Source organism: Thalassotalea ponticola (genome assembly GCF_041379045.1).
Classification (GTDB): Bacteria; Pseudomonadota; Gammaproteobacteria; order Enterobacterales; family Alteromonadaceae; genus Thalassotalea_A; species Thalassotalea_A ponticola.
Window position 1 is genome coordinate 1,440,748 of record NZ_CP166871.1, and the last position, 230,686, is coordinate 1,671,433.

Annotated in this window: 185 protein-coding genes, 4 tRNA genes, 1 pseudogene and 1 riboswitch (2 of these 191 running past the window's edge); of the genes and pseudogenes, 137 read left to right on the forward strand and 53 right to left on the reverse strand. The window is 44.8% G+C overall.

The window, feature by feature from the left end; translation table 11 throughout:
• The 12 genes from ACAY30_RS06180 to ACAY30_RS06235 all read left to right on the forward strand — a co-directional run.
• Positions 1-100: the final stretch of a hypothetical protein gene (locus tag ACAY30_RS06180; RefSeq protein WP_290251533.1), read on the forward strand. The gene continues 506 nt to the left of window position 1, outside the view; the window shows 100 of its 606 coding nt (coding positions 507-606); its start codon lies beyond the left edge, outside the window; it ends in the stop codon at positions 98-100.
• A 53-nt stretch (positions 101-153) separates the two neighbouring features.
• Positions 154-672, forward strand: coding sequence for a hypothetical protein (locus tag ACAY30_RS06185; protein WP_290251534.1), 519 nt, complete (start codon positions 154-156; stop codon positions 670-672).
• Positions 673-675: 3 nt separating this feature from the next.
• Positions 676-2,733: a hypothetical protein gene (locus tag ACAY30_RS06190; protein ID WP_290251535.1), complete on the forward strand. Its 2,058-nt coding sequence runs from the start codon at positions 676-678 to the stop codon at positions 2,731-2,733.
• On the forward strand, positions 2,733-5,834 hold the full coding sequence (locus ACAY30_RS06195; protein WP_290251536.1) for a tetratricopeptide repeat protein: 3,102 nt from the start codon (positions 2,733-2,735) through the stop codon (positions 5,832-5,834). The genes ACAY30_RS06190 and ACAY30_RS06195 overlap by 1 nt, the downstream gene beginning before the upstream one ends.
• The gene (locus tag ACAY30_RS06200) at positions 5,821-6,552 is read left to right on the forward strand and encodes a tetratricopeptide repeat protein (protein ID WP_290251537.1); all 732 of its coding nucleotides are present in this window, start codon (positions 5,821-5,823) and stop codon (positions 6,550-6,552) included. Before ACAY30_RS06195 ends, ACAY30_RS06200 begins: the two co-directional genes overlap by 14 nt.
• Positions 6,553-6,562: 10 nt before the next feature.
• A complete protein-coding gene (locus ACAY30_RS06205) occupies positions 6,563-7,030 on the forward strand; it encodes a hypothetical protein (RefSeq protein ID WP_290251538.1) in 468 nt (155 codons plus the stop codon).
• Positions 7,031-7,269: 239 nt separating this feature from the next.
• The gene (locus ACAY30_RS06210; RefSeq protein WP_290251539.1) at positions 7,270-7,920 is read left to right on the forward strand and encodes a MotA/TolQ/ExbB proton channel family protein; all 651 of its coding nucleotides are present in this window, start codon (positions 7,270-7,272) and stop codon (positions 7,918-7,920) included.
• 12 nt (positions 7,921-7,932) lie between these two features.
• The gene (locus tag ACAY30_RS06215; protein ID WP_290251540.1) at positions 7,933-8,493 is read left to right on the forward strand and encodes a biopolymer transporter ExbD; all 561 of its coding nucleotides are present in this window, start codon (positions 7,933-7,935) and stop codon (positions 8,491-8,493) included.
• Positions 8,490-9,041 carry a biopolymer transporter ExbD gene (locus ACAY30_RS06220; RefSeq protein ID WP_290251541.1) on the forward strand — a complete coding sequence of 184 codons (552 nt, stop codon included), beginning with the start codon at positions 8,490-8,492 and terminating at the stop codon, positions 9,039-9,041. The genes ACAY30_RS06215 and ACAY30_RS06220 overlap by 4 nt, the downstream gene beginning before the upstream one ends.
• A gap of 3 nt (positions 9,042-9,044) precedes the next feature.
• Positions 9,045-9,992 carry an AgmX/PglI C-terminal domain-containing protein gene (locus tag ACAY30_RS06225; RefSeq protein ID WP_290251542.1) on the forward strand — a complete coding sequence of 316 codons (948 nt, stop codon included), beginning with the start codon at positions 9,045-9,047 and terminating at the stop codon, positions 9,990-9,992.
• Between the two features lie 243 nt (positions 9,993-10,235).
• Entirely contained in the window at positions 10,236-11,510 is a 1,275-nt protein-coding gene (gene tviB, locus ACAY30_RS06230; RefSeq protein ID WP_290251543.1) for a Vi polysaccharide biosynthesis UDP-N-acetylglucosamine C-6 dehydrogenase TviB, read from the forward strand.
• 37 nt (positions 11,511-11,547) lie between these two features.
• Entirely contained in the window at positions 11,548-12,579 is a 1,032-nt protein-coding gene (locus tag ACAY30_RS06235; protein ID WP_290251544.1) for an SDR family oxidoreductase, read from the forward strand.
• A 93-nt stretch (positions 12,580-12,672) separates the two neighbouring features.
• Here ACAY30_RS06235 and nrdA read toward each other — a convergent pair whose 3' ends face one another.
• From nrdA to ACAY30_RS06255, 4 genes are all read right to left on the reverse strand, one after another.
• Positions 12,673-14,943 (reverse strand): class 1a ribonucleoside-diphosphate reductase subunit alpha, encoded by a 2,271-nt coding sequence (gene nrdA, locus ACAY30_RS06240; RefSeq protein WP_290251545.1) that lies wholly within the window; start codon positions 14,941-14,943, stop codon positions 12,673-12,675.
• A 477-nt stretch (positions 14,944-15,420) separates the two neighbouring features.
• Positions 15,421-16,080, reverse strand: coding sequence for an HAD family hydrolase (locus ACAY30_RS06245; protein WP_290251546.1), 660 nt, complete (start codon positions 16,078-16,080; stop codon positions 15,421-15,423).
• Positions 16,081-16,131: 51 nt separating this feature from the next.
• Entirely contained in the window at positions 16,132-16,845 is a 714-nt protein-coding gene (gene ubiG, locus ACAY30_RS06250; RefSeq protein WP_290251547.1) for a bifunctional 2-polyprenyl-6-hydroxyphenol methylase/3-demethylubiquinol 3-O-methyltransferase UbiG, read from the reverse strand.
• Positions 16,846-17,103: 258 nt separating this feature from the next.
• On the reverse strand, positions 17,104-18,105 hold the full coding sequence (locus ACAY30_RS06255; protein ID WP_290251548.1) for an NAD(P)-dependent alcohol dehydrogenase: 1,002 nt from the start codon (positions 18,103-18,105) through the stop codon (positions 17,104-17,106).
• Positions 18,106-18,574: 469 nt separating this feature from the next.
• Here ACAY30_RS06255 and ACAY30_RS06260 point away from each other — a divergent pair, with 469 nt between their 5' ends.
• The gene (locus ACAY30_RS06260) at positions 18,575-19,009 is read left to right on the forward strand and encodes a DUF3293 domain-containing protein (protein ID WP_290251549.1); all 435 of its coding nucleotides are present in this window, start codon (positions 18,575-18,577) and stop codon (positions 19,007-19,009) included.
• A 205-nt stretch (positions 19,010-19,214) separates the two neighbouring features.
• On the opposite strand, the gene ACAY30_RS06265 is transcribed toward ACAY30_RS06260, so the two are convergent.
• Both ACAY30_RS06265 and ACAY30_RS06270 read right to left on the reverse strand, forming a co-directional pair.
• Entirely contained in the window at positions 19,215-20,144 is a 930-nt protein-coding gene (locus tag ACAY30_RS06265; protein ID WP_290251550.1) for a histone deacetylase, read from the reverse strand.
• Positions 20,145-20,246: 102 nt separating this feature from the next.
• Complete coding sequence (locus ACAY30_RS06270; protein WP_290251551.1) at positions 20,247-20,969, reverse strand: polysaccharide deacetylase family protein; 723 nt, start codon at positions 20,967-20,969, stop codon at positions 20,247-20,249.
• 1,255 nt (positions 20,970-22,224) lie between these two features.
• On the opposite strand from ACAY30_RS06270, the gene ACAY30_RS06275 reads away from it, so the two are divergent.
• Entirely contained in the window at positions 22,225-23,007 is a 783-nt protein-coding gene (locus tag ACAY30_RS06275; RefSeq protein WP_290251552.1) for a ferredoxin--NADP reductase, read from the forward strand.
• Between the two features lie 11 nt (positions 23,008-23,018).
• On the opposite strand, the gene ACAY30_RS06280 is transcribed toward ACAY30_RS06275, so the two are convergent.
• Entirely contained in the window at positions 23,019-23,699 is a 681-nt protein-coding gene (locus ACAY30_RS06280; protein WP_290251553.1) for a gamma-glutamyl-gamma-aminobutyrate hydrolase family protein, read from the reverse strand.
• A complete protein-coding gene (locus tag ACAY30_RS06285; RefSeq protein WP_290251554.1) occupies positions 23,678-24,658 on the reverse strand; it encodes an amidoligase family protein in 981 nt (326 codons plus the stop codon). Before ACAY30_RS06285 ends, ACAY30_RS06280 begins: the two co-directional genes overlap by 22 nt.
• A 712-nt stretch (positions 24,659-25,370) precedes the next feature.
• Here ACAY30_RS06285 and ACAY30_RS06290 point away from each other — a divergent pair.
• Positions 25,371-26,321: pseudogene (locus ACAY30_RS06290) on the forward strand (S8 family peptidase); the annotation flags it as partial.
• Between the two features lie 447 nt (positions 26,322-26,768).
• On the opposite strand, the gene ACAY30_RS06295 reads toward ACAY30_RS06290, so the two are convergent.
• Positions 26,769-26,870: a hypothetical protein gene (locus ACAY30_RS06295; protein ID WP_353958583.1), complete on the reverse strand. Its 102-nt coding sequence runs from the start codon at positions 26,868-26,870 to the stop codon at positions 26,769-26,771.
• A 460-nt stretch (positions 26,871-27,330) separates the two neighbouring features.
• On the opposite strand from ACAY30_RS06295, the gene ACAY30_RS06300 reads away from it, so the two are divergent.
• From ACAY30_RS06300 to ACAY30_RS06365, 14 genes are all read left to right on the forward strand, one after another.
• The gene (locus tag ACAY30_RS06300; RefSeq protein ID WP_290251556.1) at positions 27,331-32,073 is read left to right on the forward strand and encodes a hybrid sensor histidine kinase/response regulator; all 4,743 of its coding nucleotides are present in this window, start codon (positions 27,331-27,333) and stop codon (positions 32,071-32,073) included.
• The gene (locus ACAY30_RS06305) at positions 32,070-33,872 is read left to right on the forward strand and encodes a bifunctional diguanylate cyclase/phosphodiesterase (RefSeq protein WP_290251557.1); all 1,803 of its coding nucleotides are present in this window, start codon (positions 32,070-32,072) and stop codon (positions 33,870-33,872) included. The genes ACAY30_RS06300 and ACAY30_RS06305 overlap by 4 nt, the downstream gene beginning before the upstream one ends.
• On the forward strand, positions 33,872-36,829 hold the full coding sequence (locus tag ACAY30_RS06310; protein ID WP_290251558.1) for a sigma 54-interacting transcriptional regulator: 2,958 nt from the start codon (positions 33,872-33,874) through the stop codon (positions 36,827-36,829). Before ACAY30_RS06305 ends, ACAY30_RS06310 begins: the two co-directional genes overlap by 1 nt.
• A 442-nt stretch (positions 36,830-37,271) precedes the next feature.
• Positions 37,272-39,971, forward strand: a complete 2,700-nt coding sequence (gene gyrA, locus ACAY30_RS06315; protein WP_290251559.1) for a DNA gyrase subunit A — start codon at positions 37,272-37,274, stop codon at positions 39,969-39,971.
• Positions 39,972-40,074: 103 nt separating this feature from the next.
• Positions 40,075-41,169 carry a 3-phosphoserine/phosphohydroxythreonine transaminase gene (gene serC / locus ACAY30_RS06320; RefSeq protein WP_290251560.1) on the forward strand — a complete coding sequence of 365 codons (1,095 nt, stop codon included), beginning with the start codon at positions 40,075-40,077 and terminating at the stop codon, positions 41,167-41,169.
• Positions 41,170-41,344: 175 nt separating this feature from the next.
• Positions 41,345-42,673, forward strand: coding sequence for a 3-phosphoshikimate 1-carboxyvinyltransferase (gene aroA / locus ACAY30_RS06325; protein ID WP_290251561.1), 1,329 nt, complete (start codon positions 41,345-41,347; stop codon positions 42,671-42,673).
• 14 nt (positions 42,674-42,687) lie between these two features.
• Complete coding sequence (gene cmk, locus ACAY30_RS06330; protein ID WP_290251562.1) at positions 42,688-43,365, forward strand: (d)CMP kinase; 678 nt, start codon at positions 42,688-42,690, stop codon at positions 43,363-43,365.
• Between the two features lie 199 nt (positions 43,366-43,564).
• On the forward strand, positions 43,565-45,229 hold the full coding sequence (gene rpsA / locus ACAY30_RS06335; RefSeq protein ID WP_290251563.1) for a 30S ribosomal protein S1: 1,665 nt from the start codon (positions 43,565-43,567) through the stop codon (positions 45,227-45,229).
• Positions 45,230-45,746: 517 nt separating this feature from the next.
• Entirely contained in the window at positions 45,747-46,031 is a 285-nt protein-coding gene (gene ihfB, locus ACAY30_RS06340; RefSeq protein WP_290251564.1) for an integration host factor subunit beta, read from the forward strand.
• 83 nt (positions 46,032-46,114) lie between these two features.
• The gene (locus tag ACAY30_RS06345) at positions 46,115-46,360 is read left to right on the forward strand and encodes a LapA family protein (RefSeq protein WP_290251565.1); all 246 of its coding nucleotides are present in this window, start codon (positions 46,115-46,117) and stop codon (positions 46,358-46,360) included.
• Positions 46,361-46,371: 11 nt separating this feature from the next.
• Positions 46,372-47,541 carry a lipopolysaccharide assembly protein LapB gene (gene lapB, locus ACAY30_RS06350; RefSeq protein WP_290251566.1) on the forward strand — a complete coding sequence of 390 codons (1,170 nt, stop codon included), beginning with the start codon at positions 46,372-46,374 and terminating at the stop codon, positions 47,539-47,541.
• A 4-nt stretch (positions 47,542-47,545) separates the two neighbouring features.
• The gene (pyrF, locus tag ACAY30_RS06355) at positions 47,546-48,247 is read left to right on the forward strand and encodes an orotidine-5'-phosphate decarboxylase (RefSeq protein WP_290251567.1); all 702 of its coding nucleotides are present in this window, start codon (positions 47,546-47,548) and stop codon (positions 48,245-48,247) included.
• A 20-nt stretch (positions 48,248-48,267) separates the two neighbouring features.
• Complete coding sequence (yeiP, locus tag ACAY30_RS06360; protein ID WP_290251568.1) at positions 48,268-48,840, forward strand: elongation factor P-like protein YeiP; 573 nt, start codon at positions 48,268-48,270, stop codon at positions 48,838-48,840.
• Between the two features lie 355 nt (positions 48,841-49,195).
• Positions 49,196-49,519, forward strand: a complete 324-nt coding sequence (locus tag ACAY30_RS06365; RefSeq protein WP_290251569.1) for a ComEA family DNA-binding protein — start codon at positions 49,196-49,198, stop codon at positions 49,517-49,519.
• A gap of 151 nt (positions 49,520-49,670) precedes the next feature.
• On the opposite strand, the gene rne is transcribed toward ACAY30_RS06365, so the two are convergent.
• Positions 49,671-52,952, reverse strand: coding sequence for a ribonuclease E (gene rne / locus ACAY30_RS06370; RefSeq protein ID WP_290251570.1), 3,282 nt, complete (start codon positions 52,950-52,952; stop codon positions 49,671-49,673).
• Between the two features lie 649 nt (positions 52,953-53,601).
• On the opposite strand from rne, the gene rluC reads away from it, so the two are divergent.
• Both rluC and ACAY30_RS06380 read left to right on the forward strand, forming a co-directional pair.
• Positions 53,602-54,585 (forward strand): 23S rRNA pseudouridine(955/2504/2580) synthase RluC, encoded by a 984-nt coding sequence (gene rluC, locus ACAY30_RS06375; RefSeq protein WP_290251571.1) that lies wholly within the window; start codon positions 53,602-53,604, stop codon positions 54,583-54,585.
• A 693-nt stretch (positions 54,586-55,278) separates the two neighbouring features.
• The gene (locus ACAY30_RS06380; RefSeq protein ID WP_290251572.1) at positions 55,279-57,495 is read left to right on the forward strand and encodes a hypothetical protein; all 2,217 of its coding nucleotides are present in this window, start codon (positions 55,279-55,281) and stop codon (positions 57,493-57,495) included.
• A 114-nt stretch (positions 57,496-57,609) separates the two neighbouring features.
• Here ACAY30_RS06380 and ACAY30_RS06385 read toward each other — a convergent pair whose 3' ends face one another.
• Positions 57,610-58,203, reverse strand: a complete 594-nt coding sequence (locus ACAY30_RS06385) for a nucleoside triphosphate pyrophosphatase (protein ID WP_290251573.1) — start codon at positions 58,201-58,203, stop codon at positions 57,610-57,612.
• Positions 58,204-58,622: 419 nt separating this feature from the next.
• Between ACAY30_RS06385 and yceD the strand changes: the two genes are divergently transcribed.
• The 20 genes from yceD (at position 58,623) to prpF (ending at position 78,645) form a co-directional block, all read left to right on the forward strand.
• Positions 58,623-59,135: a 23S rRNA accumulation protein YceD gene (yceD, locus tag ACAY30_RS06390; protein WP_290251574.1), complete on the forward strand. Its 513-nt coding sequence runs from the start codon at positions 58,623-58,625 to the stop codon at positions 59,133-59,135.
• A gap of 29 nt (positions 59,136-59,164) precedes the next feature.
• Positions 59,165-59,335 carry a 50S ribosomal protein L32 gene (gene rpmF / locus ACAY30_RS06395; RefSeq protein ID WP_068545224.1) on the forward strand — a complete coding sequence of 57 codons (171 nt, stop codon included), beginning with the start codon at positions 59,165-59,167 and terminating at the stop codon, positions 59,333-59,335.
• A 41-nt stretch (positions 59,336-59,376) separates the two neighbouring features.
• Positions 59,377-60,378: a phosphate acyltransferase PlsX gene (plsX, locus tag ACAY30_RS06400; protein ID WP_371190253.1), complete on the forward strand. Its 1,002-nt coding sequence runs from the start codon at positions 59,377-59,379 to the stop codon at positions 60,376-60,378.
• A 2-nt stretch (positions 60,379-60,380) separates the two neighbouring features.
• Entirely contained in the window at positions 60,381-61,340 is a 960-nt protein-coding gene (locus ACAY30_RS06405) for a beta-ketoacyl-ACP synthase III (RefSeq protein WP_290251575.1), read from the forward strand.
• 15 nt (positions 61,341-61,355) lie between these two features.
• Complete coding sequence (fabD, locus tag ACAY30_RS06410; RefSeq protein WP_290251576.1) at positions 61,356-62,288, forward strand: ACP S-malonyltransferase; 933 nt, start codon at positions 61,356-61,358, stop codon at positions 62,286-62,288.
• Positions 62,288-63,034, forward strand: coding sequence for a 3-oxoacyl-ACP reductase FabG (fabG, locus tag ACAY30_RS06415; protein ID WP_290251603.1), 747 nt, complete (start codon positions 62,288-62,290; stop codon positions 63,032-63,034). Before fabD ends, fabG begins: the two co-directional genes overlap by 1 nt.
• A gap of 203 nt (positions 63,035-63,237) precedes the next feature.
• Positions 63,238-63,471: an acyl carrier protein gene (acpP, locus tag ACAY30_RS06420; protein ID WP_290251577.1), complete on the forward strand. Its 234-nt coding sequence runs from the start codon at positions 63,238-63,240 to the stop codon at positions 63,469-63,471.
• An 86-nt stretch (positions 63,472-63,557) separates the two neighbouring features.
• Positions 63,558-64,793, forward strand: a complete 1,236-nt coding sequence (gene fabF / locus ACAY30_RS06425; protein ID WP_290251578.1) for a beta-ketoacyl-ACP synthase II — start codon at positions 63,558-63,560, stop codon at positions 64,791-64,793.
• 113 nt (positions 64,794-64,906) lie between these two features.
• The gene (gene pabC / locus ACAY30_RS06430; RefSeq protein ID WP_290251579.1) at positions 64,907-65,704 is read left to right on the forward strand and encodes an aminodeoxychorismate lyase; all 798 of its coding nucleotides are present in this window, start codon (positions 64,907-64,909) and stop codon (positions 65,702-65,704) included.
• Between the two features lie 3 nt (positions 65,705-65,707).
• Positions 65,708-66,706: an endolytic transglycosylase MltG gene (mltG, locus tag ACAY30_RS06435; protein WP_290251580.1), complete on the forward strand. Its 999-nt coding sequence runs from the start codon at positions 65,708-65,710 to the stop codon at positions 66,704-66,706.
• 2 nt (positions 66,707-66,708) lie between these two features.
• Positions 66,709-67,344 (forward strand): dTMP kinase, encoded by a 636-nt coding sequence (tmk, locus tag ACAY30_RS06440; protein ID WP_290251581.1) that lies wholly within the window; start codon positions 66,709-66,711, stop codon positions 67,342-67,344.
• Entirely contained in the window at positions 67,344-68,294 is a 951-nt protein-coding gene (holB, locus tag ACAY30_RS06445) for a DNA polymerase III subunit delta' (RefSeq protein WP_290251582.1), read from the forward strand. Before tmk ends, holB begins: the two co-directional genes overlap by 1 nt.
• Before the next feature lie 41 nt (positions 68,295-68,335).
• Positions 68,336-68,662 (forward strand): PilZ domain-containing protein, encoded by a 327-nt coding sequence (locus ACAY30_RS06450; RefSeq protein WP_290251583.1) that lies wholly within the window; start codon positions 68,336-68,338, stop codon positions 68,660-68,662.
• An 84-nt stretch (positions 68,663-68,746) separates the two neighbouring features.
• Positions 68,747-69,514, forward strand: coding sequence for a TatD family hydrolase (locus tag ACAY30_RS06455; protein WP_290251584.1), 768 nt, complete (start codon positions 68,747-68,749; stop codon positions 69,512-69,514).
• A 705-nt stretch (positions 69,515-70,219) separates the two neighbouring features.
• Positions 70,220-71,449: a nucleoside recognition domain-containing protein gene (locus ACAY30_RS06460; RefSeq protein WP_290251585.1), complete on the forward strand. Its 1,230-nt coding sequence runs from the start codon at positions 70,220-70,222 to the stop codon at positions 71,447-71,449.
• 409 nt (positions 71,450-71,858) lie between these two features.
• Positions 71,859-72,539 carry a GntR family transcriptional regulator gene (locus ACAY30_RS06465; protein WP_290251604.1) on the forward strand — a complete coding sequence of 227 codons (681 nt, stop codon included), beginning with the start codon at positions 71,859-71,861 and terminating at the stop codon, positions 72,537-72,539.
• 1 nt (position 72,540) lies between these two features.
• Positions 72,541-73,431 (forward strand): methylisocitrate lyase, encoded by an 891-nt coding sequence (prpB, locus tag ACAY30_RS06470; RefSeq protein WP_290251586.1) that lies wholly within the window; start codon positions 72,541-72,543, stop codon positions 73,429-73,431.
• Between the two features lie 82 nt (positions 73,432-73,513).
• Complete coding sequence (gene prpC, locus ACAY30_RS06475; protein WP_290251587.1) at positions 73,514-74,638, forward strand: 2-methylcitrate synthase; 1,125 nt, start codon at positions 73,514-73,516, stop codon at positions 74,636-74,638.
• Positions 74,639-74,729: 91 nt separating this feature from the next.
• Positions 74,730-77,333, forward strand: a complete 2,604-nt coding sequence (acnD, locus tag ACAY30_RS06480) for a Fe/S-dependent 2-methylisocitrate dehydratase AcnD (RefSeq protein WP_290251588.1) — start codon at positions 74,730-74,732, stop codon at positions 77,331-77,333.
• 133 nt (positions 77,334-77,466) lie between these two features.
• A complete protein-coding gene (gene prpF, locus ACAY30_RS06485; RefSeq protein ID WP_290251589.1) occupies positions 77,467-78,645 on the forward strand; it encodes a 2-methylaconitate cis-trans isomerase PrpF in 1,179 nt (392 codons plus the stop codon).
• Between the two features lie 142 nt (positions 78,646-78,787).
• Here the strand turns inward: prpF and ACAY30_RS06490 are convergent, their stop codons facing one another.
• Positions 78,788-80,209, reverse strand: coding sequence for a DUF5666 domain-containing protein (locus ACAY30_RS06490; RefSeq protein ID WP_290251590.1), 1,422 nt, complete (start codon positions 80,207-80,209; stop codon positions 78,788-78,790).
• Positions 80,210-80,802: 593 nt separating this feature from the next.
• Between ACAY30_RS06490 and ACAY30_RS06495 the strand changes: the two genes are divergently transcribed.
• The 16 genes from ACAY30_RS06495 to pyrD all read left to right on the forward strand — a co-directional run bounded on the left by ACAY30_RS06495 (position 80,803) and on the right by pyrD (position 106,911).
• Positions 80,803-81,363 carry a DUF2057 family protein gene (locus ACAY30_RS06495; RefSeq protein WP_290251591.1) on the forward strand — a complete coding sequence of 187 codons (561 nt, stop codon included), beginning with the start codon at positions 80,803-80,805 and terminating at the stop codon, positions 81,361-81,363.
• Positions 81,364-82,071, forward strand: coding sequence for an SIMPL domain-containing protein (locus ACAY30_RS06500; protein WP_290251592.1), 708 nt, complete (start codon positions 81,364-81,366; stop codon positions 82,069-82,071).
• Between the two features lie 133 nt (positions 82,072-82,204).
• Positions 82,205-82,663: a GAF domain-containing protein gene (locus ACAY30_RS06505; RefSeq protein WP_290251593.1), complete on the forward strand. Its 459-nt coding sequence runs from the start codon at positions 82,205-82,207 to the stop codon at positions 82,661-82,663.
• A 33-nt stretch (positions 82,664-82,696) separates the two neighbouring features.
• A complete protein-coding gene (locus tag ACAY30_RS06510) occupies positions 82,697-82,984 on the forward strand; it encodes a hypothetical protein (RefSeq protein WP_290251594.1) in 288 nt (95 codons plus the stop codon).
• A gap of 19 nt (positions 82,985-83,003) precedes the next feature.
• Positions 83,004-83,642 carry an RNA chaperone ProQ gene (gene proQ, locus ACAY30_RS06515; protein ID WP_290251595.1) on the forward strand — a complete coding sequence of 213 codons (639 nt, stop codon included), beginning with the start codon at positions 83,004-83,006 and terminating at the stop codon, positions 83,640-83,642.
• 18 nt (positions 83,643-83,660) lie between these two features.
• Entirely contained in the window at positions 83,661-85,673 is a 2,013-nt protein-coding gene (prc, locus tag ACAY30_RS06520) for a carboxy terminal-processing peptidase (RefSeq protein ID WP_290251596.1), read from the forward strand.
• 488 nt (positions 85,674-86,161) lie between these two features.
• Positions 86,162-87,664, forward strand: coding sequence for a Na+/H+ antiporter NhaC (nhaC, locus tag ACAY30_RS06525; RefSeq protein WP_290251597.1), 1,503 nt, complete (start codon positions 86,162-86,164; stop codon positions 87,662-87,664).
• A gap of 307 nt (positions 87,665-87,971) precedes the next feature.
• A complete protein-coding gene (gene rhlP / locus ACAY30_RS06530; protein ID WP_290251598.1) occupies positions 87,972-88,844 on the forward strand; it encodes a rhombotarget lipoprotein in 873 nt (290 codons plus the stop codon).
• A gap of 51 nt (positions 88,845-88,895) precedes the next feature.
• Positions 88,896-89,285 carry an MAPEG family protein gene (locus tag ACAY30_RS06535; RefSeq protein ID WP_290251599.1) on the forward strand — a complete coding sequence of 130 codons (390 nt, stop codon included), beginning with the start codon at positions 88,896-88,898 and terminating at the stop codon, positions 89,283-89,285.
• Positions 89,286-90,637: 1,352 nt separating this feature from the next.
• Positions 90,638-93,214, forward strand: a complete 2,577-nt coding sequence (gene pepN, locus ACAY30_RS06540) for an aminopeptidase N (protein WP_290250234.1) — start codon at positions 90,638-90,640, stop codon at positions 93,212-93,214.
• Between the two features lie 502 nt (positions 93,215-93,716).
• Positions 93,717-95,747, forward strand: a complete 2,031-nt coding sequence (locus ACAY30_RS06545) for a DUF1302 domain-containing protein (RefSeq protein WP_290250235.1) — start codon at positions 93,717-93,719, stop codon at positions 95,745-95,747.
• An 8-nt stretch (positions 95,748-95,755) separates the two neighbouring features.
• Positions 95,756-97,120: a DUF1329 domain-containing protein gene (locus tag ACAY30_RS06550; protein ID WP_290250236.1), complete on the forward strand. Its 1,365-nt coding sequence runs from the start codon at positions 95,756-95,758 to the stop codon at positions 97,118-97,120.
• A 138-nt stretch (positions 97,121-97,258) separates the two neighbouring features.
• Positions 97,259-98,260 carry a YCF48-related protein gene (locus tag ACAY30_RS06555; RefSeq protein WP_290250237.1) on the forward strand — a complete coding sequence of 334 codons (1,002 nt, stop codon included), beginning with the start codon at positions 97,259-97,261 and terminating at the stop codon, positions 98,258-98,260.
• On the forward strand, positions 98,260-100,584 hold the full coding sequence (locus tag ACAY30_RS06560; protein ID WP_290250238.1) for an RND family transporter: 2,325 nt from the start codon (positions 98,260-98,262) through the stop codon (positions 100,582-100,584). Before ACAY30_RS06555 ends, ACAY30_RS06560 begins: the two co-directional genes overlap by 1 nt.
• Positions 100,585-100,937: 353 nt before the next feature.
• Positions 100,938-105,785: an NAD-glutamate dehydrogenase gene (locus ACAY30_RS06565; protein WP_290250239.1), complete on the forward strand. Its 4,848-nt coding sequence runs from the start codon at positions 100,938-100,940 to the stop codon at positions 105,783-105,785.
• Between the two features lie 115 nt (positions 105,786-105,900).
• The gene (gene pyrD / locus ACAY30_RS06570) at positions 105,901-106,911 is read left to right on the forward strand and encodes a quinone-dependent dihydroorotate dehydrogenase (protein WP_290250240.1); all 1,011 of its coding nucleotides are present in this window, start codon (positions 105,901-105,903) and stop codon (positions 106,909-106,911) included.
• A gap of 162 nt (positions 106,912-107,073) precedes the next feature.
• On the opposite strand, the gene ACAY30_RS06575 is transcribed toward pyrD, so the two are convergent.
• The 3 genes from ACAY30_RS06575 to ACAY30_RS06585 all read right to left on the reverse strand — a co-directional run bounded on the left by ACAY30_RS06575 (position 107,074) and on the right by ACAY30_RS06585 (position 111,503).
• The gene (locus ACAY30_RS06575; RefSeq protein WP_290250241.1) at positions 107,074-107,607 is read right to left on the reverse strand and encodes a hypothetical protein; all 534 of its coding nucleotides are present in this window, start codon (positions 107,605-107,607) and stop codon (positions 107,074-107,076) included.
• A 229-nt stretch (positions 107,608-107,836) separates the two neighbouring features.
• The gene (gene asnB, locus ACAY30_RS06580) at positions 107,837-109,510 is read right to left on the reverse strand and encodes an asparagine synthase B (RefSeq protein WP_290250242.1); all 1,674 of its coding nucleotides are present in this window, start codon (positions 109,508-109,510) and stop codon (positions 107,837-107,839) included.
• 316 nt (positions 109,511-109,826) lie between these two features.
• Complete coding sequence (locus tag ACAY30_RS06585) at positions 109,827-111,503, reverse strand: M28 family metallopeptidase (protein ID WP_290250243.1); 1,677 nt, start codon at positions 111,501-111,503, stop codon at positions 109,827-109,829.
• Between the two features lie 208 nt (positions 111,504-111,711).
• Between ACAY30_RS06585 and ACAY30_RS06590 the strand changes: the two genes are divergently transcribed.
• The 5 genes from ACAY30_RS06590 to ihfA all read left to right on the forward strand — a co-directional run bounded on the left by ACAY30_RS06590 (position 111,712) and on the right by ihfA (position 117,649).
• Positions 111,712-112,491, forward strand: coding sequence for an ATP-binding cassette domain-containing protein (locus tag ACAY30_RS06590; protein WP_290250244.1), 780 nt, complete (start codon positions 111,712-111,714; stop codon positions 112,489-112,491).
• A complete protein-coding gene (locus tag ACAY30_RS06595) occupies positions 112,491-113,693 on the forward strand; it encodes an ABC transporter permease (RefSeq protein ID WP_290250245.1) in 1,203 nt (400 codons plus the stop codon). Before ACAY30_RS06590 ends, ACAY30_RS06595 begins: the two co-directional genes overlap by 1 nt.
• Before the next feature lie 280 nt (positions 113,694-113,973).
• The gene (gene pheS, locus ACAY30_RS06600; RefSeq protein ID WP_290250246.1) at positions 113,974-114,954 is read left to right on the forward strand and encodes a phenylalanine--tRNA ligase subunit alpha; all 981 of its coding nucleotides are present in this window, start codon (positions 113,974-113,976) and stop codon (positions 114,952-114,954) included.
• 12 nt (positions 114,955-114,966) lie between these two features.
• Complete coding sequence (gene pheT / locus ACAY30_RS06605; protein WP_290250247.1) at positions 114,967-117,351, forward strand: phenylalanine--tRNA ligase subunit beta; 2,385 nt, start codon at positions 114,967-114,969, stop codon at positions 117,349-117,351.
• Positions 117,352-117,355: 4 nt separating this feature from the next.
• Positions 117,356-117,649: an integration host factor subunit alpha gene (gene ihfA / locus ACAY30_RS06610; protein ID WP_290250248.1), complete on the forward strand. Its 294-nt coding sequence runs from the start codon at positions 117,356-117,358 to the stop codon at positions 117,647-117,649.
• 465 nt (positions 117,650-118,114) lie between these two features.
• Here ihfA and ACAY30_RS06615 read toward each other — a convergent pair whose 3' ends face one another.
• From ACAY30_RS06615 to ACAY30_RS06630, 4 genes are all read right to left on the reverse strand, one after another.
• On the reverse strand, positions 118,115-119,167 hold the full coding sequence (locus tag ACAY30_RS06615; RefSeq protein WP_290250249.1) for a 2-oxoacid:ferredoxin oxidoreductase subunit beta: 1,053 nt from the start codon (positions 119,165-119,167) through the stop codon (positions 118,115-118,117).
• Positions 119,167-120,990 (reverse strand): 2-oxoacid:acceptor oxidoreductase subunit alpha, encoded by a 1,824-nt coding sequence (locus ACAY30_RS06620; protein ID WP_290250250.1) that lies wholly within the window; start codon positions 120,988-120,990, stop codon positions 119,167-119,169. Before ACAY30_RS06620 ends, ACAY30_RS06615 begins: the two co-directional genes overlap by 1 nt.
• A 10-nt stretch (positions 120,991-121,000) precedes the next feature.
• On the reverse strand, positions 121,001-122,791 hold the full coding sequence (locus ACAY30_RS06625; protein ID WP_290250251.1) for an FAD-dependent oxidoreductase: 1,791 nt from the start codon (positions 122,789-122,791) through the stop codon (positions 121,001-121,003).
• A 163-nt stretch (positions 122,792-122,954) separates the two neighbouring features.
• Positions 122,955-123,464 carry a DUF2937 family protein gene (locus ACAY30_RS06630; RefSeq protein ID WP_290250252.1) on the reverse strand — a complete coding sequence of 170 codons (510 nt, stop codon included), beginning with the start codon at positions 123,462-123,464 and terminating at the stop codon, positions 122,955-122,957.
• Between the two features lie 110 nt (positions 123,465-123,574).
• Here ACAY30_RS06630 and ACAY30_RS06635 point away from each other — a divergent pair, with 110 nt between their 5' ends.
• The 11 genes from ACAY30_RS06635 (at position 123,575) to ACAY30_RS06685 (ending at position 132,672) form a co-directional block, all read left to right on the forward strand.
• Positions 123,575-124,129 carry a DUF1415 domain-containing protein gene (locus ACAY30_RS06635; protein ID WP_290250253.1) on the forward strand — a complete coding sequence of 185 codons (555 nt, stop codon included), beginning with the start codon at positions 123,575-123,577 and terminating at the stop codon, positions 124,127-124,129.
• Positions 124,130-124,178: 49 nt separating this feature from the next.
• A complete protein-coding gene (locus ACAY30_RS06640) occupies positions 124,179-124,820 on the forward strand; it encodes a LysE family translocator (RefSeq protein ID WP_290250254.1) in 642 nt (213 codons plus the stop codon).
• Between the two features lie 31 nt (positions 124,821-124,851).
• Positions 124,852-124,989, forward strand: a complete 138-nt coding sequence (locus tag ACAY30_RS06645; protein ID WP_290250255.1) for a hypothetical protein — start codon at positions 124,852-124,854, stop codon at positions 124,987-124,989.
• A 223-nt stretch (positions 124,990-125,212) separates the two neighbouring features.
• A complete protein-coding gene (locus ACAY30_RS06650; RefSeq protein WP_290250256.1) occupies positions 125,213-125,986 on the forward strand; it encodes a hypothetical protein in 774 nt (257 codons plus the stop codon).
• A 67-nt stretch (positions 125,987-126,053) separates the two neighbouring features.
• Positions 126,054-126,881 (forward strand): glucosaminidase domain-containing protein, encoded by an 828-nt coding sequence (locus ACAY30_RS06655; protein WP_290250257.1) that lies wholly within the window; start codon positions 126,054-126,056, stop codon positions 126,879-126,881.
• A 44-nt stretch (positions 126,882-126,925) separates the two neighbouring features.
• Positions 126,926-127,576, forward strand: a complete 651-nt coding sequence (locus ACAY30_RS06660; protein ID WP_290250258.1) for a DUF2987 domain-containing protein — start codon at positions 126,926-126,928, stop codon at positions 127,574-127,576.
• Positions 127,577-128,142: 566 nt separating this feature from the next.
• Positions 128,143-130,056 carry a threonine--tRNA ligase gene (gene thrS, locus ACAY30_RS06665; protein WP_290250259.1) on the forward strand — a complete coding sequence of 638 codons (1,914 nt, stop codon included), beginning with the start codon at positions 128,143-128,145 and terminating at the stop codon, positions 130,054-130,056.
• A 30-nt stretch (positions 130,057-130,086) separates the two neighbouring features.
• Positions 130,087-130,644, forward strand: coding sequence for a translation initiation factor IF-3 (gene infC / locus ACAY30_RS06670; protein WP_290250260.1), 558 nt, complete (start codon positions 130,087-130,089; stop codon positions 130,642-130,644).
• A 187-nt stretch (positions 130,645-130,831) separates the two neighbouring features.
• A complete protein-coding gene (gene rpmI / locus ACAY30_RS06675; protein WP_290250261.1) occupies positions 130,832-131,029 on the forward strand; it encodes a 50S ribosomal protein L35 in 198 nt (65 codons plus the stop codon).
• Between the two features lie 16 nt (positions 131,030-131,045).
• Positions 131,046-131,399 carry a 50S ribosomal protein L20 gene (rplT, locus tag ACAY30_RS06680; RefSeq protein WP_290250262.1) on the forward strand — a complete coding sequence of 118 codons (354 nt, stop codon included), beginning with the start codon at positions 131,046-131,048 and terminating at the stop codon, positions 131,397-131,399.
• 169 nt (positions 131,400-131,568) lie between these two features.
• Positions 131,569-132,672 carry a phosphoribosylaminoimidazolesuccinocarboxamide synthase gene (locus ACAY30_RS06685; RefSeq protein WP_290250263.1) on the forward strand — a complete coding sequence of 368 codons (1,104 nt, stop codon included), beginning with the start codon at positions 131,569-131,571 and terminating at the stop codon, positions 132,670-132,672.
• A gap of 417 nt (positions 132,673-133,089) precedes the next feature.
• Here ACAY30_RS06685 and ACAY30_RS06690 read toward each other — a convergent pair whose 3' ends face one another.
• The 3 genes from ACAY30_RS06690 to gloB all read right to left on the reverse strand — a co-directional run bounded on the left by ACAY30_RS06690 (position 133,090) and on the right by gloB (position 137,668).
• A complete protein-coding gene (locus ACAY30_RS06690) occupies positions 133,090-134,646 on the reverse strand; it encodes a Na+/H+ antiporter NhaC family protein (RefSeq protein WP_290250264.1) in 1,557 nt (518 codons plus the stop codon).
• 53 nt (positions 134,647-134,699) lie between these two features.
• Positions 134,700-134,893, reverse strand: a riboswitch (Lysine riboswitch).
• A 337-nt stretch (positions 134,894-135,230) separates the two neighbouring features.
• Positions 135,231-136,820 (reverse strand): LysM peptidoglycan-binding domain-containing protein, encoded by a 1,590-nt coding sequence (locus tag ACAY30_RS06695; protein ID WP_290250265.1) that lies wholly within the window; start codon positions 136,818-136,820, stop codon positions 135,231-135,233.
• A gap of 62 nt (positions 136,821-136,882) precedes the next feature.
• On the reverse strand, positions 136,883-137,668 hold the full coding sequence (gloB, locus tag ACAY30_RS06700; protein WP_290250266.1) for a hydroxyacylglutathione hydrolase: 786 nt from the start codon (positions 137,666-137,668) through the stop codon (positions 136,883-136,885).
• Between the two features lie 245 nt (positions 137,669-137,913).
• Between gloB and ACAY30_RS06705 the strand changes: the two genes are divergently transcribed.
• From ACAY30_RS06705 to ACAY30_RS06725, 5 genes are all read left to right on the forward strand, one after another.
• Complete coding sequence (locus ACAY30_RS06705) at positions 137,914-138,660, forward strand: class I SAM-dependent methyltransferase (protein ID WP_290250267.1); 747 nt, start codon at positions 137,914-137,916, stop codon at positions 138,658-138,660.
• 90 nt (positions 138,661-138,750) lie between these two features.
• A complete protein-coding gene (locus ACAY30_RS06710) occupies positions 138,751-140,319 on the forward strand; it encodes an FGGY family carbohydrate kinase (RefSeq protein WP_290250268.1) in 1,569 nt (522 codons plus the stop codon).
• Positions 140,320-140,410: 91 nt separating this feature from the next.
• Complete coding sequence (locus ACAY30_RS06715) at positions 140,411-141,169, forward strand: Nif3-like dinuclear metal center hexameric protein (protein ID WP_290250269.1); 759 nt, start codon at positions 140,411-140,413, stop codon at positions 141,167-141,169.
• A gap of 233 nt (positions 141,170-141,402) precedes the next feature.
• Positions 141,403-141,969 carry a cytochrome b gene (locus ACAY30_RS06720; protein ID WP_290250270.1) on the forward strand — a complete coding sequence of 189 codons (567 nt, stop codon included), beginning with the start codon at positions 141,403-141,405 and terminating at the stop codon, positions 141,967-141,969.
• Between the two features lie 128 nt (positions 141,970-142,097).
• Positions 142,098-142,658: a YceI family protein gene (locus tag ACAY30_RS06725; protein WP_290250271.1), complete on the forward strand. Its 561-nt coding sequence runs from the start codon at positions 142,098-142,100 to the stop codon at positions 142,656-142,658.
• Between the two features lie 390 nt (positions 142,659-143,048).
• Here the strand turns inward: ACAY30_RS06725 and ACAY30_RS06730 are convergent, their stop codons facing one another.
• Positions 143,049-144,968, reverse strand: a complete 1,920-nt coding sequence (locus ACAY30_RS06730; protein ID WP_290250272.1) for a DUF885 family protein — start codon at positions 144,966-144,968, stop codon at positions 143,049-143,051.
• 88 nt (positions 144,969-145,056) lie between these two features.
• Here ACAY30_RS06730 and ACAY30_RS06735 point away from each other — a divergent pair, with 88 nt between their 5' ends.
• The 10 genes from ACAY30_RS06735 to ACAY30_RS06780 all read left to right on the forward strand — a co-directional run bounded on the left by ACAY30_RS06735 (position 145,057) and on the right by ACAY30_RS06780 (position 157,927).
• A complete protein-coding gene (locus ACAY30_RS06735; protein WP_290250273.1) occupies positions 145,057-145,887 on the forward strand; it encodes a M48 family metallopeptidase in 831 nt (276 codons plus the stop codon).
• A gap of 248 nt (positions 145,888-146,135) precedes the next feature.
• Positions 146,136-146,750, forward strand: coding sequence for an FKBP-type peptidyl-prolyl cis-trans isomerase (locus ACAY30_RS06740; protein WP_290250274.1), 615 nt, complete (start codon positions 146,136-146,138; stop codon positions 146,748-146,750).
• Positions 146,751-146,896: 146 nt separating this feature from the next.
• Positions 146,897-147,697 carry a 4-hydroxy-tetrahydrodipicolinate reductase gene (gene dapB, locus ACAY30_RS06745; protein ID WP_290250275.1) on the forward strand — a complete coding sequence of 267 codons (801 nt, stop codon included), beginning with the start codon at positions 146,897-146,899 and terminating at the stop codon, positions 147,695-147,697.
• Positions 147,698-147,943: 246 nt separating this feature from the next.
• The gene (gene carA, locus ACAY30_RS06750) at positions 147,944-149,074 is read left to right on the forward strand and encodes a glutamine-hydrolyzing carbamoyl-phosphate synthase small subunit (RefSeq protein WP_290250276.1); all 1,131 of its coding nucleotides are present in this window, start codon (positions 147,944-147,946) and stop codon (positions 149,072-149,074) included.
• 25 nt (positions 149,075-149,099) lie between these two features.
• Positions 149,100-152,318 (forward strand): carbamoyl-phosphate synthase large subunit, encoded by a 3,219-nt coding sequence (carB, locus tag ACAY30_RS06755; protein WP_290250277.1) that lies wholly within the window; start codon positions 149,100-149,102, stop codon positions 152,316-152,318.
• A 1-nt stretch (position 152,319) separates the two neighbouring features.
• A complete protein-coding gene (gene greA / locus ACAY30_RS06760; RefSeq protein WP_290250278.1) occupies positions 152,320-152,796 on the forward strand; it encodes a transcription elongation factor GreA in 477 nt (158 codons plus the stop codon).
• 460 nt (positions 152,797-153,256) lie between these two features.
• Positions 153,257-155,092 carry a DUF3604 domain-containing protein gene (locus ACAY30_RS06765; RefSeq protein ID WP_290250279.1) on the forward strand — a complete coding sequence of 612 codons (1,836 nt, stop codon included), beginning with the start codon at positions 153,257-153,259 and terminating at the stop codon, positions 155,090-155,092.
• 106 nt (positions 155,093-155,198) lie between these two features.
• Positions 155,199-155,975 (forward strand): peptidyl-prolyl cis-trans isomerase, encoded by a 777-nt coding sequence (locus tag ACAY30_RS06770; protein ID WP_290250280.1) that lies wholly within the window; start codon positions 155,199-155,201, stop codon positions 155,973-155,975.
• Positions 155,972-156,961, forward strand: coding sequence for a HupE/UreJ family protein (locus tag ACAY30_RS06775; protein WP_290250281.1), 990 nt, complete (start codon positions 155,972-155,974; stop codon positions 156,959-156,961). The genes ACAY30_RS06770 and ACAY30_RS06775 overlap by 4 nt, the downstream gene beginning before the upstream one ends.
• 486 nt (positions 156,962-157,447) lie before the next feature.
• On the forward strand, positions 157,448-157,927 hold the full coding sequence (locus tag ACAY30_RS06780) for a low molecular weight protein-tyrosine-phosphatase (protein ID WP_290250282.1): 480 nt from the start codon (positions 157,448-157,450) through the stop codon (positions 157,925-157,927).
• 61 nt (positions 157,928-157,988) lie between these two features.
• Here ACAY30_RS06780 and ACAY30_RS06785 read toward each other — a convergent pair whose 3' ends face one another.
• Together ACAY30_RS06785 and ACAY30_RS06790 are read right to left on the reverse strand one after the other, a co-directional pair.
• Positions 157,989-159,050, reverse strand: coding sequence for a 3-deoxy-7-phosphoheptulonate synthase (locus tag ACAY30_RS06785; RefSeq protein ID WP_290250283.1), 1,062 nt, complete (start codon positions 159,048-159,050; stop codon positions 157,989-157,991).
• Positions 159,051-159,284: 234 nt separating this feature from the next.
• Positions 159,285-160,094: a pyruvate, water dikinase regulatory protein gene (locus tag ACAY30_RS06790; RefSeq protein ID WP_290250284.1), complete on the reverse strand. Its 810-nt coding sequence runs from the start codon at positions 160,092-160,094 to the stop codon at positions 159,285-159,287.
• 151 nt (positions 160,095-160,245) lie between these two features.
• On the opposite strand from ACAY30_RS06790, the gene ppsA reads away from it, so the two are divergent.
• On the forward strand, positions 160,246-162,621 hold the full coding sequence (gene ppsA, locus ACAY30_RS06795) for a phosphoenolpyruvate synthase (RefSeq protein WP_290250285.1): 2,376 nt from the start codon (positions 160,246-160,248) through the stop codon (positions 162,619-162,621).
• A 364-nt stretch (positions 162,622-162,985) separates the two neighbouring features.
• Complete coding sequence (locus ACAY30_RS06800) at positions 162,986-166,054, forward strand: FAD-binding and (Fe-S)-binding domain-containing protein (protein ID WP_290250286.1); 3,069 nt, start codon at positions 162,986-162,988, stop codon at positions 166,052-166,054.
• A gap of 92 nt (positions 166,055-166,146) precedes the next feature.
• Here the strand turns inward: ACAY30_RS06800 and ACAY30_RS06805 are convergent, their stop codons facing one another.
• On the reverse strand, positions 166,147-167,190 hold the full coding sequence (locus ACAY30_RS06805) for a Glu/Leu/Phe/Val dehydrogenase (RefSeq protein ID WP_290250287.1): 1,044 nt from the start codon (positions 167,188-167,190) through the stop codon (positions 166,147-166,149).
• A gap of 258 nt (positions 167,191-167,448) precedes the next feature.
• On the opposite strand from ACAY30_RS06805, the gene ACAY30_RS06810 reads away from it, so the two are divergent.
• Positions 167,449-167,874 (forward strand): DUF4826 family protein, encoded by a 426-nt coding sequence (locus ACAY30_RS06810; RefSeq protein WP_290250288.1) that lies wholly within the window; start codon positions 167,449-167,451, stop codon positions 167,872-167,874.
• Between the two features lie 89 nt (positions 167,875-167,963).
• Here ACAY30_RS06810 and ACAY30_RS06815 read toward each other — a convergent pair whose 3' ends face one another.
• The 7 genes from ACAY30_RS06815 to ACAY30_RS06845 form a co-directional block, all read right to left on the reverse strand.
• On the reverse strand, positions 167,964-168,425 hold the full coding sequence (locus ACAY30_RS06815) for a GNAT family N-acetyltransferase (RefSeq protein ID WP_290250289.1): 462 nt from the start codon (positions 168,423-168,425) through the stop codon (positions 167,964-167,966).
• A 235-nt stretch (positions 168,426-168,660) separates the two neighbouring features.
• Positions 168,661-169,803, reverse strand: coding sequence for a cupin domain-containing protein (locus ACAY30_RS06820; RefSeq protein WP_290250290.1), 1,143 nt, complete (start codon positions 169,801-169,803; stop codon positions 168,661-168,663).
• A 264-nt stretch (positions 169,804-170,067) separates the two neighbouring features.
• On the reverse strand, positions 170,068-171,435 hold the full coding sequence (gene purB, locus ACAY30_RS06825; protein WP_290250291.1) for an adenylosuccinate lyase: 1,368 nt from the start codon (positions 171,433-171,435) through the stop codon (positions 170,068-170,070).
• 16 nt (positions 171,436-171,451) lie between these two features.
• The gene (gene hflD, locus ACAY30_RS06830; protein ID WP_290250292.1) at positions 171,452-172,075 is read right to left on the reverse strand and encodes a high frequency lysogenization protein HflD; all 624 of its coding nucleotides are present in this window, start codon (positions 172,073-172,075) and stop codon (positions 171,452-171,454) included.
• A 17-nt stretch (positions 172,076-172,092) separates the two neighbouring features.
• Positions 172,093-173,169, reverse strand: a complete 1,077-nt coding sequence (gene mnmA / locus ACAY30_RS06835; RefSeq protein WP_371190255.1) for a tRNA 2-thiouridine(34) synthase MnmA — start codon at positions 173,167-173,169, stop codon at positions 172,093-172,095.
• A gap of 211 nt (positions 173,170-173,380) precedes the next feature.
• On the reverse strand, positions 173,381-173,833 hold the full coding sequence (locus ACAY30_RS06840) for an NUDIX hydrolase (protein ID WP_290250294.1): 453 nt from the start codon (positions 173,831-173,833) through the stop codon (positions 173,381-173,383).
• An 8-nt stretch (positions 173,834-173,841) separates the two neighbouring features.
• Complete coding sequence (locus ACAY30_RS06845) at positions 173,842-174,564, reverse strand: pseudouridine synthase (protein ID WP_290250295.1); 723 nt, start codon at positions 174,562-174,564, stop codon at positions 173,842-173,844.
• 450 nt (positions 174,565-175,014) lie between these two features.
• Between ACAY30_RS06845 and ACAY30_RS06850 the strand changes: the two genes are divergently transcribed.
• The 3 genes from ACAY30_RS06850 to ACAY30_RS06860 all read left to right on the forward strand — a co-directional run bounded on the left by ACAY30_RS06850 (position 175,015) and on the right by ACAY30_RS06860 (position 179,386).
• A complete protein-coding gene (locus tag ACAY30_RS06850) occupies positions 175,015-177,243 on the forward strand; it encodes an NADP-dependent isocitrate dehydrogenase (protein ID WP_290250296.1) in 2,229 nt (742 codons plus the stop codon).
• Positions 177,244-177,543: 300 nt separating this feature from the next.
• Positions 177,544-178,173 (forward strand): uracil phosphoribosyltransferase, encoded by a 630-nt coding sequence (upp, locus tag ACAY30_RS06855; protein WP_290250297.1) that lies wholly within the window; start codon positions 177,544-177,546, stop codon positions 178,171-178,173.
• Between the two features lies 1 nt (position 178,174).
• Complete coding sequence (locus ACAY30_RS06860; RefSeq protein ID WP_290250298.1) at positions 178,175-179,386, forward strand: uracil-xanthine permease family protein; 1,212 nt, start codon at positions 178,175-178,177, stop codon at positions 179,384-179,386.
• Positions 179,387-179,661: 275 nt separating this feature from the next.
• Here ACAY30_RS06860 and cspD read toward each other — a convergent pair whose 3' ends face one another.
• The gene (cspD, locus tag ACAY30_RS06865; RefSeq protein ID WP_290250299.1) at positions 179,662-179,874 is read right to left on the reverse strand and encodes a cold shock domain-containing protein CspD; all 213 of its coding nucleotides are present in this window, start codon (positions 179,872-179,874) and stop codon (positions 179,662-179,664) included.
• 324 nt (positions 179,875-180,198) lie between these two features.
• Here cspD and clpS point away from each other — a divergent pair, with 324 nt between their 5' ends.
• The 3 genes from clpS (at position 180,199) to ACAY30_RS06880 (ending at position 184,434) form a co-directional block, all read left to right on the forward strand.
• On the forward strand, positions 180,199-180,519 hold the full coding sequence (gene clpS / locus ACAY30_RS06870; protein ID WP_290250300.1) for an ATP-dependent Clp protease adapter ClpS: 321 nt from the start codon (positions 180,199-180,201) through the stop codon (positions 180,517-180,519).
• A gap of 70 nt (positions 180,520-180,589) precedes the next feature.
• Complete coding sequence (gene clpA / locus ACAY30_RS06875) at positions 180,590-182,851, forward strand: ATP-dependent Clp protease ATP-binding subunit ClpA (protein WP_290250301.1); 2,262 nt, start codon at positions 180,590-180,592, stop codon at positions 182,849-182,851.
• Positions 182,852-183,252: 401 nt separating this feature from the next.
• Entirely contained in the window at positions 183,253-184,434 is a 1,182-nt protein-coding gene (locus tag ACAY30_RS06880) for a multidrug effflux MFS transporter (protein WP_290250302.1), read from the forward strand.
• A 282-nt stretch (positions 184,435-184,716) separates the two neighbouring features.
• Here the strand turns inward: ACAY30_RS06880 and infA are convergent, their stop codons facing one another.
• From infA to ald, 5 genes are all read right to left on the reverse strand, one after another.
• Positions 184,717-184,935: a translation initiation factor IF-1 gene (gene infA / locus ACAY30_RS06885; protein ID WP_011043571.1), complete on the reverse strand. Its 219-nt coding sequence runs from the start codon at positions 184,933-184,935 to the stop codon at positions 184,717-184,719.
• 167 nt (positions 184,936-185,102) lie between these two features.
• Positions 185,103-185,819: an arginyltransferase gene (locus ACAY30_RS06890; protein WP_290250303.1), complete on the reverse strand. Its 717-nt coding sequence runs from the start codon at positions 185,817-185,819 to the stop codon at positions 185,103-185,105.
• Positions 185,820-185,858: 39 nt separating this feature from the next.
• Entirely contained in the window at positions 185,859-186,569 is a 711-nt protein-coding gene (aat, locus tag ACAY30_RS06895) for a leucyl/phenylalanyl-tRNA--protein transferase (RefSeq protein WP_290250304.1), read from the reverse strand.
• A gap of 21 nt (positions 186,570-186,590) precedes the next feature.
• Positions 186,591-187,550, reverse strand: a complete 960-nt coding sequence (gene trxB / locus ACAY30_RS06900; protein WP_290250305.1) for a thioredoxin-disulfide reductase — start codon at positions 187,548-187,550, stop codon at positions 186,591-186,593.
• A gap of 401 nt (positions 187,551-187,951) precedes the next feature.
• The gene (ald, locus tag ACAY30_RS06905) at positions 187,952-189,073 is read right to left on the reverse strand and encodes an alanine dehydrogenase (RefSeq protein WP_290250306.1); all 1,122 of its coding nucleotides are present in this window, start codon (positions 189,071-189,073) and stop codon (positions 187,952-187,954) included.
• A gap of 181 nt (positions 189,074-189,254) precedes the next feature.
• Here ald and lrp point away from each other — a divergent pair, with 181 nt between their 5' ends.
• The 6 genes from lrp to serS all read left to right on the forward strand — a co-directional run bounded on the left by lrp (position 189,255) and on the right by serS (position 196,295).
• On the forward strand, positions 189,255-189,737 hold the full coding sequence (gene lrp, locus ACAY30_RS06910; protein WP_290250307.1) for a leucine-responsive transcriptional regulator Lrp: 483 nt from the start codon (positions 189,255-189,257) through the stop codon (positions 189,735-189,737).
• 112 nt (positions 189,738-189,849) lie between these two features.
• A complete protein-coding gene (locus tag ACAY30_RS06915; protein WP_290250308.1) occupies positions 189,850-192,639 on the forward strand; it encodes a DNA translocase FtsK in 2,790 nt (929 codons plus the stop codon).
• Positions 192,640-192,641: 2 nt separating this feature from the next.
• Positions 192,642-193,280, forward strand: coding sequence for an outer membrane lipoprotein chaperone LolA (gene lolA / locus ACAY30_RS06920; RefSeq protein WP_290250309.1), 639 nt, complete (start codon positions 192,642-192,644; stop codon positions 193,278-193,280).
• A complete protein-coding gene (locus ACAY30_RS06925; RefSeq protein WP_290250310.1) occupies positions 193,267-194,625 on the forward strand; it encodes a replication-associated recombination protein A in 1,359 nt (452 codons plus the stop codon). The genes lolA and ACAY30_RS06925 overlap by 14 nt, the downstream gene beginning before the upstream one ends.
• On the forward strand, positions 194,618-195,001 hold the full coding sequence (gene crcB / locus ACAY30_RS06930) for a fluoride efflux transporter CrcB (protein ID WP_290250311.1): 384 nt from the start codon (positions 194,618-194,620) through the stop codon (positions 194,999-195,001). The genes ACAY30_RS06925 and crcB overlap by 8 nt, the downstream gene beginning before the upstream one ends.
• A gap of 13 nt (positions 195,002-195,014) precedes the next feature.
• On the forward strand, positions 195,015-196,295 hold the full coding sequence (gene serS / locus ACAY30_RS06935) for a serine--tRNA ligase (protein WP_290250312.1): 1,281 nt from the start codon (positions 195,015-195,017) through the stop codon (positions 196,293-196,295).
• Positions 196,296-196,369: 74 nt separating this feature from the next.
• On the opposite strand, the gene ACAY30_RS06940 is transcribed toward serS, so the two are convergent.
• From ACAY30_RS06940 to ACAY30_RS06975, 8 genes are all read right to left on the reverse strand, one after another.
• The gene (locus ACAY30_RS06940; RefSeq protein ID WP_290250313.1) at positions 196,370-198,607 is read right to left on the reverse strand and encodes a xanthine dehydrogenase family protein molybdopterin-binding subunit; all 2,238 of its coding nucleotides are present in this window, start codon (positions 198,605-198,607) and stop codon (positions 196,370-196,372) included.
• Between the two features lies 1 nt (position 198,608).
• A complete protein-coding gene (locus tag ACAY30_RS06945; protein ID WP_290250314.1) occupies positions 198,609-199,076 on the reverse strand; it encodes a (2Fe-2S)-binding protein in 468 nt (155 codons plus the stop codon).
• A gap of 111 nt (positions 199,077-199,187) precedes the next feature.
• Positions 199,188-199,520 carry a TusE/DsrC/DsvC family sulfur relay protein gene (locus ACAY30_RS06950; RefSeq protein ID WP_290250315.1) on the reverse strand — a complete coding sequence of 111 codons (333 nt, stop codon included), beginning with the start codon at positions 199,518-199,520 and terminating at the stop codon, positions 199,188-199,190.
• Positions 199,511-199,798, reverse strand: coding sequence for a sulfurtransferase complex subunit TusB (tusB, locus tag ACAY30_RS06955; protein ID WP_290250316.1), 288 nt, complete (start codon positions 199,796-199,798; stop codon positions 199,511-199,513). The genes ACAY30_RS06950 and tusB overlap by 10 nt, the downstream gene beginning before the upstream one ends.
• A gap of 6 nt (positions 199,799-199,804) precedes the next feature.
• A complete protein-coding gene (tusC, locus tag ACAY30_RS06960; protein ID WP_290250317.1) occupies positions 199,805-200,173 on the reverse strand; it encodes a sulfurtransferase complex subunit TusC in 369 nt (122 codons plus the stop codon).
• Positions 200,170-200,544 carry a sulfurtransferase complex subunit TusD gene (tusD, locus tag ACAY30_RS06965; RefSeq protein ID WP_290250318.1) on the reverse strand — a complete coding sequence of 125 codons (375 nt, stop codon included), beginning with the start codon at positions 200,542-200,544 and terminating at the stop codon, positions 200,170-200,172. The genes tusC and tusD overlap by 4 nt, the downstream gene beginning before the upstream one ends.
• Positions 200,545-200,625: 81 nt before the next feature.
• On the reverse strand, positions 200,626-201,294 hold the full coding sequence (locus ACAY30_RS06970) for a Bax inhibitor-1/YccA family protein (RefSeq protein ID WP_290250319.1): 669 nt from the start codon (positions 201,292-201,294) through the stop codon (positions 200,626-200,628).
• A 195-nt stretch (positions 201,295-201,489) separates the two neighbouring features.
• Complete coding sequence (locus tag ACAY30_RS06975) at positions 201,490-202,095, reverse strand: DNA-3-methyladenine glycosylase I (protein WP_290250320.1); 606 nt, start codon at positions 202,093-202,095, stop codon at positions 201,490-201,492.
• A 141-nt stretch (positions 202,096-202,236) separates the two neighbouring features.
• Between ACAY30_RS06975 and ACAY30_RS06980 the strand changes: the two genes are divergently transcribed.
• From ACAY30_RS06980 to ACAY30_RS07085, 22 genes are all read left to right on the forward strand, one after another.
• Positions 202,237-202,327 (forward strand) — tRNA-Ser (locus ACAY30_RS06980).
• Positions 202,328-202,540: 213 nt separating this feature from the next.
• Positions 202,541-202,702: a DUF2256 domain-containing protein gene (locus ACAY30_RS06985; RefSeq protein WP_290250321.1), complete on the forward strand. Its 162-nt coding sequence runs from the start codon at positions 202,541-202,543 to the stop codon at positions 202,700-202,702.
• A 328-nt stretch (positions 202,703-203,030) separates the two neighbouring features.
• Positions 203,031-204,584: a cryptochrome/photolyase family protein gene (locus tag ACAY30_RS06990; protein WP_290250322.1), complete on the forward strand. Its 1,554-nt coding sequence runs from the start codon at positions 203,031-203,033 to the stop codon at positions 204,582-204,584.
• A 209-nt stretch (positions 204,585-204,793) separates the two neighbouring features.
• Positions 204,794-206,110, forward strand: coding sequence for an AarF/ABC1/UbiB kinase family protein (locus ACAY30_RS06995; protein ID WP_290250323.1), 1,317 nt, complete (start codon positions 204,794-204,796; stop codon positions 206,108-206,110).
• Between the two features lie 254 nt (positions 206,111-206,364).
• Positions 206,365-206,703, forward strand: a complete 339-nt coding sequence (locus ACAY30_RS07000) for a thiol-disulfide oxidoreductase DCC family protein (RefSeq protein WP_371190230.1) — start codon at positions 206,365-206,367, stop codon at positions 206,701-206,703.
• A 225-nt stretch (positions 206,704-206,928) separates the two neighbouring features.
• Positions 206,929-207,019: transfer RNA gene (locus ACAY30_RS07005), tRNA-Ser, on the forward strand.
• Between the two features lie 346 nt (positions 207,020-207,365).
• The gene (locus ACAY30_RS07010; RefSeq protein WP_290250325.1) at positions 207,366-208,739 is read left to right on the forward strand and encodes an L-cystine transporter; all 1,374 of its coding nucleotides are present in this window, start codon (positions 207,366-207,368) and stop codon (positions 208,737-208,739) included.
• A gap of 235 nt (positions 208,740-208,974) precedes the next feature.
• Complete coding sequence (locus ACAY30_RS07015; RefSeq protein ID WP_290250326.1) at positions 208,975-209,562, forward strand: TetR/AcrR family transcriptional regulator; 588 nt, start codon at positions 208,975-208,977, stop codon at positions 209,560-209,562.
• Between the two features lie 89 nt (positions 209,563-209,651).
• Positions 209,652-210,497 (forward strand): alpha/beta fold hydrolase, encoded by an 846-nt coding sequence (locus tag ACAY30_RS07020; protein ID WP_290250327.1) that lies wholly within the window; start codon positions 209,652-209,654, stop codon positions 210,495-210,497.
• Between the two features lie 325 nt (positions 210,498-210,822).
• Positions 210,823-210,913: transfer RNA gene (locus tag ACAY30_RS07025), tRNA-Ser, on the forward strand.
• Positions 210,914-210,962: 49 nt separating this feature from the next.
• Positions 210,963-211,178 (forward strand): hypothetical protein, encoded by a 216-nt coding sequence (locus ACAY30_RS07030; protein ID WP_290250328.1) that lies wholly within the window; start codon positions 210,963-210,965, stop codon positions 211,176-211,178.
• Between the two features lie 6 nt (positions 211,179-211,184).
• On the forward strand, positions 211,185-211,553 hold the full coding sequence (locus tag ACAY30_RS07035; RefSeq protein WP_290250329.1) for a phosphatase PAP2 family protein: 369 nt from the start codon (positions 211,185-211,187) through the stop codon (positions 211,551-211,553).
• Positions 211,554-211,809: 256 nt separating this feature from the next.
• A tRNA-Ser gene (locus ACAY30_RS07040) sits at positions 211,810-211,900 on the forward strand.
• A 273-nt stretch (positions 211,901-212,173) separates the two neighbouring features.
• Positions 212,174-213,349: a tetratricopeptide repeat protein gene (locus tag ACAY30_RS07045; RefSeq protein WP_290250330.1), complete on the forward strand. Its 1,176-nt coding sequence runs from the start codon at positions 212,174-212,176 to the stop codon at positions 213,347-213,349.
• A complete protein-coding gene (locus ACAY30_RS07050; protein ID WP_290250331.1) occupies positions 213,349-214,251 on the forward strand; it encodes a M28 family peptidase in 903 nt (300 codons plus the stop codon). The genes ACAY30_RS07045 and ACAY30_RS07050 overlap by 1 nt, the downstream gene beginning before the upstream one ends.
• A 70-nt stretch (positions 214,252-214,321) precedes the next feature.
• A complete protein-coding gene (locus ACAY30_RS07055) occupies positions 214,322-214,888 on the forward strand; it encodes a phosphoribosyltransferase (RefSeq protein WP_290250332.1) in 567 nt (188 codons plus the stop codon).
• 799 nt (positions 214,889-215,687) lie between these two features.
• Positions 215,688-216,065 carry a hypothetical protein gene (locus tag ACAY30_RS07060; RefSeq protein WP_290250333.1) on the forward strand — a complete coding sequence of 126 codons (378 nt, stop codon included), beginning with the start codon at positions 215,688-215,690 and terminating at the stop codon, positions 216,063-216,065.
• A gap of 93 nt (positions 216,066-216,158) precedes the next feature.
• Positions 216,159-216,461, forward strand: coding sequence for a TfoX/Sxy family DNA transformation protein (locus ACAY30_RS07065; protein ID WP_290250334.1), 303 nt, complete (start codon positions 216,159-216,161; stop codon positions 216,459-216,461).
• Between the two features lie 682 nt (positions 216,462-217,143).
• On the forward strand, positions 217,144-217,689 hold the full coding sequence (locus tag ACAY30_RS07070; protein WP_290250335.1) for a hypothetical protein: 546 nt from the start codon (positions 217,144-217,146) through the stop codon (positions 217,687-217,689).
• Between the two features lie 64 nt (positions 217,690-217,753).
• The gene (locus ACAY30_RS07075; protein ID WP_290250336.1) at positions 217,754-218,038 is read left to right on the forward strand and encodes a hypothetical protein; all 285 of its coding nucleotides are present in this window, start codon (positions 217,754-217,756) and stop codon (positions 218,036-218,038) included.
• 359 nt (positions 218,039-218,397) lie between these two features.
• Positions 218,398-219,072 (forward strand): hypothetical protein, encoded by a 675-nt coding sequence (locus ACAY30_RS07080; protein ID WP_290250337.1) that lies wholly within the window; start codon positions 218,398-218,400, stop codon positions 219,070-219,072.
• Between the two features lie 219 nt (positions 219,073-219,291).
• A complete protein-coding gene (locus ACAY30_RS07085) occupies positions 219,292-219,861 on the forward strand; it encodes a nitroreductase family protein (RefSeq protein WP_290250338.1) in 570 nt (189 codons plus the stop codon).
• Positions 219,862-219,971: 110 nt separating this feature from the next.
• Here the strand turns inward: ACAY30_RS07085 and ACAY30_RS07090 are convergent, their stop codons facing one another.
• The 5 genes from ACAY30_RS07090 to ACAY30_RS07110 all read right to left on the reverse strand — a co-directional run bounded on the left by ACAY30_RS07090 (position 219,972) and on the right by ACAY30_RS07110 (position 227,422).
• Positions 219,972-222,455: an ABC transporter permease gene (locus tag ACAY30_RS07090; RefSeq protein WP_290250339.1), complete on the reverse strand. Its 2,484-nt coding sequence runs from the start codon at positions 222,453-222,455 to the stop codon at positions 219,972-219,974.
• A gap of 18 nt (positions 222,456-222,473) precedes the next feature.
• Positions 222,474-223,157, reverse strand: coding sequence for an ABC transporter ATP-binding protein (locus ACAY30_RS07095; RefSeq protein ID WP_290250340.1), 684 nt, complete (start codon positions 223,155-223,157; stop codon positions 222,474-222,476).
• A 48-nt stretch (positions 223,158-223,205) separates the two neighbouring features.
• Entirely contained in the window at positions 223,206-224,459 is a 1,254-nt protein-coding gene (locus tag ACAY30_RS07100) for an efflux RND transporter periplasmic adaptor subunit (protein ID WP_290250341.1), read from the reverse strand.
• Between the two features lie 781 nt (positions 224,460-225,240).
• Positions 225,241-226,641: an asparagine--tRNA ligase gene (asnS, locus tag ACAY30_RS07105; RefSeq protein ID WP_290250342.1), complete on the reverse strand. Its 1,401-nt coding sequence runs from the start codon at positions 226,639-226,641 to the stop codon at positions 225,241-225,243.
• A gap of 301 nt (positions 226,642-226,942) precedes the next feature.
• Positions 226,943-227,422 carry an LEA type 2 family protein gene (locus ACAY30_RS07110; RefSeq protein WP_290250343.1) on the reverse strand — a complete coding sequence of 160 codons (480 nt, stop codon included), beginning with the start codon at positions 227,420-227,422 and terminating at the stop codon, positions 226,943-226,945.
• A 572-nt stretch (positions 227,423-227,994) separates the two neighbouring features.
• Between ACAY30_RS07110 and ACAY30_RS07115 the strand changes: the two genes are divergently transcribed.
• A complete protein-coding gene (locus tag ACAY30_RS07115) occupies positions 227,995-228,438 on the forward strand; it encodes a DMT family transporter (RefSeq protein WP_290250344.1) in 444 nt (147 codons plus the stop codon).
• 190 nt (positions 228,439-228,628) lie between these two features.
• On the opposite strand, the gene ACAY30_RS07120 is transcribed toward ACAY30_RS07115, so the two are convergent.
• Complete coding sequence (locus ACAY30_RS07120; protein WP_290250345.1) at positions 228,629-229,045, reverse strand: type II toxin-antitoxin system HicB family antitoxin; 417 nt, start codon at positions 229,043-229,045, stop codon at positions 228,629-228,631.
• Between the two features lie 1,119 nt (positions 229,046-230,164).
• Between ACAY30_RS07120 and ACAY30_RS07125 the strand changes: the two genes are divergently transcribed.
• Positions 230,165-230,686: the start of a site-specific integrase gene (locus ACAY30_RS07125; RefSeq protein WP_290250346.1), read on the forward strand. Its footprint extends 1,029 nt past the window's final position; only the first 522 of its 1,551 coding nucleotides appear in the window; it begins with the start codon at positions 230,165-230,167; its stop codon lies beyond the right edge, outside the window.

The window sequence follows — 230,686 nt, forward strand, 5'->3', positions numbered from 1 at the left end:
GGTGCGAATTGATTTACGCGGCCATCTGCACAAGCAACACGGTGGCGGCGATTTTTCAATAAGCCCTGAAGCCACCTTAGGTCTGGCATTTTCGTTTTAAATGAAAAATGCGAGTTGTGTTAGCCTAAAACGTTATGCGAGTAAGGTAGTCTCATGAGAAATAAAATAAAAACCCTAACCACAAGCGCGACCTTATTGTTTAGCGTCTCTGTGCCATTTGTTGCCTCTGCTCAGTCAACTGATGCCCAATTACAGCGCTTTAAAACCGAGTTAGTTGAATTAGCCGCCGATGTTAAAGCGCTCGAAGAAGCGATGTTGCACCCCGACGCCGACCAAGTGGCGGTGTATTTATCCGTTGATGCCGGCGACTTGTTTCAAGTGACCGCAGTGACCTTGCTCATTGATGGCCAGCGCGTACACCGCGTTCATTACACTACTGAACAAAGCAATGCCTTACATCGAGGTGGTGTGGATCGCGTGTTTATTGGTGATGTTGGTGTGGGCGAACACAACGTCGTAGCTTACATCAGCGGCATTGATAAGCGCGGCAATAAAACCAAACGCGGTTTAACCACCGATTTTGTCAAATCCGCCGATGCGAATGCCATTGAGCTTCGCATTGATGCAGATACCTCGTTTGAACGCGTTATTTTGTCGGCCACTGAGTTGTAGTTTATGACCAAAGTATTGTTCTTATCATCGCTTGATTCAGCTCGCAGCAAAGCGTTGCCGCAGAATACGAGACAACAACGTGTCCGTCTGGCCGTTGCCATGGCAATTGGCGCCAGCGCTCTGGTTGCCTCTAGTCTATCGGCGTCGGTAAATGCTACTCAGCAACCCGTGCAAGCAAACAGTGAAACCAGTCAGCAAGCCAAGCAGCGTATCGCCCAAGGCCAAGTGATGTTTCACTACTACAGCCAAGATTACTTTACCGCATTAACCCAATTGGCACTTAATAGCCAACGCGGATTGCTAGATGACCATGGCCAAGATCAATTAGTGCGCGCCGGTCTTGAATTTGACTACGACATGAATACTGGCTCGGCACAGGCGTTTAATGCGTTTGAACAAAATGATCCCGAAGCGCTAAGCGATGAGCATCGCGATTACGTGTATTATCGCTTTGCCCAAGGCTTTTATAAAAAAGGCCAATTTGATGACGCACGTCGCGCCTTAAACAAGGTGGGCGATAACTTAGCGACCGATTACCTAGACGGTTACTATTTTCTAAACGCTCAGTTGTCGTTAAAAGAAGGGCGTATGCTTGACGCCGAAGCGATGAAAAACAACATCAGCGCCGATTCCATTTTTCACCGTTACTTAGCATTTAATACGGCGATGGCTTATTTAGCGCAAAGCCAAGGTTTGAGTAACGCGGCAAACCAAGCGCGTATTATCGACTCGTTGCAGTCGGTGGTCGATTTAACCCCGGTTGAGGTTAGCGATAACGACGCTGAGGTTTTGGTTGATGTAAACATCACTGATGAGTTAGAAGCCATTGTCGATCGCGCCTACGTGGCGCTTGGTTTTGTTCACTTAGAGCTTAATGATAACCCAGCAGCACTGGCGGCGTTTGAGCAAGTGTCACAGCGTGGTATGGATAGCGAGTCGGCAATGTTAGGCTATGGTTGGGCCAAAGCCAACAACGACGATTACGACGGCGCGGTGTTAATGTGGCAGCAATTGGCCACGAGCAGCAGTCAATCGGTATTTGCCCATGAAGCGCGCTTAGCGCTTGGTTTTGCCTTTGAGCAAATGAGTGATAAAGAGCAAGCGTTTGCAGCCTATCAACTTGCCTCGCGTCGCTTTATTTTGCAAAAAAATGCCGTCGACAGTGAGCTAGCCAGCTTAACCGATAACCCAAAAGGCTACGTGCTGTCGCTGTTAGCGATGCCGTCAGAGCAAAGTGCGTTAGGCCAACGCGGCGAGCAAATTAGCGTGTCATTGCCGGCCGTATACGACGATGTCTCGGCGATCGCCGGTAACGAGTTTCAGCAATCGGTACAAGACTTAAACAGCTTGCGAGCGGCCATGAGCGCCTTAACCGACTGGAAAACACAACTGTCATCAGTGGCCCAAAGCCAGTATCAATTCAGCGACGCCAATGCCAAGGTTCTCTCGCAAAGCGAAGAGACCGCGTTGCGAGCGGCCCAGCTTAATACGCTTCAATCGCGTTATCAGCAAAGCGAAACAACCATGGACGCATTGGCCTCGCGTTACGCCGGTAAGTTATTTCAACGCGACCCGGTTGTCGGGAAAAAACCCGAATTACAACGCGCCTATGCTGACTATCAACGCCTTCGCAATGCGCTAGATGCCTCGGCCGACAGCGCGCAAAAAGACCAACTGCAAGCCCAACTTAATCGCATTGGCGGCGCACTGCTATGGCAAATCGGCGATTATTACTTAGACGAACAAGGGCGCTTAGCCAAAGAGCTACTCGCCAACGATTTATCGCGTTTTGAGCAAGCCAAAGCGTTATCTATCCATCCGATCAGCACAGCCTATGCGCGCATCAATGCCAAACTCGATGCGGCCAAAGCCATTGAAGGTGCGCTGGTCGATGCATTACAAACAACGTTGATGGCCAGCCTTAAAGGTCAACAGCAGGCCTTAACGGTATACCTTGAACAGGCCAAAGTTGCCCAAATGCGCATGACCGATGAAGTCTTTATTCGTGGACAACAAATGAATGAATCCGTTACCGATGTACCAAACGGGGAGGGCGAATAATGCATAAGACATTGATTGCACTGTCTGTTTCCAGTGTACTGTTATCCGGTTGTATGATGTTTGAATCAGAGCAAGCACAAACCAGTGATCGCACCCGCAGTGCGACCTTGGCCGAGCTTGATTTACAACCATCGCCGCTTGTAAAAGTGGCGCTGCCCAAATTGACTTTGGATGAGTTAAGCCTCGCGTATAAAAAAACACTGCCGTATGTAGTCAATGACGACATTAAATCGCAAATTCACCAACGCGTTACCGTTCTTGAAATGATGCAAGCTGAGCAAGCGCAGGAGCGCGGCGACGACGTTCCAGGTGGACGTTATTACCAACAAGCGATTGAGTCACTGCGCGAGTTTATTGCCGATAATCCAGAGTTACCAGGTAATCAGCATTTGCTCTATCAATTGGCCAAAGCCCATGACTTACAGGGTGAGCAAGAGCAAAGCTTGGTCGCTTTAGACCGATTAATCACCGAATACCCCGATAACGAATACTTGCTTGAAGCGCAGTTTCGCCGCGCCGAAATTCGCTTTTCTCAACAAGATTATCTGGGGGCGTTGAGCGATTACGATCAGGTAGTCAACCAAAACCTGGTGACCATTGATAACAACCCGTACTACTCTATTTCCTTGTACATGATGGGCTGGAGTTACTTTAAGCTCGAACAAAATCAACAAGCTCTGACCGCGTTTTCACAAATCATTGACGACGTTATGCCGTACAAGGTGATGAGTCAGGTAAGCTCGTTGGATGAATTTTTAGAGCTGATTGACAAGCGCGACAGGCAGCTGAGCGAAGAAACCTTTGCGGTGATGACACTAATTTTCTCTGCCCAAGGGCCAGAGGGCGTCGCGTCGCATTATGTCCGAATTGGTGAGCGTCCGTACCACTACCTCAATTACGACTTACTCGCCCAGCATTACGTTAGCAAACAGCGCTATTCCGATGCCGTTGGCGTATACGATTTCTTTATTGAGCGCGAGCCATATCATCACGCCAGCGTGTTGTACTCGATCAACAAAATGGACATTTATCGTCGCGGTCAATTTCCTGCCGAGTTAACCGAAGAAAAACAAAAGTTTGTTGATACCTATCAATTTGTCGGTCCGTATTGGGACCAAGTAGACGGTGATGCCAAAGCAAAAACTCAAGCCGAAGTAACGCCGGTGTTGCTCGATATTTTACAAGAGTTTTCACAAAACGCGCATGCCAATGCACAGCAGCAAAATCGCGAGCTCGCGAGTAACAACAGTGAACAGCAACGCCGTGTAGTGCAACAAGCGTATCGCGAAACGGTGACCTGGTACGAAGCGTTTTTGGCCAACTTCCCCGACATTGAAGGTGGTATTACCGTTAGCTTTTATCTGGCAGAAAGCTTTTACGAAATGGGCGATTACCAAAAGGCTGCCGAGTTATATCGCTACGTCGCGTATTCGCCTGAAGCCAAGGCACACACCAGTGCAGTGGCAGAATACAAACGCCAACAAACCGCACAACAAGCTGACAGTGACAGACAAGAGCGCGAAAGCCAAGAAGGTGATAGCCAAGATGGCGTTAACCAGCAAAGCATCGAACAACGCGTTCAGCAAGCGCTGCTCGGACAAGATTACGCCAATGAAGCCGGTTATGCGCTTATTTTGGCCTACGATCAGTTAATTGACCAGTCGGCATCCGCACAAGTCAAAGCGCGTTTGATTGAAGAACAACAAGACGTGAAAGCGCAGTTTATTGCCCTGTATCGCGACGATCCGCGCGCCGGTGACGTACAGCGCGATTTGTTCCAGCAATATTTTGAATTAGGCGATACCGAAAATGCGATGATGGTGGCACAACAGGCGCTAGAGGACAACTCAGATTTACCTCTTGAGCAGCGTTTGTCGGCGTTATTGGTTATTGGTCATAGTCAATTTGCTGAGCAGCAATATGTCGATGCCGAGCAAACCTATAGCCAACTTTTGGATGTGATGCCGGCCAGCGATAACCGTCGAGCCGATATGATTGACCGTTTAGCCGCCAGTATTTATCGTCAAGGTGAGCAGGTGGCACAAAGCGATGCTCAAAACCGCGGTCAAAACCGTGATTTAGAACAAGCCATTGCTCACTTTAAACGAGTGATCGAGCGCACGCCAAATTCCAAAGTGCGCATCAATGCGCAATACGATTTGGCCACCTATTTACTTGAGCTTAAGCGCTATAACGAAGCCATTGATTTTATGGCTGACTTTAAAGAGCGCTACCCTGAGCACAAGTTGAGCGATACGTTGAATGTTAAGCTGGCTTACGCTTATCAAGAAACCGAACAATGGGCCGACTCTGCCGCCTACATGAAAATGGGCTGGGCAGAAAAACCGACGGCGCAAGAAACGCGTCAGATGTTGTGGTTAGCGGCCGAAAACTACATGAAAGCCGGTGATAAGTACCAAGCGATGCGCGCTTATCGCACTTATGCGCACACCTACTCAGAGCCGTTTTCAACCTATATGGAAGCGATGCACATTATGAGTGAGTTTTACCGCCCAGGCAGTGAATACCAACTCAATAGCGAAGGCGATCGATTAAAGCGCAACTTCTGGTTGGATAAAATCATCAATGCCGATAAGTACGCTGGTGACAAGCGCACCGCACGCTCTCGCTATTTAGCCGCATCGGCCAGTTTGCACTTTGCCGACGTGTTGATGGGTAAGTTCCGTCGCAGTAAATTGACTTTGCCATTGCAGCAGTCATTAGCGAAAAAGCGCGATTTATTGGATAAGACATTGGCCGCGTATAACAACACGGCAAGCTATCAAGTTGCAGAGTTTACCACGCAAGCCAACTATCGCATTGGCGAGATCTACAGTGTCTTAGCGCAAGACTTAATGGATTCAGAGCGTCCGGCTAATCTCGACGAATTGGCGCTGGAGCAATACGACATTTTGTTGGAAGAGCAAGCGTTTCCATTTGAAGACAAGGCGATTGAAATTCACGAAACCAACGCCAAACGCAGTGTTGATGGTATTTACGATGACTGGGTGAAAAAGAGTTTTGACGATTTGGCCAAACTGCTCCCAGCGCGTTACAACAAACAAGAACAACTTGTTGAGGTGATTAATGACTTATATTAATCCTACAAACGATACTCGGCTGTCAACGTTGGCGCAATCGACGTCGGCTAAGGGCATCGCCATGGCGTCATTGCTGACATTGCTAAGCGCCTGTTCGACGCTGCCAGAAACATCTGACTCGGCGAGTGATGCGTCGGCTTTGAACAAAAACAACGGCCGAACTGAGCAAGCGATTGCCAACAGCGAAAGCGAATACGACCGGTTAATGCGTTTACCCAATGCCTATAAAGACAACGCCATCGCGGTGTCTGAGGAAACTAAAGCGCAAGTTAACGCTGCATTAGCATTGCAGCAAACCGACGTTAGCCAAGCCAAAGCGGCGCTTGAAGCCATCGTTGCCGCCACGCCGCAGCTATCGGGCGTGTGGGTGATACTTGGCGATATGGCCAGAAACAACGGTGAACACAATGAGGCGCGCAATTACTACCAGCGCGCGGTTCAAGCCAATAACAATAACTACCACGCCCACAATCGCTTGGGGTTAATGCAGCGAGAAGCGGGTGAGTTTGAGGCGGCAAAAGCATCGTACCAGGCCGCGTTAGAAGCGTGGGGCGGATTTGCCAATGCCCATTTAAATCTGGGTATCTTACTTGATATGTACATGGGACAGCGCTTAGAGGCGTTATCGCATTACCAAACCTATCAAGTGTTAACCAAAGAACAAGACAACAAGGTAAAACGCTGGATCGCCGATATTTCGATGCAGCTTAAACAATAGGGAAACAGCCATGCCACGATCAACTATCAAAACGCGTATCGTTGCCAATGACACGGCAAGCACTCGCCCGTTGTTATCGCTGTCACAAACCTTAGTGTTTGTCAGCGCCGTTACCTTGAGCGGTTTTGTTGGTGCCACACCAATGTTATTCGAGCAGGAAACGCCACAACTAGCGCCCGCGCAAGCCAGTGCCGATCCGGTTGTTCAAAGCCAAGAGCAACAAAGTAGCGATGACGATGATATTGCTGAGACGACACCAACAAAAAAACGAGGTCGCACGGTGATCACCTTAGAATCGACGTTTGTCGGTGATAAAGAGCAACCGAAAGTGACGTCGATTGTGCCTTGGCAAAAAGCCGAGCAAATGGCTGTCAATTCCGAGGCCATGAGTCAACGGGTGAAAATGACGTTTCAACCGCTGGAGGTTGACAGCCTGAAGCGGGAAATGACGTATCACGCGCAAAAGCAACAACAATAACCGATGCATCAGTAGCAGCGGGGTAGCACAAAGCGAATGTAATCTAACCGAACAGTGGATTGCTCACAGAGTGAACAAACGCGCCGGTGAACACATTTAACGCTATTATCCGGTGAACAAATACTGATAACATCAACAGACAACCTCGTGTGTTGAGTTCCAACCACGATAACAGAAGTACTTGTAATTTAAATTCGCAACGCTATGCGCTGCATAATAATAACTAAAGGTGAGAACCCATGTTTGATACTATTATTCGTTTTTTCCAAGAAGGTGGATCCTTCATGTTTCCTATTGCTGTGGTGTTGGCCATTGGTTTAGCGATCGCTCTTGAACGCGCCATTTACCTAATGCGTATGTCTAAGCAAAACGGCGACACCATGAAACGCATTGCGCCATTACTACAAAACTTAGACTTTGATGGCATTGAGCGCGTCGCAGACGAGTCAGCGATCAGCAATATTTTTAAAGCGGGTATCACGCGCATGAAGCAAACTCCGCGCCGTGAAGAAATTGAATACGCAATGGAAGAGGGTGTAATGGAAGCGTTACCGCGTCTTGAAAAACGCACGCCATACCTTGCAACCCTAGCTAACATTGCCACCTTATTAGGTCTATTGGGTACCATCATTGGTTTGATCGCTGCGTTCTCTGCGGTTGCCAGCGCTGACCCATCACAAAAAGCATCATTGCTATCTGATTCGATTTCAGTTGCGATGAACACCACGGCGTTTGGTTTGATTTCGGCCATCCCATTGTTGTTGTGTCACTCAGTGTTACAAACTAAGACCACCGAGATTGTTGATAACCTAGAAATGGCCGGTGTTAAGTTTTTAAACATCATCAGCAAAAACAACTCAGTGACAAGTAAATCACGCGCGACTGACTAATACGGGGTTGCTATGTTAAGAAAAACCCGAATCAAGCGTCAGGATGCCGAACTCGACATCACCTCATTTATGAACTTGATGATCGTCTTGGTACCGGTGCTTTTGATGATGATGGTATTTTCACACATTACCGTTTTAGATCTTAAGTTACCGGAACTCACGGATCCGACCGCACAAAGTGAAAATCAAGAAGAAAACGAAGATAACACGCTTGAGTTGATGGTCCGCGATGACCAAATTGAAGTGTATTATCCAAAAACGTACTTATTGAAAACCATACCGAATACCAACGACGATTATGATTATGATACGTTGGTGGCGGTATTAAAACAGGTTAAGCAGCTGTTAAGTGAACGCGGAATCGACAAAAAGGACATCAGCATTTTGCTCGAGCCTCAAATTGATTATCAAACCATTGTCACGTTAATGGATAAATCGCGATCGTATAAAGCGGTGGTTGTCGCTTCGGTTGTTGACGCTGAACTGTTTCCTGAAATTAGTTTAGGCGATGCTCTGCAAGTGAGTAACCCTGAATTAGTGGGTGCGGTAAGTGCAGAAGGAGGTAGCAAGTGAAGCAGTCTGTAAGAGCCAAACGCATGGCTCGCCACCATCAGCGCTTGTCGAAAACGTCGAAGTTATCGCTGGTTTCGTTGATGGATATTTTTACCATCTTGGTATTCTTCCTTATGGTGAATGCCTCAGATGTTCAAGTACTGCAGAACTCAAAAGAAATTGAGTTGCCTAAGTCGGTGTCTAAAAAAGCCGCTGAGGAAAACTTGATCATTACGGTAAATGCCAACAGCGTGCTTATACAAGGGCGTAAAGTGGCGAGCATTGATCAGCTGAAAGACTCTGAGGCAATTTTGATTGACGACTTGCTCAAGGAACTTGAGTATCAACGCAATCGACGCGCCGATCTGACGGAAGAAGAGTTGGCCAACGGCTTAGCAATCAATATTATGGCGGACAAATCGGTGCCGTACAGTTTGTTAAAGAAAATTATGCAAACGTCTGCGAATGCCGGTTACACCAATATTTCGCTTGCCGTTGAACAAACCTATGGCGTGTCAGAGAAGGAACTTCTCAGTGCAGCCGAAAACGGTCAACAGGCGGAGGGTTAAGCCATGGTGCAAAAACTGTCGTTAAGCCAACTGCCAACGTGGAAGAAACACGAAGATAATCGCGTATTCAACCTGTTGTTGTTGGTGAGTTTGGTTGTCACTGTGCTATTTACGATTGTGGTCAAAGTGGTTGATTTACCTGAGCGTACGCGTGAAGAAATCGAGCGAATTCCACCTCAGTTGGTGAAGATCCAAGAGCAAAAGGTTGAAGTTGAGCCTGAGCCAGAACCCGAGCCGGAGCCCGAAGCAGAGCCTGAGCCAGAGGAAGTTGCTGAAGCCGAACCTGAACCAGAGCCAGAGCCTCAGCCAGAGGTAACGCCAGAGCCACAAACTGCGCGTGAACAAGCGCAAAACAGTGGTTTGTTAGCCATGTCAGACGCGCTATCGCAAATGCGTGAAAGCGTTGACGTTAACAGCCTTGCTGATAATAACTTAGAGCAAGGTGGCGGCGAAGCCGAAGAAACAGAGCGCATGCTACTTGGTCGAACCGTGGCCGGTACGTCTGGCGGTGTTGCTGCCGGATCGCTAAGCTCAGATGTGGGCAGTGGCAATGGTCTTGAAGGTCGTAAGACAACCGAATTTACCGCCCGTGTTCCGACAACCGGTGGCGGCGGCGGAGCAGGTGATGCTGCTGCGTTAAGCGAGTCAGAAATGGCTTCCGGTAACCGTACCACGGAATCGATTCGCCAAACGTTTGACCGCAACAAAGGCGCGTTGTACTCAATTTATCGTCGTGCGCTGCGCGAAGATCCAAGCTTGCAGGGCAAGGTGACCATTAACTTGGTGATCACCCCACAAGGTCGAGTGCAAAATGTCAATATTGTCAGCAGTGACTTGGCTCATGAAGACTTCATCAAAAAGTTATTGGCGCGAATTCGCTTAATTAACTTTGGTGCCATGGACGTAAACGAAACCGAGTTAAACTACACCTTTAACTTCCTACCGTTTTAATCAGCGCCATTGATAACAAACCAAAATACCGAGCTTGCTCGGTATTTTTTTTGCCAACAATTTAATCGTTTTGCACTAGACTGTGCCAACCGTTGACCATTGCGCTCTGAGTAGTGCTGTGAATGGTTCTTTGAATCGACTAGGGCACCCTTGATTTAGCGCCAAAAAATGCCACTAATTGGCAGGGTAAAATTATTTTTTGCATCTATACTTTGATCAAAACAACAACACTTTGTATCGAGAATGGATATTAAAAAAATAAAAATCGCAGTCATTGGTCTTGGTTATGTCGGTTTGCCGCTAGCGGTGGAGTTTGGCAAAAAATACCCTACAGTTGGCTTTGATATTAAACAACAACGCATTGACGAGTTACGCGATGGCATCGACACCACACTCGAAGTCTCGTTTGACCAGTTCTCGCGTGCGCAGCGTTTGCGTTTTACCCACCTTGAAAGCGAGTTAAAAAGCTGTAATTTCTATATCGTCACCGTACCCACACCAATCAATCAACACAAGCAGCCCGATTTAACGCCGTTGATCAGTGCCAGTGAATTATTGGGCCGGGTGATAAGTAAGGGCGATGTGGTGGTGTTTGAGTCCACCGTTTATCCAGGTGCGACCGAAGACGATTGCGTACCGGTAATTGAACAGACCAGCGGTTTGGTTTTTAATAAAGACTTTTTTGCTGGCTATTCACCTGAGCGCATCAACCCCGGTGATAAAGAGCACTCGGTCACCAAAATTTTAAAAGTGACCTCTGGCTCAACCCCTGAGGCGGCCGAATACATAGACAGTGTTTATCGCAGTGTGATCACCGCCGGTACTCATAAAGCACCGTCAATTAAAGTCGCTGAAGCGGCCAAAGTGATAGAAAATACCCAGCGCGATGTCAATATTGCGCTGATCAACGAATTGGCGATCATTTTTAATAAACTCGGCATTGATACCCTTGATGTGCTAGAAGCAGCGGGCACCAAATGGAATTTTTTGCCATTTCGACCCGGCTTAGTCGGCGGACATTGCATTGGCGTTGATCCGTATTACTTAACGCAAAAGGCAGAAGATATTGGCTATCACCCGAAAATGATCTTAGCAGGGCGTCATTTAAATGACGATATGGGCCAGTATGTGGTGTCACAATTGGTGAAAAACATGATGAAACAGCACGCCCATGTCGAACACGCCAATGTGTTGGTGTTGGGTTTGACCTTTAAAGAAAATTGTCCCGATCTGCGCAACACCAAAGTGGTTGACATCGTCAACGAATTGAATGAATACAATATGCAAGTCGACGTGTTTGATCCGTGGTGTGACAAAGGCGAAGCAAAACAGTTATACGATATTGATTTAGTAGATAAGCCGAAAAACGAACACTACGACGCGATTATCTTAGCCGTGGCTCATCAACAATTTAAAGCGTTAACGCCAGCTGAAATTCGCCAGTGGGGCCGTCGAGGCCACTTTATTTACGACTTAAAATACATCCTGCCCAAAGAAGACGTTGATTTACGCTTGTAAGTCAATGTTTTGTCACGGTGCAGTGTAGGAGATGTACATGCTAACCTACTCGCAAGTATTACTAAACCTGCAACAACAGCCTAAGCGTTGGCTGATCACCGGTGTGGCAGGTTTTATCGGCTCTAATTTACTTGAGGTGTTACTCAAGCACAATCAGCAGGTGGTGGGGCTCGATAATTTTTCAACCGGCTATCGGCGCAATCTCGATAGTGTAAAACAGCAAGTATCCGAACAACAGTGGCAAAACTTTCATTTTATTCACGGCGACATCACCAACTTAGAGCGCTGTAAAGAAGCCACTTTTGACATTGATCACGTGCTTCACCAAGCCGCGCTTGGCTCGGTACCGCGCTCTATTGACGATCCTATTCGCACTAACCACAGCAATGTCACCGGCTTTTTAAACATGTTGGTGGCGAGTAAAGAATCCAAGGTCAAAAGTTTTACTTATGCGGCGTCAAGTTCAACCTATGGCGATCATCCAGCGCTGCCAAAAGTGGAAGAGAACATTGGTAAACCGCTGTCGCCGTACGCGGTGACCAAGTACGTCAACGAGTTGTATGCCGATGTGTTTGCCAGAGCCTATGATTTTCACAGCATTGGCTTGCGCTATTTTAATGTGTTTGGCAAACGCCAAGACCCCGATGGCGCTTATGCGGCGGTGATCCCTAAGTGGACCGCGCGGATGATTGATAACGAGGCGGTAGATATTTACGGCGATGGTGAAACATCGCGCGACTTTTGTTACATCGACAACGCCGTGCAAGCCAATATCTTAGCCGCGTTAGCGCCAAGCGAGGCCAAAAATGCGGTGTATAACGTGGCAGTAGGCGACAGAACCTCACTAAACCAGTTATTTGAGCTAATACGAGACAACCTACACGCATCAGGTGTGGATTATCAGTTAGCGCCAAACTACCAAGATTTTCGCCCGGGTGACGTCAGACATTCACAAGCGGATATTACCAAAGCTCAGCGGCTATTGGGCTATAGTCCAACCCACAGTGTGTCAAAAGGGCTGTGCGAGGCGATGCCCTGGTATGTCAAGCAGTTGGCATTGAGCGTATAAACAAAAAAAGAGGATCGACCGATCCTCTTTTTTTTAACGTTTGTTTACTTGGTTAGCGCGGTTAATTTAACCACGCGTCCTATAGCTCACCCGTTATATCTTACACGCGCCGCCTTCACAACCGTCGTCCATGTCGCCTTGGCTATCGTTCGCGCCATCGCGAGTGTTGTGATAATACATGGTTTTTACCCCAAGCTTGTAGGCCAACAGCATATCTTTGAGAATTTGCTTAACCGGTACTTTACCGCTTTCAAACTTACTCGGATCGTAGTTGGTGTTTGCCGAGATGGTTTGGTCGACGAACTTTTGCATTATCGCAACCAACTCTAGGTAACCTGTGTTATCAGGAATATTCCACAACAACTCATAGTTGCCTTTTAAGCGCTCGTATTCAGGTACCACTTGCTTAAGCACGCCGTCTTTTGACGCCTTAATTGAAATCAAACCGCGCGGTGGCTCAATACCATTGGTGGCATTTGAAATTTGCGACGATGTTTCCGATGGCATAAGCGCTGATAGAGTCGAGTTGCGCACGCCGTACTGCTTAATACTTTCGCGCAGATCTTCCCAATCAAGGTGTAGTGTTTCGCTACAGATGCTATCCACGTCTTTTTTATAGGTATCAATTGGTAAGATACCTTGTGCTAACTTGGTTTCATTGAACAGCGGACAAGCGCCTTGTTCTTTCGCCAAGTTGTTTGATGCTTTCAGCAAGTAGTACTGGATAGCTTCAAAGGTTCTGTGGGTTAAGTTGTTGGCACTGCCGTTTGAGTAAAATACACCGTTTTTAGCCAAGTAGTAAGCGTAGTTAATAACCCCTATACCTAGCGTTCTGCGGCCCATGGTTGCATTATACGCAGCAGGCACAGGATAATCTTGGTAATCGAGTAAGCTATCGAGTGCACGAACCGCTAAGTCAGCTAAGCTTTCTAACTCGTCTAACGAGTCGATTTTACCTAAGTTAAACGCCGATAGCGTACATAGCGCAATTTCGCCGTCAGGATCGTTGACGTCTTTTAATGGCTTAGTCGGTAGGGCAATTTCAAGACACAAGTTTGATTGACGAACCGGCGCCACTTTTTGGTCAAACGGGCTGTGAGTATTACAGTGATCGACGTTTTGTAAGTAGATGCGTCCGGTTGACGCGCGCTCTTGCGCAAACAAGGTAAATAACTCAATCGCTTTGATGCGCTTTTTACGGATGCTTGCATCGTTTTCGTATTTAACGTAAAGCTGTTCAAACAGCTCTTGGTCTTCAAAGAAGGCGTCGTACAAGCCCGGTACATCCGATGGGCTGAACAGGGTAATGTAATCACCCTTGATCAAACGCTGATACATGGTCTTGTTGAATTGCACACCGTAGTCTAGGTGACGTACGCGGTTTTCTTCAACACCACGGTTGTTTTTCAACACCAATAAATTTTCTACTTCAAGGTGCCATAGTGGGTAAAACAGCGTAGCCGCACCGCCGCGAACACCGCCTTGTGAACAGCTTTTTACTGCGGTTTGGAAGTGTTTGTAAAACGGGATACAACCGGTGTGGAATGCTTCACCATCGCGAATGGCGCTACCCAGTGCACGAATACGACCGGCATTGATACCGATACCAGCGCGCTGAGATACGTATTTTACAATCGCACTTGAGGTTGCATTGATCGAATCTAAGCTGTCGCCTGTTTCAATCAGAACACACGATGAAAATTGACGCGTCGGTGTACGCACACCGGCCATAATTGGCGTTGGCAACGATATTTTAAAGGTTGATATCGCGTCGTAAAATTCACGTACGTAACGCATACGCGTTTCTGCCGGGTACTTGGCAAATAAACAGGCTGAAACCAATACGTATAAAAACTGAGCACTTTCGTAGATCTCACCGCTGACTCGGTTTTGAACTAGGTATTTACCTTCTAATTGCTTAACCGCTGCATAGCTGAATGTCTTGTCGCGATCGTGATCGAGAAACGCATCCATTTGCTCAAATTCGGCTTCGCTGTAGTCTTCCAGTAAGTGCTTGTCGTACTTGCCCAGTTCTACCAAGCGCTTGACGTGTGCATACAACGCCGGAGGCTCGTATTGACCAAATGCTTTTTTGCGCAAGTGGAAAATCGCTAAGCGCGCAGCTAGGTATTGATAATCTGGTGCATCTTCTGAGATCAGATCAGCAGCTGATTTGATGATGGTCTCGTGAATATCTTCGGTTTTGATACCATCGTAAAATTGGATATGAGACTTAATTTCAACTTGAGATACCGATACTGAGTCTAAGCCTTCGGCTGCCCAGTCGATAACTTTGTGAATTTTTTCTAAATCGATCGGTTCTTTTTCGCCATTACGTTTCGTGACAAAAAGGGTGTTGTTCATGAATGACCTGTCTTTATAATTTTTATACATAGCTTTACTTTGTTTGAGCAAAGGGCAGTAATACGTGCTCTGCTTTCCCTGCGTTGTTATTGTTATTGTCTAGCGTTATCTGCCAGCGACACAGATAAACGCGGCCTGTATTTCCACCCCAACTGAACACTTTTGAATCAAAAGCTATGCACAAGATATGGGGTTTTTGTATGTTTCTAGTCACAAGATAATGAGGTTTCGCTCGCATTGCAAGCCCAATAAATGGTGGATAAATTGTGGAAAAAACACTTAACATTTATCGGTTAGTAACAACTTACATTGTGACCACTGACACAAGCGGAAATCGACAAAAAGCAAGATCTTTTTTTTGCCGAAAATTTTTTTATAGATCTTTTTACCTATTTTTTGATCTTTATATTCGAAAATTCAATAAAAAATATAAAATTCAATAAAAACAATGATTTATTAAATCGTATGATCTTTGTACTAATCACAATTCCGCAAAATATGTAAGGGATTTGAGATCGCGTGATCTGCTTGCCAACGAGTGAGATCTTCGCCGTGCTTGATGTAGCCCCATTTGGCGATCACCGTGGTCATATTAGCGCGTCTTCCGGCGACAATATCGCGCTCTGCATCGCCAAAATACCAAACCTTGTGGGATGGCACCCCTAGTGCGTTACTGGCGTGTTGCATTGGTGCAGGATCGGGCTTTCGGGTGGCTAGCGTATCGCCACTGACATTGATCACACTGTTGCCAAACTCACTAAACTCAGCCATCAAAGGGTCGGTTAAAAACGCCGGCTTGTTGGTAACGACCCCCCACGGCAAACCGCATTCTTCAATGGCGTTTATCAAGGGGACGATGCCGTCAAATGGACGGGTGTATACGGCGAGGTGTTGGCGATAGTAATCGAGAAATTGAAGTCGTAATTGCTCAACGTCAAAGCGAGAGAGCTGCTCGCCAAAACCGAGCTGTAACAAGGGAAGCACGCCGTCAGATGCAACCAAGCGATAGCGCTCAAAGGCCACTTGCTCAAAGCCGTGTTCACGGAGTATGGCGTTTAAACATTCACCCAAATCTCTGGCGGTGTCGAGTAGGGTACCATCTAAGTCAAAAAGTACCCCTTCGGCGTTAGTTAGCATCACGGGTTTCGGGCCTCCCAAGGCGAGAATAAATAACTGGTGAGCACGGTGTTAACCGGTGACTTTTTGGCACGCGATAATGTAATTTACGTCCAATCCATCACCTAGCTTGTGGTTTTCGCTTAGCGGGTTGTAATGAATACCCGTGGCATCAATACAATGCAGTTGATGTATTTCAGCCCAGCCAATAAGTTGACTTGGTCGGATGAATTTGTCCCAGTCATGGGTGCCATTGGGCACCAGCTTTAACAGTTTTTCAGCACCGACAATGGCAAACAAGTAGGATTTCACCGTTTTGTTTAAGGTTGAAAAGAACACATAGCCACCTGGCTTTACCAGATCGCTACACGCTTTGACTACCGATGCAGGGTCTGGCACGTGCTCGAGCATCTCCATACAGGTAACCACGTCAAACTGCTCAGCTGCGGCTTCGGCTTTGCGCTCAGCGGGAATTTTTTCATAGTTTACGCTGACACCGCTTTCCAGAGCGTGCAATTTTGCAACGTTGAGTGGCTCTTCACCCATATCAATACCGGTAACATTAGCGCCAAGGCGGGCTAGGCTTTCGGCAAGGATCCCGCCACCACAGCCGACATCGATAATATCGAGATCGTGTAATGAACCAACGTGTGAGGTAATAAAATTACGACGCAGTGGATTGATTTGATGAAGCGGTTTAAAGTCGCCTTCTAAATCCCACCATTGATGGGCGATGGCTTCGAATTTGGCAATTTCGTCGGGGTTTACGTTATCAGGTGTTGTCATAATACACATACAACTTGTAAAGAGTGTGTTGATTCTAGCGCAGTTAAACCTCGAATTTCAAAGAAAACTTGGTTTATTGGCTCGCCAGGGGCAGTTGCTTTTGGTTGTGTCAGCCCATGCATGGGTTAACCTCGAGTCAGAGATCAATAAAATAGCATGTGCCAGTGCCAGTGCCAGTGCCATTAGCACATGCTATTAGTGATTGTTGGTGCCTTTGCTACGCTGGATATGCACTCTCGGTGCAGCGTTGCCCTCACATTATCGCTCGAGTACCACACGATAACGCGCTTTACCGCTTCTAATGCGATCTAACGCGGTGTTGATGTCATCGAACTTGTACATTTCAACCAAAGGTTGAATGTTGTGTTGCTTGGCAAATTCGAGCATGTCAGTAATGGTTGCTGGTGCGCCAACGGGTGATGACGAAATACTGCGTTGTTGTGGCAATAACGAGAACACTTGTACTTCAATGGGTTCAAGAGGTGCGCCGACAAAATGCAAGCGGCCTTTGGCTTTTAAGGTGTTGATGTACAAGCCCCAATCAAGTGACACATTAACCGTTGATATCACGTAGTCAAATGTTCCGGCAGCGGCTTCAATTTCACTGGGGTTGCGTGAATTAATGGTATGTGTAGCGCCAAACTCAAGAGCTTCTTGACGTTTATCGTCAGAGCTCGTGAACGCGGTTACCTCACAGCCCCACGCATTGAGAAACTGCACCGCCATATGGCCTAAACCACCGATACCGATCACCGCCACCTTATCCAGTGGTTTGACCCCAAACTGTACCAATGGATTAAAAACGGTGATACCGCCACAAAACAAGGGACCGGCACTCTTGAGATCGACGCCGTCAGGGATGGCAATCACCGATGCCGCATTAGCAACGACTTTTTCGGCAAACCCGCCATCGCGACCGACGATAGTGCCCTCGGCACTTTGACACAAATTGTGATCACCTGAGTAACAGCTGTGGCAGGTGAGGCAGTAGTCGCTATGCCAACCGAGCCCAACGTGTTGACCAACAGAGAGGTGTTTAACGTGATCGCCAACCCGGCTGATTTTGCCAACGACCTCGTGACCGGCGACTAATGGGTATTGAGACATACCCCAAGCGTTATCGATCATACTGACATCGGAATGACAGATGCCACAGTACATAACGTCGATTTCTACATCGTGGTGGCCCAAATCAGGGCTGTCTTTTTCGACCAGTTCAAGGGCTGACGATACCGAAGGACATGAATAAGCTTTGTACATAGTGATTCCCTGCTGAAATACGGAGTTTGATGTAAAGTGTAGACTACCTTAGTAAACCTAGGGTCCGTTTAGCTTTACTTTACACTGTAGAGTAGGGATCAAAAAAAGCCCACGCATTCATGGCTGTGTATGGTGGGCAACGGTACTTTTAAGGGCATAAAATAATGTAATGCGAGGCAGATCATACGCCAGCTGAAGAAAAATTTCTGTAAACCAGACGTAAATCCCTGCAAGGTGTTGTTGCATTCATGTTACTGGTGCGGTGTTGATGCGGTGTTGGTGCGGTGTTGGTGCGGTGTTGGTGCGTTGTTGGTGCGTTGTTGGTGCGGTGTTGGTACGGTCTCGCTTGTTAATGATGATGTTTTGATGCAAAGGGCATCATCTGCAGCAAAAATCAGGTACACTGAAAGACAAGCATTTAAAGCGCGTTAGCTAACGCCTTATTAAACCGACTAAAAAGTGAATACATATGGACAATCAATTACTGAACGCCTACCTGCAAACCGACTACATCATTGATGATGAGATTGGCTTATGGGTGATGAATATTGGCCAAAAAGAGCCAACGTTGAGTCGGTATTTGCATCGCTTTGACCAGCCAACAGCGGCTTTCTTGACCGCGTACAACCCGATGAGCAAACGCCTAACAGAGGCTCAAAATGAGCAACGGCACAAGCAGTTAATCGCCAGTTTGAATAAACAAAATATGAAGTATTTAACCGGCTATGGCGCGGGTAAAGACGACAGCTGGCCGGCTGAGAAAAGCGTTTTCATCCTCAATATCACTAAGCAGCAAGCGGATCAACTGGCATTGGAGTTTGAACAAGCCGCTTACGTATGGGTTGATGAAGCGGCTAATGTGCGCTTAATTAGTCAACAACAGTACCACCAACAACTGGGTTAACGACCTTTGTTATCAGCGAGCGAAATCGCTATTTGCAAGACAAAAAAAAGCCCTGCAAGGTGCAGGGCAAAACATTTCATTTCAGAGAGGAAAACTATGAAGTTTACCTTAGCAATGATACGCCGTTAGCGAAAAATATCTGTTAATGAACGGTAAAGATAAGCAAGAGTTTGTTGTTGCTGTGTTGTTACTGTCATGTCAATGGTTAGCTTCGGTTGGTATGCTTGGTTAGCTGGTGGGCTGCCTTAAATAACTGCAAATGAACCTTTGTCAGAGCGCTAATGTCGCGCTGATAGCCACCACCAATAACAGCGGCCAGTGGAAGTTGACGTTCAAGAGCCGTTTTAAGCACCAAGTAATCCCGCTCATATATGCCGTTAGTGGTTATGTTAAAATGCCCGAGATCATCGTGTTGATGAATATCAACGCCAGCGTCGTAAATGATAGCGTCAACGTCATAGCAATTTAACGCGACAGTCAGTGCTTGCTCGACGGTTTGTAAATAGGCGTTGTCATTGGTTTGGCTTTGCAAAGCAAAATCGAGATCAGAGTGTTGCTTGCGATAGGGGAAATTTTTCTCGCAATGTAGGGACACGGTTACGATGTCTTCGTTGTTTTGTGCTAAGCAAGCCGTGCCATCGCCTTGATGTACATCACAGTCAAAAATCAGTACCCGATTGATGTGTTCATAGCTCAACATATGCTGCGCGGCGAGATACAAATCATTAATCATGCAAAAACCTGAGCCAAAGTCGGAAAATGCATGATGATATCCGCCACTTAGGTTGATAGCCATACCATGCTCGATGGCAAGTTCGCCGGTTAATCGAGTGCCTCCGCACGCTGTTAGGGTGCGCGTTATTAATTGCTCTGACCAAGGGAAGCCAATTCGACGCATTTGCTTGTCGGTTAAACGATTGTAGAGCAGCGCATCGATATACTGGCGATCATATAGTCTGTGCAGTTGGTCAATGTTTAGGGGCTCAGGTTGATAAAAGCGAGTTGCAAGCACGCCATGGTGAATCAAGCTATCGTACAGTGCTTGGTATTTATCAATTGGAAAGCGATGGCGAGGTGGCAAGTTCAATTGACTGTATATGGGGTGAAAAACCAGTGGTACGTTAAAGTCATGCATGGAGAATGGATTTATTTGGCGTTATCGACGATTGACCTGTCTCACAGTTTAGCGTGAAAGGCGGCTAAGCACTAGTTGCATCCTAATCAAGACCAACAGGCCCTAGTCAAAATTGCCCGAGGTCATCAGATTAATGTAGGTGTCGACTAAAAAATCGTCTTTATTACGAGCCAAGTACTTCAACAATGCCTCATGTTCTTTCTCGGAAATGGCAAGGTAATCACCGCCAACGCCATGCATTATAATGTTAATTAAGGTTATATTGGCTGGCTGGCGTTCGATAAAGTCAATAATTTGTCTGGCAGTGACATCACTGGCGACGAATGTGACGGTTGTCTGCTCTGACTCTTTTCCCTTAATGGCGGCAAACATCGCGCTTATGGCGGGTAAATAGGGCTCTCCACTAGCGCTCTCATCGAAACACGGCGGCGTAAACGTTCGTTGTTGTTTACCATCTAACGCTTCTAATAACAGGTTTGCCATCCTGACTTCACGGACGAGTTGCTCAACCGAGGTATTATCTAAATCATTATCTGCCGTCACCCATTCTCGATCTGCTTTCGAGCCTTGGCAGGCGTGAAATAACGTGTGGTTGCCCAGTTCATGGCCTTGTTGTGCTAATGCTTGCCATTCGTCTAATCGCGATTGAAACGCATCGGAGCTCGGTACCACATAAAATGAGGCTTTGAGTTGGTGGCGATTTAATTGAGGAACGGCGATATCGAGTTGACTGGCCAACGCATCATCATACGACAGGCTAATGGCAACTTTAGCCAAGGATGGGTTACTCAAGGTGATTAACATGATAAACCAGTAACGCATCATAAGCATAACTCCCGAATCGAATAGTGACGGTAACGCCGCACAAATGGTATCACTAAGATACTATAACTTGCGCTGGTTCAGCAATGTTGATGTTATTATCACAAGCTTGCTTGATAACGCACAACGCGCTGCGTATTGGGCTACAGACGTGTTGTTATAGACAAAAAAAAGCCCTGCAAGGTGCAGGGCAAAAGCATTTCATTTCAGGGAGGAAAACTATGAAAAAGTTAACGTTGGCTATTATAGGGCTACGAGTTAAAAAAGCTGTTAACCAGATGTAAAAGTTAACACAACAAGTGTTGTGATTATGTGGGGTAAATTGGCCGCTAAATGGATTTGCAACGCGCTCGCTAGAACTGGAACGTCGAGGGCTATCGAGTTAAAGCCAAGGTTGATAGCCAACGTAAAAAAGGCAAAAAAAAGCCCTGCAAGGAGCAGGGCAAAAGCATTTCATTTCAGGGAGGAAAACTATGAAAAAGTTAACGTTGACTATTATAAGGCGGCGCACTAAAAAAGCTGTTAACCAGATGTAAAAATTAACACAACAAGTGTTGTGATTGTGTGGGGTAAATTGGCCGCTAAATGGATTTGCAACGCGCTCGATAGAACTGGAACGTCGAGGGCTATCGAGTTAAAGCCAAGGTTGATAGCCAACGTAAAAAAGGCAAAAAAAAGCCCTGCAAGGTGCAGGGCAAAGCATTTCATTTCAGGGAGGAAAACTATGAAAAAGTTAACGTTGACTATTATAAGGTGGCGCACTAAAAAAGCTGTTAACCAGATGTAAAAATTAACACAACAAGTGTTGTGATTGTGTGGGGTAAATTGGCCGCTAAATGGATTTGCAACGCGCTCGCCAGAACTGGCTCACTTAGGGCTGTGACGTTAAAGCCACGGTTGATGGCCAACGTAAAAAAGGCAAAAAAAAGCCCTGCAAGGTGCAGGGCAAAGCATTTCATTTCAGGGAGGAAAACTATGAAAAGTTAACGTTGGCTATTATAGGGCTACGAGTTAAAAAAGCTGTTAACCAAGTGTAAAAATAACACAACAAGTGTTGTGGGCTGAGGATAACAAAATATGTTCACGGTAAAGCGTCACGCCAGATGACGACTCGCGTACGATTACCACAGGCGGTGAAGCCATATACAACGCGTACAGTTGCGCCAATTGGTGTGCTAGGAGTTTTATACTTGAATGATTTAGTCAGGTATTCTATGCTCATAATCAAAGCATTACGGTAAAAAGTATAAGAGGGGCCATGCGTAATACCATTAGCGAAACCGTCACCGATGTGCGCCACTGGAACGATAAACTATTCAGTATCAAAACCACTCGTAGCCCCAGTTATACATTTGAAAACGGCCAGTTTGTGATGTTGGGATTGGAGGTTGATGGCAAGCCGGTGATGCGGGCGTACAGTATTGCCAGTGCTAATTACGAGCACGAACTGGAGTTTTTTAGCATTAAAGTACCCGATGGTACGCTCACCTCGCGCTTACAACATATATCGGTTGGCGATACCTTGTTATTGTCAACGCGCCCAGCGGGCACGCTCGTCGTCGACAACCTGCTCGCTGGCAAGCATCTTTATTTATTAGCCACTGGCACGGGACTCGCGCCGTTTATTGGTATCATCAAAGACCCGACAATTTACGAGCGCTTTGACAAGATCATTGTGGTGCACAGCGTGCGTTACATCAGTGAGTTGGCGTATCAAGAGTTGATCACTGAACAACTGCCGAACAATGAATATTTTGGCGACTTGGTCGGTGAAAAACTGATCTATTATCCCACAGTGACACGAGAGCCGTTTAAATCGCCAGCGCATCAACAACGCATTACCAACTTATTACCCAATAACATTATTGCCGAGCAAACTGGCTTACCACCGCTTTCGCCAACTGACGATCGGTTTATGCTGTGTGGTAATCAAGCGATGCTGGACGATACCATGGACATTCTCGACAGCATGGGTTTTTGCAAGGCGACTTCGCGCCAGCAAGGCCATTATGTTACCGAACAGGCGTTTTTATCACGCTAATCCACAACGCCTCACTGCGTTTGATGAACCCGACATTGTTTCACTAACCAGCGAAAGATATTCAATTGCGATGGCAAATAACACAGGTATTCTGGGTGCCACTGTACACCGAGAAGATGGTGACCTTGACTAGACTCAATTGCCTGGGTGATCTGGTCGAGATCCCAGCCTGATGCCTGCAATTCGTCGCCCAGTTGGTCAACAGCCTGATGATGTAAACTGTTAACGCGCAGTTTATTTTTGCCGGTGATTGCAGCGATCATTGACTGCGGTTTTAACCTCACTTGTTTGGTTGGTAACAACCCTGGTCGATTGTAGGTAAAGTGACGCAATTTTCTGATGTCATTGTGTAAAGACCCGCCCATAACAACGTTAATGAGTTGAGCGCCTCGGCAAATTCCCAATATCGGAATACGTTGTTTGAGAGCTTGTTTAATACACTTTATTTCAAGTGCATCTCTGTTTAGGTCAAGTTTCACTTTCGCTTCAACTTTTGCGCCGTAGTGCTCTGGACTTATATCATTACCACCACCAATAACAATGGCATCGGGTAACGGTCCTTGCCATGGATGAGCAGTACTGAGGCGTCGCGGTTGAGCACCGCACAAGCGAAGTGCTAGTGCGGTGCACCACCAAGCGGGTGCCCAAGTTTTATGGTTTCCGCTAACCGCTATGACTGGTCGTTTATCCATTGCTCAACAGTTTTTGTCCATGCGTTTTTATTTACCCCAACAAGCGGTCGCGTGGCGGCTTTAAACGAGGCTGCCAAGGTTGCCAATGACGCGTTATCATTGGCAAGGCGTTCGACATAACACCAAAGATTCCAAGGTTGAGCGAGGTGCCAATTGTCGTCGTCAATGTGACAGTTCGGCAAGCGGTAGTGAAAAGTAGGCCGCGCTTTAATCTTGTTGTCATCTACCTCTGCTTGCACGCGTTGTGGGTCAATTTCTGCAAATAGCGGTAGCATATCTAATGCGCGGTTTCTGGTCGCATTAAATTGTAAGTAATCATCAATAATATCAGTAACATTTGACGGACGTTGATTGACTAAGTGGCTGATGTATTGGTCGTCAAAAGGGGCAATATAGGGACTGACTCGACGGGCGATATCAACATTATGTGCATCAATTAACCACCATTGCAATAGCGCAAAGGCGAGTAAGTAGTTGTATATCGTATCGGCATCTAGGCTAGGTATTTCCGCGTTTATATGAACACCATACGCCGCTATCAGCGATTGCTCGGTTCCTACCGATCCCTTGTCGCGAAGCGCTTGCACCAAGGGGCTGAGTTGATCTAGCTGGCTGATTTTGATCGGTGGACAGACAACTTCAATGGGGACCACTTTTTCGGCAACACTCGACAGTGTTTCCACCAGAGCTTGTTCGGTTGAATTCTGCTCTACGTGTTTTGCCTGCTGTTTGAGGAAGTCCCAGTCTACTTCAACGTGAAATACGCCTAATGGGGTTGAGATTTTCGCCTGAGCAGCGCTTTGTTGTTCAATACGCCCAGAAAGTGTTTGTTCGACCACATCAATGGTGTCGGCGAGGGTGACACCTGAAAACTCCAGCTCAAAGCCGACGGTGCGCTCTTCGCCTGCGCTGTTGCACTGCGGTTGAGGTTGGATAAATGCGGCAGTTTCTTTGCTCATTACGTCCTCTCTAGGTAAGTCAATGCTTATTGGGGCAAGTGCGAGCATACGGCTGGTAAAGCACTCTCGGTCTGGATGATTGTATGTAATGGTGAGCCTAAGCGTCAACCATGCCATCATCAAACCAACAGTTAAGGCGTCACAGTGAGTAATTTGACGAAACGTTTCGTCATATATTTCGATTACGCGTCACATTTTGTTGTGGGGTGGTTTGTGACGAATGGGCGCCAATGTTGTTCGTCATTTTTGTTGTTGTGCGCTGTTTTTTTAACGTGGCGGTTAAATCATTTTATCTAAACTGTTGCCAAACACTTAGGGTTGCTTTTAAGTAATTGATTTGTAATGTTATTTTATTTTTGGTCTGTTTGTTGCATTTGGTAATTTGGAATCAACAAAACTAACAATATGGAAGACTATGATATCGTTCAAGCATTTACGTAAAACAACAAAGCACTATGTTGCGGCAACTGTGTTAGTTCTAATGGCAGGCGCAGTCTTTGCGTTTAGCCAATATGGGAACGACAAGCGCTTTGCGTATATTGTGCAAGGAGCAAGTAAACCTACATTAATACAAGCAGTTGAATCAGTCGGCGGTGAAGTATTGCACAAGTATACGGTCATTCAAGCCATTTCGGCGCTGATGACCGATCAACAAGTACAACAAGTGCGTTCATCTCACCCAATGATTCGTTTGTTTAATGATGGCAAGGTTATGTTAAGCAGTCAAAACTCAGCCAAGCAGCAGGGTGGACAAAACGTAAATGCTAAGCGAAATACCTTTGTGTCAACGTACACTGGCGCTGGTGCCTTGCATCAAATCGGTATTACCGGTCAAGGCGTTGGTGTGGCGATCATTGACACCGGTATTCGCTCTATTAAAGGTATCAAAGAAAACACTCGCGGTGCGCGTTCAGTGATCACCCACAGTGTACTTGCTGACAATAATAATAAACATGATGAAAACGGTCACGGCACGCACATCGCGAGTATTATTACCAATAGTGACTATAGCTTTGATGAAAACGCCAACCGATTACCTTTTTACAATGGGATTGCGCCTGATGCTAATTTAGTGGTGGTTAAAGCGTTTGATGAACAGGGTAATTCAACCTACAGCCACATCCTTAAAGCGCTCGATTATGTGGTAACACACAAAGACGAACACAATATCAAAGTGCTTAACCTGTCGTTTTCCGCATCGCCACAAAGTTTTTATTGGGATGACCCGATTAACCAAGCGGTTAGTGTTGCGTGGAGTGAAGGCATCACCGTATTGGCATCAGCTGGCAACAGCGGCCCAATACCAATGAGCATTGGCGTACCGGGTAACAACCCTTATGTCATTACCGTCGGTGCAGGCGCAGACAGTGGCACGCCATTTGATATCAGTGACGATGTACTTGCCGAGTTTTCGAGTGCTGGACCTACGGTTGCCGGTTTTATTAAACCTGAGATCATCGCGCCGGGCAGTAAAATTCAAGGCGTGATGAGCGAAAACTCATACATAAAGCAACAGTATCCGCTAGCGGATGCCGGAGCTAACTATGGCACGTTATCGGGTACGTCACAATCAACGGCGATCACCACGGGCATTGTTGCGCTCATGCTACAATACGATCCAACGCTATCACCTGATGATGTTAAATGTCGTTTGTTAGCCACCGCGATTGCCGGAGAAGACAGTGAAGGGCAATTTACCTACAGTATCTTTCAACAAGGTGCGGGCATGGTAAACGCTGAGCGTGCGGTAACATCAACCGCTCAAGGCTGTGCTAACCGTGGGTTAGATATTCATCAAACGCTATCTGCAACCAGTAAATATGAGAACTTTGTCGGGCCTGCGCGCTATAACTTTGAGACCGAAGAGTTTTATATTGAAGGCTTAGAAGCCTACACCTGGGATGGCGCTTATACCAATGGCAACCTTTGGCCAAACAAAGGCATCGGTACTAACGGTAATCTATGGCCAAACAAAGGCATCGGTACCAACGGCAACTTGTGGCCAAACAAGGGCATCGGTACCAATGGCAACTTGTGGCCAAACAAGGGCATTGGCACCAATGGTAACTTGTGGCCAAACAAGGGCATAGGCACCAACAGCGACTGGTGGTCAGATGAAACCTTGAGCGCCGATGGTAACCTGTGGCCAAACAAAGGCATTGGCACCAATGGTAACTTGTGGCCTAACAAAGGTATTGGCACCAACGATTATTGGTCAGAACAACTGCTTAAAAACAGTACGGTTGTCAATACCTGGTTTGTAGAGTAAGCGCTAATAACACGCAAAGGCAGAGCAATCTGCCTTTTTGCTGTTTGCCAGCCTTGGTTAATGCCGTATCTACCAAACTGTGCGATAAGCCACTTTTGCATCCTGATCCTGGTTACACAACTCATTGAACACCAGAAATTTCATATCATTAGCACGTAATCAAAGGTGACAACGGTTTTAACAAGTGCTTTAATGGGGAGGGGCCAAACAGCGATACTAAAATGTGGCGCGAGTAGTTTCACCCAGTACAATTAATAGCGTGTATGTACCAGCCTGATAGTGAGCAGTCGATGCTAGACTGTGGCGCTTAGCAGTTCGCGCTAAATATGTACTATAACGTCGCAAGTGGCATAATAACACATATATAAAAATATATAACAACAATAAAAACGTCGGTCGATGTATGTCAATAATAACTAGAATTCAGGCATCAATGCTATGTGACAGCGACACGCAAAGCGCTGTCATTAATCCGTTTCCAACCGTATCTAACCGATATCGCTTAGCGACGCAGCTAATTTTTTCGGTTTATCTCGTGCTTGTCGTTGCCTGTGTCATGCCTTTAACCACATTGGCTCAGGCATACCCCTATGCCCACCAAGAAATTCAGTTCTCAAATGTTAAAGACAGTATACGCCTATCGCAACAATCGGTTACTGCCATAGCGCAAGACAAGGCCGGTTACATGTGGATCGGTAATCAAAATGGCTTAAATCGGTTCAATGGTATTTCCTCGAAAACGTACAATTTCAATCCGCGTGATCCCAACTCGCTTGCCAGTGATTGGATACAAGACGTGTTTGTTGACTCGGAAGAGAGAATTTGGGTGTTGGGCAATGGTGGCATCAGCTTATATTTGCCCGAAATTGATGGCTTTCGCAACTTAAAAGATAACCCTGATTTTCCAGCTTACATGGACAGCGATTTTAGTGTCGTCACAGAAGACGATTCGGGGAATCTCTATTTTGGCAGTCGCAACCACGGTATTGTGAGGTTGTCCAGCGATGGCAGAGAGCTGACGAGTTACACCGAGTTTGCCGACAACTGGCAACAACTTGGCAATGAAATTTATGAGCTGACGTTTGATAAACAAGGCAATTTGTGGGTTGCAACGCCAGCGCACGGCCTGAGTGTGTTGCCGGCAAACAGCAACGCGTTTGTCAGTTTTACTGAGGATACCGCAATCCCGATTCCCAGTGACAATATTCGCATGGTGTTTGAAGACAGCCAGAGCCAAATTTGGGTTGCCACCGCCACCAAAGGCGTGTTTACATTCGATCGACAACGCGGTGTCCAACAACACTACACCGCTGGTGGCAAAGCAGGGCAATTTTGTCACAATAGCGTGCACGATATATTTGAGGATCAAAACAATCAATTGTGGTTTGCCACCGATCACGGGCTGTGTGAATATAAGCCGGCCACGCAAAGCTTTATCGCCCACAGACACAGTGATCTGCGCTCCAACAGTTTGATTGATGATCGAGTGCGCACCTTATATCAAGACGATGGCGGAGTGATTTGGGTGGGCACGGAAAGTGGCCTTAGCCGATGGAATGCCAGATTAGCCAAGTTTCCCCACGTTAGCCGCAGCCAAAACTTACAAATGTCATCAGACGTCATCGCCTCTTTTGCCGAAGATAAACAAGGTAATTTGTACGTTGGTACTTGGGGTGGTGGGATCAACGTCTTTTCCGCCGACGACCAGGATATAACGCTGATCAATGCCTCTGAGGGCGTCGACGGTGCGCTGCAAGACGAGCGGGTACTCAGCCTGTTGGTGGACTCAAACAACAACCTTTGGGTGGGTACCTTCAACGGTGGCTTGCACGTGCGGCGCAATGGCCGCTCAGACTTTGAGCATTTTAGCGACGAATACGAAGGTCGCTACAAGCTGAGCAGTAATTCCGTATCTCGCATTATCGAATTGCCCAATGGTGATATTGTTGTCGCAACCTTTGGCGGCGGGGTTAACATTATTCGCCAAGACGGCAGCATTAGTTATATTCAACACGATGAAACTAATGCTAATAGCATTTCAAGTGACCGGGTTTTGGACGTGGCTTACGATGGCGAAAATCGGTTGTGGATTGCTACCCGAAGCGCAGGAGTGAGCACCTATGATTTGTCCACCGGTGAGGTACAGCGAATCGCCTACGAACCCGGCCGAAGTAATTCGTTGGTGGCCAATAATATTGCTAGCTTGCTGACGTCGACAACGCATACTTGGGTTGCAACCCAAGGCAGTGGTTTAGCGCGAATCGCCAACGCAGATTTTAACAAAGGTGAGATAAACTTCGAATTAATCGGTTTGAAGCAAGGATTACCTAGCTTGTTCACCTATGGCATGCTCGAAGATGAGTTCGGCTATATTTGGGTAAGTCATACGCGAGGCTTATCGCGCATTGATCCAACCTCGTTAAACATTGATAACTTCAATACCACACACGGTTTACAAGGTGAGGATTTTAATAGCGGCGCTTATTTTAAATCGGCATCTGGACGTTTGTTCTTTGGCGGTTCAAATGGGTTTAACACCTTTACTCCGAAAAACATCCCGATAAATCAATATCACGCACCGGTGCGATTAACCCGTTTTAGTATCTTTGGCGAAGAGATTCCAATTGAGCAAATATTTAGCCTCAACGGTTCGATTGAGTTAAAGCACTCCGATGCGTTTTTAGAATTTGAGTTTGCGGCACTCGATTATACCAAGCCAGAGAACAACCAGTTTCAATATATGATGCAGGGGTTGCGCGATGAGTGGGTGTATTCAGCAAACAATAACCGCATTACCTTTACCAACTTACCACACGGTGATTACACGTTTCGCATTCGCGGCTCGAATAACGATGGGGTGTGGAGTGAGCAGGAGCTTAAACTGCCGATCAGAGTAACGCCTCCTTGGTGGTACAGCGACTACGCCTACGCGTTATACGGGTTAACGCTGCTGATGTTAGCCATCGTGTTAAAGTTGCGCGCTCAGCACAAACAGCGGATGCATTTGGCCTATCAAAAGCAACTTGAAGAAAGCGTGGCCGAGCGCACAGAAGAGTTGCAAAAAGCCAATGACGCCCTTGAGTTGGCGGTGGTAGAAACCAAAAAGGCGCGCGATGTCGCAGAAAAAGCCGCGTCAACGAAGTCAAACTTTTTGGCCACGATGAGCCATGAAATTCGCACCCCGATGAACTCGATCATTGGCATGAGTGATTTATTGCTCAGCGCCGGCTTAAACAGAACGCAAAGCCGTTATGCGTTGGCCGTGCAAAAAGCCAGTCAAATGCTACTCGATTTAATAAACGATATGCTCGATTTTTCAAAGTTGGAAGCGGACAAAATTGTGCTCGAAAATGAATTGCTTAACTTACATGAGCTGATTGAAGAAACGGCGTTTTTGTTTGCTAACCGCGCCCATGAAAACGGGGTTGAGCTAGTGGTTTTGATCGATCCTAAGACCCCTGAATACATTACGGGTGACGCGTTGCGTTTGCGCCAAATTGTTACCAACTTGCTGAGTAACGCCGTTAAGTTTACCGAGCAGGGATACATCGAAATTAGTTGTAGCGTGACGGCTGCCAACATTGTTATTTCAGTTAAAGATACAGGTATTGGTATCGCCGAGGCCAATCAAGCTAAAATTTTCAAAGCATTTCGACAGGAAGACAGTTCGACCACCAGACGCTTTGGTGGTACCGGCCTTGGCTTGGCGATTATATCGCGCTTATTAAAAGTGATGAATGGCGACATCAAAGTGTATTCAACGCCGCATCAGGGGGCAACATTTACCGTCCGATTGCCGGCCGTTATCGGTCAAGATACGCCTGCCGTTAGCGCAAATCAGTGCTTGCCTTCGGCGCATCAAAACATTCAGGTTGTGGTGTTGAGCAACAGTAAAGATGTGCGACGGATGACCATGAATATGTTACAGCGGCTTGGTATAGCGGCAAAAGCAGTTGATGAACCATTACATTATGTGAGCGAACTAGCGGTGCCTGCGAATGAACAAGCAACCTCGGTCAGCACGGTGTATTTAATCGACAGTCCATTGTTAAAACACCAATGCTTTATCAACTTTGTCAATCAACGAGACTTTTGTATTTTGCTGACCGATGTGGTCGCTAACAACCAAGTCGAAGTGCTGGTTAAAAATACCGTTAAATCACATGTGTTCTGTTTACCAAAGCCGATGCGCAAGCAGGTAACCATTGAAATATTACAGGACTGCCTAAGTGGCAACATCAAGCCAGAAGACGACGGTTTTATTGATGCGATAGACAAATTCGACGAGTTCCAAGCGCGTATTTTGTTGGTTGAAGACGTGGCCACCAATCAAGAGGTCGCCACTAATATGCTGCATATGTTTGGTTGTGAGGTTGATATTGCTGACAATGGTCAGATCGCCTTGGATATGGTCAAAACCAATCAATACGACTTGATTTTAATGGATTGCCAAATGCCGGTGATGGATGGCTTTACTGCGACTCGAGCGATTCGCAAATGGCAGCAATACATGCAACTACCCAGAGTACCGATTGTGGCCCTCACCGCAGGTGCTGGTTTGGGCTATGAAGGCAAATGTCGAGAGGCCGGGATGGATTCACATACCTTTAAGCCGTTTTCAATAGAACAATTGCTGTTGTTGCTCAAGCAATATTTATCGCACTTAAAGGTACAGATTGAAAGCGTTGACGGTGATACTGACGCTGAGATAGTGGCCAATGCACGACCGAACACCTCTGCAACGGCGTCTTATCAGTCAGACGCGGCATCGACAATACCCACTGAAAACAATGATCTGATTGATTTTCAAGCAATTAATGCGATAAAAGAGGTGGAGAGCATGACAGGAAAATCAATTTATGACAAAGTGTATACCACCTTTAAACGAGAATTTAGCGAAAAGTTGCCAGAGTTAGAAATGGCTATCGCCAACCAAAACGCCGAACAGACGCGAACAACGGCACACGCAATGAAGTCGCTCAGTGCTAACTTAGGTGGCAAGCGTTTGGCCAAACTATGTAGTCAAATAGAGCGCAATGCCAGTGAAAACAATATGTCCCTGTGTCAGGACGATTTTGAGTTACTGGATGATGCGTATAAACAAACCAACACAATACTTGATGATATAGCCAGGGAAGTAGTATGAGCAAACAACAATTAACGGCCTTTAACGAAGACTTTAAGGGCTATAAAGTCTTGGTATGTGACGATGATCCTACCTACATCATGTTAATGCGCGATACACTCGAAGCTGAGGGTTTTGATGTGGTGGTGGCTAATGATGGCGAACAAGCTATCAGCGCATTTATGGCCAATGACATTGATATTGTCCTTTTGGATGTTGAAATGCCATTGCTCAGTGGCGATCAAGTGTGTGAACACATACGCGCGCAGGAGAAGGGCAAAGATCTCCCAATCTTAATGATCACTGGCGCCGATGATTATCAGTCGATTAGTCGCTCGTATAACATAGGAGCCACCGACTTTTTGCCCAAGCCAATACGCTGGCCTATGATGGGACATCGCTTGCGTTACATGCTGCGCTCACAACAAGCGGTTAACGAATTAAAAACCTCGCAACAAAATCTGCATTACTTGGCGTATTACGACAGTTTAACCGGTCTGCCCAATAGACAGCATTTTTATGACAAGTTGCACGACTTTATTGATGTCGCGAATGAGCAAGACAACAAGCTTGGCGTGTTGTTTATCGACTTAGACAAATTTAAACGCATCAACGATACGTTAGGTCACAATTTTGGTGATAAGGTATTGAAAAAGGTTGCCACGATTCTCGACCAAACCCTGGCTGGTTATCACGGTGCATCACCGAGTAGTTTGAAACCGCAATCGATGCAAGTGGCTCGATTGGGCGGTGACGAATTTACCGTGTCAGTTGATCGAATTGACGATTTACAAGACTTAAACATTATTGCCCAAGACATCATTGCCCGGGTGTCTAAACCCTTGATGATTGATCAATACGAGGTGCTGGTGACGCCGAGTATTGGTATATCTATTTACCCGGATGACGCAACCAGTGTAACTAATTTAATGAAGCACGCGGACGTTGCGATGTATCACGCCAAACAGCAGGGTCGAAGCTGTTACCATTACTACAGTGATTCTCTTAATAATTTGGCGACAGAACGCCTGCAAATGGAACAAGCATTGCGCAAAGCAGTGGAAAACAACGAATTGCAAGTGTATTACCAACCGCAAATATGTACCGACACTGCGAAGGTGATCGGGGCGGAGGCACTGTTGCGTTGGCACAGTAAAGAATTTGGTTATGTATCGCCGGCGACCTTTATTCCAGTCGCGGAAGAGATTGGCCTTATTGCCATGTTGGGTGAATGGGTATTAGAGAACGCGTGTTTACAAACCAGCCTTTGGCAAGCTAAAGGCTACGACCAATTGAAGATATCGGTAAATGTATCGAGTATTCAATTTCGCCGTGAAGGCTTGATTGATCACTTACAAAGTGTGCTTCAATACAGCCAAATTAAACCCAACTCACTGCGCTTAGAGCTCACCGAAAGTGCCATTATGAATGATGTCAAAGACAATATTTCGCGTTTAGAAGACATGAAGCGCCTCGGTGTCGATATTGCCATTGATGACTTTGGTATTGGTTATTCATCATTGAGTTATTTAAAGCGCTTCCCCATAGATACGTTAAAAATCGATCGTTCATTTATTATGGATTTGGCGGAGTCTGAAGACGATAAAGCCATTGTACAAGCAATCGTCGCCTTGGCCAATGCCTTGCAATTGAACGTGATTGGTGAAGGCGTCGAAACGCAAGAGCAACTCACCGAGTTAAAGCGATACGGTGTGCCTGTCGTGCAGGGCTACTTATTTGGCGCAGCGGTGCGCAAAGAAGAGTTTGAGCGATTGCTCGAAGAGCAATACTGCGGTTTGCAGACGCAAGGGATAAGCTAATGCTTGAGCGGTGTCAGCCGGAGTTATTTCAACAGGCATTAGATGCCATTGGCGATATTCAAGTGTATTTGGATCACCAAGGCCGGGTGTATCAGCTAAACGATAAAGCGTATCAATTATTGGCAAGCGGCCTTGATACGGTAAAAGGTATACCGTGGCAACAGCTGATTCAAATGCGCGAGGACCTCAGCTCAATACATACTCAGGCGTTTATTGATGCCGCTATTCGCGTTGATACCCTCACCAAGTTACAACCTATTGCCGTGCGTTGTCGCGATGAGCGCAGCGTGTTGCTCGATGGCATGATCGCACCGCTCAGTGATATTGGCAAACAGCGCGGCTCGGTGTTGTTATTGCGTCAACTCAGTCGCCTCGACCATTTGCCCGACGGTCTTGCACATCACATAGGCGATGAAAACAAAACAGTATCGGGTATTTTGTTGCTAAGTCCCGATAACTTTAACCACGTTAACACTAAATTTGGTCGAGAGGTTGGCGATAGCTTGTTGTACGATATCGGCGAATTTCTTCGTTGCTTCGCCCGGCCTGGAGACTTGGCATCGCATTACGGCGGTACCATATACATGTTGATGTTCTGCGACACCAGTGAACAGCAAATGGTCAATATGAGCCAGCGTTTGCAAAGCTTATTACTAGAACATACCTTTAGCTGTATTGACAGCCGTCTCGGTTTTAGCTTTGGTTTGGCATTGAATAACCAAGACATCAGTTACTCGCCGATAGAGTTGTTCTACTATGCCAATTTTTGTTTGTCGCATGCCATGGAAGCCGGAGGCAAGCAATTAAAGCACTGGCAACACCAAAATATTCTCAGTCAAATCGGTAATCTCGACAAAGTATCCGGCAAAGTTTCCCGCACCAGCGCCGGCGATTACCACAAAATGTTGATGCAGTGGCGGATTATAAATCAACAAGGTGATAAGTTAAGCCAAGCACAATTTATCAACAGTACGTTGTCTCATTTGCGCCACGGTTTTAACGTCGAGTACTGTGCGTTTGTAAGCAAGCACATGCCAAGCGTTGATGTGCCGAAAATAGCAACTCAGCTTGTTGCTCGACGTGGTGACGAGCACTTACCCGCCGAGTTTGGCATCAGTAAGCAGCAGTGGCAAACGTTGCAGCAAGGAGCTGATGAAGAAAAGCTGCGACACGTTCTGCAAAGCGTCAACACCAAGGGCGAACGTCAATCCATTGTCGGCGTTTATAATAAAAAACAATTGTTAGGGGCCTTGTTGTTGGTCAGTGGGCATGTGTCGTGTGTGCAAAAACGCGATCATCATGTATTGGCCCAAATCGCCGATTTTATGGCGATTACGCTCACTAAATTTGCCTATCAACCGCGTCAATTAACGAAATCAAACAACCGGAACATTGATAACTTTTGGTATCGCTCCGCGGCGATGCAACAGCTCATGGACGAAGTGCAGTTGGTTGCACCTACCAGCGCCACGGTATTGATTACCGGTGAGTCGGGCACGGGTAAAGAAATGCTGGCCAAGAGTATTCATCACTTTTCTGATCGCAAAGACAAGCCGTTCATTATTTTTGATTGCGGTGCGGTGGTGGACAACTTGCTGGAAAGCGAATTGTTTGGTCATGTCAAAGGCGCCTTTACTGGGGCGACGAGTGCCTCACCAGGGGCGATAGCCAAAGCCGATGGCGGCACCTTGTTTTTGGATGAAATTGGCGAGTTACCACTAGATATTCAAGTCAAGCTACTGCGTTTTGTACAAGATAAAACCTATTCTCGAGTTGGTTCAAGTGAGGTAAAACGCGTTGATGTTCGCCTCGTTGCCGCTACCAATGTCGATTTAAAACAGCGCGCTAAACAAGGTTTGTTCCGAGAAGATCTGTATTATCGCCTTCACGTCTTTGAGTTAGCTAACGTCGCGCTGCGTCATCGCCGTGATGATATATTATTGATAGCCAATGCTTATCTGCAAGTGTTTAATCAAGAATACGACAAACAGATCACAAGCTTTAGTGACGATGCAGTGCACGCGCTATTGGATTATCCATGGCCGGGTAATATTCGAGAATTAAAAAATGTCGTCCACCGAGCAGTGATAATCTGTGGTGAGGGCGCGTTGTGTTGTCGGCATTTAGGTCTTTACAAAAGTGACTTATCGCCTGAGCATAAGGTACTCAATGCGCCACAGGCTGATGCTCTATCTCGCCCTCGCTCATTGTCGGTTAGCGCGTCTCACGTAGATAACCAAGCGGCTGCTTTTGACTCGACAAGTCAGCTGACGCGTAGCCAAGCGCAAAACGATTGGCAGTACTCGACCACAGTATCAGGCTATCAATATCAGCATGCACCACCCCTGTCGAGTAGCACCATTGGGCCAAGTCAAGGTGCCAGTTCAGCGCACAACTCAGCCCACAACCAGGCAACCATAGGCCTCACACCATGGCAGGGTAAGTCTTTATACGATCTACCTAGTGGTTCCACACCACATAATCAGCATCAGACAGGCTCGTTAATTGACCAAAATTGGCAATCAACCCAGTCGCTGTCGGTAGCTGTCAATGCGTTGGTGAGCCAAGTGTTAGAGCAATATTCGCCGTATCAACGATTGCCAGGTGTTGCGTTGTGGTTAGAACACGGCTTGTATAAACAGGCGCTAATACAACACAATCAAGTGCTGTTGCAAGCCGCCAAATACTTATTACTGCCGGAGGCGACTCTTCGCCGTCGCTGGAAGAAACTGCAGTCTCAATCGTTACCATCACAGGCGCATACAAGCGCTTTGCTCGAGCAAAGTGTTGCCGCCTTATTGGCTGAGCCCATTACCATCCCTCCGGTGCAAATGATGCAACGCGCGATCATTGACATTGCGCAACAACACGGCTTAGCGGCAAACCGCGCTTGTCAATTGTTGGCGGTTTCGGCGCCGACGTTTCGCAAGTTAAAATCCCGTCTGATAGAAATCTGATGTGACTAAGGCGTGTTGAACGGCTGCAGACATTTTCACCAGCAGATTTTTACCAATAAACAGCAATTGCTCAAACTGAGATGTATGGCGATTATTCGGTGTACTCAGTTGCCGAGTAAAAAAGCCGATAAAGGGGGTGACAATTGTTGCCCTTTAGGGTTTAATCAATAGTCTTATAAGGTCGGTATGTGGTGAATCGTAAGGTCTTATACAGCTGTAAAACCCGTTGCCACATTTCCGTTTAACACCCGTAGCTGCACAACCGTGTTGTAAAAGCGATCAGCATCGATGACTCGGTGTATTAACAGGTCGATAAAAGTCGACTTTTTCGCAACAAAACCGTGCAGAACATCGGCTATTTGTGTTAAAATTCAGCCTCGATAATAATAATGTCCGAGTGCCCAATACGTGCGGCATTCAAGTTTAGGGAAAGCATCATTTTATGACCGAACTGGCGAAAGAAATCGTTCCTGTCAATATTGAAGATGAATTAAAAACATCTTACCTCGATTACGCGATGAGCGTTATCGTTGGTCGTGCGTTACCTGATGTACGAGATGGTTTAAAACCCGTACACCGTCGTGTGCTTTATGCCATGCACGACTTGGGTAATGACTGGAACAAGGGCTACAAGAAATCAGCCCGTGTTGTAGGTGACGTAATCGGTAAATATCACCCTCATGGTGACACCGCTGTTTACGACACTATTGTCCGTATGGCTCAGCCATTTTCATTGCGTTATATGCTGGTAGACGGCCAAGGTAACTTTGGTTCTGTTGACGGCGATTCGGCAGCAGCAATGCGTTATACCGAAATTCGCATGCAAAAAATTTCACATGCGCTGTTGGCTGACTTGGAAAAGGAAACGGTTGATTTCGTACCAAACTACGACGGTCAAGAGCAAATGCCGGCGGTATTACCAACCCGCGTTCCTAATTTGTTAATCAACGGGTCTTCTGGTATCGCCGTAGGTATGGCGACGAACATTCCTCCGCACAACTTAACCGAGGTTATTAACGGTTGTGTGGCGATGATCGAAAACCCAGACATTACCGTTGAGGAATTGATTGAGCACATTCCAGCTCCTGACTTCCCGACTGCGGGTATCATTTCCGGTGTGGCGGGGATCCACGAAGCGTATAAAACCGGTCGCGGTAAGCTCAATATTCGCGCGCGTACAGAAATTGAAGTTGATGACAAAACCGGTAAAGAAACCATTGTTGTTCACGAACTGCCATATCAGGTAAACAAAGCGCGTTTGATCGAAAAAATGGCCGAATTGGTCAAAGATAAACGCATTGAAGGTATTTCTGCCTTGCGCGACGAGTCGGATAAAGACGGTATGCGCATGGTTATTGAGGTCAAGCGTGGTGAAGTCGGTGAGGTTGTGTTAAACAACTTGTTCAAACTGACTCAAATGCAAGTGAGTTTTGGTATGAATATGGTTGCCTTGAGCAACGGTCAACCAAAACTGTTTAACCTGCGTGATATGATTGACGAGTTTATCTTGCATCGCCGTGAAGTGGTGACACGTCGCACGGTGTTTGAACTTCGCAAAGCACGAGAGCGCGCACACATTCTTGAAGGTTTGGCAGTAGCACTGTCAAATATCGACCCTATCATCGAGTGTATTAAGAGCTCACCAACGGCAGCCGAAGCAAAAGAAAAGCTAACCAATCAAGGTTGGGAATTGGGCAATGTGGCCGATATGCTTGAGCGCGCGGGTGTTGACGCTGCGCGTCCAGAGTGGCTCGAACCTGAATTCGGTATTCGCGACGGCAAGTACTACTTAACTGTACAACAAGCGCAAGCCATCTTGGATTTGCGTCTGCAAAAACTTACCGGTCTTGAACACGAAAAGATTCTTAACGAATACAAAGAATTACTCGATATTATCGCCGAGCTAATGCATATTTTGGCAAGCCCAGAACGCTTGATGGAAGTGATTCGCGAAGAGCTTGAAGCCATTGGTGAAGAATTTGGCGATGCCCGTCGCAGTGAAATTTCTCTATCGAGTCACGATCTGTCACTTGAAGACTTAATTACCGAAGAAGACGTCGTGGTAACCCTGTCACACGAAGGGTATTGTAAGTACCAACCGTTAACAGAGTACGAAGCACAGCGTCGTGGCGGTAAGGGTAAAGCGGCAACCAAAATGAAAGACGAGGACTTTATCGAGCGCTTGTTGGTTGCCAATACGCACGATACGATTTTGTGTTTCTCTAACCGCGGTAAATTGTATTGGTTGAAGGTGTATCAACTGCCGTTAGCAACGCGCACCGCACGCGGTCGCCCGATTGTAAATATTTTACCGCTCGACAGCGATGAACGCATTACCGCAATTCTCCCAGTTCGAGAATATGAGGAAGACAAGTACATCGTTATGGCCACTGCCTCGGGCACGATTAAGAAAACGCCATTGACCGCGTACTCTAACCAACGCGCAAACGGTATTATTGCGCTTAATCTGCGCGACGATGACACGCTTATTGGCGTTGATATCACCGATGGTAGCAATGACATCATGCTATTCTCAGACGAAGGCAAAGTCGTGCGCTTCAACGAAATGGCACGCGACAGTGAAACCGGCGAAATCAAAATAGATCCAGAAACTGGTGAGCCAATTCACGCGTTACGCGCTATGGGTCGCACGGCTACAGGTGTTCGCGGTATCAAGCTAGAGGGCGAACAAAAGGTGGTATCACTTATTGTACCTCGCACTGATGGCGCTATTTTAACCGTTACTGAAAACGGCTACGGCAAACGCACCGCACTTGATGAGTACCCGGCAAAATCTCGGGCAACCAAAGGGGTTGTATCGATCAAAGTGAGTGAGCGCAACGGCCCTGTTGTTGGTGCAGTACAAGTTGATGACAACGATGAGATCATGCTGATCACCGACAGCGGTACCTTAGTGCGCACACGTGTTAATGAAGTCAGTGTTATCGGCCGTAATACGCAAGGCGTGCGGTTAATAAAAACGGCGGATGACGAGCATGTAGTGGGCTTGCAACGCATTGAGGAAATCGACGAAGAAGAGTCCATTGTGGTTGACGAGGAGGGAAATCCAATCGTTGACGAATCTGTTGAACCAGCAGTGGACACCGATGGTGCAGACGACGCTGAAACGTCAGCGGAGTAATCATCGAAAATCAATAAAAATGAGCGGCTTATAACCGCTCATTTTGTTTTTAAAGACCTTTAGTTTGGCAAGTCATGCCAAAACTTGCGAAGAGAAAGCAACAATGACGGATGTATTTAATTTTTGTGCAGGTCCTGCGATGTTACCGAAACCGGTTATGGAGCGCGCCCAAGCTGAGTTTTTAAATTGGCAAGGCACCGGTTGTTCAGTGATGGAACTGTCGCATCGGGGCAGTGAATTTATGGCTTTAGCGGCAAAGGCCGAGCGAGATTTGCGCGAATTGATGGCGATTCCCGATAATTACAAAGTGCTCTTTTGCCACGGCGGAGGTCGCGGTCAATTTTCTGCGGTACCGTTAAACTTACTACCAAAGGGCAAATCTGCCGATTACATCGTCAGCGGTTCATGGTCTCGAGCGGCGGTTGAAGAAGCGAAAAAATTTGGCCAAATTAATCCAATTGATGTGGTGGTTGACGTCGACGGTAAGCAACACGTTGTAGACAGTCAACAATGGCCGCTGTCTAACGATGCGGCTTATGTACACTATTGCCCCAATGAAACGGTGGATGGTATTGAGATGTTCGACATACCCAACACCCGTGGCATTCCCCTAGTGGCAGATATGTCGTCGATGATTTTGTCGCGGCAAATTGATGTCAGTAAATTTGCGTTAATATACGCAGGTGCGCAAAAGAACATCGGCCCGTCAGGATTAACCTTGGTTATTGTGCGCGACGACTTACTCGGTCATCAGTCGGCACAAACGCCAGTGATTATGGATTATCAAACAACAGCTAAATACGCTTCGATGTTTAATACACCACCGACATATGCTTGGTATTTAGCATCACTGGTGTTTGAATGGTTACAGGCGTTAGGTGGTGTTAGTGTGATTGAACAGCACAACGTTGACAAAGCCCAATTACTTTACGACTACATCGATGGGTCAAACTTCTATCAATCGAAAGTCAGCAAGGTAAATCGCTCGCGTATGAATGTGCCGTTTTACTTACCGGATGACGGCTTAAATGACGCATTTTTACAAGCCGCTAAATCGGCTGGCTTGCTCGCATTGAAGGGCCATCGCTCGGTTGGTGGCATGCGCGCCAGTATTTATAATGCCATGCCCATTGAAGGTGTTCACGCTTTGGTGGCGTTTATGCGCGAGTTTGCGGCGCGGCATCAAAACCAAGTATAGCCGGCAAAACATTAACTCGAAGATATGCCGACCTCAGCTGATGCGTGTTGGTTGAGGTTGATGTCAGGCAAAGGCTCTGAAATAGCGTCAACAGCGCTTCGCACTAAATAAAATAATAATAAATAGGGCACTAAACGCGGTAGTGTTTAGTGCAAGGTAATAGTAAGGAAGAATTATGTCAGGCTCTATAACCTTTATAGCAAGCCCTACCGATGCAAATGTACAGGGGGATATCCAGGTTCCTGGTGATAAATCAATATCTCATCGTACCATCATGTTGGGTTCGCTGGCCGATGGGGTTACACGGGTTAGCGGTTTTTTAGCGGGAGATGATTGCATCGCGACGATGAATGCGTTTCGCGCTATGGGCGTTAACATAGACGGCCCGGATGAAGACAATAATGTAACTATTCAGGGTGTCGGTATTGACGGCTTAAAAGCGCCGTCAACTGAGATAAATGTCGGTAACTCAGGTACCTCAATACGCTTGTTAGCCGGTATTTTGGCAGGGCAGTCGTTCTCGTCAAAAATGCTCGGTGACGCGTCGTTAAACAAACGACCAATGCAACGCGTGGTCGCACCGTTGACTTTGATGGGGGCGGATATCAGTGCCAGTGAAGCAGGTACGCCACCGGTAGTCGTTAACGGTGAACAACCGCTACAAGGCATTGACTACGACTTGCCAATGGCAAGTGCACAAGTTAAGTCAGCTGTGTTACTCGCCGGTCTGTTCGCTAAGGGGCGCACACAAGTAACCGAGCCAGGTGTTACTCGAGATCACACCGAGCGCATGCTTAAAGCGTTTGGTTATGCTATTGAAGTCGAAGACAATAAAGTGAGTTTACAAGGCGGTGGCCGATTAACAGCATGCGATATCCAGGTGCCCGGCGATATCTCTTCGGCGACGTTTTTTATCATTGCCGGCCTTATAGCCACGCAAGGTAGCATAATTTTGCGCAATGTTGGGCTTAATCCGACCCGTATTGGCGTGTTGAACATAGTGGCTAAAATGGGCGGTCGAGTGGAGCGGTTTAACGAACGTTTAGTAGGCGCCGAGCCGGTTGCCGATTTACGTGTGTACGCATCGGATTTAGTTGGCATTGACATTGATCAAGCTGACGTGCCTTTAGCCATCGATGAATTTCCGGCTATTTTCATTGCCGCAGCGTGCGCTCAAGGCACCACAACGTTGCGCAATGCCAAAGAGTTACGAGTCAAGGAAAGTGATCGAATTCAATCCATGGCCGATGGCCTGACAACGCTAGGTATTGACTGTCGTGTTGTTGATGATGGTATTGATATTATCGGTGGAAAATTAACCGGTGGAACGATAAGTTCACACCACGATCACAGAATTGCGATGGCTTTTGCTATCAGTTCTCTGCGAGCTAGTGATACAATAACCATACTTGAGTGTGAAAACGTCGCGACCTCATTTCCAACATTTGTGGAATTGGCCAATAGCGTCGGATTGAGCATTGAAAAGCAACAAGTAAATAAGTGAAGTAGGAAGAACACATGAGCGAACAAATCCCTCTGATCACAATTGATGGTCCAAGCGGTGCAGGTAAAGGGACCGTAGCGCGGATTGTTGCAGAGCAATTAGGTTGGAAGTTTTTAGACAGTGGTGCCATTTATCGCGTACTCGCCGTAGCCACAGAACATCATGGTATTGATGTTGAAAATGAAGAATCGGTAGTACCTTTAGCCGCGCACTTGGATGTTGAATTCGTTGTCGAAACCCAACAAACGCGAATTTTACTCGAAGGTGAAGATGTTACCGACAATATCCGCACGGAAGACGTTGGCGCTGTGGCATCAAAAGTTGCCGCATATCCACGGGTTCGAGAAGCGTTGTTGCGTCGCCAACGCGCATTTCGCGAATCGCCAGGACTTATTGCCGATGGCCGTGACATGGGAACAGTTGTATTTCCCGATGCACAAGTGAAAGTTTTCCTTGACGCAAGTGCAGAAGAACGCGCTCGCAGACGTTATTTACAGTTGCAAGAAAAAGGCGAAGATGTTAGTATCGAGCGCCTTTTGGACGATATTCGTCAGCGGGACGAGCGAGATCGTAATCGTGCGGTCGCGCCACTGGTGCCTGCAGAAGGTGCGTTAATTATTGATTCAACTGAGATGAGCGTTGCGCAAGTGGTAGAGAAAATCCTCTTGTTTGCAGGCGACAAGCTGAGTTAATTGAACCGTTTAACGGCGTTCTTTGGTGCTCGACGAGGCCACAATGCTGTTATAGGTTACGCAATCAGAATTCACGATATCAACCCCAGTGGGTTGATATCTTTTTATAAGGCTTACTGCAAGGATGCACGAAGTCAATTTAACAACCCCATGACACAGTGATGTCGAGTGGATTAATAACTGAGTTTATATACAAGTTATGACTGAAAATTTTGCACAGCTTTTTGAAGAGAGCTTAAAAGAAATCGAAACCCGCCCAGGTTCAATCATCAAAGGTACTGTAGTACGTATCGAAAAAGACAACGTACTAGTAGATGCAGGCCTTAAGTCTGAGTCTGTTATCTCTATCGACCAATTCAAAAACTCTGCTGGTGAAGTAGAAATCAACGTTGGTGATGAAGTTGATGTTGCTCTAGATGCAACTGATGACGGTTTCGGTGAAACAATTCTTTCTCGTGAAAAAGCGAAACGCTTTGAAGCGTGGCAGTTCCTTGAGAAAGCTTACGAAGAGAAAGAGACTGTTGTTGGTGTTATCAACGGTAAAGTTAAAGGTGGTTTCACTGTTGAAGTTTCTAACATCCGTGCCTTCTTACCAGGTTCACTAGTTGACGTACGCCCTGTACGTGACACAGCGCACCTTGAAGGTAAAGATTTAGAATTCAAAGTAATCAAGCTTGACCAAAAACGCAACAACGTTGTTGTTTCTCGTCGTGCAGTTATCGAATCAGAAAGCTCTGTTGAACGCGAAGCGCTTCTTGAGAACCTACAAGAAGGTCAAGAAGTTAAAGGTATCGTTAAGAACCTTACTGATTACGGTGCGTTCGTTGACCTTGGTGGTATCGATGGTCTACTACACATCACTGACATGGCTTGGAAGCGCGTTAAGCACCCAAGTGAAATTGTTAATGTTGGTGACGAAATCAGCGTTAAAGTTCTTAAGTTCGACCGTGAGCGCACTCGCGTATCACTAGGTATGAAGCAACTAGGCGAAGATCCATGGGCAGCAATCGCTAAGCGTTACCCTGAAGGTTCTAAGTTAACTGGTCGCGTAACGAACTTAACTGACTACGGTTGTTTCGTTGAGATCCAAGAAGGCGTTGAAGGTCTAGTTCACGTTTCTGAAATGGATTGGACTAACAAGAACATCCACCCATCTAAAGTTGTTAACTTAGGTGACGAAGTGGAAGTTATGGTTCTTGAAATTGACGAAGAGCGTCGTCGTATTTCTCTAGGTCTTAAGCAATGTATCCCTAACCCATGGGAAGAGTTTGCTAAGAACTTCAGCAAAGGCGACAAAGTATCTGGTAAGATCAAGTCAATCACTGACTTCGGTATCTTCATCGGTCTTGAAGGCGGTATCGACGGTCTTGTTCACTTGTCTGACATTTCTTGGAATGGCGGTGAAGAAGCAGTTCGTGAATACAAGAAAGGCGACGAAATCGCTGCTGTTGTATTACAAGTTGACCCAGAGCGCGAGCGTATCTCTTTAGGCGTTAAGCAAACTGAAGAAGACCCGTTCAACAACTACTTAGCAGACAAGAAGAAAGGTGCTGTACTAACTGGTACTATCACTGAAGTTGATGCTAAGGGCGCTAAAGTTGAACTAGCTGAAGGTGTTGAAGGTTACATCCGTGTTGCTGACATTTCACGTGAACGTGTTGAAGATGCAACAACTGAACTTAACGTTGGCGACAGCGTTGAAGCCAAGTTTGTTGGTGTTGACCGTAAGAACCGCGCAATCAGCCTTTCAATCAAAGCGAAAGATCAAGCTGAAGAGCGTCAAGCGCTAGAGAACGTAAACCAAGCGGATGAAGGTGCATTCACCAACGCTATGGCTGAAGCGTTCAAAAACGCTAAAAACTAATTTGAAATTAGTTTCTCCTTAAAAAAAAGCCGCTTAAAGCGGCTTTTTTTATGTCTGGGCAAATGTCATTGCTCAACTAAATTGCATATTTATCGACATGCGTCTGAGCCGCACTCACATTACGTAAACGCGGCGCACTGATTTCTGTGCTGCTTTACGGCATTGATCAACAGACACTAGCCGTATGATCAACAACCATTTTTTAGCTTAAACAACAGATAAGAGATGCCCGTGACGGTGTTGCAATAAACCGCTTGATATTGGCAAATACTAACTAAAGCCAGCCAATAATAGCCAACTTTGACATTTTATGTGGTTGATAACTAAACAAGAGTTATAAAACAGCGATTTTTTTACAATTTATTTGAAAAATAAACGGATAACTATTTGATCAAACAATAATATTTATTAAAATTAAGGGTATTATATCGCGAAACCAATCGATGCCTAAAGGCCAAGAGAAAGCAGTTAAGCTACTCACATTCGTTTTGGTACCTATCACTAAGCTGGAGTTCAAATGACCAAGTCAGAACTTATCGAAAGATTAATCGACACCCTCGATCACTTACCTGCTAAAGATGTTGAACACGCTGTCAAAGAGATTATTGAAATGATGGCTAATACGCTAGAACAAGGCGAACGCATTGAAATTAGAGGCTTTGGTAGCTTTTCTTTGCATTATCGGGCCCCGCGCACCGGTCGCAATCCCAAAACCGGCGAGTCCGTTGAGTTGACCGGCAAGTACGTGCCACACTTCAAGCCAGGTAAGGAATTGCGCGAGCGAGTAAATATGTCGATGTAGAATATTAAGCCGGAGCTATTGTGCTCCGGTTTTGTTTATTCATATACTGTAGCTATTGATCCCAACGAAAAAAGAGACCACGATTGAAACTCTACTTATCTGTTTTAGTATTGTTTGTCTTTGTTGCCATCGCATTTGTGTTTGGCACACAAAATGATCAAATTATTCAACTGAATTATATTATTGCCAAATCGCGTATGTCCGTAGCGATGGCCGTCAGTCTTTTCACCTTAATTGGTTTTATTATCGGTGTGTTAACCATGTTTAGTGTCATGCTGTCTCGCAAGATTAAGCGAATGCGCAAAACCAATAACGCGCAACGCCAATAAGTCTGTCATCTATGTTTGAGTTATTGTTTTTGTTACTTCCCGTCGCCGTTGCCTATGGTTGGTTTATGGGGCGTAATAGCGTAAAGCAAAAAGATCAACGAGACAAAGATAATCTCACCGTAAAATATTCAACTGGCCTTAACTACTTATTGTCTAATCAACAAGACAAAGCCATGGAGTTTTTGCTGGAAGCGCTCAGTGTTGAAGAAGATACCGTTGAGGCACACTTTGCCATGGCGAACCTGTTCCGCAAACGAGGTGAGCTCGATAGAGCACTGCAGGTACATGAACACTTAGCCCGTCAGCCGGAATTGTCTGATTTACAAAAACGCCAAGCGTTATTTGAGTTAGGTCGTGACTTTTATACCGCGGGTTTGTACGACCGAGCAGAAAAGCTGTTTTTAAAACTGTCAAAGACAGCAAACTACGGGCACAAGTCGCTGTCTTATTTAATGCAAATATATCAAAGCACCAAAGACTGGCAAAAGGGTGTTGATCTAGAAAAAATTATCGTTAAAACACAGGAAAAAAAACTGCTGCACACGTTGGCTAATTTTTACTGTGAATTGGCAACCCAAGCGTTCGAGCAAAAGCAGTACCAGTTAGAACTGGAGTTATTGCAAAAAGCACTCACCCATGATCCGATGTCCAGCCGTGCAAATTACTTAATGGCGCAAGTGTTCGAGAAAAATCAACAGTACAACCAAGCGTGCGAGTGCTATAAAAAAATATTTTATCAAGATAGGGAGTTTTTTCCTGAGGTTATTGATAAAATGCGCGCGGTATACCAACGCAGTGACAAGCCCGACGAATTCTATCCATTTATTTATGAGGTATTTGAAAAAAGTCGCAGTACAACCGCGTTGATAACGTATTTGGAACACATTGAAGCGACGGAATCAAAAGCCAAAGCAGAAGAGTTTATTTTACACGCATTAAACCGCCGACCGACGATTCGCGGTTTTAAGCATTTTGTAAAAATGCAACGCAGCAGCGCGCAAGATGAAACGACGGCAAAAAGTCTGGATGTTATCACCGAAATGGTTGCGGCGTACATCAATGTTCGCCCGCGCTATCGCTGTCGAAGTTGCGGCTTCAATTCAACCGTTCATTATTGGTCGTGTCCGTCGTGTCATGACTGGGAGCAATTAAAGCCGGTAAGAGGCCTTGAAGGAGAATAATCAAATGTCTGATGCCAAAGTAGTCGTGGCGCTAGATTTTGCAGAAAAAGCACAAGCTTTGTCGTTTGTCGATAAAATAGAACCAAGCCAAGCGAAACTTAAGGTGGGTAAAGAAATGTTCACCCACTTTGGTCCAGAGTTTGTCAAAGGCCTGACCCATCGAGGGTTTGACGTATTCCTCGATTTGAAGTTTCACGATATCCCTAATACGGTGAGCAAAGCAGTGCAAGCTGCAGCCGACTTAGGTGTTTGGATGGTGAATGTGCATGCCAGTGGTGGTAGTAAGATGATGACAACAGCCAAACAAGGCCTAGAGCAATATGGCAATGACGCGCCATTGTTAATCGCGGTCACGGTTTTAACCAGTATGGCCGAGCAAGATTTACGTGAACTGGGTATTCAGGCAACGCCAGAAGAGCAGGTGCTCAACCTCGCTCGTCTTACCAAACAATCGGGTCTTGATGGTGTGGTCTGTTCAGCGCAAGAAGCGGCAATGCTGAAGCAACAATTAGGTCAAGACTTTAAATTAGTGACTCCAGGCATTCGACCCGTTGGCAGTGCCGTCGATGATCAAAAGCGCATCATGACACCACCACAAGCCATTGATTTAGGTGTTGATTACTTAGTGATCGGTCGTCCAATTACCAAAGCTGAAAATCCGTATCAAGTGCTTGAAGATATCAATAACAGTATCATTGTTTCATAAATTGTGAATAGGAATTAACTATGCCCAAGGCAAGTGAAATAAAAAAGAACCAAGCGATCGAACATAACGACCGCGTATTTTTTGTCAAAGACATTCAACGCTCAGTACCGCAAGGTCGCGCCGGTGGTAGTATTTATCGCATGCGTTTATACGATGCGGTAACAGGTGCTAAAGCGGATGAATCGTTTAAAGACTCTGACATGCTAAACCTTGCTGATTTAACCCGTCGACAAGTGGTGTTTTCGTACATTGATGGCGAAGAGTACGTGTTCATGGATAATGAAGACTACACACCGTATAACATCAATATTGAGTCAATTAGTGACGAAGTTCAGTTTATTAACGAAGCGACGCAGGGTATTTATGCGGTACTCATCGACGGTCAGCCGGTATCCATTGAACTTCCGCCGAGTGTTGAGTTAGAAGTCGTTGAAACCGACCCGTCAATTAAAGGCGCGTCAGCGACATCGAGAACCAAGCCAGCGACATTATCAACAGGCTTAGTAGTGCAAGTGCCTGAGTATATTTCTACCGGTGATAACATTAAAGTAAATACTGAAGACAAAAAGTTTATGAGTAGGGCGGATAAGTAAGTCGCTTACGCAAAAGTTTTGTTAACTAAAAATGGCTCCCCTTGGGAGCCATTTTTTTACTCGTTGTTTGACAAAGAGGTGCAGACGCTGCGTATATCGCTCACCTCCTAAAGCCTTAAATCCTTAACGCCCTAAAGCCTCAATCTTAGCAACGAAATTGAATACGTCTTTGCTACTGTCCCATCTCTGTCACGTTTATTGCAATTGACACAGTCGCCACCTCGACTATGGTTTAAAAGGCGTGACAACCTGTGTCACGTCAACGGCGAAAATAACCATCGCGTTTATTTGCCAGGCAGGCGATAAAAAAGATCTATCGTCATTCAGGTTTAATCAAGTAAAGGAACTACACACCATGAATAAATTCAAATTGCTCACACCGGGTTTCTTATTGTCATTGTTATTGCTGTCAAACCATGGCGCAGCCCAACAGGTACAACAACCAAACACCACTAAAACACAACAAACATCGGCCGTCGTCGCAGGCGCGAAAGTTGATATTAATCAGGCGAGTTTACAACAACTGGCATCGCTCAAGGGGATCGGGGTGAAAAAGGCGCAGGCCATTATCGATTATCGGGAAGCCAACGGCCCGTTCAAATCTTTGCAAGACCTAACTAAGGTGAAGGGGATAGGTGAAAAGTTTGTCGCTAAAAATGCCGATTATATGCGTTACTAGGGCGTGCGGCCCTTTGGTTGTATTGATCGGCTTTGCAACTCGATAAAAAAAGCCAATCAGATGATTGGCTTTTTCATGTTTCCGTGTTTTGCTAGGTTAGCTGTCGCAGCTACGTCAACAACGCACCATGACAACGCACCATAATGGCAAATTAATTGACTGGCTTTGTCGCTTCTGCTTGACTGTGCTCAGTCGCAAAACCTACCGCCGCAGAGCGCTCAGAGCGCAACAACGCAGAGCGTTCCTCTGCCGCTAAAGCTTGGGTTGGCAGCTGGCCATCACCAATCGAAACTTCTGCCGGTTTACTCATCGGCGCATGGGCAGTACCTTTTGCTCGAATCTTGGCACGGTTATCACGCTTTTTAGTCGCATCGCTTGTCACTGGCGATTTAGCCACAACTGACTCTACTGTGTCATCAGCGGCATCGTTACTACGGGTTGACGGTGTCTGCTCAGCAAGTTTCGGCTTGGTTTCTGCTTCAGTACTCGCTTGTGGCGTGACGACTGCCTGCGCTTGACTGTCAGTTACAACGCTTGCCTGGTCTTGATCTGCTTTTGTATCTGTCGTTGGTTGATTGACAACGGGCTTGTTTGAACCGTCGTGAGTTGTTGGGTTAACAACAGCATCAGCTTGTTCAGACTGCTGTGCAGCACTATCGATAGATTGACTGCCTTCGCTTTCGCTAAGAGGCTTGTCGCTATCCACTGTCGCCTTAGCGTCAGTTGAATCATCAGACCCTTGCTGTTTGGTTGAAGCGATGGTTTTGTGTTCTGTCGACATTTGCTCATTGTTGTTGTCATTGCTCTTGTCACTGTCTAGTGGCAATGTGTGTTGAGCGCTAACCGAGTCACCATCACTTTCTTTGTTTGGTGCTTCAACTACTGATGCAACAGCGTGTTGCTCACTTTCGTTAGTACTGTTTGCTTTGGCGTTTTGCGTAGCCTCTGCTGGCACATCTAAATCCAGTGATGCTTGTGTGCTATTTTGCTCCGATTCCGCTGCGCTTGGATAGCGTGCAGTCACCGGATCTTCATCGATGCGTTGTTCAACAATCGCGTTCTCTTTTTCCGCTGATTGTTGCTTTTCTTTGCGACGACGTTGACCTGATGAACGCAAGTGACGCGGTGAACGACGACTGCGTTGACGCGGCTCTTTTTTGTCGTCTTGTGCTTCACTGCCAATCGATGCTTGCTCGGTTGTCTGATTTTGTGAAACTTGCTTATCTTCGCCTGATTCAACTGCGTGAACATCGGCTTTAACCTGCTCCGGTTTGTCTTTACGAGCGGCTTTTTTAGCAGGTTTCTTATCAACAGAAGACTCGTCTTTTTTCTCTGCTTTTACCACTTTTTTAGTCTCAACCGATGAGACTGGAGCACTGTTATCTGCAAGGCTTTGCGCGTTGTTGTCATCAACCACGGGTGCTTGCTGATCGCTTACGCGTACTTTTTTACGTACATTGCGGCGCTGGCGACGCTCTGCGACTTGTTCCGTCTTTTCCTTCGGCTGTTGCGCTTGCTTTTTGCTTTGCGGCTTGGCTTTGCTGGTGTTGTCTTTTACCGGCTTAGCACGCTTGTTAGTTGGCTCTTGCTTGGTCTGGTTCGACGCTGCTTTGTCGTGCGCTTTTTTATCCTCACGAGGTTTATTACGGCGCTGCTGATTGCGCGGCTTGCGACGAGGTTGCTTGTCGCCCACCTGTTTTCCACTCTGCTTGGCTTTGGTTTTTGCAGGTTTGTCGTCATCAGAACTAAAGATCGATTTAAAGAACGAACTAATCGCGGCTAACAACCCAGTTTTAGCAACGGGCTGTTGCTGCTTTTTCGGTGCTGGTTGTTGTGGTGCCGTCATCCCTTGTAAAACTGGTTCATCGCGCTTTACTACGTCTTTTTGGAATTTTGGCATGACCGCTTCTTCAACAGCCGCTTCTTGCAACTTCATTTCATAGCTTGACGTGGCAACTGTTTCATCGTCGCGAACACGCAGTACTTCATACTGTGGCGTATCCATCGCGCTATTGGCCAAAATCAACACTTTGACGTTGTGGTTTCTTTCAATGTGACCTACGGCATTGCGTTTTTCGTTGAGTAGATAGGTTGCGACAGGGACAGGCACTTGAGCGTGAACCTGTGCCGTTTTGTCTTTGATTGCCTCTTCTTCCATTAGGCGAAGCACAGACAGCGCTAACGATTCAACGCCACGTATGTTACCTGTACCGCTACAACGAGGACAAACGTGTTGACTTGTTTCGCCAATAGACGGGCGAAGACGTTGACGCGACATTTCTAACAAGCCAAATTTGGATATACGGCTCAATTGAATGCGAGCGCGATCAGAGCGCACGGCATCGCGCATGCGATTTTCTACTTCACGTTGGTGGCGAACAGGGGTCATGTCAATGAAGTCGATGACAACCAGACCACCTAAATCGCGCAAACGCAATTGGCGGGCAATTTCTTCAGCCGCTTCTAAGTTGGTATTAAATGCCGTTTCCTCGATATCGCCGCCTTTAGTTGCTCGGGCTGAGTTGATATCAATAGAGGTAAGCGCTTCAGTTGGGTCGATAACAATCGAGCCACCCGACGGTAAGCGAACTTCGCGCTGGAAGGCAGATTCAATTTGTGATTCGATCTGGTAATGAGTAAACAGCGGCACATCGCCTTTGTACATTTTTACTTTGTTAATAAAGTCAGGACGAACCAGTTGGATGTGCTGTTTAACTTGATCAAAAACTTTTGGACGGTCAACGACAATTTCGCCGATGTCACGACGCAAATAATCGCGAATAGCGCGCAATATGACATTCGATTCTTGATGGATTAAAAACGGCGCAGGGCGTGATTGAGCCGCATCTTCAATCGCTTTCCAGTGCTGTAGCAGAACGTTTAAGTCCCACTCTAACTCTTCGTAGGCTTTACCAACACCCGCGGTGCGCACGATTAAGCCCATACCTTTTGGCAAATCGAGCTTGGCCAGTGAGTTTTTAAGCTCTGTGCGCTCATCGCCTTCGATGCGTCTTGAAATACCACCTGCTCGGGGGTTGTTTGGCATTAACACCAAGTAGCTACCGGCCAGTGAAATAAAGGTGGTTAACGCAGCGCCTTTTTGTCCGCGCTCTTCTTTATCGATTTGAACAATAACTTCTTGGCCTTCTTGCAACACGTCTTTGATGTTGGGGCGGCCTTGAAAACTGTAACCCTCTGGAAAATAGCTGCGAGCGACTTCTTTCATTGGCAGGAAACCGTGGCGGTCGGCGCCGTAGTTTACAAATGCAGCTTCTAAAGAAGGTTCTACGCGGGTAATGGTGCCTTTGTATATATTGGCTTTTTTCTGTTCGTGACCTGGGCTTTCAATATCGAGATCGTACAAGCTTTGGCCGTCTACAAGTGCTACGCGGAACTCTTCCGATTGAGTAGCATTGATTAACATACGTTTCATATGATTTATGACTCTATTTTTATATAAATAAACCAAGTCACTTTGGGCGGCGCTATGCAGAGAATAAGGTACCTGATATGGCAGGCAATTGTTACTAAACAGAGGGCTGGCAGCCTCACGGATGTCAACTCCCTAAAAATTCGGGACTGTTAATTTACTTACTCAACTAATCGGTGATTTATCGGACCGACTAATGTTAAAAACTCTTACACTGCACGCTTTGGTGTGCTTGATTTTGTTAATACACTCTGAATTTGCTGGATTTGTTGTTTATGCTTTGTCACTGACAAGGTACAAGCGTCAGCTAAGCAATGGGCAATGGCGTCATTATATCGGATAGGGCGGTCACACTCGGCATTTGGCCTTTGCGCATGAGCTCACTCACTGTATTGTATAATGACGTTGCCGCAACAAAACTCTTACGATTCTCTCGAGAGTGCCGTTTATGACAATTATTCTAGTTCTGTAAGTCGATTATGTATTACGTTTTCGCTTACTTTTTGATGTTACAGGCAATTTCCCAGTAACTGCTCTATTATCCCACTATTTACTATCATAAGGCAATGATTTTAACTCACATATTTACTTAAAAGGCTAAAAAAATGTGTTAAACTTCACGCCAACAAATAGCCCAAGCCGGTAACCAACCTTGAATACACAGCAGTCGACATCTCAAGCATCTGACGATAAGCCACAAGTGCGTTTTTTTACTATTGATGAAGATAGCGCAGGTCAGCGCATTGACAACTTTTTACTCAAAACACTAAAAGGCGTGCCCAAAAGTATGATTTATCGCTTACTGCGCAAGGGTGAAATACGAGTGAATAAGAAGCGCACCAAGCCAGAGTATAAGTTACAAATGGACGATCTGGTTCGCGTTGCGCCAATTAGAGTGACGGAAAAAACGGATGTGGTATCGACCAAGTTGGATAAGGTTGCACGATTAGAACAGCATATCTTGTTTGAAGATGACTGCTTGATTGTGATCAACAAGCCGTCGGGAATGGCCGTTCACGGTGGTAGCGGTCTATCTTTTGGTTTGATTGAAGCTCTCAGAGCCCTGCGTCCTCAAGCGAAAATGTTAGAACTTGTACACCGCTTAGATCGCGATACATCGGGATGTTTGGTGGTTGCCAAAAAGCGCTCAGCATTACGCCAACTGCACGAACAGTTACGCCATAAGCAAGTGCAAAAGTTTTATCACGCGCTGGTCAAAGGTCATTGGCCGGCGAAACTGACCCGAGTTACTGAAGGGCTTAGAAAAAACGATCTTAAATCTGGCGAACGCGTTGTTGTGGTCGATAACATACAAGGCAAAGAGTCAGAGACGCGTTACAAAGTATTGAAACACTATGAAGGCGCCAGTTTGGTGCGCGCTTTTCCTGTGACCGGCAGAACCCATCAGATTCGTGTTCACTGTCAGTGCTCAGGTCATCCCATTGCCTGTGATGCCAAATACGGCGCTGAAGATTTTAGCCTAGCAATGAATAAACAGGGCCTAAAACGCCTGTTTTTGCATGCCTTTAGTATAGAGTTCGAACACCCTAAAACAGGCGAACGCGTGCGTTTTGAAGCTCCTTACGATGAACAGTTAACGGCGATCTTGACCAAACAAACGTTGAAAACGTATTAATTTGTCGGCAGTGTCGTTCATATGACACGCGCGTTAACGGTAATAACTTGCGCGCCACCCCAATGTGCGACACCCCAAGTAGGTGCGTTAAGTTCGATGAATTGCCGTACTCATTGGCGGTGTTAAAGCAGTCTCGTTAAGCTCAGAACACGACATTAATGAGGCTGACAATTTTACTTACACTTCCCTCCTGATCCGTGTTGTATGAATTGTGTACAAGACTCGGTGGTAATGATACCCTTTTTTGGCGATGAAAATTTCGCTGAAGTTTCGTCGCGATTTGTTGTCACATTTTGGAGAAATCGCTAACAGTCTTTGCTGTATCGCCAAAAAGTGACTCGAGGACGTGTTGATCTTTGAGGTACAAATTTTGCTTCAACCTAAATGATCTCTGAACAAAATAGCTGTCATGCAGCATAGTCATCTATGTAAATGTCAGATATTACAGAACAGGGAGAATTTAGGCAGACCCCTTTGGGCAGCGTTTGTTTGAAATTTCTACGTTGTTAACGCCTATTAGTTTAGATGACTAAACTTTATAGCCGTTGCCTTGTAAAAATCCCAAACAACTCGCTGCATAAATGAACAGCAAAGTTCAACACGCCCTCGTCTGATCATAAAAATAACCAAGCGCCATGACGCCCACAGTGAGGGGCAGGGACGCGAATACGATAAAGGAGAAAGGTCGTCATAATGCAAAAGTTTATTCTCGGCACGTGTTTTGTCGCCTTAACAGCATGTTCGGGAGGCGATGGTGGTGATACCGCGTCAAAGCCGGACAAAAAGCCACCAGCGCAAGTTGATATAACAGAAGCCAATTTTGATAATGTTACCCTAGGTACAGTGTCAGCGGTTGAGGCTCCGCTTGATTTGTCCTCGCTACTTGAATCCGAGCTTTACTGGATAGTCAACCAATACGACACTATCAGGCAACGCGATTGCGCCTACGGCGGTAAGGTCAGTTGGCAGTTCAGCAGTAAACAAGCGGACTCTGGCAGCGCTGTTTTAGACTTTGAGCAATGCGCTTATCGCGGTGATGAGCCCTATTCGGTGGTGTTTGACGGTCAAGTACAGTTGAGTTATGAAATAGCTGAGGTCAATCCGGCGTTAACTGCCAAGGTCAATGAGCAAAAGGCCGCTATGCTAAGCACTAGTGATATTGACCAAGTGCGTATAAACGCGACAGCGGACAACTTTAGCTTTCGTGAGTACAACGGCTTACGTCAAGCCTTCGTTAGCTTCGAGTTCTCGAGTTGGGTGGATCAAACATGGCTACTCGACAGACCTGAGCAAATAGACACTAAGGTGCGCCGGATAGACGTTGCCTACATCGATGCCAATATTGCCAATAATATCACCTTCACTTTGACTAATGCGGTTGTTGAGCAAGGACCTACTACTGCCAGTGATGGCACCCCAAAAACAAAAACTCAAATGAGCGGTTCGTATTACGATGCGTTTGCTGATGTCAGTGGTACCTTGACGGCGTCGATAACAACACTGCTCGATATGAGCACTACGTATCGGTATTCAACTGATGCGCAAATGACGGGTAATGTCACACTTAATAGTGAAAGTGGCCAGACGCTAACCACTCGAGTATACCCTGCGGTCGCAGAAATTTTACTCGACAATGCGCCAGTCGCATCGGCCGATATCGATGACTTGCTCAGTTACCAGTTGTTTGTCGCCAGCAGTAATGCCCGTATGGTCAAAGACACCAGTGACGATACTCATCGAGACGCTGTCAGTGATCTCGGTGACATCAGCGCGCAATTGGCTGAGGGGAAAACCATCACTTGGACATTTAACCACGGAGTCGAGCAGCAAGGCTCTATTAGTCGATATCAATTACAAGACTTTATTGTTGTAAAAGATAAAAATCAGTTGCAATTAACGCCCTTGTTCAATGTTTCCCCAGGGCTTTATCAATGGAGTTTTGACTATCCTAATGAGCCAGGCGTACCGGACACTCGCTATTCTGTTATCGGTATTGCCGGAGAGGTGACCCATTACGATCATAAAATCGACGAACTTGTCGCCTACCGTGATGGCACGGTTACCCGCTTGTATCAGCGATATACAAACTCGGCACAGCTGAGTTTGCTTGAACCCAATAGTTTAGAAATTCAGCGGACGAGCAAAATCCCTATCAACGACCTGCAGTACTGTCCTTTTGCAGAGCGCAACTCGGTCTATATTTTAGGGCAAAACAACGATAAGAACCAGTTGCTTGAATATGACTTAACCAGCTTGAAACTGTTGGCGATTCACAATTTAGGCGCCCAATATGAAACCGTTCGCTGCCAAGCTGACAGCATAGTGTTAATAGCCGATCGCGAGGTAACACACCCAGACCTTCATTACGGTATATTCAATGTCGTTGACAACCAACACAGTGGCACAATGGTCATTGACAATATATTGAACGATTACCGCGTGTTGTCCTATGTAGTCGACCGCAACACCCCGAATGTTCTCTTTGTATACACCTACGCATCAATGAGTACTCGCGAGGTGTTAGCGGTGCGCGCAACTGGCGAAGGCAGCAGTATTGAGCCTTTACCCGCAACGGTCACCAATCAATGGCGTGAAGACGATCTGTTTATTAACGAGCGGTTAGGCCATTTATATTGGCACAGTGTTGTCTATGATATGGCGACAGAGCAGGTGATACACGACTTTAGCAACAGTGCTAACAGCGATGAAGTCATTGTCTTTGTCGATGAGCGCTTGCAAGTAGTAGTCACCAATTACGCAGTATACGATGCGCAAAGCTTTGTCAAACAACACGAACTTCCCAGTCTGTTTGCGCCACAGTGGATTGTAACTGCTGACAATCAATTGGTGAGCAGGGCAGGTTGGCAGGCTTTGTACGTGCTGCCATTAACGAATCAAACGAGTCAATAACACGGTGGTGCAAAGCTTGTTTCCCGGCGAGCTTTGCACCTAATGATGTTACCTTTGTTGGCACTGCGCCTGTACAGTTAACAAACTCGCTGTAACAGGCGCCTACTGATGAGTTTAACGTTTCTGTAAGCTCAACACATCAAACCCCTCATTTTTTAGCAATTGATGCAACTTGATCAAAGGCAAGCCGATAAGACTGTTCGGGTCATCGCCTTGTAACGATTCAAATAAGCAAATACCCAATGCTTCACTTTTAAAACTTCCGGCGCAATTATACGGTTGTTCGGCGCGCAAATAGTTATCTATTTCTTCAAGACTCAAGTGACGAAAAGAGACGTTAAATGGTTCGACAATCGTTTGGCTGTTACCCGTTTGAGAGTTATACAAGCAAAGTCCAGTTAAAAAGGTAACAGTTTTACCGCTAAATGACTGCAGTTGTTTAACGGCATTGTCGTGAGTATGCGGTTTGCCTAATATGTTACCGTCAGATACGGCCACTTGATCTGAACCAATGATTAACGCGTGCGAGTAATCTTTGGCGACTGCTTTGGCCTTTAACTGGGCTAGTCGTGAGACAAGCTGCTCTGGCGTCTCACCTTCGAGAGGAGTTTCATCGACGTTTGGTTTAGCGCAGTCAAACGCAACACCTAATTTTTCTAATAACGCCTTTCTAAATGGCGAGGTAGAGCCCAATATAAGTTGTGTCATAACAAAACAATAACAATAGATGAATAGTGCAGGCATTGTAGCCTAACGTTGGTTACACAGACAATATAAGAGTCGCTGGTCATCGATTCATAACACTGATACAAGCAGTGCGACTGTGTTGCATACAGGCTTGCCAACAAATTTGTACCACGCTGATAAAAAACCATTGCCCATTGGTTGGCTTAGGGTGATAATAACGTCGATTAAGGCGCTATATAATAGTTGCGGTAAATTGCACGCGGCTCTGTAGTACATATATTAGTGTCTAAAGTGCGATTAGCGTTAATTATTTGTAAATAGTCAAAGCTGTTTATAATTAGCGCAGTTGTGTTAAAATTTGTCATAATTTGCACAAATGAGCCGAGTTAAGTAAATTTTCTTTTGACACAGGGCTATACACCGATTAATATGCGCGCCTTATGAATAATCTCAAACTTCCGGTAACAATTGATCCATACAAGAGTGCGCAACGTCGCCTCGTCGTTGAGGGTTATTTTGAAATAAGCCGGCTAGAAAGATTGCTTGGTGAAGCTGAAAAGTTAGCTGAGCACGTGGATGTTGTAATAAATTTTGATGTTGATGAGCAAGGTTTGATTGTTCTCAGCGGAGAAGCATCAACCCGAGTTTATTTAACATGTCAGCGTTGTAACGAACCATTTGAACATGAGCTAAAAGTATCATTTGCTTTTTCTCCTGTGAAAAATGAAGAGAAGGCAGATGAACTGCCTGAACATTATGACGCTGTCGTTTTAGATGAAAATGGTGAAGTCAATTTACGCGACTTAGTGGAAGATGAACTACTTGTTTCGATTCCATTAATTCCGAAACACAACCTTGAGGATTGCGGCCAACAAGCCGATTCAACCTGGGGGAAGTTACCGGATACGCTTGAGAAACCGAATCCATTTGATGTTTTAAAGAACCTCAAGTAGCTTTATTGAATTTTTAGGAGTAAGGTAAAATGGCCGTACAAAAGAGTAAAAAATCTCGTTCAAGACGTGGCATGCGCCGTTCACACGATGCGTTAACTGCAGAAAACTTATCAGTAGATAGCGTATCTGGCGAAACTCACCGTCGTCACCACGTAACAGCCGATGGCTTTTACAAAGGTGAAAAAGTTATCGCTAAATAAGCGAGATAACTTTGGATAATCTAACCGTCGCGTTAGATGTTATGGGGGGCGATAATGGCCCCCTTATAACGATCCCCGCTGTAAAAATGGCACTCGACTCGATGCCATCTCTTAAGCTCATCCTTTGCGGTGACCAAACCGCGATTCAAGCCCATTTAAAACACCATCGAATTCTCTCTCATACTCGTATTCGCATCGTTCACACCAGTGAACAAATCGAGATGAACGAAAAACCCAGTGTCGCTTTGCGCAGTAAAAAAGACTCGTCGATGCGAAAAGCCATCGATCTGGTTCAACAAGGTGAAGCCGATGCGTGTGTTAGCGCTGGCAACACGGGTGCTTTGCTCGCCATTGCTCATTACGTGCTAAAAAAATTACCCGGTATAGAGCGCCCGGCATTAGTGTCCCACTTACCAATTACCAACTCATCCCGTCACGCTGTTATGTTGGACTTAGGCGCCAATGTGTTTGTCGATTCGACTACTTTGTTTCAGTTTGCTGTAATGGGGGCGGTTATCGCCGAGCAGGTCGATCAAATTGAACAGCCTAAAGTTGCGTTGTTGAACATTGGTGAAGAAGATATCAAAGGCAGTGATCACATTAGACAAGCGGCTACGCTGCTCGAACAAGCGGATAATATTAATTACGTCGGCTTCATTGAGGGCAATGACATTTTTTCCGGTAAGGCGGATGTTATCGTCTGTGATGGTTTTGTCGGTAATGTGGCGTTGAAAACGTGCGAGGGCGTGGCAAAATTAGTGATGGCGAAAGTGGTAAAAATCATTAACGAGCACAAATTTACCCGTTTTTTGGGGTTTTTACTCAATCCGACGTTAAAAAATATCGTAAAACGCCTGAACCCCGACCAGTATAACGGTGCAAGTTTGATAGGATTACGCGGTATCGTGATTAAAAGTCACGGAAACGCAACCAGTTCAGCTTTTTACAATGCAATTAAAGAAGCGGTAAGAGAAGTTGAAAGACAAGTTCCACAAAAAATTAATGACAAACTGGAACAGACGTTAGTAAAAGGTCAAAAATAACTATGTATTCACGAATTGCTGGAACCGGTAGTTACTTTCCGGAGCAAGTAAGAACCAATGCTGATTTAGAAAAGATGGTTGATACTACGGATCAGTGGATTACTGAACGTACTGGAATCAAAGAGCGACGCATTGCCGCTGAACATGAAAATGTCGCGTATATGGGGGCTAAAGCCGCTGAAAAAGCATTGCAAATGGCTGGTCTCGATAAACAAGACATCGACATGATTGTGATGGGCACAACCTCAAATCACGTTGATTTACCAAGCGCGGCATGTTTCGTGCAAAAGTACCTAGACGTACCTAACATACCAGCGTTTGACGTCGCTGCTGCGTGTTCGGGCTTTATTTTTAGTTTGAGCGTAGCCGATCAGTACATTCGATCTGGTATGGCCAAGCGCATTTTGGTGATTGGCGCCGATGCTCTGTCACACATGTGTGACCCTGACGATCGCGCGACCATTATTTTATTTGGTGACGCCGCTGGTGCGGTTGTACTTGAAGCAAGCGACGAACCAGGCATTGTCTCCACTCACTTACATTCGGATGGCAATTACGGGGCGTTACTTGGTGCAAATTCACCAAAACGCGGTGACCCACTGACAGAAGAAAAAGCGTATCTGTACATGAAAGGCAATGAAGTCTTTAAGTTTGCGGTAACTCGACTCAGTGAAATTGTCACCGAAACGCTTGAACACAATAACATGGACAAGTCAGATATCGACTGGCTAGTACCACATCAAGCAAACCTGCGCATTATCTCAGCAGCGGCGAAAAAGTTAAGCTTACCCATGTCACAAGTCGTGGTAACACTCGATAAATATGGCAACACGTCGGCGGCAACCATTCCAACGGCATTAGACGAAGCGGTGCGCGATGGTCGTATTCAACGCGGTCAGACCGTATTAATGGAGGCCTTTGGTAGTGGGTTTACCTGGGGTAGTGCGTTAATTCGTTTTTAATTTCAAGGCAGGAATATGATCAATAATAAATTGGCGTTTGTGTTTCCAGGTCAGGGATCACAAGCGGTAGGCATGTTGGCAGACTTAGCTGACAACGCCGAAGTAAAACAAACATTTGAACAAGCGTCAGCGGCATTGGGGTACGATCTGTGGGATCTGATCCAAAACGACAGTGAAGGTAAGTTAAATCAAACCGATTACACCCAACCGGCACTACTGTGTGCAAGTGTTGCGATTTATCGCGCATGGCAAGCGGCTAACGGTGATGAACCAGCCGTTTTGGCAGGGCATTCATTAGGTGAGTATTCGGCACTTGTCTGTGCTGGTGTATTGAGCTTAGAACAAGCTGTGCGTTTGGTTGAAAAACGCGGCCAGTTCATGCAACAAGCTGTGCCAGCAGGTACAGGTGCTATGTATGCGATCATCGGTCTTGACGATCAAAGTATCATAGATGCTTGCGCACAAGCGGCTGAGCAACAAGTTGTATCGGCAGTAAACTTTAATTCACCAGGTCAAGTGGTGATTGCCGGTAACAAAGAGGCGGTTGAGCGAGCGGGCGCCTTGTGCAAAGACGCCGGTGCTAAACGCGCATTGCCGTTACCGGTAAGTGTGCCGTCACACTGTGCACTAATGAAGCCGGCGGCGGAGCAATTGGCAAGTGAATTTGCTAATGTGACGTTTAACTCGCCAACCGTTGATGTGATCAATAACGTCGATGTCGCTACATTGACCGATGCCGACAGCATTAAAGATGCGCTTATTCGTCAGTTGTACAGCCCTGTGCGTTGGACCGAAACGATAGAGAAAATGGCCGACATGGGTATTGAAACCGTGATTGAAATGGGCCCAGGCAAAGTATTGTCAGGCTTGGTGAAACGCATTAACAAACAACTTAACTGTGCCTCAGTTAACAGCGCAGAAACTCTAACATCGACATTGGAAGGTTAATCATGTCTTTATTTTCTTTACAGGGCAAGGTTGCCCTAGTGACGGGCGCAAGCCGCGGTATTGGTAAAGCCATTGCCGAACAATTAGTGGCACAAGGTGCAAAAGTAATCGGTACGGCAACGTCAGAAAGTGGCGCAGAAGCGATTTCAGATTACTTGGCTGACAACGGCAAAGGTTACGTGTTAAACGTCACCAGCGATGAGTCAATCAACGCTTTATTTGACGCGGTTAAAACAGACTTTGGTAACATTGATATTCTGGTCAACAACGCTGGTATCACTCGCGACAACTTAATGATGCGCATGAAAGACAGTGAGTGGGATGACATCATTTCGACCAACTTAAATTCACTGTTTAAAATTACCAAGAGTGTGATGCGCCCAATGATGAAGGCGCGTTCGGGTCGCATTATCAATATTGGTTCCGTGGTTGGTTCTATGGGTAATGCTGGTCAGGTGAATTATGCGACAGCTAAAGCCGGCTTATTGGGCTTTACTAAGTCATTGGCCAAAGAAGTGGCATCTCGCGGTATCACTGTGAACGCCATCGCACCGGGCTTTATCGATACTGATATGACTAAAGCGCTTAACGATGAACAACGTCAAGCTATATCGTCGCAAGTACCGGCAAATCGCTTAGGTCAACCAGAAGAAATTGCAGCGACTGTTGCATTTTTAGCATCAGATGCTGCCGGTTACATTAACGGTGAAACCATTCACGTTAATGGCGGAATGTACATGGTTTAGCCGACCGTATTGTCATTTGACCTAAAAATGCACATTTCGCACAAATAGTTGCATAATCGACGATTTTAGGTCATATATGTTGAGTGAATCATGAGGTTTGACCAGCGGGAAAAAGTGTTTTTATGCTTGCAAACAACGCTGATGCCAAATAAACTACTCGCAACTAAATAAAATAGAAAGCTAATTTTAGTAAAGGAAAAAAAATGAGTACTATTGAAGAACGCGTAAAAAAAATCATCGTAGAACAACTAGGTGTTAAAGAAGAAGAATGTAAGAACGAAGCTTCTTTCGTAGATGATTTAGGTGCTGATTCTCTTGATACAGTTGAACTAGTAATGGCTCTTGAAGAGGAATTCGATACTGAAATCCCTGATGAAGAAGCTGAAAAAATTACAACTGTTCAATCAGCTATCGACTACGTTACAGCGAACAGCTAATAACGAGTCAAACGAAGAAGGCGGTTTTGTTACCGCCTTTTTTGTTTCTAGAGTTCAAAGAGTTTGATAGGGAGATAATGTAAGCTATGCGTCGTGTCGTTGTAACTGGATTGGGTATGTTAAGCCCATTGGCAAATGATACTCAATCGACTTGGCAAGCCTTGATGGCTGGTAAGAGCGGTATTGGCTTAATCGATCACTTAGATACCAGTGATTACAGCACAAAATTTGCCGGCTTAGTAAAGGGCTTTAATTGCGAAGAGCATTCGATCTTAAAGAAAGAAAGTCGCAAAATGGACTTGTTTATTCAATATGGCATTGCAGCTGGTAATCAAGCCCTAGCGGATTCGGGGTTAGAAGTTACCGAGCAAAACGCGGGCCGTATTGGCGTTGCCGTTGGCTCAGGGATAGGCGGATTAACATTAATTGAAGAAGGGCACAAAAAAGCACTGCAAAGCGGTGTCAAAAAACTGTCACCGTTTTTCTGTCCGTCTACTATCCTCAATATGATCTCCGGTCACCTGTCTATTATGCACGGTCTCAAAGGGCCAAATATAGCGATCGTAACGGCGTGTACAACCGGTGTGCACAATATTGGCCATGCGGCGCGCATGATTGCTTACGGCGATGCGGATGCGATGTTGGCTGGTGGTGCCGAAAAAGCATCAACGGAGCTGGGCATCGGTGGCTTTATGGCTGCACGTGCGTTATCTACTCGCAATGACGCACCTGAGCAAGCGTCTCGTCCTTGGGACAAAGAGCGCGATGGCTTTGTGTTAAGTGATGGCGCGGGCGTTGTAATGCTCGAAGAATACGAGCACGCAAAGGCGCGTGGCGCGAATATCTATGCCGAACTTGTTGGTTTTGGTATGAGCGGTGATGCACATCACATCACTTCACCTCCTGCCGATGGCAGTGGTGGTGCTGCCGCTATGGGCAATGCATTGAAAGACGCTAAGGTTGCGGCGGACAAAGTCGGTTATATCAATGCGCACGGCACATCGACGCCTGCGGGTGATATCGCTGAAACCAACGGCGTTAAATCGGTGTTTGGCGATCATGCGTACAAGTTAATGATGGGGTCGACCAAATCGATGACCGGTCACATGTTAGGCGCCGCGGGTTCGGCAGAGGCTATTTTCACTATTCTCGCCCTGCACAAGCAAGAAGTTCCGCCGACGATTAACTTAGACAACCCCGATCAAGGCTGTGACCTAGATTATGTAGCACACACCGCGCGCCAAGCCAGTCTTGATTACGCTTTGTGTAATTCATTTGGCTTCGGTGGTACAAACGGTTCGTTATTGTTCAAAAAAATCTAGAACGTGATTGACGCCGTGATTTGATGGCGCTTTATTCTGTGCAATGCTCAATGACTTTGTTATAGTTGTTGGGCATTTTTTTATAACAATAACTTATTCATTAAATCGGTATTATGAACTTTGTCTCCGTTAATTTTCAGCAAACGGCGTTAGTTAGCGTATTTGATCGCGCTGTATCGTTTGGCGATGGGGTGTTTACCACCGGCTTGATCTACAACAGTCGTCTACTAATGCACGATGCACACCTTGAACGGTTACAGCGCAGCGTGCAGCAGTTGCAATTGGGTGATATCGATTGGCGCGCGGTTGCTGAGGAAATAGCCCTCGCGGCCGAGCACCAAGAATACGGGGTACTAAAAGTTATTATCAGTGCGGGTACGTCGAAGCGCGGTTATGCCCGCGATACCAGTGCTAGGCCGACTGTTATCGTACAAACCTCAAACTATCCTCAACACTACGGCCACTGGCGCACCGAGGGTATTCGTATGGCAACCGCCAAAACCCAGCTTGGCATCAATCCGTTACTTGCCAAAATTAAGCATTTAAATCGACTGGAACAGGTGTTGATTCGACAGGAACTTGAGCAGCGTGCGGTTGACGAGTTATTAGTTACGGATATAAACGGCGTTGTTATCGAGTGTTCAAGTGCCAATGTGTTTTGGCGAGAAAACGGTATTTGGTATACACCAAAAATCGTTCACGCAGGGGTAGAGGGCTTGATCAGGCAGCGTTTACTCAGACATCTTAACGCACAACAGGTGACGGTCGAAGCGCAACACCTCAGCGCCATCGATGCGATGTTTATATGCAATAGTGTGCTTGGCGTCGCCCCTGTTATTGAGTTAAATGGTAAAAAACTGGGACCAGAGCAAGCACTGGTTTCACAGTTAAATCAATGGTTGATGGAATAAATCATGCGGTTACGGTTATTTTTTAGTGCCTTAGCACTCCTTGTTGTCGCATCAGGCGGCGTGTTTCACTACGTCAGCTCCGCGTTGCAGGCTCCTTTGCAATTGACCCAGAGCTCACTGTACACCGTTGACAGAGGACAAACCTATCACGCTGTGATCAACGATATGCAGCAACGAGGTTGGATTAACTCAACCTTGCCTTTTCGAATTTATGCCAAAGTGTTTGCCGATCGCACGCGTATTAAATCGGGTACCTATCAGCTAAGTCGCAATGACAATATGGTGCATCTGTTGGCAATGATGAGAGATGGGCGGGAAGCGCAATTTAAAATTACCTTTGTTGAAGGTTCTACCTTTGGTCAATGGCTACAACAATTGCAAGCCAGTGAACACATTACCCAATCTATAGGGAGCATGAGCCACAAGCAAATTTTACAGCTATTGAGCTCTGAGTTCGACCACCCCGAAGGCCTGTTTTTTCCCGATACCTATCAATACACGGCCGCCACCAAAGATATCGATATTCTGCGCCAAGCACATACCAGAATGCTCAATGTGCTCAATGCCAGTTGGCAACAGCGCGTTGATGGCTTGCCGTATAAAACGGCTTATGAGGCTTTAATCATGGCGTCGCTGATCGAAAAAGAAACCGCTAAAGTGAGTGAGCAGCCATTAATTGCGTCTGTTTTCGTATCGCGCTTAAAAAAGGGCATGCGCTTGCAAACCGACCCGACCATCATTTATGGCTTAGGAGATCGCTACACCGGTGATATCACCTATGCAAACTTGCGAGAAAAAACGGCGTATAACACTTATCGCATAGACGGCTTGCCCCCAACACCCATCGCCATGCCGGGGGAGTCAGCGATACAAGCGAGTGTTAAACCCGCACAAAGTGATTACTTGTACTTTGTCAGTAAAGGCAACGGCGAACACTACTTTTCAAAAACGCTGCAAGAGCACAACCGAGCAGTCGACAAATACATTAGAGGGAAAAAATAAGCATGAGGCAAGGTAAGTTTATTGTTGTCGAAGGTATTGAAGGCGCCGGTAAATCGTCTGCGATTGCCGTTGTTGAAGAGGCGTTGCGCGCCAAGCAAATCGACTATATCAAAACCCGAGAGCCTGGTGGTACCGATTTAGCAGAAAAATTACGCGATCTCGTTAAGCAACCCAGTGACGAGAAATTGACTAAAGAATGCGAGCTGTTTTTGATGTACGCCAGTCGCTCGCAACTGTTAGCGAATAAAATTTTGCCCGCGCTTGACCAAGGTATTTGGGTGATAGGCGATCGACACGACTTGTCTTCTCGTGCGTATCAAGGTGGCGGTCGTCAGTTCGACGATCAGCTCATTGATACTATTGCAAAAATTACTATGGGGGATTTTAAGCCGGATCTCACGCTATACCTAGATATTGACCCTGAGATCGGCTTACAGCGAGCGGCCGCACGCGGCGCCTTAGATCGCATTGAACAGGAAAAAATCGACTTTTTTCATCGCGTACGCGATAAGTACGTTGAGTTAGCAAAGCGTGATGAGCACATAGTTCACATTGATGCGAGTCAAACAATGACACAAGTTCACGCGGATATTCGTCAAGCGTTAGCGACCCATTTGCCAACATTAGGTTCATTGTAATGACAACACAAAGTGACGACTTTGTTTGGTTGCACAGCAGCAAACAGGCATTACTTGACAAACGTCAGCGCGGCTTGTTGGCGCATGCGTTATTGTTTTACGGTAGCTATGGGGCAGGGCAATGGCCGTTGGCTCAGTGGTTAGCGCATCAGTTATTGTGCGACTCGCCAGCTGTCAATGGCAGTGCGTGTGGACAATGTAAGTCATGTCGTTTACTTGCCGCTCAATCTCACCCCGATATTGTCATTATCGATAACGACGATAAAGTCGTCGGTGTTGACGCTGTGCGTCAAGGGTGTCAGTTTTTGGAAAAAACGGCGCAACTCGGTGGTAATAAAGTGGTGGTCATTAACCGCGCGGAACATATGACAGAAGCAGCTTCCAATGCGCTGTTAAAAACACTCGAAGAGCCGACCAATAACAGTTACTTGCTGTTGGTGTGCAACGACACCGAGCAATTATTGGCAACCATTACCTCGCGATGCGCAAAAGTTGCCATAAAGCCACCACGAGGGGCTGACTTGGCAGCAATAGCCACCAACAAGCAAGCGGTGCATGCCTTTAGTACCGTAGCCGAGATAAGTGAATTAACCGATGACGCAACATTTGCACAAAAATGTGGATTATGGCAATCTTTAATTCAGTTTATCGAAAACGCTGATAACGGCGACGAATTGGTAGAGCAGATGCTTGCCAGTGAGCATGGCATGCGTTGGTTGTTATCCGCATTTGAAAGTCTATACCGCTACTACAGTGGTTGGTCTGAGGCATTGGATAACAGTCCATTGGGCGCCTGTACGCAGTACTTAGACGGTCAGCGAAGTTACCGGTGTTTGCAGCTGGTTATGCAAGCGAACCGCAAGTTAAAGACATTAACTCAGGCTAATAAAGTATTTATATTAGAAGAGCTTACGGTTGATTTAGCCGAACAATTACGGACCGCATCATAGCCGTGTTGTAGCCGTGAAGATCATAACAAGGGATATGACAAATGAATAAATTTGTATTGAATTACAAGAGCGAACGCGAGCTGTATATGGCCTACATGCCATTTGTTAAGCAAGGCGGTTTGTTTATCAAAACGGCAGAACAACTGGACTTGGACGCGCCAGTACAGTTGAGCATTACCTTACCTGGTGAGCTTGAACCGGTTGCGTTAGAAGCCAGCGTGTGTTGGGTAAACCCATATGGTGCCCAAAATGGAACGGATCCCGGTGTTGGTGTGGCGTTTGTTAATGACGAGCACAACGTGCGTAACCAAATTGAGTCAAAATTGGGGCGTATGTTAAATTCTAAAGACCCAACCTATACCATGTAGCGGTTTATATCCGTATAATGAGGTGAAATGTAATTACAAAAGGAGTTCTGAGAACTCCTTTTTTAGTGGTAAAGCGGAGTAAACGTGTATATAGATTCTCATTGTCACCTCGATCGACTCGATCTTAGCGATTTTGACGGTAGCCTTGATAACGTCGTCAATGCAGCAGGGCAGGCTGGTGTTCAGCAAATGTTGTGTGTATCTGTGACATTAGATGATTTTCAAATGATGGCAGATAAAACCCAACCTTATGCCAATGTCGACATATCTTGCGGTGTTCACCCATTAAATCAACAAGACGCCGTTGATGAACAGAGGTTGTTTGAACTTGCCAGCAATGATCGAGTTATCGCCGTCGGTGAGACTGGCTTGGATTATTTCTACGCGCCAGAAACCAAAGACATACAACGCGATGCGTTTATCAAACACATCCGAGTTGCTCGACGACTAAACAAGCCGTTGATCATCCACACGCGAGATGCCCAGGACGACACCTTGACCATTATGCGCGAACACAAGGCACACGAGGTTGGTGGTGTTTTGCATTGTTTTACCGAATCTTGGGAAATGGCCGAGCAGGCAATCGCTATGGGTTTTTATATTTCTTTTTCCGGTATCGTGACCTTTAAAAATGCTGCAGCTTTGCGTCATGTCGCCAGCAAAGTCCCCGACGATCGCTTTTTGATCGAAACCGATTCGCCTTATTTAGCACCGGTGCCACATCGCGGAAAACAAAATCAACCAGCATACGTGGTCGAAGTTGCCAATATGTTGGCCGATGTGCGCGGTCAAGACCTAGAGCAGATTGCCAAACTTAGCAGTGACAATTATCGTCGATTGTTTGGCAAATAAGGCTACAGGTTTGCTGTCGTAACGGGTGTCAACGCTGTCGGTTATGTCATGTCCAATGTCAGCGGTGCGGTTTAAATTCAGACTCAGCTGCGAATTAATGACTGTATGGGGCAAGGAGACAAAAAAAAGGCCCGAAGCAATGAGGAGCTTCGGGCTCAGGGGAATGGCTCATAGGTTGAGCCTGCGCTAATAAACCGATACTTATTCAGTTCATATGATGTCGTCTTCATCTGTGTTTGTCACACCAGTTACTCACTACTTGCGTGTATAATTCTTTTTACGAACCGTCGCAGTTATGCGATCACTTTGTAACCGATATTCTTTGTAACCGTTATTCTTTGTAACCGTTACTCTTTGTAACCGATATTCTGGGTTACCGTGACACAGGTGACATCATATTTAAAATCTGTCTGGACTTTTAAGTTTAGTACACTAAATGTAAAAGTCCAATATTTTTTATCTATTTAAATACTATATAAAACAGTAGCTTATATTCTAATCTCTGTGTTTTGTTAATGTTTTATATTCACCTTGTTTACATCATTATCACATGTGACTAACAGCTTATGCACAGCTATTGGCTTGGGCTAGCAGTTTTACAGCGTTGCTACCTTGTGCTGTGATCCGGCGTTAACATAGATTTATTGGCATTATCTTTTTCATGACATTGTGCTAAGGTGAGCAAAAAAATAATAATGTCTTGCTATGTTAAATCTAATTTGGCTGTCTTTTTTCGTCATCGCATTTATTAGCGCACTCTATCAATGGTTGGTTATCGACAACCCCAGTATATTCCAACAACTATTGCAAAGCTTGGTTGATATGTCGTCACTGACGGTGGACATTGCCATTGGCTTGATCGGTATTTTGAGCTTTTGGCTCGGTATGATGCAAATTGCTGAAAAAAGTGGATTAGTCGCTAAATTAGCGCATGCTATTTCGCCTTTATTTAGTCGATTGATGCCGGATGTGCCGAAAGATCATCGAGCATTTGGCTCGATAACCATGAATTTATCAGCCAACTTCTTAGGGCTCGATAACGCAGCTACGCCACTGGGGTTAAAAGCTATGCAAGATTTGCAATCTATTAACCCAAAAAAAGATACCGCATCGAACGCGCAAATATTATTTTTGGTGCTCAACACGTCTTCAGTCACGCTATTTCCGATCACGGTGTTTGTCTATCGTGCGCAACAAGGAGCTGTTGAGCCAACCGATGTATTCTTGCCGATATTACTGGCCACGTTTGCATCGACCATGGCGGGTCTAATAGCCGTTGCTTGGGTGCAAAAAATCCGCCTTTGGCAAGGGGTGATCATGGCGTATTTAGGCGGTGCTTTTGCATTGTTTGGCGCTCTTGTCGCTTATATGATCAGTTTGTCGGCAGAGCAACTCAGTCAACAGTCGTCTTTAATGGGTAACTTGCTGATTCTATCAGTATTACTGTTTTTTTTGCTATACGCCCACAGCAAACAGGTTAATGTGTACGATGAATTTATCAAAGGGGCTAAACAAGGTTTAGCCGTGTGTATTCGCATCTTGCCGTATTTGTTGGCGATGCTGTGTGCTATCGGTTTGGTGCGCGCGAGCGGCGCACTTGATGTTTTAGTCGCAAGTATTCGTCGCGCAATTGAGTTGCTCGGTGCAGATACCCGATTCGTTGATGCTTTGCCCACCGCATTGATAAAACCATTAAGTGGCTCAGGGGCGCGGGCGATGATGATTGAAACGATGAATCATCACGGTGCAGATTCATTTGCCGGTCGTTTGGCATCGATAATGCAGGGCTCTACTGAAACCACATTTTACGTGTTAGCGGTGTATTTTGGCAGTGTCGGTATTCGTTATACCCGTCATGCTATTGCCTGTGGGCTGATCGCTGATGTGGCCGGTATCAGCGCTGCGATCGCGGTTTGTTATTGGTTTTTTGGTTAATTGTAAAACCATTCTGCGTGCAATATTGTTAGACAATTACTCAAGGTTTTAACCGTTTTGATACATCCGGTGGCTAAAACTAGCCGTCTTAACAGTGAATGGCTCGAATCATTGAAAATGGACGCCAGTGCCTGTCATATTTATTATGTAATTAACGAACAAGTAGTTAAAATCCAAACTAGGTGATATTGAAAGAGATTCTCCTGTTATGTGATTGTTGTCAACAAATCAAGTCTACCAATACAATTCAAACACCTGTATGTCATACAAAATCACATTTTCATAAGCGATTTGTCGCTATTTCAGCCTGTATTGAATAAATATTGTCGACAAAATGAGCCTTTATAACCTTGACAACGAGGATAAATGGCGTAGTATCTTCAATAACTTAAAAATTGTCGACAATATGATGACTATTACGAATCCTGCACAATACACCGCTGTAACTACGTCCGATAAGATATTTCAAGCTCTGCAAGCGGATATCGTTGAAGGGCGCATTGCGCCTGGAAGCAAAATATCTGAGCCCGAATTGTCAAAAAAATACCACATCAGTCGTTCCACTTTAAGGGAGGCGCTTAATCGACTAGAGCGCTGTCACTTGATTGAACGAAAAGCCAATGTTGGTTGTCGTGTGGTGGAGTGTACTGTTGCCGGCTTACTTGAAATATATCAAGTAAGAGAGGCTCTTGAAGGCATGGCTTGTCGTCTAGCAGCACAGAATATGAGTGATTCGGAAATTGCTGATTTACAGAAGGTTTTATCGTTACACGCCGATACTAAGCAACTCAAACAAGGCGTTGCCTACTATCAGGAAGAAGGCGACCTGGATTTTCACTATCGGGTAATTCTCGGTAGCCACAACCAGCAGCTGATCACCATTTTGTGCAGTGAATTGTATCACTTGGTACGTATGTATCGCTTCCAGTTTGGTATGAATAGCCCGCGAGCAACGCGCGCCTTTGATGAACATCATCATATTTTAACGGCAATCGCCGATCGAGATGGCGAGTTAGCTGAACTGCTTATGCGGCGTCACATTGCCGCATCACGCAAAAACATCGAAAAAAAATTACAAAAGGAAACCTAGTATGACAACAAGATTATCTCCAGGAGCAAAGTTTCGCCAAGCTCTTGCTGTAAACACGCCATTGCAGATTGTCGGAACCATTAATGCGTACGCGGCAATGATGGCAGAGCAAATTGGCCATCAAGCGATTTACCTATCGGGCGGTGGTGTCGCTAACGCCTCCTACGGCCTACCAGATTTAGGCATGACCTCGTTAAACGACGTGATTGCCGACGTACAGCGTATTACCTCAGCGTCCTCTTTGCCACTGTTGGTCGATATTGATACTGGCTGGGGTGGGGCATTTAATATTGCTAAGACCATTCGCGATATGGAAAAAGCCGGAGCGGCAGCGGTTCATATTGAAGATCAAGTGGCGCAAAAGCGCTGTGGTCATCGTCCAAACAAAGAAATCGTATCGGTAGAGGAAATGGTCGACCGTATCAAAGCAGCGGTTGACGCGCGTACTGATCCTGATTTTTTCATCATGGCCCGTACTGATGCGTTTGCGCAAGAAGGTCTTGAAGCAGCTATCGAACGCGCGAAAGCGTACGTTGCGGCCGGCGCTGATGGAATTTTCGCTGAAGCGGTGCAAACCGAAGAGCACTACCGAGCGTTTGCCGAGGCTTTAAACGTGCCAATTTTGGCCAATATTACCGAGTTCGGTAAAACTGAATTGTGGAATAAGCAGCAGTTAGGTGAGTGGGGCTGCGCCATGGTGTTATACCCGTTATCGGCATTTCGAGCGATGAATAAAGCCGCAGAAAATGTCTATCAACACATTTTGGCCGACGGCGATCAAACAGCCGTACTCGACACCATGCAAACGCGTATGGACTTATACGATTACCTCGGCTATCACGACTACGAGAAGAAACTCGATTCGTTATTTGCACAAGGCAAAAACAAATAAATAACAACAATAAATTAGCGCTTGTTCGATGTGTTCGAAGACGCTTTTATTACAACAAAAATTTAAATAATAGGATAGAAATATGGTTGATAAGAAACTAGGTGGCGCAGGTTTGCGCGGTCAAAGCGCGGGTGAAACCAAACTGTGTACAGTGGGTAAATCAGGTACAGGATTAACCTACTGTGGCTATGATGTATCTGATTTAGCCGAAAATGCGACGTTCGAAGAGGTGGCTTATTTGCTGTTTAACGGTGAATTACCAAACCAAGCAGAACTTGCAGCGTATAAAGCCGAACTTGCCGAGATGCGCGACTTACCACAAGCACTAAAAGAAGTACTGCAACGCATTCCTCGTGACGCGCACCCAATGGATGTAATGCGAACGGGTTGTTCATTTTTAGGTAACATTGAACCAGAAAATGATTTTTCTGAGCAGCAACGCGCGGCAAACCGTTTACTAGCGGCATTCCCTGCGATAATGACCTACTGGTATCGCTACAGTCATCAAGGTGTAGTAATTGATTGTGTAACCGACGAAGATTCTATTGGTGGTCATTTCCTTAAATTATTAACTGGTGAAACTCCGTCAGACTTACACCGTCGAGTCATGGATGTGTCATTAATTTTGTACGCAGAGCACGAATTTAATGCCTCAACGTTTACTGCCCGTGTTTGTGCTTCGACGTTATCAGATATGTTCTCATGTATCACTGGTGCTATCGGATCGTTGCGTGGTCCACTCCACGGTGGTGCGAATGAAGCCGCTATGGATATGATCCAAAAATTCACTTCGCCTGACGATGCGAAAGAAAAAATGGCGGGCATGCTTGAGCGCAAAGAAAAAATCATGGGCTTTGGCCATGCGGTATATCGCACATCAGATCCGCGCAATACGATCATCAAAGCTTGGTCTGAAAAGTTATCGCATGAGTTTGGCGATACCTCGCTATACGACATTTCAGTTGCCTGTGAAGAATACATGTGGGATACCAAGCGCCTGTTCTGCAACGCCGATTTTTTCCATGCCTCGGCTTATCACTTTATGGGTATTCCCACCAAGTTATTTACACCGATTTTCGTATGTTCGCGCTTAACCGGTTGGGCAGCGCACGTGATGGAACAACGCGACAACAACCGCATTATTCGCCCAAGCGCAGATTACGTCGGTCCTGAACCACGCACCGTAACGCCTATCGCTGAACGCTAATAGGGTGTAATAAGTCCGTGATCAGTGCGATCACCAGTCAGGGGAAGCGCAAGTTTCCCCTAATTTGTTCAAATTTTCATTGGATATTGATATGAATTACCAATTCCGAAAACCGCTACCAAATGCCAATATTGATTTTTTTGACACCCGTGAAGCGGTTGAGGCGTTAAAACCAGGCAGCTACGACACATTGCCGTACACATCAAAAGTTCTAGCCGAGCAGTTGGTGCGCAAATGTGACCCCAGTACCTTAAATGACAGTTTATTACAACTTATTGAACGCAAACGCGATCTAGACTTTCCATGGTACCCAGCCCGAGTCGTCTGTCATGATATTTTGGGGCAAACTGCCTTGGTGGACCTTGCCGGTTTACGCGATGCAATCGCCGAAAAGGGCGGCGATCCTGCTAAAGTTAACCCTGTAGTTCCGACCCAGCTGATTGTCGATCACTCACTAGCCGTTGAAGCTCCGGGCTTTGATCCAGAGGCTTTTGATAAGAACCGAGTGATTGAAGACAGACGCAATGAGGATAGGTTTCACTTTATTGAATGGACCAAGACCGCGTTTGAAAATGTCGATGTGATCCCAGCCGGTAACGGCATTATGCACCAAATTAATTTGGAAAAAATGTCGCCTGTTATTCAGTCTCGCGACGGTGTCGCTTTCCCAGATACCTGTGTCGGCACCGATTCACATACCCCACATGTTGACGCTTTAGGTGTTATTGCGATTGGCGTCGGCGGCCTTGAAGCGGAAACGGTTATGCTCGGTCGTCCATCAATGATGCGTCTACCCGATATCGTTGGTGTTAAGTTGATAGGTAAACGTCAACCGGGCATTACCGCAACCGATATCGTTTTAGCCATTACCGAATTCTTGCGCAAAGAGCGCGTGGTCTCAAGTTACTTAGAGTTCTTCGGTGACGGCGCTCGTCAGTTGACGATTGGTGATAGAGCGACAATCTCAAACATGACGCCAGAATTTGGCGCATCGGCAGGTATGTTCTATATCGACGAGCAGACCATAGATTATCTTAAGCTTACGGGGCGTGATCCAGAGCAAGTTGCCCTTGTTGAAAACTACGCTAAGCATACAGGGCTTTGGGCCGACTGCATGACTGAGGCGAGCTACGAGCGCGTGTTAGAGTTTGATTTATCGTCAGTTGTGCGCAATATGGCTGGTCCTTCGAATCCGCATCGTCGATTGCCAACCTCGGCACTGGCAGAGCGAGAAATTGCTGGTCAGTGGCAGCAACCCGATCTTGAAAACTGGCAAGGTAATATGCCTGATGGCGCGTGCATTATCGCCGCAATAACCAGTTGTACCAATACCTCTAATCCGCGCAACGTTATAGCCGCCGCCTTGCTGGCAAAGCGCGCCAATGAATTAGGCTTAGTGCGTAAACCGTGGGTTAAAACGTCATTTGCACCCGGTTCAAAGGTGATCAAACTCTATCTTGAAGAAGCCGGCTTATTGTCAGAGTTAGAGCAACTTGGCTTTGGTATCGTAGGTTATGCCTGTACGACGTGTAACGGTATGTCAGGGGCACTAGATCCGCAAATTCAACAAGAAGTGATTGAGCGTGACTTGTATTCAACCGCCGTATTGTCGGGTAATCGTAACTTCGATGGTCGTATTCATCCGTATGCTAAACAAGCATTTTTAGCGTCGCCACCTTTAGTGGTTGCTTATGCGATTGCCGGTACAGTGCGTTTTGACATTGAACAAGATGTGCTAGGGCAAGACGGCGAGGGCAATGATATTCGCCTTAAAGACTTATGGCCATCAGATGAAGAAATCGATGCCATTGTCAAGGCCGCAGTAAAGCCTGAGCAATTTAAGAAAATTTATCAGCCGATGTTTGAAATTCGCAATGTCGATAATGCGGAAAGTCCATTATATGACTGGCGCGAAATGAGTACCTATATTCGTCGTCCCCCTTATTGGCAAGGTGCTCTAGCAAGTGAGCGCACGATGAAAGGAATGCGTCCTCTGGCGGTATTAGGCGACAACATCACCACCGATCACCTGTCACCGTCGAATGCGATTTTGGCATCGAGTGCCGCCGGTGAGTATTTGGCAAAAATGGGTTTGCCAGAAGAAGATTTCAATTCGTATGCAACTCATCGCGGTGATCACCTAACGGCACAGCGAGCAACGTTTGCTAACCCGAAATTGCTCAACGAAATGGTGCGCAATGAGCAGGGTGAGGTAATTCAAGGTTCGCTTGCCCGTATTGAACCTGAAGGCACGCAAAGCAGAATGTGGGAAGCCATCGAGACGTATATGCAGCGCAAGCAACCTCTGTGTATTATAGCCGGTGCCGATTACGGACAAGGCTCTTCGCGAGATTGGGCGGCTAAAGGGGTACGCCTTGCTGGTGTTGAAACCATTGTCGCCGAGGGTTTTGAACGCATTCATCGCACCAATTTGGTTGGTATGGGCGTATTACCGCTTGAGTTTAACGCCGGTGATACCCGTCATACATACCGTATTGATGGCAGCGAAACGTTTGATGTGATCGGCACACCCGCACCAGGCGCGATGATGACGGTATTGATGACGCGCAAAAACGGTGAGGTGGTCGAAATCGGCGTGAAATGTCGCTTGGATACGGCAGAAGAAGTGTCGGTATACAATGCTGGTGGCGTTCTTCAAAAGTTTGCTCAAGACTTCTTAGAGTCTAACGCATAACAGATTGTTAGCGCTGTTTTGACTGAGAAAAAACGGCAGATTTCGTGGTTAGAAGTCAACTCAGTAACCGATAAATTAGAGAGCAGTAAATAAAGCTATTTACTGCTTTTTTATAACAAAAAAGGAGAGCGTAATGGCTCATATTCCGCAAGTGAAAATCCCAGCTACATACATGCGCGGTGGTACGTCAAAAGGGGTGTTCTTTAATGTAAGCGATTTACCTGAGCGTTGTCAGGTAGCGGGCGAGGCTCGAGATAAGTTGTTACTGAGGGTAATTGGTAGCCCAGACCCATACGGTAAACAAACCGATGGCATGGGCGGTGCCACCTCGAGTACCAGTAAAACCGTGATATTGTCAAAAACCGAAAAAGAGGATCACGACGTAGACTACCTATTTGGTCAAGTGGCGATTGATAAAGCATTTGTCGATTGGTCGGGAAATTGCGGTAATTTAACCGCAGCAGTGGGCAGCTTTGCAATTTACTCGGGGTTGGTCGACCGCGATCGAGTTCCTGACAATGGGGTGGCAACGGTACGCATTTGGCAAGCAAATATTGAAAAAACGATTATCGCCAAAGTACCGATGATAAACGGCGAAGTCCAAGAAACCGGCGATTTTGAGCTCGATGGCGTAACCTTTCCAGCAGCGGAAGTACCGGTAGAGTTTATCGCGCCAGTTGATCCAAGCGAAGCGATGTTTCCCACCGGAAATTTAGTTGATGAGTTGCACGTGCCAGGCGTTGCAACGTTAAATGCGACCATGATTAATGCGGGCATTCCAACCATTTTCTTAAACGCAGATGAGCTAGGTTATACGGGCACCGAACTGCAAGATGACATTAATTCGAGTAGTGAAATACTGGAACGCTTTGAGTTAATTCGTGCACATGGCGCAATGAAAATGGGGTTGATTGATTCATTAGAGCAAGCCAAAACGAGACAGCACACACCGAAAATTGCCTTTGTGGCTCCGGCGAAGCCGTATGTCGCATCAAGTGGCAAATCAATAGATACAAACGATATTGATGTGAACGTTCGCGCCCTATCTATGGGTAAATTACACCATGCGATGATGGGTACGGCTGCCGTTGCAATTGGCACCGCAGCCGCTATCCCAGGTACGTTAGTCAATATCGCCGCCGGTGGTGGCGATCGCCAAGCGGTAACGTTTGGTCACCCATCAGGGACGCTAAAGGTCGGCGCGAAAGCCAGCTGTATTGACGGACGTTGGCAAGTGGATAAAGCGATCATGAGCCGCAGTGCTCGGATCTTGATGGAAGGTTGGGTACGCGTACCAGGGGACAGCTTTTAACCGAACGTTTTCCACCTCAAATTAAAGCAGTAGGGTGAGCTTGTGGATTCAACAAATGCGCTGCCCACTCTCTGTACTGTTGTCTTCGCTCTGCCTTACACCAGCGTATTTAACAGCGTCTTTGGATTACTTATTGCGATGGTTAATCTTCTAGTTCTACCTCGTCAGCATTGCCATCTGCCGGTTGTTCATCTTTGACTTGTATCACTTGGCCTGCTTGAAGGTTGTCAAAAAACACCTGTTGGCTTATCTCTTGGTCATTGCGATCTTCAAACGATGCCGATGCCGTGGTAAAGGTAATACCAAGAACCGTGACGTTATCGGGGGCTGTGAATGACTCGACCGGTGCTTGAATGACATTGTCGTCGAGTTCGTCTAAGCGCAGTTCACTAGCGTACAAGGTGTTATTATTGCGGCGCGCTTTAATTTGCACATAATCGCCGTTTTGCAATTGACTTAAGGTCAACACAGCGTCACTGTCGCGATCGTCCTTAAAGCGAGTGCGTTTATCTGTCATCACGGTGATCTCACCCGTGATAAAGTCGAGGGTAACCGAGTCGCTGTCGATATTGCTAATAGTAGCAGCCACTTCGATATCACTTTGGTAGCTTTCTACTTCATTGGCAATCAGTACCCCGTCAACAAGCTCGCCACTGGCCTCTATTCGCAGCCCATCAGTTAGTACCAAGTTGTTTGGCTGACGCTGTGCCTGCGCGGCGTTTACAAGGATTCCTTGTAGTGAAAACGACTGGTCACTCGCATAATTGCTGATAATGCCTTCAACGGAAAAGCTCTCCATGTTTTCAAATTCGAGCGACTCAACTTCAACCTCGGTAGCAACGATTTTATCACCATCGTATAGGCCTTTGACTTCAACGGCGACGCCATTACTGACAACTTCACCAACCACACCCGATAAGTCCGCGTTGGTGTAATCAACGCTGATCCCCGCTAAGGTAAAGAGTTCTTCGTCAAGATTTTCAACCACGCCTTTGAGTTCAACCTCGATGCCGCTCGTTGCTGTGTTGGTTTTTTTCTCAATTCGAGTTGCCACAATCGTGTTGTTATCGTAAAAACCGCTGACTTCGACGAGGTCGTCGATCGCCAAAGTGTCGTAACTAATGCCATCAAATACTGTGGAAATGGCGTCAGCAACAACGGTCACATTTAAAATAGTCAATAGTTTTTGCCGACCATCGTCTGCTTCATTGATACTGGCAATCGGTCCTTGTACGTCGTCGTCGTAAATAACTTGCTCGGCGTTGGCGACACTGCTGTCATCGCCTTGGGTAGCGCGTACGGTGACCATCATGCCAAGCTTGAGTGCATCATCGCTGGCATTGAAACCATCAACATCGATTGATGCACTACTCACGTCAAAGCGAATACCGTTGACGTAAATACTGCCAAAGCCACTAATTGCTCCGGTAACAACGATATCGGTTTCTGTCGGCGGCGTTGGAGTTGGCGTGGGCGTTGAAGAGCCTGAACTCGACCCTCCACCACAACTGAACAACATTAATATCGATAGGGATAACAACGATTTGGCAAATCCAGATTGCATACACAAGCCCTCAATTCATCTACTTATTTTGCTTATAATCTTGAGTGTAGTTGAGTGGTAAATATTATGCGAAAACCGAGCTATGATATTTTTTGCTGACTCAAACGCGTTAACCCAATCGTCGAAAATGCCGCTTTTGTATCGCGTGTTATCCAATCTGATTGCTATCAGCGCTGAATTTTCCCCTGTTACTGTTAGCGTATCCCCGATCTAGCCCAACACTGAGAAAGTACAGCAACTAATTGATTTATCGATTATTAGTTGTTCTTTGGTGGAGTGAGGGGGTTAGGCGAATAGGCGAAGGTTTGCTATGCTTGGCATAATCGATGACAGTCCGTCACTTTAACTGGCGTTGATCAAGTCCGATCGTTTGTTGCAGAGCAGCACCGCAGTCGGTGAGCAGGTAAAATGCGACGAGCGTCCTAGTTAAATTGGTCGCGTGGTTAAAGTGGTCGTTAGGTTTAGATGGGAGAGAGTCGCGCACAGAGAAAAATGGCTAAGTGAATATAACAACAATTCGATGGAGCAAAAACATGAAAGCGTTACCAGTAAAACTACGGAGTATGACATTGTGGCTATGTGCAGTGATAGCTATGTCAACATCTGTACATGCACAAGAACTTGTGATCCCCGATAATTTCAATGTCATTCGGGTTAATAATCAGGCCATATCCGGTTCGCTGTTTATGCGAGATACCAAGGTGTCACTGCAGCCGGGTAAAAACGTCATTGTCTTGCGCTATGCACAAATGTTCGACGGCGATCTTGAAGATCACCACACCACGGTGCGTTCTGAGCCATTTGTGATCAGTTTTGAGGTTAACCAAAATACGCCACTGCGATTTGTTCATCAACAGCCGTTAGACATCAATGAAGCCCGTCTATATGCGAAATCTCCACAGCTGACACTGTTCGATGCAAATGGCGAACAGATCACGTTGCTGATCCAATCACAATCGGAACACGAAAGAACCTTGCAACAACGGACCGTTGATCGCAGGCAAAAGATAATTCAACAGAGTATCGAGCAACAACCGTTGAGCGAAGCGACAACCACGGTAAATGCATTGCCTATGCTGAAGTATTGGTGGCAACGAGCCACGTTTACTGAGCGCGAAGCGTTTTTAACGTACTTAGAACAACAGGAGCGTTAAATGAAACGATTTACTCATATAATGGTGGCGCTACTGTGTATTCTTGGCCAGCCGGTGTTGCATGCAAGCGAATTGAACAAGCAGGGCCTGGATGTCATCGGTCGCGGTTCGGTGTTAGTCGACGCCGATGTGTACACCTTTTCTGTAACCATTGCAGAGCGCGACTCAGGTGCCGACGCTTCAAAGCGTCGGGTAGATGACAAAGCCAAAGACATCGTTGCTCTGGCGACATCTCTTGGCGTCAAAGACGAGCGTATTGAAACGGCGCAGATGCAGATCCGTCCTATTTACGACCATCGCGATAACAGCGCCGATAGCTTGCAGCAGCCCGCGTTAATCGAAGTTTCTCGAGTGATTAGCTTTGTGTTAGACGATTTTAGTCATTATGATGTATTGCTTGAGCACGCGGTATCACTTGGCGTGCAACACATCTCTGCTTTAGATTACCAAACCCAAAAAGCGGACGTTTATTACCGACAAGCGCTAGATTTAGCGATAATCGACGCTCAAGCCAAGGCGACCCAACTGGCCAACAAACTCGGACTTACCTTGGGTTCGGTGACTTACATCGCTGAAATGCCGGTGCGTGAATTACCTAAACTCATGGCCACTGAGGCCGCAATACGAAAATCGCCGGTAGCCTATCACTCAACACCAGGTCGCTTGGAGCTGAACGCGCAAGTAAGTATTAATTTTGCACTAAAATAAGCAAAAAAAGTGGCTGTGAATCAGGCGCAGTGATGATATCGATAAAAAAACGCATTAAAGCCTTTAATTTCGGCGTGTTAACAGGTATGTTATGGCCTTTTACCAAGGTCGATTTAGAGACAAGTAATTATTAATGGAAAAAACAGAATTTTATCGTAGCTTGTTGGCACAAGTTGATGCCATCATTGGTAGCGAAACAGATGTTATCGCAAATATGGCCAATGTCAGTGCTATATTGTTTAACAGCCTAGAGAATGTCAATTGGGCAGGTTTCTATCGCATGGTAGATGGCCAGCTCGTGTTAGGTCCGTTTCAAGGGCAAGTTGCCTGCATTCGCATTGATGTCGGTCGTGGCGTTTGCGGTACCGCGGTGTCAACAGGGCAGGTGCAATGTATTATCGATGTTCATCAATTTCCCGGACACATAGCCTGTGATGCGGCGAGCAATTCTGAAATTGTCATTCCGGTTTATCACCGTGGTGATGTGATTGCGGTACTTGATATCGACAGTACCGAATACGGTAATTTTGACGAACACGACGTAAACGGATTACAAGCCATTGTCGAACGATTACAACAATCGTTCAATTAATTCATCACCTTTGAATCAGTTGGCGTATAATTAATGAAAGAATTTGTCGTAATACATGATTTTCTCGTATCCGAAGAAGTCGTTGGTGACTGGGATGGCGAGGAAAGTTGCGTTACCGAAAACCTAAATGAATTTTACCACACCTTATATCAGTTAGCGGAAGAAGATATTGATGCAACTGAACTGACGCAATTGCTTGAATTAGTGTGGGAACATTGGATTGGCCAGCCAGCGCTGGCCGAAATCGAACATGAAGATATTTATGACTGGTGTCGCCACGTGCTAGATAACCGTGACCAATATCTGGAACAACAATTTTAAATTTTGAAGTAAACAAATTATGGAAACTAAACGTATCACCAGCAAAGAAGTGATTGCTTATTTAGCCGAGAAATTCCCGGCGTGTTTTTCACTGCAAGGTCAAGCAAAACCATTGAAAGTCGGTATTTTTCAAGACTTAGCAGACGCGTTAAACGATGACGAGAAAGTGAGTAAAACGCAGTTGAGACAAGCGTTGCGCCACTACACATCAAGCTGGCGTTATTTAAAATCGATCAAGGTTGGCGAGCAGCGCATTGACTTACAAGGTGAAGCCGTTGCTGAGATTGATCAGGACCAAGCGGATTACGCAGCCAAGTCACTAAAAGAGAGCCAAGAAAAATTTAGTAACAAAACGCCGCAAGACAAAAAAGAAAAAACAGCCTATAAAGGAACTAAACAGGTTGATAAGCGCTCTGAAGAGAAAGCAAAGAAATTTAAAGTTGGTAAAGCGAAAAAATCTTCAGCCAAAGCAAAACCAGCCGTAAAGTTAACCCAAGCAGATGCCACTCAGTTAGCCGTTGGTGCTCAAGTAATGGTTCAGTTTGGCAATTCACCAATCGCGGCGACAATTACAGAAGTCGCTGGTAAAGATGTGTCTGTGCAGTTGGTATCAGGTATGATTGTGAAGACGCAAGCAGATAAAATCTTTACCCAATAAAAACATCGGAGTTGTTCTATGAGAAAAGTGTGTCGATTAGCCCTTGCCATATCGTTGGCTGTTACTGCATGGTCAGGCGCCGCAGAAACCCAAACAGTCACCATGAAAGACTTACCTGAGTTGGCTCAGGAAAAGCAGCACGAAAAAGCAAGTAAGCGAATATCGGCCACTTTTGCTCGACAGCACTACAAGAAGTTTGCCTTTGATGATGCCCTTTCGGCAGAGGTCTATGACCACTATCTCACTCAGCTAGACTACGCGCGAAACGTTTTTCTGCAATCTGATGTTGATGGCTTTGCACGCTACAAAAATCAATTTGATGACATGGTGACTTCAGGCGACTTGGCGCTAGCGTATGAGATGTACAATTTAAGCGTCAAACGTCGCTTTGAGCGCTATCAATATGCCTTGTCATTACTGGATAAAGAGTTTGATTTCTCGGTTGATGAATCGTATCAATTTGACCGCGAAGATATGCCGTTTGCCAAGTCGCGTGAAGAGCTCGACGAGCTTTGGCGCAAACGGGTGAAATACGATGCGTTAAATTTGAAACTAGCAGGCAAAAGTTGGGACGATATTCAAAAAGTTTTAACCAAGCGCTATAACTATGCGATGAAGCGGTTGAGCCAAAGTGAACCTGAAGATGTGTTTCAAGTGGTTATGAATTCGTTTTCACGCACCGTTGAACCGCACACCTCATACTTGTCACCACGTAATGCTGAGCGTTTCCAAATGGAAATGAATCTCAAATTAGAAGGCATAGGGGCAGTACTTCGCATCGAAGATGACGTTACGGTAATTCAAAGCATTGTCACCGGTGGTCCGGCTGATAAGTCGAACAAACTGAAACCCAAAGACAAGATCATTGGTGTTGCCCAGGGCGACGAATCCTTTGTCGATGTTGTTGGCTGGCGTTTAGATGAGGTCGTTGATTTAATCAAAGGGCCCAAAGGCACCACGGTTCGCTTGCAAGTTGAGAAGGGTGAAGACTCGCCGGTCATTGACACCGTGTCCATTGTTCGCGACACCATTAAGTTGGAAGATAGAGCGGCTAAAGCCGAAATCTATGACCAAGGCGATAAGAAACTGGGAGTGATCACCATTCCTAGTTTTTACAACAAATTGTCAAGCGATGTCGCACAAGAGCTAGCTAAGTTGAAAGAGCAAAACGTGCAAGGTGTGATCGTTGACCTTCGCGGTAATGGCGGAGGCTCGTTAGTTGAAGCCACTTTGTTGACCGGTTTGTTTATTGATCAAGGCCCTGTGGTGCAGGTACGCGATGGCGCCAACCGTGTAGAAGTGAACAAAGATAACGATGGCATTAGCTATTACGACGGCCCACTGACGGTGATGGTTGATCGCTACAGTGCATCAGCATCTGAAATTTTTGCTGCCGCATTGCAAGACTATGGTCGCGCGCTGATCATTGGCGAACACACGTTTGGTAAAGGCACCGTGCAACAACATCGCCGATTAGGACGCGTATATGACTTATACGATAATCCATTAGGCTCTATTCAATTTACCATCGCTAAGTTTTATCGCATCAATGGTGGCAGTACGCAACACAAAGGTGTTGTCCCTGATATTCAGTTCCCATCGGCGATAGAACCAAGTGAATGGGGTGAGAGTCGCGAGGAAAATGCATTGCCTTGGGATAAAATTGACAAAGCCTCGTACTCCAAGCTTGATGACTACAGTGACGAAATTTCGTATCTGCAATCACTGCATGCTGAACGGATAAAGTCTAACGAAGAGTTCAATTATTTGCTTGAAGATATAGCCTATTATCGCGAAAACAAAGATAAACAGACGGTATCGCTTAATTACCTAGAGCGCAAAGCTGAGCGCGAAGAAAGCCAAGAAAAACGCTTAAAACGCGCTAACTTACGCTTGAAAGCACAAGGTAAAGAAACGGTTGCGTCGGTTGACGATATTCCTGAGGCATTATCTGAGATTGATCCGTTTTTAGATGAGGCGGCCAATATCACCATGGACTTTATTGAAGTAGGGCGCTTAGCAAAGAAGTAGGCTAAGCGTTATCACTCACCACAGATAAAAGAGGTTGATATCGGTCAACCTCTTTTTTTTTGCCTAAGCAACGCCTGGTGCAATTATCTCCCATCATCGATCAATCCCTGCCCAGTTGAGATAGAAATTAACCACTAGCTTTTCTTATAAATGGTTGGTCTTTGACCTAAAGTGTCTCGTTTATGGCGACAATATCGGTACGCGTCTTAGCTTTAAATAACAATCGAAAGTATATATCGCAATAGTCATTACGCTTTTGCTGTTTTGCATTGTATCATTTGTGACCAGAGGTTGTGTTTTTTATCATCAGTCAAACCAAATAATCAGATAAATAAGCAGAAATGTAGGCCAAAGGGCTTACTTTTGTAGGCATTTGTAATAGTCTGATAACACAGTTTTTACCAAGAAATAGCAACTGAGAACAATATAGTCACTTAGTTAATAGAAAAAACAATAACGCTATTTCGCAACAAAAGGTTCTACATAAGATGTCTGAAAAAACACCGATTACCTCGCCCAGCTTATTGGATGCGGTGACGCCTATCTTTGCAATGATTGTGTTTTTATGTGCAGGGGTATTTTATTTTGGCGATAGCTCTTCTAGCGGTCCTAATCAAATCGGTTTGTTAATGGCCACGGGCGTGGCGTTGTTAATCGGTTTTAAAAACGGTTATCGTTGGCAGGCAATGGAAAAGGCAATTATCAAAGGTATATCGATTTCACTTGGTGCCGTGATGATCTTGTTAGTGGTTGGCTCACTAATTGGTACATGGTTATTAGCCGGTACAGTTCCTACGCTAATATACTATGGCTTAACGGTGCTCAATCCGAGCTACTTTTACGCGGCAACGTGCATAATCTGTGGCATTGTGGCGATGTCTATCGGTAGCTCTTGGACCACGGCGGCAACAGTAGGTGTTGCCTTATTAGCGGTAGGTGACGGTTTAGGGCTATCACCAGCGATAACCGCTGGCGCAATTATTTCAGGTGCCTATTTTGGTGATAAAATCTCACCTTTATCAGAAACCACAAATTTAGCGCCTGCCGTAGCCGGCTCAGAGCTATTTGCGCATATTCGCTACATGTTATGGACAACAATACCATCAATTGTCACCGCGTTGATTCTGTTCTTGTTACTGGGTATAAGCGCCGATGTCAGTCAAAATACTGATAATGCGATGCAAATGAAGCAGGTATTATCTCAGCACTTTGACATCAGTGTATTCAATTTACTTCCCTTAGTTGTATTGTTGGCATTAGCGATTAAGAAGGTACCTGCGTTTTTATCCGTGGCAATTGGTGCAATCGTTGGTGCTATATGGGCGGTTATTTTTCAGCAAGATGTCATTAGCGCGCTAGCGGGCGATTCTAAATCGCTGGTTGAAGCCAATATCACCGTTGTTTGGACGGCGTTTTTTGACGGTGTTGCGTTTAGCACGGGTAACGCAAATATTGATAGTTTGTTAAGTCGTGGCGGCATGTCAGGTATGTTAAACACGGTGTGGTTAATTATCTGTGCCTTGACCTTTGGTGCCGTGCTAGAACACTTGGGGATATTACAACGTTTAATGACGGCTATTCTATCAGGTGTACGATCGGTTGGTGGGTTGATTTCCAGTACCGTCGGTACCTGTATCGCCACCAACTTGGTCGCCGCTGATCAGTACATGGGCATTGTAATGCCGGGACGCATGTTTAAACAGGAGTATCAGCGTCGGGGCTTACATCCGTTAGTGCTATCTCGAACCCTTGAAGACTCAGGTACGTTGACCTCACCCTTGATCCCGTGGAACAGTTGTGGTGCGTACATGTATGGTGTACTGGCGGTTAATCCGCTTGAGTACGCCATGTACGCATTTTTTAACTTAATCAATCCTATTTTAGCCATTGTTTATGCCAGCATTGGTTTTAAGATAAAAACACTGGGCCAAGATTTGATCTCGCCAAAACAAACAACCTCAATTGCCACCGGCGTTGCATCACAAAATTAGAGCAAGTCCAACATTACACAGTGCGCTACCTTCATTGATATGGCATGAAAAAATAAAAAGGTTTAGTTTTACAACTAAGCCTTTTTTGTTTCACACAGTGCTGCATCCTATCATCCGTCATTCTTGTGGTCGCACTAAATAAGTTATTGTAAACACTAAATTAACTCGTTATGGTAAAGACAGCTTTAGACATCTTTATGTCGCCAATATCTATCGCTTCATCACCATCTGAGTCAAATCCAAATGACGTTTGGCAATGGTCGTGAGTTGAAAAGAAAGAATGTTTTTACCAAACAGGTGAGTCATTATGGGCAAACAACATCTACGTGCGTCAACACTCTTGCTACTCGTTGCAGTAGGAGCATTGTCAGCTTGCGCCAGTAAACAAACACGACACAAGAGCAGTGTTGTCGACTATCTTTATCCCACCTCTGCAGAAATGGCCGTTGAACCAACGATACCAACACTCACCTTACCACTAAAAGTTGGTATTGCGTTTGTGCCAGAGCAGGTTTCACAGTATCGCGGTGCGAACATGTGGTCAGGAGTGGCCGGTGGTGGCATGCTGACAGAAGCGGAAAAATCAAACTTACTTGAGAAGGTAGCCGATAATTTTCGCCAATACGATTTTGTTAGCGCGATTGAAGTTATCCCATCGGCGTATCTTACACCCAAGGGCAGCTTTCAAAACCTTGAACAGATCAAAACGATGTACGGTACCGATGTGATCGCACTGGTGTCTTATGATCAGGTTCAATTTACCGACGAAGGCTTGCTCTCGTTAACCTACTGGACGCTGGTAGGTGCCTACGTTATTTCGGGTGAGAAGAACGACACTAGCACCATGCTCGATACCGCAGTCTACGACATTCGCAGCAAAGCGTTGTTGTTTCGAGCACCGGGTACAAGCAACATTAAAGGTCGGTCTACACCGGTTAACTTAAGTGAAGAGCTACGCAGCGATAGCCGCGAAGGCTTCGAGCAAGCAGCACAGGTAATGACTCAAAATCTAGACAATCAATTAGCAAAGTTTAAAGAGACTTTAAAAGCTGATCCAAGTAAAGCCAATATTGTTCATAAACAAGGATACTCAGGAAGCGGTTCACTTAACCTCACCGTTTTATTACTGCTTTTTTGTGTTCCGTTCAGATCTACACTGCGCACAAGACTGCGTGGGTGATATAAGCGGCTAAGTGACCTGAAAGCTTAAGAGATTAACTAGGAGAATACATTGAACACATTGATAATCAGTTTGATATTGGCAGCCTTGCTACCTTTTATCGCCAAGATACCGTTAGTCGTTGCTATGCACAAGGCCGGAGGTTACGACAATAAGCACCCCAGACAACAACAAGCGAGTTTAACCGGGTTTGGCGCGCGGGCGCTAGCGGGTCATCAAAATGCATTTGAGTCGCTGATTATTTTTGCCCCAGCAATTGCTCTTGCTGTAGCAACAGGGACGACAGGTGATGCGGTTCAAACATTGGCACTAATGCACATTGTGTTTAGAGTGGTATACCATGTTCTGTATTTGGTTAATGTAAGTACCTTGCGTTCAATTTCTTGGCTATTGGCGATAGGGTGTTCGTTTGCGATTATGTGGCATTGCATCGCCAGCTAAACTAAGAGCGTGGAACATCTGCGATTGTTCAGATCTTGAACGTAGTGGAGCGAACATTTGAAGAGTCGCCATTTGCAGATGTTAAGGCCGGTAACGTGTATCGCTGTGTCTCGTGTATTGCCGTATCGGCCTGAGAAGTAGGCTTATTCCATACGAACTTTTTGAAAGAAAAAATGGTTTTCTGTTTGTGCTTGAATAAACCTGTCAATAACCGCTACGGGCACATTTGCGCCTGTCGGATAAGTATATAAGTTATTGATTAATAAATGCAGTGGCGAACGTCTGTTGCGAGCGATCAACGGTCGGTTTAGTAATACCGATAATTATCATTTAATAAAACGTGGAATAATTCCGTGTTTCATGGATATTTCCACTTATTGCAACTGTTATGAGGATCAAAAGAGTGTTAGAGGACGTCAAGAATGCTTTTCATTTTGCGTTTGACAAATTCAGCCCGATTTTGGTCGGATGGACAATCGGCTTATATTTCTTAGGCGCTTTTTCATCTCCTGAGAATATTGACAATACTCATATAGCAAATTTTGATCGCTTTATAACCCTTTGTTTAATTTGTTTTGGTTTAGCCTTTTTATTTAAGCTTTTTAAGTTGCGCAGATCCCCATAACAAGGCAATAAAGTCATGGACGCAAAACAGTTGGCTGCGCTCGTGCCTCGCTTATTTTAGCCAACTATTTTGCGCCACTTATTGAGGTGTTATTACCTCGAAACCAGCGTATATTAGCAATTGCTAACGGGCAGAAAATGGCACAAAACGGCCGGTCAAGACACATCGAAACTGAAGGAGATCCCATCCAAAACCATGATGGGATGACGGCTTAATTTTCTGATTTAGTTAATGACTCTGAATGGCACAAAGCTGCCGGTCAAGACACATCGAAACTGAAGGAGTTCCCATCCAAAACCATGATGGGATGACGGTTTAATTTTTCTGATTTAGTTAATAACTCTTAATGGCACAAAGCTGCCGGTCAAGCTACATCGAAACTGATAGAGATCCCATCCAAAAGCATGATGGGATGACGCTGAATTGTTTCTAATTATGTGAGCGACTTTGAATGGCACAAAGCTGCCGGTCAAACCACATCGGAACTGAAGGAGATTCCATCTGAAAACATGGTGGAATGACGATGTTCTTTTTCTCATATTGTGACTGGCTCTGAATTGCACAAAGCAACCACAATGTACCACGTCAACAATTGTCACTAAAGAGGCCAAAAACTTACAGCAACGATCCCCGCATTGCGATAGTTTAGCTTTGTCACAGTTGCATTAACTAACAGGGTAGGTAGAATCAAAGCAACACAATATTATTAAAAACATCTCTTTGTTATATGAGCGAATTTACCCCACGTTACTTAAAAGATTATCAACCGCCTTTATATCGCATAGCTACGGTTAACTTACAGATTGAACTCGAAGACCGTGACACTAAAGTTACCAATACTATGCAGATAGAGCGTCAAGGTGAGCATAACAAGCCGTTAAAACTCGATGGTGAAAAACTAACGTTACTTTCGGTATCTGTTGATGGTGTCGAATTATCCCCATCTGCTTATCAATTAACAGACAGTGAACTTTGTATTGCCGTTGACAAAGCGAGCTTTCAATTAACTATCGTCAATGAAATTAACCCTCTCGACAATACTGCCTTAGAAGGTATTTATAAATCGGGTGATGCGTTCTGTAGTCAGTGTGAGGCAGAAGGTTTTCGTCGTATTAGCTATTATTTAGATCGCCCCGATATCTTAGCCACGTTTACCACTAAAATTATCGCCGAAAAGCAAAAGTATCCGTATCTTTTAGCGAACGGCAATAATATCGACAGTGGCGATCTTGATAACGGTTATCACTTCGTTACTTGGCACGATCCGTATCCCAAGCCTTGTTATCTGTTTGCCTTAGTCGCAGGTGACTTTGATTTACTAGCTGATTCGTATACCACCCGATCGGGTCGACATGTGGCACTCGAATTATTTGTCGATAAAGGCAATTTAAGCCGTGCACAACATGCAATGGACAGCCTGAAGAAATCAATGCAGTGGGATGAACAAGTGTTTGATCTCGAGTACGACCTTGACGTGTATATGATTGTCGCGGTCGATTTTTTCAATATGGGCGCAATGGAAAATAAAGGGTTAAACATCTTCAACTCGAAATATGTGCTAGCGGACGAGAAAAGTGCCACTGATGACGACTTCTTTAACATTGAAGCGGTAATTGCCCACGAATATTTTCACAATTGGACCGGTAACCGAGTCACTTGTCGAGATTGGTTCCAGCTGAGTTTAAAAGAAGGCTTAACTGTTTTTCGCGATCAACAATTTAGCGCTGACATGCACTCAGGGGCGGTAAACCGAATCCGCAATGTTCGCTTGCTGCGCTCACAACAGTTTGCCGAAGACGCGGGCCCGATGGCGCACCCTATACGTCCGGAAAAAGTTCTCGAAATGAATAATTTCTACACCTTAACGGTATACGAAAAAGGTGCAGAGGTTATTCGTATGATGCACACTATTTTGGGAGAGCAGGGCTTTAAAGACGGTATGGCGTTGTATTTTCAACGCCACGATGGGCAAGCGGTAACCTGCGATGACTTTGTCAGTGCGATGAGTGATGCAACTGGGGTTGATTTGTCGCTGTTTAAACGTTGGTACGCGCAATCGGGGACGCCAATAATTGATGTCAGCGATCACTATGACGACGCGCATCAGCGTTACAGTATGACTATTGCGCAGCGTCATCCGGATACTGCTGATGGACAACCCAAGCGCGATTTACACATTCCCATCAACGTAGAATTGTTGGTTGAAAGTCAAGTCAGAGATAAGCAATTATTGCAATTGACTCAAAGCGAGCAAACATTTGTCTTTGAAGGCATTACCAGTAAACCAGTCCCCGTTTTACTGGGCAATTTCAGTGCGCCGGTTAAATGTTTTTACGATTACAGTGATGATGATTTACTCGATATTATCGTCAATGCTGACGATGCGTTTAACCGTTGGGACGCGGGCCAGCAAGTTTTTGCTCGTCAGATAATGCAACTGCTACAAGAGCAGACCCATCGCGTCCCCGATACAGTGCTTTCTGCCTTGCAACGCATTTTAGTGGAAGACGGCGATAACGCACTGCGCGCAGAGCAGTTAACGATACCTGATTTTCAGCAGTTGGCGGATATGTTACCGTTTGTCAATCCACAACACTTAGTTGGAGCGCTTGAACAACTTCACTTGCAAATAGCGCAGCGGTTAGCGACCGACTTTGAACATCGCTATCACACGTTAACCAGTTCGACATTTGCCAAGGACGGAGTGGCGATTGCTAATCGCGCACTCAAAAACGTCTGCTTACACTACCTAGGTTACACCGACAAGGGCAATGATATTTGCCGACAACAATTTATCTCGGCCGATAATATGACCGATGAAATCGCTAGTTTACACGTTGCTTGTGTGCACAATTTACCGTGTAAACAAACAATGTTAGATGAGTTTGAACGCAAGTGGCAGAACAATAGTTTGGTCATGGATAAGTGGTTTATGTTGCAGGGTCGTCAAGATACAGACGAGGTAATTAACAGTGTCAAAGCGCTCATGCAACATCGTTTGTTTAGCTTGAAAAACCCCAATCGAGCTCGCGCGCTGATCGGTGGCTTTAGTCAAGGTAATGCCAAGCACTTTCACCGTGGTGATGGTCAGGGCTATCGCTATTTAGCCGACCAGATCATTGCCTTGAACGCGATCAATCCGCAAGTTGCATCACGTCTAATTACGCCGTTAATCCAATACAAATCGTTTTCACAAGATCACCAAAAATTGATGCTGGCTGAGCTTGAACGGATTGCTAAATTGGAAGGTTTAAGTCGCGATTTGCAAGAAAAAGTTAACGCTGCGTTGCAAATAAGTGCCTAAAAACACACAACTTAACTGGTCAGACCTATCTTGCTTAGTGTCAGTCATCGCATAAAAAAATTTTTTTACAATTCGATGACTAATTTAGAGTGAATACTTTAAACGCGAGATAGGTCGTTGACTTTACAAGTTTTGTTGTGAACTTCTTAAACCCCGTGTAAATAAACTTATCTGATATTTTTATGTGGTTTTAAACGCTTGTTTTAAATGTATGGACGAGATAAATAAACCAATAACGCAAGTCTATGAATTTACGTGCGCTTGTGCGCTATTATTTTGTGTTGCTTAGATGTTAGAATAGTGCAATCATTGTTTGAGTTTCACTCGAACTGGAGTGTGTTGATCTTTGCTTTTTTAACGGCGTTGACGTGTATAGTCGTCAACGAACCTTAGTGTACTGAACAGAAGGTACTTAGGTGTTGTAAAAAAGTAGAGCTCAGCATGCTCACTAAAAAAATAGCTAATAATAAACAAAAGTTTTAAAACTCTCGGGGATTAATACATGAAACCAAGTTCTTTGCGTAAGTTTGGTCAAAGCCCGGTTGCTAAGAGTGTGGCAGCGGGTCTGCTAATGCTTAGTGCCATGCCAGCCCAAGCGATCAGATTTGATTTAGGTGAATTTGAAGTATCGTTTGATTCAACGTTCTCATATGGTGAAAGTTACCGCGTTGAAGATCGCGATTGGAATGGCACAATAGCTAAATCCAATAACCTAAATAACAACCTTGATTGGATGAACAACGCGTATTCACAAGGCGAAATCTGGGCGCTACCAGGTTCTTATTCAAGTAACGGTGATTTGGGTAACTTGAACTATGATTCGGGCGAGGCGTTCTCCAAAACCCTTAAAGGCTCCCATGATTTAGATATCCGTTACGCGGGTGAAAATGGTGACTACGGTTTCTTTGGTCGTGCGATGTACTTCTACGATTTTGAAATGATGGACAGCAGTCGCCCGTATACCAATCCTTTGACAGGACAAGAATACAGTCCTTGTGACGACGAAGATGCAAAAGATGAAATCTGTCGTGACATTCGCTTACTTGATGCGTTTTTATATGCCGATATGTACGTCGGTGACGTACCGGTCAGTGTGCGTATCGGTGACCAACTTATTGGTTGGGGTGAGTCGACATTAATCGCGCATGGTATTTCCGAAATCAACCCGATTGACATCGCCCGTTTGCGCGCCCCTGGTGCCGAGCTTAAGGAAGCCTTTATCCCATTTGGTTCGGTTTGGGCATCAGTTGGTGTCACCGAGAACTTCAATATCGAAGCGTTTTATCAATACCGCTGGGAAGAAACCATTTTGCCAGCACCGGGTAGCTACTTTTCAAGTAATGACTTCGCAGGCTCTGGTGGCTACAACAATAATATTCAATTGGGCTTTGGCGGTACCGCAGATATTAATTTAGATGCACTTATCGCTAAGTTAAATGAATTCGGCAGTACGTTAACCGGCACCCAAGCCGATGCTGCGCGTTTGGGTGAGTACGTTGGCTTAGCTCGTTTAGCAACCTTAACTGAGAAGAATGACAAGGCCAAAATGGAGCCTGAAGACGGCGGTCAATACGGTGTTAAATTTGGCTATTTCTTTCCAGAGTTAAACGACACCGAGTTGGCGTTGTACTACATCAATTATCACTCGCGTCGTCCATTGATTTCCGGTCAAACAGCGAACTTTGGTACGCCAGCGCTGATTCAAGACTTACAGACCCTTGGTGGCGGTATAACCGAAGATAACATCACCGATTTGAATGCCTTTGCCAAGGCTAAGTTTGTGTTTCCTGAAGACATCAACTTATACGGTTTAAGCTTCAATACTACGGTTGGTTTAACTTCGGTTGCTGGTGAGGTGACCTATCGTCAAGACGAACCATTGCAAATTGACGATGTAGAGTTGTTGTTTGCGGCAGTACCTGAGCAATTGGCAAATGCGGGTTTGGCGCCACTTGGCGACCTATCGCAAATGAAAGGTATTGGCCCAGGTGAATTAGCGCAAGGTTATATCCAGCTCGATACAGTGCAAGCACAAATGACGTTCACCCATTTGTGGGGACCAACATTTGGCGCCGGTCAATTTACCACCTTACTTGAAGTTGGTGGTATCAGCATTAAAGACATGCCAGCTGAAGACGTATTGCGTCTCAACGGTCCTGGCGGCGCACGTTCAGGCACGAGCATTACAGAAGACGGTAGAATGGCGTTATTCGGCGGTACCGAAACCAATCCATTCCCAACGGATTCTGCTTGGGGCTACCGCATATTAGCAAGCCTTGATTACAACGACGTATTTATGGGTATTAACATGAAACCTCGCGTCGTATTTTCTCATGATGTTGACGGTATTACGCCGGATCCATTGTTCTTATTTGTTGAAGATCGCAAGTCGATTTCTGCTGGCGTAACCTTTGATTATCAAAATCGTTGGTCGGCGGCTATCAACTACAATGCATTTTACGGTGGCGTTGGCACGACCAACCAATTAGCTGATCGCGACTTTGTATCGTTTAACATTAAATATTCAATCTAGAGGTAAACATGAAAAAATTGACAAGCTTATCTTTAGCTGTGACGCTGGCACTTTGTTCAGCGTCTGCATCTGCTAAGGTTTCGCCTGAAGAGGCTGCCAAGCTAGGTAAAGAACTTACCCCGATGGGCGCAGAGGCTGGCGCTAACGCCGATGGCTCTATTCCAGCTTGGACTGGTGGTATTACTCAAGCCCCAGCGGGTTATAAAGTAGGTGACCACCACCCAGACCCGTATCCAACCGACAAGGTACAATATACGGTAACGGCACAAAACGCTGCGCAATACAAAGACGTCTTGACGCCAGGCCAAATGAAGTTGTTTGAGCTGTACCCAGACACCTTCAAGATGAATGTATATCAAACTCGTCGCAGTGCATCGTACCCACAACACGTGTACGATGCGACGCGCGAAAACGCGACTCGCTCAGAGTTAATTCGCGACGGTAACGGTATTACTCAAGCAGCGGTAGGTGTACCGTTTCCAATCCCTAAAAATGGTTTAGAAGTTATTTGGAACCACACCTTGCGTTATCGCGGTGAAGCGATCACTCGTGAGGGTGGCCAAGCGGCGCCAACGGCCTCGGGTGATTACACCTACATCGGTTTTGACGAGGCGTTGATGCTTCCTTACGGGACCAAAGGCGCAAGCCCAGCTGACCTTGAAAAGACCAATATTCTGTTCAAGTTTAAGCAAAAAGTATCAGAGCCAGCGCGCTTAGCCGGTACGGCATTATTGGTTCACGAAACGATGGACCAAATCAAAACACCGCGTCAAGCGTGGACTTATAACACCGGTCAACGTCGTGTACGTCGTGCACCAAACGTTGCGTATGACGCCCCAGGCACAGCATCAGATGGCTTGCGCACTACCGATGACTTTGACATGTTCAACGGTGCGCCAGATCGCTATACATGGGAACTAAAAGGCAAACAAGAGCTTTTGATCCCGTATAACGATTACCGTTTGCACAGCGATGCGGTTAAATACTCGGACATTTTAACACCTGGCCACATCAACCCGGATCTAGTGCGCTATGAAAAACATCGCGTTTGGGTGGTTGAAGCGAAGTTAAAAGACAATACTAGCCACGTGTACAAAAAACGCGTGTTCTACATTGATGAAGACAGTTGGCAAGTATCTGTCGCTGATATGTACGACAACCGCGATGAACTCTATCGCGTAGCGCAAGCACATGGCCTTAATTATTACGAGTTGCCAGCGCAATGGTCTACACTTGAGGTGTATCACGATCTGAACTCTCGTCGTTATCTTGCTATTGGTTTAGATAATGAACATGACATGTATGACTTTTCTCCGAGTTTACAAGACCGTGACTTTACTTCTTCGGCATTACGTCGTGAAGGTCGTCGCTAACCACGAATAAGAAAGGCATAAACGGTTGGCCTAGCCAGCCGTTTTTTTTGCTTTATAAACGACTCATCGGATGACTTTTAACATCATTTCGATGGGCTTTACTAAAAGTGCATACAAACAGAGTAGGTACAACGTTTAATGAATAAAACAATTTCTGCATGTCTGATAGCAATATCGCTAGTGCTATCGAGTGTTGGCGTTGCTAATGAGTCACAAATGCAGCCACTGGCAAGTAAATCGCTGTTACTTGACGTGGTGAAAATCAACGATACAACCTTATTAGCCGCCGGTGAAAGAGGGCATATTTTAATGTCAACGGACGGCATTACATGGCAACAAAAGAGCGTTCCAACCCAATCAACCATCACCAAGCTATTTTTTCTCGATGAGATGACCGGCTGGGCTGTCGGCCACGATGCGGTAATATTGCACACGCAAGATGGCGGTCAATCATGGCAACTACAAAGTTTTCAGCCAAAGCTACAACGCCCGTTACTGGACGTGATCTTCTTCGATAAAAACCACGGTATTGCTGTGGGTGCGTACGGCTTTATGCAACGCACTAACGACGGTGGCAAAACGTGGCAGGCCGAATATCACCTCGAGCTACTAAACGAAGACGACCAGTTGTATTTAGAGGATCTCAAACAAGAAGATCCGGAGTTTTACCAGATCGAAATTGGCAGTATCTTACCGCATTTTAACGCACTGTATTTACACCAAGGGCAATTGTTTTTAGCTGGTGAAAAAGGGCTTCTAGCAAAAAGCCTTGATCAAGGTAAAAGCTGGCAATTACTCGATGAAATTTACATTGGCTCATTCTTCGATATTCGCGTCATCAATGATTCGCTGTTACTAGCATCGGGTTTGCGCGGTAATTTATTTTTCAGTGAAGACCTTGGCGAGCAATGGCAACAGGTAGATGTGGATTCTATCGCGTTGCTCAATAACATTGTCGTTGCCGACAATGGTCGTGTATTTGTGTTGGGTAATGCAGGTGTGGTGTTGACCAGTGATGACGGTAAAACATTTCGCCTGCGTACAGAAGAAGATGGTAAGGCGTTGATGTCGGGTGTCTGGTTTGACAACAAACTGGTTGTGGCATCAGAAGTAGGGATCAAGGCTCTGGATAATCAATAATGATAGTAAAACAATTTTTAGACATGCTAGAACGCAACCTGTTTCGCTTTCGCTTTACAGTGTTGGGTATTTTTCTTTTTATAACCGGTTATTTATTGGCTCAGGCGACCAACATTCGCCTTGATGCGTCGTTTGAGAAAAACATCCCTTTGCAACACAGCTATATGCAAACCTATTTAAAGCATCAAAACGATTTTGGTGGTGCGAATAACGTATTAATATCGGTGTGTAATAGCGAGGGCGATATCTTTAACGAGTCGTTTTTCAATACCCTTAAAGGCGTACACGATCAGTTGTTCTTTATTCCGGGGGTAAATCGCACACTGGTTAATTCTCTTTACTCGCCGTCAACTCGGTTTGTCGAGGTTGTCGAAGATGGCTTTGCTGGCGGGCCAGTTATTCCGGCAGACTTTCAAGCCACCGAACAAGGCTTAGCGACGGTTAAGAGTAATATTGAAAAAGCCGGTATTGTTGGCTCTGTGGTATCAGACGATTACAGTTGTGCCATGGTCAAAGCGTCACTGATGGAGATCAATCCGGATACAGGGGAAAAGCTCGACACATTAAAACTTGCCAAACAGCTGGAAGATGAGATTCGCGGCAAATACGAGAAAGACAACATCAGTATCCACATTATTGGTTTTGCCAAAATGGTGGGGGATATTGCTGACGGCGCTAAAGGCGTTGTCACTTTCTTCGCTATCGCCATCGCCATTACAGCAGTGATGGTTTACCTGTTTTGTAACTCGATCACCTTAACTATATTGCCAATAGTTTGTTCGCTTATTGCGGTTATTTGGCAAATGGGACTGTTGACGCTACTCGGCTTTGGCCTTGACCCGATGTCGATACTGGTGCCGTTTTTGGTGTTTGCTATCGGTGTCTCTCACGGGGTTCAGATGATCAATGCGATATCAAAAGAGGTCGCTCATGGAGCCCACGCAAAACAAGCGGCACAAACCGCGTTTCGTCGTCTGCTGTTACCCGGTGGAATTGCGTTATTATCGGATACCGTTGGCTTTTTAACCCTGTTGGCGATTGATATCGGCATTATTCGCGAGTTGGCGATAACGGCTTCCTTGGGTGTTGGCTTAATTATTTTTACCAACCTTGTATTATTACCGGTACTGGTATCATTTGTGCGCTTTGACCAACAAGCGCTGCAGCAAATAGAGCGCAATGCCGATCACAAGTTGATGAATCGCATATTGTGGAAAAAAGCAGCGTTCGTTAGCTCGCCTAAGGCTGCCGGTGTCATTTTAGCGGTTACTGCGGTAATGTTTGTCTGGGGTTTGTATCAAAGCCAGAAGCTAAAAATTGGCGATTTACACGCTGGCGCGCCAGCATTACACCAAGATTCTCGCTACAATCAAGATACCTTCTTAATTACCGATAAGTACGCGATTAGTGTTGATTACATGTCTGTGGTTGCTGAAACATATAGCGACTCATGTATCAATCACGATGTATTATCGACAATGGATGAGATGCAGTGGCGCCTAGAGAACATTGATGGTGTTCAATCGGCAGTGTCGTTGGCAACGGTCGCTAAAAAAGTAAATTCTAACTTTAACGAGGGTAACAAGCGTTGGCAGGTATTACCGCGCAATTCCTCGTCACTGGTACAGGCTATTGCCTTAGTGCCGACAACAAGTGGTTTACTCAATACCGATTGCAGTGCGATGCCAATTATTCTGTTCATGGAAGATCACAAAGCTGAAACCATTGAACGGGTGGTTGCGGCGGTAAAAGAAAACACCGCAGAACTCAATACCGATGATATTCAGTTTAAATTAGCCTCTGGCCCAGTTGGCGTTATGGCGGCGACTAATGAGGCCGTAGCCGAAGCGCAATTGCCAATGATGCTTTACGTATACGCTGCGGTCACTTTGTTGTGTTTAATCAGCTTCCGTTCAATACGAGCAACCATTGTTATTATCGTGCCCTTGTACGTGGTCTCAACGCTGGCACAGGCACTGATGACCTATCTTGATATTGGTTTGACGGTATCGACCTTACCGGTTATTGCCTTGGGTGTGGGTATTGGTGTTGATTACGGCATTTATATCTTGTCGACCATGAGCTCTCGAATCAAACGCGGTGAAACCATGGCACAAGCGTATTTAGGCGCATTAAAAGAGCGCGGTAGTGCGGTGTTAATCACCGGTGTGACCTTGGCTATCGGCGTATCAACGTGGTTTTTCTCAGACCTCAAGTTCCAAGTAGATATGGGTATTCTATTGACCTTCATGTTCTTGGTAAATATGTTGGCGGCTATCATTATATTGCCAGCCCTTTCAACGTTTTTATGGCGTAAAAATTAATCCGCTCAAAAACGCTAATTTTGCATAACTAATCATGAAAATGGCCGTATGGCCATTTTCTATTTAGGCCAGTTGAATAGAATATTGTTAACTGTTAACACTGTGCTTACAATTGGTATTTTTACTCTAAAAAAGTTCTCGCAATCCCCTAGTTTTCTTAATAGAATTCGCACCGTAGTCTATCCTAATAGCTATCCAATAGAATAATTGGAAAAATGCAAAGCACGTCCTTGTATTTTGTCGTGAAAGTTTAGAACAAGAATTACAAACACCAGCAACCGGCCAAAATTATATCGTTATCGTTGTTGCCGGTGTAGGTTAGAAAACATTTCGCCAAACTGAGGGGAATATTTATGGCGTCATTTGATAATCACTCTTCTGTACTTTTTAGTAACGTGACGAAACTGATCCGTGAAAAAGTACCTGCCGAAACGGCACCCTTGCTAGAACAATTCACCTCACTGTTTTATCACAATCTATCAGCTGATGACTTAGCCGGTCGCAACGAGAGCGATGTTTACGGCGCTACGTTAAGTTTGTGGAAAGCGTTAAATTCACGCGAGAATGACAATGCGTTTATTCGCGTGTTAAACCCTGAAGTATCGAAGCACGGCTGGAAATCGAGCCATACGGTTATTGAAATCATTTTAAAAGACACACCGTTTTTAGTCGATTCTACTCGAATTGCGCTAAATCGCTTAGGCTTATCACCGCATCTCATTGTCAATTGCCCAATGAAAATAGTGCGTGATTACAACAATCAAGTATCGGCGCTAGGCGATGCGACAAAAGAGCTTAAAGAAAGTACCACGGAAACCGTGTTCTTTATTGAAATTGATCGTTTAACGACACAAAAACAAATCGATCAACTAACTCAAGAGCTAGACTCTGTGTATAAAGATGTTTGGTCAACGGTTAACGATTGGCAAGCATTAACCGATAAGTTTAAAGGTGCAATTGCTCATTTAGAAACATCCAAAGCCCAATTTGATCAAGACGATTACCGAGAGAGCAAAGAATTTCTCGAATGGTTACTCGACAACAACTTTACCTTTATGGGTTATCGCTATTACGAAGTGAAAAAAGTTAAAGGCGATGTGGCGTTGCAAGCCGACCGCCAGTCAGGATTGGGCCTGATGCGCGACTCCGATGAAAAAACGGCAACGCGTATGGTAAATAGCCTACCTGAAAAAGCCCGTGAAATTGCACTGGGTAACAACATTTTGATTTTGACCAAAACCAACAGTAAGTCGCGAGTACACCGTCCGGCTCACATGGATTACATTGGTATCAAACGATTTGACGAGCAAGGACACGTCATTGCTGAAGAGCGCTTTTTAGGGTTATTTGGCAGTGCGTTTTACAATGACAGCGCGCTTAATCTGCCGATCATTCGCCATAAGGTACAACGCGTCTGCCAAGCATCGGGCTTTGCGCCAAATTCTCACGCCTATAAAACCCTAATCAATATCTTAGAGACGTATCCTCGTGATGAGATCTTGCAGTCGAGTATTGACGAGTTAGTTAAAACGGTGAAGGGCGTTTTACAAATGCAAGAGCGCGACGTTAGTGGCTTATTTGTTCGTCGTGATGTATTTGACCGTTTCTATTCGTGTATGGTCTACGTGCCGCGCGAGCGTTACAACACGCAACTGCGTATCGATACCCAAAAAATATTACAAGCAGCCTTTGGAAGTGAACATGAAGTTGAGTTCAATACTTTCTTCTCGGAATCTGTCCAGGCCCGTACTCACTACATTGTCCGAGTGGACTCAACAAAAGCAGATATAAACGTGAAAGAAATTGAACGCAACTTAAATGAAGCAGCCCGCAGTTGGGATGATAAATTTTTCGATGCACTTAAAGCCAATAAAGGCGAAGTAAGAGGTAAAGCTCTGGCGCGTAAATACGCGAGCTTTGCTCAGTCGTACAAAGACGAAGTGTTACCGGGCACGGCGATTGTTGATATCGATAAGCTTGAAGCGATTAGTGATAACAACCCTCTGGAAATGTTGTTTTATCAGCCATTAGAAGAAAAGGCAGACAGTCGTTTTGTTAAGTTGAAACTGTTTCACAAAGGCGAACCTCTGCACTTATCTGATGTGCTACCGATGCTGGAAAACTTCGGTTTACGGGTGATCGGTGAAAGTCCATATATGGTTCGTTCTGACGACGGCGAGATGTATTGGATTTTAGATTTCTCAATGCTATTAACGGGCCACAAAACGTTTAATCTTGAACAAGTTCAAGCGTTATTCCAAGATGCATTTGCCAAAGTGTGGCATGGTGAATTAGAAGACGATGGCTTTAACAAGCTGATTTTAGGTGCTGGTTTAGCTGGACGCGAAGTCTCAATTTTACGTGCCTATGCCAAGTATCAACAGCAAATTGGCAGTACCTTCTCGCAAAGTTATATCGAGTCAACATTTACCCGTTACCCAAATTTCGCCGAGTTATTGGTTCAGCTATTCAACTTGAAATTTGATCCAAAGGGCAAGTCAACGCAAAAAGCCATTACTAAAGTCGTTGAAACGATTGAAACATCGCTTGACGCGGTTGCGAGTTTGGATGATGACCGCATTATTCGACGTTACGTAGAAATCATGAACGCGACTATGCGCACAAACTATTATCAGAAAGATGAGCAGGGCGTAGATAAATCGTACATGTCATTTAAGCTGATGCCTGAATTGATCCCTGAGATGCCAAAACCACTGCCGAAATACGAAATTTTTGTATATTCGCCTCAAGTTGAAGGTGTTCACTTGCGCGGTGGTAAAGTGGCTCGTGGTGGTTTGCGCTGGTCAGATCGCCGTGAGGACTTTAGAACCGAAGTATTGGGCTTGGTGAAAGCACAGCAAGTAAAAAATACCGTTATTGTACCGGTTGGTGCCAAAGGTGGATTTTACTGTAAGCAATTACCGCTTGGTGGTACTCGACAAGAGATTTTTGAGGCTGGACGCGAGTGCTATAAGACATTTATCCGCGCCTTGTTAGACATTACTGATAATATTGTCGGTGGTGAAGTGGTACACCCTGATTCGGTGATTCGCTTAGACGAAGACGACACCTATTTAGTGGTCGCAGCCGACAAGGGCACGGCAACGTTTTCGGATACCGCCAATGAAATCGCTGAAGAGTACGGCTTTTGGTTAGGTGACGCCTTTGCCTCTGGTGGGTCTGTTGGTTATGACCACAAGAAAATGGGGATTACCGCCAAAGGTGCTTGGGAGTCAGTTAAGCGTCACTTTAGAGAAATTGGTGTGAACTGTCAGACCACAGACTTTACCGTATTGGCTGTAGGTGATATGGGCGGTGACGTATTTGGTAACGGCATGCTGTTATCAAAACACATCTGTTTGCAAGTGGCATTCAACCACATGCACATCTTTATCGATCCAACGCCAGATTCTGCGTCGAGTTACGTTGAACGCGAGCGCCTGTTTAATTTACCGGGTTCAAGCTGGGACGATTACAACCGCGATCTTATTTCTGAAGGCGGTGGTATTTTCTCTCGCGCTGAGAAATCAATCAAACTGACCCCACAAATGAAACAAATGCTGGGGACCAAAAAGTTATCACTTTCGCCAAATGAATTGATTCAACACGCGTTGAAAATGAAAGTCGACTTAATCTGGAATGGCGGTATTGGTACCTACATTAAAGGGTCGAAAGAAAGCCACGCGGAAGTGGGCGATCGAGCCAATGACGTACTTCGCGTAAACGGCAGTGAAGTGCAGGCCAAAGTCATCGGTGAAGGCGGTAACTTAGGTTGTACTCAACTGGGTCGTATTGAATACACCAGCAATGGTGGACGCATGAACACCGACTTTGTTGACAACGTCGGTGGTGTTGATTGCTCTGATAACGAAGTTAATATTAAGATCCTGTTAAACACCTTAGTGGCAAATGGCGATTTAACCATTAAACAGCGCAATAACTTACTTTACGACATGACGGATGATGTAGAGCGCATTGTTTTAGAGGACTGTTATCACCAGACGCATTCAATTTCTATCTCAGAAGCTCGTGGTGCTAAGAAATTAAAAGAGCAACAGCGATTTATTCACCATTTAGAGCGTCACGGTAAGCTAGACCGCGCTTTGGAGTTTATTCCAAGCGACGAAGAAATGGTTGAGCGAATGGCTCGCGGTCGCGGCTTAACTCGCCCTGAAATTTCAGTGCTTATCGCCTACGGTAAAATGGTACTGAAAGAAGAGTTATTGGTCGATGAAATCAATGATGACCCGTACTTGAACAAGCTATTGATCACCGCATTTCCAGAGCAACTGCAAAAGCTTTACAAGCAACAAATGCAGTTACACCCACTGCGCGGTGAGATTATTGCGACTCGCCTTGCCAACGACTTGTGTAATTACATGGGCTCAAACTTTGTGGTTCGCATGCAAGAAGAAACGGGTGCGGATAGCGCTGAAGTTGCTAAGTGCTTTACCATTGCCAGTGCGATTTTCGAGTTAGAGCAAACGTGGTCGCAGATCACTGAATTAGACAACAAGATCGAAGCATCGGTACAAACCGAAATGTTATTTGAATTGCGTCGAAACGTGCGTCGTGCAACGCGTTGGTTGTTGCGTCATCGCAACAAGGCGATGACCATCGAGCAATCTATCGATTTCTTTGCGCCAAGCTTTGCAGTGCTTAGTGCTAATTTAGATAAGTTCATTGATGCAAAAGAAGCAAAAGGCTTAAACGACACCAAAGAACAGCTGAAAGAGCGCAAGGTTCCGGCGAAGATCGCCCAGCGAATTGCACAGTTGTCGACCTTGTTCTCAACCATGGACATCGCCCAGATCGCAACGCAACAGGAGCGTGATGTTCCGTTAGTTGCTGCGCTGTATTACACCATTGGTGTGCGCCTTGAATTGCATTGGTTCCTTGATCAAATCACCAAGCAACCGGTAGACAATCACTGGCAAGCGTTGGCGCGTGCGTCGTTTAGAGAAGAGCTCGATTGGCAGCAACGCGAATTGACCTCTGCGATTCTGCGTCAACACCCTGACAGTAAAGATATCGATGCGATGATCGATGATTGGGTAGCGCGTTGTGAACAACCATTAACTCGTTGGCGCCAAGTGCTGGCTGATTTTAAAACCAGCAAAACCCACGAATTTGCCAAATTCTCAGTTGCATTGCGCGAGCTGATGATGCTGTCACATCACAATGACCACGCATCTAGCTAAGTGAGCTCAGTTGCTGGTTTTTATCGACAATAAATGATGTTAAACTCCCCGCGCGCCGGGGAGTTTTTTTATCGCCCCATTTATACGACCTATTTGACGACAAAATTGAGATATCATGCTTTATTCACTTGCTCGTAATGTTTTATTTAAAATGAGTCCAGAGCAGGCTCACGACTTCACCATTAATATGATGAAAAAACCGGCTGCGTGTGCGATGAAGGGCCTTTATGGCGCTAAAGTCAAGTCGAAGCCTGTTACTGTGATGGGAATTGAGTTTCCAAACCCGGTTGGACTTGCCGCTGGATTAGACAAGAACGGCGAGTGTATTAACGGCTTTTCAGCATTGGGTTTTGGTTTTATTGAAGTCGGAACGGTAACACCTCGCCCTCAGCCAGGTAACCCAAAACCACGCATCTTTCGCTTGCCTGAGGCCGACGCGGTCATCAATCGCATGGGCTTTAATAACCATGGTGTTGATTACCTCGTTGAACAGGTAAAACGCGCAAACTTCAACGGCGTACTGGGCATTAATATCGGTAAAAATAAAGATACCGCCGAAGAAAATGCCAAAGATGATTACATTCATTGTATGCAGAAAGTATATGAGTATGCCTCGTATATCACGGTCAATATTTCTTCACCGAATACGCCTGGCTTACGCGATCTTCAGTACGGCGATGCGTTAAACAATCTGTTGTCGGCGCTAAAAGAAGAGCAGACAAAGTTAGCACAAACGCATCAGAAATACGTCCCACTAGCGGTCAAAATTGCCCCTGACTCAACAGCCGAAGAAATTAACGGTATAGCAGAGTGCCTGCTTGCCAATGGCATTGACGCGGTTATCGCCACCAATACCACTCTTAGTCGTGAAGGGGTAGAGGGGCTTGAGCACAGCGAGGAAATGGGCGGACTTAGCGGCCTTCCGGTACAACAAAAGAGTACCGACGTTATCCGCACTCTTGCCAATGCACTTGACGCCAAAATACCGATCATAGGTGTTGGGGGGATCAACAGTGCTGCATCAGCAAAAGAAAAGCTTGATGCGGGTGCGAGTCTGGTGCAAGTCTATACTGGATTTATTTATCAAGGGCCGAGTTTGATCAAAGATATCGTTGACGCGCTTTAGCGAACAAACGGCAAGCATCAGGTCATTTGGAGTCAGCCTGCGCTAGCGCAGGCTGACTCATTAAGTCGTCAACAGCAACCGCTAGCGTGTCACCTTATCACTTTTCAATCGAGGTCATGGGCGCCGCCTTGTTGCCTTGGTCAACCAACACATGTCACGCTATTACTGCGATTTTGGCTCAGCGATATTGCCGAAGTAGTAATAAATGGTCCACTGCGATTTAAATACATTACCACTTGGCACAGCATGCGCGGCAAGCTTCGCCGAAGACTTGTCTGAGCTGAATTCTATTTTATAGCCTTGGTTATCCGCTTTTGTGCTTTCACTCGAGATCCAGTCGTTACTCAAACACCGCTTAGCCGTGGCTTTGGCATTATTAAAGTATTGATCGATGACTTGTTTATTCGGCGCGCTTAAACTGCAGGCGTAGGTGTATTTTTCAGTGCCCCATGCCCAAATCTGACAGCTTTCTCCAACAAGGTGATATTTTGCTTTCCACACCTGACTTAGTTTTAAGTTACTTTGCTCTAGTTTAAGTCGGTCAAAATTATTGTCGTACTCTTTGAGAAGGGCGTTTATTTTTTCGCAAGGATCGGTTAGCGATATAGGCGGCTGGGAGTTACTGCTATCGTTGATAGAGCAACTTGACAGGGTACAGCAACACAACAAAGTGGTGAGATGTTTCGATACGCTCATTCGCCTTGTATCCTTATTCGGTATTGACGGTTGGTTAGTCTATTACTGGCTCGTTTTTACACGTTTAGCAAAGCTTATACGAGCCAATTGCTGCTTGCAGTTTTTCCCAATAAAAACATCGCCATACTGCACAACGCAATTATTTAGACTGCGTATTAAAGTATAGTGGAAGTTTTAGTGTAAACGCAGTGATTAACACCAGCGCAATATCAGTGCGTTTACCACTCGCTTAGACCGTTTTATAACCTTGATTGTGTACGCTGCTGACCGCCCGCCCTGACGGATCGGCCATGTCGTTAAAGGCTTTGTCCCAAGCCAGCGCTGCTTCGGTTGAGCAGGCCACCGACTTTCCGCCCGGTACGCACTGGGCGGCACTGTCAAGTGGAAAGTGTTGTTCAAACAGAGTGCGATAGTAATAGGCCTCTTTGGTTTGTGGGGTGTTGTGAGCAAACTTAAAGCCGGCATTGGCAAGTTGCTGATCACTGACCTCTTGCTCCACCAACACTTTAAGGCTGTCAATCCAATTGTAACCAACGCCGTCTGAAAACTGCTCTTTTTGGCGCCACAATATTTCTTCGGGTAAATAGCCATTAAATGCACTGCGCAGCACGTGCTTTTCAATGCGGCCGTCTTTACACATTTTATCTTCAGGGTTGATGCGCATCGCGGTATCTAAAAAGCTTTTATCTAAAAACGGTACGCGCGCTTCAATTCCCCAAGCCGCCATCGCTTTATTGGCTCGCAAACAATCAAACATGTGTAACGCGTTGAGTTTACGCACTAGCTCTTGATGAAATTCTTTTGCATTTGGGGCTTTGTGAAAATACAAATAGCCACCAAATATTTCATCCGCACCTTCGCCTGACAACACCATTTTTATGCCCATGGCTTTAATTTTTCGCGCCATCAAGTACATTGGCGTCGAGGCGCGAACGGTGGTGACATCATAGGTTTCTAAGTGATAAATGACTTCCTTAATGGCGTCGAGTCCGTCTTGGACGGTAAAAGTAATGCTGTGATGAACGGTACCTATGGCATCGGCAACTTTTTGTGCGGCGAGTAGATCGGGGGAGCCCTCAAGACCGCAGGCAAAGGAGTGTAACTTGGGCCACCAAGCATCGGCTAAATCGTTTTCTTCAACCCGTTTACCGGCAAACTTTTGGGTAATAGCCGAAACTAGCGATGAGTCTAAGCCACCGGACAACAATACGCCGTAGGGAACATCCGTCATCAAGTGACTTTTTACACTGGTTTCAAGTGATTCGCGCAACGCAGTGATATCGGTTGTATTGTTCTCGATAGCACTATACGCTTGCCAATCGCGTTGATAATAACGCTCGAGCTTGCCTTTTTTACTACTTAAGTAGTGTCCTGGCGGGAATTCACTTACGGTTTTGCACACCCCAATCAAAGCTTTCATTTCTGATGCAAGGTAAAAGTTGCCGTGCTCGTCATAGCCGGTATACAAAGGAATAATACCAAGGTGATCGCGGGCGATTAGGTAACTGTTGTCAGTTTGATCGTAAAGGCAAAACGCAAACATACCGTGCAAGCTATCAATAAAGGCCTCTTGCTGTTGTTGATATAACGGCAAAATCACTTCACAGTCTGATTGTGTTGCAAAGTGATAATCACTCGCTACTGTGGCTTCAAGCGCTTTGTGATTATATATCTCACCGTTAACGGCAAGCACTTGCTGGCGACTCTCACTATACAGAGGCTGGGCGCCGTTAGTAGTGTCAACAATGGCTAAACGCTCGTGCACTAAAATCGCGTGTTCATTGGCAAATATGCCAGACCAGTCTGGGCCGCGATGGCGCATCAGGCGAGATTGCTCGATAGCCGTGGCGCGAAGGGCAGAGGCATCAGATTTAATGTCTAAAATACAAAATATTGAACACATAAGTTTACTTCCTGTATAGGCAACGGATACATTTCATCGACTGGTCAGTGGCTAGTGTGATGCGACACCGACGCAAAAAAACAACTTAACCAAACGTGCTGTAAATCACTTCGTCAACAATCGCCATACGTGCTTTCATTGTTGTGTTGGCGCGTCACATTTAGTCACTTTAGTTATGTTGTGCTGGTTTTTTATACCGAACATGCGATGTGTCATCGGAGTACAGACAAAAAAAGCATGAGAGAATTACTCCCATGCTTTTACGTTGTGCTATTTAGCCTAAAAAATCAATAGCAAATACGATAAATTAGACTATTTATTCAACTTTTTCTGTGCGTTTATTAGACTGTGTTGTCGGGCGCTGAAACTCGCTATTTTTAGACCACTTCGGCCAATCAGTTGAGTTTGCTAATTGATAAATGACATCAAAGTGTACTTTTGCATCGTCTTCTGCGCCACTTAAGTCCCAGTTGGGGTTGTACTCATCACATGTTTGGTGATAACAAGCGCGCATTTTCGGTAGCACCTTTTGTCGGTACGCTTTGGTTTTTTCATCGATTGGCTCACTGCCGCCGCCAGCGTACAACGCAGGCACACCAACTTTGGCGAAATTAAAGTGATCTGAGCGATAATAGCTACCTGCCGCAGGGTTAGTCTCTGTCACTAATCGGCGGTTTTGTTTTTTCGCTGCGGCGTTCAAATAGGTCTCTAATTCCGATTTACCCAGGCCTCGTACCTCTAAGTCGGAAACGCGACCCAGAATATTCATACTGTCAATGTTGAGTACACCAACGGTATTTTTAAGGCTGTAGATCGGGTTTTGAGCGTAGTATTTAGAGCCCAGCAAACCTTGTTCTTCCGCGGTAGTCGCCAGCACCGTAATTGAGCGCTCAGGACGTTGTTCAAGTGATGCCAACGCTTTAGCGATTTCTATAATACCTGCGATACCGGTGGCATTATCGTGAGCACCATTGTAGATGGTATCGCCGTCTAATGAGCTATCTTCGCCGATGTGATCCCAGTGGCCGGTCAATAAAATTCGTTCGTCAGCTCGTTTTGAACCTTCTAGATTGGCAATGAAGTTGTACGAGGTTGAATTTTTTATCGAACTTTCAACCCGAGCGGAAGCGGTTAGACCAAGTGATTTATTCACCGGTCCGATCATCGCTTTGTTTTTGTATTCAGTAAAGTCCAAGCCAGCTTGAGCGAATAGCGCCTTAGTGGCATCGAGGGTAAGCCAGCCTTCTAATTGAACGCGGTCTTTGCCGCCATCTTCGTCAAACAAAACGTATTGAGGCCCAGTCCAACCGTTCGTTACCACCGACCAAGGATATGATGCGGGGCCCGTTTCGTGAACAATGATTGCCGCTGCAGCGCCTTGACGGCTGGCTTCTTCGTATTTGTAAGTCCAGCGACCGTAATAGGTCATAGCGCTACCGGTAAACAGACTTGGAATTTGCGACGCATAACCGGGATCGTTGACTAACATAACAACCGTCTTGCCTTTGACATCAATGCCTTGATAATCATTCCAGTTGTATTCAGGGGCGTTGATACCATAACCGACAAAAACGATTTCGCTATTGCTGATCTGTTCTAATTTACTCACGCGCGACGTGCCTAACACCATATCGTCAACGTAGTTAAATGACGTGGTTTTACCGTGTCCTTCAACGGTTAGCACCGTGTCGCCAGATGCTGTTATTTCAGATAACTCAACCGCTTGCAAAAAACTGCCATTATTACCCGGTTGCCAGCCTGCTTGCTTGAATTGTGAGGTCAGGTAATCAAGTACCAGTTTCTCACCCTTTGACGTTGGTAATCTGCCGGCGAACTCATCGGATGCGATAGTTTTAATGTGTTGATGTAATTCGCTTGCTTGAATGTTGTTATAGGCCTGTTCAAAGCTTTTTGCTGTTACCAGCGGACTCGCCACCACGCTGGCGCAAATGCCAGAGATCAGGAGTCGGTTAAACGATTTTGTTACCTGCATAGTTATCCTATTCGTTATTTCACTATTATTAATGCTATGGGGTGCTGTAAACGACAAACAATGTACCGTTTTGAGCGAGCGAAATAAAGTCGCACAGAAAAATTTAGCGCAATTTATCTCGGCCTAAACATATTCTCACATCGCTATGGTAAAGCCGTTTACAATTGAGTAACATGAATTCGATTGTGGTGTAATTAGGTCTTAAGTAATGATTTCAGTAGAAAATCTGAGTAAACAGTTTGCCAGTAAAGGCCAATCGTCATCGACGGGGACACAACGCGATCCACGGGATAAAGGCAATATATTCAAGGCACTAGAGGATGTCAGCTTTCATTGTCAAAAGGGACAAGTACTCGGTTTACTGGGCCCTAATGGCGCAGGTAAAACCACGGCGCTGCGAATTTTATCGACCGCGTTAAAGCCAACGAGTGGGCGGGTTGTTGTCAACGATGTTGATGTTCTCAAGGATCCGTTAGTGGCTAAGCAAAAGATCGGTTTTTTGTCAGGCAAGACCGGCTTATATGGTCGTCTCACCGCGCGTGAAAATATCGAATTCTTTGCCCGTTTACACGGCCTTAGCGATAAGTATTTGCAAGGCGATGCAACAGCCATTTATGAAAAGCTCGCGATTACAGAATATTTGGACAGGCGAGTCGAACATCTGTCTACGGGCATGCAACAAAAAGTATCAATCGCAAGAGCCGTCATTCATCAGCCCGAGGTGTTGGTGTTAGACGAACCGACTACAGGCCTTGATATCATGGCCACGCAAACCATTTTGGAGTTTGTGCAATATATGCGCGATCAAGGCAGTGCGGTTATTTTTTCGACACATCACTTGGACGAAGTATCGCTATTGGCCGATCGAGTGTCGGTGATTTTTCAAGGTCGTTCGTGTTTTGACGGGCCGTTAGCGCAATTTAAAGCAAAAGCCAGCGATGGCGATTTACGCAATGCGTTTCTCAATGTATTAAAGGAATCAAATTAATGTGGCAGGTATACATTAAAGAGCTGATCGAATTGTTACGCGATAAAAAAACGCTGTTTTTTATCATTGCGCTGCCATTGGTGATATTTCCCGTTATTTTTGGTTTTATGGGCTTTTTGGGGGCAAAGGCCGCCATTAGCCACAGCGAAAAACAGGTGCGTTATGTGATCGTTAATGCTGATGCTGCACCCGATTTTGCAGAAGTGTTATTTTATCACAATGACTTTGAGTATATCGATCTGCCATTAACGGATGAAGCCAGTTATCGACAAGCGATACAGAGTGACAAAGTTGATATGGTCATTGTCGTCGATGACAATTTCGCCAGCCGCAACGCCACAGCACAACCATCGACGTGGCAATTATTTTACAACGGCGCCAATATTATTGCAGGTAGTCGATTGAAGTTTGACGATGCACTGCAGCGCTACGTCGAGCGCCTACAGCAGCAACAGTGGCAACAATTTGGCGTTGATTTGAATACCTTTGAAGTGTTTAAACAACCCATTGATATCGAAGAATACGACACCGCCGACGATCGAGAAAGCTTGGGCGAGAAGATTGGCGGTTTTATCCCGTATTTGTTAATTCCGCTGTGTCTAACCGGTGCGATGTATCCGGCAATCGATTTAGGTGCTGGCGAAAAAGAACGCGGCACTATCGAAACTTTGTTACTCACGCCAACTTCGCGATTCTCGCTGGTGATGGGTAAGTTTTTGTGTATATTCACCACCGCCATTATGACCGCGGTGATTACCTTGTTATCGATGTTACTGTGGAGTTTTATCGTCGGTAACGTTATGAGTGTGGCGGAAGTTGAAAACGTATTATCTGCGATCAGCATCACTGATTTTATTATGGTACTGCTTCTACTGATGCCAATATGTGCCATTTTTGCTGCCTTATTGCTGGCTATTTCAATATACGCAAGCAGTTACAAAGAGGCGCAAAACTACATGGGGCCATTGACCATACTGGTGATTTTTCCGGTTATTGTCGGCATGACGCCCGGAATTGTACTAAATAATACTTGGGCTTTGGTGCCAGTTGCCAACGTAGCGTTGGCAATGAAGGAGTTACTCAAAGGTACTATGGACTACGCTTTGTTGGTGCCGATATTTTTGTCAACAGGTGTTTTTGCTGTAGCGTCGATTTGTTTTTGTGTGTACTGGTTTAACAAAGAGTCGGTGTTGTTTCGATAAGTGTTAACGGTGTCATTCCAAAGTATTTGTTCAAAGGCATTTTCTCATTGTTGCCGTTAGAACCAAATCTCTAGTACAAACAACAACACACCCTAGGCCAGCACCAATTTTAGAAAAAATATTGATAAATCGAAAAAATATGGCGAAAGCCACTGTATAAGCGATAATTTTTTGCGTAGAATTATCGCTTTTCTATTTTAGTCTTTTGCAGGCATTACCCAGGCATACCGATTTTGCCTGAGCAATCACATACTCGCGATACATATCGCCCGAGGAGAATATGAATTTAGACGATATCATTTTGCAGGCTGAGCAAGCTGTTCAGGCTGCCACCGATCCAGCAACACTGGATCAAGTCAGGGTAGAGTTCCTTGGCAAGAAAGGGTTATTGACCGAGCAGTTAAAAGGCCTTGGTAAATTGAGCGCTGAAGAGCGTCCGCAAGCGGGGCAGGCGATTAACGTCGCCAAGCAAAAAGTTCAAAAACTTATTTTTACTCGCGGTGAAGTGTTGCGCGAGGAGCAAATCAAAGCGAAGTTGGCCAGTGAAGCCATCGATGTGACCTTGCCGGGCAATACGATGGAATCTGGTGGTCTGCATCCGGTGACAAAAACCATTGAACGCATCGAGTCGTTTTTTGGTGAATTGGGTTTTGCTGTCGCTCAAGGGCCTGAGATCGAAGATGACTTTCATAACTTTGATGCCTTGAACATACCTGCTCATCATCCAGCGCGAGCTGATCATGATACGTTTTATTTCAATCCGAAATTAGTTCTGCGCACGCAAACATCGGGTGTGCAAATTCGCACCATGGAACAGCAGCAACCACCACTGCGGATAATATCTCCAGGTCGTGTCTATCGAAACGATTACGATCAAACTCATACGCCGATGTTCCACCAAGTAGAAGGTTTAATGGTCGATAAAAACGTTAGCTTTACTCACTTGAAAGGTATTTTACACGACTTCTTACACAACTTTTTTGAAGAAGATCTCGAAATTCGTTTTCGCCCGTCATACTTCCCGTTTACTGAACCATCGGCTGAAGTTGACGTGAAGGGCAAAAACGGCAAGTGGCTCGAGGTGCTAGGTTGCGGTATGGTTCATCCTAATGTATTGCGCAGTGTAGGCATTGATCCTGAAGAATACACCGGCTTTGCATTCGGTATGGGGGTTGAGCGATTGAGTATGTTGCGTTATGGCGTAACCGATTTGCGTTCGTTTTTTGAGAACGATCTTAGATTTTTAAAACAGTTCAAATAGGAAGCCCATAACATGAAATTTAGTGAATCTTGGTTAAGAGAGTGGGTTAATCCTGCCATTTCTTCAGACGAGTTAGCTCACCAAATCACCATGGCGGGTTTGGAAGTCGATGGGGTAGAGCCCGTCGCTGGCGAGTTTACTAACGTGGTCGTTGGTGAAGTTATTGAGTGCGCTCAACACCCAGACGCAGATAAACTGCAAGTGACCAAAGTCAACGTTGGCGACGAAGTTGTCGACATTGTGTGTGGTGCGAAAAACTGTCGTTTGGGATTAAAAGTAGCGGTTGCGAAAGTAGGCGCAGTACTACCTGGCAACTTTAAAATTAAAAAAGCAAAATTACGTGGCGTTCCATCACATGGTATGTTGTGTAGTGAATCGGAATTAGGATTGGCTGAATCATCTGATGGCATCATCGAATTGCCGTTGGATGCTCCCGTTGGTCAATGTGTGCGCGAGTTGCTTGATCTTGATGACGTTACCATTGACGTTGACTTAACGGCAAACCGCGGTGACTGCTTGGGGATCAAAGGCCTGGCTCGCGAAGTCGGGGTGTTAAATAACCTCGAAGTGAACGAAGTGGCAGTTGAACCGAGCGAAGTGTCCATTAATGACGCTGTTTCGGTTGACATTCTCGCCGGTGAGGCGTGCCCTCGTTATTTGGCTCGCGTTATCAAAGGTATTAACGCCAATGCCAGCACTCCTGTTTGGATGGTTGAAAAATTGCGTCGCTGTGGTGTGCGTGCAATCGATCCCGTGGTCGATGTGACCAACTATGTGTTACTTGAGCTGGGCCATCCAATGCACGCCTTTGACTTAAGTGCGTTAACAGGCGGTATTCAGGTTCGCTTTGCCAACAAAGATGAAAAACTAACGCTGCTTGATGGCAATGACGTGACCTTAACTGAGCAAACCCTAGTCATAGCCGACCAAGAAAAAGCCGTGGCTATGGCAGGTATTTTTGGCGGACTTCACTCAGGGGTCACCGAGCAAAGCAAAGACATCTTGCTAGAAAGCGCGTTTTTTGCGCCGTTAGCGATCTTGGGGAAAGCCCGTCAATACGGTTTACACACTGACGCTTCACATCGTTATGAGCGCGGTGTTGATCCTCAGTTACAACGTCAAGCGATGGAACGCGCAACGGGTTTGTTGTTAGAGATTGTTGGTGGTCAAGCGGGACCCATCGTTGAAGCGGTAAGTGAGCAACACATTCCAGCGCCGCGCACGGTAACATTGCGTCGCCGTAAGTTAGACTCGCGTATTGGCTTACACATTGCCACCGATCAAGTAACTGAAATTCTAACGCGTTTAGGTTTTGCAGTGAGCTTGAGTGACGACACCTGGACAGTAGAGGTACCTGCGTACCGTTTTGACATCTCTATCGAAGAAGACTTGACCGAAGAAGTGGCGCGTGTGTTTGGTTACAACAATATTCCAAACGTTTCACCGACAGCGTCTTTGACTATGCGCGAGCACAAGGAGCAAAACTTAACCATCGCTAAGTTTCGCAACACGTTGGTGAGTCGCGGCTACCAAGAAGCAATCACCTATTCGTTTGTCGATCCAAAAGTACAAGCACTGTTGCATCCGAATGAAGAGGTGATGACATTGCCGCATCCTATTTCGTCGGAAATGTCGGTTATGCGCTTGAGCTTGTGGACCGGTTTATTGCAATCGGTTGTTTACAACCAAAACCGTCAACAATCGCGCGTGCGCTTATTTGAGTCTGGTTTGCGCTTCATTCCTGATGCGACGGCCGAAAATGGCGTTCGTCAGCAAGCAATGCTGGCAGGCGTTATTTCTGGTTTGAAATATGGCGAGCATTGGAACTTAGGTAAATCGACGGTAGATTTCTTTGATATCAAAGGTGATGTTGAGGCGCTATTGGCAATTACCGGTCGTGCAGAGGAATACCAGTTTAAAGCTGCAGACATTGCTGCATTACACCCTGGGCAGACTGCAGCCATTTTCCGAGACGATAAACTGGTGGGATATGTAGGTACCGTGCACCCTGAGCTTGAACGCAAGCTGGGCTTGAACGGTCGCACCTTGGTGTTTGAGTTGCTGCAAAGTGAAATCTTAACCCAGAAAATTTCGCAAGCGGGTGAAATCTCTAAGTTTCCAGCTAACCGACGCGATATTGCGGTGATTGTTGAAGAGCAGATAAATGCCAACAGTGTTTTACAACTGATTGAAAAGGTTGGCACAAAACACCTTGTTAGCCTAGAATTATTTGATGTGTACCAAGGTAAAGGTATCGAACCGGGCTTCAAGAGTTTAGCTATCGCGCTAACACTTCAAGATCCTAATCGTACTCTTGAAGAGAAAGACATCAACGTAGTCGTAAATAACGTGGTCGATGCCCTGAAGAGCGAATTTAACGCAACATTGAGAGACTAAACACATGGCGCTAACCAAAGCAGAAGTCGCAGAACATCTATACGAAGAAATTGGCCTAAGTAAGCGAGATGCAAAACAGTTGGTCGAAGACTTTTTCGAAGAGATACGTGCGAGTTTGGAATCCGGGGAACAAGTCAAGCTCTCTGGTTTTGGTAACTTTGATTTACGTGTCAAGAGTGAACGGCCAGGTCGAAATCCGAAAACGGGTGAAGATATTCCTATTTCTGCACGTAAAGTGGTGACGTTTAGGCCGGGACAAAAACTTAAATCGCGGGTTGAAAAGGCTAATCACGACTAAGTGTCGAGGTCGTTGTGACAACAAGTCTGTGGCGTTTAGTAGTGGCGTTTAGTTGTCGATATTAACTGAGCGAAATCGTTATCACGGTGGCTGCGCCACGCAATACACGCCGGTTAATCACAACGCTGTTAACCCAGTCGACTAAAAATGAAAAAAGAGATCCTTTGTGATCTCTTTTTTTTATCTAGGGTGTGTTTACCTTTGTTTGATAAGTCTTAGGAAGATAAAGTCGTTTTAATCAAGGCACCGTAAGAAATGTCAGGTGATTCCATATGTACGAGTAACAACACTGAGACAATGGCTTTTCAACCAATACAATAGCCAAATCCAATAATCGAATCTATCGAAAAGCGCCCTTTGCCCACCGTTACCGCGGTATTGCGTAGTCATCTGCAACAATCCACACAACTAATGCCTAACCAACCTGACGCAATAACTTGGCGCGACAAATCGCAGAAAACCTAATTAGCGCAAGCTTTTATTGATACTCGCTAACACCCGTTCGCCAGGGCATAATACGTCTTGTTGTAATTGGTTTAACGGCGTTTGACTGGTTTCATTTATATCGTGAAACGATCGAGCGGTGGGATCGACATACAACAATCCGGTAAGTATTTCACCGCGTTTTTTGTGCTCTTCAATATCGATCATCGCCGTTAAACGGTTGGAGGCATCGTAGTTCTGATCGAGCTTTTTAATACGCAATACCGAACCGTCGTGCAGACAAATGTCATCGTATTCACCATCACCGGCAACGCTGGTTATCTCTTCTTTAATTGGTACATAATCGGTGATCGCTCCGGCGGTTACGTGTTGTTGCACATAATCATACGAGCGCGTTGAGTCAGGGTGATTATTAAATGTCACACACGGGGAAATGATATCGATAAAAGCAAAGCCTTGATGCGAAATAGCCGCTTTTAGAATGGGTACTAATTGGCGCTTGTCACCGGAAAAGCAACGGGCAACGAATGATGCTCCCAGTTGTAATGCCATGCAACACAAGTCAATGTCGTTAAATAAACTCATCTCGCCAGCTTTGTTTTTAACGCCTTTGTCTGAGGTCGCCGCTAACTGGCCTTTCGTAAGACCATAAACACCATTGTTAGCCACCATATAGACCATATTTAATTGACGGCGGACCACATGCGCAAATTGACCGAGGCCGATGGAGGCGCTATCACCGTCACCCGACATTGCTAAATAGGTCAGGTGCTGGTTTGCCATATTCGCACCAGTGGTTACCGAAGGCATCCTTCCGTGAACCGTATTAAAGCCATGTGCGTTGTTTAAAAAGTAATTAGGCGCTTTGGATGAGCAGCCAATACCCGACATTTTAACAATGGTGTGAGGCTCAATAGATAATTCGTGGCAGGCGTGAACGATAGCGGCGGATATCGAGTCGTGACCACATCCGGCGCACAGTGTCGATAGAGCGCCTTCGTAATCCCGATAGGTCAGTCCGAGTTCGTTTTTTGGCAAGCCTTTGTGGTGAAATGTTGATTTGGCAAAACTCATTAGCTCACCTCTTGTTGTTGATTACAGTGGGTAACGACACCGTCAACGATAGCTTGTGCAGGTATCGACAGACCGTCGTAGTTGACGATGCTCAGCAGGTTGTCAGGTGCTAGGTTTAACTCAGACATTAGCAAGGTACGCATCTGCGCGTCGCGGTTCTGTTCAATGACAAAGACCTTAGCGTGATTATTGATAAAGGTTGCCACCTGAGACTGAAATGGAAACGCTCGAATACGCATTAAGTTGACATTTATTCCTTGTGCTTTTAACAGGTAAACAGCTTCTGTTATCGCCTGTGAGGTAGTACCAAAGTAAATTAGCGCGACATCACTTGGCGTGTCGTTACTGATCACTTGTGGTTTTGGAAGATAGCTTTTCGCGCTGTCAAATTTGCGTTCTAGGCGTTGCATATTAGCAACGTAATCCGATGATTTTTCTGAGTATACCGCATCTTGATTACGCGACGTACCGCGGGTAAAAAACGCGCCTTTAGTCGGATGGGTACCGGCGATGGTGCGATAGCAAATGCCATCGCCATCGACATCTCGATAACGGCCAAACGACAGCAGCGAATCAAGTTCACGCATACTGAGTATTTTGCCGTGATCGTACTTGTGTTTGTCGTTCCATTGCATCGGGGCGGTCAAGTGATCATTCATGCCTAAATCAAGGTCACTCATGATAATAACCGGGGTTTGCAGTCGATCGGCTAAATCAAACGCCATTGCGCTTAACTCAAAGCACTCGTGTGGTGAATCCGGAAACAAAAGAATGTGTTTGGTATCACCATGCGAAGCATAAGCACAGGCTAAAATATCCGATTGTTGCGTGCGTGTAGGCATGCCGGTTGACGGACCTGCACGTTGAATATTCATCAGTACCACGGGGATCTCAGCAAAATAGGCCAAACCCAAAAACTCGGCCATTAGTGAAATGCCTGGACCGCTGGTCGCCGTAAACGCTCGCGCGCCGTTAAAACCACCGCCAATGGCAATGCCGATGGCAGCCAATTCGTCTTCTGCTTGAACGATGGCATAGTTCTTTTTACCTGAAGCTGGATCGACGCGCAGTCGTTGACAGTAATTGGCAAACGCATCAACAACCGAGGTTGACGGAGTGATAGGGTACCAACCGACAACAGTCGCACCGCCGTATATGGCGCCAAGAGCACACGCCGTATTGCCATTGACCATAATTCGATTATTGATCAAATCTCGACGTTGTATTTGATAGTCAAGCGGACAACTAAAGTGGTTAATAGCGTATTGGTGACCTAACTCAAGCGCGTAAATATTGGCTGAGATCAGCTTTTCTTTGGTTTTAAATTGCTCACTGATCAGTGTTTTTATAACGTTAAATTCAATGCCGAGTAAGGCCGCTAGTGCGCCGAGATAAATCACATTTTTGAACAGCTGTCGTTGCCGAGGATTGTTAAATTCTTTGCGGCAAATATCGGCGATAGGGATCCCTAAATAGTGGATGTTTTGACTCGTTAGAGTATCGCTTAACGGCTTCGAACTGTCGTATAAAAAGTAGCCGTTGTCAATGACGTCGCTAACGTCAAGAGAATAGGTTTGTGCATTCATCGCCACGACAATGTCACATTTTCCCGCTCTGCGAGCGAGAAAATCACGTTCGTTAATACGCACTTCATACCAAGTAGGAGCACCTTGAATATTGGATGGAAAAATATTTTTTGCACTGACCGGTACGCCCATGCGCATAATGGCTTTGGCGAACATGGTATTGGCGCTTGCCGAACCGGTACCGTTTGTATTTGCAAACTTGACGACAAAGTCGTTAATTTTAGTGTGCGTCATCATCGCCTCGTTATTATTTTATCGTTGCGTCAATATTATCAATGACCAACTTTTGCATGTCCCATGCGCCAGTTGGACAACGCTCAGCGCATAATCCGCAGTGCAGACACATATCTTCGTCTTTGACCATAATATTGCCAGTTTTCAGTACGTCCGAAATCATATAGTCTTGCTGCTCATGCATTTTTTCGACCCGCAATTTACCTTTTAGCAATTGCTCTGGCGGGGTGATGTCATCACTGATATTGGCAATGAAATTAATGCAATCGGTAGGGCAAATATCTTCACAGGCAGAGCATTCAATACAGGTTGCCTCGGTAAATATGGTGTGTACGTCGCAATTTAGGCAGCGCTCGGACTCCTCAAAAGCTAGTTTTTCATCGAAGCCAAGTTCGACTTCGGTAGCCAGCTCCTCACTTGCTTTTTGCCAGTCAATATGTGGCACGGGGTGGCGCAGGTCGTGATCAATGATATTGGTGTAACTCCACTCGTGAACGCCCATTTTTTGACTGATTAAATTAAAGTCAGTATCGGGACGAATACTCGGGTCTTTGCCTTGGCAGAATAAATCAATGGAGATAGCGGCTTTGTGTCCATGGGCAACCGCAGTGATAATGTTTTCGGGACCAAATGCGGCATCGCCGCCAAAGAACACTTTAGCAACCGTTGATTGCAGGCTCTTTTTATTTAATACCGGTTGTTGCCATTCATTAAATTCAATACCGATATCGCGTTCGATCCATGGAAACGAGGTATCTTGCCCAATGGCCACCAGTACGAAATCACACGGGCAAAATAGAGTCTCACCAGTGTTGCGCAGTACGCGTTTGCCCGACTTGTCGTATACCGATTCCACTTGATTAAACTCAACCCCGGTAAATCTTCCATCCTCGATGACAAATCGATTTGGGGTATGATCACAAATGATGTCAATGCCTTCGGCTTTGGCATCTTGCTTTTCCCAAGGCGAGGCTTTCATCGCGTCAAAGGTCGACCGCACCACGACTTTTACATCGTCAGCGCCAAGGCGCTTGGCAGTGCGACAACAATCCATTGCGGTATTACCACCACCAAGGACAACAACGCGTTTCGGGGCAGAATCTAAGTGGCCAAAACTGACGCTCGACAACCAGTCAATACCGATTGCTACGTGAGCGTTGGCTTGTTGATAACCTTCAATGTCAATGGCTCGTCCCTTAGGTGCGCCAGTACCGACAAAAATGGCATCAAAGTCACTGTTGACGAGTTTTTGTAAACTGCTAATGGCGGTGCCAAATTCAGCTTTGACGCCCATTTGTAAAATGTAGTCAACCTCCTCGTCGAGCACAGATTGGGGCAGTCGAAACGCTGGAATTTGACTGCGCATCATTCCACCGCCCTTGATGTCCCGCTCAAACAGGGTGATCTGGTAACCAAGCGGAGCTAAATCGCGGGCTACGGTTAGCGATGCCGGTCCAGCACCAATCAGGGCGATTTTTTTGCCATTGGATTTAAAAGGTGCTTTGGGCAGGCGGTCGCGAATATCACCTTTGTAGTCGGCAGTGACCCGCTTTAGGCGGCATATGGCAACTGGCTCTTCTTCAACTCGACCACGGCGGCAAGCCGGTTCACAAGGTCGGTCACAAACGCGGCCTAAGATGCCAGGGAATACATTCGACTCCCAGTTGATCATATAGGCATCGTCATAGCGTTTTGCGTGAATCAGACGGATGTACTCTGGAACCGGCGTGTGCGCTGGACAAGCCTGTTGGCAGTCAACCACTTTAAGAAAATGTTGGTATTGATTTATATCTGTTTTTTTCACAGCACCACCACATAACTAACTATAGTGTTTACTATTACTGTACACAAAATATACGAATTAGTAAGTTTTTTTGGCCAAGCTTATCAACTTTTTTGATTCGCTAAGGCTAATTTTGAGCAGCTTTTAGCGGTTAAATTGGGGGCTCTAGTAAGCTTGGCTAGTATTACACAGGGACACGTCTAACCGCGTTGTGACCAAGGGCGATGAGCGCACTTAGTACACTGGTAACTATGATCGCTGCCGCAACACCTGTGCTAAGGGCTTGCACAGTTAACGGTAAACTTGGCTCAAAGTCTTGTATAGTGGCGCGCAACACATCTGGCTCAATGTCGCTGACGAAATAATACAATCGGGTTAGATAGTCTTTTTCTGTTAGCGCGTTAACTTTGTCAGTCAGCACTGAAACTCTGTCAATGAGCTGGTAGACCAGTTCGCCGGTTTGGCGAATGGCAGCATCACTATTATCGCGGTACGCCACAACTAATGAGCTCAGATTACTTTGATAGTGGTTATCGGCTATCGATTGATATTGCTCGAGTTGGTAATTTGCCTCAGCTAAATGGCCGGCGAGGCGCTGGGTGTATTGCTGCATCAACGCCGGTAACTGCATGGCTGCAACGGCAGAGCAGGCAAAGATTAATTTGTCGGCGAGTCGAAACAAAAATGTTATCATAGTCTACCCTTGAGCATTTTACCTTATCAACAAGTGTCGCTATGTCGCGTTTATCACTTAATTTAGCGTTGGCTTGAGCTGTTGATAAGCCATTATTTTTTTAGTGTTGTATGTATACTGAACAGCAAATTGTCGAAAACATCAAGTGTTGGATTGAAAAGGTGATCATTGGTCTTAACTTTTGCCCATTCGCGAAAAAAGACTACGTTAATAACCGAGTGCATTATCAAGTGGATAATGGCAAGCATCTCGATGCGACCTTGGATCAGTTAGTTGTTGAATTTAAGCGCCTTGATAACGACCCAAATATCGCTACGACGCTTTTTATTCTGCCGTGTCATTTCAATGACTTTTATCGATATCTAGATTTGTTAGACTTGGCAAACGAGATGTTGATTGAACTTGGCTACGAGGGGGTATATCAGCTGGCTAGCTTTCACCCTGATTATTGTTTTGACGACGTAGCATTTGATGATGTAACGAACTACACTAATCGCTCGCCATGGCCAATATTACACATTATCCGCGAGGATATGTTAGAACAAGTCATTGCACGACATCCGGATCCAGAGTCAATTCCAGACAACAATATGCGCGTATGTGAGCAGCAGGGTAGCGCCTACTTCCAGCGCTTACTGCAACGTTTAAATGGTCATTCTAAGTAATAAGCGAGGCTCAGAATGACCGAGCAAAGACAATAATAAGAGATTGAATATGGATTTTTCAGCGTATTACAGTGAATTTTTAACCATTGCCATAGCTCATCTGTTAGCAGTGGCAAGTCCTGGGCCTGATTTTGCCATCGTTGTAAAACAAAGCTTAACTCGCGATCGAAAAGCGGCGTTGTACACCAGCGCGGGAATTGGCACAGCTATTTTGTTGCATGTGTGCTACTCGTTATTTGGTATTGCGCTAGTGATCAAAAGCAACCCAGGCCTGTTTAGCTATCTGAGTTATCTCGCCGCCGCCTATTTAGCGTATTTGGGAATAATGGGGCTTCGCGCTAAACCTCAATCAATGGCTCATGTTGCGGTAGACAGCGCCTTGTCACAACAATCGGCGTGGCGGTCTTATATTACTGGGTTTTTAGTTAACGGCCTCAATGTCAAAGCGACACTGTTCTTTCTGTCTTTGTTTTCGGTGATTATTTCTATCGATACGCCAACTCAAATAAAGGCGATTTACGGTCTGTATATGGCGTTGGCAACCTTTGCTTGGTTTGCCATGTTGTCAGTGATGTTAACGTGGCCGCCATTTCGTCGACGTTTACAGCAAAATGGCTATTGGATAGAGCGTGCAATGGGCCTTATGTTGCTAATTTTAGCGCTGAACATTGTTATTCAAGCGATGCAATGACCATTTTCTTTAATACAACCAACATCGGTCAATGAGCGATAAAAAACACTTTTTATCGCCGATTGTTAACGCGGTTCTAGTGCGCAATATAGCCATTGCCATTGCCATTGCCAGTTCGGCTGAGACTAAAAGCGTTTTAGCCCGCTTTAAAACTAATAAATGCGGATAACTAAAAACTCAGAAAAACCGCTTTTAATTACGATAAAATTCCCACCACAAAGATCAACATAGCCTAGCATAAAGACGGTGAGCGCTCGCTGATTTTAGCTTGTTTGGTTGACAAACAATGACTCACATCTTCTGGTCGTTGTCGGCATGTATTGCTAAAGCGCTGTTGTAATTGCCGTATTTTGGTATAATCGCGGTATCATTTGATTGTATTTTAAAGCGTTGTGTCGGATAAAAAAATTATTCACGTTGGTTCAAGCATCGAGAAAGCGGAAAAAGGCGAGTATCACCTTGATGTCTCAGCGATCTTAAAAGAAGGGTGGTTAATAACCAAAAAGCACAATACGCCAATCTTGGCAGGCCTGCTGTTAGTCATGCTGATCGGTGTTATTGCCATATCGTTTATTGCCAGTTATTGGGGTGGTCCCGAGCAGATGCTTCAAAATCCCGAGGCTAACATGATTGGCAACCTGATACTCACTGTCATCGTCTGGCCTTTTTTAGCCGGGGTTGAAATGATGGGCGTGTCACACGCGTTAGGCATGAAAACCCGCGCTGGTATGGTATTCGGATTTTTAAAGCGCAGTGCATTCATTGCCCTAACAGCACTGATCGTTTGGGCACTTACATCGCTTGGTATGATTTTAATTATCCCAGGTATTTACATTGCAGTTGCGCTGTCACTAGTGATACCACTGGTAGTTGAAAAGAATATGTCGCCCGCCCGTGCCATCGCACTGTCGTTTAAGGCAACGCGGTTTCAATGGTTTAAGCTGTTCCAGATCTACATGTCATTATTGGCGTTAGCGTTAATTGCGCTATTACCGAGTTTGCTCGGTATGCCAAGCCTGATATCACTAGCGATATTACTGGTTGGATTTTTGGTTATTGCGCCACTTTACTACAATGTAAAAGGCGTTTTATATCGAGAGATTTTTGGCGTGACTATGCAAGTGGTCAATAAAGATGGTCAACCCGACAGTTATTTTTCTGCGTAGTATATGCGTGAGTTGCCAATGTGCATTTATCACAGAGATCTCAATTTAGATTACACGAGTCGATAATATGAAACAGATGCCACAACGCAAATTCGTTGTTTTGAAAGCCAGTTTGCTCATTTCTGTATTGGTGATGGCGGCATTGCCTGCATTTTTTTATTCTCAAACACACATTGAAGTCAGTGAAGCGAAAATAAAAAACAAATCAGTGGCGACAAGTCAAGATCAACCATTACACGATGTTGATGTACCAAACTTTCTGGCCATGCGCGACATTTCGGCGCGCAAGCAAGCGTTTTTTGGCTTTTTAAAACCGGCAATTGAGCAAGAAAACGAGCGCCTGGCCAAACTGAGAGAAACAGTACAGTTGGTCGCATTGCAGTTGGAAAATGGCGATTCATTGTCAAATCAGCAACTGCGTTGGTTGAGCAAGCTCGCCGACACGTATCGTGTAGATAGCGAACAAAGTAGTCGTCAACAGTTAGCGCAGTTGTTGATAAAGATAGATCAAATTCCCGTCGACTTAGTTTTGGTTCAGGCGGCGAATGAATCCGCTTGGGGAAGCTCGCGATTTGCCCGCATGGGGTTAAATTTTTTCGGTATTTGGTGCTTTAAGAAAGGGTGTGGCATGGTGCCCAACGCCAGAGACTCAGGCCTTAGCCATGAAGTCGCAGCATTTGACTCTGTCAACGAGGTGATTGGCCACTACTTTCTCAATATTAATAGCCACTCAGCTTACAGTATGTTGCGTGAGATTCGAGCGCAACTGAGGGCGCACAATCTGCCATTACAGGCTAATATTTTAGCTACGGGGTTAGTGCCGTATTCAGAGCGCGGCATCGACTATGTGGTTGAGATTAACGCCATGCTTCGACACAACCGCAGATACTTGTAACCGCATTTAACACGCTCAGTATTAACTGACCAATAGGCCACCGGATGAAAAAAATAATACTCGCAACCCTAGCTGGACTCGCCGTTGTAACTAGTGCCCAAGCCGTTGATTTAGAATACAAAGGTTTTTATCAGCGACTGAACTTAATTGAAGAAAATCAGCTTGATAAAATCACCATGGGATTTTACTTGGTTGATGCTCATTCAAGGCAGCGTTGCCAATTGAGCAAGGCGACGATGTTAAATAAAAGTGGTAATCACGATGACATTGCCATCGGTGCGGATAATCAGCTTATGGTGCCGCTCAGCAAAAGCTATTACGATAACTTTTCGGTATTGCGGGTTGAACAACAAGAGGCTCGGCAAAATTGTATTTTACAAATGCAAATTCAGGCGAAAGACAAAACCCAGGTGAGATACAGCTACAGTGAATTAGCTGAATTAAAACAACAAATGCAGACCTTAGTAGACGAGTTTGGCGGATTTTTGTCGTTTATGATGCCTGATGTGATCGGCGTACATATCGATATGGTGACCTCGTCAGGGGTGATGTACGTTGGCGATGATCTGGGTACAGCACTTCAATGTGAACAAACGGTTTGTAAGTTGGCAATTGATGAGAGCTATCAATCGAATGATATTGCCATTGAATTTAGTCAGCCACCGACCGTTATCGCTCCGTGGATTGAAGACTAGCTTGCGATATTCGTCTGTTGCCACGACGAGTGCCTGTCGTGACGGATGACTCAAACACGGTGTCAATTAACTGAGCAGCAGCGGTATTTTTTGTGTGTACGGTCAAGTTTTTTGGCGATCTGCGGTTGGTAACGACCGGGTACAGCGTTACTCAGTCGGTAGTGGCGGGTAATTTAGTAGCATATCTTCTTAGTCTCATTTATCACCGCTATCACTGCGCCGACAATATCTTTGTAATGCGTGCTAAGTATATTGCAATACACGCGGTTTTCCCCTAATATTGCACGCTTTATTGTGCTTATTTAGGCGATCAGAGTCAGTAAAGATTTTTGCTGCTTCGTGCTACACCTCGCCACGTCGCGAAAGCTTTTTGTGTGCTAAAGCGTTAGTGTTTTATGTAAATTGATGGCAGCTCCCTGGTAGAGCGCTCATTGATTGGTCACGCCGTTTTACGTTGCATTGATAGCGACTGATAAGTAACGTCCACTTGATTAAGTCAACTCAAGTGATAAACAACGATATAACACGTGGCATTACGTAGGTGTCACCACTGTTGAGGAAAAATTATGCCTATTATTACACTTCCTGACGGTAGTCAGCGCAGTTTCGAACACGACGTTTCCATTATGCAAGTAGCCCAAGATATCGGGCCAGGTCTTGCCAAAGCGACGATTGCAGGTCGCATTAATGGCGAATTAAAAGACGCGTGCGAATTAATCACTACCGACAGCGAACTGCAGCTTATCACCAATAAAGATGCAGATGGCTTAGAAATTATTCGCCATTCGTGTGCTCATTTATTAGGTCACGCGATAAAACAGTTATGGCCAGATGTAAAAATGGCCATCGGTCCGGTTATCGACAATGGTTTTTACTACGATATACACCTTGAGCACAAATTAAATGACGACGATTTAGCGGCGCTAGAAAAGCGCATGCTTGAGCTGGCCAAAACAAATTATGACGTGATCAAAAAGACTGTATCATGGGCAACAGCGCGTGAGACATTTGAGCAACGCGGCGAATCGTACAAAATCGAAATCTTAGATGAAAATATCGCTCAAGACGATACCCCAGGTTTGTATCATCACCAAGAATACATCGATATGTGTCGTGGCCCACATGTGCCAAACATGCGTCACTGTCATCACTTTAAGTTGATGAATGTTGCCGGAGCTTACTGGCGTGGCAACTCAGACAATAAGATGCTTCAGCGCATCTACGGGACAGCTTGGGCGGACAAGAAACAGTTAAAGTCATACTTACAGCGCTTAGCCGAAGCTGAGAAACGCGATCACCGAAAAGTGGGTAAAACACTCGACTTATTCCACTGGCAAGACGAAGCGCCTGGTATGGTCTTTTGGCATAACGACGGTTGGACAATTTACACTGAACTTGAGCGTTTCGTGCGTGAAAAATTACACGAATACGACTACGATGAAGTGAAGGGCCCGATGATGATGGACCGCAGTTTGTGGGAGAAATCAGGTCACTGGGATAAATACGCTGACAACATGTTTACCACCGAGTCGGAAAAACGCGAATACGCGATCAAACCGATGAACTGCCCTGGACACGTGCAAATATTTAATCAAGGGTTAAAGTCATACCGCGATTTACCACTGCGTATGGCTGAGTTTGGTTGTTGTCATCGCAATGAGCCAAGTGGTGCATTGCACGGTTTAATGCGCGTACGTGGCTTTACCCAAGACGACGCCCATATCTTCTGTACGGAAGACCAAGTTCAAGACGAAGTGAGCAAATGCATCAAGATGGTATACGATGTGTATTCATCATTTGGCTTCACCGATATTATGGTGAAACTGTCAACCCGTCCTGAAAAGCGCATTGGTAGCGACGACATTTGGGATAAAGCCGAACTAGGCTTGGCGAATGCGTTGAAAGCCAACGATATTGAATTTGAATATCAGCCGGGTGAGGGTGCCTTTTACGGTCCAAAAATTGAGTTCACCTTATTAGATTGCTTGGGTCGTCACTGGCAATGTGGTACAGTACAGTTAGATTTTGCCTTACCGGGTCGCTTAGGTGCAACTTACGTTGGTGAAGATGGCGAACGCCATGTGCCGGTAATGATTCACCGTGCGATTTTGGGCTCGCTAGAACGCTTTATTGGTATTCTAATTGAAGAATACGAGGGTAAATTCCCGACTTGGTTAGCACCAACTCAAGCCATTGTGATGAATATTACCGACAAACAGGCGGAATATTGTCAACAGGTTGTAAAAAAACTGAAACAAAATGGTTTTAGAGTGAAAGCGGACTTGCGTAATGAAAAGATAGGCTTTAAAATTCGCGAGCATACACTAAAACGTGTTCCTTATATGTTGGTTGCCGGCGATAAGGAAATGGAAGCGGGTAAAATTGCAATCCGCACACGTGGTGGTGAAGATTTAGGAAATTTGTCTGTTGACGAGTTTATTGGTATGTTAAACGAGCAAGTAAAGGCTCGTTCAAAATAAGCGCGCTGAACAGATGTTACGTTAGTTCTTTTGGAGGAACAGACTATTAAAGGTGGTCAAAGAGGCGGTCGTAAAGAGCCGCAACACAAGTTGAATGGCGAAATTACCGCTCAGGAAATTCGTTTAATTGGTGCAGATGGTGAAGCGGCAGGTGTCGTAACACTAAACGAAGCGTTAGCAGCAGCAGAAGAAGCCGGTGTTGATTTAGTAGAAATTAGCCCAACGGCGAAACCGCCAGTCTGTCGTGTAATGGATTACGGTAAGTTCTTATACGAGAAATCGAAAGAACAGAAAGAACAACGTAAAAAGCAAAAGCAGATCCAGGTTAAGGAAATAAAATTCCGACCTGGAACTGATGAAGGCGACTATCAGGTCAAACTACGCAACCTGAAGCGCTTTTTAGAAGGTGGTGACAAGGCTAAGGTAACATTGCGTTTCCGCGGCCGTGAAATGGCCCACCAGGAGCTAGGTATCGAATTGCTAAATCGCGTTAAAAACGATTTGCAAGACATCGCCCAAGTCGAGTCTTTCCCGTCAAGGGTTGAAGGTCGTCAAATGGTTATGGTACTAGCCCCAATTAAAAGATAATTCTTTGGTCTTGAAAGTAAAGAGGCCTAGTCGAAAGATTTAGGCCTTTTTCACCTTGGTTATCTTTTTTATTGTTTGTTGTAGTTTTACAGACAATAGTTAACCGGTAGCAGAGGCTCAACAAGTAACTCGATGAGTTCGCCCCATGTTACTTAATGTTTTGGCATATACAATGCGGAGTTATTCCATGCCTAAAATGAAAAGCAATAAAGGTGCTGCAAAGCGCTTTAAGAAAACTGCATCTGGTGGTTTTAAATGCAAACAAGCCGGTCTACGTCACATCTTAACTAAGAGACGTACCAAAGTTAAGCGTCACTTACGTGCAAAATCAATGGTTGCTGCGTCTGATATCAAATCAGTTGTATCAATGTTGCCTTACGCTTAATAGAGGAGAGTAGATAATGGCTAGAGTTAAACGCGGTGTAGTAGCACGCCGTTCTCACAAAAAAGTACTTAAGCAAGCGAAAGGTTACTACGGTGCACGTAGTCGCGTATATCGCGTTGCTTTCCAAGCTGTAACTAAAGCGGGCCAATACGCATACCGTGACCGTCGTCAACGCAAGCGTCAATTCCGTCAACTTTGGATTGCTCGTATCAACGCAGCTTCTCGTCAAAATGGTTTATCTTACAGCAAGTTCATCAACGGCTTGAAAAAAGCGTCGATTGAAATTGATCGTAAGATCCTAGCTGACATCGCTGTTTACGACAAAGCAGCATTCGCTGTTTTAGTAGAAAAAGCGCAAGCGGCTCTATAAAACAGTGTTATGACTTTTGAAAAGGACGCCTCGGCGTCCTTTTTTCTTTGATAATAAGTATGTATTGCAGAGAAATTTTGCTAAAATTTTTGCGCAATATATATAAAGAGAACACGCAGTAAATACAATCATAAAACTGTGTGTTCGACATCGCATTTTGGGAAAAATAATGAGCATTGCCAATAAAGTTCTTGCCGTAAATAATGATTTACCGATCCGCACTAACTTACCTGTTCACAGCGGTAAAGTGCGCTCGGTGTACTGGTTAACTGAACAAGATAGCCGCCGTTTGATTGCTGAAAAAGGCTATAACGTACCCGCCGATACGCCACTGGCTATCATGGTGATATCTGATCGCATCTCCGCATTTGATTGTATCTGGCACGGTGAAAACAACTTACAAGGCGTGCCGGGCAAAGGCGCAGCGCTTAACGCGATTTCAAATCATTGGTTCGGCTTGTTTAAGCAGCACGGTTTGGCCGATAGTCACATTTTAGATATTCCTCATCCATTTGTATGGATCGTGCAAAAAGCGACACCGGTAAAAATTGAGGCGATTTGCCGCAGTTATATTACCGGTTCAATGTGGCGAGCGTATGAAAAAGGCGAGCGTGAGTTTTGTGGTATTAAACTGAATGACGGTTTAAGCCGAGATCAAAAGTTACCCGAATTACTGATGACGCCGTCAACAAAAGGCATTTTAACCGACGTACCAGGCGTACCAGCACAAGACGACGTTAATATTACCCGTAAGAATATTGAAGATAATTTCGAAGCCTTTAATTTTAAATCAAAGCAAGATATTGATTTGTACGAGACGCTATTAAAAGATGGCTTTTCACTTATTTCAGACGCACTGGCAGAAATAGATCAAATCTTTGTCGATACCAAGTTTGAATTTGGCTATGTCAAAGATGTTGATGGCAATGACAAATTGATTTATATGGATGAAGTTGGCACACCAGATTCATCGCGGATATGGGATGGTGAGCAGTATCGCCAAGGCAATATCGTCGAAAATTCAAAAGAAGGTTTCCGCCAATTACTGCTTAATCACTTTGATGATGCGGATATTTTATTAAATAAAGACCGCATGGGTGAGCGTGAAGCACTAGCACGGGACAATGCGTTACCCGAATCCGTATTGATGGCCGTGTCGGAAACCTACACCGGTATTGCTGAGAAGATCACCGGGGAAAAGATAGTGATTAGCGACGATCCTAAAGCGGAAATCATCGCCATTTTAAAACAGCAGTACCAGCTTATCGATTAATAGCAAGGCTCTGTGTTGGCATGAAAAAAGCACTCGTTAACTATGAGCTGATGTGAAATTAAGGATCTGTTTTGAGCAGATCCTTTTTTTATTATCAATAACTAAACTTACTTTAACCGACGTTAAAAATCACCCCGCAGCAAACACTAACACTATGTAAAACAACTAGTTATTCACATTTTAGTTGAGTGTGTCAGGCGCTAGCATTAAAGTGACCAAGCTTCTATGCGTCCTCCCGTGTGTCTCTCTTTGACTGCATTCTTGCAGTCGAAAAACATGATGGGAAGAACGATGTTCTTTTTCTTATATCAGCAATCGTTGATTATCGAATTCTTGGTTTCGTACCTAAACAAAAGCTCGGTATAACAATGTAGGTAAAGGTCAGTAAGGGCCGAAGGGCCCTCACTGGATTATCGATTAGTTGGCGCTTATCATTTTAAACAGGGTAATTAAGCCAATAAAAAATAAAGACGTAATGGCAAACGCAAGTAACGTTGAGCCAGTAAAGCCAATGACAATAAAGCCAATTGCCGATACAGCAGCAATTGACGTTGCATAAGGCAATTGCGTAGTCACGTGATCAATATGGTTACAGCGCGCACCCGTGGAAGACAATATGGTGGTGTCAGAAATAGGCGAGCAGTGATCGCCAAAAACTGAACCGGCAAGAACGGCTGAGAGCATGGGGAGCATCAAATGCAAAGCACTAGCGCCAGCCATATCACCAGCGATAGGTAGCATGATGCCAAAGGTACCCCAAGAAGTACCGGTGGCAAAGGCCATAAAACCTGACAAGATAAACAGCAGTACAGGAAACCAAACACTGTCTATATTACCTTGTGCAAGCGTAGACAGAAAATTACCGGTTTTCATGTCACCGATCACTGTGCCTATGGTCCATGCAAATAACAGTATCAGTATTGCACCAACCATTGATTTTGCCCCGGTGTACATGGCGCCCGCAATATTAATTGCGCCAATTCCTCGTTTAGCAACGATAAATAGGGTTACCAGCAGACCAATCAAGGCACCATAAACGAGCGAAAGTCCGACATTGGTGTTCTCTACGGCGGCAAATACACTAAATGGTTTGTCTGCGAGCGCCAGTGCTTGTGCTCCCGTAAACAACATAAAGCCGATTGTGGCGATAATCAGCACCGAAATAGGAACAATCAAATCAAGTGCGCTGGCACCGGTGACATCATCAGCTTTCGCTTCTTCGATGAGGTCATCGGCCAATTTACCCAAATCATTTCCTTCACGTGCCTGGTGCTCGTGCTTTGCCATTAAACCTAAGTTCAAATCAAAATAGACAACAGCAAATACCATAAGTAAGGCAAATACCGCATAGAAATTCATTGGAATAATGGCAACATAAGCCGCAAGCGGTGTGTATTGAGTGATACCATGAGTGACCAAGATTCCCGACATCAGTGCCATGATATACGCGCCCCAACTGGAGATTGGCATAAGTACGCACATCGGCGCTGCCGTTGAGTCGAGTAAATAAGCTAGTTTTGCGCGAGATACCTGATAGCGATCGGTGATGGGTCTTGATACGGTGCCAACGGCAAGTGAGTTAAAGTAGTCGTCAATAAAGATAAAGACACCGAGTAGGGCGGTGAGTAGGGTCGCACCACGGCGATTCTTGATTCTTGTCATTGCCCAATGGGCAAATGCCATACTCGCACCACTGATACTCAATAATGCGGTGATCATGCCGAGTAAGATCAAGAAGGCAATAATAGACATATTCCAACTATTGAGCCCACCGTCTTCGATAAATACGCCACTAATTGCGGTGATTAAATAACTGGCGGTATTAGTCAACTGCATCGAGTTGAGCAATAGCCCCCCGAGCACAATACCTACACCTAATGACAGTAATACTTTACGTGTTAATATAGCCAGAGACAGGGCGATTATTGCGGGCAATAATGAAATAAATGATGAAGAAAAATCGATTAAGTTCATGTGTTCTAATTTCAGTTTAAGAACACCACATCAACATCTGATCTGAGATCGGTATGTCAGGTAGCGCTCCATAGTGTTTATATTGTAGACAAAAGGTCTACCTATGGCAGTGTTGCGTCTTTCGAGCACAACACCAGCAAGGTGATTTGATGTTCAACCTCACTTCGGCAAGCAACCCTTTCTCATTTCGTCGTCGGCATCACCCTGATAAAACGATACTGATGTTGACTGCACCTCTACGTCATATTGGCAATTGCATGCTGTGTTAACTGAGCAGGATAACTGCCAAGTGTGTTACAACCTTGCTAAATTGCCGAAATTACACGGCTTCTATCGGTAATGTACATACCACAACTGCTGCAAGGCTATAACCTGCAATGGCATCTGAAGTGCCAAATTTGGTGTTACCCGATTAACGTCTTGAGACGAGCGCCAAGCAGTCTGGTGACTGTAGATAGAATCGTGCGCAGCTATTATATGAGGTTTTGCTAAAAGAGTCGTTATCAAATGTTAATGAATTAGCAAATTAGTCAGAAAAGTGATTAGGGCAGAAATACATACTGCCCTAATCCGTGTCAGGCGGCTTAAATCGAGGTTACGTTAACCGATAATTTTAATATTTGTCCCGGTTGCAAATACTTTTTACGACTCAAGTTGTTCCACTTTTCTATATCTTTAATTTTAACGTTAAATCGCGATGCTATGCGGGCTAGGGAATCGCCTGATTTAACTTTGTATTGAATATTACGGGTCACACCTTGCTTGTTTGAGCTAGTGTTACCTGTCCAGATGGTTAATTTTTGGCCAAGCTTCAACATGTCTTTTGGCGCAAAACCGTTCCATTTGGCGATATCTTTACTACTGACGTTATACAGTTTTCCGATATCCCATAATGTATCACCGTGTTTTACCGTGTGCGTGACTTTGCTGCCTTCGCCTTTTTTACTCAATTTATTTAAGCGAACTTGCTCATAGCTGGTATACCGATCGAGACTTTGCGTAGCCGTTGGGATCAATAAGTAATTGCCCGTTACGATAACATTGTTGGTTAAATCGTTAGTTTCTCTGATCACATCAACTGTGGTGTTGTAGCGTTTCGCAATCACCGACAAACTGTCGCCACTTTTGATTTTGTATCGTTGCCAACTCAAGCGCTGATTACTGTCTAGCTGCTCAAGAGCTTGGCTAAACTGCTCGACTTTAGTCGTTGGTAATAGCAAAGTGTGCGGCCCATTTGGCGGTGTCGCCCAACGATTTAATCCAGGATTTAGCGCGTGCAACTCGTCAACGGTTAAGCCCGACAGCTTTGCCGCCAGAGATAAATCTAATTGTGAACCTATATTGACGCTTGAAATTACTGGCTCGTTGTTGATTGGATACAGCTCGACATTGTAATTTTGTGGATCTTTCACTATGGCCGCTAAACCCAATAACTTAGGAACATAATCACGTGTTTCTTTGGGTAATCGCAAATTCCAAAAGTCAGTAGGGCGTCCTTTACGCGCATTATCACGCATTGCTTTGGCAACGCGTCCTTCACCCGAATTATACGCAGCAAGTGCTAATAACCAATCGCCATCAAATCGTTTATTCAGGTATTTGAGATATTTAATCGCTGCTTGAGTTGATGCGGCAACGTCTCGACGCCCGTCGTACCACCAATCTTGATGTAAGCCAAAACTCTTACCTGTACGCGATAAGAATTGCCACATACCCGAAGCACTGCCATGTGAATAAGCAAATGGGTCATATGCGCTTTCTACCACAGGTAACAGTACGAGCTCCATTGGCATATTGTGTTTTTCAAGCTCTTCGGTGATGTAATAAATGAACGGCTCAGCTCTTTTCGCTACTCTGTCTAAGTAAGTAGGGTGCTTGGCATACCAATCGCGATGGGCTCTAACCTTCGAGTTGTCAGGGATCTCAAATGTTAGCTGTGCGCGAATTCTATCCCAGATATTATCAACAACTAAGCCGTCTTGATTTTCATTAAGTGGAATATCAACGTCTTGCTTTGGGTGAATAACATCGGCTGATTCATCAGTAAGCAGAGCCTGATAAATATCCGTTCTGGAGGCAGAATTGACGGGTAAATTTTGTTCGGTCTTCGGCTGATTTACGTGTTGGCATCCAACTAACGCACTCAGCGTTAACGGTAGTATTATTTTTTTCATGAATACACTGTTAGCAGTTATAGGGTTATTATAATTCAAGATAAGTTACGCGATTTATCTTGCTAAAAGCGGTCTTTGAGATGTCTGATGCTAGCAAATACATCAACATCACTGTGTAAGTGTAGACCACTTTTTTCTTCTGCGCCTACTTTAACCTGAGCTAAGTGGCTGCGTAAAAAGGGATTTATTTGCTTCTCTAAACCAATAGTTGACGGCACAGTACGTTTTTGCTGTTGCCGTAGCGCGATGACGCGCTCTATATAATCGTTTAGTTGACTGTTGTTAGGCTCAATAGTTCGCGCAAATTCGAGATTTGCTAAGGTATATTCGTGAGCACAAAATACTAAGGTGTGATCACCGAGCGCCTTGAGCTTGTTCAACGAGGTTAACATTTGTTCTGGCGTACCTTCAAACAAACGACCACAACCACCAGAAAATAAAGTATCACCACAAAATAACCATTGGTTAGTGACGTAACCTATATGGCCTTTTGTGTGGCCGGGTAAGTCAACAACGTCTAACGGCAGTAATCCTTGAAAAAGACTGACTTGCTGGCCTTCTACAAGCTTGATATCACTGACGTGTAAGGCTTCGGTCGCCGGTCCATAAACCGTTAACGGCCAACCTTGGTTCGCTGCATAGTCGCGCAATGCGTCAACACCGCCAATGTGATCAGCGTGATGATGGGTGATTAAAATATCAGTTAACTGTAGCTTCTGTTGCTCAATGTAGTCGATACACGTTTTACCATCACCCGGATCGACCAACACGCAGAGTTGGCTCGACGATTGCTGAATACACCAAATGTAATTGTCGTTAAATGCGTTAATCGCTTTTACTTCAAGCATGCATTGCTCCGTTTGAAAGTGATACCTAGGTTGTAAAACGCGATCATTTTTATCGCGGTCTAACCGCATTCAAAAGCGCTAGTCAGAACTGTTAACCTAACGTTAACTTTGGTCAATGAGCGGTCAGTATACCTTGCGTCGCGCGTTAACTAAACCGTAATAATGCATTTTAACGCACAACAGTGTTGTAAATCTGTACAATTATGTACACTGTGAGTTGAATATAAGTTAAAAACGCCAAGTAGATGATGAAACCCGCATTAGCCTTTGACAACCCTAAGAAAGCCACACGCTGGAAAGATATGGCTTGTGGTCAACTTGTCGTCGATCACGTTAACCAATATTTACAGTATTGGTGGCCTCGGATGTTTGGTTATCACTTATTAAAAATTGGCGATTTAAGCGCCGATATTGACAGCTCAACATCAAAAATAGGGCACAGTATCAGCGTTGGTGAACAAAAGGGGTTGGTTGATGTGATTGCCGATGTCGATGATTTACCTTTTATTGATGCCGGTGTTGATGTATGTGTGCTTGCACAGCAACTTGAATTTGCCGTTGACCCGCATCATATATTACGCGAGGCAGACCGAGTATTGATACCCAACGGCTACATGGTCATTTCTGGATTTAACCCAATATCGTTGGCGGGTCTTAATCGCTTGATCCCATTTAGGCGTCGCAAGCTCCCTTGGCATGGGCGATTCTTTACCCCGATGCGAGTCAAAGATTGGCTCAATTTACTGGGGTACGAAGTACTTGACGATCAGCGCGTGCTGTTTAGTTCACTGCACCCCAAAGTGAATCCGAATAGTTGGTGGTTTCAAGCCTGTCAACGCTTTGCAAACAAATACTTAACTGCTCTGGGATCCGTTTACGTTATCGTCGCTAAAAAGCGGGTTCATCCGTTGACGCCGATCCGACCAAAATGGCAGATGCGCGCCAGATTTAAACCGATTAACGTGTCAACGGTAGGACAAAATCGATCATAACAGTAAAGGCTGGATAACTGCGTCGCGATTGATGGCAGATATCACTGCCAGTGTTGGCCATAAAAAATGGCGAGGGAAAATAATAAGGCAATGGACAAAACAGCGAAGGACAAAAAGCGCAACCATTTTTTGGTGGTAGATTTTGGCAGTCAATCACTGCGGGCGATGATTATCGATACCAACGGAATGACTCTGGCATCAGTGGTCGACGCTACCCCAGTTTGCCAACCCGAGGGACAAGCAACACAATCGGTTGAAGACATGTACAAACGCTGTGCGATGGCCGTCGATACCGCGATTACTCGCTATATTACCCAGGGCTATAACGGCAATCAAATTATCGCTTTTGGTATTACCTGCTTGCGCAATACATTAGTTGCGATGGATCGCAATAAGTCACCAATCTGCGACGCTATTTTATGGCAAGACAATCAATTAGCAACCAACATTCCTCGTTTAAAGATGTGGTTTCGAGCGATTTGTAAGGTGGTCGATTTGTTTTATCCGCTGTCGTCACAAATTACCGATTTACAAGCTCAAGCGCCAATTAATAAATTGAGAAGTCGTCAGCCTGTAGCGCATCAGCAAATCCGATTTTTGGGACACCTTTCGACGTACTTACACTATCGCCTGGCCAATGCGTTTGTCGACACAAGTAGCAATATGGTTGGTTATTTACCTCTTAATTTTAAGCACCACACGTGGCAACCAAAATGGCATTGGTATTACCAAGCATTTGCCTGCGAGCGAAAATGGTTACCTAAGTTATGCGCTCATGGTACTAAGCTTGCTGAGTTGCCGTTACAAAGGTTAACGAGTGAGCGAGTGAACAACGATACGCTTGCTTTTTGTGCATTAGCTAGTGATAAAGTAAGTGAAGCCATCGGCACCGGTTGTTATCGCGCTAACGACATCCACGTCAGTTTAGGTACAGCGATCAGTATCAGTGTTCTAACTGACCGCTTTATTGGCCCTAAACCGTTTTATCCTGCATTTCCATTTATCGATAAAAACACCTTCGTCTGCGAGTCAATGTTAGAGGTGGGGATGCAGTTAATCAGTGATTTTATCGTTAAATTTGAACAACAACTGACTCATATTTTACCGGCTGATCTGGTGTCGCTAAACCAAAAACTCGACTACGTCGATAGCGCGCTGTTAACTCGATTTGCTAACCGTTCAGAGACTGCAGTGTTCACTGGTGGAGAGAGTAGTTATAATCGCCATTCTAAAGTGGCTTGCGAACCACTGAGCTCACCTTCAACAAAACAGGTGTACTTTAATTTAAACGGGTATGTCAGTGGCTTGAGCTGGCAACAGGTATTGTCGCCAAATATCGACCACAGCGGTATATATTTAGAGCATATTAAAGTCATTTACGATGCACTTGCCGAGCAGATTTGCTTACAACTTGTCAACTTGTGCCAACGGCTTGCTATTTCTATTCACCAGGTATACATCAGTGGTGGTGGGGCAAACAGTCGTTACCTTTGCCAGCGTATTTGTCGACTGTTAGATACGCCGATTAATGTTAGCCAACATCAGCAACCGGGGGCCTTAGGAGCGGCAGTATGCCTTGCCTATTACAATAAAACCTATACCGATTTACCCAGTGCCGTCGAGGCAATGGTACCTAAAGCGGTGCAACTGCTTCCCTAGCGCGGTATCGCTAGACCCTGTTTTTTGTCACCCAATGTGGTTAATATAGCGTGATAGAGAGATAACAATGGCCAATACAATTGAGTAGCGCATGCAAAGAAATGAATTTTTAACTTTATTAAATGGGATTTTGCAACCGGAAAGGATCAAGGATTACTGCCCTAATGGACTTCAAGTACAGGGCAGTGAGGCGGTTAAACGCATTGTCACAGGGGTGACGGCAAGCCAAGCTTTAATCGATGCGGCAATAGAGCACAAAGCCGATACCATTTTGGTTCACCACGGTTACTTTTGGAAAAATGAGTCGTACCCGATAACAGGAATTAAATATAATAGAATCAAAGCTTTAATTGATAATGAGATTAATTTATTTGCATATCATTTACCGCTAGATATTCACGCTACCCTCGGCAATAACGCACAACTGGCCAAGCGCTTAGATATTGTAAACGTCAGCCCACTCGAACAAGGCAATGACCTCAGCGTGTCGATGCGTGGCGAGTTTACCTCTGTGTTGACCAGCGATGCACTGGCCCAGCGCATAGATACAAGTCTAAATCGTCCCTGTTTACACATTGCTGCACCGTCAAATAAACCAATAAAAACCGTGGCATGGTGCACAGGTGGTGGTCAAGGCTTTATCGAGCAAGCCGGTGCATTGGGTATTGATGCGTTTATCAGTGGTGAAATATCCGAGCAAACAACGCACTTAGCTAGAGAAATGGATATTCATTATTTTGCCGCAGGGCACCACGCCACAGAACGCTATGGTGTGAAAGCACTAGGTGAATATTTGCAACAACAGCACGGCTTTGACGTGGTGTTTATCGATATCGATAACCCCGCTTAACGAGATGTTACATTGCACCTGTCACGGCACTTTATTGACTAATGTCGGTGACAGGGGCATGTCCATCGCCAAGTAAAAAGATGTTCAAATAAATCGAGCATATTCACTGCCTCACCAGATGCGCTTGAGCAGAAAATTCGAATTAATCGAACGACATATCAAATTTTTGATGATTTAAAAGTGCCGTTATTTAGATACAATGAAGGTACTTTAAACTCAAATGACCCAATGATATGCAACCTCAACAACACCAATCCATACAATCAGCGCGTGTTGACAAGTATCGTTATCCACGCTTGGCTAAGTTACTGCACTGGTTAAGCGCTTTGACAGTTTTTTGTCTGTTTGGCGTTGGTTTGTGGATGGTTGAGTTAGATTATTATTCATCTTGGTATCGCACCGCACCACATTATCACAAGAGCGTCGGTTTGCTTTTGGCGTTAGTGATCGTCATTCGTTTTATCTATGTACAATGTGTGGTTAAAGCCAAGCCAGTTCAAACCCATGCAAAGTGGCAACAGAAGTCTGCTAAAGCGGCGCATTTGTTAATGTACGCGTTAATGATGGTGCTGTTCATGTCGGGATATTTGATCTCTACTGCTGATGGACGTGCAATTGACGTGTTCAACTGGTTTTCGCTGCCTTCGTTAGGGGAAGTGATTAGTCAACAAGAAGATGTTGCTGGGTTGATCCACGAATACACAGCTTACGCGCTGATAGCGTTGGTGGTAATTCACGCTATCGCTGCAATTAAACATCACGTTATCGATAAAGACGATACGCTTAAGCGCATGTATTAGGATGGTATAAGCACATCACGCTTGTTCTGCTTTGCTATAACAACAAGTATTGATTGAAGAAAATACAAACACAGGACAACGCGTTTTAGAGCTATATGAAACAAATTTTTTAACAACAGAGAAAGACTATGAACAAGACTATTTTATCTACACTGCTAGTAGGTTGTATGGCGCTTTCACAAGCACATGCCGCTGATTATCAAATCGATCACAAAGGTGCTCATGCATCAATTAACTTTAAGGTTAAGCACCTTGGTTACAGTTGGCTTACCGGACGCTTTAATACCTTCAATGGTAACTTTAGCTATGACAAAGACAACGTTGAAGCTTCAAAAATCAAGGTAAATATCGATACCGCGAGCGTCGACTCAAATCACGCAGAGCGAGATAAGCACTTGCGCAATGACGACTTTCTTGATGTCAGCAAATTTTCAACGGCATCGTTCGTGAGCACCAAAGTTGAAGATCTGGGTAATGACAAACTTAAAATCACCGGTGTTTTAACCTTGCAAGGCATTGAAAAAGAGCTTGTTATCGATGCAGAAAAAATTGGTGAAGGCGAAGATCCATGGGGTGGTTATCGCGCCGGTTTTGCGGGAACAACCAAAATTGCGATGAAAGATTTTGGCTATAAAATGGATTTTGGCGATATCATTTTTGACCTCCATATTGAAGGCATTCGTCAATAACCAATAACCATCGTTCTAGTGCGTGTTGATCGTTGTTTAATCATTCTACTGAGAGATAAAAACAAAGCTAAACACGCCCAAGGTAACGGTAATCGAGTGTCGTTTACCGTTACCGAACGAGCTTTTATTGGCTTCTTTCTGACGTTAAAGTTGATAGCGTGATATATTTGCGTTATTAATCGTAAGTGGTTGATAATAATTGACTTTATGTTTTGTACGTGATGGTAACGCGTAACCGTCATTGGCGCTTTTGTTATACTTGATAATGAAAAATGCGCTTGGTTTTACACCTATTTGAGCCAATGGCTGGTCGCGTTTACGACTCGGCCTCTGTTGTAGATTAAGCGACCATTTGTGGCAGTCGAACGGCGTCACTGTAACGGTTTTAAATCATTTCGACGCTATCCAATCATTGACACTTTTTTCCAAAATCGGCATTGGCAAAGAACCGTGTTCAACAACGGTTTGATTAAATTCAGCAAGTTCAAACTCCTTACCCAAACGTTGTTTCGCCTGCTTTTGCAATGACACTATTTTTTCTAAACCGACGTAATAGCCTACTGCTTCTCCTGGCCATACTGCATAGCGATAAACCAATTGTTCGGCCTGTGTTTGCGTTAAGCCGACATTTTCAGCTAAAAAATTACTGGCTTGTATTTTATTCCAACGCATTGCGTGAAGGCCTGTGTCGACCACAACGCCGGCGAGGCGAAGTAATGATTGACGTAAATAGCCAAGGTGGCTAAACGGCGCGTTGTCATACATCGCCAATTGCACTGCTAGTCTTTCGGCATAGGTTGCCCAGCCTTCGGTATAACTGTGAAAGGGAGCTATTTGACGTAAAACAGGAAGCTGGGTCAGTTGTCGCATCTTATTCTGTTGCAGTTGATGGCCAGGGTAAAACTGATGAAAGAGCAAAGTGGGTAACTCAAACTGGGTCACATTGGCAAGATCGTTTAAGTAAATTTGATAGCCATTGCCCGATGAAGCCTGGGTACTTGGCCGAATGACCATAGCACACTCATCGTTGTCAGCGTGTGGGGGCTGCCCTTTACTGACAGCTACAATGTTAAACAGCTCTGGCTTCCATAGCGATTGTGAACCCGTTAACTGTTCACCCATGGCGTCAACTAAGGCGTTACCATCGTTTATTAAGCTTTGATATCCGTTGTTATTATTGGGGTAACGAAACCGCTTTTCGTAACTTAACGCTTTGAGTCGCTGTGCTACCGTGCCTTGCTGATAACCAAGTTGTACCAAAATAGAGTCGATATCGTCTACGGTTTGCTGTAACTGGCGAAGGCTGCGTTTGTGTATCTGCTCGGCAGAAAACTCGCTGTTAAGGACATCCTTTATTATGTAGCGATAAAACGCCATGCCATTGGGTTGTTGCCATACCCCTGCGACCTCTCGTTGTTTACTATTCTGGTTGTTAATTAGGGCTATCACCTGTTGGTAAGCCGGTTGGATCTGCTCCGATAGTAGCGTCTCTAGCTGCTGTAACCACTCGAGTTTCTCAATATCCGTCATCTGAGTCTGCTCTAATTCACGGATAAAATGGCGATAGAGGTGTTGCTCGTTGGCAGGCGCAAAGGCAAGTTGTTGCAAAGACATACTGGCCTGATTTAATAACTCGCGAGCCGGAATCCAGCCACTGCCTGTGTCACTGATAAACTTTTGCTTAACTTGGTTAATTTGCCCGGGAATTTGTTGCGCGGCTTGTAAAAATGCCTTGGCATCATCGCGAGTGCGAATGATAAATTTTTCACTTAGCGCATGGCCAATAGTCAACAATGGACTATTTAAATGATTGATAATATACGGTTGATGGCCAAATTCGGGGGCGACAAAGCCCTGCGGATGCTGTTGTGAACCAGCGTATAATAAAAGCGCATGTGCCATGGCGTGACGGTTATACTCTTGCTCTGGTTCACTATCCGGCGGGTACTTAAGCAGTAGGCTAGCCTGAGCGCGCATAAATTGCCGATATTGGTTTGTAATGGTCGGTTCAAAGTTGTCGACGACAAAGCTAGCCCCCATTGAAGAGTCTATCTCTGCTGGTAGATTCAAGGTCTGCGCGTATTGTCCTCTAAGTTGAAAATGGCGCTCAGTTGCGCGGGAGAACACTTTGTTGATGGGAGGCAGTTTTGCTTGTTGTGAAGCGCCTTCCACTTTAAGTTTGAGGTTGCGTTTTTCTTGTAAATCAATGGTTACTGTTTCATTGTCGGAACAGCCAGCTAATGTCACCGAGGCAAATAATACGATAAACTTCATCCGTAAAGCACGGTGACAGTACGACAAAGGTGGCATACACTAGTCCTTACTTGTTTATTAACTTTATTGCTATTATTTAGTTATAGCTTATCCATTTATTTTGTTTATCAAAAAGACAGGCGTGATGAAAAAACAATTGAGACGACTTCTTATTCCTACCTTATTAGTGGCCACCTTGTCTGCGTGTTCAACGTCGCCTACGGGGCGGTCGCAAATTTTGGCCTACTCGCCATCGCAGCTAAATAAAATGGGTGCACAATCATTTGCCGAAATGAAACAGAAAGTGCCAATATCAAAAGATGCCAAGGTTAACCAGTTCGTGCAATGTGTAGCTGATGCCATTACCGTTAATGTCAGTAAAAACACTTATGACGGGCAATGGGAAGTTGTTGTCTTTGACTCTGAGCAAATTAATGCGTTCGCTCTTCCCGGCGGAAAAATAGGGGTATACACGGGTATACTGCAGGTAACCGATGACGCAGACCAACTGGCGGCCATTATTGGCCATGAAGTAGGGCATGTGATTGCCCAACACTCGAATGAACGTCTGACTAATAGTAATCTGCAAACCGGTGCGGTGATCCTCGCAGGCGCACTGGCCTCTGAGGATAAACGGATGATGACCATGGCCGCGGTAGGGCTGGGTATCCAATATGGTTTTGTGCTGCCATACAGCAGAACTCACGAAAGCGAAGCGGATATAATCGGTCAAGAGCTGATGGCCACCTCAGGCTTTAAACCAGAGGCAAGTGTTCAGTTGTGGCACAATATGGCCAAGGCATCGAACGGTGCACCACCTGAGTTTTTGTCAACGCATCCTTCGCACGACACGCGTATAAAAAATCTAACCAATCACTTACAAGTATCGGATCCGATCTACGCGCAGCGCTCAACTACGCCAACTTGTAAGAAGCCGGTAATTAAGCCACCCGCCAAACAAAGCAAACAATCGTAATGTGATCACTGATTGGGGGCAGACAGACAAATAATCGCCGTATCTTCGGTCTCGTCTGCTTATCCCTCTTGCATGTGGTCTTAAAACAGCGGTGTACAAATACTCTGCTCAGATGACAAAAAATATGTTATGGGTTATTTATTCCTCAATCATGGCAATAATGTTGAGGATTGACGTCGTAGGGGGTTAATCCAGGCCACAGATTGTGTTAAACTTTCGCGCGATTTTTAATAAGGATAATTCCCAATATGTCAGAATTCACTTCTATCGAACAACGCGTAAGCTACGGTGTAGGTCGTCAGTTAGGCGATCAATTACGCAACAACCCATATAAAGACTTTGACGTTTCTGCTGTACAAGCTGGCTTAGCTGATGCCCTAGCCGGTGCTGCTAGTCAAGTATCACAAGAAGACTTACAAGAAGCTTTCACTGTTGTATCGCAAAAATTACAAGAGCAAGAAGCTGCGTTAGCCAAAGAAGCAGCTGCGGCGGGTGAAGAATACCTTGCTGAGAACGCCAAGCGCGAAGAAATTACGGTAACTGAATCAGGTCTTCAATACGAAGTACTTGTTGCAGGTGAAGGCGAAAAACCTGAAGCTGGCAGCACGGTACGTACACATTACCACGGCACATTTATCGATGGTAAAGTATTTGATTCGTCGTACGATCGCGGTCAGCCAGCAGAATTCCCTGTACAGGGTGTTATCGCAGGTTGGACAGAAGCATTGCAAATGATGCCTGTAGGCTCAAAGTGGCGCTTACACGTACCATACAACTTAGCATACGGTGAGCGCGGCTCTCAAGGTGCCATCCCTCCATATGCAACTTTAGTTTTCGACGTTGAGTTGTTAGCTATTTTATAATTGAAAAAACGGGGTCTTTACCCCGTTTTTTTTCGCGCGGATAATATCAAAGGCTTGTTTCGTTAGATGATTGACCAGCGAGCAACAAGGTACTCAATCGGCTAACAAAACAGGTTTTATCAAAACACTAGCAATAGAGAATAACAATGATCAAAGTCGCAATTTTAGGATGTAATGGTCGAATGGGACGCAATCTAATGGCCACTGCTATTGAACATAGCGATATTAGCTTAGTGGGTGGTAGTGTACGCCCTGGATCATCGCTAATTGGCAGTGACGGGGCAGAGATATGCGGACTCGGTAAACAAGGTGTGCCCGTAACCGATAAACTTGATGAGTTAAGCGATGCAGACGTGGTCATCGATTTTACCAGCGTTGAAGCGACGCTAGAGCACGTTAAGTGGTGCGCAAAACAAAAAAAAGCCATGGTTATTGGTACCACTGGGTTTTCGGCCGAGCAACTCAAGCTTATTGAAGATTGTGCAAAAGACACGGCCATCGTCCTTGCGCCAAATACAAGTGTAGGCGTTAACGTATTGTTTAAATTGATAGAAATGGCCGCTAACGTCATTGGTAATGACACCGATATTGAAATTTCAGAGGCACATCATCGGTTCAAAAAAGATGCGCCATCTGGTACGGCTATGAAAATGGGACAAGTGATAGCTAACGCTCTAGATCGGGATTTAGATAAAGTCGCGGTCTATGGTCGTCAAGGGCTAAGCGAAGAGCGCGATCGCAACACCATTGGTTTTGCCACGGTTCGAGCGGGTGACATTATTGGTGAACACACCGCTTTGTTTGCTGATCTAGGGGAGCGATTAGAAATCTCTCATAAAGCAACGTCGCGCAAGACCTTCGCCTTAGGCGCAATGAGAGCGGCGAATTGGGTCACCAGCGTGGAACCGGGTCTTTATGACATGCAAGATGTGTTGGGCTTGCGCTAAGGCGCCCTAAGTTAACGGTTCAATGCAATATAAAATGTGTCTTTTCGTGCAGTTTGTTTTAATTTGGTAACAAACACCTTAAAAAGTGTAATATTGTTGTGGACGAATGTACGTTTAAGACGTAAAATACGCGGAATTTGCCAAAAATTTGAAATTGGCTTAATTTCGAATTAATAATGAACAATTGGCGTCTCAGGTTTAGGCAATTGTTCATTAATACTAAATTTCTTCACTATGGAGGTTAAATTGACTAAATCTGCCATTTTGGTGCTTGAAGACGGCACCGTATTTAAAGGGACAGCGATTGGCGCTGAAGGTAGTTCAGTGGGTGAGGTCGTATTTAATACGGCGATGACTGGTTACCAAGAAATATTAACAGACCCTTCTTATGCAGAACAGATAGTCACTTTGACATACCCGCATATTGGTAATGTAGGCACCAACACAGAAGATGCTGAGTCAGGTGATGTTGTAGCCAAAGGGCTTGTTATTCGTGATCTGCCATTGCTCGCTAGTAACTTTCGTTCAGAGCAGTCGCTTTCTGAATACCTTATTGCCAACAATATTTTGGGTATCGCCGATATCGATACACGCAAGCTAACACGTATTTTACGTGAAAAAGGTGCACAAAATGGTTGCATTATGGCTGGCGATAACATCGACGAAAGCAAAGCATTAGAGCTCGCAAAGGCATTTCCAGGCCTTAAAGGTATGGACTTAGCGAAGGTGGTAAGTACCAAGCAAGCGTACCAATGGACAGAAGGCAGCTGGCAACTTGGTAAAGGTCATGTCACGCCTGAATCATTTAATTACCACGTCGTTGCATACGACTTTGGTGCCAAGCGCAACATTCTTCGCATGCTTGTTGACCGCGGTTGTAAGTTAACTGTGGTACCAGCGCAAACACCAGCAAGCGACGTGTTAGCAATGAATCCTGATGGCATCTTTTTATCAAATGGCCCAGGTGACCCCGAGCCATGTGACTACGCCATCGACGCGATTAAATCGTTCCTAGAAACTGACATTCCTGTTTTTGGTATTTGCCTGGGCCATCAATTACTTGGCTTAGCAAGCGGTGCCAACACAATAAAAATGAAGTTTGGTCATCACGGTGCTAACCATCCAGTAAAAGACATTGAAAACGATGTGGTGATGATAACCTCACAAAACCACGGTTTTGCAGTTGACGAAGATACCTTGCCAAGTCACTTGAAAGCCACTCACAAATCATTATTTGATGGCTCGTTACAAGGTATTCACCGCACTGACAAGCCAGCGTTTAGCTTCCAAGGTCACCCAGAAGCAAGCCCAGGCCCGCATGATGCGGCGCCATTGTTCGATCACTTTATCGAACTAATTGAACAATACAAAGCGTAATCCACTGAATAGATAGAGTAATAAAATGCCAAAACGTACTGACATAAAAAGTATTCTTATTTTAGGTGCAGGTCCGATTGTTATCGGTCAGGCCTGTGAGTTTGACTATTCAGGTGCCCAAGCGTGTAAAGCATTGCGCGAAGAAGGCTATCGTGTAATCTTGGTTAACTCAAACCCAGCGACCATCATGACCGACCCAGAAATGGCCGATGCCACGTACATTGAGCCAATTCACTGGGAAGTGGTACGCAAGATCATCGAAAAAGAGCGCCCAGATGCGATTTTGCCAACTATGGGTGGACAAACCGCGTTAAACTGTGCACTTGATCTAGAAAATCGCGGTGTGCTCACTGAGTTTGGTGTTGAAATGATCGGCGCTACCGCAGATGCTATCGACAAAGCAGAAGATCGCTCTCGCTTTGACGTGGCGATGAAAAACATTGGTCTAGAAACGCCACGTGCCGAGATTGCACATTCAATGCAAGAAGCATACGACGTACTTGACCGCATTGGTTTCCCTTGTATTATTCGTCCGTCCTTTACCATGGGTGGCTCAGGTGGCGGTATTGCGTATAACCGCGAAGAGTTTGAAACCATTTGTACACGTGGTTTAGACCTTTCGCCAACCAACGAACTACTTATTGACGAGTCGTTAATCGGTTGGAAAGAGTACGAAATGGAAGTGGTTCGCGACAAAAACGATAACTGTATTATTGTTTGTTCGATTGAAAACTTTGACCCTATGGGGATTCACACAGGTGACTCGATTACCGTTGCACCTGCGCAAACGTTAACAGATAAAGAATATCAGTTAATGCGTAATGCTTCTCTTGCGGTACTGCGTGAAATCGGTGTTGAAACCGGCGGTTCAAACGTACAGTTTGGTGTATGTCCTAATACGGGCCGTATGGTGATTATCGAGATGAACCCTCGTGTATCGCGTTCGTCTGCGTTAGCATCAAAAGCAACCGGCTTCCCAATTGCCAAAATTGCCGCAAAACTTGCCGTAGGTTACACCTTAGATGAACTGAGCAATGACATCACAGGTGGGGCAACACCAGCCTCATTTGAGCCAACTATTGATTACGTTGTTACTAAAATCCCACGCTTTAACTTTGAGAAGTTTGCCGGTGCGGAAGATCGCTTAACGACGCAAATGAAATCAGTAGGTGAAGTTATGGCCATTGGCCGTAACCAACAAGAGTCAATGCAAAAAGCGCTGCGCGGCTTAGAAGTCGGTATGAATGGATTTGACTCGCTAGTGGATGTGACTAAGCCGGGTGCCAAGACTAAGATCATGCACGAATTGCAAGAAGCTGGTGCAGACCGTATTTGGTATGTCGCAGATGGTTTCCGTTTGGGATTAACGGTTGACGATATATTCCGCTTAACAAAAATCGACCGTTGGTTCTTGGTTCAAATCGAAGACATCGTCAAAGAAGAACAGCTAGTTGCTGATGGCGGTTTGTCATCACTGACACCAGACGTATTGCGCCGCTTGAAGCGCAAAGGATTTTCAGATAAGCGTTTAGCCGATCTCATTGGTGTCGCCGAAACTGAAATTCGTCGCAAGCGCGTCGCTGCTGACATTTACCCAGTTTACAAGCGCGTTGATACGTGTGCTGCTGAGTTTAGTTCAGATACCGCTTACATGTATTCAACCTACGATGAAGAATGTGAAGCTAACCCATCGGATCGCGAAAAGATCATGATCATTGGTGGTGGCCCTAACCGCATAGGTCAAGGTATTGAGTTTGACTACTGTTGTGTTCACGCCGCTTTGGCATTGCGCGAAGACGGTTATGAAACCATTATGGTTAACTGTAACCCGGAAACTGTGTCAACCGACTACGACACGTCAGATCGTTTGTATTTTGAACCAATCACCCTAGAAGACGTGTTAGAAATTGTGCGCGTTGAAAAACCCAAAGGTGTGATTGTTCAGTACGGTGGTCAAACACCACTTAAGTTAGCTCGCGAATTAGAAGCCGCTGGCGTTCCTATTATTGGAACCTCGCCAGATGCTATTGACCGCGCAGAAGACCGCGAACGTTTCCAAGCGGCTGTTGAGCGTTTGGGCTTGTTACAGCCAGAAAATGCCACGGTTACCTCGTTGGAAGAAGCGGTAGCAAAATCAGCCGAAATCGGGTTCCCATTAGTGGTTCGCCCATCGTATGTGTTAGGCGGCCGCGCGATGGAAATCGTTTATGACGAAGCGGATTTGCGCCGTTACATGAACGAAGCGGTGAGCGTATCGAATGAAGCACCCGTATTACTTGACCACTTCCTAGATGACGCCATCGAAGTTGATATCGACATTATTTGTGATGGTGAGCAAGTGATCTTTGGCGGCATAATGCAACACATTGAACAAGCCGGTGTTCACTCGGGTGATTCAGCGTGTTCACTACCGCCGTATAGCATTAGTGCAGAAATTCAAGATGTCATGCGTGAGCAGGTTAAAGCACTTGCATTTGAGTTGGGCGTAATTGGTTTGATGAATACGCAAATGGCGGTTAAAGACGGCGAGGTGTACCTAATTGAAGTGAACCCGCGTGCCGCGCGTACCGTACCATTTGTATCAAAAGCGACAAGCGTTCCTTTAGCTAAAGTTGCCGCCCGCGTTATGGCTGGCGTCTCGCTTAAAGAACAAGGTATCCAAGGTGAAATCATCCCAGACTACTTTTCGGTAAAAGAAGTGGTCATCCCATTTAACAAGTTTCACGGTGCTGACCCTCTAGTTGGTCCTGAAATGCGTTCAACCGGTGAGGTTATGGGTACTGGTAATACCTTTGAGGAGGCTTACGCCAAAGCTAACCTGGGTGCAGGGGAAGCGTTACCGAAGACCGGTCGAGCGTTAATTTCTGTGCGCAACTCGGACAAAGAGCGCGTTGTCGACTTAGCGCGCCAATTAATTGAGTTAGGCTTTAGCTTAGACGCGACCCACGGTACGGCGGTTATTTTGGGCGAAGCAGACATTCCTGTGCGTTTAGTTAATAAAGTTCACGAAGGTCGTCCACATATTGTTGATAGAATCAAAAATGGCGAGTACAGTTATATAATTAATACCACTGAAGGTCGCAAGGCGATCGAAGATTCGAAAGAGATCCGTGGTAGTGCACTTCGTTATAAAGTTGCCTATACAACAACATTAAACGCTGCATTTGCCGCATGTATGGCGCATGCCGCGGACGATAGAAATTCAGTGAATTCTATCCAAGAATTACATAAAAGGTGTCAATAGAATGAGCCAAATCCCAATGACAGTTCAAGGCGCTGAGGCCTTGAAAGAGGAATTACATCATTTAAAAAGTGTTAAGCGTCCTGCAATCGTTCAAGCGATTGCAGAAGCGCGAGAGCACGGTGATTTGAAAGAAAATGCCGAGTATCACGCTGCACGTGAAGAGCAGGGCTTTTGCGAAGGTCGTATTCAAGAAATTGAAGGCAAACTCGGCAATGCGCAAATCATCGATATCACCAAGATACCCAACAAGCACAAAGTGATTTTTGGGGTGACGGTCACCTTGCTTAATATCGATACCGACCAAGAAGTGTCGTACAAAATCGTTGGTGATGATGAAGCGGATTTGAAAAATAATCGCATTAGCATCAACTCGCCAATTGCGCGTGCGTTAATTGGTAAAGAAGTTGACTCAGAGGTTGAAGTGAACACCCCAGGTGGTCGCGTTGAGTATGAGATTGTGGCGGTAGAGCACAAGTAACGCATTGTCGATGTGATACAGTAACTTGATAAAAACGTGGCCTTAGTGCCACGTTTTTTTGTTGTCAGCCCTAAATCACCTACTTCAGTAGCTGGTTATCATCCATCAGGCTTTGCCTGAAATATCAACCTACAGGGCAAGGCTCATCATTTATGCACGCAAAAGGAGAATGGCTTGCCTCGTCAGGGTTTAATTAACTCTGCCCATTTGTTGTTTAAAAACCGAATTTCTCGTCCAGCAGAGACAACTATGTTTTTAACGCCTGTAAATTGGAGAATCCAAATACTACGTCATAGGCGGTGATTTCTTTAGCACTAATGCCATTAAATTTAACCCATTCAAGAAGAGCAGGGGCAAATGAAAAGCTTTTTTATTCCTTGAGTTGCAAAATCTCATATGGCTTCTAGAGTTAAGACATATCGTATAAATTTCACTGACCAGTGAAACGAGGACTATCGTCATGACAACCCCATTACGTTTATTAATAGGCATTTCCATGTTAACCGCGTTATACAGCCTAAGCAGTGCTGTTGCAGCTGCAAACTCTTGGGAAGCAGCTGAGGCTAAGGTCAAGAAAAATCCACTAAAAGAGGCTTTTTTTGGAGAAACGCACGTTCATACTGGCGTCTCTATGGATGCTTTTATTGCAGGGAACAGACTAACGCCTGAAGATGCTTATCGCTTCGCTAAAGGCGAAAAAATGATGGTGAACGGCAGTATGCACCAAATTAAACGCCCTTTGGATTTTGTAGCTGTAACAGACCACTCAGAGTTTATGGGAGAAGCATATAGCTTGATGAATGAAGGTGTGCCTGGTTATGATCATGAAATAGCTAAAGCGTTTAGGGAAGCGACTGACTTAACCACTGCACTGGAGCTTTATAACAAATACGTGTTGACCCCGTTAGCCGGTGGCGGTAGCCCTCACCCTGACTTTTACCAAGGTACAGAGGCAGTGAAGTCAACATGGCAGAAAAATATAGAAGCGACAGAGGCTCACTATGAGCCGGGCAAGTTTACTACAATACATGCCTACGAATGGACGTCTGCTCCTGGCGGGGCTAATCAACACCGGAATATCTTATTCCGCGATACCAATCTTCCGGATGTTCCATTTTCTTCCAACGATGGTAGTCGACCAGAGCAACTTTGGGCATGGATGAAATCTCAACGAGCCGAAGGCAGGAAAGTATTTGCCATTCCACATAATTCTAATGAAAGTAAAGGATTGCTATTTGCCGAGGCCTCTTTATCAGGAAAGCCCGTTGATAGAGACTACGCGCAAACACGTGCCAGTATGGAGCCTCTTATTGAAATGATGCAAGTAAAAGGCAACTCTGAGGTAATCCCTAACTTTTGGCCTAACGATGAGTTCGCTGATTTTGAAAATGCAGTTACAATTCAACAGTTTAATGGTCGCGCATTCATCAAAGAGAACTATGTTCGTTATGGCTTAGGACGCGGCATCAAATACCAACAGCAACTTGGCGTCAACCCATTTAAATATGGCTTTGTTGGCGGCACGGATAGTCACAATGGTACTCCTAGTAATGTTGAAGAAGACAACTACGGTGTTGGTAGCCATGGTCTTGCTGATCAAAAGGCCGAAGGTCGTTCCAAAAATATGCTTGATGGTGAGATGCTAATTGCTGACGCTAACCCTGGAGCGCTCGCAGCAGTATGGGCTGAGTCTAACACCCGCTCTGCAATTTGGGATTCAATGCTCGCCAAAGAAACTTACGCCACCAGCGGCCCTCGGATGAAAGTGCGCTTCTTCGCAGGGCAAGGATTCGATAATAGCTACTCGAGCTATGAAAAACTCGTCAAAGATGGGTACTCAAAGGGTGTTCCAATGGGAGGCAATTACACAGGCTCGAAAGCACCACAGTTTTTAGTCTGGGCAGTAAAAGATCCAATTGGTCCTAACTTAGATCGTATTCAAATAATCAAAGGCTGGTATGAAAATGGTGAAATGAAAGACACCATTTATAATGTGGTTGCCTCTGGTGGGCGACTTAAAGATGACGGTATGGTAGAACCTGTTAACGCACCTATCAACTTAAAGACAGGTGAATTCAATAAACAAAAAGGTAGCCCTGAGCTAATGGCTGTATGGACAGACCCTGATTTTGATCCCAAAATTCAAGCGTTTTACTACGTTCGAGTACTGCAATTACCTACGGCTCGCTGGACGTTGTATGATGAGCTTAATGCCGGTGTCACTTATCCGAAAGAAGTTAAACGTGAAATTGTAGAGCGGGCATGGGCGTCACCTATCTGGTATGAGGCAAAGTAAAATAATGATAAAACAAGTAGTGAAGGATCCACTGTTACACTTTATTGCCATTGGTGCCATGTTGTTTTGGGCTTATTTTAGCTTTGTTGAAAACACAAGCACCGAGATGGATAGTGACAGCCACATCATTATTGATCAACAAGAGTTGGACCACCTCACAAGTTTGTGGAAGCTACAATGGAAAAAAGAACCACAAACAAAAGATTTAAAAGCGATCATTGATAATTATTTACGTCAAGAGGTGTTTTACCGAGAGGCTTTAAAGATCAAGTTAGACCATAATGATGCTATCATCCGCAAACGTTTGGCGCAAAAAATGGAAGCTGTTGCCAACGACTTAAGTACATTAATGTCTCCCCCAACAGAACAAGCTTTAATGGACTATTTCCAGTCTAATCAGAGTTTATTTATGTTGCCGCCAGCAGTGCAATTTGAGCAGGTGTTATTTTTATCAGACGAGCCAAATGTAGAGACAAGTATCTCACAGGTGTTAAAAACGCTTCAGCAAGGTGAACCTATTCCTGAGACACGCTCGCAAAAGCTTGCGGTCTCAAATAATTGGGAACTCACTCCGCAAAACATCATTGACAATTCGTTTGGAAAAAGCTTTCGAGAAGCGTTAAATACCGCGCCACTAAACACATGGTTTGGTCCTGTTGACTCGGGGTATGGTAAGCACCTAGTTAAAGTAGTTTATCGCCAAGACTCCACACTTCCAGATTTTGAACAGGTTAAAGAGTATGTCGCCCGCGAATATGAATACCAATCCGTTTTGCAAGCTCAGGACAAGATTTATAAAGACTTGCTTGAAAACTACACTGTGATGATAACCGCAGATATTCCCGATTTAACGCTAATTGAAGGGCTAGCAAACAACCAATGAAGCGGCTAATTAACCTAATCATGTTGGTAATGCTCGTTTCCTGCGGGGACACGATTGCCCATGAAATACGCCCCGCGTATTTACAAATTCAAGAAACTCAACCCACAGTTTACAATATAATGTGGAAGGTCCCTAGTAATGGCAACCGTGTTATTGATATACAACCAAAGTTCGATGAAAAGTTTACCCTCTCTTCTCTAGGCCATTACACTGCATTGGAGGGGTTTGTGGTGTATCGCTATACATTGAATGGAGAACACTCATTATCCGGCACAGGGGTATCAATAACTAACCTAGGTAGCACTACTATAGATACCTTGGTAACGGTCAAACTAATGGATGGAAGTTCGCACACGTTATTAATACAACCAAAACATAATTTTGTTAGAATACCAGCCACCCATTCATCCTGGAAAGTCGCTGTTACTTACGCGGTGTTAGGTATCGAGCATATTTTACTGGGTATTGATCATTTGTTATTTGTACTGGCGCTATTGTTGATAGTTAGGGGTTTTAAAACACTTATAAAAACAATCACAGCGTTCACAGTCGCACATTCAATTACACTCGCAGGTGTTGCACTAGGTTACTTTAGTTTACCGCCAACGCCTGTAGAAGTACTAATAGCGCTGAGTATTATGCTCGTCTGTGTTGAGGCGGTTCGCCAGCGCCGCGGGGTTAGCAGTATTGCTACGCAATGGCCTTGGCTAATCGCTTTTGCGTTTGGCTTACTACACGGATTTGGCTTTGCCGGAGCTATACTAGATATAGGATTACCACAAACCGATGCCCCAATAGCATTGTTATTTTTTAATGTAGGTGTGGAACTTGGACAAATAGCGTTTGTAGTTACCTTGTTGTGCATTGGAAATCTGGTGAAAAAAGTAAGGCTATTACCAAAACATGTAGCAATATCAGCTTCATATCTCATTGGCTCTCTCTCCTCTTTTTGGGTGTTTGAGCGACTATTTATAACCTTTCAGTAAACTGAGACTATTAGCGGCTTGGAAAAATCTATTGCTTTGTAAGTTAGATTTGTCACCAACTTTGGTTGCACTAAAACGTTCACAAAAATCATATTAATTAATCAGTAAAATAAACATTTTCTGTGCTTAAGTGATAGGTGCCGGTAATTCTCGAAAAGTGTACGCCTGCTGCAGTAATCGAATTCAAGGTCGAACGTGATTGGCTTTTGCAATTACATTCATGCTTGAATATCAATACACAATTACGAACGACGAGTCGTGAAACGTATAACCGTGAACGGCCGGCTAGGCCATGTCAAATCTTTAATCAAAAAAACTTGTTAAATCCACTTTAAAGCGAAAGAATTCCTCTTTATATTAGACTATCTATTTAGGCTGATTTCAGTCTTGTACGCCAAAAATACGCCAAAGAAGTGCTATTTACCCCAAAATAAGTTAAGGTTTTAACAGGTTAGTTAGTGTTTTGAACGAACAGGATTTTTGTAAGTGTCTGATAATAATAAAAATAACAAAATAGACTCAGTACTGTTTGTGTGTATGGGTAACATCTGTCGGTCACCAACGGCTGAAGCTGTTTTCAGGGCGAAAGCAAAAGCATATGGTATTGAGCTAGATATTGATTCAGCCGGTACCATAGGCTCGCATAAAGGCGAAGCCCCAGATGTTAGGGCACGGCGCGCTGCAGAAGCACGTGGCTATGATTTTTCAGGTATGCGGGCGCGTAAGGTAACGATAGAAGATTTCGATCGTTTTGCGTTAATTCTTGCCATGGACAATGACAATTATCACTACCTTTTTGATATGGCACCAAGTGAACACAAACACAAAGTACATCTTTTTTTACAATTTGCCGAACAGAGCGATGATATGGAAGTACCCGACCCGTATTACGGTGGTATTCGCGGTTTTGAATTGGTACTCGATTTGGTTGAGCAGGCGAGCGAAGGGTTACTCAGTCGCCTGTAAACACATGATGCGTCGTGTTAGTGGTAAATTTGTGACGGAGTGCAAGTAACCAAGAACTCGTCTATTGGTCCCATTGCAGCTGCTTGGCGCGTTGCAATACATCGAGTATTTGTTCACTTTGCGCTAAGTTAACACAGGCATCGGTAATGCTTTGGCCATACACCAACTGATCTTCTTTTCCAGCGATTACTTGCTGATTGCCTTCGACTAAGAAGCTTTCAATCATCACCCCAAAGATTTGCTCGTGGCCACTTGCCAATTGTTCGGCGATATCATTTGCGACAACCGCTTGGCGGGCGTGATTTTTACTCGAGTTACCGTGACTGCAATCAATCATCACACTCGGCGTGATCTGTGCTTGACGCAATTGTTGGCACGCAGCATCAACATGTGACTGCTGATAATTTGGCTGTTTGCCACCGCGTAAAATAATGTGCGCATAGGGATTGCCGGAGGTGCGATAAATACACATTTGTCCGGTTTTGTCGGGCGAGTACAATACGTGAGGAACGCTAGACGCCTTTATTGCATCGATGGCGATTTTGACATTGCCATCCGTGCCGTTTTTAAAACCGACTGGACACGATAAAGCCGATGCCAATTCGCGGTGCACTTGTGACTCAGTGGTACGAGCGCCGATCGCTCCCCAACTGATCAAGTCAGAAATATACTGACCGGTCACCATATCTAAAAACTCGGTTGCAGTAGGGAGGCCAAGCTTATTAATTTCCATTAATAAATTACGCGCTAGGTGTAGGCCCTTTTCAACGTTAAACGACTTATCGAGGTCAGGATCCGAGATAAGGCCTTTCCAACCGACGGTGGTACGCGGTTTTTCAAAGTAAACGCGCATCACAATGTACATTTCGTTGATGTACTTATCGCGAAGCGTTTTTAGGTGACGGGCATATTCTAACGCCGCATCGGTGTCGTGAATCGAACACGGACCAATAATCACCAACAAACGCTTGTCTTTACCGCTGATAATATTTTCGATAACAGAGCGAGATTCAATGATAGATTTGGCGCTTTCATCAGATAACGGGATATCGCGCGCAAGTTGAGCTGGCGATATTAAATGGTCAATAAGTGATGTGCGAAACTCGTCGGTTTTTATGGTCATGAAAACAAATCTAAGGGCGACAAAGAATAAAGACCGTAACTATACCAAAAATAGCAGCTATTTAAACTGTTTTAGCTGCTAAAACTTAGCTGGCTAATCAATAAAGCGTGCCGTATGCGACAATTTTAACCAATAGCGTTTGCAGTGTTGATTTTTGCTGTCCGGGTATTGGTTTGGCGCTCGCCTTTGTCTGTGTCGTATATGTTGTAACCCGTTAAGCCATACTTATCTAGATTAGTATTTGTAGCGGTGTAATCCGGCATCGGCAATGATTTTGGCAGAGATTTCTTCTACAGAAAACGCCGTTGTATTGATATAGTTGATGCGTTCTTTTTTATACAGCTTCTCAACTTCGCGTATTTCCATTCGACACTGGCGTAACGAAGAGTATTTTGAATTGGCGCGACGCCCATCGCGTATGTCGTGCAATCTTTCAGGGTCAATGGTCAAGCCAAACAGCTTCTTTTTGTGCTTGGCTAAAAACGGAGGTAGCTTTAGTTCGTCCATATCATCGTCGGTAAACGGGTAGTTTGCCGCTTTAATACCGTATTGCAATGCCAAGTACAGTGAAGAAGGGGTTTTGCCGGAGCGCGATACACCAACCAAAATCACGTCGGCGTGTTCATAATCGGTAACTTTACTGCCGTCATCGTTGGCAAGGGCAAAGTTTACCGCGTCAATGCGATAGTCATAACTGTTTTCGTGGATCGAGTGAGTGCGATGTGATTTTGGCTTGGCTGGAATACCGAGCTCTTGTTCTACTGGGCTGACAAAGTGCTCCAAAAAGTTGTAAATCACCGCATCACTGGAATCGATTATCTCGCGTGTTTCAGGTTTAACAAAGGTGTGAAACACAAACGGCTTTTCACCACTTTGCTTACTGACCAAATTGATCTGTTTTTTTACCTCAAGCGCTTTGTCAACGGTTTCAACAAATGGAATGGTGACGTGCTCAAACTCAATGGGAAATAAAGACAGTAAGGCGTGACCAAACACTTCGGAGGTGATGGCAGTGCCATCGGAAATATAAAAAGCTGTACGCATTTTGTTCTCAAATGGAAGTTGATATAAAAGTTTTCGTTATGGCTTTTAGTTTATCGTCTTAGTGTGTAAAATGTCCATGCAATTTAAGAAGCTAACAGCATAAGTTAGCTCTTAGTTATTACAATATGTTTATTCTTGTTAGGAGAGCAGTGTGCAAGAAAATGTACTTTGGTACCAGCACTTAGGTATGGCGGATGTTGATCGCGTTGGCGGTAAAAATGCATCTTTAGGTGAAATGATTTCGAACCTGGCAAATGTAGGAGTTCAGGTACCAGGAGGCTTTGCAACAACGGCTTATGCGTTTAATCACTTTTTAGAACAGTCGGGATTAAACGAGAAAATTTACGCCGAGTTAGACACTTTAGATGTCAGTGATATTCAAGCGCTAACTGCCAGTGGGGCGAAGATTAGACAATGGATCATCGACACCCCGTTTCATCCGCAAATGCAACAGGACATCGAAGAAGCTTACAATGAGCTAGCGGGTGGATATGGCGATGAAGTGTCGTTTGCTGTTCGTTCATCGGCTACCGCAGAAGACATGCCTGATGCGTCTTTTGCCGGTCAACAAGAAACGTTTTTAAACGTACGCGGTTTGGATGCGGTATTTACCGCCATTAAACACGTATTTGCATCACTGTTTAACGATCGCGCTATTTCGTATCGCGTTCACTCAGGTTACGACCACCGCGGTGTCGCCTTATCGGCCGGTATTCAACGTATGGTGCGCTCGGATAAAGCGTCTAGTGGGGTAATGTTTTCAATAGATACCGAATCTGGCTTTGACGACGTAGTATTTATCACATCGAGCTATGGTTTGGGGGAGATGGTGGTACAAGGCGCTGTAAATCCTGATGAGTTTTACGTTCACAAACCGACATTAGCGGCTGGTAGACCTGCCATATTGCGTCGCAATATCGGCTCAAAAGCCATTAAAATGATTTACTCAGACAATCAACAACACGGTAAGCAAGTTGAGATTGTTGACGTCGACATAGCGCAAAGCAATGCCTTTTCAATTACCGACAGTGAAATCGAAGAGCTAGCCAAGCAAGCGGTGATCATTGAACAACACTACGGTCGCCCAATGGATATTGAGTGGGCAAAAGACGGTTTAGACGGCAAGTTGTACATTGTTCAGGCTCGTCCTGAAACCGTGGTAAGTCGCGCTTCGGCAAATGTGATTGAACAGTTTCAGCTTGTCGACAAGTCAGCCGTTATTTGTGAAGGTCGTGCTATTGGTAACAAGATCGGCAAGGGCACAGTCAAGGTATTGTCGTCGATTGATGAAATGGACAAAGTGCAAGAAGGCGACGTGTTGGTTACCGATATGACGGATCCCGATTGGGAGCCTATTATGAAGCGCGCGTCAGCGATTGTCACCAATCGCGGTGGTCGAACGTGCCATGCTGCGATTATTGCTCGTGAAATGGGGATTCCTGCTGTGGTCGGTTGTGGCGATGCCACCGATAAAATTGCCGATGGCTCTGCGGTTACTGTATCCTGTGCTGAAGGTGACACCGGCTTTATTTATCAAGGTGAATTGGAGTATCAGGTGTCGACCTCGCAAGTCGATAATATGCCTGCCATTCCAATGAAAATAATGATGAATGTTGGCAACCCCGATCGCGCCTTTAGCTTTGCTCGTTTACCGCATGCTGGAGTAGGACTTGCCCGCGTTGAATTCGTGATCAACAAGATGATTGGTGTACATCCCAAGGCGCTACTTAATTTCGAAAACGAAGCGCCGTCATTACAACAAGAGATCAGCGATATCATCGCCGGTTATGACTCGCCAAAAGAGTTCTACATACAAAAGTTAACGGAAGGAATTGCGACGCTTGCTGCAGCGTTTGCGCCAGAGCGCGTTATCGTGCGCATGTCGGATTTCAAATCGAATGAATACGCCAACTTAGTCGGCGGCGATATTTATGAACCAGACGAAGAAAACCCAATGATTGGTTACCGCGGTGCATCGCGTTATATTTCCGATGATTTTCGCGAGTGTTTTGCGATGGAATGTGAGGCCATTAAACGCGTTCGCAACGACATGGGGCTAACCAATGTAGAAATCATGATCCCATTCGTGCGCACCGTTGACGAAGCTGAGCAGGTGATTGCTATCTTGGCTGAAAATGGCTTGCAGCGCGGTGAAAACCAATTGAAAGTGATTATGATGTGTGAACTTCCTTCAAATGCATTGCTCGCTGATCAATTCTTGGATCACTTTGATGGCTTTTCAATTGGTTCAAACGATTTGACCCAGCTAACCTTAGGTCTGGATCGAGACTCAGGATTAATTGCCCATTTATTTGATGAGCGCAATGAGGCGATCAAAGTGTTACTTCAAATGGCCATTAAAGCATGTAAAGCACGTGGTAAATACGTTGGTATTTGTGGTCAGGGACCTTCTGATCACAAAGACTTTGCCCATTGGTTGGTGGAACAGGGTATCGACTCTGTGTCACTTAACCCTGATACCGTTCTAGATACGTGGTTGTATTTAGCAGAGCAAAGTAATCACTAATATCGTCTGAACACTATCTTTGTCTATGCCAGTTAGCCTGTGAATAGGGTAACTGGCATTTTTTATTCTTGCCTTAGCTGTCCTTTATGTCGGTGACGAGTCGCAGTGCTAACCACGCACCATTTGTTGTACTAGCCGCGGTTGCTGGACAAGCCTAATATCGCTGTTGTTAAACCACCGCTATCGCTGCTTTTTATAAACGGCGTATATTCATGCACTTTGAGTGTCGAAAAATAACTCAAATCAACAATTACCCCCTTTAACCGGGTGGAAAAAGGCGCAAATTAACGGTTTAAACATTGTATTTATAACAATTATTTAGCATCATTAACGTTTGCCGTAACCAGATACAGAAAACCTATACATGTTACCTCGTTTAGCTATTACCGAAACCATTTCTCCGTTATATCAAGCGTATGTAAAAGCGCTTAAAAAAGCCGGTTTTACTGGCGATGTAGAGATATCGTATGCGTCCCGTTTAGCGGTTGCTACCGACAACAGTGTTTATCAACAATTACCGCAAGCGGTGATGCACCCGCGAACCGTGGAAGATGTTAAACTGATCAATCGGGTTGCCAGTGAAGCGCGCTTTAATGAGATAAAGTTCAGTGCCCGCGGTGGCGGAACTGGCACCAACGGTCAAAGTTTAACCCCTGGTATTGTGGTTGACATGTCGCGTCATATGAAACAAATCATCGAGGTAAACACCAATGAGCATTGGGTTAAAGTTCAAGCTGGCGTTGTTAAAGATCAGTTAAATGAATTTTTAAAGCCTCTTGGGTTCTTTTTCTCGCCAGATTTGTCGACCAGTAATCGGGCAACCATTGGCGGTATGATCAATACCGACGCTTCTGGTCAGGGGAGTTTGGTATACGGAAAAACATCCGAACACGTACTGGCGTTACGGTGTGTATTAGCCAATGGCAATGAGTTACACACACAAGCCAAAACCAAACAACAAGTCGAGGACATTATTGCCAAAGGCGACAACGAAGCGCAATTGTACGAGACAGCGTATTCGTCTTGTTTGCAAAACCGCGACCAAATCGTCGCCACGTTTCCTCGTTTAAATCGGTTTTTAACCGGCTATGACTTAGAGCATGTATTTAACGATGATTTATCACGTTTTGATTTAGGCCGTTTGATAACGGGCTCAGAAGGTACGCTGGCGATGGTCACCGAAGCGACCTTAAACATTACGCCAATTCCCAGTGTCAGAGCGTTAGTCAATATAAAATACGACAGTTTCGAATCGGCACTGCGACATGCGCCTGCACTCGTCAAGGCTAACGCCTTGTCGGTAGAAACCGTCGACAGTCGGGTGTTAAATTTAGCAAAATCTGACATTATTTGGCATTCTGTTGCCGATTTGATCACCGATGTGGCCAATCAACACATGGATGGACTGAACTTAGTTGAATTTGCCGGAGACAGTGAAGCAGAAATCGAACAAGCCATTGCCTCGCTAGAACAGTCTTTGAACAACAGTATTAGCGAGCAACAACACGGCGTTATCGGCTATCAATTGACCTATGATTTAGCCTCGATCAATCGTTTGTACGCGATGCGCAAAAAAGCCGTGGGTCTACTCGGTAATAGCAAGGACCAAGCAAAGCCGATCGCCTTTGCCGAAGACACGGCAGTACCACCTGAAAACTTAGCCGATTTTATTTTAGAGTTTCGTCAGTTATTAGATGGTTACCAATTGGATTACGGCATGTTCGGTCACGTCGATGCTGGGGTGTTACACGTTCGTCCAGCGCTTGATATGTGCGATCCGAAACAAGAACAAATCATGCGGGAGATCTCCGATCAAGTGGTTGCACTCACCTCAAAATACGGTGGCTTGATGTGGGGTGAACACGGTAAGGGTTATCGCAGTGAATACGGCATAGACTTTTTCGGCGAAACATTATTTACTGAACTTCGGCGTATCAAGGCGGCATTTGATCCACTGAACAAAATGAACCCTGGAAAAATTTGTACGCCACTAGCTTCAAACGAATCCTTAGTGTCGGTTGATGGTGTCAAACGCGGCTATTTCGATCGACAAATTCCGATCGCCGTACGTGAGACACTTCCTTCTGTGACCAATTGCAATGGCAATGGCTTGTGCTTTAACTTTGATCCCAAGTCGCCGATGTGCCCATCGAGCAAAATTACCTCTGATAGACGCCACTCACCAAAAGGCCGCGCGGGATTAATGAGAGAATGGTTGCGGTTACTCAGTGAGCAAAATGTCGATTTTAACGATCTGAGTAAGCAAGATCAGGGCTTTAGTGTTAAATCACTGGCGCTAAAAACCGTGCATACACTGCAAGGAAAATTGTTAACCGATGATTTTTCGCATGAAGTTATGGACGCGATGAGTGGGTGTTTGGCCTGTAAAGCCTGTGCCAGCCAGTGTCCGGTAAAGGTCGATGTACCTGAATTCAAAGCGCAGTTTACGCAGGTGTATTACTCGAGATATTTACGGCCAATGAAAGATCACGTAGTCGCCAATATTGAGCGAATCGCCCCGAAACTAGCCAACATCCCTCGCGTGGCCAATTTAGCCATTGATAATCGGTTGTTTGCGCTATTTTCCAAACAGGTGCTCGGTTACGTCGATACGCCACTTTTGTCGGTACCAACACTGTCTCAGCAATTACAACGGGAAACGTATAAACGCTTTGACCTCAGTCAGTTAGCGGCGTTAAGCGAACGCGAGCGAGAGGGGATAGTGGTCGTCGTTCAAGACCCGTTTACCAGTTTTTACGATGCCAATGTGGTCAGTGACTTTATGGCATTAATCAAACGTTTGGGCTTTAGCCCGGTGTTATTACCGTTTATGCCAAATGGTAAACCACAACACGTTAAAGGCTTTTTACAGAAATTTGCGTCGACAGCAAAAGACAGTGCCGCTTTGCTGAGCCAACTTGCCGATCTCAATATCACCATGGTTGGTTGTGATGCATCGATGGTGCTGTGTTATCGCGATGAGTACAAGCAGGTGTTAGCGGACCAAGAGACGCAATTTTCGGTGTTGTTAGCCCACGAATGGTTATCTTTGATGATTGACTCGCCGCAACGACAGTTCAAGGTGAAAGCGCAGCCTAGTGATACAACCTATCAATTGTTCAGTCACTGTACTGAGAAAACCGCATTGCCGTCGAGTGAACAACAATGGCAAACAATATTTAAATATTTTGGCCTTAAGCTAATGTCTGTCTCTGTTGGTTGTTGCGGTATGGCGGGAACCTACGGTCATGAGAAAAGCCATTATCAACGGTCAAAAGGGTTATACCAGCTCAGTTGGCAGCAACCGATAGAAGCGGGGGTGGAGCAATATCAACTGGCTACTGGTTTTTCGTGTCGCTCGCAAGTAAAGCGTTTCGGTCAAAAGCGCCTTCGTCATCCATTGCAAGCACTGTTAACCCACCTTGAGCCATAATAAAAAAGGTTGCCACCTGAAAACGGTGTGCAACCTTTTATTTATTCAACAGGCCGTCAATTTAAACCCTAAGGTAAACGGCAAGTTTGGCCTTATTGGTGTCCGTTGGCAATAATTTCTCTGGCCATGGCGTCTGCCACTTCACCTGTAGGCTTGTTTAGCTCACCGGCTTTTTCAAACACATTCATCAGAGTGTGGTAAATATTCTCAACCAGTCGAGTCGCTTCGTCTTTACAATACGGCTCAGGGTAAATCTCAAGCGCGACATTGATAATACCACCGGCGTTAATGACATAATCTGGTGCGTACAAAATACCCTTGTCTTTTAGTACTTGGTCATGACGAACTTCGGCTAATTGATTGTTGGCACAGCCAGCAATAATCACTGCTTTTAATTGCGCAATGGTCTCGTCGTTAATACTCGCGCCAAGCGCACACGGGGCAAAAACGTCAACGTCTTGAGAATATATTTCATTTAATGCAACAACTTCGGCATTGAGTTCGCGCTGCGCTTTGGCCAATATATCTTGATTAATATCGGTAACCACCAAACTCGCACCCGCGGCGTGAAGTTTTTCACACAGTGAATAGCCAACACTGCCCAAACCTTGTACGGCAACGCGAATACCCGATAAGTCATCTTTGTTTAGCTTGTATTTTACCGCCGCTTTAATACCTAAAAATGTACCTAGTGCGGTAAATGGACCTGGGTTACCACTTTTACCTTCTAAGCCTGAGACATAGTCAGTTTGGGTGTTAACAATGGCCATGTCCGCAGTGGTGATGTTGACATCTTCAGCGGTAATGTAACGGCCTTGGATGCGTTCGACCGCTCGACCAAAGGCTTCAAAAAGGGCTTGTGATTTAAGCTTTTGCGGGTTACCAATAATAACCGCTTTACCACCACCTAGCTTAAGTCCGGCCATTGCATTTTTGTAAGTCATGCCTTTTGATAGACGCAGCACATCTTTAAGCGCGTCTTGTTCGTTTTCATAGTCCCAAAAACGACAACCACCGGCCGCAGGGCCAAGATTGGTATTATGTACGGCAATAATGGCTCTTAAACCAGTTTCTTGATCTGAACAGTAAATGACTTGCTCGTGATGATCAAAATCGCTTAGGTTAAATACCGACACAGTGTTCTCCCAATGTGTTTATTATATTTTACTCAGTAAGCGTTATTTGCTCGCTGAATATCGCTGATAAAATTTAGCGCAAACATACCATTTTAACGCGTCAGACTCTACGCTTTGCCGATAATTTTTGTCTAAAAAAGCCAATATTTTACTGCGAGTGTTGAGCCTCGCCTGAATTTTGTTCAATTGTAACAATAAAGCTTGTTTTTAGGTGGCAATTCTGCGAAATTGAGGCGTGTCGATAATGGGAGATGTATTATGACAAATGAAAATGAATACAGTGCGATGAGTGAACAACAACGCGCTGAATGGGTGAGAGAACAATACCAAAAAGCCACCAAATATTTAGCAGAAAAGGGCATTGTTACCGAGAGTGTTGCACCGGAATCAAGTCGCTATTTACCACCGATTGTGTCGGTTTGGAAGTTGCGCACCATCAACCAAGACAAAGTTTGGGTGATCAGTGGAGACGTGCCTTGCGATCATATCCACGCAGATTCAGAGAGTAATGTTCGCGATGCACTGCGCAACTTTTCAATGAAGTGGCAGATGCAGGCTGAAGCCATACGCCAATCGGCAAAAGACAAGAGTCAACTTGCATTCGCAGCCTATCTAGTGTCGCGTGCAGAAGGTTTATATCAGTTATTTGAAAACGATAAATTCTGGACTGAGACAACTGTATAAACGCGTTTGCGCCTAATCGCACAGTGGCAGGTCAAGTCATCCTTGGTGATGGTATATACTAGCCAATACGTCCGCCACGTATTGGCTTTTTAGTGTGATAAATAAAAGCGTTTAAAATCAATTTCAACTAGATCACAACACATTCGTTGGCGCGGCAAACCCGCTTCCATAAACACATCACCGATACTGATGAAATTATGCCGGGTAAAATAATCAACCGCATCTAATGAGCTATTAATAAACACTTGCTTTAGTTGGTTGCGGTGTGCAATTGACAACAGGGCTTGGATAACGTCTTTGCCGATCGGTGATTTGCGCTGTGACATGACCACACAAATTCGCGATATTTCACCGTGTTTGGTGATACGTCCTGTCGCTAAAGGCTCTTTAGTGGATTTGTCGGTTACTAATACGTGAAAGGCTTCTTGATCGAGGCTGTCAAATTCGACATGTGGCGGAATACGGTGCTCGCAAACGAACACTTTTTCACGCACCGCCTTTAGCTGGCGTTTGGCTTGTTGCCAACTCACTTCACTAATGTGGTAACTCATTACCTTACCCAGACCGTCATATTATCTGACAAACGCCATGTTCGTAAAAAAGTTTGCTGAATGACGCAGCACCTTCGCTACAGAACTGACCGTATGCAGGTTCTCGTTAGGGTTTTGGGTTAACGCTGAGATTACTTTACAACGTTAGATCACATCATCACCAAACCAATAGCGCTAATAGCAGGCACAAAGCAGTCTATTCAGCGCTAAAGCTCAAATTTCAAACACAGCTGTGCTATTCGAAAGTCCAAAGCCCCTTATTAATAACCTTAGCTAACAGTTGCTGGCATTTCAAACATTGTCGGTAGCTTTCGATGATTGCATAATCGATAGGAACTTTTTGAGCCAAGGTGTTGGCTAATTCAAGGCAGTGTTGACTGATCTCAAACGACTCGCCATTGGCGTATAGTGTTGGGTGGCTCAGATCAGTAACAACTAAGCATTTAAGACCTAAAACTGGCGATAATACCTCGCCTTCGGCCAAGATTTGCTCAATCGTCTGAAAATCTAATTCTTGTGTCGGAATCAACAAGTTAAGAGTGTGATGTACTTGCGTTAATTGTTTGCCTAGGAAGTCGACCAGTAATTCTGGTTGGTTAAAACAACTGTTCATTACCTCGGTCAATAAGGCAATATCATGACTCTCTAGTGTATGTGGCTTCTTAGTCACACGACGGGCACTGTCGTTGAAGCGTTGTTCAAATAATTGATTATCGAGTAGGTAATCAGCAAAGCCTGAGATCAACTCTTGTGGATTGGGTGCTTGAAATCCAATCGAATAATTTAATGAATTGTCTATTGCAATGCCATCGTGTGGATGGTTGGGTGGAATATACAATAAATCACCTGGTTCGGTAATGACATCGATGATCGCTTGAAAGTCACTTACTTGCTTTAAATCTTCGTGCGGTAACAGTTGCTCTAGCGCTTGATCAGGCTTACCAACCCGCCAGTGGCGTTTACCTTGTCCTTGAATGATAAAAACGTCGTATTGATCTAGGTGCGGGCCAACACCACCACCAGGGGTTGAAAAACTAACCATGACATCGTCAATACGCCAGTTAGGAATAAACTGGAACGGTGTGATCAACGCATCGACACCCTCAAACCAATTGTTGACGGCTTGTACTAGCAAGGTCCAATTGTTTTCACCAAATTCACTATAGTCAGTAAAGGGGCCGTGTTTCACATCCCATTGACTGTTGTTATTGCTGACAATGCGCGATTCGATAAAATCTTCCATTGCCAGTCCAGCAAGTTCATCGGCCTCAATCGGATCAACGAAATCAGCAAATGCGGCCTTGATGATCAGCGGTTGCTTCTGCCAGTATTTTTCAAGGAATAGCTCAGGGGTAAGGTCGTTTAAATGTATTTTCATAACAATAAGGTAAACAAGAGTTTGTTGGCTATTATAGCGGTGTCTTGCAGAGCTATCACCTTTGAACTCGCTATTTGTGTTAAAACCGACCGAGTATCTCGGTAAATACCATAACAGGCACTGAGTAGGGCGACGACTAGTAACGTGACTCAACGCTAGGGTTTGTCGCATATGATAAATCGATTGGTGTTCACGCTTATCTGTTTAGCCAGATAAAAAAGGCCCAGCTATGAGCTGAGCCTTGCGCTGTTAAATCAGACGAGATTACATTTCGGCAATAAACTCAATTGCACGACCGATGTAGCTGGCTGGCGTTAACTTTTTCAGCTCGTCTTTCGCGTCTTGTGGCATATCTAAGGTATCGATAAACGCACGCATAGAGTCAGCGTCAACACGCTTACCACGAGTGAGTTCTTTTAGCTTCTCGTATGGCTTTTCGATACCGTACCGACGCATTACCGTTTGAATTGGCTCAGCTAATAGCTCCCAGTTTTGGTCTAGTTCAGTCGCTAATGACTGCTCGTTAACCTCTAACTTGCTGATACCTTTTAACGTTGCTTGGTAAGAAATAAGCGAGTGCGCAAAACCAACACCTAGGTTGCGAAGTACTGTTGAGTCAGTAAGGTCACGTTGCCAGCGAGAAACCGGTAGCTTTTGCGCTAAGTGAGCGAATAGGGCGTTGGCAATGCCTAAGTTGCCTTCTGAGTTTTCAAAGTCAATTGGGTTTACTTTGTGTGGCATGGTTGATGAGCCGATTTCACCTGCAACCGTTTTTTGTTTGAAGTGACCTAGAGCGATGTATGCCCAGATATCGCGATCAAAATCGATTAAGATGGTGTTAAAGCGCGCAACCGCGTCAAATAATTCTGCGATGTAATCGTGTGGCTCGATTTGAGTGGTAAACGCATTCCACGTGATACCTAGTGACGTTACGAAAGACTCAGAGAATTGGTGCCAGTTTACCTCTGGGTATGCTGACAAATGCGCATTGTAGTTACCTACAGCGCCATTAATTTTACCGAGTAATTCAACGTTCGCAATTTGGTTGCGTTGACGTAATAAACGCACGTATACGTTAGCCATTTCTTTACCCATGGTGGTTGGGCTAGCCGGCTGACCGTGGGTACGTGCCATCATAGGAATCGATTGATATTCAAACGCTAGGTTTTTAACGGCCGCTAGCACTTCGTCCATCGCGGGTAAAATGACTTGCTCGCGTGCTTCTTTAAGCATTAATGCGTGAGAAAGGTTGTTGATATCTTCCGATGTACAAGCAAAGTGAATGAATTCAGATACAGCCGCTAACTCAGCGTTATCCGCTACTTTTTCTTTTAGCAAATATTCAACAGCTTTTACATCGTGGTTAGTCGTTGCTTCAATCTCTTTTACACGCGCAGCGTCTTGTTCAGAGAAATCATTGACAATGGCGTCAAGAACGGCATTTGCTTCGTCAGAAAACGCAGGTACCTCGGCAATTTCAGCCGTTGCAGCAAGTTTTTGTAACCAGCGAACTTCAACGGTTACACGGTATTTTATCAAGCCAAATTCACTGAAAATAGGGCGTAAGGCTTTTACTTTGCTACCGTAACGACCGTCAACCGGCGAAATAGCACTAATGCTTGAAAGTTCCATAGAATGTCCCAAAAAATTAAGGTTTGTTTTTTAATAATTGTTGAGCAGCCGCAACGAATTTGCGCCGCCCGAATAAAATGTTTCTGCGTTTACCGCCCAACTGACGCCATAACACAGCGCTGCGAATGCCTGCTAATAACAGCGCGCGAATGCGGTTTTGATTACCGACTTGCTTCAAGATGTTTGGTTCGCCGGCAATTTGGATACGAGGAGCAAGCGGGCTAATCAAATCAGTGTAAATACTGGCAAAGCTATTGAGCATGGTGTCGCTATTAATATCGTAATGCTGCATTTGACGTTGGCATTGTTCAATGCGCTTGCCGAGTTCAGCCATCGCCTTTGGCTTATTGTGTAAGCGACGTTCCAAGTTGAGCAAAGCGACGATGTAACGGGTCAATTCGGCATCTTTGGCTGCAGCAGTATCACCCAACTGTTGAACGATTAATGACAAACCGTCATGTAGATTGCCTACCTCACCGCCGTATACGTCAACCGCGTCGCTTGGTGAGGTATTGACAATACTGTTTAACATGATGACAAATTGTTGTTCATCAAGCTGATTCTTTCGCGCAATTCCTTGCACCATTTGTGTACACTGACAAATACCAGCAAATGATAATGACTGTTGTTCAATACTCATAATCGTGTTAATTGTTGTTAATCGCGAATTAAAATATCGATGATCCCGCCGCCTAAGCAAACGTCGCCTTGGTAAAACACCACAGATTGACCCGGTGTAACCGAGCTTTGCGGTTGAGCGAACATCACTCGGTAGTTATCGGCATCGATACGAGTCACTTGGCAAGCGACATCCTGTTGTCGATAACGAGTTTTTACCGTACAAGATATGGTCGTATCAATCGCAAACTCTTCGCGACTCACCCAGTGCAGCTGTGACGCGATAAGCCCATTAGAAAACAGGCGAGGGTGGTTCTTACCTTGGCCGACAATAAGAACATTGCGCTTTAAATCTTTTTCGACAACATACCAAGGCTCATCGCCGGCATCGGCCATACCGCCGATCTGCAAGCCTTTGCGCTGCCCTAAGGTGTGATACATCAAGCCCTGATGTTCACCAATTACTTTACCCTCTGGGGTTTCTATTTTACCCGGTTGTGCCGGTAAGTAACGCCCTAAAAAGTCTCGAAACTTGCGTTCACCAATAAAACAAATTCCAGTTGAGTCTTTTTTGTCGTGGGTGATCAACCCTTCGCGCTCGGCAATCGCTCGTACCTCAGGTTTTTCCAGTGAACCTACTGGAAATAAGGTGTGAGCGACTTGCTGATGGCTTAAAGTGTAAAGAAAATAACTTTGATCTTTATTGTCATCCAAGCCGCGTAACATTTCATACGTGCCATCGTCACGGCGACGGCGTTGAACGTAATGTCCAGTGGCGATATAGTCGGCGCCGAGATCTTCTAACGCAAACTCTAAAAATGCCTTAAACTTGATTTCCTTGTTACACATGATGTCTGGATTTGGGGTACGACCCGCTTTGTACTCTTCTAAAAAGTACTCGAATACGTTATCCCAATACTCCGCGGCGAAGTTAATCGTATGCAGTTCGATACCTAACTTATCGCAAACGGCTTTTGCATCCTTTAAATCTTCAGCAGCAGCACAGTATTCATCGTCATCATCTTCTTCCCAGTTTTTCATAAACAGGCCTTCCACTTGATATCCTTGCTGCTTTAACAAGTAAGCGGATACAGAAGAATCGACCCCTCCGGACATTCCGACAATGACTTTAAGTTGACTGTTATCTGTGTTTGATTCGGTGTTCAAGGAACCTTATTCCACGGCTATTAAAAATGGCGCGCATTTTAACATGAAATAATCCAAACGACATTAAAATTTCTATCGAATGGCTAAATATCATTAATGCGCGACTGTGTTGTGTCAGTTTCGTCGGTCAATACATTGTCAAAATACAGTGTTGATTTGTTTACGATAGATCTTCTTGGAGAATATCAAGACTGTAGTAGGCCCCGTTTTTATAATCATCAAGGCATTTTTTTACCATCACACTTCGCAATGGCGTCTTGTCATTGGTAATTTGTTCATAGCTCATCCAATGAGTGGCGATGATATCGCTATCGTTCGGCACGGATACCAGCTCACTATCGAGTTCGACAATAAAGCAAAATCGAACGTAATAAGTTTGGTTGTCTTGCCGATAGTTGTAGTAAATTCCGCTGATCGCGCACGGGCGAACATCGAGTCCAGTTTCTTCGGTCACTTCTCTGACAAACGCCTGATAAATCGTTTCACCAGCCTCAACATGACCCGCTGGTTGATTGAATACCACCTGGCCGTTATCCACTTCCTCGACCATTAAAAATTTACCGTTACAGTGAATAATAGCTGCCACTGTTGTATTGGGTTTAAACTGGCTCATAGCTGTCCTTATTGGTTCGTGTCGTCGATAATACGATACTGTCCCGGTTTCAGGTCATTGAGTTTATAGGGACCTAAGCGAACCCTAATAAGTCGCAGTGTGGGGAAGCCCACGTGGGCTGTCATCCGTCTAACTTGACGGTTTTTTCCTTCGGTGAGGGTGATCTCCAACCAACTGGTGGGGATGTTTTTTCGCTCTCGTATTGGTGGCTCTCGCAGCCAAACTTCGGGTGGTTCGATTCGCTTTACTTGCGCTGGTTTGGTTTTACCGTCCTTTAAATCAACCCCATTTTGTAACGCATTAATCGCATTCGTCGACACACTTCCTTCAACTTGCACCCAATAGGTTTTGCGCTTGTTGTGTTTTGGGCTGGCGAGCTGATGTTGAAGCGCACCATTATTGGTTAGCACTAAGAGCCCCTCTGAATCTTTATCTAGCCGTCCTGCGGCATAAACATCAGGGACATCAATATAGTCTTTTAACGTTGAGCGTTGTTGGTCATCGGTAAATTGGGTGAGAACATCATAGGGTTTGTTGAATAGCACGATAACGGTATTTTGCTTGCCTTGATGTTTTGCTGCGTTGTTGGTTCTTGCTTTTCGTTTTGGCGCGTTACGCGGTTTGTCTGTGCGCGTTGCGTTGTTAGCGCGTTTAGGCACTGAACCAGCACGTACAGACGATGGTGTTCGCTTTTTCGATGTACCTGCTCTATGTTGATTTGAATGAGCCAATTATCAATCTACCTATATTACGGAGGAAATGATTGTCAGTATTACAACGATCTCAAGCCACCAGCAAGGTACTGGCGGTTAGGCTGTAACGGTTCGACCGCGGTAAATAGCGCTATTTTAATCTATTGTATATTGTTATACTAGCCTCGATTAGAATAATTACTCCTCAACGTATTGTATTTTTTAGGTAATTACCTGTGTCAGCATTTATATACGCATAGCACCAATGCAATGTGTAACCGATGATTGATTCACAAACGACGATAAGATAGTCTGCCCAAACGATGAGGGACGTTAGTTAATTAGATACATTTCACTTGCCCTTGATGTGACCTGAACGCGGATTTCAAGGCGTTGATGCCTTTATCATAAGCTTCACACTAACAATTTGATTTATAAAAAGAATTAAAGTCACAGATAAGTGGCGGACGCAGAACAATAGGAAATTATATGACAACCGAACATTCTAATATTATCTATACCATCACTGATGAAGCTCCGGCTTTAGCAACGTATTCATTTTTGCCTATGGTCAAGGCATACGCAGCAACGGCTAGTATTGACGTTACCACTAAAGACATCTCTTTAGCGGGTCGTATTTTAGCGCATTTCCCCGAGTATTTGACTGAAGAGCAACGCGTAGGTGACGCATTAGCGGAGCTTGGTGCATTGGCTAAAACGCCAGAGGCAAACATCATCAAGCTGCCAAATATTAGTGCTTCAATCCCACAGTTGCGCGCAGCGATAAAAGAATTGCAAGAAAAAGGTTACGCGTTACCGGAGTATCCCGCTGAACCAAGCAATGGTGAAGAAGTTAAAATCAAGGCGCAGTACGCAAAAGTATTGGGTTCTGCGGTAAATCCTGTGTTGCGTGAAGGCAACTCTGATCGCCGTGCACCAGCATCGGTAAAGCAGTACGCCAAAAACAATCCTCATTCAATGGGTGAGTGGTCAGCTGACTCGAAATCACATGTGGCGAGCATGACCGATGGCGATTTTTTTGGTTCGGAACAATCGATCACTATCGAACAAGCGACATCGGTGAATATTGTTCACCGCGATGAGCAGGGCAATGACACCATCTTAAAGCAAGGTTTAGCGTTACAAGCCGGCGAAATTATCGATTCATCAGCGATGAGCAAAAATAAACTGCGCGCATTCTTAGCCGAGCAGATTGCCAGTGCCAAAGAAAAGGGCATTTTATTTTCGTTACACATGAAGGCCACGATGATGAAGGTATCGGACCCAATCATATTTGGTCACTGTGTATCTGTTTTTTATCAAGACGTGTTACAAAAGCACGCGGATCTGTTTGCTGATCTCGGTGTCGATGTGAACAACGGTATTGGCGATGTGTTTGCCAAAATGGCCAGCCTGCCGACCGATAAACAAGCTGAAATAGAAGCCGATTTTGAAGCCGTTTACGCCAAAAATCCAGATCTGGCGATGGTTAACTCAGACAAAGGTATCACCAACTTACACGTGCCGTCAGATGTTATTATTGATGCATCGATGCCAGCGATGATTCGAACTTCTGGTCGCATGTGGAATAAAAACGACCAATTGCAAGATACGGTTGCAGTTATTCCTGATCGCTGTTACGCCGGCGTTTACCAAGAAACCATTGAATTTTGTAAACAACACGGTGCATTTGACCCTCGTACCATGGGTACTGTACCGAATGTTGGCTTAATGGCACAAAAAGCGGAAGAGTACGGCTCACACGACAAAACGTTCCAAGTACCGAGTAATGGTACCATGCGCGTTGAAGACGAGAACGGCAATGTGTTAATGCAACACTCAGTGGAGCAAGGTGATATTTGGCGTATGTGTCAGGTAAAAGACGCACCAATCCAAGATTGGGTTAAACTTGCGGTAAACCGTTCTCGTTTAAGCGATACGCCGGCGGTATTTTGGTTAAATGAAGAGCGCGCTCACGATGCCCAATTAATCAAAAAAGTGACAACCTACTTAGCTGATCACGATACAGATGGCTTAGACATTCGCATCTTATCACCAGTTGAAGCAACGCGTTTTACCCTACAACGCATGAAAAATGGTGAAGATACTATTTCTGTAACCGGTAATGTATTACGTGATTACTTGACCGACTTATTTCCAATTTTAGAACTGGGAACATCGGCTAAAATGTTGTCTATCGTGCCATTGATGAACGGCGGCGGTTTATTTGAAACCGGTGCTGGTGGCTCGGCACCGAAACACGTGCAGCAGTTTGTTAAAGAAAACTACTTGCGTTGGGATTCGTTAGGTGAATTCCTAGCGCTAGCGGCGTCGTTTGAACATTTGAGCAACATCAACAACAACCCGAAGGCAAAAGTACTTGCGGATACGTTGGATGCGGCAACGGCAACGTTCTTAGCTGAAAATAAATCACCAGCTCGTAAGCTTGGCCAAATTGATAATCGCGGTTCGCATTTTTATCTGTGCATGTATTGGGCGCAAGAGCTTGCTGCTCAACAGAGCGATACTGAGCTCAAAGCCCGCTTTGAACCACTTGCCAAGCGTCTAACAGAGCAAGAGCAAACCATTGTTAACGAACTTAATAGTGTACACGGACAAAGTACCGATATCGGTGGTTATTATATGCCAAATGATGAGTTAGCAACCGCGGCGATGCGTCCGAGTGCAACCTTAAACGAAGCGATAGCATCGCTTTAATAAACAGCACGACAGATACATACTCAAAAGTGGATAGTTAGAGTATGATCTAGCCAAATTGAAAACGTCAAAAGTCATCGACTTTTGGCGTTTTTTATTTTACCAATGCCGTGTTACAACGGTGTATTTATTCTTCATCTTGGGCTCAATTCACGGTTGGACAGACCAACATACGTCTTACGCCATCTCAGTTTCAATGTCGGGCAAAACTTTGTAAAAAAGCGTAACACTTTGCTGTAATTCGGCGATGTTGGGGTATAATCCGCGCGTTTTTTAGTCACCCATATATTGAGGAGCAGTATGGCGGTTTTTGAAGTAACCCACCCGTTAGTGCAACACAAGCTCGGACTAATGCGAGCTAATGGCATCAGCACCAAGGATTTTCGTGAATTGTGTTCTGAAATTGGTACCTTGTTAACATACGAGGCAACACGCAATTTAGAAACAGAGACGAAGACTATTAACGGTTGGCAAAATGTCCCTTTAAACGTTGAACACATCAAGGGCAAAAAAATCACCCTGGTTCCTATTCTCCGCGCCGGCTTAGGTATGTTAGACGGCGTCATGTCATTGCTTCCCAGTGCTAAAGTTTCGGTAGTTGGTTTATATCGCGACGAACAAACCCTAGAAGCAGTACCGTATTTCGACAAAGTTGTGACGGATATAGAACAGCGCACAGCGTTAATCGTTGATCCGATGTTAGCGACAGGTGGCACCCTAATTGCCACTATTGATCTGTTAAAGAAAAAAGGCTGCACTGATATTAAAGGCTTGTTCTTAGTTGCCGCACCAGAGGGTATTGAAAAACTTGAACAGGCTCATCCCGATGTCGATATATATGTCGCCAGTATCGATCAATACTTGAATGATAAAGGCTACATCATTCCTGGCCTTGGTGATGCAGGTGATAAAATTTTTGGAACCAAATAAGATGAATTCAATAGTTACGCCGTTACTCGGTTTGCAAATGTTATTTGTTGCCTTTGGCGCCTTGGTGTTAGTGCCGATTTTAACCGGCTTAGATCCGAATGTCGCGTTGTTTACTGCCGGTATCGGAACCTTGGTATTTCAGTTGGTGACTAAACGCCAAGTACCTGTATTTTTGGCTTCGTCGTTTGCCTTTATCGCGCCCATTAGCTACGGTGTGGCGACGTGGGGCATTGCTAGTACGATGTCTGGTTTAGCTGCGGCTGGTTTATTTTATCTGCTGTTAAGTGCGTTAGTCGCATGGCAGGGCAATCAAATCATTCACCGTATTTTACCGCCAGTGGTTGTCGCTCCGGTGATCATGGTAATCGGTCTCAACTTGGCGCCTGTTGGTGTCAATATGGCACTGGGTAAAACAGGTGATGGAGCAATGCAATTAGTCGACGCTAATACGGCCTTGCTCATCTCATTGTCGTCATTGGCGGTTACCGTATTGGTTTCTTTGTTTGGTAAAGGTCTATTCAAGTTAGTGCCCATTCTTGCCGGCTTAATTGTTGGCTACGTGTTATCGCTAACCTTTGGTATTGTTAATTTTGATGCGGTAGCAAGCGCAACGTGGTTTGCTTTACCAAACTTCACCTTTCCTCAATTTCACTGGGAAGCGATTTTATTTATCCTACCTATTGCGATAGCACCGGCGGTTGAACACATTGGTGATATCACTGCTATTTCACAAGTAGCGGGTAAAGATTACTTGGAAAAACCAGGTCTAAAACGCACCTTAATGGGTGACGGTCTGGCTACGTCAGTGGCCTCGTTTTTTGGTGGTCCGCCAAATACAACCTATTCAGAAGTTACCGGCGCCGTAGCGCTAACAAAATCATTTAATCCTGTGATCATGACCTGGGCTGCTATTTTTGCGATTGCTTTATCATTTGTTGGTAAAACCGGTGCCTTGCTTTCAACAATACCTGTGCCAGTGATGGGCGGGATTATGGTATTGCTGTTTGGTGCTATTGCGGTAGTGGGTTTGAAAACGCTTATCAATGCTCAGGTTGACTTGGGCAAAACCAAAAATATGACCATAGTCGCGGTTGCGCTTGTCTTTGGTTTAGGCGGTATGCAGTTTGATATGGGCATCTTCCAATTAAAAGGCATTGCTTTAGCGGCTGTGTCGGCAATTTTACTCAATCTTTTGTTGCCGTCGAAACGCTAACTGCTATTGGCGTCTAAATAAAAAAGGGTTGCTCGAGTAGTAACCCTTTCTTGTTGGTAAAATTGAAAATCTTGGCGATATGGATTTGGTGCTGATTTAAATCGATAGGTATCGACAAAACTCTCACCAAAAGTTTATCTGTGCTCTTTTGTCCACACTAATGCAGGTACAAACGCATTAACAATTAAATGTGTAAAACGCAAACGCACCTAAGGGCGAGCGGTGCTCACCCAGATGCCTAATGCCAAAGGAAACCGCTAATCTATGCTACTAGATTAGTCTTCTTCTACTGGCTTAATGCTCGCGGCATGTTGCCCTTTAGGGCCATTGTTTAACTCATAGTCGACTGTTTGACCAGCCTTAAGCGTTCGGTATCCTTCCATTTGAATCGTTGAATAATGAGCGAAAATATCTTCGCCACCTTCTTCTGGACGAATAAAACCAAACCCTTTGGCGTTGTTAAACCATTTTACTGTGCCTTGTGCCATCGTTACTACTTCCTTCTTTCCAACTCGGTATCTTGTTATAATAAGTGCCTTAACGCTTAACACGTCAACAGTGTTACTATAGTTATGATCTTGTTCAACGCGATTGCGATGCCATGATGGCAAAGACAATCAAAATTAAGCGCTCTTAGACAGTTGCCAATGAGTGGTAATGAAACTTCTCACTGCGCCTTTATGTCTAAATTTTAGTCACATTTAAAAATTTAGATAATCTGAGCAATTAGTCAAGATAAATTGTTGGTTTTTTTTAATAAATTTATTAAAAAACAGTTCTCCATTACTCAACTATGAGGCTATTATTAATTTATGAGTAACGTGAAAGAAGAGATTGGCACAGGTCAGCAACTCGAGCAGCAAAACAAAGAAAAACTCAAACGACCGCCAATGTACCGTGTTATTCTTTTAAATGATGACTATACACCGATGGATTTTGTTGTTGAGGTGTTAACGCGATTTTTTAACATGGATAGTGATCAAGCAACGCAAGTGATGCTTACAATCCATTACAAGGGTAAAGGTAATTGTGGCATTTTTACCGCCGAAGTAGCTGAAACTAAGGTCGAGCAAGTTGCTAATTACGCGCGTCAACATCAACATCCGTTGTTATGTACAATGGAACAAGTGTAGCGCAGGAAAAGTGTGCTTTAATTTTCGAAGAGTCAGCTAATTTTTAAGGTTGTTTCAGGAGTTCGCTATTATGTTGAATAAAGATTTGGAAATTTCGTTGAATTTGGCATTTCGCCAAGCGAAAGATTCACGTCACGAATTTATGACCGTAGAGCATTTATTGCTCGCGCTATTGGAAAACCCCGAAGCTCTTGAAGCCATAAACGCCTGTGGTGGTGATGTTGCTAAATTGAAGCTGGAGTTGCTAAATTTTATTTCTGAAACGACACCGGTGATACCTCAAGGTGACGAAGAGCGAGAGACTCAACCTACGCTTGGTTTTCAGCGCGTGCTTCAGCGCGCGGTGTTTCACGTACAATCATCTGGGAAAAGCGAAGTTAATGGCGCAAATGTGTTAGTTGCTATTTTTTCCGAGCAAGAATCGCAAGCCGCGTATTTCTTGAAAAAATCTGATATCACTCGGTTGGATATCGTCAATTACATCTCCCATGGCATTGCCAAATCAAACAGCCAGCCAGACACCACTGTTAACTTGAATCCTCAGTCTACTGAGACTGCGGAAGCTAAGTCAGTTGACAGCTATGCGAGCAATCTAAACACGTTGGCGAAAAACGGCGAAATTGATCCGATGATCGGCCGCAGTCGAGAGCTCGAACGGACGGTACAAGTGCTGTCGAGACGGCGAAAAAACAACCCGTTGTTAGTGGGAGAGGCAGGTGTTGGTAAAACCGCCATTGCCGAAGGCTTGGCCAAGCAAATTGTCGATGGTAAAGCGCCCGATGTGTTGAGTGATGCAACCATTTATTCGTTAGATATGGGGGCGTTACTGGCTGGCACCAAGTATCGCGGTGATTTTGAAAAACGCTTTAAATCGCTGTTGAAAGATTTAGAGCAAGACAAACACGCCATTTTATTCATCGATGAAATCCACACCATTATTGGTGCAGGTGCTGCTTCGGGCGGTATGATGGATGCCTCAAACTTGATCAAACCGCTACTGTCATCGGGTAAATTGCGTTGCATGGGGTCGACAACCTACCAGGAATTTTCAACCATTTTTGAAAAGGACAGGGCACTGGCGCGTCGTTTTCAAAAGATCGATATTAAAGAGCCAAGCATTGAAGAAACCACCAAAATTTTAATGGGGCTTAAAGAAAAGTACGAACAACATCACAACGTTAAGTACAGTAATAAGGCGCTACAGGTTGCCGCAGAGCTGTCGAGTAAATACATTAATGATCGCTTCCTACCCGATAAAGCCATTGACGTTATTGATGAAGCCGGTGCAAAACAACAGTTATTGCCGGCAAACAAGCGCAAAAAGGTAATAAAAACCAGTGATATCGAAGCGGTTGTTGCACACATCGCGCGTATCCCTGAAAAATCAGTGTCCTCGACAGAAAAAGACAACTTGATGAATATCGATCGCAATCTTAAGATGGTGGTGTTTGGCCAAGACGAAGCGATAGAGAGCCTTACGTCGGTGATACGTTTATCAAGAGCAGGATTAGGACAAGATGATAAACCTGTCGGCTCATTCTTGTTCTCAGGACCGACCGGTGTCGGTAAAACAGAGGTCACCAAGCAATTAGCTAACCAACTCGGTGTCGAACTGCTGCGTTTCGACATGTCTGAATACATGGAGAAACACGCGGTGAGTCGGTTAATCGGTGCTCCGCCAGGTTATGTAGGATACGAGCAAGGGGGCTTGTTAACAGATGCGGTGATCAAGCATCCTCACAGTGTGGTGTTGCTCGATGAAATTGAAAAGGCACACAGTGATATCTTTAATATTTTACTGCAGGTGATGGATCACGGAACGCTAACTGACAACAATGGTCGCAAAGCTGATTTTCGCAATGTAATTTTGGTGCTTACCACCAACGCCGGTGTGCAAGAAACAACGCGTAAGTCGATAGGGTTTCAGCAACAAGATCACTCTCACGATGCAATGTCGGAAATCAATCGCACATTTTCACCAGAGTTTCGCAACCGTTTGGATTCGATTATTTGGTTCAACCACTTACCGCATAATGTCATTGAACAAGTCGTCGACAAGTTTATTGTTGAATTGCAGGCCCAATTAGACAGTAAAGGCGTGTCGTTAGAAGTGTCTGACAAAGCGCGAACGTGGCTTGCAGATAAGGGGTACGACAAATCGATGGGCGCGCGACCAATGGCTAGATTGATACAAGAGCAGGTCAAAAAGCAATTGGCCAACGAATTATTGTTCGGCGAGCTCATGCACGGTGGTATAGCCAAAATAGATATTGATGATAAGAGTGATACTCTAACGTTCAGCTACGAGCGTAAAGAAGAACTCGTGTCGTAGCACCTTATTATTGTCATAGACAAGCGCAGCCTATGGCTGCGTTTTTTTTAGTCGTCAGCAGTCCCATTAGTGACTCATCACCAACGTCCACTCTGCAACAGGCCAATGTTAAACGCATCTACAGTGCCCATACTCGGCTCTGAACTTCGTGCTTTGATTTTACTTGCTGATTGAATAGCGACGAGCTGTGCTGTTTGTGTTTACCGCGATTTAGTGAGTATTTTTTACACGGTCGCGATCGTTATTTCTCTTTGAAAAGCGCCGAGTTGTTACTTATGCGAAGAGCAGATTTATGGGCTGATTAAATTACAAGGTAACCTTCGATTACATTTAATTGCTAGGTAGACATAGCTGCAGTCGCTACAATGCGCGATCCCTGTGTGTTTTATATTATGTGAGTTATGTTGTCGTTTTTACCGGTGCTAATGTTGATGGTGGTGTTTAGTCCATTGGCCATTGATATATTTTTACCTGCCTTACCGCAAATGGCCGATGATCTACAAACTGATCTGACCTTTTTACAATGGTCGATAAGTGGTTTTTTATTTGCTATGGGCATTGGTCAGTTGTTTGCTGGGCCACTGGCAGATAAGTACGGGCGCAAGCCAGTCGCTATGGCCGGTATTGCCATATACTTTGTAGCCTGCTTAGCCTGTGCTGTCGCCGACACAATTGAACTTCACTTGCTAACTCGATTTATTCACGGCTTGGGTACGTGCGCGATTGTCGTCAGTGCATTTGCCATTGTACGCGATAAGTTCGACGCAAAAGAAAGCGGTATCATTTACAGTTACTTAAATGGGGTTATTTGTTGTATACCGGCATTAGCACCAATATTAGGCGGCTGGTTAACCGATGAATACGGCTGGCAAAGTAACTTTTTGTTTATGGCTGCCTATGCACTCGGCGCAGGTGTATTAGTGGCCACTAAGTTAAAGGAATCTCACCAAGTTGATAAACAGCATTCGGTGTCTGTCTGTAACCTAGGGCGTTATAAAAGCATTATTACCCATCCTGTATTCATATTTCACTCATTGGCTATTCTGGTTGCTATGGCCGTGATTATTGCTTATGTGAGTAGCGCCCCAGCGTGGCTTATGGTCGAATTAGGTTTATCGAGTCAAGATTTTGTCTTCTGGTTTAGTTTAAATGCGATCGTTAACATCACTGCTTGTCTTACCGCCCCTAAATGTATTCGCCGTTTAGGGGTTAGAACGACAATCAGTTTGGGTTGTCTGTGTTTGTTTGTCAGTGGCGTGTTAATGGCGTCGTTGTGGTCGATATTAACGCCACTGGCATTTATGATGCCTATTATGTTGTCTTCGGTTGGTTTTTCTCTACTGATGGGCACGTGCTCAGGTCAAGCTTTGGCACCGTTTGGCGAAAAAGCGGGAACCGCCTCAGCGTTACTTGGATTTCTACAAATGTCTGGAAGTGCGGTGTTAGTCGGTCTAATACAACAATTACCAATATCAATTCCCGTACAAGTAGCCATGTTAATGTTATTGTTTGCGGTATTTGGTACGGTTTGGTTATTGGCCAAAGACAATGGTGGGTTAGTGTTTGAGTCAAAAGCGTCGTAGCTAAGCTACTGTTTGAATCAATCGCATTTGTGTCACTGACACGCTAAGACTGATAAATACCATCCCAAGCAACAATTGGGTAATCAATGGGTAAAAAAAAAGCCTCGCACAAGCGAGGCTTTTATGTTTTTATTGAAAGCACCTGATCACTATTGGCACTATTTGCGTAAACTTACACAGTAGTTGCACGATGGTGCTTGAAATCAAAATGCGTGTCTTTGCTCACCATTTATTCTGTAATAGGGGAGCGAGTACAACATCGCATTCGATCAGCTTAACAGATTATCTGGCGCGGAAAATAATGCGACCTTTCGATAAGTCGTAAGGTGTTAGTTCTACTGTAACTTTATCACCGGTTAGGATACGAATATAGTTTTTACGCATTTTACCTGAGATATGAGCTGTCACAACGTGACCATTCTCTAATTCAACGCGGAACATGGTGTTCGGTAATGTGTCCAACACCGTACCTTGCATTTCAATATTTTCTTCTTTCGCCATTTGGCTGTTAAACCTCTAAAAATTGATAAATACACCAAATTAAACCATAGCGTTTTTTCGCCATTTGTAAACTTGGCATCGTGTATACTTTGCTGACGAGATAATGCCGAAAACCGTTCTGTTTGTAAAGAAAATGCGTAATTTATTTGCCCAAATAACGATAAATTTTAGTTTTTAGCCGCGATTTTAAGCCAATCGTTACCACGTAACCGTTCATGCGGTAAATACTGCTTTTTGTAATTCATCTTTTGACAATTATCAATTTGATAACCCAAATACAAGTAGTCCTTTTGTAACGTTGCCGCAAGCTCGATCTGCTGCAAAATGGCGTATCGACCAAGGGAGCGTTTCTGATGTTGGGGATGATAAAACGTATATAGTGCCGACAGGGCATCGGGCAGGTGATCGCACACCGCCACGCAAATCAACTGCTCTTGGTCGTATATTTCGATGAACAGTTGAGGTATGCGTTTGGAGAAGATAAATCCCTCATATTGCTCTTTGTTAGCGGGAAACATCGAACCGTCGCGATGTACTGTGTTAATGTAACGCTCGTATAGTGTGTAGTAGCTTGGCTTTGGCTGATTAACAACGCGTATGGTTAAATCTTGATTGAGGTTGCGCAGTCGTTTTTGGCTCTTGCTCGGTTTAAACTCGGCAACCGGAACACGCAATGACTCACATGCTTGACATGCACTACAGTGCGGTCGGTAAACTTGATCGCCACTGCGCCTGAACCCTGCGCTCATCAATGCTTGATAGTTTTGCTGGTTGACGTCTTCATTGTTGGTGACCACAATGAGTCTTTCTTGCATATCCGATAAGTAGTTGCAGGGAAAGCTCGCCGTTAGGCCAAATTGAAAGTATTTTTTTGATTCACTCATAATCTAAAGACAATCAACCTCTCTATAGTTGATTGTAGTTCATCGAAATGACAAGTCACTGGCGTGCCAAAAATGATCAGCCACTCGCTGGCTCACCACGTCTTGTTGACGCATTAAAAAGTCACAGCGCGACAGTTCAATAGCGCCCATCGATTGTAAGAATGGATTTAAGATCTGGCAATCGACAAAGTTGATACCAGCGTGTTTTAATTTTTTGGTTAGCGCAAGTAGGGCTATTTTTGAGGCGTTGGGGCGTAGGTAAAACATCGATTCGCCACTAAAAAAACCATTAATTGCGACGCCGTATAATCCACCCACTAATTGATCGTTTTGCCAAACCTCAATCGAGTGTGCCATGCCAAGTTTGTGTAAACGGCTATAAGCCTGGATCATATCCGATAAAATCCAAGTATCGTCATCTCGCGTTGGCGCATTCGCACAATAGGCAATGACATCAACAAATGCTTTGTTGAGAGTGACTCGGTAGTCACATTTTTTTATAAACTTTAACAGTGAACGATTGGTGTAGACGTGCTCGGTCGGCAAGATGGCACGGGGATCGGGAGACCACCACAATATTGGGTCGCCTTCGTTAAACCAAGGGAAAATGCCATGCCGATAGGCTAGGGTTAATCGATCTGGTGATAAATCGCCGCCAACAGCAAGCAAACCATTTGGCTCGCTCAGGGCAAGGTGATGATGAGGAAAAGCCAGTACTTTATCATCAAGGGAGTAAAGTGACTGGCTCATAATACAGTGATACTGTACGAATTACTTACTTGCTAAAGCGTCTAAATAACGCTCTGCATCAAGGGCAGCCATACAACCTGAACCTGCAGAAGTGATGGCTTGACGATAGATGTGATCGGCTACATCACCAGCGGCGAAAACGCCTTCTTTGCTGGTTTGGGTTGCGTTGCCATTGGTGCCACTGTTAACGGTTAAGTAACCGTCTTTCATCTCAAGCTGACCTTTGAAAATGTCAGTGTTTGGCTTGTGACCGATGGCGATAAAACAACCTGCTACGTCAATTTCTTCAGTAGCATCTGACTTGGTGTCTTTTAAACGCAAGCCGGTTACACCCATATCGTCACCTAATACTTCGTCTAAAGTACGGTCAAGGTGCAAGATGATATTGCCATTTTCTACCTTATCCATTAGGCGTTTGGTAAGAATCTTTTCGCTGCGGAACGTATCACGACGGTGAATTAAATGTACTTCAGACGCGATATTGGCAAGATACAGAGCTTCTTCCACGGCCGTGTTACCGCCTCCGACAACCGCCACTTTTTGGTTGCGGTAGAAAAATCCGTCACATGTTGCACAAGCAGAAATACCTTTACCCATAAACGCTGTTTCAGACTCTAAGCCCAAATATTGAGCCGAAGCGCCGGTACAAATGATCAATGCATCACAGGTATACTCTCCAGAGCTGCCTTTTAAGCGGTATGGTTTTTGTGAAAGGTCGACGTCATCAATGTGATCAAACACAATCTCAGTGTCAAATTTTTCGGCGTGTTGTTGCATGCGCACCATTAAGTCTGGACCCGTAAGATCACTGGCATCACCTGGCCAGTTTTCAACTTCGGTAGTCGTGGTTAATTGACCACCTTGTTGCATACCAGTAATCAAAACAGGTTTTAGGTTAGCGCGTGCGGCATAAACCGCAGCAGTGTAGCCGGCAGGGCCCGAACCTAAAATCAGCAAAGGACAGTGTCTAGTGTCGCTCATGAAAAAACTCCAAATAATTATAAAGGCAATCTCAGTAATACCTATGCAGGTTTACGTGCTGTTATCGATTGCGTTGTAACCCTGATATTGCCGCTCTATAGGCAAGTTCATTTACACAGGGTTGACTCAACGTTTAAATAAATTTTACATCATATTAGGGTAGAGAAACCAGCGCCAAGTTGTAATAAACAGTAATCTATAAACATTCTCATCGCGGTTTAACAACCGCAATCAGCGCAATATATATCAAGCAGTTGGCAGTAATACGATGACATGATTAATTGGGATGATATGTTAACAAAACAAGGTAAACAAGTGTGAAAAAACGCAACCGATGAGGGTTGCGTTTTCTACTAAAGCTCATATTGTAAACTTTACAATACTAGTTGAAGACTACTTGCTTAAGCGTTGGCTAATGCGTCTTTGGCGTTTACAAAATCAAAGCCGAGGTTTTCAGCGACTTCGCGCACTGTAACTTGACCGTTTACAACATTTAAACCGTTTAAGAAGTGCTCATCTGATAATAGCGCTTCTTTGTAACCTAAGTTAGCTAGTTTGATGATGTACGGTAAGGTGGCGTTATTTAATGCAAACGTTGATGTGCGTGGCACAGCGCCTGGCATATTCGCGACACAGTAATGGACAACCTCGTCAACAATATATGTTGGTTCAGCGTGAGTGGTTGGTTTAGACGTTGCAATACAACCGCCTTGGTCAATGGCAACATCGACAATAGCCGCACCAGGTTTCATGTTTTTGATGTGCTCAGCGGTAACTAGTTTAGGCGCTGCAGCACCTGGAATTAATACTCCACCGATCACAAGGTCCGCTTCTAATACGTGTTTCTCTAGAGCATCCGCGGTCGAGTACACGGCTTGAATTTTATTGCCAAACTGTGCGTCTAAGCGACGCAATACATTGATGTTGCGGTCTAAAATAACCACGTTAGCACCTAAGCCTACAGCCATTTGCGCGGCGTTGTTACCAACCATACCACCACCGATGATAACGACTTTAGCTGGCTCTACACCTGGTACACCACCAAGTAGCATACCGCGACCTGCGTTCGATTTTTCTAGCGCCTGAGCACCTGCTTGAATTGACATGCGACCTGCAACTTCAGACATTGGTGCTAGCAATGGCAGACCACCGTTTTGGTCGGTTACGGTTTCATAGGCGATACAGATTGCCTTTGATTTAATCAAGTCTTCAGTTTGCGCTAAATCAGGGGCAAGGTGAAGGTAGGTAAATAAAATTTGCCCTTCGCGTAACATAGCGCGCTCAACGGCTTGAGGCTCTTTTACTTTGACGATCATTTCTGCTTGTGCAAATACTTGCGCAGCAGTTGGTAGGATGGTCGCTCCGGCCAGCTGATAATCTTCATCAGTAAAGCCAATGCCAATACCTGCATTAGTCTCCACGAAGACCTCGTGGCCGTGATTCACAACTTCACGAACGCTCGCTGGAACCATACCAACGCGATACTCGTGGTTTTTAATCTCTTTAGGTACACCAATAATCATACTTTTTCTCTCGAAATGTAGGGGCGGGACTGGACCGAGCTATCGTATTGTTCAGCGATCAGTCACGCTTGTTATTTTGCGCTAATTATAACTGCGTTTTGTTAAATGAGCTTATTGTATTATCGCTGTTTATAGGGGAAAATACTGTTTATAGTACTTCTAGTAGAGATATATATCGAAAATGATGAAGCAAACCAAAAAGCTCGATCGAATAGACCGCAACATCCTTAAAGAGCTACAACGCAATGGGCGCTTATCAAATGTTGAGTTATCAAAGCGCGTTGGTTTAAGCCCAACGCCTTGTTTAGAGCGGGTAAAGCGTCTTGAGCAAGATAAAATCATAACCGGCTACAGTGCGACATTAAACCCCAAGTATCTCGACGCGGCGTTACTGGTATTTGTCGAAATCACCTTAACCCGTACCTCACCAGATGTGTTTGATCAATTCGCTAAAGCGGTCATGAAACTCGACGTGATCCAAGAGTGCCATCTGGTTTCCGGTAACTTTGACTTTTTGCTGAAAACGCGGGTGTCAGATATGCAAGCTTATCGAACCTTACTCGGTGATACCTTATTAAAGTTGCCATCGGTGGCAGAAAGCCGAACGTATGTGGTGATGGAAGAGGTTAAAACCGATAATAAAATTCCCGTTCAGTTTGATTAGCATGACAAAACCTCGGTTAGTGGTTTATCGAGCTGTAGATTTCTGCTAATTTAACAGTATAAATACCCGCGTACCGTCGCATCGCGACGTACACAATAATCAGATAATAATAATGGATTCGACGTTGAGCGCTAAAGAGTCTTTACCTAACACAGATGTTAAACTAACCGGGAGCCAACGACTGTTGGAAGCCGGCTTGATTTTCACCAGTCTTTTTTCTTTGTATTTAATCATTGCCTTATTTTCCTTCGATGCTGCCGATCCCGGATGGTCACAAACCGCTTACCACGCGACGGTAAGTAATAAGGCAGGGGCATTAGGCGCCTACTTGTCAGACATTTTATTTTTCACCTTTGGCTTAGTTGCCTATGCAATACCGTTTGCGTTGGCGTTTTGTGGCTGGTTGTTGTTTCAACGAATTCACGTATTACTCGAAATAGATTTTTTTACCCTTGCGTTAAAGGTGCTTGGTTGTGTGCTTATGGTGCTGGGGTTGACCTCTATTTTCAGTATGAATGTCGATGATAATTACGGTTTTTCATCGGGTGGGTTAATTGGTAACTATCTATCGTTTAGCTTATTTCCGTATTTAAACTACATCGGCAGTTCGCTTTTGTATATCGTTATGACCTGTACTGGTTTTGTCTTAACCAGTGGCGTATCGCTATTCGTATTGATTGACTTTATTGGTGAAAAAACCATTGCCGTCGTCAGTTGGGTGCGTCAGTTGGTCAGTAGTACTCATGCCCACTACGGCGATGTAGGCAACGTTAACCAAGGTGGCAAAAGTATTGATGAACGAGAGACTGACGTGAGTGTCAGCAACACGTCAAATGAGCAATTAGCGCAGCGAAGTGATACGCACATCAGAGCGAATACCAGTGCGCAAAGCGATGCAGTAGGGGACGTTGATGCGATAGCTGACGGTGATGCCGAGCAGTCTATCTCTACTGCACCAGCTGTCGCAAACGAGGCTGCAAAGATTCAACCTACTGAACCGGCCAAAGCAGATAAAAAAGCTGATCTAGCGGCGAATTTAATGTCGATGTTTAGTAAAAGTGATAATCGAGGTGGTGACTCGGCAAGTGAGCAATCGTTTGAACAAACGCCCGTTGCTGAGCAAGATAGCCAGCACGTGCAGCAACACAGTGCTATTGAAGACGAGGTGCCTTTTGACGTTGATGAGCCGGTATTCAGTGGTTTTGACGATATCGACGATTTCGACAAGATTGACGAGCAACAATCAACGTCATTATCTGATCATCACAATGCGTTGAGCAACACGATGACAACCTCAACAGAGGTTGTACAAGAACATATTACCAACGATCCGGTTGACACTCCTATCGAGCCAACTAAAGCGGCTAAACAAGACAAATTGCCTTCGCAATTACTCGCTGAGCAGTACGAGACAATGCCAACCATTGATTTACTGGATAGAGCTGACAAAGCGAAAAATCCGATTAGTGCTGAAGAGCTTGAACAAGTGAGCCGTTTGGTGGAAGCCAAGTTGCTCGATTACGGCGTTGAGGCTAAGGTGACCGATGTCTTCCCTGGGCCGGTAATCACCCGTTTCGAATTGGATTTAGCGCCCGGTGTAAAAGTAAGTAAAATAAGTAACCTCTCGAAAGATTTGGCCCGAGCGCTGTCTGCGGCGAGTGTGCGGGTGGTGGAAGTTATCCCAGGTAAGTCAGTTATTGGTTTAGAGATCCCCAACAAACACAGAGAAATGGTGCGTTTATCGGAAATCATCAGCTGTGAGAAGTTTATTAAATCAAGTTCATCGCTATCTATGGTTATTGGTAAAGACATCGCCGGCGATCCGGTGGTTGCTGATTTGGCCAAAATGCCGCACATTCTCGTTGCCGGTACAACGGGCTCGGGTAAATCCGTTGTTGTCAATGTGATGATTGTTTCAATGTTGTATAAATCAACACCGGAAGATGTGCGCTTTATCATGATCGATCCGAAGATGTTGGAATTATCAATCTACGAAGGCATCCCGCATTTACTGTCAGAGGTCGTTACCGATATGAAAGATGCGGCTAATGCACTGAGATGGTGTGTTGGTGAGATGGAACGCCGCTATAAGTTAATGTCCGCCGTTGGTGTGCGTAACTTAAAGGGTTACAACCAAAAAGTAGCCAATGCCATCGAGCAAGGTGAGCCGTTAATTGACCCACTTTGGCAGCCGAGTGATGGCTTAGATCAAACTCCGCCTCAGCTTGAAAAACTGCCGTCAATTGTGGTTGTCGTAGATGAATTTGCTGACATGATCATGATCGTTGGTAAAAAAGTAGAAGAGTTGATAGCCCGCATCGCGCAAAAGGCAAGGGCAGCTGGTATTCATCTGATTCTTGCTACGCAACGTCCTTCTGTAGATGTTATCACTGGTTTGATCAAAGCTAACATTCCAACGCGCATGGCACTTACCGTACAGTCGCGTATTGATTCGCGTACAATTTTAGATCAACAAGGAGCTGAGCAGTTGCTAGGTCACGGTGATATGCTTTACTTGCCACAAGGTACGAGCATTCCGGTGCGTGCGCAAGGTGCCTTTATTGATGATCACGAAGTCCACGCAGTGGTAAATGATTGGAAGTCCCGCGGGGAACCAAATTACGTCGAAGACATCTTATCAGGTGAAACGACAGAAGATAACATGCTGCCGAGCGAGGCTGCAGAAGGTGGAGAGGCTGAGTCTGACCCGCTATTTGATGAAGTAGTCGCCTTTGTTACCGAAACTCGTCGCGTGTCTATTTCAAGCGTACAACGCAAGTTTCGCATTGGCTATAACCGCTCTGCGCGTATCGTAGAAGATATGGAAGCGGCTGGTATTGTCAGCTCGCCATCGCACAACGGACAACGCGAAGTACTCGCACCACCTCCAGTAAAGGTTTAATTATGATACTTAACAAAATATGGAAACGAACGACACTCTCTTGTGTGTTAGCTGGCTTGACCTTAGCCAGTCCGTTGGTGTTTGGCGCGCTAGACTATAAACAGGCGTTGCAACAAAAGCTTGCCAAGGTGGACGGCTTTTCTGCCGAGTTTAGCCAACAAGTAATCGATGCCGATGGCAACGAAATTCAGCAAAGCACTGGTAACCTAGCGTTGAAACGGCCAAATTTACTGCATTGGCAAACGGTATCGCCAGATGAAACACTGGTGGTAAGTGATGGTGATACACTGTGGTTCTACAACCCGTTTGTCGAGCAAGTTACCGCTTTTCGAGTGGATAATGCAGTGGCCAATACGCCGATTTTATTATTGAGTGGTTTAAATGAACAAGCGTGGCAAGATTATCAAGTAAGTAAACGCAACGACAACGAGTTTACCATATTAGCAACCAAGCAAGATGCACAGGTCACGTCATTACACATCGTTTTTAACGGCGATCAAATTGACAAGTTCACGGTGGTTGATGCAACCGGTCAATTGAGTCATTTTGACTTAACCGATGTGGTTAGTACGCCGCTACCCAATGCAGAGTTATTTTCTTTTGAGGTACCTGAAGGTGTGGATTTAGATGACCAAAGATAACCCATCTTTGTCACTTAACTTTGAACATTCCTCTGATTTCGCGCCTCTGGCCGCGCGCATGCGACCGAGAACGTTAGATGAGTATATTGGTCAGCAGCACTTGCTAGCCAAAGACAAGCCATTGCGACTGGCGATAGAGCAGGGTTTGTGCCACTCGTTAATCTTTTGGGGGCCTCCAGGCACCGGGAAAACGACATTAGCGGAATTGATTGCACACTACGGTGATGCGGAAATTCAGCGTATTTCGGCAGTGACGTCTGGCGTTAAGGAAATCCGCGCTGCGGTGGAGCGGGCAAAACTTGTTGGCCAAGCACAAAATCGGCGTACCATTTTGTTTGTCGATGAGGTGCACCGCTTTAATAAGTCACAGCAAGACGCCTTTTTACCGCATATTGAAGATGGCACTATTGTGTTTATTGGCGCCACCACCGAAAACCCTTCTTTTGAATTAAACCAAGCATTGCTGTCCCGGGCTCGGGTGTATTTACTGCAGTCGTTAAGCAATGATGATCTCGAACAAGTGTTGCAAAGTGCATTAACAGATACTGAGCGAGGATTAGCGAAGTACAAGGTTAGGTTTGAACAAAAAGCGCAACAATCGTTAATTGAGCTTGCCCATGGCGATGCTAGGCGGTTGCTTAATTTGCTCGAGAATTGCGTTGATATTGCACCACATGAGCACGACCAAGTGACCATTAGTCTTGATGTTGTCAACATGGTAGCAGGTGAAAAGCAAGCGTTATACGATAAAAACGGCGATCACTTTTACGATTTGATCAGTGCCTTTCACAAATCGGTTCGCGGTTCATCGCCAGATGCAGCCTTGTACTGGTATTGTCGGATTTTAGAGGGTGGCGGCGACCCGTTGTACGTGGCAAGACGTCTGCTTGCCATTGCCAGTGAGGATATTGGCAATGCCGATCCCAGAGCACTTCAGTTAGCGGTTAACGCTTATGACACTTATCATCGGGTTGGTCCCGCAGAGGGGGAAAGGGCAATCGCACAAGCGACGGTATACCTGGCGCTGGCGCCGAAGAGTAACGCAGTTTACAATGCCTTTAAAGCCGCTAGACAAATGGCTCGAGATACTGGTGATTTACCGGTGCCACTGCATCTTCGCAATGCCACCTCTAAGCTCACCGAATCGTTGGGCCACGGTAAGGAATATCGCTACGCACACGATGAGTCAGGAGCCTATGCTGCTGGGGAAAATTATTTTCCAGAACACATTCAAGACAGCGCGTTTTATTTTCCCAGTGAACGCGGGCTCGAACAAAAATTGCAAGATAAAATCAACTATCTTCGCAGTCTTGATTTAATGGCGACAAAGCGACGCTATGACTAGTTGGCAGACATACGCATATGTCGCCTTAGGTGGTGCAGCGGGTGCAAGCCTGCGATTTTTTATTTCACACATTTGCCTAATTTGGTTACAAAAGGGATTCCCTTTTGCAACCTTGCTCGTTAATATAACGGGCTCGCTCTTGATGGGCATTTTATACGGATTAATCGAACAAGGCGTGATCACTGTGGCGGCTGCTCGGATTCTGATCGGGATCGGCTTTTTAGGTGCATTTACGACCTTTTCTACATTCTCGCTAGATACTGTCTTGTTGATACAACAGGGATTTCTGGTGAAAGCCATGGCAAATGTGCTACTAAACGTTATATTATGTATAGTCGCTGCCGCCATAGGCCTCTTTTTGGTAACCAATAGATAGTACGTGATAACTCATGCTAGATTCAAAAATTTTACGAGCTGACATCAACGCTGTAGCTGAACAATTAGCTGCACGTGGCTTTGAATTAGATGTCGCCACCTTTAATGCGCTAGAAGAAGAGCGCAAAGAACTGCAAGTTCGAACGCAAGAATTACAAAATGAGCGCAATGTGCGTTCCAAGTCTATCGGCCAAGCAAAAGCGCGTGGTGAAGACATCCAACCGTTATTGGACGAAGTGAGTCAGCTTGGCGCCAAACTCGATTTAGCCAAAGAAGAACTTAGTGTTTTATTAGCCAAGATTGACGATATTGTCTCGGCCATACCAAACTTGCCGGCCGCAGACGTACCTAAGGGTAAAGACGAAACTGATAACGTAGAAGTTAGACGTTGGGGGACACCGCGCACATTTGACTTTGAGGTTAAAGACCACGTCGATTTAGCCACCGCGTTAGACAAAGGCTTAGACTTTGAAAGCGGTGCGAAATTAAGTGGCACGCGCTTTGTTGTGATGAAGGGACAAATTGCTCGCTTAAATCGCGCTATCGGACAATTTATGCTCGATTTGCACGCCGATCAACACGGCTATACCGAAGCCAATGTACCACTGTTGGTTAACCACGACTCTTTGTATGGCACAGGCCAGTTACCTAAGTTTGGCGAAGACCTTTTCCATACTGACTTAGGTAGTAAGAAGTTTTCACTGATCCCAACAGCTGAAGTACCACTAACCAATTTAGTACGTGACGAAATCGTTGAGGAAGCCGATTTACCGATCAAGCTGACCGCGCTTTCAAGCTGTTTCCGCTCTGAGGCGGGTTCGTCAGGGCGTGATATCCGCGGCCTGATCCGTCAGCACCAATTTGACAAAGTAGAACTGGTTCAATTAGTGCATCCAGAACAGTCATTTGCAGCACTTGAAGAGCTAACAGCGCATGCAGAAAAAGTCTTGCAATTACTTGAATTGCCATACCGTACCGTGACGCTGTGTACAGGAGATATGGGCTTTAGTGCGACGAAAACCTACGACATTGAAGTGTGGCTACCGGCGCAAAACACCTATCGTGAAATTTCATCGTGTTCAAATATGGGAGATTTCCAAGCTCGCCGTATGCAAGGTCGTTATCGCCCAACGGGCAGTAAAAAACCGGAATTACTGCACACATTAAATGGCTCTGGCTTGGCGGTAGGGCGCACGCTTGTTGCCATTTTAGAAAACTATCAACAAGCCGACGGTACAATTGATGTACCAAAAGTATTGCAGCCTTACATGGGTGGCTTGACTAAAATAGGCTAAAAAGACAATGTCTTATTAGAAAAATGGAGACACTCAAAGTGTCTCCATTTTTGTTTAGGCCGCTCTAGTTTGGCTTATGCCGACATCGGTTTGATTGGCAAGTGGCGGTGACGCTTACCTGTTGCGGCGTAAATGGCATTGGCTAGCGCAGGGGCAAATGGGGCAACGCCAGGTTCGCCCAAACCAGTTGGTGATGCGTCAGAGTCGACAATATGGACATTGACATTGGGCATCTCGTTAATGCGCAACACCGGGTAATCGTGAAAGTTTGAGTTGGTCACTGCGCCGTTTTCAAAGTTTATCTCGGTGTATAACGCCAATGACATCCCCATTACCACCGCACCTTCCATTTGTGCCGTGGCGCCGTCGGTATTGAGAATTTGTCCGCAATCTATAGCGCAGTCTACATTCAGTACGCGAATGTTATCACCGTCTACTTTTACGTGAACAGCCATCGCAACATAACTCTGGAATGAGTAATGTACGGCGATGCCTAGACCTTCACCTTGGGGCAGAGCTTTTCCCCAGTTTGCTTGTTTAGCGGCTAAGTCAAGCACGCCTTTTGAGCGCTGAACTTGCTCGGCAAACTTCGGATCCTTATTGGCATCGAACAATTGATGTAACATCGATACCGTATCTTTACCCGAGGCAACTGCCAGTTCATCGGCAAAACTGCCAAAGGCAAAGCCATAAAAAATGGCGTAGACTGCTCGGTACCAGCCAATGCGTGTATGCGCTGGTGCCAGACCCGATTCACTGCGAAAGTTAGCAATATTGAACGGATGATTATTAACGTCATTAAACGCTCTTTTTGGTGCCCGATCCAGGCCGGCTTGAAATAATGAACTGATCGATGGAAATGCGACGCGCTGAAGCAAACCATCAACCTCGCCTTGCTCATTGATACTGGCTTTGAGGTGCTGCGCGTTTATAGAGTGGTAAAATCCGGTGCGCATATCTTCTTCGCGCGACCATATCAGTTTGACGGGCGCTTTGATCTGCTTAGATATAACCGCTGCTTCATGAACGTAATCGCACTTAAATTTTCGTCCGAACGCACCGCCACTTATCATTACGTTAACTTCAATATCATCCGCTTGTCTGTCGAGTAACTTGGCCAAGACATTTTGAATGTCTTTTGGACTTTGGGTTGATGCCCAAACTTGGCAGCGATCATCGGTAACCGACACCACACTCGCGTTTGGCTCCATAGGAGCATGACAGAGATGGCCGCCAGAATAAGTAGCGCTTACGATCTTTGCTGCGTTATCCAAGGCGCGATCAACATCACCGCGCGAGAACACCTCTTGCGCATCTTGTTCTACGCGTTTTATTAACGACGCTCGATACTGCTTGGTGTTGTATTCCTTATTAGCCCCTAAGTCCCATTCGATTCGTAATTTTTTTAGTGCTTGCTGCGCTGTCCACGAATTGTCAGCAACCACTGCAACTGCACCGACCGAACTAAATGGGTGTTCAATAGGGGCAATTTCAACCACGTCAATAACCCCTTTGACTTTAACGGCATCTGATTTATCAACCGATTTTAATTTACCGCCAAGTACAGGGCAGTGGCTAATGGCGGCGAATTTCATCCCCTCAACTATGGTGTCTGCACCGTAGGTTCGTTGACCTACGACGACCATTTGTTGATCGTGGCGCGGTAAGTCGGTGCCTATGTAGCGAAACGACTCTTTTGACTTAAGAGTCGGGTTATCGGGCACTTCAATATTTTTAGCGATATCGACTAGGTCTCCGTAATTCAATTTTTGGCCAGTCGATTTATTGATTACGTAGTGATTATTGGTGGTAACATTGGTCACATCAATGGCCCACACCTTTGCTGCAGCAAGCATTAACATCTGCTTAGCCGCGGCACCTGCTTTGCGCATCGGTTCGTACATCACCCGAATGCTCGCAGAGCCTCCGGTATCCTGAGGGCCGTATTTTTGCTCATTTCCTTCGCCTTGCTTAACGGTTACGCGTGACCAATCGGCGTCCATTTCGTCAGCTACCGCCGATGGTAAAGCCGTAGAAATACCTTGTCCCATTTCACACCGACCGCAATATAGGGTAAGGTCGCCATTGTTGTTTAAATGAATAAATCCACTGGGAGAAAATGCGGTTGACGACTTATTTTTTGCTTGTGTCGGCAGGCTAATGCCAAGCAGTAACCCGGTTGTACCAAGACCCGCCGCTTTGATAAAGCTGCGTCGGCTCATTTTAGATAAGTTGACAATCTCACTGACGCTATCAGCCAAGCTATTGCGTTGATAATATCGGTTTAATTCATCGCTTATATGAGGGTGCATGTTATACCTCCTTGGCTAGGTCATCAGCGGCTTGACGAATGGCTTTTTTAATTCGTTGATAGGTGCCACATCGACAAATATTACCTTGCATTGCTATCTCGATGTCATTATCGGTTGGGCGTTTATTACTGTTGAGCAAGCTGGCAGCATTCATAATTTGACCCGCCTGGCAATAGCCACATTGCGGTACCTTGTTCTCTAGCCAAGCTTTTTGCAATGGGTGATCGCCGTTTGCAGATAGGCCTTCAATAGTGGTAATTTGCTTATTGGCTAATGAGCCGATAGGGGTAATACACGCGCGTTGTGCGACGCCGTCTACATGAACGGTGCATGCGCCACACAATCCAGAGCCACAACCAAACTTGGTACCAGTAAAGGCCAAATGATCGCGTAAGAACCAGAGTAGGGGCATGTTTTCATCGACGTCAATGGGAAATGACTTGCCGTTGATGGTAATAGAGTTAGCCATGGTTGTTCATCCTATTGCTTTCGTTAACAAATAATATACATCATTAACGATAAAATAACAGTCGAACGGGTGGTTGTGCAAAAATGACGATTGCCGCGGTGACAGCGCCGTCTATAAACAGCGCTTTGGTTTTGGTAGTCCGGCTATTTTTGTTGCTTGCTTTGCAGCGCCTTTGGGAAACAAACGATGTAAATATCGGCTGTTGGCTTTGTCTTCGCCAAATTCGTCTTTCATCGCTTTGATTAATGCGCGAATAGCAGGTGACGTTTTATACTCTAAGTAAAAGTTTCGAACAAAGCGGACTACTTCCCAGTGATCATCGGTTAAGGTGATTCCATCGGTGGCGGCTAATAACGGTGCGAGATCTTCCGTCCACAGGCGAAAATCGGTTAAATAACCTTCTTTATCGGTCTCGTATACGGTGTTATTAAATTCTATTGCCATGTGATCACTTTATCCGCTTGGTCAGATAAGGTAACTAGGTCTTTCAATGTTGCTAGGGCAATCGACGGTTGCTCTGCCTCAATGCCACGCGCAATAAGATGCTCTTCGATAACCAATACATCAATTTCGTCTAGTCGCTTTAATAGCTTGGGATGGGCAACGTTATAAACACCATCATCCATTAAAAACAATGTGTCTTTGTTGCTGAGTAAACCTAAGCACAGGTTTAATTTGTTATCTTGAAATGCACTTGTACGTACGATGTGTAATACTGCCATAAACTCTTAAAATGTTAAAACAACGTCAGCGGCATCAATGAGTGCGGTTATCTGTGAGTTGGTCACCAGCGATGCATCGTTAAACGCAGACGGACCTGACAGTTGACGTTCACTCAAACACGTCTCACTAACGTAGATATCTTCAATATCGTAAAAGTGTAACGCTTTAAACGATGCAATGAAATCCTTTGCACCAATTAATTCAGCATTTTGTTTGGCGATGGTTTGAAATACCCCGTCGCCAATAAAACACAAACTGACATGCATATCATAACTGGCTAAAATGAGAGCGGCATCGAGAGACTCTCGCGCTTTGATATGGTCGAAACTGGCACTGTGATTAACAATCAGATAATGTTTGCTTGGGTGGCTCATAATTGAATTACCTTATCCGCTTTACTGCTAATGACAGCCAATTCACCTAGTCCTGATACGGTAAAAGCGTTACCGACATTATTGGTTAGTTCACTGTCGCTACCATCGCTTAATCCGCGGCGCTCCGCTGCAGAAATACAAACGAATAGAGGCGTGTTTGATGCTTGTTGGAAACGTTGCCACTGCTGATACAGGTTTTGCTCGTCACTTGGTGTTTGCAACAGGTTGTTGGCATTTAAGACACCATCTTGATAAAAGAACACACCATGGAGTTGATGTCCGTTGGTAATGATGGTTTCGGCAAGGTTTAACGCGGTGACTGTTTTATTATCACTTGGGGCTGTGCTAACCACTAACGCATACGTACTCAAAATGCACCTCTTATTATTTTATGGCTGATAAAAAAGGCTCCTAGTGGAGCCTTTTTTAGTATAGATGAATTTTATTTAAAATTAATCATCGCCGCCAGCTAGTGACATTAAAATGTGTAGTAAACTACTGAAAATATTGTAAAGCGATACGAATAAAGTAACCGTCGCTAAGATGTAGTTGCGCTCGCCACCGTGAATAATCTCGCTAGTTTGGTACAAGATGATCGCCGATGAAAACACGACGAACAACGCACTAATGGCTAGTGACATCGCCGGAATTTGCAAAAAGATGTTGGCGACCATGGCGATAAGCAAGAACCAAAAACCAACATTAAGCATTCCCGTCATAAATGACATGTCTTTTTTGGTTGTCAATACGTACGCTGATAAACCGAAGAAAATAAGACCGGTTGCACCAAGCGAGAAGACTACAAGGTCACCTGCGCCCGAGCCAAGAGCATAGCCAACAAGTGGCGCAATGGTGTAGCCAAGGAAACCAGTAAAGGCAAATACTGACAAGATGCCCATGCTAGAGTTGGCGGTTTTATAGGTTAAAAACATCAACCCGTACACGCCAATTAAGGTGACGATCAAGCCTGGGCTTGGTAGGTTCATCATAATCGTCAGCATGGCAACGGCCGCACTGAAGACTAGGGTCATACCTAACAGGGTGTAGGTGTTGCGTAATACTTTGTTAATTTCAATAGCAGAGCTTTGCGTTGCTGTTGAAAATCCTGTTTGTGATTGCATAAAGTTTCCTCAGTACTCTAAATTAACAATAATTAGATAAGGTCAATACCTAAAAAATTCAATTCTTTTTTGTTATTCGGATCAATGTCATTAACCGAACCTAGGTGTTATTAATGCTTTTATAGCGCATTTTATTGGTCCGGTAAATATCAAAACGTGACATATTATGACATATCAATCTGTGTTACGAAAGTATTAACGGTATTGATCAATGATTTGTTGACGGCGATAACAGTCAACACTGTGGTCGTTAACTAAACCACAGGCTTGCATATGGGCGTAGATAATTGTCGAGCCGACAAATTTAAAACCTCGCTGCTTCATGTCCTTGCTTATGGCATCGGAAATCGTCGAGGTAGCGGGGTAGTCGGCCAGCGTTGTCAGTTGATTAACTATCGGCTTATGATCGACAAACTGCCAAAAATAATTACACAAACTGCCGAACTCTTGTTGTAAGATGAGTACGCGTTGAGCATTTGTTACGGCCGCTTGTACTTTCAGGCGATTGCGAATGATTCCCGGATTTTGCAGTAATTGTTCGATCGTCTGTTGATCAAAATTAGCCACTTTATCGACATCAAAATTGGCAAATGCACGACGATAATGTTCGCGTTTTTTCAATACCGTATACCAACTTAATCCGGCTTGGGCTGATTCAAGGGTTAAAAACTCAAACATCGTTTGATCATCTTTAACCGGTACACCCCATTCCAAATCATGATAAGCGACGTAGTCAGGCTTCGACAAATCAAGCCATGGACATCGACAAGTTTGCGATTCGTTAACGCTGTTGTTTGTCATCCGTTACTCCTCGTGAATGCGTTTAGCCTCACATTAGCAGAAATAATCACCGATGTGAGCAAAAATATAGCAAACAAATAGTTTTTTCTAATTAATGCTTTACAACGGTAAAAAGAGCCTCTAATATTCGCATCAACTTCAGGTGAGATGGCTGAGTGGTCGAAAGCACCGGTCTTGAAAACCGGCATACGTTTGTAGCGTATCTAGGGTTCAAATCCCTATCTCACCGCCATATTTTAAAGCCCAGCATTCGCTGGGCTTTTTTCGTTTTCTAAACTGAGTTATCGGTTTTTTACGCTAAGTTTAGTTCGCTTTTACCCGAGGTCTGTCATTAAACGTTTATCGTAACCGTATTACTTGTCGCCTTGGATAAACCAAATCAGTGGATGCTGCGTAAGCTCATTTGATTACTATAAAGCTTTGGCGACAACCATGATAGGTCAATATGAAAACCCCCAACAAACGCTTGCGCCCTGAGAAAATCTGTCCTGTGTGTCAGCGACCGTTTCAGTGGCGGCGTAAGTGGCGAGCTAATTGGGCCGATGTTATCTATTGTTCGCGTCGCTGCCGTTGCTCGCGGTCGAATATCGCGAAGCATCAATCCTAGTATCAAAAAAGGTAACCAGATAGCGCCTTTGTCAACAGAACAGCCATAGTTGTATCTCGAAAAACGTTTGCTTCAATTTTATATTTCAATTGCACAAATCCTCAATACAGCCCTTAGCGTAATGCTGTATGTCATTACTCTATTGATATCAACTGACAAAGATAAGGTTGGGGACAGGGTGATTGGTAATCCTGTAAATTGCTTGTAATGCTTAAGTTATGCTTTCGATGCGCTGTTTTAGACGTGGTTACAACGAACGTTACAGCTGGTCAAGTGAGTTTACAGTAGCTGTAACAAGCTAACAGTTTGCGGCACATAAGGGCAAACCATGCAAAAATTTCAACGACTGCGCTTGATCTTAGGCGATCAACTCAATGCTAATCACTCGTGGTACAAACATTGTGATCCACAAACCCTGTACGTTATCGCCGAACTGCGACAAGAAACCGACTACGTCTGCCACCACATCCAAAAACTGTGTGCGTTTTTCGCGGCGATGAACGCATTTGCCAATTCATTACAGCAGGCCGGACATTCGGTGTTGTATCTAACCCTTGATGATACAGCTCAATACCCCGACTTACCCAGCCTAATCAACGCATTACTCTCGAGGTATCAGTGCAAAGTATTTGAATACCAACAACCGGATGAGTTGCGTTTACTGGCTCAATTATCTTCATTTAAACTGGTTAATTCAGTCGTTAGGCAACAGGTATCTACAGAGCATTTTTTACTTGATGACAGCGATTTAACGCGATACTTCAAAGCAGAAACTCGTCATCGTTTAGAAAGCTTTTATCGCAACATGCGCAAGCGTTTTAATATACTCATGGACAACGGCCAACCGACTGGTGGGACTTGGAATTATGATCAAAACAATCGACAGACGTTTAAAGCCAACGACATTAAAGCAATTCCCCAACCACTGCTTTTTGCCAACCCAGTTAATGACATCATAGAGCGTATTGACAGGCATCAAGTGGCAAGTATTGGTCAAATACAAGGGCAGCTGTTGTGGCCAATTAATCAACAGCAAAGTAACCAGCTGCTAGCTTATTTTTGTTCTCACTGCTTACCGCGCTTTGGCACGTTTCAAGACGCCATGACCAGCAAGTCGCCGCATCAATGGAGCCTTTACCATTCGCGGTTGAGTTTTGCTTTAAATTGTAAAATGTTACATCCGATGCAAGTTATCGAGGCTGCCATTAGCGCTCATCGTTCAAACCCTGAGGCGATATCGCTCGCACAAATTGAGGGATTTGTTCGACAAATTTTAGGCTGGCGTGAGTTTATCCGTGGCATATATTGGGCAAATGGTGACAGTTATAAACTCTCTAATACGCTTTTTGCTACGCGCGATTTACCAGCCTGGTTTTGGACTGGTAAAACGCATATGCAGTGTATGCGACACGCAATTAATCAAAGCCTAGAGTTCGCCTACGCTCATCATATCCAACGATTGATGATAACCGGTAATTTTGCTTTGCTAACCGGTATTCACCCCGACCTCGTTGAAGCTTGGTATTTAGGAATATACATCGACGCCATTGAATGGGTAGAGCAGCCAAATACTCGCGGTATGGCACTGTTTGCCGATAACGGTTTGCTCGCCAGTAAGCCGTATGCTGCAAGCGGGAATTACATCAACAAGATGAGCGATTACTGCACAACGTGCAAGTACGATGTGAAGACGAAAACAGAGGCAAATAGTTGTCCATTCAATGCGTTTTACTGGTATTTTTTACAACAGCACGAACAGCGTTTTAATCATAACCCTCGAATGGCTTTTGCGTATAAAAATTGGCAAAGGCTGTCAACTGAGCAGCGACGAGACATAATCGCTCGGGCAGACTATTTGCTAGACCATATTGAACAACTTTAGATATGGCCACTTCTCTCCTTTAGTTATAAGTGCATCACCCTATATTGGTACAATAGCGCAAAGACAAAATGACGCGAGTGCAATGCCGTGTGACTGTGATTAGAGCATCGTTCAACAGCCCAATCAAGCTAAGGGCTTTTGATCAATATGCGCTATCACCGCGTATTGATAACAAGTTGTATTATTGACTTTGTTCACGAGGAGGTAGGGTGTCGGGTCGTTCAAAAGTGCCAACAACGCGGTTGTCAAGGTTATCATCCCTCGGTGGCTTGGTGGCAAAAGTTGCCTCTAACGTTGTCATTGACGGTGTCAAAACGTGGCGTAACGGTGAGTCGTCTTCACTTCAAACGTTGTTAGTTAAGCCACATAATATTCGCGAGCTTGCCGATAAACTGGCGCACCTGCGCGGAGCAGCTATGAAAGTAGGGCAACTCATTTCGATGGACAGCAACGATCTACTCGGTCCAGAACTGAGCCATTTACTGGAGCGATTGCGCTCTAACGGCGATGCAATGACCGCCAAGCAGTTGTCGTCGGTGTTGGTTGATTCATGGGGAGCGAACTGGCTCGATTCTTTCAGTCATTTTGATCTTAAGCCATTTGCCTGTGCGTCTATTGGTCAAGTCCACCAAGCGTATTTGGAAAATGGCCAGAAGCTGGCAGTCAAGGTTCAGTTTCCGGGCGTTAGAGATTCAATAGACAGCGACATAGACAACGTTTTGATGCTTCTTAAAATGTCGGGGTTTCTCCCCAAGCATTTAGCCGTAAATGCCTTAGTCGATGAAGCAAAACAGCAGTTGATGATGGAAGCCGATTACCTATCAGAAGCCGCGTTTATCGAGCAATTTTACAACCGTATAGATGATCGGCGTTTCATTGTACCGACGGTGCATAAGACGCTTACAAACAAAGATATTTTGGTCATGGATTACATTGAGGGACAAACCATAGACTCTATGATTAATGAACCACAACAGGTTCGTGATGCCTTGGTTGAGTCGTTGATCGGGTTGTTTTTTAAAGAACTGTTCGAGTTAAAACTGATGCAAACTGATCCTAATTTTGCCAACTACCTTTATCAGCATACAACTGACCGAATCGCTTTACTTGATTTTGGCGCAACGCGGACCATCTCAGCTAACATAAGCGCCGGTTATCAGCGATTGATCAGTGCTGGCAAAGTCAACCATCGCAACGTCATGATAGAGGCAGCGCGAGATATTGGCTTTTTTCAACAACATCTCAGCGAGCCTTATTTACAGGATATTGTTGAACTATTTACACTGGCCTGTGAACCACTATCGTGTTCAGCAACGTACGATTTCGGTCGATGTGACCTTGCTTTGCGGATCAAAGCTCACGGCCAAAACATACAGCGACAAAAAGAACAGTGGCATACGCCTCCTGTGGACTCACTGTTTATCCACCGAAAACTTATCGGCCTTTATTTGTTGGCGACTCAACTAAAGGCACGAGTCAATGTGAGAAAGTTGTTTGCCCCTTACTCTCTTGCGACCATGCGATGACCCACGCTAACAATGTTGACGTTGTGTCATGGACACAGAATGGCGCTAAAAGCGTTTCAACGACGTCGCGTTAGTTAGCGTATCAGTTCGCGCTGATATGATTGATGAAAACACGAACTACCGATTTATAGACAATGACCTAACGGACAATACACATGCTTAATTCAAACCATCTGTCTGATCCCAACAAGGGAAGGTGCAACCATCATGTTATCGTATTCGCTGACATGAAGTGCCCATTGTGTGTGAGAGAAATGAATCACTTGAAATCACATGATGACAGCAATAATCTGCTGATAGTTGATATCCATGATCAGGCATTTAACGACTATCCACACATAAATAGAGATGACGCGTTAACAATCTTACACGGTATAGATTCTTCTGGGCGGGTGATAACTGGTCTGGACGTGACGTACCGCGCTTGGCAAGCAGTGGGTAAAGGGTATCTTATCAAGCCCTTGCGGTGGCCTTTGGTGCGCGTGATAACCGATAAGCTGTACATGTTTTTCGCTCAACATCGACACAGTATTTCTAGTTGGCTAACAGGGCCGTCAACGTGTGAACACGACTGCAGTCGCAGTAAAAAGTAAATGTGCAAATCAAGTTAGGTGCATCATAGCTGCGTCCCTTTGATATTATTGCGCTGTTTTTTAAAGGGATAAGGCGTTAAAAAAAATGGCATCGCTGGATATCATGCGTGGCGTTATTTTACTCTGGTAGATTAATTACTGTGCAAACGGATTGGTAATTCAATTTTTTTTACAATTAGCGCTTTACAAGATTAAAAAGAGGCCTTAATATTCGCTCCGACTTCAGGTGAGATGGCTGAGTGGTCGAAAGCACCGGTCTTGAAAACCGGCAGGCGTTTGTAGCGCCTCTAGGGTTCAAATCCCTATCTCACCGCCATATTAACAAAAAGCCCTGCTAATTTAGCAGGGCTTTTTGTTTTCTGTGGGTTTTGATTTCTGTATAGTGACGTTGTTGTATGAGCGAAATGTGGCTCAATTAACGTCTTGCTATAAATCCCGTCAAATTCGCCTAATCGGCCTTCATTGCACTATTTCTTATTCTGATCTGGATACTGCGCTGGGCGCGAGTTAAGTGCTCATACGATGCACCTACACATGCATTTTAGATCTAAGTCATAGCGCTTTAGCATTTTTCAATATCGCTCACTACGGCTATTCTCGCGGTTTTATGATCAACTTAAATACCATCATTGGCATTTCGTCATGATAACCGAGGTCCTCAAATGAGCTTTTCATTGATTGTTTCTTTAGCACTATTTGTTGCCATCTTGCTATTTATCTTTGCGCAACAGCAAAAACAAAACACCTTGTCTCGTTTGGTGTTACTCGGCTTATTAATGGGCTCAGCATTTGGCCTCGGTTTGCAACTGGTTTTTATTGAGAGCCGTGATGTTGTCGGTCAATCGCTTGAGTGGATAGGTATTGTTGGCAATGGTTATATTGCGCTGCTAAAAATGGTGATTATGCCGCTGGTATTGATATCAATGATTTCTGCAGTGGTAAAACTCGATAAGATTGGGTCATTGGGTAAAATATCGAGTTTAACGATTTTTGTATTACTTTTAACTACCACTATTTCAGCCCTGGTTGGCATATTCGCTGCAGCAGTGTTTGATCTCTCTGCGCAAGGGTTAATAGAAGGGGCTCGTGAAACAGCGCAATTGACCGTATTAGATACTCGAGCAGCGAATATTCAAGAGCTTAGCATCCCACAAATGTTAGTCAGTTTTATTCCTACTAATCCTTTTGCTGATCTCACAGGAGCCCGCTCAACGTCAATTATTGCCGTGGTGATTTTTGGTGTGTTAGTAGGCATTGCTGCGCGCAAGGTGATGACAGAAACAACAGAATTGGAATCACCAATTAGAACGTTCGTCGAAGCTGCACAATCTATCGTTATGCGTTTAGTCAAAATGATCATGGTACTGACGCCTTACGGTGTCGCAGCATTAATGACCAAAGTTATGGCAACGTCAAGCGCCACGGATGTGTTAAGTTTACTCAGTTTTATTCTCGCATCTTACTTTGCTATTGGCATCATGTTCATCGTGCACGGTGTGTTAGTGTCATTGGTTGGGGTCAACCCTCGGGAGTATTTCAACAAGATCTTACCGGTACTAACATTTGCCTTTACGTCGAGAAGTTCGGCGGCCACCATTCCGTTAAATGTCGATGCACAAATTCGCAAGTTAGATGTACCTCCTGCTATTGCAAACCTGTCAGCATCGTTTGGCGCAACCATTGGTCAAAATGGCTGCGCTGGGATTTATCCAGCAATGCTTGCGGTGATGGTTGCCCCATCCGTAGGTATTGACCCGCTGTCGGTGAGTTTTATTGTGCCGTTGGTGGCCATGATCGCCATTAGCTCGTTTGGCATTGCCGGTGTTGGTGGGGGCGCAACGTTTGCCGCACTTATCGTCTTGCCTGCGATGGGGTTGCCGGTAACGATAGTGGCTCTGCTTATTTCTATAGAGCCGTTAATCGATATGGCACGTACCGCATTAAATGTATCGGGCGCAATGACTTCAGGTACCATTACCAGTAGATTGCTCACATCGAGCCAACCTCAACAAAATAGCACAGTACAAAAGGCGTAACATTATATCTGTCGATAAAGGCATGTTTAGAACGCCTTTATCGCTATACAAAAGCACAAAATCTTCTATTAAACATTCGTAATGTCGAATTAGACGCAGTGCACTATACACGATGAATACGGTCAATACGCTTTGCGCTAAATCTTTGACCGTAGAACATACTCATCCGTGCAAAATCAATAGTACAAAAAAGTACGACCGCGCTATGATGACTGAGACATATAAAAGAGGGCGTATGAGTAAAGGTAAAGCAACCCGAGACAATATTTTAAATCGCGCATTTGAACTCGCTAGTGAAAATGGCTTGGAAAGCCTGACGATTGGCGAGTTGGCGAAGCAATGTAATATGTCGAAAAGTGGCTTATTTGCCCACTTTAATTCAAAAGATAACTTGCAGCTGGCGGTACTCGAATACGCAAATGATGTGTTTATTGCTCGAGTCATAGAGCCTGTTCGACAATTGCGGCTAGCAAACATTGAATCCAAACTTAATGCACTATTAAAGAATTGGTTAAGTTGGAATCACGCATTTCAAGGCAGCTGTATGTTTATTGATGCATGGCGAGAAAACAGCTTAGAACAAAGTAATACGCAAAATGCATTAAAGAACACGGTAGAGTCTTGGTTGGAATATTTACATATTCAGATCAGCACGGCAGTTAGTCGTGGTGAATTTAACCGTGAACTCAATGCCAAGCAGGCGGTGTTTGAATTATATGGTTTGTATTTGAGTGCCCATTTGTACTATTCAATCCACGGGCAACAGATCAGTAATGAGATGTTTTGGCAGGGCGTAGAACGGCTGTTCAAAAGCTGGAAATAGATAAAAAATGCGAACTGAGTTGAGCTCAGTTTTTTTTACAATAAAAATAGTACGATCGTTCGTATTAACAGGTCGGCTAAGGTACTACAATGAGTGATAAGATTTATTTTAACACCGCAAACAAGTTTAGTTTTAAAAAGAGCATGGTGAATATAACCACGCGTATTCATCATCGAGTGGCGCCTGCACATGCGGAAAAAACAGCGCGCAAATTGCTGTTAACCCCAGTGCGATTAAGGCCACAGAACCCTGAACCCGAAGGGCTGGTTAAAGGCACGGTTATGAGTAATGAGGGGAAATTAAAAACCTATCAACTAGGATCTGGTCCTGTCTGGGTACTGAGTCATGGCTGGTCTGGTAGCGCCAATCAATTTTATCCTTTAATGCAACATATAGCCGAACAAGGCTATACCGCGGTTGCTTATGACCATCCTGGTCACGGTCACAGCGAAGGCGATGTTGGTCACATACCTGCCTTTGTCCACGGGTTAGAAACCATATTAGACTCGGTCGGTGATGTTGCTGGCGTAGTAGGGCACAGTATGGGTACAGCGACGATACTTGAGTGTCAGTACGTAAAACTTAAAGGTAAGCCGCTTATGTTGATCGCCCCGGTATTGGACTATTTAGATAATTTGCTCGATACAATCAAGCGCTCAGGGTATTCGATACGCTTATTTAATGCCGTGGTTGCTAAAGTTGAGCAACAATACAACTACCCGTTGAACTCTATCGATCCATTTAGCAAATTAAAGTTACGCGATAACAAAACGATCATAGTCCACGACCCAGCCGACCGATTTGCTAACTACAACGAATCTCAACGAGCAGACAAAGAAATCGCCAATGTCCAGCTCGTTACAGCCCATAACCAAGGGCACGGGCGCATTATGAAAAGCCAACAGGTGATGAGTGCATTTGATCAACTTTGCTAATCAATGCACATTATGCGCAGCAAGGTGGTTGAGATATAACACGGTGCCAGCGCAGTTACTTAAGTCAAAACACATTGATACGGGGCGACCCTATTGTATTTGCTACTGGCGACAAAGAGCAATTAAGCTAGCAAATACTTCAAACCGTTTTAAAGAGGTTTTTTATTTCGCATCAATGATACTTGCCAACCCCCTTGATGCTAATTTATTCACATCTTGTCGCTAATGTGAACGAACATATTGGTTATAAGCAAAAGTTGCGTATTTTTTCATATCTTGCTTTACAACGTCGTCATTCGACTTTATTATGCGCGCCGTCTTATATGGTGAGATGGCTGAGTGGTCGAAAGCACCGGTCTTGAAAACCGGCATACGTTTGTAGCGTATCTAGGGTTCAAATCCCTATCTCACCGCCATATTTTAAGCCCAGCATATTGCTGGGCTTTTCTATTTACGAGATAAAATATGTCGACAAAAATAATTAAAAACGCGCTCATCGATCGCACCTACCACGGCATTCGCCTAACGTTATTCAGTTTACTGGCATTAATGTCATTTCAATCTCATGCTGTATTACAGGTTTGGCACTACGACGAAGAAGCGGGAGATTATGTTGCTTTTACGCTACCGATTATGGCAATGGCCGTATCTGTGAGTAAAGAAGATTGGAATGGCTCGTGAGCATTAATGCAAAGCCTAGTCGTGTCACAAGTCGCCGCAGGAGTAATTAAAGATCACGTTCCCCGTACGCGTCCAAATGGTAACTGTTGTGCGAGCCAAGCGAGTGGTCATGTGGCAAGCAGTTTTGCAAGTGCCGCCTACATGCATGAGCGCTACGGATTATGGCACGGCGTATTTGGCTACACCGCAGCTACTTTCGTAGGCTTTACCCGTGTAAATGCCGACAAGCACTATGTTGATGATGTATTGCTCAGTGCCTTGTTTGGCGCAGTAACAGGGTATTGGTTTACAAATGACAGGGCGCCCAATGAAATCACCATCCTACCGACATTCAACCAAGATAGCACGGGCGTTGAACTCACATTTCGTTTTTAAAAGGTGAATGAACGATTGTCACGTGGTGTAAATCGATTTGCACAGGGAATTTTATAACGGCGTGTGCAGGTTTACTGAAAATAGTGCCAGGCGCGAGCGTTCTACTAACAACACAGATAAATGTGATTAAACGTGAAATAGTCAGGCATTTGGGCAGATAATAAACAAACAAACCTGTAATGCCATTTTTTTGTTATATTTTTAAGATAAAGACTTTACATTCATCAAGGCAACTATTAGTATTCGCACCACTTCAGGTGAGATGGCTGAGTGGTCGAAAGCACCGGTCTTGAAAACCGGCAGGCGTTTGTAGCGCCTCTAGGGTTCAAATCCCTATCTCACCGCCATATTATAGAAAGCCCAGCAGATGCTGGGCTTTTTGCTTTTCTGCCAAACGATCTTAAACAACTCTCGTTAAACTCCTCCAACGAGATAACCATCAGTCTAATCGTGTCGCTATTTTCGTGTCATTGCACAATTGCAATAGGATTATGTTTTTCATCTCATAAACAGTTTTGTAAAGGTATGTGTCTATACAGGCACTTAACATGAAATTAATGGTCAAAAGGTTTAAGCTTTAACTAAGGCAAACTGCCTATTTCAACTGAGCGGGAGGTACAATGCGCGAACGTATGGTTTATATTGCCGCTGTTGTGTTGTTTACCCTTACCTTGACAGGGTGCTCAACCACCAAGCAAACACTGAGTCAGGCCGACATCAATAACTTGCTTGTTGATCACGCGTTTGAAGGGTACAACACCGTTTTTGTCGAAAGCGAAAACGACATATACAGCCTTGATCAAGCTATGATCGACTTTGTTCATGGCTCGATCATGATGGAAGAAGATGCCTTTGCACGCTCTCAAATGCTGTTAAAAAAGTTATTTTACAGCTCTCCCACTGAACTTCGCTATTTAAATGGTGCAAACTTAACTGCCCGTCAGGCATTTCATCAAAATACCGCAAACTGTCTTTCGTTAACCATCCTAGCCTATGCGTTGGCAAAAGAAGCGCAATTGGATATTCAATTTCAAGAAATAGACATTCCAGAATACTGGGTGCGCAGTGGTGACTATAACTTACTGACTGGACACGTTAATCTTAAAGTTATTGGCGATAGCCATAATAATTATCGGGTGGTTTGGGGAGGCAAAACAACGACCATTGATTTTGACCCATATGTGGTGAAACAGCACTTTGCCAAAAACGTCATTAGTCGCAAGCGTGTGACGGCAATGTTTTACAATAACAAGGGAGCACAATATTTAGTGCAAGGCGATCACAAAAGCGCTTATGCGTATTTTAAAGCAGCGATAACTCACGATCCGTCGTTTTCGGCCGTGTGGGGTAATATTGGCTTATTGTATAAACAGGTCGGTTTAACAGACAGAGCTGAGCAAGCGTATTTAGCGGCCGTCGTGTTGGATGATGCCAATCTAAACGCGTGGACCAATTTAGCCATATTACTGAGCCAAGAAGGGCGGGTAACCGAAGCGGCAGACATTCATCGATTTATCGATAAAAGTAGACAAAGTAATCCTTACTATTTTGCCTTACTTGGCGATGAAGCCTACCACCAGGGCGACTATGAACAATCGATTTACTACTACAAAAAAGCCGATAATATGCTTGAACAACAACACGAGTTCTATTTTGGTTTGTCTCGCTCCTATTATCAGCTAGGAGATATGACCCGCGCAGAGCGTTATCTTGCTAAGGCAAAACAAGCAGCTAACTTTGACGATATAAAGCGGCGCTATCAAAGTAAGCTTAATTTACTCACTCGATTGCCATAATGAAATGGATTACTCTCGTTAGCGCAATATTGATTTGGCTAAGTTGCGCACAGGCCTATGCCTATGGTGATCAATTACAGCAGCATTTACACGCCTTGTCGTCACCGGCTTTTGACGGTAGAAAAACCGGTAGCGAAGGGCACGACAAAGCACGGCAATATCTGCACAAACAACTCGAACAACACTATGTTGTCACTACGCAAATATTTTCTTTCAAGCAAGGTTTTAACCAATACCAAGGCCAAAACCTTTATGCTGAAAAGCGCGGTTTTAGATATCCAGAACAGTATATAGTTATTTCTGCCCACTACGACCATTTGGGCAGTACAGGACGTAAAGTGTTTTACGGGGCTGACGACAACGCCTCAGGCGTTGCCACATTACTCGAGTTGGCCCGTTATTTTCGCCATTACAACAATCAGTATTCTCTATTGTTCTTAATGACCGATGGCGAAGAAATGGGACTGCATGGAGCTCGTGCATTTATGAGCGATAAACATATCGCCAATTTAGACATTGTACTTAATATTAACCTTGATATGCTCGGTTATGGGGCTAACGAAAAATCTCTAATTTTGGCAGGAACACGCCACTTTCCTAATTTATTACCATTAGTGACGCATAGCAATACACTGGTCAGTGTGCCGTTTTTAGTAAAGGAAACGATTCGCGATGAATCACTTAGCTCGACACGGCAGCGAATCGACTTGTTAAAGGCCAGTGATCATTATGTGTTTTATCAAAACCATATCGATTTCTTGTTAATCACCGGTGAAAACCACCACAGGTATCACACAGAAAAGGATACCGCCGAAGCTATAGACCCAACGTTTTTTCGCAATGCCTATCAAAGTGTAAAGCGCTTAGTGCAAATTATTGATATGTTTTTAATTGTTATCTAAGCATAAAAAACTAAAAACAATGGGTTATAATCAAGCCATTGTAATCATTTTTATTATGTCGGGTTTTACTATGTCTAAACGCTTTATTACCGCTCAGGAATTACTTGAAGACTCATTTCGAGTTGCGCATCAGGTGTACAAGGATGGTTTTAGACCAAATTTCATTATTGGTATTTGGCGTGGCGGTGCACCAATAGGTATCGCGGTACAGGAATATTTTGACTTTAGAAAAGTTGAAACGGATCACATTGCCGTGCGCACCTCGTCGTACTACGGCATTAACCAGCAGTCGAAAGAGATTAAAGTACACGGTTTGCACTACCTTGTCGAAAATGCCAATGCTGAAGATAGTTTACTAATTGTTGATGATGTGTTTGATACCGGTAGAAGCGTGGTAGCATTGATTGATCAAATAAGGGCATTAATGCGTTTGAACACGCCAAAAGATATTCGCGTAGCGACCCCTTGGTACAAGCCACAAAACTCGAAAGTCGATTTGGTCCCTGATTATTACGTTCGAAAATCTGACGAATGGTTAGTGTTTCCACACGAGTTATCTGGTTTGAGCCGCGAAGAAATCGGCGAAGGCAAATCGGATGTCAGTAATATAATTGATTTACTGTTTGAGGACTGTTAAAGCAACAGTCACACCAGTATTGGCTATAAGCCAGGTATATGACAATAGTCGAACGTTGCCCCGAACTATCTAGCGTTTGTGTATAAAAAGGCGATAAATAGCATCAGTAATCCCGTACATGTTGCGTAAAAAGCACTGTATGGGATTTTTTATGTCGCAAATAAAGTCATTGTCCAGCCGTTGCCCACATTGAGGCGTATGGTATTCACAAAGCAGCCTGCATTAATTTCTATCATTAGCAAAATATGTAAAAAATATGAATCGTTTACCGTTAGAAGCGTCAGGCTCTTTACAAGCTATGCTTAAGTGATTGTTCGGGGCAAAGTCATTTTACCTAGTCTGGCAATATTGGGTTCCTCTTTAGGGCTTTTATTTATCGCGCAATGTGATGCAACCCTTAAATACCGCATTCCCTATGTGACTTGTCGTTTTATTAACCTTCGTTGTAGGTGGCGCTATGCATGATTTAGCGGTAACACTTATAAAGTGACAGGTGATTTTCTGCTTCGCGCCTTGGTTTGCTTTAATAGTGATTGTTGCAATAGTTTCAAAGAGCTATGGTATTTTTTAGCAAAGTAATTCTCGGTGCGTACGCATGTGATCAAATTTGTTTTTTCTTGCATTTAGCGTTTTGCTAACGTTATTATTTCAACGCCTGTACGTCTAACAATCTGTCTCGCGGCACGGTTTGTTAGGTTCGGTTTTAGTCTGCTATACAGGATATTAAAAACTGAATTAGCCCGTTATACGGCGTTATCCATAACGGTCATCAAACACTCTCTTTTAAGTCAAGGAAGGTATGAAATATCAATGTTGTCTTTGTGATTTTATTTTTGAAGGCAGTCAAATCAAGGATAATTACAAAAATGGGGTGAAAGTTGGTTTTTTGTGCCCTAACTGTAAGGGGAATATCAAGGATGACTTAGGAGGTCAGACTAAATTTGATAAAAAAGCCAAGGGTACATTTCGACTTTACGCTTTTATCATATTGGTGATCTTTTTTGATGCTGAAGTTGAACAGTATATTAGTAATCCACTCGGTATTAACAAATGGGTATTTGTTGGCTTGTTAGTAATGTTTGCAGTTTCAATATACGCCATTAGCAACAAAAAGCTGCTCAAAGATGTTAACACTTATACAACCAAACGAGTCAGGCATAACCGAGACTCAATGTAGGGTGTGTGGGTTTGCTCTAGTTGGCCCGCTGCGCAATACTCTACTATATAAAAATCGCCTTAGTGTAAGGCTGTGTTTCATAGGAATGCATAAATGGGTGAAATCGCTAACCTAAAGGGTCTTGGGCCAAAATCAGAGAAATGCCTAAATGACATTGGAATCAAAACACGATCTGATTTAGAGAGTATCGGTCCAGTTAAGGCGTTTGTAAAATTGCGAAATGAATGTTATGTGAAGCCAAGCCTCAACTTTCTTTATGCGATGGTTGGTGCCATAGAAGGTAAACATTGGACTAAGATCGCGCAATCTGAAAAAGGCCGTTTGTTATTAGAGTTAGATGGATACCAAGAGTTAGAAAAGCTATTAAAGGCTGAGTTAATCGACAGTAAAACATAATTCGTTTGAAGCCGTCTAAAGCACAGTGCATTTTAAATGACCTACAATGCTCACATTATACCTATTTGTAAAAATTGGTATTTAACTTGCGCCAACAAATTCCACGCTTTCGTTTCATCTGTATGGCATTAAAGTCACCTTAGCTAATGCTTCTATTTGGGGGCATTTAGCACAGAGCATGGCAATACGATTTACTTGTAACACGAGCAGGTCAACCGTACCTATAGTTACCAATTTCATTTCACTAATGCATCTAAGTTTAAAAGTTCGTGCGGCTACGTCACCGACAATGAAATCTATAAGCGGAGTGTTATTAAACATAAGGCTTTGTTTCGCGAGGTTTGTAGAACACGCTTGAACAACGGTGTTTTTTGGCCTTCGCTCTAGTGAGAAAGCCTTATCTTTAATCGCTTGATTGATTAAAGAATACGACAGTTTTGAATCAAATAGTCGAATTAACGGACCAATGTTATTGAGGCAGTTTTTTTATTTCCATTTTAGTGTTGCTTCGCAGTATAACCATCTGTAAATTAAATAATATATTTTGTAGGTTAGTACTGCAGAATAAATAAGTTAGAAGCCGAATTAAATAAAGTTGGTTCGGTTTGCGGCGCGCGTAGCACGTTGTTATTAGGCCCTAGGGGCGCCAGTTTTTTTAAATATAGATGTTAAGGGAATAACTTTGAAAAAGATTTATACTGCCATTTCGTTGCTTTTATTTTCCTCTGCAGCTTACTGTGAATATGATAGTTACTACGTCGAACCGAGTTTCTCATTTGCTCATGGTGAAACGCTTAAAGTAAAGGCGCGAGATGAAAACAAAGGTTGGGCACTCATATACTCAAAATACACGAACGATGAGTTTTTGGGGGCTGGGCAATATGATAGGGAATCATTCGAATCCCTTGATGCTAAATTCAATGTTTATGGTGTTTCTTGGGTTGGTTCTGCTCCATATAGTTTTGGCTATGCTGATGCCGGCATTGGTGTGGGGTACGCAACTGGTACTTGGGTAGACAACTGTGAAAAGTATGAACAGGGTCTGTGGGGGTATTCAGAGCTTTGTGATTTGAACGACGACTCAGGTATTGGAATTCCTCTTCATGCATCTCTTTCCTTTGGAAAATATATCGGTCTTGGTGTGAATATTGACGTGTTTTTATCTTTCGATTTTAAACCTATTGCGCAAGTTGGTTTTGTAATTCCGTTAGGGGGATTTACTCGGTAACCAATGTGTTGCAAATTTATTGGATTAGTGAAGTATAGTAAAGTATTCAAAAGAGGTAAGGTTTGTGAAATTTCTTGATAAAGCGAAAGAAATTACGGATAAAGTTGCTGAATCAGTAACGTCTTTTAGCAGTGATGAAGTCATTGCCGATACCGTAATTAAAGCAGTAAAAAAGCAAGAACGGGTAAATGCTATTTTAAAAGAAAAAGGCTGCAACTATCTTGTCGCGGACATTGAGCTTGGTATGGGGGTTCCGCCAACCGTTACTTTTGGTGTTCGTCGAGTAGATGAACTAAGCGATGCGACAAAAGAGAACTTAGAAACAAGAGATCTATCTGTTCGCGAATAACACATTGCGTAAACGGACAAAGTGCAACTGGCTTTTGTTCGTTCCTCGCCAAGTATAGCCAGTCGCTATTTTACGCGTATTAGGCGCTAGGTTTTAAAAAGATTCTATCCCATTATACTGCTGTTTGGTTATAGCGCTTGGTGCATCTGGACGTATTTGCAAATACATCAAAGGCAACAAGCTTTTACCTAAAGCGTGGCTTGAAAACTCAAATGGTGCCTCTGGTTAAATCCATAGAATGAATGACCCATACTCAGTGACTAAACCGTCCTCATATTACTTGGCTGAATCAGTGTGGCCGAGTCTGTGCACGTAAAATATGGCGGTATTCGCTCCTCCTCTTAAATGGAATAGCTTTAATGAAAAATCTACAAAAAGTTGCCGGCGTCTCAGCTATTTTTTTAGCCGGTATTTATATTATTGCGTTTGTCTATTTTGGCTTGTTTTGGGCGTATCCCACCGAGGGTAGTGTATCGGAGAAAATGACATACCTGGCGGAAAATCAGGTTGTGTTTTCAATGGTATATTTTCTGATGTATGTGGTGTTCGGAATTCTTCTAACCGTTCTCGTGGTGGGTTTATACGAAAGGCTAAAGTCAGCAAATAATCTCATGGCGAACTTAGGATCTGTGTTTGGCGTTGTTTGGGTAGTTCTCGTCATTACAAGTGGTATGCTGGCAAACATCGGTCTTTCACATGCGGTTAAGTTGATGGATATATCAATTGAGAAAGCTTTTGATATGTGGCGAATAATTTCAGTGCTAATTGAAAGCCTCGGCGGGGGAAACGAGCTGGTTGGTGGGCTGTGGGTATTGCTGATCAGTGGCGCGGCTTTAACTGCGAACGTATTCGGGCGTGGACTGAATTACCTTGGGCTAACGGTTGGCATCTCTGGTATTGCAACAGTATATCCAGATGAAACCCTCACCGAAGTGTTTGGTATCACGCAGCTAATTTGGTTTATCTGGCTTGGTATATCGATGTTAAGTCAAAGCAATGCATATACACCAACTAAGCCGAAGGTAAACCCATAGACCGGTTTAGGTGCCAGAACGTACCAGTGAATAGCGTTTTTGGCTTGCAGTTGTGTTTTATTGTTGAGCAAATGTTAATGCGGTTTAAGCCAGCGAGTTACAGCGCTCCGTGCACAGCATGTTAATTAATCATGACAAAACAATAACAATGAGAATTATTGTGTTTTATGATAGCGTTGTATCTTTAGTAGCTCTATTGATAAAAACACAATCATTGTTATGACCACACAGATCACTCAAACTCCACTCGATTTTCTGACCCAACGCCAATCAAATGGCTTTTTAGAGGCGCCCGCGCCCAGCGATAGCGAACTTACTAAGATGCTCGAAGCGGCAATAGCAACGCCAGATCATGGGCACCTCAAGCCGTATCGCTTTGATGTAATCCAAGGTAAAGGACTTGATACGCTTACTGATATTTTTGTTAAAGCGATGACCTTGATTAGCGACGATCCGATCAAACAGCAGAAAGCCAAAACCATGGCATATCGCGCGCCAATGATCATTGTTGTCTCGACCCAGTATCAACAGCATCCGAAAGTACCCAAGCACGAACAAATGATCACCGCGGGGTGTGCCACATACGCGCTGCAAATGGCAGCGGTTGCGCAAGGTTATAATGCGCTGTGGCGCACCGGAGCATTAGCTGAACACCCTTTGGTTAAACAGCAATTACATATTGACGAGCAACAAGACATTGTCGGGTTTTTATATGTGGGTAGTGAAAGCAAGGCGCTTGCAGCAAAACCGAGAAGACTGCAGTCCGTCGATGTTAGACACTGGCGCTAATTTACACGTTGGCTAAGGCGCTTTATCTGATAATTAACGAGCTGTTCAAGTAAGAAAAAAGGACCAACGTCAATTGGTCCTTTTTTTGATTGTGTCACGTTGTGTCGTTGTTATTCGTAGCGCAACGCTTTTATTGGGTTAGAGCGCGCGACTTTGATTGAGTTACCCGCAACTGTCACCCATGCAATGAGCAGTGCAAATACACCTGATGCTGCACACAGTAAAATTATCAAACTGGTATCAATGCGATAAACAAACGCTTGTAACCAATCAAACATTAGGTAGCACGCTATCGGCCACGCCACTAAACAGGCGATAAATACCGGCTTACTAAACTGCAACACTAACATGCGAACAATATCAAACACACTGGCACCCATTACTTTTCGAATACCGATTTCTTTGGTTTTGCGATGAGCGGTGAAGCTAGCAAGTCCGAACAGACCTAAGCAAGCAATGAAAATCGCAAGACCGGAGAAGGTGGCAAACAACTGTGCTTCGCCTTGTTCTTGTTGATAAAATTCGGCGATTTCAGCATCAACATACGAATAGGAAAACGGTACACTTGGCACATGTTGGGTCCACATTTTCTCAGCATCGGCTTTTATGGTTTCGGGTGAGCCATTAAAGCGAACCGAGATAATTGAACCAAAATCAGCGGATAACGGATACACTTCTGGACGAATGGTTGCACGCAAGCTGCTAAAGTGGATGTCTTCGACCACACCGATTACGGTTAATTCAACCGATAAGTCTTCACCCGGATCGCCTCGGTCTGTGATTAAAATTTTACCTAGGGCTTGTTCGGGCGTACCCAAACCTAAACGTTGCAACGCCGATTCGTTAATCACGATAGCGCCTTTTGCCGGTGCTCCTTCACGTATTTCTTCGTTTGATGGGGTGATATCTGCGCGATTTTTATCGTAAGTACGTCCAGCCACAACATTAATTTGATAGGTTTCAAAAAAGTTGTAGCCGACAGCGCGTTGACCGATAAGTAGGGCATCCTCTTCAGGTATTTCTGGTGTGCGCATCATCGTGTTGTTCTCGTTTGCGTTACCAGGGGTTTCGTTAGAGTAGGTCACCGAGGTAACCTGTGGGTGCTTTTCTAGTTCGTTCAACAATACATTGCGCTGTTCACTTGCTGCATCACGTCCTACGCGATAAATCACCATTAAGTTGTCTTTGTTGTAACCAGGGTCCATATTAAGAGCGTATTGCATTTGTGCATAGACCACCGCAGTCGAGACAAACAGGCCAATTGATATGGCAAATTGGACAACAACTAAACCGGCACGAAGCTTCAATGATGCTTTAGTATCGGCTGATTTGTTAGCCTTTAACACCGTAGCAGGTCGAAAATTAGATAAAACGAACGCAGGATACAAGCCACTTAATACCCCTACAGCCAGCGCAACAGCAACAAAAGTCGCGATATTTACCGGTGTGTAAGAAACGCTCAATGACCTATTCAGTACTTCGTTGTACAGTGGTAATGTAAGCTCTACTAAGGCAAACGCCAAGGTAAACGCGATAACGCTCAACAAAACCGATTCACCCAAAAACTGAACCACCAAGTTGCGACGGGAAGCCCCCATTACTTTGCGCAGAGACACCTCTTTAGCGCGACGGCTTGCTTGCGCGGTGGATAAGTTCATAAAGTTAATTGCCGCGATTAGTAGGATTAAAAATGACACCGCAGAGAATGTGATCACCATGGTTTGATTGCCCTGTGGGCGCATTTCACCAAAACCAGTGGCTTTCAAGTGCAAGTCTTGGATATTCATCGCACTCAACTTAATGAAGTCAGAGGCTTTTGCATCGTCGCCACCAATCGGCATTTGTGGAAAATTGTTGTTAGCAAATTGATCTAACTGGCTGCTAATAGTGGCGAGATCACTTGCTTGTTTGGTTTTAAAATACAGTTGTGAATTAACAGAAAACCAATGACCAAACATCCAGCGTTGTTCTTCCCAGTCTTTTTCATCGATAGCGACGATGATGGGTAAATCTAATTGGCTGTTATCAGGTAGATCTTCGATAACGGCTCCAACCTTATACTCGCGTTGAAAATGATTAAAATCCAAACTCAACACTTCATTGATGGCCGGCTTATCGCCAAAGAATTTTTTCGCAGCTGACTCCGACAAGACAATACTTTGATTGTCATTTAAACTGGCTTTTACATCGCCAGCTAGCACGGTTAAATCAAACATGTCAGCAAATTCGGGATCAACTAAGCGAACATCTTCAATCATCACCTTGTCTTTGTAGGTGATGGTTGGCCCCCAAGAGCCAATGCGAGTCGCGTATTCAATTTGCTCAAAGTCTTTCTTAAGTGCGTGGATCATCGGTCCTGGCGCCGATACGGCATCCATTGGATCTCTACCTGGTACATTGAAGGTAACGTGAGCGCGATGAATGGTATCTGCATTTTGCCAAAACTGATCGTATTTGGTTTCGTGCTGAACGTATAACATAATCATCACGCAAGCGGCTAAACCAATGGCTAGGCCGAAGATGTTGATGGCGGTAAACAGTTTGTTATTTGCCATATTACGCCAGGCGGTGGTGATATAATTTTTAACTAACATAACTTCAATCTCCGTTTGCTAAACAACCGCTTTCAATTCTTGCGGTTGAATTTGACCATCCAACAAGTTAACAATACGCGATGCATATTCGGCGTGTGATGGCGAGTGGGTCACCATAATAATAGTGGTGCCTTCCTTGTTGAGCTGTTGTAGCATTTCCATTACTTCGCGCCCGTGTTCGGTATCTAAGTTACCGGTTGGCTCATCGGCGAGAATAACGCTTTGCTTACCGACCACTGCTCGCGCAACCGCAACCCGTTGTTGTTGACCACCGGATAATTGGCTTGGCATGTGCTTTGCGCGATGATCAATACCGACTTTCTTTAACACCTCAGCTACGCGTTTTTTGCGCTCAGCCTTATTAATGTTGTGATAGAGCAGCGCCAGCTCGACGTTTTCTTCAACGTTTAACTCATCAATTAAGTTAAAGCTTTGAAAAATGAAACCAATATGTTGCTTGCGAATATTGGCCAACGAACTTTCTGAGTAATTTGCAATATCTTCATCTTTGAAGAAATAGTGTCCGTCTGATGGAGAATCTAACATGCCAATGGTGTTAAGTAGGGTCGATTTACCACAACCACTTGGTCCCATAATGGCCACAAATTCGCCGCTATTAATGGTCAGGTTAATGCTGTTTAACGCGGTTGTTTCTACTTCGTCCGTTTCAAAGCGTTTACTTAAATTTTGTAGTTTTAACATAGTGTTGCCCCAATTTAATGTTGTTATAAGAATAGTGAATGAATAAAGTTACGAGCCAAGGTCTAAACGACTCATGTCAATAAAGCTAGAGTAGGGTGAGGTGATAACTTGCTCGCCAACATCTAAGCCATCAAGAACTTCGATAAAGCGATTGTTTCGACGCCCTAAAGTCACATTGCGCTTGGTTGCAACCGAACCATCGGCGCTGACAACAAATACCCAATTACCACCGGTGTCTTGGTAAAACGCACCGTTGGGAATAAGCGCAACTTCACTTGGATCGCCTAAGGTTAATTTGGTTTGTAACGATTGACCGCGGCGTATACCTTGTGGCTGATGATCGTCAAAGGTTAAGTCAATGCGAAATTGACCGTTATTCACCTGAGGGTAAATTTTGCTGATCGTTAAGGTGAACTCAGCACCGTTGCGATGCAAAGTGGCGGGTTGTCCTAAATCAATGCGCTCTAAATAGAATTCGTCAACGCTCGCTTGTAATTTGAACGCTGATGGGTCGTCAATTTGACCAATTCGCTCACCGCGTTGAATAGATTGGCCAACCTCAATATCAAAGCCCGACAGTTTTCCGGCTACCGGTGCCTTCATATTTAAATTTTCCATATTTGCTCTGGCGAACACTAAGCTTTCCTCAAGGCGTTGATTGGTTTCTCGAAGGAAGGCTAACTGCTGCGCTTGCATTAAGTTATCGGTTTTTTGGCTCTCCAGCGTCACTTGGCGACGATTTTTGTAGTACTCCAATAAATCTTCGTTGTCACGTAATGCGTTGTCTGAAATGCTGCCTTTGGCAAAAATTACTCGTTCCCGCTCGACTAGGCGAGTTAAACGTTTGATTTGATAATCAATTTCAATAAGGTTGCGCTTGTGAGATAGTTTGTTTTGTTCAAGTGATAACTCAATACTACGCATATTATTCAATTGCTCAGTTACCGCAGCCTCATTGCGCATGACGTCGAGTTGTAATTGCGTATTAGACAATTTAACGATGGGTTGGCCTTTGCTAACAATCGCGCCGTCTTCAATAAGAACTTTTTCTACACGTCCGCCTTCTACCGCATCGAGGTAGACTGTTTTTAGCGGCGTAACTTTAGCCCTTACGGGAATGAAATCTTCAAAAGTGCCGTAAGAAACGCTCGAAATGGTGATGTTTTGCTGAGCAACTTGTAATGATTTACCCGTGGTTTGTGCTGAATAAAGGTTGGAAACTACGGCGATTGACCCGACGGCTAACAAGGCCAAACTGATTTTGCCCCAAGGTTTTGACTTCTTCGCTATTTTTCTGTCCATGTTGATATCTTCAATAGTTAAGGTGAAAGTATATTGTTACCTTTGTTACTATATTTATTGGTTAAATATACAAGGTTGTACTCTATAAAGCAGAATGCGTGCCAATGCTATTAAGTTATTGATAAATAGTGTTTTTAGTTGGTTTTTACTGAGTGTTTTGGAGAGGTGTGGTTTGTTGGCTTGGTAAAGAGTTAACACTTGTAACCAAAATGTTGTCAAATTGACTAACGTTGTAAAACGCTTTACGAGTTGTTGATGTTGTTGGTATTGATTTTGCTGGAGTTAACAGCGATTTAATTGAGTTGTAGCGAGAGAAAAGTATGCTTATGTCACCCCGACGAATAGCAACAATCAGAAAATGGCTTTTAAACGCATGTTATAACCAAGCTGGTAGGCCAGCGTTAATTTACAATTTTAACAACTCAGACATACTCATTTTGAATGACCAGCCATTGTACGTTCGGCCTTGTAAAACACTGACAAAATCGAAGAAAAAACATTCAGTACCGGCCAGCAGAACCGAGATAATTGATAATTGATGGCCGTTTATCGAAGTTTTACCCATTACACGTATCATGTTTTGATTTTGAAACAGCCATTACCGAAGGTACTAGACGCCAACAATCAGGTAACGATAAATAACGAGGTACGTAAACGAGCGACACACATCGGGTTGGAAAGTGTCAATTATATTTAGGACGGTGCAAAGCAAAAAAAGGGACCGCATGGATCCCTTTTACTAGATTCTGGTTCGCAATGTTTTACATCACGATCAGAACGATTAAAACTCAGCGTTGTTAGGTGTGCGCGGGAACGGAATAGTATCTCGCACATTAGAGATGCCGGTTGCATAAGCGACCAAACGTTCAAAACCTAAACCAAAACCTGCGTGAGGCACAGTGCCGTAACGTCGAAGATCGCGGTACCAACTGTAATCTTCTTTATCTAAGCCCATTTCCGCTAAACGGGCATCTAATACATCAAGGCGTTCTTCACGCTGAGAGCCACCGATGATTTCACCAATACCAGGTGCTAAAATGTCCATCGCCGCAACGGTTTTGCCATCGTCGTTAAGACGCATATAAAATGCTTTAATATCTTTCGGGTAGTTTTGCAATACCACTGGACCACCGACGTATTCTTCGGCAAGGTAACGCTCGTGTTCAGAGTTTAGGTCAACACCCCATTCAACGTTGTTTTCAAACTTCTTACCTGATTTAAGTAATATATCGATGGCGTCGGTGTAATCCATACGTACAAACTCAGAATTGATCACTGAGTTGAGTCGATCAATAACGGTTTTATCAACGCGTTGTTGGAAAAAAGCCATGTCGTCAGCGCGCTCTTCTAGTACGGCTTTGAACACGTAACGCAACATTTCCTCTGCTAACGTTGCGGCATCGCCAAGATCGGCAAAGGCAATTTCAGGCTCCACCATCCAAAACTCTGCGAGATGGCGAGAGGTGTTTGAGTTTTCCGCGCGGAATGTTGGACCAAACGTGTAGACCTTTGACAAGGCGCACGCATAAGTTTCAACATTTAATTGACCAGAAACCGTTAAAAATGTTTCTTTACCGAAAAAATCTTCTTTAAAGTCAATGGCACCCTTGTCATCGCGAGGTAGATTTTCTAGATCTAGGGTCGATACGCGGAACATTTCGCCGGCACCTTCAGTATCAGAGCCGGTGATAAGTGGTGTCGCAATCCAGTTGTAACCTTTTTCATGCATGAAACGGTGAATAGCTTGCGCTAAACAGTTACGCACTCGAGTAACGGCACCACCAATATTCGTGCGTGCACGTAGATGTGCGTGTTCGCGTAAGTACTCAATTGAGTGGCGTTTTGCAGCCATAGGGTAAGTATCAGGATCGTCAACTAAACCGAGCACTTCAACGTCAGTGGCTTGGATTTCAAACGATTGTCCCTTACCTTGAGATTCAACTAATGTACCGGTTACCTGTACAGATGAACCTGTTGTAAGCTTTAACACTTCATTTTGATAATTATCAAGGTCACTAGGTACTACGGCTTGAATAGGATCAAAGCACGAGCCGTCGTGAATGGCTAGAAAAGAAATACCGGCTTTTGAATCACGACGAGTACGGATCCAGCCTTGGACTGTAACGGTTTCACCAACTGGTGCTTTACCTGCTAATACATCAGTAATTGCAAAAACTGACATTATTGACCTCGTTTGATAATTTATACAATAAAGTTGATTTTAGTTAAGAGTGGGTAGTTTACCTATGGTAGCCACTAACTCAAGTAATTGTTGAACGATCAGCAATTTTTTTTAACAACTTGTATTAAAATTCGACGTTTGCATTGCTTTGCTAGAGCGAATCGGCTCCCTTTGCTTCGCCACTGCGATCCTGACACTCATCGCATTGTTAGAGATCGTGCCCAATTGGTGCTAGCCAAACGCGTCAGCACCGTGTGTGATACGTAATCTAGCTTTTCCTATCGTATCCCGCATTGCATTATTAACGCTTTGTTTTAAATGCGTCTTCAAGTTGCTTATCAAGTTGGCCGCTGTGTTTGATATCAAACGCCATGTAGCCCTTGGGATCAATACGCGTTCGCAGGGTGTATGTCAGGTTATCGTTAGGTGATTCTGCAAACTTGGCCACTAACATAACCATATCAATAACATTAATACTGGCTTCAACATCGACAGCCGTCTCGCCATAGGCGGTTAAGGTCGGGATATTGTTGGCAACACCAGACATTAGGTTGTGCTTTCCTACGTTAAAATCAAAAGCCATACCTTCAATGTCTAAATCGCGATCATTTGGGTTGGTCACCATCAGACGCAAGACAAAGCGGGGCGACATTGAGTTGCCTTTAACCGATTCAATACCAACTAAATTAACTTTTGGCTCTTCCAGTTTTATTACATTCGCACAGCCTGATAGGGCAGCGAGTAGGGTAAAGCCCACCAATAAATGAGATAGTGTGCGCATATCGTTTATCCTTTGTTTTATTTGTATTTAATCGCCAGTAACACCGATTGGGTTAATAACTTGTTGATCTAGAGCTCGTTATCACGTCATTGGATTAAACCTTTGGCTGCCAAACAAGCCGATTCTATCATTAAACACATAGTGTATTGTTTTCAACAACCAAATAAACCGCTAGCAAAGATAGTAAAGGTATAATTTAACGTCTTAACGTTTTCACATAAGGTGTACATGGTTGAAGTATAATCTATTTAAAGCCAGGTATTGGCGCTCCACGTGTGCCTTTCTACAGCAAGTTGTACTGACTCATGTAAAAAAACATATATTAAAACCTAGAAAAAATATTTGGGTGCCAAGATCATGCGTTACCATTCGCCTTTATCAAGGGTACTTTTGAACGATATACAGATAACAACGGTTGTATGCTATAAAATTACGTATAAACAATGTGTTATGCTAAGGTGTTAACTATTGTTAGCAAGCAGAAACTAGGCTGTTAACCGGTGTTAGACCAAAATTCGTTGGTAATATGGTGCGAGTACCGACGATAAAATGACGATTATTGGGGAGTGAGAATGAGTATGTATCTATTGGTCGTATTTGCTATTTTTGTCGGTTGTGGCCTAGCGGCACAAGCCGGTATTAATTCACAATTGCGCAGTGGTTTGAGTACACCAATACAAGCGGCATTTATATCATTTTTAATTGGTACCATCATTCTTGGAATTATAGCGTTTTCGCAAAAGCAGCCCTGGTTTTCCAAACACGCAATGACCGAAATTCCATGGTGGGCTTGGTTAGGGGGCTTTTTAGGTGCGTTTAACATAGCGATGTCTATATTTTTAGCGCCTAAGTTAGGAGCCTTAACGCTAGCTGTGGCGATCGTTTGTGGTCAAGTTATTGCCTCGTTGATGTTTGATCATCACGGATGGTTAGGCTATCCCACAATCACACTAACACCACAACGGCTATTTGGTGCACTGTGCATTGTTGTAGGCGTAATTTTTGTAAGCAAGTAGGTCAATTAAAAGCACCATTGTGTTTTGCAATCGACAAGTCACATATTGTGTTTATTATCCTTTACCCAGTCTTACTCAAGCTCGATCTACACAAGCGAGCACGGTATATGTCACAGTGCTCCTCACCAATTTATCCTGTTTAAGATGCTTTGCTTACTAATCGGTTTAATCCCATCTTGTCATGCGTTACTTAGTTAATTGGCCGTTTTTTTAATTCATTGATGGCTGCGGTAGCTAAAAAACCCGAACGCGTTTGATAGTTAGGGTTAGATGCAACCGTGTCATCTATTTTTTTAATTAATAAATCGGGTAGGGTAACGTTAATTTTATGACTTTTACCTAAGTACGGAGTCAAATCGATATCAACTACGGCCCAGACACCTCCGCGATACTCCATTTTACTGACATGTGATTCAAACGATGTGGCGCTGGGAATATCCTCGCCATACTCTACCAATAACGATAAGTGCGACTCGATAACCGCAAGTACTTTGTCGAGCGCTTGATCTATAGATGTCGCTCTGCACTCACATCCGGGCATATCAACAACAACAACTTTGTAGTCATTTTTCTCAGGATTAAACATTAAAACAATAGGGAAGCGCATAGGGTTTTATTCTCATTTAAAATACAAATTCACGATAACTCTAACAACCCCGATAGTAAAAATCAATACAACCCTGATAACTCCACGAGCAAGTTTGCATATAACTCTGATAACTCCTTAGTAGTACTTAACTGCAACCCTGATAACCCTGTGGCAATGTAGGTGAACAGTTACCTACTCACAAAGTTATACAATTAAAAGAGTGTTGAATTTCCCCGTCAGCACGCGGGTAATTTGAACTAATTGATATATGACATTTCTATTTATCCACAACGTGACGATGGTAAGGGTTATTAGGGCCCTTTGTGGTTTCGAGATTAGACTTTGATGGTCAGCTGTATAACAGGGTGATCACGGATAAGTAGACTCGTTAACACATCGTATATTTTGTTGAGCAGTACAGGCCAAGTATTGCGCTGTTAAATAAAGCGAATTAGATTTATTAAAGTCAGTGAGGTTTGGACAGATGTTTTATTAAAAGAGGATTATGATGATATTGACAGCAGATCGAAGAGATAAAATGCTTGTCATGTGAATAATTGAAACAGCCATCAGCGGCGCTCGCCGAGAAATTTGTACTAGCTAAACCGATAGCGTTAAAACTGTTGAATAAAGGTGACATTCTGTACCAATGCTCACAGGGGCTATGGCGAATCTTTGGCTAACGTTGATTGAGTAGCAAGGTCAGTGTGTAACGTGGCATAGTGGCCTTTTAGAGCGATGTTGTTGGTGACATGAATTAGTTTAACGAAATTATTACATTAGCAAATGAAATGACACCGGTTGAATAAAGTTGATCTGAATGTATCTGAGGTTTAAGTGTTGAATATAGCATTGGTTGACGCTAGCCAGATGAGACTGGCGTCCGAGATCAAAAAAGCCCTGACATTAGTCAGGGCTCTTAAATATGGTCGGGATAGCAGGACTTGAACCTGCGACCTCACGTCCCCCAGTTTCAATTCTTCCTAAAGTGTAAATTTCACAATCAAACAAACCCAATATAAACAAGGGTTTATTGTTTTGTTGATATTTTCCATCTTGCGCATTTTTGCAAATCTTTGCATAAACGTGTGCGATATATGTGCGATGAGAATTAATTTAATTCTTAAGGTCGTCATTATGTCAAAATCATTATCCGTTGCTATTTCAATATTAAGTCATAAAAACACAATCAAGCTCTTTGGTTGTCTCATATTCAATCCTTCGCGATTAACTGAGCCTGCTCATAAAAAGATTCTGAATAAAATCGTTAAAGATTCAAAACTCTCTCCCGACCAGCTTGCCCAAATTGTCAATGACTGGTGGCAGGGGAAAACGGCATATATAGCAATAAATCATCAAAACATCTCTGGATTACAAGTACGACTGTATAAAGCTGATTTTAATAAGTCAGGTAAAAACATCAAGGCACTTAACGTTAACCAGCAAGGCAGTGTGTATTACCGTTATCGCAATAACGAGACACAAAAGCTAGTTTCAACCAAACTGGGACACTTCGATCCCGCATTATTTTGTGACATAGTGAAAGCAGTAAAACAAATCAAAGCATCAAATGAATTGGGTATTCAGCTATTAACTAAATCAAAAAATCACTCAAAATCAAACGTTCCAACAATTACTTTGCATGAATTCCTTAAAGGG

What these genes read in the sequence shown, in the direction of transcription:
- holB (WP_290251582.1), top strand. Translation starts at nt 67,344, where the DNA reads ATGACAACACAAAGTGACGACTTTGTTTGGTTGCACAGCAGCAAACAG.
- ACAY30_RS06465 (WP_290251604.1), top strand. Translation starts at nt 71,859, where the DNA reads ATGACTATTACGAATCCTGCACAATACACCGCTGTAACTACGTCCGAT.
- gyrA (WP_290251559.1), top strand. Translation starts at nt 37,272, where the DNA reads ATGACCGAACTGGCGAAAGAAATCGTTCCTGTCAATATTGAAGATGAA.
- gloB (WP_290250266.1), bottom strand. Translation starts at nt 137,668, where the DNA reads ATGCTTGAAGTAAAAGCGATTAACGCATTTAACGACAATTACATTTGG.
- ACAY30_RS07120 (WP_290250345.1), bottom strand. Translation starts at nt 229,045, where the DNA reads ATGCGCTTCCCTATTGTTTTAATGTTTAATCCTGAGAAAAATGACTAC.
- cmk (WP_290251562.1), top strand. Translation starts at nt 42,688, where the DNA reads ATGAGCGAACAAATCCCTCTGATCACAATTGATGGTCCAAGCGGTGCA.
- ACAY30_RS07080 (WP_290250337.1), top strand. Translation starts at nt 218,398, where the DNA reads ATGAAAAATCTACAAAAAGTTGCCGGCGTCTCAGCTATTTTTTTAGCC.
- ACAY30_RS06590 (WP_290250244.1), top strand. Translation starts at nt 111,712, where the DNA reads ATGATTTCAGTAGAAAATCTGAGTAAACAGTTTGCCAGTAAAGGCCAA.
- nhaC (WP_290251597.1), top strand. Translation starts at nt 86,162, where the DNA reads ATGTCTGAAAAAACACCGATTACCTCGCCCAGCTTATTGGATGCGGTG.
- ACAY30_RS06630 (WP_290250252.1), bottom strand. Translation starts at nt 123,464, where the DNA reads ATGATAACATTTTTGTTTCGACTCGCCGACAAATTAATCTTTGCCTGC.
- prpC (WP_290251587.1), top strand. Translation starts at nt 73,514, where the DNA reads ATGGTTGATAAGAAACTAGGTGGCGCAGGTTTGCGCGGTCAAAGCGCG.
- ACAY30_RS06815 (WP_290250289.1), bottom strand. Translation starts at nt 168,425, where the DNA reads ATGAGTTACCACATTAGTGAAGTGAGTTGGCAACAAGCCAAACGCCAG.
- carB (WP_290250277.1), top strand. Translation starts at nt 149,100, where the DNA reads ATGCCAAAACGTACTGACATAAAAAGTATTCTTATTTTAGGTGCAGGT.
- clpS (WP_290250300.1), top strand. Translation starts at nt 180,199, where the DNA reads ATGAGTAACGTGAAAGAAGAGATTGGCACAGGTCAGCAACTCGAGCAG.
- ACAY30_RS06975 (WP_290250320.1), bottom strand. Translation starts at nt 202,095, where the DNA reads ATGACAAACAACAGCGTTAACGAATCGCAAACTTGTCGATGTCCATGG.
- tusC (WP_290250317.1), bottom strand. Translation starts at nt 200,173, where the DNA reads ATGAGCCACCCAAGCAAACATTATCTGATTGTTAATCACAGTGCCAGT.
- ACAY30_RS06585 (WP_290250243.1), bottom strand. Translation starts at nt 111,503, where the DNA reads ATGCAGGTAACAAAATCGTTTAACCGACTCCTGATCTCTGGCATTTGC.
- ACAY30_RS06695 (WP_290250265.1), bottom strand. Translation starts at nt 136,820, where the DNA reads ATGAAAAAAATAATACTACCGTTAACGCTGAGTGCGTTAGTTGGATGC.
- serC (WP_290251560.1), top strand. Translation starts at nt 40,075, where the DNA reads ATGACGGATGTATTTAATTTTTGTGCAGGTCCTGCGATGTTACCGAAA.
- ihfA (WP_290250248.1), top strand. Translation starts at nt 117,356, where the DNA reads ATGGCGCTAACCAAAGCAGAAGTCGCAGAACATCTATACGAAGAAATT.
- ACAY30_RS06640 (WP_290250254.1), top strand. Translation starts at nt 124,179, where the DNA reads ATGGATTTTTCAGCGTATTACAGTGAATTTTTAACCATTGCCATAGCT.
- serS (WP_290250312.1), top strand. Translation starts at nt 195,015, where the DNA reads ATGCTAGATTCAAAAATTTTACGAGCTGACATCAACGCTGTAGCTGAA.
- ACAY30_RS06820 (WP_290250290.1), bottom strand. Translation starts at nt 169,803, where the DNA reads ATGAAAATACATTTAAACGACCTTACCCCTGAGCTATTCCTTGAAAAA.
- ACAY30_RS07095 (WP_290250340.1), bottom strand. Translation starts at nt 223,157, where the DNA reads ATGTTAAAACTACAAAATTTAAGTAAACGCTTTGAAACGGACGAAGTA.
- ACAY30_RS06800 (WP_290250286.1), top strand. Translation starts at nt 162,986, where the DNA reads ATGTTACCTCGTTTAGCTATTACCGAAACCATTTCTCCGTTATATCAA.
- ACAY30_RS06300 (WP_290251556.1), top strand. Translation starts at nt 27,331, where the DNA reads ATGTCAATAATAACTAGAATTCAGGCATCAATGCTATGTGACAGCGAC.
- ACAY30_RS06950 (WP_290250315.1), bottom strand. Translation starts at nt 199,520, where the DNA reads ATGGCAATAGAATTTAATAACACCGTATACGAGACCGATAAAGAAGGT.
- asnS (WP_290250342.1), bottom strand. Translation starts at nt 226,641, where the DNA reads ATGTCAGTTTTTGCAATTACTGATGTATTAGCAGGTAAAGCACCAGTT.
- lrp (WP_290250307.1), top strand. Translation starts at nt 189,255, where the DNA reads ATGATGAAGCAAACCAAAAAGCTCGATCGAATAGACCGCAACATCCTT.
- ACAY30_RS06635 (WP_290250253.1), top strand. Translation starts at nt 123,575, where the DNA reads ATGTATACTGAACAGCAAATTGTCGAAAACATCAAGTGTTGGATTGAA.
- plsX (WP_371190253.1), top strand. Translation starts at nt 59,377, where the DNA reads ATGGGGGGCGATAATGGCCCCCTTATAACGATCCCCGCTGTAAAAATG.
- ACAY30_RS06595 (WP_290250245.1), top strand. Translation starts at nt 112,491, where the DNA reads ATGTGGCAGGTATACATTAAAGAGCTGATCGAATTGTTACGCGATAAA.
- aroA (WP_290251561.1), top strand. Translation starts at nt 41,345, where the DNA reads ATGTCAGGCTCTATAACCTTTATAGCAAGCCCTACCGATGCAAATGTA.
- ACAY30_RS07110 (WP_290250343.1), bottom strand. Translation starts at nt 227,422, where the DNA reads ATGCGCACACTATCTCATTTATTGGTGGGCTTTACCCTACTCGCTGCC.
- pepN (WP_290250234.1), top strand. Translation starts at nt 90,638, where the DNA reads ATGAGCGAATTTACCCCACGTTACTTAAAAGATTATCAACCGCCTTTA.
- ald (WP_290250306.1), bottom strand. Translation starts at nt 189,073, where the DNA reads ATGATTATTGGTGTACCTAAAGAGATTAAAAACCACGAGTATCGCGTT.
- yeiP (WP_290251568.1), top strand. Translation starts at nt 48,268, where the DNA reads ATGCCCAAGGCAAGTGAAATAAAAAAGAACCAAGCGATCGAACATAAC.
- thrS (WP_290250259.1), top strand. Translation starts at nt 128,143, where the DNA reads ATGCCTATTATTACACTTCCTGACGGTAGTCAGCGCAGTTTCGAACAC.
- rpmF (WP_068545224.1), top strand. Translation starts at nt 59,165, where the DNA reads ATGGCCGTACAAAAGAGTAAAAAATCTCGTTCAAGACGTGGCATGCGC.
- nrdA (WP_290251545.1), bottom strand. Translation starts at nt 14,943, where the DNA reads ATGAACAACACCCTTTTTGTCACGAAACGTAATGGCGAAAAAGAACCG.
- ACAY30_RS06545 (WP_290250235.1), top strand. Translation starts at nt 93,717, where the DNA reads ATGAAACCAAGTTCTTTGCGTAAGTTTGGTCAAAGCCCGGTTGCTAAG.
- ACAY30_RS06940 (WP_290250313.1), bottom strand. Translation starts at nt 198,607, where the DNA reads ATGCACCCTCATATAAGCGATGAATTAAACCGATATTATCAACGCAAT.
- ACAY30_RS06970 (WP_290250319.1), bottom strand. Translation starts at nt 201,294, where the DNA reads ATGCAATCACAAACAGGATTTTCAACAGCAACGCAAAGCTCTGCTATT.
- ACAY30_RS06880 (WP_290250302.1), top strand. Translation starts at nt 183,253, where the DNA reads ATGTTGTCGTTTTTACCGGTGCTAATGTTGATGGTGGTGTTTAGTCCA.
- ACAY30_RS06915 (WP_290250308.1), top strand. Translation starts at nt 189,850, where the DNA reads ATGGATTCGACGTTGAGCGCTAAAGAGTCTTTACCTAACACAGATGTT.
- ACAY30_RS06890 (WP_290250303.1), bottom strand. Translation starts at nt 185,819, where the DNA reads ATGAGTGAATCAAAAAAATACTTTCAATTTGGCCTAACGGCGAGCTTT.
- ACAY30_RS07115 (WP_290250344.1), top strand. Translation starts at nt 227,995, where the DNA reads ATGAGTATGTATCTATTGGTCGTATTTGCTATTTTTGTCGGTTGTGGC.
- ACAY30_RS07065 (WP_290250334.1), top strand. Translation starts at nt 216,159, where the DNA reads ATGGGTGAAATCGCTAACCTAAAGGGTCTTGGGCCAAAATCAGAGAAA.
- rhlP (WP_290251598.1), top strand. Translation starts at nt 87,972, where the DNA reads ATGGGCAAACAACATCTACGTGCGTCAACACTCTTGCTACTCGTTGCA.
- ACAY30_RS06775 (WP_290250281.1), top strand. Translation starts at nt 155,972, where the DNA reads ATGAAGCGGCTAATTAACCTAATCATGTTGGTAATGCTCGTTTCCTGC.
- ACAY30_RS06210 (WP_290251539.1), top strand. Translation starts at nt 7,270, where the DNA reads ATGTTTGATACTATTATTCGTTTTTTCCAAGAAGGTGGATCCTTCATG.
- ubiG (WP_290251547.1), bottom strand. Translation starts at nt 16,845, where the DNA reads ATGACAACACCTGATAACGTAAACCCCGACGAAATTGCCAAATTCGAA.
- ACAY30_RS06655 (WP_290250257.1), top strand. Translation starts at nt 126,054, where the DNA reads ATGAAACAGATGCCACAACGCAAATTCGTTGTTTTGAAAGCCAGTTTG.
- ACAY30_RS06495 (WP_290251591.1), top strand. Translation starts at nt 80,803, where the DNA reads ATGTCAACATCTGTACATGCACAAGAACTTGTGATCCCCGATAATTTC.
- ACAY30_RS06550 (WP_290250236.1), top strand. Translation starts at nt 95,756, where the DNA reads ATGAAAAAATTGACAAGCTTATCTTTAGCTGTGACGCTGGCACTTTGT.
- ACAY30_RS06840 (WP_290250294.1), bottom strand. Translation starts at nt 173,833, where the DNA reads ATGAGCCAGTTTAAACCCAATACAACAGTGGCAGCTATTATTCACTGT.
- ACAY30_RS07085 (WP_290250338.1), top strand. Translation starts at nt 219,292, where the DNA reads ATGACCACACAGATCACTCAAACTCCACTCGATTTTCTGACCCAACGC.
- acpP (WP_290251577.1), top strand. Translation starts at nt 63,238, where the DNA reads ATGAGTACTATTGAAGAACGCGTAAAAAAAATCATCGTAGAACAACTA.
- ACAY30_RS06500 (WP_290251592.1), top strand. Translation starts at nt 81,364, where the DNA reads ATGAAACGATTTACTCATATAATGGTGGCGCTACTGTGTATTCTTGGC.
- ACAY30_RS07090 (WP_290250339.1), bottom strand. Translation starts at nt 222,455, where the DNA reads ATGTTAGTTAAAAATTATATCACCACCGCCTGGCGTAATATGGCAAAT.
- pheT (WP_290250247.1), top strand. Translation starts at nt 114,967, where the DNA reads ATGAAATTTAGTGAATCTTGGTTAAGAGAGTGGGTTAATCCTGCCATT.
- ACAY30_RS06215 (WP_290251540.1), top strand. Translation starts at nt 7,933, where the DNA reads ATGTTAAGAAAAACCCGAATCAAGCGTCAGGATGCCGAACTCGACATC.
- ACAY30_RS07015 (WP_290250326.1), top strand. Translation starts at nt 208,975, where the DNA reads ATGAGTAAAGGTAAAGCAACCCGAGACAATATTTTAAATCGCGCATTT.
- pabC (WP_290251579.1), top strand. Translation starts at nt 64,907, where the DNA reads ATGAACTTTGTCTCCGTTAATTTTCAGCAAACGGCGTTAGTTAGCGTA.
- ACAY30_RS06380 (WP_290251572.1), top strand. Translation starts at nt 55,279, where the DNA reads ATGCAAAAGTTTATTCTCGGCACGTGTTTTGTCGCCTTAACAGCATGT.
- purB (WP_290250291.1), bottom strand. Translation starts at nt 171,435, where the DNA reads ATGGAACTTTCAAGCATTAGTGCTATTTCGCCGGTTGACGGTCGTTAC.
- ACAY30_RS06765 (WP_290250279.1), top strand. Translation starts at nt 153,257, where the DNA reads ATGACAACCCCATTACGTTTATTAATAGGCATTTCCATGTTAACCGCG.
- ACAY30_RS06785 (WP_290250283.1), bottom strand. Translation starts at nt 159,050, where the DNA reads ATGACCATAAAAACCGACGAGTTTCGCACATCACTTATTGACCATTTA.
- fabF (WP_290251578.1), top strand. Translation starts at nt 63,558, where the DNA reads ATGCGTCGTGTCGTTGTAACTGGATTGGGTATGTTAAGCCCATTGGCA.
- ACAY30_RS07045 (WP_290250330.1), top strand. Translation starts at nt 212,174, where the DNA reads ATGCGCGAACGTATGGTTTATATTGCCGCTGTTGTGTTGTTTACCCTT.
- ACAY30_RS06200 (WP_290251537.1), top strand. Translation starts at nt 5,821, where the DNA reads ATGACTTATATTAATCCTACAAACGATACTCGGCTGTCAACGTTGGCG.
- ACAY30_RS07050 (WP_290250331.1), top strand. Translation starts at nt 213,349, where the DNA reads ATGAAATGGATTACTCTCGTTAGCGCAATATTGATTTGGCTAAGTTGC.
- ACAY30_RS06460 (WP_290251585.1), top strand. Translation starts at nt 70,220, where the DNA reads ATGTTAAATCTAATTTGGCTGTCTTTTTTCGTCATCGCATTTATTAGC.
- ACAY30_RS06385 (WP_290251573.1), bottom strand. Translation starts at nt 58,203, where the DNA reads ATGACACAACTTATATTGGGCTCTACCTCGCCATTTAGAAAGGCGTTA.
- ACAY30_RS06365 (WP_290251569.1), top strand. Translation starts at nt 49,196, where the DNA reads ATGAATAAATTCAAATTGCTCACACCGGGTTTCTTATTGTCATTGTTA.
- tmk (WP_290251581.1), top strand. Translation starts at nt 66,709, where the DNA reads ATGAGGCAAGGTAAGTTTATTGTTGTCGAAGGTATTGAAGGCGCCGGT.
- ACAY30_RS06720 (WP_290250270.1), top strand. Translation starts at nt 141,403, where the DNA reads ATGCAACCTCAACAACACCAATCCATACAATCAGCGCGTGTTGACAAG.
- ACAY30_RS06710 (WP_290250268.1), top strand. Translation starts at nt 138,751, where the DNA reads ATGGACAAAACAGCGAAGGACAAAAAGCGCAACCATTTTTTGGTGGTA.
- ACAY30_RS07035 (WP_290250329.1), top strand. Translation starts at nt 211,185, where the DNA reads ATGCAAAGCCTAGTCGTGTCACAAGTCGCCGCAGGAGTAATTAAAGAT.
- infA (WP_011043571.1), bottom strand. Translation starts at nt 184,935, where the DNA reads ATGGCGAAAGAAGAAAATATTGAAATGCAAGGTACGGTGTTGGACACA.
- ACAY30_RS06450 (WP_290251583.1), top strand. Translation starts at nt 68,336, where the DNA reads ATGAATAAATTTGTATTGAATTACAAGAGCGAACGCGAGCTGTATATG.
- tviB (WP_290251543.1), top strand. Translation starts at nt 10,236, where the DNA reads ATGGATATTAAAAAAATAAAAATCGCAGTCATTGGTCTTGGTTATGTC.
- ACAY30_RS06490 (WP_290251590.1), bottom strand. Translation starts at nt 80,209, where the DNA reads ATGCAATCTGGATTTGCCAAATCGTTGTTATCCCTATCGATATTAATG.
- ACAY30_RS06405 (WP_290251575.1), top strand. Translation starts at nt 60,381, where the DNA reads ATGTATTCACGAATTGCTGGAACCGGTAGTTACTTTCCGGAGCAAGTA.
- pyrD (WP_290250240.1), top strand. Translation starts at nt 105,901, where the DNA reads ATGCTTTATTCACTTGCTCGTAATGTTTTATTTAAAATGAGTCCAGAG.
- ACAY30_RS06770 (WP_290250280.1), top strand. Translation starts at nt 155,199, where the DNA reads ATGGATAGTGACAGCCACATCATTATTGATCAACAAGAGTTGGACCAC.
- ACAY30_RS06275 (WP_290251552.1), top strand. Translation starts at nt 22,225, where the DNA reads ATGCGTAATACCATTAGCGAAACCGTCACCGATGTGCGCCACTGGAAC.
- ihfB (WP_290251564.1), top strand. Translation starts at nt 45,747, where the DNA reads ATGACCAAGTCAGAACTTATCGAAAGATTAATCGACACCCTCGATCAC.
- mnmA (WP_371190255.1), bottom strand. Translation starts at nt 173,169, where the DNA reads ATGTCCGGAGGGGTCGATTCTTCTGTATCCGCTTACTTGTTAAAGCAG.
- yceD (WP_290251574.1), top strand. Translation starts at nt 58,623, where the DNA reads ATGAATAATCTCAAACTTCCGGTAACAATTGATCCATACAAGAGTGCG.
- ACAY30_RS06685 (WP_290250263.1), top strand. Translation starts at nt 131,569, where the DNA reads ATGAGCATTGCCAATAAAGTTCTTGCCGTAAATAATGATTTACCGATC.
- ACAY30_RS06945 (WP_290250314.1), bottom strand. Translation starts at nt 199,076, where the DNA reads ATGGCTAACTCTATTACCATCAACGGCAAGTCATTTCCCATTGACGTC.
- ACAY30_RS07055 (WP_290250332.1), top strand. Translation starts at nt 214,322, where the DNA reads ATGTCTAAACGCTTTATTACCGCTCAGGAATTACTTGAAGACTCATTT.
- ACAY30_RS07010 (WP_290250325.1), top strand. Translation starts at nt 207,366, where the DNA reads ATGAGCTTTTCATTGATTGTTTCTTTAGCACTATTTGTTGCCATCTTG.
- lolA (WP_290250309.1), top strand. Translation starts at nt 192,642, where the DNA reads ATGATACTTAACAAAATATGGAAACGAACGACACTCTCTTGTGTGTTA.
- ACAY30_RS06990 (WP_290250322.1), top strand. Translation starts at nt 203,031, where the DNA reads ATGCAAAAATTTCAACGACTGCGCTTGATCTTAGGCGATCAACTCAAT.
- tusB (WP_290250316.1), bottom strand. Translation starts at nt 199,798, where the DNA reads ATGGCAGTATTACACATCGTACGTACAAGTGCATTTCAAGATAACAAA.
- ACAY30_RS06660 (WP_290250258.1), top strand. Translation starts at nt 126,926, where the DNA reads ATGAAAAAAATAATACTCGCAACCCTAGCTGGACTCGCCGTTGTAACT.
- asnB (WP_290250242.1), bottom strand. Translation starts at nt 109,510, where the DNA reads ATGTGTTCAATATTTTGTATTTTAGACATTAAATCTGATGCCTCTGCC.
- ACAY30_RS06255 (WP_290251548.1), bottom strand. Translation starts at nt 18,105, where the DNA reads ATGTACAAAGCTTATTCATGTCCTTCGGTATCGTCAGCCCTTGAACTG.
- aat (WP_290250304.1), bottom strand. Translation starts at nt 186,569, where the DNA reads ATGAGCCAGTCACTTTACTCCCTTGATGATAAAGTACTGGCTTTTCCT.
- ACAY30_RS06195 (WP_290251536.1), top strand. Translation starts at nt 2,733, where the DNA reads ATGCATAAGACATTGATTGCACTGTCTGTTTCCAGTGTACTGTTATCC.
- prpB (WP_290251586.1), top strand. Translation starts at nt 72,541, where the DNA reads ATGACAACAAGATTATCTCCAGGAGCAAAGTTTCGCCAAGCTCTTGCT.
- ACAY30_RS06740 (WP_290250274.1), top strand. Translation starts at nt 146,136, where the DNA reads ATGTCAGAATTCACTTCTATCGAACAACGCGTAAGCTACGGTGTAGGT.
- ACAY30_RS06260 (WP_290251549.1), top strand. Translation starts at nt 18,575, where the DNA reads ATGGACAATCAATTACTGAACGCCTACCTGCAAACCGACTACATCATT.
- ACAY30_RS06305 (WP_290251557.1), top strand. Translation starts at nt 32,070, where the DNA reads ATGAGCAAACAACAATTAACGGCCTTTAACGAAGACTTTAAGGGCTAT.
- ACAY30_RS06715 (WP_290250269.1), top strand. Translation starts at nt 140,411, where the DNA reads ATGCAAAGAAATGAATTTTTAACTTTATTAAATGGGATTTTGCAACCG.
- ACAY30_RS06620 (WP_290250250.1), bottom strand. Translation starts at nt 120,990, where the DNA reads ATGATGACGCACACTAAAATTAACGACTTTGTCGTCAAGTTTGCAAAT.
- fabD (WP_290251576.1), top strand. Translation starts at nt 61,356, where the DNA reads ATGATCAATAATAAATTGGCGTTTGTGTTTCCAGGTCAGGGATCACAA.
- ACAY30_RS06265 (WP_290251550.1), bottom strand. Translation starts at nt 20,144, where the DNA reads ATGCATGACTTTAACGTACCACTGGTTTTTCACCCCATATACAGTCAA.
- proQ (WP_290251595.1), top strand. Translation starts at nt 83,004, where the DNA reads ATGGAAACTAAACGTATCACCAGCAAAGAAGTGATTGCTTATTTAGCC.
- ACAY30_RS06985 (WP_290250321.1), top strand. Translation starts at nt 202,541, where the DNA reads ATGAAAACCCCCAACAAACGCTTGCGCCCTGAGAAAATCTGTCCTGTG.
- ACAY30_RS06790 (WP_290250284.1), bottom strand. Translation starts at nt 160,094, where the DNA reads ATGCGTACAGCTTTTTATATTTCCGATGGCACTGCCATCACCTCCGAA.
- ACAY30_RS06615 (WP_290250249.1), bottom strand. Translation starts at nt 119,167, where the DNA reads ATGAGTTTTGCCAAATCAACATTTCACCACAAAGGCTTGCCAAAAAAC.
- ACAY30_RS06205 (WP_290251538.1), top strand. Translation starts at nt 6,563, where the DNA reads ATGCCACGATCAACTATCAAAACGCGTATCGTTGCCAATGACACGGCA.
- ACAY30_RS06565 (WP_290250239.1), top strand. Translation starts at nt 100,938, where the DNA reads ATGGCGTCATTTGATAATCACTCTTCTGTACTTTTTAGTAACGTGACG.
- ACAY30_RS07030 (WP_290250328.1), top strand. Translation starts at nt 210,963, where the DNA reads ATGTCGACAAAAATAATTAAAAACGCGCTCATCGATCGCACCTACCAC.
- ACAY30_RS06270 (WP_290251551.1), bottom strand. Translation starts at nt 20,969, where the DNA reads ATGATGCGTTACTGGTTTATCATGTTAATCACCTTGAGTAACCCATCC.
- mltG (WP_290251580.1), top strand. Translation starts at nt 65,708, where the DNA reads ATGCGGTTACGGTTATTTTTTAGTGCCTTAGCACTCCTTGTTGTCGCA.
- rpmI (WP_290250261.1), top strand. Translation starts at nt 130,832, where the DNA reads ATGCCTAAAATGAAAAGCAATAAAGGTGCTGCAAAGCGCTTTAAGAAA.
- ACAY30_RS06235 (WP_290251544.1), top strand. Translation starts at nt 11,548, where the DNA reads ATGCTAACCTACTCGCAAGTATTACTAAACCTGCAACAACAGCCTAAG.
- ACAY30_RS06725 (WP_290250271.1), top strand. Translation starts at nt 142,098, where the DNA reads ATGAACAAGACTATTTTATCTACACTGCTAGTAGGTTGTATGGCGCTT.
- ACAY30_RS06735 (WP_290250273.1), top strand. Translation starts at nt 145,057, where the DNA reads ATGAAAAAACAATTGAGACGACTTCTTATTCCTACCTTATTAGTGGCC.
- prc (WP_290251596.1), top strand. Translation starts at nt 83,661, where the DNA reads ATGAGAAAAGTGTGTCGATTAGCCCTTGCCATATCGTTGGCTGTTACT.
- crcB (WP_290250311.1), top strand. Translation starts at nt 194,618, where the DNA reads ATGACTAGTTGGCAGACATACGCATATGTCGCCTTAGGTGGTGCAGCG.
- ACAY30_RS06505 (WP_290251593.1), top strand. Translation starts at nt 82,205, where the DNA reads ATGGAAAAAACAGAATTTTATCGTAGCTTGTTGGCACAAGTTGATGCC.
- ACAY30_RS06190 (WP_290251535.1), top strand. Translation starts at nt 676, where the DNA reads ATGACCAAAGTATTGTTCTTATCATCGCTTGATTCAGCTCGCAGCAAA.
- clpA (WP_290250301.1), top strand. Translation starts at nt 180,590, where the DNA reads ATGTTGAATAAAGATTTGGAAATTTCGTTGAATTTGGCATTTCGCCAA.
- ACAY30_RS06185 (WP_290251534.1), top strand. Translation starts at nt 154, where the DNA reads ATGAGAAATAAAATAAAAACCCTAACCACAAGCGCGACCTTATTGTTT.
- ACAY30_RS06690 (WP_290250264.1), bottom strand. Translation starts at nt 134,646, where the DNA reads ATGAACTTAATCGATTTTTCTTCATCATTTATTTCATTATTGCCCGCA.
- dapB (WP_290250275.1), top strand. Translation starts at nt 146,897, where the DNA reads ATGATCAAAGTCGCAATTTTAGGATGTAATGGTCGAATGGGACGCAAT.
- trxB (WP_290250305.1), bottom strand. Translation starts at nt 187,550, where the DNA reads ATGAGCGACACTAGACACTGTCCTTTGCTGATTTTAGGTTCGGGCCCT.
- prpF (WP_290251589.1), top strand. Translation starts at nt 77,467, where the DNA reads ATGGCTCATATTCCGCAAGTGAAAATCCCAGCTACATACATGCGCGGT.
- pyrF (WP_290251567.1), top strand. Translation starts at nt 47,546, where the DNA reads ATGTCTGATGCCAAAGTAGTCGTGGCGCTAGATTTTGCAGAAAAAGCA.
- ACAY30_RS06860 (WP_290250298.1), top strand. Translation starts at nt 178,175, where the DNA reads ATGAATTCAATAGTTACGCCGTTACTCGGTTTGCAAATGTTATTTGTT.
- ACAY30_RS06575 (WP_290250241.1), bottom strand. Translation starts at nt 107,607, where the DNA reads ATGAGCGTATCGAAACATCTCACCACTTTGTTGTGTTGCTGTACCCTG.
- upp (WP_290250297.1), top strand. Translation starts at nt 177,544, where the DNA reads ATGGCGGTTTTTGAAGTAACCCACCCGTTAGTGCAACACAAGCTCGGA.
- ACAY30_RS06285 (WP_290251554.1), bottom strand. Translation starts at nt 24,658, where the DNA reads ATGAGCAAAGAAACTGCCGCATTTATCCAACCTCAACCGCAGTGCAAC.
- lapB (WP_290251566.1), top strand. Translation starts at nt 46,372, where the DNA reads ATGTTTGAGTTATTGTTTTTGTTACTTCCCGTCGCCGTTGCCTATGGT.
- ACAY30_RS06925 (WP_290250310.1), top strand. Translation starts at nt 193,267, where the DNA reads ATGACCAAAGATAACCCATCTTTGTCACTTAACTTTGAACATTCCTCT.
- rpsA (WP_290251563.1), top strand. Translation starts at nt 43,565, where the DNA reads ATGACTGAAAATTTTGCACAGCTTTTTGAAGAGAGCTTAAAAGAAATC.
- ACAY30_RS06645 (WP_290250255.1), top strand. Translation starts at nt 124,852, where the DNA reads ATGAGCGATAAAAAACACTTTTTATCGCCGATTGTTAACGCGGTTCTA.
- ACAY30_RS07020 (WP_290250327.1), top strand. Translation starts at nt 209,652, where the DNA reads ATGAGTGATAAGATTTATTTTAACACCGCAAACAAGTTTAGTTTTAAA.
- ACAY30_RS06730 (WP_290250272.1), bottom strand. Translation starts at nt 144,968, where the DNA reads ATGCCACCTTTGTCGTACTGTCACCGTGCTTTACGGATGAAGTTTATC.
- ACAY30_RS06850 (WP_290250296.1), top strand. Translation starts at nt 175,015, where the DNA reads ATGACAACCGAACATTCTAATATTATCTATACCATCACTGATGAAGCT.
- pheS (WP_290250246.1), top strand. Translation starts at nt 113,974, where the DNA reads ATGAATTTAGACGATATCATTTTGCAGGCTGAGCAAGCTGTTCAGGCT.
- acnD (WP_290251588.1), top strand. Translation starts at nt 74,730, where the DNA reads ATGAATTACCAATTCCGAAAACCGCTACCAAATGCCAATATTGATTTT.
- greA (WP_290250278.1), top strand. Translation starts at nt 152,320, where the DNA reads ATGAGCCAAATCCCAATGACAGTTCAAGGCGCTGAGGCCTTGAAAGAG.
- ACAY30_RS07060 (WP_290250333.1), top strand. Translation starts at nt 215,688, where the DNA reads ATGAAATATCAATGTTGTCTTTGTGATTTTATTTTTGAAGGCAGTCAA.
- ACAY30_RS07100 (WP_290250341.1), bottom strand. Translation starts at nt 224,459, where the DNA reads ATGGACAGAAAAATAGCGAAGAAGTCAAAACCTTGGGGCAAAATCAGT.
- ACAY30_RS06245 (WP_290251546.1), bottom strand. Translation starts at nt 16,080, where the DNA reads ATGCTAACTAACGCCGAAGGGGTACTTTTTGACTTAGATGGTACCCTA.
- ACAY30_RS06225 (WP_290251542.1), top strand. Translation starts at nt 9,045, where the DNA reads ATGGTGCAAAAACTGTCGTTAAGCCAACTGCCAACGTGGAAGAAACAC.
- ACAY30_RS06310 (WP_290251558.1), top strand. Translation starts at nt 33,872, where the DNA reads ATGCTTGAGCGGTGTCAGCCGGAGTTATTTCAACAGGCATTAGATGCC.
- rplT (WP_290250262.1), top strand. Translation starts at nt 131,046, where the DNA reads ATGGCTAGAGTTAAACGCGGTGTAGTAGCACGCCGTTCTCACAAAAAA.
- ACAY30_RS06705 (WP_290250267.1), top strand. Translation starts at nt 137,914, where the DNA reads ATGATGAAACCCGCATTAGCCTTTGACAACCCTAAGAAAGCCACACGC.
- ACAY30_RS06280 (WP_290251553.1), bottom strand. Translation starts at nt 23,699, where the DNA reads ATGGATAAACGACCAGTCATAGCGGTTAGCGGAAACCATAAAACTTGG.
- ACAY30_RS06810 (WP_290250288.1), top strand. Translation starts at nt 167,449, where the DNA reads ATGACAAATGAAAATGAATACAGTGCGATGAGTGAACAACAACGCGCT.
- ACAY30_RS07000 (WP_371190230.1), top strand. Translation starts at nt 206,365, where the DNA reads ATGAATCACTTGAAATCACATGATGACAGCAATAATCTGCTGATAGTT.
- rne (WP_290251570.1), bottom strand. Translation starts at nt 52,952, where the DNA reads ATGAAACGTATGTTAATCAATGCTACTCAATCGGAAGAGTTCCGCGTA.
- ACAY30_RS06510 (WP_290251594.1), top strand. Translation starts at nt 82,697, where the DNA reads ATGAAAGAATTTGTCGTAATACATGATTTTCTCGTATCCGAAGAAGTC.
- cspD (WP_290250299.1), bottom strand. Translation starts at nt 179,874, where the DNA reads ATGGCACAAGGCACAGTAAAATGGTTTAACAACGCCAAAGGGTTTGGT.
- hflD (WP_290250292.1), bottom strand. Translation starts at nt 172,075, where the DNA reads ATGAGTATTGAACAACAGTCATTATCATTTGCTGGTATTTGTCAGTGT.
- ACAY30_RS06555 (WP_290250237.1), top strand. Translation starts at nt 97,259, where the DNA reads ATGAATAAAACAATTTCTGCATGTCTGATAGCAATATCGCTAGTGCTA.
- ACAY30_RS06560 (WP_290250238.1), top strand. Translation starts at nt 98,260, where the DNA reads ATGATAGTAAAACAATTTTTAGACATGCTAGAACGCAACCTGTTTCGC.